The following is a 226,418-nucleotide window of genomic DNA, read 5'->3' on the forward strand; positions in this document are numbered from 1 at the left end:
GTCGGGCCACTCGGTCAATGCCGTCAACAGCGCTTCTGCCATGCCCGCGGGATCCGCACTGCCGCGTTCGTCGAGCGCCTCCGTTAGGTAGGCAAGGTAACGGGCCCGTGCACCAGTGCGGGCCTGCTCTCTGAGCTCGCGGTCCGCGGCCGCAGTCAGCGGCCCCTCGTCATCGGTCACGAGAAGTCAGGATGACACTCCTGCCGTCTGCATGTCGCAAATTTCTTGCCGGACGGCTGGCGGCCCCGTTGCGAAGGGATGCCGCTCAACGCGTGGCAGGACGGCGGCGAAAAAAGTCCTTGCCAGTTCGCCGGTGGAGTGAGATTCTGTACGGCTTTGCTCCTTTCCATTGACCCCTTTGAAGCGATGACAATCATCACCGAGAATGCAGCCCCTTCTACGCCGGCCCGCGATTCCGGCGCGACGGAACGCAGTGCCCGTCGCGGCGACGACACTGGGCTTCTGGCAACCACGGCCCCGCCGGCGGAGGTGGGTGGCCGGTACCGCACCACCTCCACAGAAGGAACAGACCTGTGACGGTCTCCGGGGAAGATGCCGACATCCCAGAACTGACCGTTGGGGAGAAGATCCGTTTGCGCGCTGCGGAATCCGACATCAACGCCATGAGTGAGGCACTCAACAACGGCACAGCCACCCGCGACGATGTTAACGCCGCCTTCGCGCACCTCAGGGCACTAGACATCGACCCCCACAAGCACCGCAACGCCCTGCACGTCCCAGCAGACGCTGGAGTGCACGCGTCCGCGATCGAGGCCATTCTGTGGCGCATCCCAAACGGATGGGGTCGCCAGTTGAGCGTCGACGTCGGCTGGTACCCCCTGGTGGTCGCCACCGACGCAAAGCTAGCCCGACTCGACACCCGCTATCGGGTACACCAGATCAAGGAGAAGTTCGGCACCCTGCGCTACTACTGTCAGGCCAGCATCGAGGATCCCGATCCTGAGCTTCTCGACGCCATGGACGTCATCACCGACGACGCCGAACGCGCTTCCGCGATCACCTGCGAAAGATGCGGGGAACCCGGCATTCTGCATCGAAGCCGCCTCGCCCGGGTCAAAACTCTCTGCGTCTCTTGCGCCGAGCAACTCGGATTCCACGCGGTATTGAACGATGGCCAGTAAGCACGGCGTGATCCCTGACAAAGCGTGTCGCAGATACGCCCCTGGCGAAGTTCACTGGATTGTTCGACCGGAACAGCTTGCCGTGGCAAAGATCCGGCTGTGTTCTGCCTCCACGCGTCGGTATCGCGCATGTACGAGTAACTGCACGTGCATCGCAGTAGAAGCGGGTCGCGCATTAGTTGATATCGGGAAGCGCGGACTTGTCGGTGGCCGTGAGTAGCGTGTTTCAGCAAGTGATCGCGTGTGCGCTGCCATCACGGCAGTAAAGGAAGGCGAGGACATATGACTGACGAGTTCGGACTGCCTGCTCGGGGAGCAGTGTTCTGGCCGATCGGTACCGGAGACAGCACGACCGTCGTCATCGACGATCAGGTGGTCCTCCAGGTCGACCTGCACGACATGGCCAAGGCCGACGACGACGCCAACCCCGAGGTGGCGGTAGTTGACCGCCTGGTCGAAGCGTTGCCGCGCGTGGACGGTGACCCCTACCTGGCCGTCTTCGCGCTGACCCATGCCGATAAAGACCATTGCTTGGGCTTCGCCGACCTTCTGGCTGAAGTTCAGATCGGAGAGCTTTGGTCGACACCGAGGTTGTGGCGTGAGTTCAACGATCCCGACGCACCCGAGCCGTGCGAAGACGCTGTTGCCTTCCGCGAAGAATCCGAACGACGCATCGAGGCCACTCGTGCCGCTCTGGCCGCTGGAGGCGAGCCAGCCAGCGGCGACCGCATCGTTGTCATCGGCTACGACGACGAGCACAGCGACCACCCGTACGACGATCTGCCCGACAGATACAAGTCGTGGCCAGGACAATCCGTCACCGCTCTCGACGGGCACGACCGCGCCGGGCAGTTTGAAGCGTTCTTCCACGCGCCATTCAGCGACGACTGCGCAGCCCCGCGAAACGAGACGTCCCTGGCCATGCAGATAACGCTCACAGACGAGGCCGGCGTCAACGGCAAGGTCCTGTTGTTCGGTGACCTCGCCCACGACACCATCATGAAGATCTTCAACTACAGCGAGCACAAACACCGCGAGCAGTACCTGGAGTGGGACCTGCTGTTGGCTCCGCACCACTGCTCCAAGAAGGTCATGTACCAGCCCGACGAAAACGGTGTCGACCAACTGCAAATGGACATACTGAACGCTTTCGAGCGAAACGCCCGCCCTGGCGCGGTAGTTGTCAGTAGCAGCGCTGTGTTCCCATCCAGTGACGTGGCCGGCGCCAACCCACCGCACCGTATGGCCGCCGACCGATACGAGGAAATCGCCGACGACCTAATCTGCACCATGGCATGGGGAGACGAGGCCACACCCTCACCGGTGGTCTTCGGCGTCGACGCTGTAGGCGCTGGCGTGCTGCCCGTCGAAACAGTGACTGACAGCGCTTCATTGCGCACCGCGGCAATAGCTGGTGTGGGCGGGCGCTCGCGGCTCGCTGCTGTCACTGAGGCGGCAGCTGCTGTGGCCAAGGCACTACCCGCAAGGTCGGCGGTACAGACGTCAGGCCCCGACGAAGTACGCGCGGCGATCGAGGCGGACCGGGGTGGCGACAAGGCGCCCGATACGCCAGTAGGTTTCGGACGTTGAGCGAACTCGCCATTCGTCAGATTCAGGAGCTGTCGGCAGTCAGCGGAGGCGCGATCCAACTCGTCAGCGTCCGAGACGACGACGACAGGCTCATCCTGGATGTCTCTATCGCGACTAAGGGGATCAGCACTGGTGGCGGCATCAATGTCCGTCGGCGGGAGCGATTCGAGCTCCTTGTCAGCGAGGACTTTCCGTTCACGCCCCCGTCAGTGTGGGTAACCCACCGGCGGTGGGCAGGAACTCCACACGTCCAATGGGGTCGTTACCTGTGCATCTACGCCGCCAGCGCTGTGGAGTGGAACCCAGGTGACGGTATGCGCGGGCTCATCGAACGGCTCCTGACATGGTTGGAGCGCGCTGCGAACGGCACCCTCGATCCCGACGGGCAGCCGTTGCATCCTCCGGTCGTTTACTCCAAAGCCCGCGCGGGCAGCCTCGTCGTACATCCAGATCTCGGCGAGCGTGTGCCATGGAATGACACCGTGACGCCTGGTCACACGAAGCTCGTGTACGGCCTGTGCGACCGGACTGAAACCCGCATCGATGTGCGTGCCTGGATGACGCTGCCGGAGACCATCGACCTCGTCCTCGCGGATGATTTCACGGCGACGGCACCCACCGGCACCCCCTATTTCGTCTCACCCTTGGTGCTCATCAGCGATGAACTCTCGATCGAGTATCCACGCAAAGGCGCGGCACTGGTTACCAGTCTCGATGAGTTCGGTTGTGCACGGGAGGATTTGCTCCGTGCCATCACCATGGCCTGCACCATCAACAACGTGATCGCCGCCTCTGCCGACGTCGACAACACTGCTCCAGTAGTGCTGATGGTGGGGACACCAACGCGGCGCACACAAGGTTCTCGACGCCTAGCTCACTTGGCTGGGTGGAGGTTTGACGACTTCGGCACGGACATCATGCAATTGCTGCGAAGCGTCGACAACCTGCGCTCGGACGATTTGAGTGCGGAATTGCAATCGCGGGCCGACGAGTTGTCCAAGGATGTCCGCACTTTGGCTGATAGCTGGGTCGATGGTGCTGACGTTGCGTGGATGGCGGTACACGAGAATCGCGCAGAAGTCACTAATCGACGTGATGCGGGATCGCCGTCGACTTGGCTGCAAGGCAAGAGGGTGTTGGTACTCGGGTGCGGTGCGCTTGGAGCGCCAATTGCTGAACAATGTGTGCGTGCCGGGGCGAGCACACTGACAGTGGTCGACGACGGTTCGGTCAAGCCTGGGATTCTGGTGCGTCAGCCATACCTGGACAGCGACATCGGGCACAGTAAGGCCGAGCAGCTGGCTGCGCGGCTGTGCGGGATTGATCCCAAGGTGACTGTCGAGGCGTTAAAGTGCGACGCCATCAATCTATTCGTCGGGCAGCAGGTAGAGGTTCCGCAGTACGATCTCGTGGTTGATGCGACTGCCCACGTTGGCGTTCGTGCAGCGATTGAAACCGCGCGTGCCGCCCAACGTGATAACTGGCCGCCAGTCATCACGGGCCTGTTCGGCTACAACGCAATGCGTGCGTTGGGGATCGTTTCGCCCACCGGCACCACCGGCTGCGCCCACGACCTTCTGAGGCGCATCGCGATCGACGTGCACCGAGATGTTAACGGGACGCTTGCCGACATTGCCAACGATTTTTTTCCCGAGCCGCCTCGCACGGACATGTTTTTCCCCGAACCGGGTTGTTCTGCACCGACATTCACCGGTTCAGCAACGCAGACCACAGCCTTGGCCTCGATACTCTTCTGGTCGTCTCTAACCGTGCTCGCGAACCCTGCTGAGGATGGAGCGGCGGCAGTAGCCATTCGGTTGCCCGGCGTTGATGTGGCCAGCACTGGGGCGCATTGGTGGCACTGGCCCAACGACCATTTCACTACCGATGTCTCCAAACGTTACGAGGTGCGGCTATCGGAGCGCGCCATCGCCGAGATGCGGGCAGAAACGCGTCGGGGAAACAGAACTCGCGGGCGCGACGTCGAGACCGGGGGGATGCTCTTGGGCGCGTTCGATGACGCTGTGGGCTGCGTCTACATCGATGGCGCCGCCGGGCCATCGCCAGACAGTGTGCTGTCCGACCGCTACTTTGCGCACGGCACTGCAGGCACTCAAGAGATTGTCGGGCGACTCCGGGATCAGACGATCAACCGCATCGGTTTCGTGGGGATGTGGCACACCCACCCGTACGGCCCTGCCGGCCCTAGCGCTATCGATGAACGCGGGATGGGCTGGATAGTGTCTCCGTCAGGGACCGGACGGAGAGCCTTGATGCTCATCCTGGGCGGTCCAGCAGACACGTGGGATCGGTGGCGAGAGCAGGGACAGCTTCCTGATGTGTATGTGCGTGTCGTAGAGCGAGATGACCCCATCCAACTTCTCGCCGCCGGCGGAAGGCCAATGGACCTGGCTATGGTCGGAACGAGCTTCCCCGGCGGATTCTTTCAGCCCTTGCCGCAGTCTGAGGCCCCATGGTGGCGACGAGCGTTGGGGATTGAGTCGTGAATGGCTCTCCGCGAGTTGGGGTTGCACTGTCGGGCGGCGGATTTCGAGCCACGGCTTTCGGTCTAGGCTGCCTGCGGGCATTGGCCGACCGCGACCTCCTACGGCATGTGCAAGTCATTTCGGGTATCAGCGGAGGCAGCCTACTCGCTGCGATGTGGGCTTACGGCCCCACAGATTTCGCCGAGTTCGAGGCGTCAGTGGTGCGACTATTGCAGTCTGGTCTGCAGGCTGAACTGGTCCGTCGCACGCTCAGTCCGCGCATCGCTGTTCGCAACCTCGCAAGTACAGGCAGCTCCCTTGTCACGTCGAAGTCACGGTCGCACAACCGCACAGATAGCTTGGTCGCAGCGCTCAGCAATCGGCAGTTTGGTCAGCGCCTCATAGGTGAAGTCACTCATCCGGGGCTAGCCACCGTGCTTTCGGCTACCGACATGGCATCTGGCAACGCCATTCGCTTTGGAAGTCATGTCAGTTCATGCTCGCCGTACGGCAAGATCACGACACCGGTGACCGTCGCCGAGGCTGTCGCAGCGTCGGCTGCGTTCCCGGCCTTGCTGCCAGGGCTAACCCGACGGTATGAGTTCCGTGACCGGGGTGGTGAGACCACAACACGCACGGTGGTAATGACCGACGGGGGCGTGTACGACAACCTGGGGCTTTCGCCATTACTTCCTGGCCGCTCCGCAGAGCACACCGGTCACGTCTACGACCTGGATTACCTCTTAGTCGCCGATGCCGGCCGGGGACGGTCCGCGGTGAAGGCAGCTAGGTTCTGGCCCACCAGGATGAAGCAGAGCTTTGAGATCACTCACACGAAGTCGCAGGATGCGGGGCGGGCTCGGCTTCATCTCGCCGGTTCGAGTCAGCAAGTGAAGGGGTTTGTGCACGCTTATCTTGGTATGAGCGACGATCGACTTCCGGTCCCACTCCAGGACCTTGTTCCGCGACAGGCGGTCGAGACATGCCCGACCAACTTTGCCAGGATGGTGACGCGGGATGTGAGGGCGGTCAGCGTCCGTGGTGAACAGCTCACTCGCGTACTTCTCAGTCACTACTGCCCGGGCCTGCGGTAGGGAACGACCGCCGGGTGACTACGTAGGCATGGCTCGGGGTGGGTGCAACTACTGCTGAACTTGATCTCGCCCTCGCCACTCTGGCAGGGGTAGCCCGGAAACGAGCTGACCGGCGTCAATGGCTAGTCCGTCCGCGATGCGAACGATCGTCTCGAGCCTCAGGCTGCGCTGACCACGCTCCACCTTGCCGAACTGTGTCCAATGGATCCCGCAGCGCTGCGCAGCGGCCTCCTGGCTGAGTCCGAGTTCTTGCCTTCGGCTTCGGACCCGTTCACCGAAGGCGGCAGTCGTGGAATTAACAACCGATCGATCCGGAGTGGGCGTTGGCACGCCAGCAACCCCATCGACCTCATGCGGAAAGTACCAGAGTGTTTTGTACGCATGCGTATCGCTCCCATGCGTATCGTACCTATGTTGATTGCCTCCCGTTAAGAGGACGGTGGCCGACGAACGCAGTGATAGATGAGCGAATACTCAGGAGATCGCAACAATGGATGTCGACGACACGTCGGCCGGCTGTCAGGCTTCGGGATCGAACGACACACATCTCTCCCCAGTGCTCAACGTCCCGAGCGATGCAGGCAAGTACCGAGACGCCCTAGTTACAGTGCTCCTCAGGATGCCGACTGGGCCCGACAACGAAATCGCCTGTGGGCCAGGCTGGTACAAACTACTGGCCGAGCTGCACAAGGAACTTTGCAGCATTGACGTCCACTACGTAGTCCACACCGTTCGCCGGTGTGGGACTCGGCTGCATTACGAAGCTGAGAGTCAGTCCGAAGATCCAGCAGTGCAACGGATATTTCATGATGCGGTGGCCCGTGCCCGAGAACGTTCGGCAAACGTTTGTCCGTGGTCGGGTCGTCAATTGATCGGCTAGATAGCTTGGCGCCTGAACCCGAGGTTCGTATGGTGCGGGCTCCCCGCCCTGCCCCGGGCAGCTTGTCGTTGGTGCATGTTAGCTTTTCGAGCAAAGCTCGCAAGGTAATTAACGTCCGCATCCACTGAACGGGGGCAAGGTGAGGTTCGTAGCGTGGAATATAAACCGCGGTGGCGGGCAGCGAATCACTGAAATAGTGGAAGAGATCAAGCTGCTGGATCCGGACTTTGTTGCTTTGAGTGAGGTCACCTACGGAAATCTCGATGGCCTACGAAACTCGCTCACAGCGAGCGGACTCGTGTACACCGAAACAACCTGCGAACAGGGTAATGCCCACAGCGTCCTGGTTGCGTCCAATCGTCCGATTGAAATTGTGCCCAGAACTCTGCCGAATGATCAGGAACGGTGGTTGTCAGTCAGAATCGAGAGCCTCGACTTGAATGTACTTGCTGTCCATATTCCTGATGCAACCACCGGTAAGTTCAAAGATGGATACGGTATTTCTGGAGAACGGCGAAAGCAGAACTTCTGGGACGAAGTGATCCGTTACGCCCAAGCGAATAAGAATGAGAAAACTGTACTACTGGGCGACTTAAATACCGGGCTCAAGGAGGATGCGCAGGGCACCCCGTTCAAGCTCTCGGACAATATTAGGATCTTGCGTCTAGAGAAATATGTAGATACATGGCGTCACCTAAATGCCGGCAGGAAAGAATATACCTATTACTCGCAGCAGAACTCACGAGACTACAACGGATTCCGTCTAGACTATGTTTTTGTTTCGGCACTTTTGCGTGATCAAATCCTAAAAGCTGAGCATGTTCATCATGTCCGTGGTGCGGGTAAACTATCCGATCATTCTATAGTGTTGACTGACTTGGCGATATAGGGTTTGTTTCGTGGGATTCTGGGATTGGCTGCCTTGGTCGTCGCGACCGCAGCAAGACCGTAAGTCGCGGTCGAAGTCGGCGTCCGATAGCGGATCAACGCCGAAAACTTCGAGTGTCCGGCTAGGGCCCTATCCGACTCCTGCGGAAGTGGACGTACCGGGTAGTTGGCCGCGCGAGGTCACTGGCAGTCATCGCCGAGCAAAAGTCGTCCGTCAACAATTGGGCCCTCTGACGGCGATCCTTCAGTTCACAAGGACGCCGCTTTCGCCGTGGGCAATAGGTGTTTACGTCGACGGCGTGCAGGTGGGCTGGCTTCCGGGCGGCGGTGATGAACTTGATCCAGAAGTGGAGTGGCTGAAGCAGCTGGAGGAGGAGTACGTGATTCCCCGGGTCGCAGGGGAATGCGAGAAGAGGGGATCAAGCAAGGTGATCGTCGTCTTCATGCCATCAGACCACGGTTTGCCGGAAGCCGCGCGGGCCATGATCGCAGACCGCCGGCGGCGGCATCCGCTCAATGTCGATGACTAGTCCGCTACGCCGGTGGTTTGGGTGCGGTCCTTCATCTTTGGAGTCAACGCTTTGCTTCCTAGCGGCGACAGTACTGACAGGCGTTCCGTTTCGTTTACGCAACTGCCCAGACGGTCGTGAGCTTCGCTAATTCGGTGCTGACTATCAACAGCAAACCCAGTAGTAGCTAGCAGGGTCGCATGGGCCCTAATCTGGCACCGCGTTGGGTACACCGGGACCGCACACCCCTGAACTACCCAGAGAACCGAGCTATCCGAAGATGCCGGGCGAACCGCCTCGGGTGCAGCCGAGCAAGAAAGTCGCCGCGCATTGGGATGAGCACGGCAATCGCATCGCCGACTGAGGCGGCCAGCTACCCTGCTGTGCATGCCGGTCAACACCATTCGGAAGTTGCTCGCCGCTGTGGCCATCATCGGAATGCTCGCCAGCGGCATCGGCATCGCGTCCTTCATGATCTTCGGAAGCCGTGACCAGCAGCAGGAAGCGTCCTCGCCCCGATACACCCCGCCGACACCGCCACCGCCGTCGGTGCCGACCGCCGAGGAGTTCCAGATCACCGTCAACGTCACCGCTTCGGCATGTGATCCGACCAATACAGTCTGCCTGTACACGTACACGATCAACCCGGAATATGTTGGTCTGCATCCCTTTCCGGAGACGCCGTTCACCGTGGAGTACGAGGTGGTCGGCGGCCTCGCCCCACAGCCCGGCAAGTTCACCGTCACCGGCCAGCAAGCCGAGATTCTGAAAGACGTGACCGTCGAGGTCGCGCCCGGCGCGCGGCTGTCGGCCAACGTCCTCCGGGTTGTCGAGGGTGCCCCGCCACCGCCACCTCCGCCACCCGGCGAGGCGCCGCCCGTCGACGCTCCCCCTGCGCCGTGACCACCCCGCCGCGCAGCCGCTGGCTCCGCAACTTCCATCCCGCCCCGAACGCCCGCGTGCGCCTCGTCTGCCTACCGCATGCCGGAGGTTCGGCGAGTTACTACTTCCCGATGTCGACGGCCCTGGCCCCGGAGTTCGAGGTGTACGGCGTGCAGTACCCGGGCCGCCAGGATCGTTACGCGGAGCCGTTCGTCGACTCCATCGACGCGCTGGCCGACCAGGTGTTCACCGAGCTGGGAACCCTGCCCGACGCACCGACGGCGTTCTTCGGGCACAGCATGGGCGCGGTGCTGGCCTTCGAAGTGGCCCGCCGCTACGAGATACAGGGCGGACGCCAGGTCCTGACGGTGTTCGCGTCCGGTTCACGCGCGCCGAGCCGCTACGGCGACGAACGCGAATTCAAGGACGACGCCGCTCTCGTCGACGTGATGCGCGAACTCGGCGGTACGGACCCGCGAGTGCTCGGCGATCCGGAACTGCTCTCCACGTTCCTACCCGCGTTCCGCAACGACTACCGCGCGCTGCAGGCCTATCACCGCGGCACCGAGGTCGGCATCAGCGCTCCGATCGTCGTGTTGACGGCCCTCGACGACCCGAAGACCAGTGACGCCGCCGCGCGCGCGTGGCACGAGCACACCACCGGCGGCGGTGACGTCCACGTCTTCGCCGGCGGACACTTCTTCCTGGAGAAGCAGCCGCAGAAGATCATCGAGGTCGTCACACGGACGCTGCGCGCGGCGGGTTAGATCCCCAGGAACTCCCGCACCGCCTTCAGTCCGCGGATGTCGATGTCGTTGCAGCGCACGGTCTCCCATCGCTCGCGCGTCATCGAGAAAGACAGCATCGTGTCGTCGGTGTCACGGCGCTTCTCCGTGGTGATGCCATCTTCGGTGTAGGGCAACGACCGGGTGACGCCCAGCGACGCGACGTTGTCGTGCCAGGCGCGGGTGCGCGCGCACCGGCCGTCGAGTCCGGCGAAAACCAGGTGGAGAGCCATCTGGCGCATTTCGCGTCCCAGGCCTCGGCCCTGGAAGCGGCGGCCGAGCCATGACCCGGTGGTCGCCGTGCGGGTGGCGCCGAACTGCTGCGCGTCGACGGCACACACCCCGACGACATCGCCGTGCTCCAGCACCGCCATGTTCAGATGCCAGCTCTCCGTGGTGGTCTCGGCGCGACAGCGCCAGAAGTAGCGCAACGAATTGCGTTGCAGCTCGGGCGGTTCGACGTCCGTCCACGGCTCTGAGAACGGCATGGTGCTGGGATCGTGGATGCCGTGTGCGGCCAACTCGGCAAGCTGGGCGCCGAGGTCGTCGTCGAGGTAGCGCAGCGACAGCCGCGGACCCGAGACCCCGAGCCCGAACAGCGGCCAGATCGCAGTGGACATGTCCTCCATGGCACCGCACCCAGGCCGTCAACTCAACGCATTTTCCTGACGCCGCGTCGCCGGCACTCGGTCAGGTTAGCCAGCGGGTACGACCCCTCGGGGTTGGGGCAGCGGCAGGTCGTTGTAGGTCGCGATGCCCGGCGCCGCCGCCACAACCGCCGCGATGGCGTGGATCGGCGGCATCGCGGTCATGATGTGGCCGAGCACGAAGAAGTCCTCGAGCGTCTTGGCGTTCTCGATCATGTCCTGCGGTGGCAGGAAGCCGACCTGCATGTTGACCGTGGGGCGGCCGTCGATGGTGATCTTCCAGCCGTCGCCGTCGAGCTTCCAGTCCGGCTCCAGGGTCTGGCCCTTCTTCCACCGGACGTTGATGTCGATGACGGTCTTGCCGTTCACGCGGCCTTGCCAGCTGGCGAACACCCCGGCGACATGTCCTGCCTTGATCGTCCACGATGCCATCGGGAGATCCTCAGTGGTCTGGGCGTATTCGGACACACAGGTGATCTCGTCGAGTTCGATGCCGAGGGAATCCGCGACCAGCTGGACAGCTTCGGCGAACACCGCCGTGCCCTTCGCGGCCATCGGTGGCAGCGCGGGGTCGTCGATGGCCATGTCGAAGCCGACGGGCCTCTCGGTCTCGGGGGAGTCGTAGAGGGTGGTGTCGGCGGATTCGGCAATCGTGATCTTGTCGATCCGGTCGCAAGCGGTGCCCGCGACGATGGCGAGCAGTTCGGCGAACCCCGGGCTCACGCCCGAGCCGAACAGTGTCGACCCGCCGCGCCGGCACGCGTCGGCGAGCTTCTCCCGACCGTCGCCGAGATTTCCTCCGGTGATGAACGAGGCGGATGCCACGACGTTCACGCCGGCCTCGAGGATGCGCACCAGTTCGGCGACGTCGATCCACATCGGGTTGTAGACCACGACGTCGGGCTTGAGCGAGAGCAGCGCATCGACGTCGTTGGTAGCGGTGACGCCCAGCGGTTCGATCCCGACGAGCTCGCCGACGTCCTTTCCGACCTTGTCGTCGGACCAGGCGTAGCAGCCCACCAATTCGAGCGTGGGATTGGCCGCTATGGCCGCAACCGAAGACTTGCCGACGTTTCCGGTCGTCCACTGGACGACGCGATAGGACGCATTGTTGGGCACTCGCTCAGCATAGGGTCGCACGCTGTCTAGCTGGGCTACATTGCGTCAATTGCCGCCGGGGGTCAGCAACGCCGTTCCGGTCCTGGTCTGACCCGATCGATCGATCCACACCAGGTCGAGCAGATCGCCGGGGTAATGCCGGTCGAGAACGGACGTCAGCGTGTTGGTCGAATCGAGCGAGGTGCCGTCGAGGGTGACGATGATGTCGCCCGCCATCAGCCCTGCCCGGTCGGCGGGACCGCCGACCATGACCTCCTGGATCAACACACCGGCGGCGTCCCGTGGCGCGGTGCGCACACCCACGCCCAGCAGGGTGGGCGGACCGATGTGGACATTGTCGGATCGGATTCCGGCCTGAATCTGGCCGGCCACCTGCATCGCATCGTTGATCGGTATCGCGAAGCCCTTGCCGCCGGGACCCATCCGGAAGTTCACCGACGCAGCGGTGGTGACGCCGACAACCTGCCCGGTCGAACTGACCACCGGACCGCCGGAGTCGCCTGCGCGAACCGGTGCGGCGAACTCGAACAGGCCCGTCAGCTGGTCGGTCGATCCGGTCAGCGCGTCCTCGGCTTCGACGGTGCGCCCGAACGCGGTGAGGGTGCCGACCTCGCGGGTCAGCGGAGCATCCGAGCCCATGGCATTGCCCAGGGCGACGACAGGTTCGCCCGGCGCCAGAAGATTGGCGTCGCCGATCGGCGCGGTCGGCAAACCGGCGGCGCCGAGTAGCTGGATGACCGCGACGTCACGTCCGCGGTCGTAGCCGACGAGCTGCGCCGGATATTGGCGGCCACCGACCGTCGCGGTGATGCGATCGGCACCCTGAACGACGTGGAAATTCGTCAGGACCTGACCGCCGGGACTGATGACGAAGCCTGTGCCGAGGCCGATGACGCCCTGGTAGTCGACGGTGGTGTCGATGCGAGCGACAGAGGGATCCACTTGTGTCGACGCGTCGGCAGGATCACCCGGGGCGGCCGCTGCCGGGGCCACGGGAGCTAGGAGCGCGAGGATCGCAGCGAGTGCCAGCAGCAGCGTCCGTTGTCGGCGAATGAGGCCCATACCCATCAATAGTGTCTGCGACGTCGGCTGCTGTCGATGTGACGAGGTCGCGTCAGTCCTCGACGGCAACGCCGCCGCGGGTCCGCTTACGCCGTCCGAGAACCGATCCCTTACCGGTCGGGCGCCGGTTCTGCAGTTTGCCGTCGGCGGCAGGCTCGGCGTCTTCGATCGGAGGCGCTTCGACGGCCTCGGTGTCGTTCTCGTCACCCTGGGCCTTTACCCCGTCGTCGGCGCCGGAATCTGCGTCGACGTCATCGGCGTCCACGGTCTCGTCGCCAGCGACCTCGTCAGTCTCTTCCGCCTCCTCAGCCCCACCGGCACCGTCTTTGCGGCCCCGCCGGCCGGCCCGCTCCTTGACCTTGAGCGGTTTCGGAGGTGGCGGCTGCATCTCGGCGACGAACGCGAGGTAGAAGGCGAACACGCCGAGCAGTCCGGCGGCGGCAGAGGCTCCGTAGACGCCGAACAACCACTGTCCGGCCGAATCCAGCGACAGCCAGATCTCGCTGATGGCCGCGCCGATGATGAGCACGCCGGCCAGGACGTGCAGCGAGATGGAGGCGGTGCGCAGGTTCAGTGCCAGCTGCGGAGTGCCGAACTCGGGCCTGCGGGTGCGCAGCAGCGTGAACACCACAGGAAGCGCGGCGAGCCCGATCAGCGCGCCGGCCACGATGCGCAACGCGGTGCCGAGCGTGTGGGAGGTGTCGCCGAGCAACTCCAGCGTGCGGGGGAGGACGAAGAGGAAGTACAGGACCCCGGCGGCGATGGAGAACGACGCGTGCCAGATCACCGCAGCGGTGCGGCCCATAATCCTCCTCGATCGTGTAGCCCGCCCTGTGTCGAATCCCGGGGCGCGACCGTGCGGGTCGTCAGCCGGTCGCACCCCGGGCGAGCGCGGAGGATAGGGGATTTGAACCCCTGAGGGCTGTTAACCCAACCCGCGTTCCAGGCGAGCGCCATAGGCCACTAGGCGAATCCTCCGCCGGTCATGGTAGCCGACCGCCCTGGTGGTCCCCCAAATCTGCCGTTGAGCTCCTCGCTGGCGGGAGATGAGCGTCGGCGTATTACACTCGCCGTGGACCCCGCGCGGCGTCTATCCTGTGAACTCCCCCAGGGCCGGAAGGCAGCAAGGGTCAACGGGCTCTGGCGGGTGCGCGGGGTCCCCTTATGCCCCCCTTCGTTCCTTCGACGGTGAAAGGCGAGCGGTGTCGTTTCATTCGCTGGGCCGCGACGACCTGCGCGCACAGCATGACCTGCAGCAGCGCAACTACGCCGAACTGCAGGCCAAGAACCTCCGCCTCGACCTGACCCGCGGTAAGCCGTGCGCCGAACAGCTCGACCTGTCCAATGGACTGCTCGCACTACCCGGTGACGGCCCCGGCGCTTTCAAAGACGCCGACGGCACCGATACACGCAACTACGGCGGGCTGCACGGCCTGCCCGAACTGAGGGCGATCTTCAGCGAGCTCCTCGGCATCCCGGTGCCCAATCTCATCGCGGGCAACAACGCCAGCCTCGAGTTCATGCACGACGCGATCGTCTACTCGCTGCTGCACGGCGGGGTGGATTCGCCGCGGCCGTGGATCGAGGATCTTCGCGACGGGACCGGGGTGAAGTTCCTCTGCCCGTCTCCCGGATACGACCGCCACTTCGCGATCACCGAGAGCCTCGGCATCGAGATGATCCCGGTGCCGCTGCTCGATGACGGCCCCGACATGGACCTCATCGAGGAACTGGTGGCCGCGGACCCGGCGATCAAGGGCATCTGGTGCGTGCCGGTGTACGCCAACCCGACGGGCACCACATATTCCTGGGAGACGGTCCGGCGTCTGGTTCAGATGGAAACCGCCGCAACCGATTTCCGGATCATGTGGGACAACGCGTACGCCGTCCACACGCTCACCCACGACTTCGTCAGGCAGGTCGACATCCTCGGCCTCGCCTCGGCGGCCAACCATGCCAACCGGCCGTTGATCTTCGCGTCGACGTCGAAGATCACGTTCGCCGGTGCCGGCGTCAGCTTCCTCGGCGGTTCGCTGGGCAACATCGCGTGGTACCTGCAGCACGCGGGGAAGCGGTCGATCGGCCCCGACAAGGTCAATCAGCTCCGTCACGTGCGGTTCTTCGGCGACGCCGACGGTGTGCGACTGCACATGCAGCGCCACCAGGAACTGCTGGCCCCGAAGTTCGCACTCGTGCTGGAGATCCTCGAAGACCGGCTCGGCGAGTCGAAGATCGCGTCGTGGACCGAACCGAAGGGCGGCTATTTCATCAGCCTCGACGTGCTGCCCGGCACGGCCAAGCGCACGGTGTCGCTGGCCAAGGAGGCAGGCATCGCGGTGACCGAGGCGGGTGCGTCGTTCCCGTACCGAAAAGACCCGGAGGACAAGAACATCCGCATCGCGCCGACGTTCCCCGCGACGTCGGATCTGCGTGCGGCCATCGACGGTCTCTCGACGTGTGCGCTGCTGTCGGCCGCCGAGCACCTGCTGGGCCTACCTCCCGAGAAGTAGTCGGACACTCTGGGTAGCCTGCTTCCGTGGCTCTCTACCGCAAGTACCGACCGGCGAGCTTCGCAGAGGTCGTCGGCCAGGAACACGTCACCGAGCCGCTGTCGACAGCGCTGAACTCCGGCCGCATCAACCACGCCTATCTGTTCTCGGGCCCGCGCGGTTGCGGCAAGACGTCGTCGGCGCGCATTCTCGCGCGCTCGCTGAACTGTGCCGAGGGGCCCACCGCCACGCCCTGCGGGGTGTGCGACTCGTGTGTCGCGCTCGCCCCCAACGGCCCGGGCAACGTCGATGTCGTCGAACTCGACGCCGCGAGCCACGGCGGTGTGGACGACACCCGCGAACTCCGTGACCGCGCGTTCTACGCGCCCGCACAGTCGCGCTACCGCATCTTCATCGTCGACGAAGCGCACATGGTCACCACCGCCGGCTTCAATGCGCTCCTCAAGATCGTCGAGGAACCGCCGGACCATCTGATATTCGTGTTCGCCACCACCGAACCGGAGAAGGTGCTGCCGACCATCCGGTCGCGTACGCACCATTATCCGTTCCGGCTGCTGGCGCCGCGGACCATGCGGACGCTGATCGAGAAGATCGTCGCGTCCGAGAGCGTCGACGTGGACGACGCCGTGTATCCCCTCGTCATCCGTGCCGGCGGCGGTTCGCCGCGTGACACGCTCAGCGTTCTGGACCAGCTGCTCGCCGGCGCCGACGGCAACCACGTCGCCTACCAGCGTGCGCTGTCACTACTGGGTGCCACCGACGTCGCACTGATCGACGACGCCATCGACGCGCTGGCCGCGGGCGACTCGGCGGCACTGTTCGGTGCGGTCGAAGGCGTCATCGACGCCGGGCACGACCCGCGCCGGTTCGCCACCGATCTGCTGGAGCGTTTTCGGGACCTCATCGTGCTGCAGGCCGTACCCGACGCCGCCGCCCGTGGTGTGGTGGACGGCCCCGAGGACATCCTGGAGCGCATGCGCGAACAGGCCGAACGGCTGGGCACCGCGACGCTGACGCGCTACGCCGAGGTGGTGCACGCCGGCCTCGGCGAGATGCGCGGAGCGACGGCGCCGCGGCTTCTCCTCGAAGTGGTCTGCGCCAGGCTGCTGCTGCCCTCGGCAAGTGACACCGAGGCCGCGCTGCTGCAGCGCGTCGAGCGCATCGAAACCCGGCTCGACCTGTCGATCCCTGCCAGCGACGAGATCGCCCCCAGTGTCTCCGTCGCGCCGCGAAAGCAGTTCGTGCGCAAGAGCGAGGCCCCGCCGGCCCCGCCTGAGCCGGCTCCGCCGGCGCCTGCCCCGGCACCCCCGGCCCCCAGAGCCGCGGAGCCGCCGCCCCAACCGGTCGAGCCGGCACCCAAAGCAGTTGAGCCGCAATCGGTTCCGAACCCACCGCCTCCGCTGCGGCAACCTTCTGCCCCCGCCGTGGAAGCTCCTCCCGCAACCCCTGCCGCCGCCGTCGCTGCGGGCCAGCCGAATGCGGCCGCGGTGCGCACCATGTGGACGACGGTGCGCGAAAAGGTTCGGGAACGAAGCCGCACCACCGAAGTGATGCTCGCGGGCGCCATCGTGCGCGCCGTCGAGGGGGACACTCTCGTGCTGAGCCACGAATCGGCACCGCTGGCCAAGCGGCTCGTCGAGCAGCGCAACGCCGACGTCATCCGCGAAGCGCTCAAAGATGCGCTCGGGGTGGACTGGAAGATCCGGTGCGACGCCGGCGGTGAGTCACCGGCGGCACCCGTCGCGGCCGCGCCGCCGGCGCCACCACCCCAGCGGGCCGCACCGCAACGTCCCCGCGTCGAGCGTGTCCCCCCGCCGGAGACCCCGCCGCCGCCGCCCGAGGACGACGAAGAAGACATGCTGGCCGAAGCGAGCATTGCCGACCCCGCCGCCCCGCGCCGGGACCCGGAAGAGGTGGCGCTGGAGTTGCTGCAGAACGAGCTGGGCGCGCGCCGCATCGACGGCTGACCAAAACAGGTATCCGACTACGCAGGCACACGCCGCGTCGGGCAGCCATGATCAAGTCATGGTGCTCCCTGATATCGCCCGCAAGGTGCTGGCGGCGATCCGGATCCTCAACGGGGCCGCGGGCCTGCTGATCCCGGAGAAACTCCTCGGCCGGCTCGGCGTCGACACCGCGACGGATCGCTCGGGAACCTACCCGTTCCGCATGTTCGGCGTCCGCACCGTGCTCATCGGCCTGGACCTGCTCCTGCTGACCGGCGACGAGCTGCGCCGGGCGGAGAAGCTCGCGGTGCTCATCCATGCCGCCGACACCGCCTCGGCGGCCGTCACCACCGTCCGGAACGACCTGCCGCGCAAGCAGGGACTCACCGCTGTCGGCATCTCGGCCGTCAACACGGGCCTGGCCGTCATCGCCTGGAGAGGGGGCCGACGTGTCGAAGCGGGGCGCACAGCTGTTCATTGAGCTGGCCGAGTTCCTCGATCGCCGGTGGGGGTGGGACCGCCTGCCACCGACGCTGGGCCTGCTGTCGCTCGTCGGCATCCGCAACCGTCTGCGCCAGGACAACCTGTACGACACCTACGACGGCGCGCCTCCCGCCGCGCCTCCGCGCGAGCCCGACGAGTATCTGACGGTGCGGACCGTCGACGGCTCGTACAACGACCTGTCGGTGCCGTCGATGGGCATGGCGGGCACCCGCTTCGGGCGTAACCTGCGGCCCGGATCGGCCCCGGCCGAGCAACCGCCCGAGCTGTTGGAGCCCAACCCGCTGACGATCAGCACCGAACTGCTCCGACGCGAGACCTTCACAGGCGCCGGGCAGGTGAACGTGCTCGCTGCGGCGTGGCTGCAGTTCGAGGTGCACGACTGGTTCAGCCACGGCACCACCACCGATCGGATGATCGAGGTTCCCCGGCCCGCCGGATACGAGTGGCCCACCGATCCGGTTGCAGTCCCGGCGACACCCGACGACCCGACCGCGCCGGACGACTCCGCATCCAGGACCTACCTCAACGTCGACAGCCACTGGTGGGACGGCTCGCAGATCTACGGCAGCACCGTGGCCGCGCAGCAGGCGGTGCGCAGCGGCCGGAGCGGCAAGGTGACCGTCGACGACGAGCCCTTCCTCACCAACGACGGGTGGTGGCTGGGTCTGGAACTGCTCACCACGCTGTTCATGAACGAGCACAACGCAATCTGTGACCGGCTGGCCTCGGCGTACCCGCGGTGGTCGGACGATCTGCTCTTCGAGAAGGCCCGCCTTGTCACCACCGCGCTGATCACCAAGATCCACACCCTGGAATGGACACCGGCGCTGCTCGGACATCCCGCGTTGGAGCAGGGCATGCGGGGGAACTGGTTCGGTGCCGCCGGTGAGCGGGTGAAAAGACTTGCGGGACGGCTGAGTTCGAGTGACTTCGTCAGCGGGATCCCGGGGTCTGCGACCGATCACCATGCCGCGCCCTATTCGGTCACCGAGGAATTCGTGACCGTGTACCGCATGCACCCGTTGCTACCCGACGATTTCGGGTTCGTCACGCTCGACGGCGCACCGTCACTGTCGTGTTCGTTCGACGACATCCGCAGCACCCGGTCGCGCAGCGCCCTGGAGAAGGTCGGTCACGGCAACGCAATGTACACCTTCGGTGTCGGCGAGGCGGGAGCACTTGCCCTGCACAACAGCCCGCGGTTCATGGAGCGCTTCGACCGCACGGACTCACTCGTCATCGACCTCAACGCGGTCGACGTGCTGCGGTCCCGGGAGCGGGGAGTGCCCCGGTACAACGACTTTCGGGAGAGCTTGCGGCTGCCGCGGGTCCGCAGCTTCGACGAGATCAGCCGCGGAAGCTTCGAGACGGCGGAGAAGCTGCGCCACATCTACGACGGTGACATCGACAGGGTCGACACCGTCGTCGGCATGTACGGGGAGCGACTTCCCCGCGGATTCGCGTTCGGAGAGACGGCATTTCGCATCTTCGTGCTGATGGCGACCCGGAGGCTCAAGAGCGACCGGTTCTACAGCGTCGACTTCACCCCGCGGATCTACACCCCCGAAGGCATGGCCTGGATCGACGACAACGACATGACATCGGTGCTGACCCGCCACCTTCCCGAGCTGGCGCCCGCACTACGCGGACAAGGCAACGTCTTCCTGCGCTGGAAACCGCTGCGCTAGAACGTCACGCGTTCCACCACGGTCGCAGCGGAAGCCCGCCGTCACCGCCTCGCTCGTCCAGCTTCACGGCAAGCACCTGATGCAGCTGGATGGCGTTCTGCTCGAAGCCGACTCGCGACCCGGCCATGTAGAGACCCCAGACCTTCGCGGTGGCCAGGCCCACTTCGGCGACGGCCTCGTCCCAGTGCTCGACAAGGTTGCGGCACCAGTCGCGCAGCGTCATCGCGTAGTGGTGGCGCAAATTCTCCTCGTGCACGACCTCCAAGCCGATGTCCTGGATCTCGGTGATGATCCGCCCCGACCCGGTGAGCTCCCCGTCAGGGAACACGTAGCGATCGATGAACCCGCCCGCCGCGGGCCCCGTCTTGTTGTCGTGACGGGTGATGCTGTGGTTGAGGACCAGTCCGCCGGTGCGCAGCTTCGACTTGATGAACCGGAAGTACGACGGATAGTTGGCCACGCCGATGTGTTCGGTGAGACCGATGGAAGAGACTGCGTCGAACTGCGATTCGCGCACGTCGCGATAGTCGCTGTGGCGCACTTCGGCCAGATCGGCGAGACCTTCCCGCACGATGGCGGCCTGTGCCCACTCGGCCTGCTCTTTCGACAGCGTCACCCCGATGGCCTTGACACCGTGCCGGGCGGCGTAGCGCACCATTCCGCCCCAGCCGCAACCGATGTCGAGCAGTCGGTCGCCGGGCGCAAGGCGCAGCTTCTCGAACACCAAGCGGTACTTGTTGTCCTGCGCCTCCTCCAGGGTGGCGTCCGGGTGCGGATAACACGCGCACGTATAGGTCATCGACGGTCCGAGCACCCACTCGTAGAACGCATTCGACACGTCGTAGTGGTGGTGGATGGCGTCGGCGTCGCGGGTCTTGCTGTGCCGCAGGCCTTCCGCGATGCGCCGCCACCGTGGTAGGGCCTCCTGGGGAGGAGGCGCGATCGGCACCAGGTGCTCGATGCCGATCGAGCGCACGATGTTGGCCAGCACGCGCGCCGGTGGCCGTTTGAAGTTCAGCTTCTCGACGAGCGCGGTGAGCAGCGGGTACGGGTCGCCCGGGTGCACACCGAACATCTCCAGATCGCCCGACACGTAGGCCCGGGCGAGGCCCAGATCACCGGGAGCCGTGGCCAGATACGTCGTCCCGCGGGGCGTCAGCAGGTCCAGCCCGAGCGTCGCATCGTCGGGACCCGTGCTGCTCCCGTCGTACGCCGTGAACCTCAGCGGCATTCGGCCTCTGGCAAAGATCTCCAGCACCTCGGCCAGAGTCAGCCTGCGGTCGGGATCCTGTGACGGACCGCCCGTACGCTCCCGAAAAGTGGTCACTGCCGTCGCACCGCCTTCGCGTAGAGGTCGAGGAAACGCGAGTCTGGGTCATACGTCTTCTTCACGGTCTTGTAGATCTCCCCTCCGTAAAGAGCATCAAACTCCTCAGGGGAGTAAAACGCATCGGAGTACAGAGATTTGTGCCCGTCGAGTTCGCTGATCCTGCGTTCGATCAACTTGTTGGTGTGCCCCTCCTCGGGTCCGACGGGCACCGAGGACCAGAAGCCGATGTTGACGTAGGTGTGGTGTGGCCGGATGGGGTAGAGCGACCAGCTGCGCTCGTCGCGGAGACGCAACGGGCACAGCCAGATCGGTTCGATCGGCACGGTGTCGAGGAACCAGTGCAGGAAGTCGGCCGTCCGTTCGACAGGCACTTCGACGTCCTGGACGACACGTTCGCGGATCGGGCGGCCGTGTCGTTTCTCGATGCGATCGGCGATGGCGAACCGCTGGTCGTACCCGATGAGCTTCCAGTAGAAGCTGCTTCGCCGGTACCGCCTGGGCCACCAGCGCCGGATGCGGGGGTTCTGCGCCCCGAATGCCCTTGAGCACCAGAACCAGTCGGTGTCCCACCGCCACAGATAGTCGTGGATGGTGAGCCGGTCGTGCTTTTCCCCGTCATCGTGCTGAATGGAGCGATAGTAGATCTCGCTGCCTGTGTAGTCGCTGACAGGTCCGGGTGTGCCGGTTTGGATTCCGACGCAGAGGTAACTCTCGTCGGCGCTGAACACCACCCCGTCGAGGTAGTCGACGCGGTCGCCGTACAGCCCGCCCGTCTCGACGATCCGGTCCATGGCATCGATCAGCTCAGACAGCGAGTGGAAGCGGAGGTGGCGTAGCGACACGAACGGCTTGACCGGTTCCAGCTCGATCTTCAGGCGTACCGAATAGCCGAGCGTGCCATAGGAATTCGGGAACGCCCGGTAGAGGTCGGCGTTCTCGCCCGGCGTTGCCCGCACGATATCGCCGGTACCGGTCAGGATGTCCATCTCCAGCACTGACTCGTGCGGAAGTCCGTTTCGGAACGAGGCCGACTCGATACCGAGACCGGTCACCGCGCCACCGAGGGTGATGGTCTTGAGCTGTGGGACCACCAGCGGTGAAAGTCCGTAGGGCAGCGTCGCTGCGACCAGATCCTCGTATGTGCACATGCCCGCGACCTCGGCGGTGCGCGCCACCGGGTCGACGGCGATGACGCCCGTCAGCCCCGAGGTGTCGAGGCCCCTGGCCGTCGGTGCGGCGCGGGCGCGGAACAGATTGGACGTGGGTTTGGCGAGGCGGACGGTCGCGCCGGGGGGGATCGCGCGATAACTTGCCAACAACCGCTGCACACCGTCGGCGTGAGCGGCCCGTGCGTCGGTCGGGACAACAGACACACATATACGCTAGTCCGCGGTAGCAGTGGATGCGACCGCAGCACCTCTGCTCTGAGCTTCTGCGCCCCCACTTGAACAAGGAGTTTGCACTGATGGGACAGGTCAGCGCGTCCAGCACGGTTCTGATCGACGCCGATCCGGCGACGGTGCTGGCAGCCGTCGCCGACTACGAGGCCATGCGTCCGAAGATCCTCTCCGAGCACTACAGCGGCTACCGCGTGCTCGAGGGCGGTCAGGGCGCAGGCACGGTCGCGGAGTGGAAGCTGCAGGCCACCAAATCGCGGTCCCGCAATGTCAAGGCCGACGTCGACGTCGCAGGTCGCACCGTCATCGAGAAGGACGCGAATTCGACGATGGTGACTAACTGGACCGTCGCCCCGGCAGGGCCGGGTTCGTCGGTGACGGTGAAGACGTCATGGCAGGGTGCGGGCGGCATCGGCGGATTCTTCGAGAAGACGTTCGCGCCGATCGGGCTGCGCAAGATCCAGGCCGAGGTGCTCGGCAACCTCAAGCGCGAGGTCGAAGGCACCCTCGGCGTCGAGAACACCTAGCCCTGCTGCAGGAACGCGACGATGCCGCGCACGACGGCGTCGGCGTATTTCTGGCGGCCCTCGGGGCTCTTCATCAGCGCCGAGTCGACGGGGCTTTTCATGTTGCCCAACTCGACGAGGATCGACGGGTACTGCGCGAGGTTCAGCCCGGCGATGTCCTGCCGCGGATTGAGCCCGGAGGTGCCGATGTAGGTCGCAGGCGGAATGCCGGACCCGGCCAACTGGTCCCGCATGATCTTGGCGAACTGCACGGACGGTCCGGCCTGCGCGTTGTTGAGCGGGGGCGACGAATACAGCACGTGGAAACCGCGGCCGGTGGGTGGGCCGCCGTCGGCGTGGATCGAGACGACGGCATTCGGCCTGATCGAGTTGGCCATCGCGGCGCGCTCGTCGACACACGGACCGGGTCCGGTGTCGTCGCCGCGTGACAGCGCGGTGCGCACCCCGAGCGCCGTCAGCGCCTGCCGGATGCGCAGCGTGGTGTCCCAGGTGAAGGTGTGCTCGGTGAGGCCGTCCTCGGTGGAGGTGCCGCTGGCCTGGCAGTCCTTGGTGCCCCCGCGGCCGGTCGGCACTTGGCGGCTCAGCCCTTCCATCGAGCCCTGGTGGCCCGGGTCGAGGAACACGATCTTGCCTGCGATGGCGGCCGGGGCGGCCTGCGCGGGGAAGGCAGGGGTCGCGGCGACGAGCACTGCGGCCACCGCAGCGGCCCCGACACGCAGGCAGGCTGGCATGGGCACGGCGCCACGGTAGCCCGGGCGCCGACTACGCTGAAAGTCCCAAGTGCCCTTGAAGGGCGAGCGCAACCAAGTCGATACCGCACCGCAATCAATATGTAGAGGATCCGTCATGCAACCGGATGGCCAGCCCGACATGTCAGCCCTGCTCGCGCAGGCACAGCAGGTGCAGCAGCAGCTGATGGAGGCCCAGGAAGCGCTCGCCAACGCCGAACTGCACGGCCAGGCCGGCGGAGGACTCGTCCAGGTGACGATGAAGGGCAGCGGCGAGGTGGTCGGCGTCTCGATCGACCCGAAAGTGATTGATCCAGGGGACCCGGAAACGTTGCAGGACCTCATCGTCGGCGCGATCGCCGACGCCGCCAAGCAGGTGACGATCCTCGCCCACGAGAAGCTGGGACCGCTGGCGGGCGGTATGGGCGGCCTGGGCCTGCCGGGGATGTGACTTTTTGTTCGAGGGACCCGTCCAGGATCTGATCGACGAGCTCGGCAAGCTGCCGGGTATCGGGCCCAAGAGCGCCCAGCGGATCGCGTTCCATCTGCTTTCGGTCGAGCCGCCGGACATCGACCGGCTCACCGCTGTGCTGAACCGGGTGCGTGACGGCGTCACGTTCTGCGCCGTGTGCGGCAATGTCAGCGACGCCGAGCGCTGCCGGATCTGCAGCGACCCGCGCCGTGACGCATCCCTGATCTGCGTCGTCGAGGAACCCAAGGATGTGCAGGCCGTCGAGCGGACCCGCGAGTTCCGTGGGCGCTACCACGTGCTCGGCGGGGCGCTGGATCCGCTGTCCGGCGTCGGACCCGATCAGCTGCGAATTCGTGAGCTGCTCAACAGGATCGGGGAACGCGTCGACGGTGTCGACGTCGCCGAGATCATCATCGCGACCGACCCGAACACCGAGGGCGAGGCGACCGCGACCTACCTGGTGCGGATGCTCCGCGACATCCCGGGGCTGACCGTGACGCGCATTGCGTCTGGGCTTCCGATGGGCGGGGATCTGGAGTTCGCCGACGAGCTGACGCTGGGGCGCGCGCTGGCCGGCCGTCGCGCAATGGCCTGAGTTTCACGCCCGAATTCACTTTTTGCAGCGATCTACTCGTAAAACGTCTGCAAAAGGTGGATTTCAACGCTTGTCGGTGGGCGTTGGCACGATGACGCCATGGCCAAGGTGATTCTCGGCGGGGAGGCCGTCAGGGCAGGTGTCGCGACACGACACGAGTTGGCACGCGATTGCACGAAGCTCTACCGTGGCGTCTTCATCCGCAGGGGCGTCGAGATCACGTTGCGCGACCGCGCGATCGGGGCGTGGCTGGCCACCGGGCGCAAGGGTGTGGTCGCCGGGTCGGCGGCCGCGGCCCTTCACGGAGCGCCGTGGGTGGATCCGACTACTCCGATAGAGATCACCGGAGTGAAAGGTCGGCCTCAGGAGGGCCTCGTTCTGCGAACGGAACGTGTGGCGTCCGACGAGGCCACCCGCCGGTCGGGACTTCCGGTGACGACTCGTGAACGGACCGCTTTCGACCTGGGGCGCCACCTCGACAGGTTCGGTGCGCTGGCGCGCCTGGACGCGTTGATGTGAAATCAGCACTACGACATCGCCGAAGTGCTCCATCTCGCCGATCGGCACCGGCACGCCCGTGGTGTCATACAACTGCGCGAGTTGCTTCCGCTCGTCGACGGGGGAGCGGCGTCACCGCGCGAGAGCATGCTGCGACTGTGGTTGCTGGACTGCGGCTTTCCCCGCCCGCAGACGCAGATTCCCGTGTTCGACGGAACCCGCCCCATCGCATTCCTCGACATGGGCTGGCCCGGATACAAGGTCGCCGTCGAGTACGACGGCGACCATCACCGCAAGGACCGGCAGCAGTACGTCAAGGACATCGCACGGCTGCGGATGCTGGAACAGCGAGGCTGGATCGTCATCCGCGTCATCGCCGAAGACCGCCCGGGGGACTGGTTGGCACGAACGGAAAAAGCACTGGCCCGCCGCGGATGCTTCCTTGAGCTCAGCGAGGTCCAGCGGTTCGCGCGGACACGCGCGGCGTGAGTACTGCGGGCAACCGCCGGTAACCGTTCAGGTTCACCAGGCCGCGCGGCTCTGCCGGTGCCCGCAGGTGCAGATCGGGGTATCGGGTGAACAACTCGCGCAACGCCGTCGTGCCCTCGATGCGAGCCAGTGCCGCGCCCAGGCAGACGTGGATACCGGTGGCGAACGCGAGGTGGTCACGTGCGTTCGGCCGGGTGACGTCGAAGACGTCGGGACGTTCGAACACCTGCGGGTCGCGGTTGGCGCCACCCAACAGCAACACGACCACCGCCCCCTTCGGGATCGTCGACCCGGCGATCTCTTTGTCGCAGTGCGCAGTTCGCGCCGTCATCTGCACCGGGCTGTCGTATCGCAGGATCTCTTCCACCGCTGACGGCCACAGCCCGGGGTCGTCGCGGAGCAACGCCAGCTGGTCGGGATGGCCGAGCAGCGCGGCGATGCCGTTGCCGATCAGGTTCACCGTCGTCTCGATTCCGGCGCCGATCAGCAGCGCCGCGTTGGACGTCAGTTCCCGCCCTGACAGGCTGCCGTCGAGCGCCAGCTTGCTGAACGGTGTCCCGTCGCCGCCGTCTGCGCGCAGCCTGCCGAAGTGCTCGCCGAGATAGCTGTCGACGTCGCGGAGGTCATCGATCGCGGCACGGAACGGTCGCCACGCGATACCGATGTCCAGCAGGGCTGCGACGGTGTTGCCCCACCCCAGTATTCGCGTGCGCTCCGATGCCGGCACGCCGAGCACCTCAGAGATCACCGCCGCGGGCAGCAGCGCCGCATAGTCGGAGATCAGGTCGACCTCGGGTCGGCGGTCCAGGTCGTCGAGCAACTCCGCGGTCAGGTCGCCGATCCGGGTGTCCAGCGCCGCAATCGACTTGGGCGCGAAGCTGCGCGCCACCAACCGCCGGAACTCGGTGTGTTGCGGAGGATCGGTCATCAGCATCGCCGGCGGCTCCACCGGGTTGGGCAGCGCCGGGTCCACCCGGCGGACCAGCCCGAGCAGCGCGTCGGGCAGCCCCGTCTCGTTGGGGTCGGCCACGCCGAAGTCGTTGTCGCGCAGCACTGTCCGGCAGACCTCGTAATCCGCGCTCACCCAGACCACGGGGGTACGTAGCAGCGGTCCGGCGGCGCGGATCTCCTCGATGAGGGCCTCGCGGTCACCTCTGCCGAGGATCAGACGGGCCAGTGGCTCGCCGCGTCGGGCTCGTATCGACAGGAACGTCCGCGGTATGCCGTGTACCGACGCCCAACGCAGCCAGACGCCTGCTCGAGAGGTGGTAGCCATGCCTCGACGCTATGAGGGCCGGCCCCCCAGGTCGTCGTGCCGCGGTTCGATCTCGGTCTCCTACCGTGGTAGGAGACCGATCCCCTACCCGAGACTGATGCCAAAGCAGCCGTTGCACCCATAAGCTGGCGTGATGCTGGCTGCGGTCAAGCGCCATTTCCGGCGATACCTGCGCCGTAAAGGCGAGATGATGCCGGGCGGGTTCTCCTGGCCGATTGTCGTGAGCATCGACATCACGTTGCTTGTCGTGTCGGCGGTGGCCCTGCTGCAGCGGCCCGAGTCGCAGTGGTGGATCGCCGTCATCGGCCTCGTCGTCGCCTACTCGCCCTACATCGTCTTCTTCGGCATCGAGATGACCGTGGCCCCCGCGCTCGAGGCGCTGGCCCTGGGCCTTGCCTGGATGCTGGCCATCTCGATCTGGATATTCGGTATGTCGGCGCCGATCGAGGGCGACTTCGCCCCGGTGCTGCTCGGGCTCGTCACCGGGGTCATCGGCTCCATGACCTCGATCCGCGGCGGCATGCTGGCCGCCGGGACGGCCGCGGCGATCCTCGGAGCCGCGGTCTCCATGGGCCGCGTCGACACGCCCTGGCTGTATCTGAGTTTCATCGGGATCGGTTGGCTGGTCGGCTATCTGATGCGCATTCAGCAGCAACTCCTGATGGAGCAGCGGGACGCGCAGCAGAAGCTCGCCGAGCATGCCGCAGCCGACGAGCGCCGCCGCATCGCCCGCGAGGTCCACGATGTCATCGCGCACTCGCTCTCGGTCACCCTGCTGCACGTCACCGGTGCCCGCCGCGGACTGCAGCAGGATCGCGATGTCGACGAGGCGGTCGAAGCCCTCGAGCAGGCCGAACGGCTGGGTCGCCAGGCCATGGCCGACATCCGGCGGACCGTCGGACTGCTCGACGAGGCGGTCGGCAAGGTGGCCCCCGAACCGGGTGTCGGTGACATCCCCACGCTTGTGGACGATTTCGTCCGGGCAGGTCTGACGGTGAGGTTCCACGCCAGTGGCCCGCAGGACCGGCTGTCGGCGGCGGCCGGCCTCGCGCTCTATCGGATCGCGCAGGAGTCGCTCGCCAACATCGCCAAGCACGCGCCGGATGCGGAGTCGACGATGACGCTCACGGTGTCGCAGGGCTCGGCGGTGCTGACGGTCACGAACAGACTTCCGGTGCCTGTCGCCGCGCGTCGCGTGGACGGCCGGGGCATGCGAGGCATGCGCCAGCGTGTCGAGCTGCTGGACGGCACCATCACAGCGGGTCCCCATGACGACGGTTGGGTGGTGCGGGCGACCATCCCGCTCGACGACGATCCCTGCCGGCTCCGGAGCTGGGGCGCATGGCCGACGGCCTGATCACCACCCTTCTGGTCGACGACCAGGAACTGGTCCGCTCGGGACTGCGCAGGATCCTGCGTCGCAAGGACGGCATCGCCGTGGTCGGGGAGTGCGCCGACGGCGACGAGGTGGCCGCGGCGGTCGCCGAGCATTCTCCCGACGTCGTGGTGATGGACCTCCGGATGAAGCGCGTCAACGGGATCGAGGCCACGCGTCAGCTCGCCGAAGCAGGCGGGCCGCCGGTGCTCGCGCTGACCACGTTCAGTGACGAGGAGCTGCTGTCCGGTGTACTACGCGCCGGCGCAGCGGGTTTCGTCCTCAAAGACTCGCCGGCCGAGGAGCTGATCCGCGCGGTGCGCGCGGTGGCCCGTGGTGACGGCTTCCTCGACCCGTCGGTGACGGCGCGGGTACTGGACACCTACCGGACGACGGCGCAGGAGCCGACGCCCGAGGCCGTCGACGAGCTGACGCCGCGGGAGCTCGATGTGCTGCGGTTGATGGCGAAGGGACGCTCCAACGCCGAGATCGCCGACGAGCTGGTGATTTCCGGTGTCACCGTCAAGAGCCACATCGGCAGGATCTTTCTCAAGCTGCGGTTGCGCGACCGCGCCGCGGCCATCGTGTACGCGTATCAGAACGGAATCGTCGCGACCCGATGAGCGCTCGCGCGAAGAGGAGACAGGCGAAGCTAGACCCGCCGCGGCGCCGCAAGCCGTTCTTTGCGCAGCTGCGCGACCTCGGGAAGATCCAGCGGCGCAAGGGGTCCCACCACCTTGGACAGCAGATGGTCGGCGAGCTGCGGGTTGCGGGCCAGGCAGCAGCCGTGCAGATAGGTCGCTACGACGCTGCCCTGCACCGCGCCGTCGATACCGTCGCCGGCGCGGTTTCCCGCACCCTTCGTCACCGCGGCCAGCGGTTGCGCCTCGGGGCCGAGAACCGTTCCACCACGGTGATTCTCGAACCCTGTCAACGGCTCGGTGAGCCCGTCGACAAGCGGTGCGGAGGCGACCTCGCCGATGGTGCGCTCCGGCTGCGGGGATGTCGTCACGTCGAGGACGCCGACGCCGTCGACGCGTTCGCCGGCTGAAGTCTCGTACCAGTGTCCCAGCACCTGGATCGCCGCACAGATCGCCAGCACCGGCGCACCGCGTGAAACCGCTTGCTGCAGACCGGGATACCGGATCAGATGCTTGGTGGCCAACCGCTGGGCGTAGTCCTCCGCGCCGCCCAGGGTGTACATGTCCAGCTCCGCGGGCACCGGGTCGTCGAGGGTGATCTCGACGATCTCAGCGTCGATCCCCCTCAGCCGCAACCGTTGTCGCAGGACCACGGAGTTGCCGCCGTCTCCGTAGGTGCCCATCACGTCGGGCAGCACCAGCCCGATCCGCACCGTCGACTCCGTCATCGCAGCCGCCTGTTCAGCTGCAGGAACGCGGTGTAGTTGGCGAGCACCTCGACGTGCCCCGGCGGGCAGGACGCGATGGCGGCGAGAGTGTCGTGCACCAGCGTGTGCTCGACGCCCGCATAACCGAGGCGGACCGCGAGGTCGGTGCCGCGTTCACCGGCGGCGACCACCTTCACCGTCTCGAAGTGTTCGAAGCGCACGTCCCACAACCACGACAGGTCTTCCCCGTCGGGCACCTGCCCGTTGACGGCGATGACCACGCCCGCCGCGTCGCGGTCGACCATCGACAACGCCTCCTGCCATCCGGCGGGATTCTTCGCAAGGAGCACCCGCACGGTGTGGGCGCCGACCTGGACCGTCCGGTAGCGGCCCGCCACCTCGTCGACAGCGGACACCGCGGACACCGCTGCGGCGGGGTCGGCGCCCAACGTCACGGCGGCGGCCACCGCCTGCGTCGCGTTGCCGCGGTTCACAGTGCCCGGCAGGGTCAGCGTCATCGGCAAAGAGAGCCCGTCCGGGCCGTGGATGTGGGTGTCGTCGAACCACCAGTCGGGATCAGGTCGTTTGAAATCCATGCCCGTCGAGTACCAGTGCTCACCGTCGCGGACGATGACCTCGCCGGAGCGCGGGCAGCTCACCGAGTCGCTGGCCCATCCGCCGCCGGCGGACACCCACACCACGTTCGGGCTGTCGTAGGCCGCCGACGTCATCAGCACGTCGTCGCAGTTCGCGACGACCACCGTCGACGGGTGCCGGGCCAGACCGGCGCGCAGCGTGCGTTCGATGTGGTTGATCTCGCCGACGCGGTCGAGCTGGTCGCGAGAGAGGTTCAGCAAGACGGTGACGGCGGCCTCTACCGCATCCATGACGTGCGGGACGTGCATCTCGTCCACCTCCAGCGCGGCCAGCGACGCGTCCGGCTTGGCGGCCAGCGCGGCCACCAGCCCGGCGTCCATGTTCGCGCCCTCGGCGTTGGTCGCGACCGGACCGAGCGTGGACAGCGCGGCCGCTGTCATCCGCGTGGTCGTCGACTTGCCGTTCGTACCGGTGACGACGACGGCGCGACGGTCCCGGCCCAGCTGGCCGAGGATCGACTTGTCCAGCGTCATCGCGACGAGGCCGCCGATCATCGCGCCCGCTCCGCGGCCGGTGACGCGCGACGCCCAGCGTGCGCCCGCGCCGGCGGCGAGCGCGACTCGTCCGCGCAGAGACATTCCCCGGTCGCTGCGCTCCTGCCCTCCGGCGGTGACCACCATTCCCGGCAGTTTAGAAGAGCGCCCGACACGCGGTGAGATGGAGCGAGGGTTGTCACACGTGCGTGCCATCCTCGGTCCATGAGCTCAACCGCCGAAAGTCGTTGGGGTAGGCCCGCCGACTCCGACGGCGCAGGGTGGGCCGTCGTCGACGTCGAGACCTCCGGATTCAGGCCCGGTCAGGCCCGCGTCGTCAGCATCGCTGCGCTCGCGCTCAGCGACGACGGCAACGTCGAGAAGAGCCTCTACAGCCTGCTCGACCCGGGTGTCGATCCCGGTCCGACGCACGTCCACGGGCTGACGGCGGAGATGCTGGCGGGCCAGCCGACGTTCGGCGACGTCGTCGGCGATCTGTGTGAAGTGCTGCGGGGCCGCACGCTGGTCGCCCACAACGTCGGCTTCGACTACTCGTTCCTGGCCGCTGAGGCCGAGATGGTGGGCGCCGAGCTGCCCGTCGACACCGCCATGTGCACCGTCGAGCTGGCCCGTCGCCTCGAACTGGGCCTGGAGAATCTCCGTCTGGAGACGCTGGCGGCCCACCACGGCGTCACGCAGATGAAGCCGCACGACGCGCTCGACGACGCCATGGTGCTGGCGCAGATCCTCAAGCCGGTCCTTGCGCGGGCCTACGAGCGCCGCACCTGGTTGCCGGTTCGGCCCGTGACGCGCCGCACGTGGCCCAACGGCCGCGTGACCCACGACGAACTGCTGCCGCTAAAGGCCACGGCCGCCCGGCTGCCGTGCCCGTACGCCAACCCCGGCCGCTTCGTCCGAGGCCGTCCGTTGGTGCAGGGCATGCGCGTCGCGCTGTCCGCCGAGGTCAGCCACACCCATGAGGAACTCGTCGAGCGCATCCTGCACGCCGGGCTGGCGTTCACCGACGCGGTCGATCTGAACACGTCGCTGGTGGTGTGCGACGCCGAAGCACCCGAGCAGGGCAAGGGCTATCAGGCCGGGGAGCTCGGCGTCCCGATGGTCAGCAGCGCCGAGTTCATGCAGCGCATCGACTCGGTCATCGGCGGATCGGCCATCGAGGCGTTCACCGAGCAATCCCCGGCCGGGGATCAGTTCACTCTGTTCTAGACCGCGCCCTGACGTGCGGCCCGGTTCACCGCGGACACCACCGCCCGCAGCGACGCCGTCGTAATCGACGTCGCGATGCCGACGCCCCACACGGTTCTGCCGCCGATCTCGGCCTCCACGTAGGCCGCGGCCTGGGCTTCCTCGCCCGCCGACATCGCGTGCTCGGAGTAGTCCAGGACGTTGACGTTGAAGCCGACGGCGCCGACCGCGTCGACGAACGCCGCGAGCGGGCCGTTGCCCGCACCGACGATCTCGCGCTCCTCGCCATTGATCTTCACGACCGCGGTAATGGTGTCGGTGCCGCCGTCGACCTCGGCCGCGTCGACCTTCTGCCGGATCCGCTCCAGCGGGGAGATGGGCGCCAGATACTCCTCGTAGAACGCGTCCCACATCTCCTTGGGCGACACCTCGCCGCCCTCACCGTCGGTGATCTGCTGGATCGCCTGCGAGAATTCGATCTGCAGCCGTCGCGGCAGCGCCAGCCCATGGTCGGCTTTCATGATGTAGGCCACGCCGCCCTTGCCGGACTGAGAGTTGACGCGGATGACGGCTTCGTAGGTGCGCCCGACGTCCTTCGGGTCGATCGGCAGGTACGGAACCTGCCAGAGGATGTCGTCGACATCCGAATCTTGTTCGTCGGCACACACTTTCATCGCGTCCAGGCCCTTGTTGATGGCGTCCTGGTGGCTGCCGGAGAACGCGGTGTAGACGAGATCGCCTCCGTAGGGGTGCCTTTCGTGGACGCCCAGCTGGTTGCAGTACTCGACGGTGCGACGGATCTCGTCGATGTTCGAGAAGTCGATCTGCGGGTCGACGCCGCGGGAGAACAGGTTCATGCCCAGCGTCACCAGGCAGACGTTGCCCGTGCGTTCACCGTTGCCGAACAGGCAGCCCTCGATGCGGTCCGCGCCCGCGGCGTAACCCAATTCGGCTGCGGCGACGGCAGTTCCGCGATCGTTGTGCGGGTGCAGGCTCAGGATGATCGAGTCGCGCGGCGCCAGATTGCGGTTCATCCACTCGATCGAGTCGGCGTACACGTTGGGGGTCGCCATCTCGACGGTGGCGGGCAGGTTGACGATCAGCGGCCACTCCGGGGTGGGCTTCACGATGTCCGCCACGGCGTTGCACACCTCGACGGCGTACTCCAGCTCGGTGCCCGTGTAGGACTCGGGGGAGTACTCGTAGCGCCACTGGGTGCCCGGGTACTTCTTGGCCTCCTCGACGCACATGCGCGCCCCGTCGGTGGCGATCTTCTTGACCGCGTCACGGTCGGCGCGGAACACCACACGGCGCTGCAGGATCGACGTGGAGTTGTAGAAGTGCACGATGGCGCGCGGTGCGCCTTCGCACGCCAGGAACGTGCGCTCGATCAGCTCGGGCCGGCACTGGGTCAGCACCTGGATCGTGACGTCGTCGGGAATGGCGCCCTGCTCGATGATCTCGCGGACGAAGTCGAAGTCCGTCTGCGACGCCGACGGGAAGCCGACCTCGATCTCCTTATAGCCCATGCGGACCAGCAGGTCGAACATCCGGCGCTTGCGCTGCGGGCTCATCGGGTCGATCAGGGCCTGGTTGCCGTCACGCAGGTCCACCGCGCACCAGGCGGGGGCGGTCGTGATGACCTTCTCGGGCCAGGTGCGGTCCGGCAGCCGGATCGCCTCGACCTCTTCGTCGAAGCTGCGATAGCGGGATACAGGCATCTGCGAGCCGCGCTGGGTGTTCCAGGCGGGCTGGTGCGGATGGGGATCGCCGGCGGGCGTGGAGATGGTGCGGACCGAGCTGAAGGCATCGGCGGAAGGGTTGTAATTCTCAGTCATGGGGGTGCTCCGGGTTCTTGGTGGGATTCAGACCGGCGCATCGCGAAACACCCGCGACGGGAAGCCAGTCTGGATCAGACCCCGTCGCGGCGTCCGAGAAGGAGCACCCGCTGCACGGGCCTCACCATACTCCTGAGCCTGCGTGGGGCAAAACCCTGTCAGACCTGGGAGTCGGGGAACGCGATCACCGACAGGAAGCGAATGGGCACCTCGACGAGGTCGACCGGACCGTGCGCGCCCTCCCCGTCCATCTGCAGGGAGTCGCCCGGGTGCAGCCGGTACACGGAGCGGCTGTGGCTGTAGTCCATGACGCCTTCGAGCATGTAGATGAACTCGGTGCCCGGATGCTGGAACAGCGGGTAGGTCTGGCTTTTCTCCGACAGCGTGACATGCAGGCACTCCAGCCGCTTGTGCTCCCCGCGCAGCGACCCGAGTACCTGGTACTCGTGGCCCTCGCGGGTGCCCTCCCGCACGATGGCGGCACCGGCACCGGCTTTGACGAACGCGGCGGGACGTTCCACATCCGCCCCGCGGAACAGGCTGGTCACCGGGACGTCGAAGCCCTTGGCCAGCAGTGCCAGCGTCGAGAGGCTGCACGAGGTCTGCGCGTTCTCGATCTTGCTCATCATCGCCTTCGAGATGCCGATCCGGGCCGCCGTCTCGGCGACGGTCAGTCCCTGCTGCAGCCGCAGCAGCCGCACGTTGCGGCCGATCGCCGACTCGATCTCGAGCTCCTCCACCGGCTCCGCCGGGTCGCGGTCACGCGCGGTTCCGGAGGTGTTGCGCAGCAGATCGTCAGGAGAGGCCACAGTGCACCTGTCTAGCGCATCTGTCCCGCCCCGACGTACGGGTAGGGCGTCTTGAGTGGGTCGTTCTCGGCGAAGCGGGAGAACCGGAAGTCCGACGCGGGGATGCGGGGATCGCTGCTGTGGCCGTCGATCACGAGGTCGGCCACGAGCGTGCCGACTGCGGGCGCGATCTTGAAACCGTGTCCGCTGAAGCCGGCGGCGATGACGAGCCCGTCCAGGGGCGCTTTGGAGATGACGGGGTTCCAGTCGGGAGTGACGTCGTAGCAGCCGGCGTAGCTGCTGGAGATCGACGCGTCGGGGAGGCCGGGGAAGCGGGTGCCGACCTTGTCGACGGTGAGGTCGACGAAATCGTCGGTGGCGCGGTTGAGGTAGCTGTCGGGGTCGGACGGGTCGATCGCGTCATAGCCGGGCAGGTCGCTGTTGCCGAACAGGATGTCGCCGCCGACCTCGGGGCGCACATACTGCAGCGACACCAGATCGGAGAAGACGGGCACCTTTCCGATGTCGAACCCGGGGTCGATCATCACGATCTGCTCCCGGATGACGCGAATGGGCATGTCGATGCCGTAGGGAGCCAGGAACGGTTTCGTCCACACCCCGGTCGCGACGACGACCGTGCCCGCCGAGATCTCGGTGCCGTCCGCCAAGCGCACACCGGTGACCCGGTCGCCGTCGAGAAGAAGTTCGGTGACGGCGCAGCCCTGCCGGACGCGCACCCCGGCAGCGCGTGCCGACAACGAGAACGCCTGCGCGGTCTGGTAGGCGTCACCGTAGCCTCCGCCGGCTTCCCAGCCGAATGCGGCGAACGGGGTCAGGTCGGCGAACGGCCACAGTTCGGCGACGTCGGCCTTGTCGATCTCCTCGGTCTGGACTCCGACGGACTGTTGTGCGGCAAGGCTTTTCCGCAGCGCCTCGACGTTCTGCTCGCCGACACCGACGACGTAGCCGGTCTGGCGGAACCCGATGTCCGTGCCGAAGATCTCCTCAGCTTGCTCGAACACCGCGAGGCCGTCTGTGGCCATCGCCGCCAGCGAGCTGACGCCGTAGTGGCAACGCACGATCCCACTGGACTTTCCCGTCATGCCGGATCCAACCGTGTTGCGTTCCAGTACAACCACATCGGTGACACCACGTCGGCTCAGTGCCCACGCTGCAGCGCAGCCTTCGATGCCGCCGCCGACGATCACGACATCCGCGGTCTCGCTCACCACTTCTGCCCGGGGATCCAGTCTGTGCCGGCAAGGGGAACCTTGGCCATCGCAGCCGCCTCGATGCTCACGGCGACGAGGTCGTCGGGTTCGAGGTGGCAGACGTGCGATTTGCCGCAGGCCCGGGCGATGGTCTGGGCTTCCATGGTCAGCACGCGCAGGAAGTTGGCGAGCCGCCGCCCGCCGGCGATCGGGTCGAACCGCGCAGCGAGCTCGGGATCCTGCGTGCTGATCCCGGCGGGATCTCTGCCGTCCTGGTAATCGTCGTAGAAACCCGCTGCGCTGCCCAGCTTTTCGTAGTCCTCGGCGTACCGCGGGTGGTTGTCGCCGAGCGCGATCAGCGCCGCGGTGCCGATCGCGACGGCGTCGGCACCCAGCGCGAGCGCCTTCGCGACGTCGGCGCCGTTGCGGATGCCGCCCGACACGATCAACTGGACTCGTCTGTGCACTCCCAGTTCCTGCAGCGCCTGCACGGCCTGGGGGATCGCCGCCAGCGTGGGGATGCCCACATGTTCGATGAAGACGTCCTGGGTTGCCGCCGTGCCGCCCTGCATGCCGTCGACGACGACGACGTCTGCTCCGGCGTGCACCGCGAGCTTGACGTCGTAGTACGTGCGGGTGGCGCCGACCTTGACGTAGATCGGCTTCTCCCAGTCGGTGATCTCGCGGAGCTCGTTGATCTTGATGGTCAGGTCGTCGGGGCCGGTCCAGTCGGGGTGGCGGCACGCCGAGCGTTGGTCGATGCCCTGGGGCAGCGTGCGCATGCCCGCCACGCGCTCGGAGATCTTCTGGCCCAGCAACATTCCCCCGCCACCGGGTTTGGCGCCCTGGCCGAGGACCACCTCGATGGCATCTGCCTTGCGCAGGTCGGCGGGATTCATGCCGTAGCGCGACGGCAGGTACTGATAGACCAGCGACTTGCTCTGACCGCGCTCCTCGGGCGTCATACCGCCGTCGCCGGTCGTGGTCGACGTACCGACCTCGCTGGCGCCGCGACCGAGGGCCTCCTTGGCGGGTCCGGACAGCGCGCCGAAGCTCATGCCGGCGATCGTGACCGGGATGTCCAGGTGCAGTGGATGTTTGGCGAAGCGGTCGCCGAGTACGACATCGGTGGCGCAGCGCTCGCGGTAGCCCTCGAGGGGATAGCGGGACATCGACGCCCCGAGGAAGAGGAGGTCGTCGAAGTGCGGCAGCGGGCGTTTGGCGCCCCAGCCGCGGATGTCGTAGATGCCGGTGTCGGCCGCACGCTGGATCGCGGCGATGGTGGCCCGGTCGAAGGTCGCGGATTCGCGCAGGCCGCGGCGTGCGCGTTCGTCGCTCGTACTGCTCATCAGTAGCTGCTCGCATTGTCGACGTGGAAGTTGTACAGATTCCGAGCGGATCCGTAACGCGTGTAGGCGGCGGTGTCGTCGTCCTCGAATCCGGCTGCCTTCAGGAGCTGTTCGAGTTCCTGACGGTGCTCCCCGCGCATCGGTTTGGCGATGCAGTCGGCGCCCAGCGATGCCACGTCTCCCCGAACGTAGATGCGGGCCTCGTAGATGGAGTCGCCGAGTGCTTCGCCCGCGTCGCCGCGGATGACCAGGCGGCCGGCCTGCGCCATGAAGGCGCTCATATGCCCGACATTGCCGCCGACGACGATGTCCGCCCCTTTCATCGCGATGCCGCAGCGCGCAGCGGCATTGCCCTCGATGACGAGCAGGCCGCCGTGGGCGGTCGCCCCCGCGGACTGCGACGCGTCGCCTTTCACCCACACCGAGCCGCTCATCATGTTCTCGGCCACCCCGGTTCCGGCGCTGCCGTTGATGACGACATCGGCCTGCTGGTTCATGCCGGCGGCGTAGTAACCGACGTGACCGTCGACGGTGACCGTCACCGGTGCATCCAGACCGACGGCGACGTTGTGCGCCCCCGCGGGGTTCTCGATGACGAAGTCACCCTCAAGGTCAGGTGCGTGAAGGGCGGTGTTGACGTCGCGCAGAGCGGTCGTGTTCAGGTTGAAAACTATCGGCTCCATGCGTACACCACCTCGGGCTCGGGCTCCCAGATCCTGGCCTTCTCGACGCCGGGAAGTCCTGCCAGGGCGCGGTATTCGCTGCCCATGGCGACCCATTCGTCGGTCTCGGCGATCACGGCCGGTTTGCACGCGATCGCGTCCCGCACCACGGCGAAGGAATCACGGTCGGACACCAGCAGGGTGTAGAAGCCGTCGAACGTGGCACACAGCTCTTTGAGAGCGCTCTCGACGCCACGGCCCTCGGAGAGTTGCTTGGCGATGAACCGCGCGCCGACCTCGGTGTCGTTCTCGCTGTCGAACGCCACGCCGCCGGCGCGCAGCTCGCGCCGGATCGTGGCGTGGTTGGCGAACGATCCGTTGTGCACCATGCACTGTCCCGGCCCGACGGCGTACGGGTGGCAGCCTGCGGGGGTGACCGCCGATTCGGTGGCCATCCGGGTGTGTCCGACGCCCTGCCACCCCTGTGCGCCGGCCAGTCCCCAGCCTCCGGTGAGGACGCGCGGATGGCCGACGCCCTTGAGAACGGCTATGTCGGAGCCGAATCCGGCGATGAGCGCCTCGGGATAGGCGGCACGGACCGCGGCCAGCAACACCTCGGAGTCCACCGCCGCCGACAGCACGTGGCTCACGCCGACGGCAGAGCCCGCGACGTCGCCGCCCAGCGCTGCTCCCACCGAGGCGGCCACCACGGTGGTGTCCTCGGTCAATCCTGGGCCGAGGTCGGCCACCGAGACGCAGCCGTGGCCGGGAGGCGTCCAGTCCGGGTCGCCGTATACGGCGACGCCGGCCGAATCGCTGCCGCGGTCACCCATCTCGCACAGCATGCCGGTCAGCAGCTGACCGAGTCGGGGGTAGAGCTCGGGTGTCCGCAGATGCAACCCGACGATCCCGCACATGGCTTGACCTCTTTCGTGTGAAGCGAATTCGTTCTGGAAGGCGGTTAGAAGGCAGTGAGGTAGCTGTCGAGCTCCCATGGGCTGACAGAGCTGTGATAGGCGAAGAACTCTTCGCGCTTGATGGTGGAGAAGTAGGCGGCGACACCGTCACCCACGGAATCGAGAACGCCCGTGACCACCGGGTCGGTCTCGAACTCGTCGACCGCGTGCAGCAGGGTGGGCGGCAGTGCCCGCGTGCTGACCCCGGAGCCGACCGCTCCCGGATCGGTGCTGCGTTTGATGCCGTCGATGCCCGCACCGAGCGCCGCAGCGATCGCGAGGTACGGGTTGGCCGAGCCGTCGCCGCCGCGCATCTCGATCCGGTCGGAATCCGGGACGCGGATGTAGTGCGTCCGGTCGTTGCCGCCGTAAGTGGCCAGCCGGGGCGCCCACGACGCCCCCGAGCTGGTGCTGACCGCTCCGGTTCGCTTGTACGAGTTGACAGTTGGCCCGACCACGGCCTGCAGCGCGCAGGCGTGTTCCAGGATTCCCCCGATGAACCCGTAGGCGGTGTCCGAGAGCCCCAGGCCCCGGGCGTCCTCGTCGGCGGGGAAGACAGGGGTACCACCGCTGGTGAGCGACAGGTGCAGATGCAGGCCGCTTCCTGTCTTGTCGCCGAACGGTTTCGGCATGAAGGTCGCGATCATGCCGCGCTCGGCGGCGATCATCGAGAGCAGGTAGCGCAGGGTGATCACTCGGTCGGCGGTCGTCAGCGCCTCGGCGAATGTGAAGTTCTGCTCGAACTGGCCGTTGCCGTCTTCGTGGTCGTTGGCGTAGTTGGACCAGCCCAGCTGATTCATCGCGGTCGAGACGGCGGTCAGGTGGTCGTACATGCGGGTGACGCCGCGGGCGTCGTAGCACGGCTGGGACGCAGTATCGGCCGCATCGGCGACCGCGATGGAACCATCAGCGTTGCGGCACAACAGGAAATACTCGACCTCGGCGCCCACCCATGGCTCGAACCCGGCGTCGGCGCAGCGCTGGATCAACGACTTGAGGATCACGCGCGGGGCGTAGGGCCACGGTTCGCCGTTGACATGCGGATCGCAGTGCACGATCGCCAGCCCGTCCTTGATGAACGGGACCGGTGTGAAGGACGCGGGATCGGGGATGGCCATCAGGTCGGGATCCTTGGGTTCCTGGCCCATGGCGCCCACCGCATAGCCGGCGAAGCCGACTCCTTCGGTCGCCAGCATGTCGACCGCTTCGACCGGCACGAGCTTGGCGCAGGGTTTACCCCGAAGGTCGACGAACAGCGCGAGGATGAACGTGGTTCCGGCGTCCTTCGCCAGGTCCTGGAGAGTGGTGGCCATCTCGATCCTTGTCTCTTGTTAGGAATCAAAGTATCACTAGGGGAAACGCGCTGCACGACGAAAACGGCCGGTGCGAGCCCTGGGGTCCGCACCGGCCGTCGTGCGTCTCAAGCCGACGCGTGCTGGAACTCGTACGACGCCTCGCGGTGGAACGCTGCGTCGATGCCCTTCTCTTCGTCGTCGGGCGAAATACGGATGCCGACAGTCTTTTTCAAGACGAAAGCGATCAGGAAGGCGACGGCGAACGAATACGCCATGACCGCGCCCGCAGCCACCGCCTGCTTCCAGAGCTGCTCGACACCGCCGCCGTAGAACAGGCCGTTGGTGGCGTTGGGCATCGACTCGCTGGCCAGGAACCCGATCAACAGCGTGCCGACGACACCGCCCACCAGGTGCACGCCGACGACGTCGAGCGAGTCGTCGTAACCGAATCGCTCCTTGAGTCCGACGGCGTAGACGCAGATCGCACCGGCGACGGCGCCGAGGATGATCGCGCCGACCGGCGTGACCGCACCGCAGGCCGGGGTGATCGCGACGAGGCCGGTGATGGCACCGGATGCCGCTCCGACACCGGTGACATGGCCGTCCTTGAACTTCTCGACGGCGATCCAGGCCAGGGTCGAAGCGCATGTCGCCACGAACGTCGTCACCATCACGATCGCGGCCGAATTGCCAGCGGCCAGAGCGGAACCGCCGTTGAAGGCATACCAGCCCGACCACAGCAGGCCTGCGCCCAGCAGCGTCAGGGGGACGTTGTGGGGCTTGCGCAGCTGACCCCAGTTCTTCGACTTACCGAGTACGATCGCGACCGCGAGCGCGGCCGCACCCGCGTTGATGTGGACCGCGGTGCCGCCGGCGAAGTCGATCGCTCCCAGCTTGTTGGCGATCCAGCCACCGACCGAGTCCTCGGTGACGACCCCGTCGAACGCGAAAACCCAGTGGGCGACCGGGAAGTAGACCAGCACCGCCCACAGGGTCGCGAAGCCCATCCACGCCCCGAACTTCATCCGGTCGGCGACCGCACCCGAGATCAGCGCGACCGTGATCGCGGCGAAGAGTGCCTGGAACACCGAGAACAGACTGATCGGTAGACCCGAGATCGTGGTCTGGGACTCCAGGAGGTCCGTCATGCCTGCGAATTCGGTGAGGTTCCCGAGGTAGCCGCCGTACGAGGTGCCGAAGACCATCGAGAAACCGAAAAGGACCCAGAGGACGCCGACGACGGCGACGGCGCCGAAGGTCATCATCATCATGTTGGTCGAGCTCTTGACCGAGACCATGCCGCCGTAGAACAGCGCGAGTCCGGGAATCATCAGGGTCAGCCCGATGATGCAACACAGCATGAAAGCCGTGGTGCCGGTGTCCACTGGATCCATTCGTTATCCAATCTCTCTGCAGACGTGCGGCTCTTCAGACGAGCCGTTCACCGGACAGTTACCGACGCTTCTGTTACGACGATGGTCGCGGTGCGTTTCCGTGGCGTAACGACCTGTTGTGAGTCGGCGGCGCTACGTTGATCGCGTGTGCACACGCGTGGTCTATCTGGGTACCGGTGAGCGGATCGTCACGGGGCGGTCGATGGATTGGGAAGCCGAGATCGGCACCAATCTGTGGGTGCTGCCGCGGGGCGCGGCGCGCACCGGCTGCGCGGGGCCGGGTTCTCTGGAGTGGACGTCGAAGTACGGCAGCGTCGTCGCCAGCGGCTACGACATCTCGACGACCGACGGTCTCAACGAAGCGGGCCTGGCCGCCAACCTGCTGTGGCTGGCGGAGTCGCAGTACCCCGCCGGTGACGGCAAGGAATCGGCGCTGTCACTGTCCCTGTGGGCCCAGTACATCCTCGACAACTTCGCGACGGTCGCCGAGGCGGTCGCCGCGCTCACGGCCACACCACTGCACATCAAGACCATCGAGGTGCCCGGCCAGCAGCGGCTCGCCACACTACATCTGGCGCTGTCGGATGCCGGTGGGGACAGCGCCATCGTCGAATACATCGACGGCGAGCAGGTCATCCATCACGGTCGCCACTACCAGGTGATGACGAACTCCCCGATCTTCGACAAGCAGCTGGCGATCTCGGAGTACTGGAACGAGATCGGCGGGACGGTGATGCTGCCGGGCACCAACCGCGCGGCTGACCGGTTCGTGCGCGCCTCGTTCTACATCGACGCCGTCCCCAAGACCGCCGATCCGCTGGAGGCCGTCGCGGTCACGCTCGGCGTCGTGCGCAATGCATCGGTTCCCTACGGGATCACCACACCCGAGGCGCCGAACATCTCGTCGACGCGGTGGCGTACCGCCATCGACCACAACGCGTTGCGGTACTTCTTCGAATCGGCGTTGTCGCCGAGCACTTTCTGGGTCGATCTCAACAACGTCGACATCAGCGAGGGGGCGCCGACGCTGCGTCTCGAGCTGGGGGAGGGGCAGAAGACCGTGTACACGGGTGAGACGAGCGCACAGTTCGAGCAGGCGGAACCGTTCACTTTCCTGGGTGTCGCGTAGAGCGGCGCGAATGCACGGTTCATGACTGGTTTCGGCGATTTTCTGTCAGGAAGCGTGCACTCGACGGCCGCGGCTCAGGACCAGTTGAGCACCACTTCCGTCAACGGCAGCCGCTCCCGGGGTCGGGCGTCGCGCTCGGCGATCTCCGGCGCCACGTCGGCGTAGTCGCCGAGCCGGCCGACGGCGATCATGACCACCGGGTGCAGGGTGTGCGGGAGACGGAACATCTCGGCTGCGGCGGGAACGTCGAAGCCGGCCATCGGGTGGGCGATCAATCCGCGCGAGACGGCCTCGATGAGCAGGTTGGCCATCGCCGAGCCGGCGTCGACCGTCGAGTACAGCTTCGTCCGCTCGTCCTCGCCCTCATCGGCGCACAGCAGGATCAGGACGCTGGCAGACTTGGCGTAGCTGTTACCCCTCCTGAGCAGGCCGGTCATGGTTTCGAAGGTCTCGTCGCCACGGACGCCGACGAGGAATCGGATCGGCTGGCGATTCCCCCAGGTCGGCGCCCAGCGAGCGGCCTCCAGCAGCGCGGTCACGTCCTCGCGGGGAACGTCTGCCGCCGGATCGAAGGCCCGCGGACTCCAGCGGGCGGCGATCGCCGAATGGATGGGGACCGAGGTATCGGCGAGCCGATCGGGCATGTGGTGCAGGTTACCGAGGCGACCGGCGGGAAAAATCACGTGCGCGCAGCCCTTATCCTTGATCGGGATTCCCCCGATTCGAAAGGTCCAGCAAGTGGCGCTCGTCGTACAGAAGTACGGCGGATCCTCGGTGTCCGATGCCGAGCGGATCCGTCGTGTGGCCGAGCGCATCGTCGAGACGAAGAAGGCGGGCAACGACGTCGTCGTGGTCGTCTCGGCGATGGGCGACACCACCGACGAGCTGCTCGACCTGGCCAAGCAGGTGTCCCCGGCCCCGCCGGTCCGGGAACTCGACATGCTGCTGACCGCCGGTGAGCGCATCTCGAATGCGCTGGTCGCGATGGCGATCGAGTCCCTCGGCGCGCAGGCGAGGTCGTTCACGGGCTCGCAGGCAGGCGTCGTCACCACCGGCACCCACGGCAACGCCAAGATCATCGACGTCACCCCGACCCGGTTGCGCTCGGCGCTCGACGAGGGGCAGATCGTCCTCGTCGCGGGATTCCAGGGTGTCAGCCAGGACACCAAGGACGTCACCACGCTCGGCCGCGGGGGCTCAGATACCACGGCCGTCGCGGTGGCCGCCGCACTCGACGCCGACGTGTGCGAGATCTACACCGACGTCGACGGCATCTTCACCGCCGACCCGCGCATCGTGCCGAACGCGCAGAAGCTCGACACCGTCTCCTTCGAGGAGATGCTGGAGATGGCCGCCGCGGGAGCCAAGGTGCTCATGCTGCGGTGCGTCGAGTACGCGCGGCGTTTCGACCTGCCCATCCACGTCCGGTCGTCGTACTCCGACAAGCCCGGCACCATCGTCAAAGGATCGATCGAGGACATCCCTATGGAAGACGCCATCCTCACCGGAGTTGCCCATGACCGCGGCGAGGCGAAGGTGACGGTCGTCGGCCTGCCCGACGTCCCCGGTTACGCCGCGCAGGTGTTCCGCGCGTGCGCCGACGCCGATGTCAACATCGACATGGTGCTGCAGAACATCTCGAAGGTCGAGGACGGCAAGACCGACATCACGTTCACCTGCTCGCGCGAAAGCGGCCCCGGTGCGGTCGAGAAGCTCACCTCGCTGCAGGACGAGATCGGTTTCACCCGTGTGCTCTACGACGATCACATCGGCAAGGTCTCGCTGATCGGCGCGGGCATGCGCTCGCACCCCGGTGTGACTGCGACCTTCTGCGAGGCGCTGGCCAACGCGGGCATCAACATCGATCTGATCTCGACGTCGGAGATCCGGATCTCGGTACTCATTAAGGACACTGAGCTCGACCGCGCCGTGGCGGCGCTGCACGAGGCCTTCGGGCTCGGCGGCGACGAGGAAGCTGTCGTCTACGCCGGAACGGGGCGCTGATCGTCATGGTGAACATCGGTGTGGTGGGGGCGACCGGCCAGGTCGGTCAGGTCATGCGAAAACTGTTGGCGGAGAGGAATTTCCCTGCCGACGATGTGCGCTTCTTCGCGTCGGCCCGCTCGGCGGGCAAGAAGCTCGAGTACCGCGGGCAGGAGATCGAGGTCGAGGACTCCGAGACCGCCGATCCGACCGGCCTCGACATCGCGCTGTTCTCCGCGGGCGCGACAATGTCGCGGGTGCAGGCGCCGCGCTTCGCCGCCGCGGGAGCGGTGGTCGTCGACAACTCGTCCGCCTGGCGCAAAGACCCCGACGTGCCGCTTGTCGTCTCTGAGGTCAACTTCGAACGCGACGCCGGAAATCGTCCCAAAGGGATCATTGCGAACCCGAACTGCACCACGATGGCCGCGATGCCGGTGCTCAAGCCGCTGCACGACGAGGCCGGACTGACGCGGCTGATCGTGTCGAGCTACCAAGCTGTTTCAGGTAGTGGGCTGGCCGGGGTCGAGGAGCTCGCCACGCAGGCGCGCGCCGTCATCGACGGAGTGGAACAGCTCGTGCACGACGGATCCGCGCTGGACTACCCCGCCCCGAACAAGTACGTCGCGCCGATCGCGTTCAACATCGTGCCGTTGGCCGGGTCCCTGGTCGACGACGGCTCCGGGGAAACCGACGAGGACCAGAAGCTGCGCAACGAGAGCCGCAAGATCCTCGGTATCCCCGAGCTGCTGGTGTCCGGCACCTGTGTGCGCGTTCCGGTGTTCACCGGGCACTCGCTGTCGATCAACGCCGAGTTCTCCCAGCCGCTTTCGGTGGCGCGCGCGACGGAGATCCTCGCCGCTGCGCCGGGGGTGCAGCTGACCGATGTCCCCACGCCGCTGGCTGCCGCGGGGGCGGACGATTCGCTCGTGGGTCGTATCCGCCAGGATCCCGGTGTGCCGGACGGTCGTGGTCTCGCACTGTTCGTCTCGGGTGACAACCTGCGTAAGGGTGCGGCGCTCAACACCATTCAGATCGCCGAACTGCTGGCCGCTGCGCTCTAAGGCCTTGCGCTGGAACTGCATTCCCGCAGGCTTGTTGTCGGCTGTTCTCTGCGCGAATGCAATTCCGGCAGCGTCGGCCACACCGGTGGTCCTGCCTCCACTGATGCCAGGCCAAGTGTTCCGTCTTGCGGCTGCCGCCGGGACCGGCACTCCGACGGCTGATTACGGCATCGGGGCCACCGACCTGTGCGAGTTCATGGAGTTCCCGAGCGGCACCCTGCAGGTGTGCGGCGACAGCTTCGCCGGGCAGGCTGTCGGATTCGGCGGGTGGTACTCGCCGATCGCACTGCATGTGGTGGGCGACTCGCTCGACGATGCCGGCGGCATCCGCTACGACGGGGTGACCGGCGTCGACACGCCGCTGCTGGCCGACCCGACGCTGCCGGGCGAATCGCAGCTACCCGCGGGCATCATCGAGATCAACCGCGAGAACTGGATGATGGTGACGACCACCAGGGATCTGCGGCCACAGACCTCCCGATTGGTGAAAGCCGAAGCAGGCAAGGCCAATTGGGAGACCGTACCGGGATCCGAGCGGGAAGCCGGCTATGCGGGCGGCGGGCAGACGCAGATCAGCGGCTACTACGACCCGATCCCGACCGCCGACTCGGAGCGCGGCTGGGTGTACATCGTGGCCAACAACTTCGACCGCACCGGACCGGTGGTGCTCTACCGAGCGACGCCACAGACCTTCACCGACCGGGCCGCGTGGCAAGCCTGGACAGGCACCGGGTGGGGCGGCGAGCCCGCGCCGCTGTGGGCCGACAAGGTCGGCGAGATGAGCGTGCGGCAGATCGACGGCATGACGATGCTGTCGTACTTCAACGCGACCACCGGAAACATGGAGATCCGGGTCGCCAAGGACCCGACGCAGCTCGGGACGGCGCCCATGACCACCGTCGTCGTCGCAGCCCCATGGCCCGAGCCGGCCGAGGATCTACCACCGCCGCACGACAATCGGCTCGCCCAGCCGTACGGCGGCTACATCTCACCGGGGTCCACACCGGATGCGGTGCGGGTCTTCGTCAGCCAGTGGAACACCATGCCGCGCGGGGGGACGCCGTACCGGGTCATCCAGTACGCGGTGAACCCGATCAAGCCGTGGTGAGCGCCAAGCCGGTGCGGTGTATGAAGGCTCAGGCGCGAATGTCTGCGGCGTGCAGGGTCAACCACTGGCGAAACGACTGCAGCTGCGGGTTGAGCTTCCGTACCGACGTCAGGTCACGAGCGCCGACGAAACTGGCGGAGTTCTCGGCGTAGTACTGGAACATGTTGCCCATCTCCACGGCGCCGGGAAAGTCTTGGGCCCGGAAGTCGTCCCACGACATCGGACGGTAGGCAACCGCTTCACCCTTGGCCTCGCTGAGGGCGGACGCGTACTGCTCACCCGTCAAGTGGTCACCTGCGATGCTCACGGTCTGCCCGATGAATTCGTGCCCTCTTACGAAGATGGCCACCGCAGTCTTTCCGATGTCGGCAACGGCGATCGTCGACAAGAGTTCGTCGGCTATCGGTAGCGCCAACACAAGGTTGCCTCGTTCGTCGCGCATCGGTCCCATCGCGCCGGCGAACCCTTCGAAGAACATGGTGGTGCGCAGGAACGTTGTCGGAACGTCGTTTTCGACGAAACGGCTGTCCGCTTCTGCCTTCGCATCGAAATGCGGGACTTTATAGCGTCCCTCGACGGTGGGAACGCGCTCGTCGTCGCCGAAATGATCCCGGGTGTCTTCGAGGGTGGACCAGATGACGTGGCCGACCCCGGCCGACTTCGCGGCCAAGGCGGCGTTTTCGGCCTGTGCGAGTTCCATTTCCGCGCGCGTCCGCGACGCCTCGTCCTCCGGTGTGCGCCTCGCCCAGTAGTCCGTGACGACAAAGGCCGCGTCGGCGCCGTCGAATGCTCTGCGCATGCTGTCCAGATCGTCCAGATCGGCCTCGACCACGTCGGTGCCGCCTGCTGCGAGGGCCTGGGCTTGCGGGGATTGCCGATTACGCGTGAGTGCTCGCACCTGGAACGGGCTGTCGGCGTTGGATCGGACTGCCTCGACCAGTCCACCGCCCTGCGATCCCGTGGCGCCGACGACGGCAAGTGTCCTCGTCTTCATGGTTCCTCCGTTCTATGCAATAGGTTGATATATCAACCTGTACTAAATGTACGCCTTTGGGTTGATATGTCAACCGCGCTGGTAGGGTGGATCCGTGCCGGACGACGAGGGACTTTCGGACGACGAATTGCACGCGTGGCGCGCCTTCGTCGACATGCGCCACATGCTCGAGCGGCATCTGGTCAGCCATTTGCAGCGCGAATTCGGTTTGTCAGCCTCGGATTACGAGATCCTGGTCAACCTCTCCGAAGCCGGAGATGGCCGATTGCGTGCTGTCGAGCTGGGTGAGGTGACGCAATGGGAGAAAAGTCGGTTGTCTCATCACGTGACTCGGATGGAGAAACGCGGGCTCGTTCGTCGTGAGCTGGCGGACGGACGGTATCCCGACGTGGTGATCACCGACGAGGGGCGAGCCGCCATCGCTTCGGCGGCCCCGGCCAATGCACGTCGAGTGCGGGAGCTCTTCATCGACGTGCTCGGCCCGCAGCGACTGCGTGCGATGCGCGCAATGTCTGAGGACATCAGTGCAGCGATCGAAGCGCACCGCCGCGCCGATTGCCCGCTGAGCTCATAGCGCATTCACAGCCGGCACCTAATCAGCGCTGGGAATCGGCGCGGAGGATCGCCGCATGAGCGACGTGAGGCCCGAGCAGCCCGAGCACAACGAACAGGTCGAACCACCGACGGGGCCTGTGCTGACCACGCCACCGGCGGCGGCACCCCCTCCGCCGCCGGTGGCGCCCCACCCGATCTACGTCCCGCAACCACCGAGCCGGCTGAACAAGGTCGCCGCCTGGGTCGGCATCGTCGCCGGCTCGGTCTTCACTGTGGCCGTCATCTTCGGTACCGGATTCGTTGTCGGCAAGCACGCGGGTGACAGCCCCCGGCACGACATGCGTGGTCACGAGATGGTGATGCGCCCGGGGCCCGCGATGTTCCCGATGGGTCCCCCAGAAGGCTTCGAGCGCGGCCCCGGCTTTGCGAGCCCGTTCGGTCCCGGCGGACCGATGATCGACACTCCGCGCCCGCCCGCCCAGTCGCCGACGGCCCAACCTCGCCCCTGAACCGTTTCGCATTCGGGATGATCCGGGTACTCGGGCTTTCGTGATCGACGGCCCAGCCCGGAAGCCGCCCATCCTCGAGGAGAAACATGTCTGAGAAGTACGCCACGACCGATGCGGGTGCGCCGATACCCAGTGTCGAGCACTCGCTGACCGTCGGGTCCGACGGCCCGATCCTGCTCCAGGACCACTACCTGATCGAGCAGATGGCCAACTTCAACCGCGAGCGCATCCCGGAACGTCAGCCCCACGCAAAGGGTGGTGGCGCCTTCGGGCAGTTCGAGGTGACCCACGACGTCAGCGCGTACACGAAGGCAGCCTTCCTTCAGCCGGGTGCCAAGACCGAGATGGTGGCCCGCTTCTCGACGGTGGCAGGCGAGCGCGGCAGCCCAGACACCTGGCGCGACCCCCGCGGGTTCGCGCTGAAGTTCTACACGTCCGAAGGCAACTTCGACATGGTCGGCAACAACACGCCGGTGTTCTTCATCCGCGATCCGATGAAGTTCCAGAACTTCATCCGGAGCCAGAAACGGATGGCGGCCAACAACCTTCGCGACCACCACATGCAGTGGGATTTCTGGACGCTGTCACCGGAGTCGGCGCATCAGGTCACCTGGCTGATGGGAGATCGCGGAATCCCGAAGACCTGGCGGCACATGAACGGCTACTCCAGCCACACCTACAGCTGGCTCAACGACAAGGACGAACTGTTCTGGGTGAAGTACCACTTCAAGACCGACCAGGGCATCGACTTCCTCACCCAGGAGGACGGCGACAAGATGGCCGGGGAGGACGGTGACTACCACCAGCGCGACCTTTTCACCGCGATCGAGGACGGCAACTTCCCGAGCTGGACGCTGCACGTGCAGATCATGCCGTTCGAGGACGCGAAGACCTACCGCTACAACCCGTTCGACCTGACCAAGGTCTGGCCGCACTCCGACTACCCGCTGCACGAGGTCGGCAAGATGACGCTCAATCGCAATGTCGTCGACTACCACGCCCAGATGGAGCAGGCCGCGTTCGAGCCGAACAACATCGTGCCGGGCACGGGTCTCAGCCCCGACAAGATGCTGCTGGCCCGCGGCTTCTCCTACGCCGACGCGCACCGGCACCGACTCGGCGTGAACTACAAGCAGATCCCCGTCAACGAGCCCCACGTCGAGGTCAATGCGTACTCGAAAGACGGTGCGATGCGGATCCGCAACGCACCGGATCCGGTCTACGCGCCGAACTCGATGGGCGGGCCGGAGGCCGATCCGCGACGTGCCTCCGAGGTTCACTGGGCCTCCGACGGCGACATGGTCCGATCCGCATACGCGCTACGCCAGGACGATGACGACTGGGGTCAGGCGGGGACGCTGGTCCGCGAAGTCCTCGACGACGCGGCACGGGATCGCCTGGCGAACAACATCATCGGCCACGTGCTCGACGGCGTGAAGGAGCCGGTGCTCTCGCGGGTGTTCGAGTACTGGAAGAACGTCGACCCCGACCTCGGGAAGAAGGTCGAGGAGGGCGTCCGCGCGGGCGGCTGAGGGCCTCGGCTGCGCCGAATGCACGAAAGATGAGGGATATCAGCGAATTTTCGTCATCAACCGTGCACTCGACGTGTGGTTCAGCTTTGTCCGGGGTAGGGCAGCAGCGCCATGTCACGCGCGTTCTTGATCGCGATGGTGACCTGGCGCTGCTGCTGCACGGTCAGTCCCGTCACCGTCCGTGATCGGATCTTGCCGCGTTCGGAGATGAACTGCCGCAGCGTCGGGATGTCTTTGTAGTCGACCCGGTCGATTCCCAGCTGCTTCAACAGGTTTCGGCGCTTCTTGGGCGACGCCGCCTTCTCGGACAGCCTGCGCCTCACCAGCTCGACTTCCTGACTCCGGGAAGCTGACCCGCGTGGGCGAGCTCGCGCACTCGTACGCGCGACAGCCCGAACTTCCGCAGATGCCCGCGGGGTCGGCCGTCAACCGAGTCGCGGTTGCGCACGCGCACCGGGCTGGCGTCGCGCGGTTGACGATTCAGCTCCGACTGTGCGGCAACCCGCGCCTCGGGCGACGTCGACGGGGACTTGATGATCCGCTTCAGCTCGGCCCTGCGCTCGGCGTAGCGCGCCACGATCTCGCGACGGCGTTCGTTCTGCGCGATCTTCGACGTCTTGGCCATCAGCGGTCCTCGCGGAAGTCGACATGCCTGCGCACGACGGGGTCGTACTTGCGCAGCACGATCCGGTCCGGATCGTTACGACGGTTCTTTCGGGTGATGTAGGTGTAACCGGTACCGGCGGTGGACTTCAGTTTCACCAGTGGACGAATTTCGTTGCGAGCCATTAGATTTTCTGTACCTTTCCGCTCTTCGCGCGAGCGCTCATCGCCCCTTCCCGACGGAGGCGTGCCACCACGGACTCGATGCCGTCGCGGTCGATGATCTTGATGCCCTTGGTGCTGACGCGCAGCGTGATGCGTCGCCCCTCGGACGGTAGGTAGTAGGTCTTGCGCTGGATGTTGGGGTCCCAGCGGCGGCGGGTGCGGCGGTGCGAATGCGACACGGTGTTGCCGAAGCTGGGCGCGCGCCCCGTGACCTGGCAGTGCGCGGACACGAAACCCTCCTTTGGTCTTATTGAAAATCATTTTCGACAAGCGGACTCCAAGACTGTAGCGTCAACGCGCAGTTATTGAAAATCATTCCCATTAGAGGAGGTTTGATGCGCACCCCAGTTGTCGTCGTGACCGGTCGGGGCGATGTCGATGACATCGCCGGTGTGCTTCTCGGCGCTCCGCGGACGGCACTCGTCGAGCACCGCTTCGACGGACACGTCGTGCACCGCAGGACGACGACCTTGCAGCAGGGGATCGAGGTCAGCGCCGACGCGGTCTTGGAGCTCACCAACTGCTGTATGTCGTGCACGGTGCGCAACGATCTGCTGGATCATCTCCGGCGGCTGCACCGCAGGCCGGACGTCGACCGCATCGTGGTGCGGCTGAGCCCGTGGATGGAGCCCGAGCCTGTCTGCTTCGCGATCGGCCATTCACCCGCCTCGCGTGACGTGATCATTGCGGCGGTCGTCACCGCCGTCGACACATCGTCATGGTTGCGAGAAGCGTTAGGGGAGGACGAGCTCGACGACGGACGTACGGTGGCGCAGGTGGCCGTCGCGCAGGTCGAGTTCGCCGACGTCCTCGTGCTCACACGTCCGCATCCGGACACCCTCTCGGTCGCGCGCAGGCTCGCGCCCCGGGCGCGAGTCACGGTCGGGACCGAACGTCTCGAGCTGGCCCTGGCCAACCTCGAATCCGATGCCCGGCGAGGCCGCAGCGACGACCTCCACGGATCGCTGCTGGCGGGCCAGCCGCCGCTGGAACCCGCCGGTCCCGTGCGCCTCTTCGAGTTCCAGGCTCACCGGCCCTTTCACCCTGCGCGGCTCCATGACGCGGTGGACTCTTTGCTCGACGGAGTGGTGCGCAGCAGGGGCCGGCTGTGGGTGGCCAGTCAGCCGGATCAGGCGATGTGGCTGGAGTCGGCCGGTGGGGGTCTGCGGGTGACTCGCGCGGGTAAGTGGTTGGCCGCCATGACTTCTCGCGAGGTCGCCTACGTCGGGCCTGAGCGTCGCGCGATGGCCGATCTGATCTGGGACTACCGGCACGGGGACCGCCACACGTCGATGACGGTGCTGACGTGCGGTGCGGATCCGGCCGACATCCTGGCGGCTCTGCAGGGTGCGCTGCTCACCGATGTCGAGATGCGGCGTCCCGAGGACTGGTGCCGCTATGACGACCCGTTCGGCGACTGGCATGCCGACGAGGCCCGGCTGGCATGATCGGGTGAATGAGCATCGAAGTCGCCTACACCGCAGAGTCCACAGCGACGGGAGGTGGCCGCGACGGTCACGTGAAGTCCACCGACGGCAAGATCGATCTCGACACCCGTCCGCCGAAGGAGATGGGCGGCAGCGGTGAGGGCGTCAACCCCGAGCTTCTGTTCTCGGCCGGCTACGCCGCCTGTTTCCTCGGCGCGTTGCGGCTCGTCGCGAAGAACGAGAAGGTCAGCCTCGACGATGCCAGTGGCATCACCGCCCAGATCGGATTCGGAAAAGATTCGGACGGCGGCTTCGGCCTGACCGCTCAGCTGATCGGCTATCTGCCGGGCCTCAAGCAGGACGTCGCCGACGGCCTCATGGAGAAGGCCCACGGCGTGTGCCCGTACTCGAAGGCGACCCGAGGCAACATCGACGTCACGCTCAAGGCCAAGGTCTTGTGATCCGGTTCGTCGCGACAGGAATGTCGACGTGCGCGGCACTCGCACTCGCCGCGCCCGCGACAGCGCGTCCGTCCGATCCCGGCGTCGTCAACTACGCCGTGCTGAACAAGGGGTCGGTGGGCAACATCGTCGGGGCGCGGATGGGATTCGAGTCGACCTTCACGAATCCGTTCCAGGCGTTCTATGTGGACAATCCGGCGTGCAACAACTGGGCGGACATCGGACTGCCCGAGGTCTACAACGACCCGGATCTGGCGTCGTTCAGCGGTGCTGTCGCCCAGGAGTCGCCGACCGACATGACACATCTGGTCAAGCAGTCGGTGGGGGTCTTCGCCAATGCCGATGCCGCCAGCCGGGCCTTCTTCCGCGTCGTCGATCGGACGGTCGCCTGCAACGGCCAGACCACGGCCATGCACCTGGACAACTTCTCGACCCAGGTGTGGACCTACACGGCGGGACCGACCTCGGCGACCGATGCGAACTGGGTCAAGCAGGAAGCCGGCACCGACCGGCGGTGCTTCGTCACCACGCGGCTGCGCGAAAACGTTCTGCTGCAGGCGAAAGTTTGTCAGTCGGGCAACGGCGGGCCGGCGGTGAACGTGCTGGCCGGCGCCATGCAGAACACGTTGGGGCAATAGTCCGAACCTGCCCGGGGCCAAATGTCACAGGCAAGTCACCGAGCAAAACGCGGGACTTTGTCGGTGCGCTCTGGAAGATGGGTAAAGACGCAGCGATCGATGCACACCCGGAGGGGGTGGCTCATGGCCCGAACCATGGCGTCCGACGGTGCCGTAGAACACTGTAGCGATGCTCTGACCAGTGCAGAAGCAGCCGCACAGCACATCGTCGAGGCGTGCCTGAAGGACGGTCCGGTAGGACCGGTGGGTCTTGAGATCGAGGCGCACTGCTACGACATGGCCGATCCGTCGCGCCGACCCGGTTGGGACGAACTGACCGCGAGGATCGCCGACCTTCCAACCCTGCCGGGCGGAAGCCTGGTCACGGTGGAGCCCGGCGGTGCCGTCGAGCTGTCCGGACCGCCGATGGCCGACACGGCGAGCGCAGTGTCGGCGATGACGTCGGACCGGGCCGTGCTGCGGGCCGCCTTCGCCCAGGCCGGTCTCGGGCTGGTGCTGCTCGGCGCCGACCCGCTGCGCCCACCCGCCCGCGTGAACCCCGGCGCCCGGTACGCGTCGATGGAGCGGTTCTTCCGTGAGAGCGGCACAGGTGATGCAGGCGCGGCGATGATGACGTCGACGGCCTCGGTCCAGGTGAACGTCGAGGCGGGACCTCGTTCAGGGTGGTCGGACCGGGTGCGGCTCGCCCACGCGCTTGGCCCGACCATGGTCGCGATCGCTGCCAACTCGCCGCTCCTCGGCGGCGGCTTCACAGGATGGCGCTCCACGCGCCAGCTGATCTGGAGCCGGCTGGACTCGGCGCGTTCCGGGCCGATCCTCGGCGACGACGGGGACGATCCCGCGAACGACTGGGCGCGCTACGCGCTGAGGGCGCCGGTAATGCTGGTGCACTGCCCTGATCCGACACCCGTCACGCAGTGGGTGCCGTTCGCGGACTGGGCCGACGGACGGGTGTTGCTCGGCGACCGCCGGCCCACCATTGCCGACCTCGAATACCACCTCACCACGCTCTTTCCGCCCGTGCGGCCTCGCGGCTTCCTCGAGGTCCGGTATCTCGACAGCGTGCCCGATGGCCTCTGGCCGGCGGTCGTGTTCACGCTCGCCACCCTCCTCGACGACCCCGAGGCAGCCGACATCGCCGCAGAGGCGACCGAATCGGTGGCCACCGCGTGGGACCGTGCGGCACAACTCGGGCTGCAGGACCGGCGGTTGTTCACGGCCGCGAATCGCTGCGTCGAGGCCGCAGCCGAACGCGCCCCCGTCGACCTCGAGGAATCGATGTCGCTGCTGGCGCGTTCGGTGGAACAGGGACGCAGCCCGGCCGACGATTTCTCCGACCGGGCGGTCAGGTACGGGGTCGCCGATGCGGTCACCCAATTGGCACAAGGAGAGTTGTGACGACGCGCGAGACGCTCGCCGGGGAACTGACCAAAGCCAGGGACCGCACGCTACGGCTCGTCGACTTCGACGACGCGGAGCTGCGCCGCCAGTACGACCCGCTGATGAGCCCGCTGGTGTGGGACCTCGCCCACATCGGGCAGCAGGAGGAACTCTGGCTGCTCAGGGGCGGCAACCCGAACCGGCCCGGCCTGCTCGCGCCGGAGGTCGACCAGCTCTACGACGCCTTCGTCCATTCCCGTGCCGCCCGGGTGGACCTGCCCCTGCTGCCGCCGACCGACGCGCGAAACTACTGCGCGACGGTTCGGGGCCGGGCACTGGACACCCTCGAGGCACTGCCCGACGGGCACCCCGACGCGTTCACCTACGCACTCGTGATCAGTCACGAAAACCAACACGACGAGACGATGCTGCAGGCGCTGAGCCTGCGCACCGGAGCGCCCCTCCTCGACTACGGCACAGCGCTGCCGCACGGACGGCCGGGCCTCGCGGGCTCATCGGTCCTCGTTCCAGGGGGCGAGTTCACCCTGGGTGTGGACGCGGTGACCGAGCCGTTCTCGCTCGACAACGAACGCCCCGCGCATACCGTCGACGTCCCCGCATTCCGTATCGGGCGGGTACCGGTGACCAACGCCGAGTGGAAACAGTTCATCGCCGACGGTGGATACCGGGAGTCGCGATGGTGGTCGGCCGCCGGGTGGGCGCACCGACAGCAGGCCGGTCTGATCGCCCCGCTGTACTGGAACGCCGACGGCACCCGGACCCGGTTCGGGCACGCCGAGCAGATCCCCGCCGACGAACCGGTGCAGCACGTCACCTATTACGAGGCCGAGGCGTATGCGGCGTGGGCAGGGGCGCGCCTGCCCTCCGAGATCGAGTGGGAGAAGGCGTGCGCGTGGGATCCCCAGTCCCGCACCCGGCGTCGATACCCCTGGGGCGCAGCCGAACCCAGTGCGGCGCTGGCCAATTTGGGCGGAGAGGCGCTGCGCCCCGCGCCGGTGGGGGCCTACCCGGGTGGGGCGTCTGCGTACGGTGCGGAGCAGATGCTCGGCGATGTGTGGGAGTGGACGAGTTCGCCGCTGCGGCCGTGGCCCGGCTTCACCCCGATGGTGTACAGGCAATACTCCGAACCGTTCTTCGAGGGCACCGCATCGGGCGAATACCGGGTGCTGCGCGGAGGCTCCTGGGCGGTCGCCGCCGGCATTCTGCGGCCGAGCTTCCGCAACTGGGACCATCCGATCCGCCGGCAGATCTTCTCCGGCGTGCGGTTGGCGTGGGATGCGTAGGCATGTGTAGGCATCTGGCGTGGCTCGGCGAACCGGTGTCAGTGGCATCGCTGGTACTCGATCCGCCGTCGGGCCTACTGGTCCAGTCGTATGCCCCGCGGTTCCAAAAGCACGGCCTGATGAACGCCGACGGGTGGGGCGTCGGGTTCTTCGACAGCGGGGTCGCCCGGCGGTGGCGCAGTGCCACCCCACTGTGGGGTGACGCGTCGTTCGCGTCGGTGGCGCCGGCGTTGTCCAGTGGATGCGTGATCGCCGCGGTGCGGTCGGCGACGGTCGGCATGCCCATCGAACCGTCGGCATCGGCCCCGTTCAGCGACGGCACCTGGCTGTTGTCGCACAACGGGATCGTCGACCGCGCGGTGCTGCCCGCCGCGCACCACGCCGAATCGACCAACGACAGCGCGCTGCTGGCGGCGCTGATCTTCGATCGCGACCTGGACGCCCTCGCGGACACGATCACCGGCGTCGCCGCCGACGACCCGAACGCACGGCTGAACATCCTGGCCGGCAACGGTTCCCGGCTCCTGGCCACCACGTGGGGCGACACGCTGTCGGTCCTTCGCCGCGACGACGGCGTGGTGCTGGCCAGCGAACCCTACGACGACGACCCCGGCTGGCAGGAGGTGCCGGACAGGCACCTCGTCGAGGTCGTGGATGCGCGCGTGCACCTGACACCGCTGAGAGGATCGTGACGATGTTCGCACTGGAGAACTATCTGGCCGCCGACGCAGCAGACGAAGCGCTGCGCCGCGATGTCCGGCACGGACTGTCGCAGAATCCGAAGACGTTGCCACCCAAGTGGTTCTACGATTCCGTCGGCAGCGACCTGTTCGATCAGATCACCCGGCTGCCCGAGTACTATCCGACGCGCACGGAGGCTCAGATCCTCAAGGCAAGGGCCACGGAGATCGCCGAGGCGTCGGACGCCGACACTCTGGTCGAGCTGGGCAGCGGTACCTCGGAGAAGACGCGGATGCTGCTCGACGCGCTGCGCGACGGCGGGTCGCTGCGCCGGTTCATTCCCTTCGATGTCGACTCCAGCGTGCTGCGCGCGGCAGGCGCTGCGATCGAGAGCGAATACCCCGGTGTCGATATCGACGCGGTCTGCGGCGATTTCGAGGAGCACCTCGGCAAGATCCCCCGGGTCGGCCGCCGCCTTGTCGCGTTCCTGGGTTCGACGATCGGCAATCTCACACCCGGGCCTCGCGCCGAGTTCCTGGCGTCGGTGTCGGAGATGATGCAGCCCGGCGATGCGCTGCTTCTCGGCACGGACCTGGTCAAAGATCCGGGCCGGCTGGTGCGCGCCTACGACGACGGCGCGGGTGTGACAGCGCGCTTCAACCGCAACGTCCTCACGGTGGTCAACCGCGAACTCGGCGCGGACTTCGACGTCGACGAGTTCGAGCACGTCGCGGTCTGGAATGCTGCCGAGGAACGCATCGAGATGTGGCTGCGCTCCACGCGCGCGCAGCGTGTGCGCATCGCGGCGCTGGATCTCGACGTCGACTTCGCCGAAGGCGAGCAGATGATGACCGAGGTGTCGTCCAAGTTCCGGCCTGAGGGAGTGGAGGCCGAACTGGCCGCCGCGGGTCTGTGCCGAACCCATTGGTGGACCGACGACGCCGGCGATTTCGGGCTTTCGTTGGCGGTGAAGTGATGGGATCGGCCCCATGACGCTCGCCGAAAGCTGGCGCGCCGCACGCCCGCCCGTCGCCGGTGTGCACGTCGACAGTGCGGCCTGCTCACGTCAGAGCTTCGCCGTGATCGAGGCCGCCGCCCAGCACGCGCGCCACGAGGCCGAGGTGGGCGGTTATGTCGCCGCGCAGGCCGCGGCACCGGTGCTCGACGCCGGTCGTGCCGCCGTCCGCGCCATGACCGGGATGCCCGATGCCGGTGTCTCCTTCACGACCGGGTCCAATCACGCGCTGGACATCCTGCTCGGCGACTGGACGGGCGAGCGCACCCTGGCATGCCTGCCGGGCGAATTCGGCCCCAACCTGGCCATCATGGCCCGGCACGGTTTCGACATCCAACTGCTCCCGGTCGACGAGTTCGGCCGCCTCGACATCAACGCGGTCGGCGCGGCACTGGGCCACCACCCGCCCGCGCTCGTCCATTTCACCGTCCTGGGCAGCCACAGCGGGATCGTGCAGCCGGTCCACGCCATGGCCGGCGCGTGCCACGGTCACGGAATCCCGATGATCGTCGACGCGGCACAGGGTTTCGCGCATCTCGACATGACCGCCACCGGTGCGGATGCCATCTACTCGTCGTCACGCAAGTGGGCCGCGGGCCCGCGGGGGGTCGGTTTCCTGGCCGCCCGTCCCGGTGTGCTCTCGGATACGACACGGGAGCGGCTCGGCCATGCGGAGGCGAATGTCGGACTGCACGTGGCCTTTTCGATCGCCGTGGGCGAGCACGTCGCTGCAGGACCCTCCGCGATGCAGGCTCGGCTCCGTGAGGTAGGAGCCGCCGCCCGCACGGTGCTGGCCGATGTGCCGGGCTGGCGGGTGATCGAACACACCGATGAGCCGAGCGCTATCACCACCCTGCAGCCACCCGACGGCATCGACGCCGCGGAGGTGCGCGCGCACCTGATCGCCGAACGCGGGATCGTGACGACCTACCTCGGAATCGAACGTGCTCCGCGTCAGATGCATCATCCGGCGCTGCGTATCTCCCCGCACGTCGATGTCTCCGAGGACGACCTTCTCGCCGTCGCCAAAGCCCTCGCGGCCGTCAAGCGCTGAGTGCGCCGTCGCTCAATGGCATTGCCGGACAACGATGGAGCAGGTTGCGCGCGAGCTCGGCGACTCGGGAGCGATCGAATGTGATGACGGCCTCGAAGCGACGATCGTTTTCCAGGGGCGTGCTCCCGGGTGGCTCGAGTTCGCGAGCGATCAAGGCGGCCGCGGTGTCGGGACCGATCACGACGATGTTCCACTCCAGAGCCATCGGGTCATCCTCGGCGATGTCGACCCATCGCAGTCGCGGGTCCAGCTCCCCGGCGGCATTCACGACGTAGGCGACCACAAGGGGCGACTTCTTCGCGAGCACGGTGAAATTCTTCTGTGTCTGCCCGCGATAGTTCTCGTGCTGTTGCAGTGTGAACAGCACGATCGGCGGACTTTCCGCGGCCGCCGCAAGGCGCTCGATGTGCCGCGACAGTTCGATCAGGGTTCTCTTGCGCACCGTGCGAGCACCGCCGAGGGCGGTGGCCAATTCGAAAGGGGTCATGGAGGTTTCGGGTTGCCCGGTCGACGGTGGCAGCTGCGGTAGCTGCGAGCCGTGCTGCGGGGCGCCCAGCGCGCCCGGGTGGCCGAAGCGATAACCCTGGCCCAACGTGGCGCCGTAGGCGAGCGCCTGCTCCAGGTGCTCGTCGGTCTCGATGCCCTCGGCCAGGATGATCGCCCCGGTGCGTTCGTGATGGGCGATGACAGCCGCGATGGTGCGCGCCTGCAGGCGATTGGGTTGCCGCTGAACGAGTCTGAGATCGATCTTCATCACCTCGGGGGAGATGATGTCCAGCAACGCCAGAGAATCGGGATGCGCGCCGATGTCGTCGAGTGCGATCATCACGCCGAGCGAGCGCAGAGCCGCCACCTTTCGGAGCAGCGCCGGGGGGTCGCGCAACAGTCCGCGCTCTGTCAGTTCGAACATCATGCTGAAGCTGCTGACCGCCTCCGACAGCGCAGTACCTTCCGGCATCTCGATGCCTGCGGTGGTCGGCTCGCAGTTGACCAGCAGCAGCATGCCCGCAGCGGACGGGCCGTCGAGCGCCGCGCGGGCCGCCGAGCGGATGCAGGCGTGGTCGAGCTGATCGAGCCTGTCGGTCGCGGCGGCATGGGCGAACACGTCCGAAGGCGGCGGATAGTCGAGGGACGGCCACCGCGCCAACGCCTCGTAGCCGACGACCACTTCGTCCGGCAGCGTGACCACGGGCTGAAAGGCAGGCACCAGCCCGCTACCGGACACCGCAGCGTCCAGCTGCGTTGTCGACGGGGCGCTTCTGGATTGGATGGCGGACTCGTCTCGTGTGGGCAAATGGCTGTTACTGCCATTGTGTACCCACCGCGTGACGAAGTGTCGAGTTTGCCTAACGTGTCGATGAACGCGGTTAGACAGCGAGCCGGGCTTGCTGCAGGGTGACGGGCATCTGCCGGACCCCGGGCACCATCGTGGCCTGCATCCGAAGGACCTCACCGTCGAGCTCGATGTGCTCGAAGCGCGCCAACAACTCCTCGAAGAGAACACCGGCCTCCAAGCGGGCCAGCTGAGCACCCAGGCAGGAATGCTCACCGCATCCGAATGCGAGATGCGCGTTGGGATGCCGGGTGATGTCGAGCTGCTCGGCGGTTGGTCCGAAGACGTCTTCGTCCCGGTTGGCCGACCCGTAGAGCATGGTGACGTACTGCCCCTCGCGGATCAGCCGTCCCCTGATCTCGACGTCGCGGGTGGCGCAACGGGTCATGTTCGCGACCGGTGAGGTGAATCTGAGCAGTTCCTCGACTGCCGACGGGATCAACTCCGGGTGCTCTCGGAGCAGCCGCAGCTGATCCGGATGCTCGATCAGCGCCAGAGTGCCGAGCGCGATCAGGTTGCGCGTGGTCTCGTTACCCGCCACCAGAAGTAGCAGGCAGAACTGCAGGAGGTCCTGGTCGCTGAGGCGCACACCGTCCACCTCGGCCGCCACCAGGACGGAGAGCAGATCGTCGACGTCGCTGAGCGCTCCGCTGCGCCTCAGCGAGATCAGCGCCTCGAAGTACTGGTAGAGCTCGCCCATCGCGGTGAACGTGTCGAGTTCGACGTCGGGATCGTCCATTCCCACCGCCGCGTCCGACCATCGGCGGAACTGTTCCCAGTCCTCGTCGGGCGCTCCGATCAACTCGGCGATCATCCGGGTGGGCAGCGGCGCCGCGATCTGCTCGGCGAACTCGATGCTCCCGGCCGGGTCGATCGCATCGAGGGCCGTCCGCGCGAAGGCCCGCAGTTTCGGCTCCAGGATGGCGACCTGGCGGCGGGTGAAGCCGGAATTGATCAGCTTGCGCAGCTGCCGGTGCCGCGGCGGGTCGGTGAAAATCAGGCTGCCTTCCATGACGGGATTGTCGATGGCCGGATCGGGCACGGTGATTCCCCGTGCCGACGAGAACAGAGCGGGGTTGGTCGAGACGTATCGGATGTCTTCGTACTTGAGCAGACCCCAGAAGCCGTGCTCCTCGTTCCAGTGCACCGGGTCGGCTTCGCGCAGTTCCCGATACGCCGGGAACGGATCACCCGCGTAGAACGCCGGCGAGTGCAGCGGATGGGACATCGCGATCTCCTCTGCGAGCACGGGTCATGCTTCCGACGGGCGGCAGGTGCGCAACCCTGCGATGATGACGCGAAGACCCTGGTTGAATCTCGCGTAGGCGTCGTCGGAGCCGGAGCTCCGTAGATGGTGCTCGAGCTGTACCGAGCCCAGAAGGTGGATGTAGAGGACGACGTGACCGGCGTCGATATCCTCAGTGGGCCAATCCGATTCGGCCATGATGGACTTCGCGGCGCTGTCCATGACGTTGGCCACGCCGGTCAGTGGGCGCTGCTGGAGCAGGGCGGCGATGCCGGGGACCTCGACCATGGCACGCCACGCGTTGGTGTGGAGTTCGGCGATGCGCTGTTCCCAATCGCCTTCGGTGGGAATCGCGATACTGCCGAGCACCGACTCGGCGAGCAGGTCGAGCAGCGCTGCCTTGTCCTTGACGTGGTAGTACACCGACGACGCCGAGGTGCCCGCTTCCGCGGCCAACGCCCGCATCGTCACGTTCTCGACTCCGACTCGGCGTGCCAGCTCGAGCAGATGCTTGACCAGGTGTTCACGGTCCAGGGCGCCGTAGGGGAGAACCGATACCGCCCTGCGGGTCCTGGCCGCCACGTCGCCCCTTTCGAACAATGTTCAGTTTCGAACAATGTTCAGATTGAAGCACCGCGATTGACCATGGTCAAGCAGTGGTGGTCGAAACCGTCTGGCCGGCTCCGATCAGCGCCCTCGGCGCGACCGAGGGCGGCTAGGACTTGTGGGCGCTGAGCAGGAATGCCTGCAAACGGATCCGGCCGGTCTCGTCGAGCAGGTCCAGCGAGGGTGGCGGCATTCCGGGGATCTTCGGCACATTCGTGTGGATCAGTGCGGGACGGATGTCGTCGATGGTGAAGTACTGCGAAACCGCTTCGTGCAGTTCGATTTCGGACACCTCGTTGGGGCCCTGCTCCATCTCGGGCGGGAATGCGCCCTTGGCGAAGACCAACACGAAGAAGCCCGCGCCCGGTGCGGCGGCCCTGTGCACGGAGTGCAGATACCCCTCGCGTGACTCGACGGGTATCGAGTGGAACAGCGTGCTGTCGACGATGGTCGAGAACCGCCCGTCGAATCCGGTGAACGCGGTGATGTCGGCCGCGACGAAGGACGCCCGCTCCGACAGACCGCGCTGGGCGGCGGCCTCGGTGGCTGCGGCGACTGCCGTCGGGCTGATGTCGATGCCTGTCACGGTGTAGCCGTCGGCGGCGAGCGCGAGCGACAGCTCGGCATGCCCGCATCCGGCGTCGAGCACCTCGCTGCGGAAGCGGCCGTCGCGCCACAGCGCGGCCAGCTCGGGTTGTGGCTCACCGATGTTCCACGGCGGAGGTCCCTCGAACTCGCTTTCGCCGCGATACACGTTGTCCCAGTCCATCACCTCGGCCATGGGCGCCAACGTACCCGCGGTCCTCAGGTCAGCAGGTCCCAGGTGTGCACGGGCTCATTGGCATGCATGCGCTCGCAGTAGAGCCGCAACATCTCCGCCAGTGCCTCGGGACGGCTCATGCCGCGGCCCTGCAGCGCAGTGACCGTTGCCGATTGCCAGGTCGCGCCGTTGCGTCCCGTCTTGGCCCTTCCCTCGATCACCCCGAGGTAGCGGTCCCGGACTTCGGCGGAGACCTCCCAGCGACGCAGGCCCTCCTCGGCCAGCGGGAGCAGCTGACGCAGGATCAGCTCGTCGGGCGTCACCTCACCGAGACCCGGCCAGTACAGGCGAGCGTCCATGCCGTGACTGGCGGCCGCGACGAAATTCGCTTCTGCCGCAGCAAAACTCATCTTGGTCCACAGCGGGCGGTCCTCTTCGGACAGTGCCCGCAGCACCCCGTAGTAGAAGGCGGAGTTCGCCATCATGTCCACGACCGTCGGTCCCGCGGGAAGCACCCGGTTCTCCACGCGCAGGTGGGGCCTGCCGTTCACGATGTCGTACACCGGACGGTTCCAGCGATAGATGGTGCCGTTGTGCAGCCGCAGTTCCGACAGTTGCGGCGTGCGGCCCGCCGCGAGTTCGGCCACCGGGTCCTCGTCGGAGAGTTCGGGCAACAGCGACGGGAAGTACCGCACGTTCTCCTCGAACAGGTCGAAGATCGAGGTGATCCAGCGTTCCCCGAACCACACGCGGGGTCGGACGCCCTGCGTCTTGAGTTCGTCCGGCCGGGTGTCGGTGGCCTGCGCGAACAGCTCGATGCGTGTCTCGGCCCACAGGTGGTGGCCGAAGAAGTACGGGGAGTTGGCGCCGAGGGCCAGCTGCGGCCCGGCGATCACCTGGGCGGCGTTCCAGTTGCTGGCGAAGTCGGCCGGGGACACCTGCAGATGCAATTGCATGCTGGTGCAGGCGGATTCGGGCGCGATCGACGCGGTCTGCAGGCTCAGCCGTTCCGGTCCGGCGATGTCGATCATGATGTCTTCGCCGCGGGCGGTGAATATCGAGTCGTTGAGCGCCTGATAGCGGACCGACTCGCTCATCCACCTGCCCGTGAGGTGCTCGGGCATCAGGGTCGGCAGGATGCCGATCATCACGATGTGCGACCCGTCGCTGTTGGCCTTCGTCTCGGCCGCATTGAGGCTCTTGCGAACCTCGTCCTCGAGATCGAGCGCGGCGCGGCCCGGGAGCCGGCGCGGCGGCACGTTGAACTCGATGTTGTAGGCGCCGAGTTCGGTCTGATAGGCCGGGTCGGCGATCGCTTCCAGCACCTCGGAGTTGTTCATCGCCGGCTGGTAGGCGGAGTCGACGAGATTGCACTCGATCTCCATGCCGGTCAGCGGCTTCTCGAAGTCGAAGCTCGACTGGGCCAGCATCGTCTCGAACACGTCGAGACAGAGCTGCACCTTGCGTCGGTACTCGCGGCGGTGCGCGCGGCTGAACTCGGCCTGCTTCAAATCCGCGCCGATTTCTTGGCCCACGGTGCCGAGCCTATCGGCGCCGCGCGAGTGCGACCTGCGGACTGAACAACCCGCCCCGCAGCTCGATGTCGATCGATGGTCCGGCGTGCGCGGCGAGGGCCCGGAGTGCCGACGGGCTGTAGGCGCGCAGTGAGCTGATCACACCGTCGTGCACGAACGGAATCACCGGCGCCAGCGGCAGCATCGTGGCCAACCGCACAAGGTGCAGCGGCGCGGGCGGACGCGGCAGATCGATGATGAGCAGCGTGTCCGCGGCGCGGGTGCCTTCGGCCATCACCTGCGCCGCGGCGTCGGGCGGCAGGTGATGAAACGACAGTGCGAACACCGCCAGCGCGAACTCGCCGTCGGCGGCGTCCAGAGCTGTCGCGTCCATCTCCCGGACCACGGCCCGTGGGTGAGATCCGAGATCTGAGGCAGCGATCGCGGCCACCGAGGCAGGTTCGACATCGGTCACGGTCACCTGCGCGCTCGGATGCCAGTCCAGCAGCTTGCGGGACAGCGCGCCGTGCCCGGCGCCGAGTTCCAGGATCTTGGGGTCGGCGACATCTGCCACTTCGTCGAGCGCGACCTTCGCGAACTTCTCGTGGTGGCCGAACACCTGGCCGGTCCAGTCCAGCGCGCGGACCACGCTGCGCTTCCGCGCTTCGAGGTCCTCGTCGCCGGCGGACTCGCGGTCCAGGTACTCCAGCCGGTCGGTCTCCAGTAGCCGATCCAGACAGGACGCATCCGGCCCACCGCGCGGCATGCGCGAGAGGGCCGCTGCGGGCGCTGCGGTCTTCAGGGTGTCATCCCGGGCGGCATGAAAAGTGGTTCGCCACTGGGCATGGTGAACGTCTCCGGAATCTGCGGCCGTTCGGTCGGCACCTTCGCCCCGTCGCGGTACACGAGCGTGCCGGTGTACCGGCCGTTGTCGTACGTGTCGTAGTAGAAGCTGCCCGTGACGATGTATTGGCATTCGGACTGCGTCGCGGTGACGGGGACGAAGACGCCGCCGAACTCGGGAGACTCGCACCCGATCCGGGGGTCCGCGGGTGGTGGACCGGGTTGGGCGTGGGCGGTTCCGCCGAGCAGCAGAGGCGCGACCGCGAATGCGGCGGCGACGCCGGCGAAGCCGATACGGCGGGATCGAGTGTTGATGAGCGGCACCTTTCCGTCGCGCCTCTGCGCACTGTAGCGCGACCCCGAAGGACGGCGAGGCGTTCAGCCGATCAGACCAGTCTTGTGGTCCATCATGGACGGATGGCCGACTTCGTCGCTGCAATCGACCAGGGCACCACCAGCACCCGCTGCATGATCTTCGACCACGACGGCGCTGAGGTCGGTCGCCACCAGCTCGAACACGAACAGATCCTGCCGAAGGCGGGCTGGGTCGAGCACAACCCCGTCGAGATCTGGGAACGCACCGGATCGGTACTGGCGACCGCGCTGAACAAGACCAACCTCGCGACCGGCGACCTCGCCGCTCTGGGCATCACCAATCAGCGCGAGACGTCGCTGGTCTGGAACCGGCGCACCGGAAGGCCGTACTACAACGCGATCGTGTGGCAGGACACCCGCACGGACCGGATCGCGTCCGCTCTGGACCGCGACGGCCGCGGGGATGTCATCCGCCAGAAGGCCGGCCTCCCGCCTGCCACCTATTTCTCCGGCGGCAAGCTGCAGTGGCTGCTGGAGAACGTCGAAGGCCTGCGCGCCGACGCGGAAAAGGGCGACGCCCTCTTCGGTACGACGGACACGTGGGTGTTGTGGAATCTGACCGGCGCCCAGCACGGCGGCGTGCATGCGACCGATGTGACGAACGCCAGCCGCACCATGCTGATGAATCTGGAAACCCTGGACTGGGACGACGAACTGTTGGGGTTCTTCGGGATTCCGCGCCAGATGCTCCCGGAGATCCGGCCGTCGTCGACCACCGAACCTTTCGGGGTGACGTCGGTGTCGGACGGTGAGCTGCCGATCACCGGCATCCTCGGCGACCAGCAGGCCGCCATGGTGGGCCAGGTGTGTCTGGACGCCGGCGAGGCCAAGAACACCTACGGCACAGGCAATTTCCTGCTGCTGAACACCGGCGAGGACATCGTGCGGTCACAGAACGGGCTATTGACCACCGTCTGCTACCAGTTCGACACCCACGATGGGCCGGCGAAACCCGTTTATGCGCTTGAGGGTTCGATTGCCGTCACCGGATCGGCGGTGCAGTGGCTGCGCGATCAGCTCGGCATCATCAGCGGGGCATCCCAGAGCGAGGCGCTCGCCCGTCAGGTCGAGGACAACGGCGGGGTGTACTTCGTGCCCGCGTTCTCCGGACTGTTCGCCCCCTACTGGCGCTCGGATGCCCGCGGCGCGATTGTCGGGTTGTCCCGCTTCAACACCAACGCGCATGTGGCCCGCGCGACGCTGGAGGCGATCTGCTACCAGAGCCGCGACGTGGTCGACGCGATGGCCGCCGATTCCGGTGTGCACCTTGAGGTTCTGAAGGTCGACGGCGGTATCACGGCCAACGACCTCTGCATGCAGATCCAGGCCGACGTGCTGGGCGTCGAGGTGGTCAAGCCCGTGGTGGCCGAGACGACAGCGCTCGGCGCCGCCTATGCCGCCGGGTTGGCGGTCGGGTTCTGGGGCAGCACAGACGATCTGCGTGAGAACTGGCAGGAAGACAAGCGGTGGACGCCGCAGTGGTCCGACCAACAGCGCGCCGACGGATACGCGGGATGGCGCAAAGCCGTTGAGCGCACGTTGAACTGGGTCGACGTCGACTAGTTGCTGCCGGCGGCCACCAGCGATCGCAGGTGTATGTCGGGGTTCTCGCGAATGACGTTCTCCAGCCGCCACTTCGTCGAGAACACCGCAAGCATGACCCCGTCGGTGCGGGTGAAGACCTCTACCGACGCCAGCTTCGCCAGTACCTCGGCGTCCTCGGGGTCACAGATGCGGGCCACCGTGTAGGGGAGTGGTTCCAACGAGATCGGCGCGCTGAACTCGGCCGTCATCCGGTGGCTGGCCACCTCGAACTGCATCGGGCCGACGGCGGCGAGAACTGGGGCCTGGTCGCCGCGGCGGTCCGATTTGAGAACCTGGACCACGCCCTCCTGGTCGAGCTGCTCGATGCCCTTGCGGAACTGCTTGTGCTTGCTCGGGTCGGTACCCCGTGCGACGGAGAAGTGTTCTGGCGAAAAGCTCGGAATCGGAGGGTATTTCACCGCGACATCTTGATAGAGGGTGTCGCCGGGTCGTAGCGCTGCGGCGTTGGCCAGTCCGATGACGTCGCCCGGCCACGCGGTGTCGAGCGTGGAACGTTCCCGTCCGAAGACCGACTGTGCGTACTTGGTGACGAACGGCTTGCCGGTCGAGGCGTGCGTCAGGACATCTCCGCGCTCGAAGGTGCCGGAACACACGCGCGCGTACGCGATGCGATCGCGGTGGGCGGAGTCCATGCCTGCCTGCACCTTGAACACGAACGCACTGAACGGCGCGTCTGCCTCGCGGAGGTTGCCGTCGACGTCCCGCTGCCCGGCCGGCGGCGGCGCGAGCTGCGCGAGGACGTCGAGAAGCTGGTTCACGCCGAAATTCAATGCGGCGGAGGTGAACAGCACCGGCGTCGACGTGCAGTTGAGGAACGTCTCCGGGTCGAAGTCGGCGCCGTCGGCCTCCAGCAGTTCGGACTCCTCGACCGCGGTGTCCCAGTCCACGCCCGCGACGTCGTGGGCGCGGGACGGGTCGATGTGTTCCTCGGGGGCGGCGGTGGCCCCGCCCGCCGTGCGGGTGAAGCGGATGAAGTTGCCGGTGCGGCGATCGAGCACGCCTTTGAAGTCGCCCGCGATGCCCACCGGCCATGTCAGCGGTGTCGGTCGCAGACCGATCTCCGCCTGGATCTCGTCCATCAGTTCCAGCGCGTGACGGCCGGGCCGGTCCCACTTGTTGATGACCGTGATGATCGGGATCCGGCGGTGCCTGCACACTTGGAACAGCTTCAGTGTCTGCGGCTCGAGGCCCTTCGCCGCGTCGATGAGCATCACCGCCGAGTCGACCGCGGTCAGCACGCGGTAGGTGTCCTCGGAGAAGTCCGCGTGACCAGGGGTGTCGAGCAGGTTGATGATGCAGATGTCGCCGGCGTTCGTCGTGTAGGGGAACTGCAGCGCCGTCGACGTGATGGAGATTCCGCGGGCCTTCTCCATCTCCATCCAGTCCGACACCGTCGAGCGGCGACCCGACTTGCCGTGGATGGCGCCGGCTTCCGTGATCGCCTTGGCATGCAGGACCAGCGCCTCGGTCAGCGTGGACTTGCCGGCGTCGGGGTGGCTGATGACGGCGAACGTCCTGCGGCGGCGGGCCTCGTTCGAAACGTCGGTGGGATTGCTCATGTTGACGTCGATTTTATTGGCCGCAGCTGCGAAAACGTAAATCGCGGGTAGCCCGCCCGGATGCGCCGACCCAGGTGCTCAGGCGGCGGCGTCGAGCTCGCGCTTCGTCTCGTCGTCGAGCTCGATGTCGCGGACGGCGGTGTTCTCCTCCAGGTGGCCCACCGACGACGTCCCCGGGATCAACAGCACGTTCGGGGCGACCGAAAGCGTCCAGGCCAGCGCGATCTGGGCTGGGGTGCGGCCGAGTTTGTCCGCCTCGCGCCGCACCGCGGGGTGGTTGAGGACGGGATTGTCGGGCAGGAACCCGGAACCCAGCGGGAAGAACGGGACGAACGCGATAGTGCGTTCCGTGCACAGGTCCAGGACCGGCTGTGACGTGCGGTCGACGAGGTTGTAGGCGTTCTGTACGCACACGATCTCGGTGCGCTCCAACGCAATTCGCAGATGATCGATGCTGATACTGCTCAGTCCGATGCCGTCGATGAGACCTTCGTCGCGGGCATCGATCATCGCCGTCAGCTGCGCGTCGAACAACTCGTGGTCCACCTCCGCCGGCGCGCTGGGGTCCTCGCCCGCGAATACGCGCAGGTTGACGGCGGCCAGCTTGTCGGTGCCGAGCGTCGTGAGGTTCTCCTCGATGCCGCGCCGGAGATCGTCGGGTTGCTGGGCGGCGAGCCAGTTGCCTTGGTCGTCGCGCTTGCCGCCGACCTTGCTGACGAGTGCGAGGTCGGCGGGGTAGGGGTGTAGCGCCTCGCGGATCAGCTCGTTGGCGACGTTCGGGCCGTAGAACTGTGCGGTGTCGATGTGGTTGATGCCGAGCTCGATGACGCGCTGGAGCACGGCGATCGCCTGGTCGTGATCCCGGGGCGGTCCGAAGACGCCGGGGCCGGGGAGTTGCATGGCGCCGAAGCCGACGCGTCCGACATCGTGTGAGCCGAGGGAGAAGTGTGAGCCGAGGGGGTCCATGCTTCCTACTTACACGCGTCCGGGGCGTTTTCTTCCGGTGTGGCCGAAAGGAAACGCCCCGGAAGGGGAGAGCGTCAGTCCCTCCCAACGTGTTTGGTCAGTCTTCGCCCAGAATGGAGTAGATCTCTCGGCGGGCGTTGTTCACGATGTCGACGATGCGCTGCTGCTGCTCGGGGGAGGCCGCGTGCGACGCCTGAATGACGGCGCCGGCGAGCTGGCCGACGGCGTTGCGCAGGCCCAGTGCGCCGGGGTCGGCGTCTCCGGCGATCTCGTCCCACGGGGCTGTCTCGATCTTCTCGGCGGCGGCGCGGCCTTCCTCGGTGAGCTCGAAGAGCTTCTTGCTGCCTTCGGCGTCGGTGGAGACGAGTAGGCCTTCGTCGACGAGAAGCTGCAGCGTGGGGTACACCGAGCCGGGGCTCGGCTTCCAGAGCTGCTGGCTGCGTTCGTTGATCTCCTGGATCATCTCGTAGCCGTGCATCGGGCGTTCCGTGAGCAGCTTCAGGATTGCGACGCGGACGTCGCCGCGTCTGCTGCGTCCGCCGCCACGGGGTCCGCCGCGACGGCCGCCGGGGCCGAACCCGAAGCCGCGGCCCGGGCCGCCCGGGCCGAAGCCGAACCCGGGGCCGAAACCCGGCCCGAAGCCGGCGTCACCGCGGTGTTCGCGAACGTGGTCGCGGAAGTCGCGGCGCGCTTGCCTGCGCTGTTCGTGAAACGCCCGCCGGTCTTCCGGGCTGAACCCGAAGCCGAAGCCACGGTTCTCGAAGGGGCCCTGCGGAGGTGTGAATGGGGTGTTCATGTCTGTACGTCCTTTGTTCGACAGGAAGCACGGACTGCGCTTCCGATATAAAGACGATATATCGGAAACTATCGTGATGCAACGTTAGTGTCGCGTCAGGCCTCGAGCTGGTCGGCGACCGAGCGGGCCCACTGTGCCTGCATCGCATTGAGGCGCAACCCGTACTCCAACGCCGCGAGGCCGAAGAAGTCCTCGTCAGACGAGTCGAAGACGCGGCCACATGTCAGCGAATCGCGCAATTCGGACAGGCGGCGAATCTCCGCCTCGGAGTGCTCGGCCATGTGGTGCAGATGCGAGCGAGCCTCCCCGGTCGGAATAAGCCCGAGGAGGAACACCCGGAGAAGCGCGGCACTGCGGAACGGCGGATCGTCCTGCGGACTGGTCACCCAGCGCACCAATTCGGCGCGGCCGTCCGCCGTGATCTGGTACTCCTTGCGGCCCCTCGGTCCGACTGCGATGACCTCGATGAGACCGCCGGCAGCCAGTTTGTTGAGCTCCGAATACAGCTGACTCTGGGTCGCGGGCCAGACGTTGGCCATCGACTTCTCGAAATGCTTCAGCAGGTCATACCCGCTGGCGGGACCCTCGGCCAGAAGGCCGAGCGCTGCGATCCGAAGGCTCATGGCGGCATCGTACGGCTTCGACATTCCAGAACTGGACTATTGCCGGCTCGGTGACATTCCACTATTGACATGTCATTAGTGGGATGTCAGTCTGGAGCCACCACTTCAGGAGGCCACCCCATGACCGAGACCACCGACTCGACCCTGTTCGGCACCGGCAACTTCTTCCAGATGGGCAACTATGCCCCCGTGCACGACGAGCTCAGTTCTTCCGATCTGGCTGTCGAGGGCGCGATTCCGGCCGAGCTCGACGGCTGGTACCTGCGCAACGGTCCCAACCCGCGTCAAGCCACCGGGCACTGGTTTGCCGGCGACGGCATGATTCACGGCGTACGCATCGAGAACGGTCGCGCGTCGTGGTACCGCAACCGGTGGGTGCGCACGGACAGCTTCGTCAACCCGTTCCCGCTCTACAACGAGGACGGAACCCGTAACCTCCGCGCCAGCGTCGCCAACACCCACATCGTGAATCATGCGGGCAGGACGCTTGCACTGGTCGAATCGTCGCTGCCCTACGAGATCGCCGACGATCTGGAAACGTTGGGAGCCTACGACTTCGGCGGCAAGCTCGTCGACTCGATGACGGCCCACCCGAAGATCTGTCCGACCACCGGCGAGCTGCACTTCTTCGGATACGGCAACCTCTTCACCCCACATGTCACGTATCACCGCGCAGATGCCAACGGCGAGTTGGTGATCGAACGTCCGCTCGAGGTTCCCGCGCTGACGATGATGCACGACTTCGCGCTCACGGCGAACTACGTGGTGTTCATGGATCTGCCCATCGTGTTCAACGCGGACATCGCGATGAGCGGTGAGGGGGACATGCCATACCGGTGGGATGACGACTACGGGGCCAGGTTCGGCGTGCTGCGTCGCGACGACCCCCACGGTGAGGTGCGGTGGTTCGACATCGACCCGTGTTACGTCTTCCACGTTGCCAACGCGTTCGATACGACGACAACGGGCGGCGCCTCCATCACGTTGCAGGCGGTGCGCTATCCCGAACTATGGCGCCACAGCAGTGGATTCGACGCCGACGGGGTGATGTGGACGTGGACGCTCGATCTGAAGAACGGCACCGTGAGCGAGCGCCAACTCGACGACAGGGTTGTCGAGTTCCCGCGGATCGACGACCGTCTCGCGACACTTCCCGCGCGCTATGCGGTGTCCGTCGGGGGCGCCAGCCTGATCCGGCACGACCTGACGACGGGCACCGCCGAGGAGCACCGCTTCGGCAGCGACGGCGGACCCGGAGAGGCCGTGTTCGTGCCCTCGGCGACGGGCCCGGCAGATGAGAGCAACGGCTGGTATCTGGGGTACGTCTACGATCCCGAGCGCAACGGCAGCGACCTCGTCATCATCGATGCTTCCGACTTCGCCGGCCGGCCGGTCGCCAGAATCAAGCTCCCGCAACGGGTTCCGTACGGCTTTCACGGAAACTGGATCGCCGGTGGCGACTGGGGCTGACGCCGTAGGCCCTTGTGACGGTTACGACGGCGGGGCAAACCCGTCGCTGCGCGGAGGCGCCGGGGCAGGTGGCGGCGGGGGTGGGGACCACTGCGGCGGCGGGGGACCCGCGGGTGCGGCTGCCTGCTGCAACCGGTTCAGCTCGCGGCGGTGGCGCTCGGCGAGGACGGCGGCGAGGACCATTGCGGGCGGTGTCCCCGGCGGTGGCGGCGGCGAGATCTGCGCGACCACGTCCGTGGTGATCCGGTAGGCCATCTCGTCGCGGATCCGGGGAGCCAGTTGCGACGCGCGAGAGAGGAATTGGCGGGAGATCTCGGCCTGGGACGGGCTCAGGCCGGACAGCTGCAGCGTCGATGCCCACCACGCGAGCTGCGGTGGCATGACCGGGGGCGGCGCCTGTTTGGGGGCGCGCTCGCTGATGACGACGGTGCCCGCGAAGATGTCCCCGATCCGCTTGCCCTTCGGTGAGAGAAGGCTGCACAGCACCGCGGGACCGCCCGTCAACATCCACAGCTCGATCACACCCGCCAAGGCGCGGAACAGGGCCTGACGGAACCGCTCCGGGCTGCCGTCCTCCGACACCACTCGCAGCCCCAGCGCCATCTTGCCCAGCGTCTTGCCGCGGGTGGCCGTTTCGAACACCGTCGGATAGCCGACGAGCGCGAGCACCGTGAAGATGATCAGGACGGCTGCCGAGAACGCCGGGTCCATGTCGGTCAGCGTCACCGCCCACAGGAGCGTGCCGATCACGTAGACGAGCGCCACGACGGCGACGTCGATCAACGCCGATGCCGCTCGGACCGGCAATTGTGCGATCTGGATCTCCAGGACGACCGCGTCGCCGGTCACCACGGGTTGTTGCTGGCCGACCATAATCAGCCACGCTACTAAAATCTCGGATGTGGATGTCGATGCGTTTGTCCTGGCGAACCGCCCGACGTGGGACCGCCTCGAACATCTGGTGAAGCACAAGCGCAATCTCACCGGGGCGGAGGTCGACGAACTGGTCGATCTGTACCAGCGGGTCTCGACGCATCTGTCCATCGTGCGGTCCTCGTCCTCGGATGCGGTTCTGGTGGGCAAGCTGTCCGGGTTGGTGGCACGGGCGCGCGCGGTGGTGACCGGTGCCCGCGCGCCACTGTGGCGAGAGTTCGTCCGGTTCTGGACAGTGTCGTTTCCCGTCGTCGTCTACCGGTCCCGGCGGTGGGTCGTCGCGTCGGGCCTGGCGTTCTATGTCGTCGCCGCAGTGATCGCGGTGTGGATCGCCCACAGCCCGGAGGTGCAGGCGACCATCGGCACACCCAGCGAGATCGAGCAGATCGTCAACCACGAATTCGCCAATTACTACAGCGAGCACCCCGCAGCTTCGTTCGCGTTGCAGGTGTGGGTGAACAACGCGTGGGTGACCGCACAGTGCATCGCAATGGCCGTACTACTCGGAATTCCCATCCCCTACATCCTCTTTCAGAACGCCGCCAACCTCGGCGTGAACGCGGGCCTGATGTTCGAGGCGGGCCGCGGCGACATCTTCCTCGGGCTCATCACCCCGCACGGGCTGCTCGAGCTGACGGCGGTGTTCGTCGCCGCCGGGGTCGGCATGCGGCTCGGATGGTCGGTGATCGCACCGGGGGATCGTCCGCGGGGGCAGGTGCTGGCCGAGCAGGGGCGAGCCGTGATCGCGGTGGCGATCGGGCTCGTGGTGGTGCTGTTGATCTGCGGTGCGATCGAGGGTTTCGTGACGCCGTCGTCACTGCCCACCGCCGTGCGCGTGCTGATCGGTGCGGCGGCCTTCTCGGCGTTCGTCGCCTACGTCGCCTACTTCGGCCACAGGGCGGTGCGGGCGGGGGAGACCGGGGACATGGAGAACGCCCCGGACGTGGTCCCGACGGCCTGACTTTCGGTTACAGCCGGCCGGCTGCTTTCATCGCCAGGTAGTGATCCGCGAGATCCGGTGCCAGCTCTTCGGGCGGAGCATCGACGACGTCGACGCCCATCCCCCGCAGCACTGATGCCACGGCCCGGCGGTCGTTGCGGGAGCGCTCCGCCGCCGCGGCGTCGTACACCTCGACCGCGTCGGCGCGGCCGGCCGCAAGCTTCTCGACGCGCGGATCCGCGACGCTCGCGACGATCACCCGGTGCTTGGAGGTCAGTCGCGGCAGCACGCTGAGCAGACCTTCGTCGATTGCCGAGGCGTTGAGGTCGGTCAGGATCACCACGAGCGCCTGCCGTCGCACGCGACGCTGGACCGCAGCCACCATCGCCCGGGCGTCCGACTCGACCAGCGCGGGTTCCAGCGGTGCCATCGCTGCCACCAGGTGGGCCAGCAGCTCGGAACGCGACGCGTTGACGACCGCCGCGCGGGTGTCGCGGTCGTGAGCCAGGAAGTCGACGTGGTCGCCGGCGCGGGCGGCCAATGCCGCCAACAGCAGAGCGGCATCCATCGACCAGTCGAGCCGGGGCCAGCCGCCCGGATCCTGGGCCGTGGGGTCCACACCGACCCGGCCGGCCGAGGTCCGCCCGGTGTCCAGCACGATGAGCACCCGCCGGTCACGTTCGGGACGCCAGGTACGCACCACCACATCGGCGCGACGGGCGGTGGCACGCCAGTCGATGGAACGGACGTCGTCGCCCACGACATACTCGCGTAACGAGTCGAATTCGGTGCCCTGCCCGCGGATCAGCACGGGCGTCATGCCCTCCAGTTCACGGAGCCGCGCCAGCCGCGACGGAAGGTGCTTGCGCGACAGGAACGGTGGCAGGATGCGGACCTGCCACGGGACGCGATGCGAACCCTGCCGCCCGGCGAGCCCCAGCGGGCCGACCGACCGTGCGGTCACCAGAGCGGACTTCTGGTCGCCGCGGCGGACGGGCTGCAACGCGGTGGCGAGCTCAATCTGTTGGCCTGCAGTGAGATTCACCGGATGCGTTCGCGGCAGGGCGCAGGCGCTGGGCGCCCAGGCATCGCGGACGACGCCGCGAAATCGGGAACGCCCGCCGTTCTCGACGGTGAGCTCGGCGGTCACCGGCTGCCCCAGCCGGGCCGACGTCGACCCGCTGCGGGTCAACCGCAGAGACCGCGGGCTGCCCGCCAGCGCCACATCCACCGCCACAGCAATGGCGAGCAGGGCCGCAAGAACCGCGAAAGTCACTGCGGGAGCGGGCGAGAGCGCGATCGGCAGTGCGCACAGGAGTGCGATCAGCCCGGTGCGACCAGTGAGAACCACTATCGCGGGACGGGTACCGACGAGAGGATGCCCTCGATGACGCCGTCGGCGCTGGCCCCTTCCAGCTCGGCTTCCGGCCGCAAGGCCACGCGGTGCCGCAGCGTCGGGCGGGCCATCGCCTTGACGTCGTCGGGTGTCACGTAGCCACGTCCCGACAGCCATGCCCAGGACCTCGCCGTGGCCAGCAGAGCCGTCGCGCCGCGGGGGGACACCCCCAGCTGCAGCGACGGTGAGTTTCTTGTCGCCCCGACGATGTCGACGATGTAACCGAGAACCTCATCCGCGACGAGTACCTGACGAACGGCCTCGCGGCCTGCGGCGAACTCCGCCGGACCGGCGACCGGCTTCACGAACGACAGGTCCCGCGGATCGAAACCACGCGCATGCCGGGTCAGGATCGCGATCTCCTGATCCCGCGGCGGCAGAGGAACGTTGAGTTTCAACAGGAACCTGTCGAGTTGCGCCTCGGGAAGCTGATAGGTGCCTTCGTACTCGATCGGGTTCTGCGTCGCGGCCACGATGAACGGGTCTGGCAGTGCGCGCGGCTCACCGTCGACGCTGACCTGACGCTCCTCCATCGCCTCCAGCAGCGCGGCCTGCGTCTTCGGCGGGGTGCGGTTGATCTCGTCGGCCAGCATCAGATTGGTGAACACGGGCCCGGCCCTGAACTCGAATTCCGCGGTGCGCGCGTCGTAGACCAGCGACCCGGTGACATCGCCGGGCATCAGGTCGGGAGTGAACTGCACTCTCTTGAACTCCAACTGCAGCGCCGAGGCCAGGGTGCGCACCAGCAGCGTCTTCGCCACTCCTGGAACGCCTTCCAGTAGTACGTGCCCGCGGCACAGCAGGGCGATCACCAGACCACTCACCACGGCGTCCTGGCCGACGACCACTTTGGCGATCTCGGCGCGCAGGGCCATCAGCGCGTTGCGGGCAGCCTCGTGATGGGTGGGCTCTGTCACGACTGTGCGACCTGCCTTTCGATGTCGTCGAGTGCACGGGCGAGATTCACCAGATCGGTGTCGGTCGCGGGCGGTTGTCCGTACAGGGTATGGCCGACGTCCTGATGGTCGAGACCGCTGCGGTCTGCGACGGCTGCGACGACCTCGGATTGCGATGCCGCCTGATGGAGACCGAGACGGGGGAGCATGCGCTGGCGCGCCGACGTGCGTAGCGATTCGGCGGCGACATCCCTGGCGCGGCGGGATCGGTACAGGCGGCCGCGGCCCTCGACCGTCTCGGACGCGCGCACCACCACGGGCAGTTGCTCGGCGACCAGCGGGCCGACGCGCCTGCCGCGCCACCACGCGAGCAGGGCGACGCCCAGCACGAGCTGCACCACCATCCAGTACACCTGCGGGGGAATGAGATCGGTGAACTGTGCCGTACCGGAGGAGTCACCGCCCTCGCTGCGCTGTGGGGCGTACCAGATCATCCGGGGCCGGGTGCCCGCCAGGTTCATCGCCAGTGCCGCGTTGCCCTCGTCGAGCAGGCCAGCGTTCAGGACGAATTCGTCGCTGCCCACCACGGTGATGGTGCGTCCGTCGTCGGTGTAGCGGGTCAGCGCACCGTCATAGCAGCGGGTGACCGGGACGGAGCCCCTCGCGTCGAAGGTGTCGGTAACCCCGAATAGCACTGTGCCGGCCTGGTTTGCCTCGCGCAGGTCGCAGTCGGGGGAGAGCCCGGTGTACTCCGTGGTGTCCACGCGATCCAGTTCGGGGGCGAGCGTCTCGCGGGTCCGACCGATGGGTGCGATCAGAAGACGGTCGCCGGGGAGATCGGAAAGGCGCTGCAGCAGCTCATCATCGAACAGGTGGAAGGTCTGCGCTGCGACCAGCAGGGTGTCGTCGCGGGCTTCGCGCTCGACGTCGGTGATCGAGTCGGCTTCGACGACAGTGACGCCGTGGTCGCGAAGCAATGCCATCAGCGCGTGGACGCCCTCGGGTGAAGTGGAGGCCGGGTCGAGCCGCCCGCCCGGCCGCGGGGCGGTGAGCCAGGTCGTCAGGGTGGCGACGGCCACGATCGCGGCCAACGCCAGCAGGACCCATCGCGCGCCGCGCCATCGCCGGCTGATCGGCGTCCCGACCGCCGTCGACGTGTCGACGCTCACCGCACCTCCGCCCACGGCTGGGAGGAGGTCGCGGACCCTGCATCCTCGGGGGCCGGCGCAGTCTGCCGACCCAGCCTGCCGTCCAGGTCGGCGATCATGCGGTAGTGCGGTTCCGTCGCCGGCCGCTCCCCATAGGTGACGTCGTTGAAAATCTCTGCAGCGGAGCCCATCTCGGTGGCCAAGCCGGGTAGCGCGCGACCGGCCGTGCGCGCGAGTTCGGTCGCCGTGCGCCCGGGCACGGGGTCGAGGATGCCGTTCTCCTCAAGCTGACGCGCGACGGCGCGCAGGCGGTGGCGGATGGCCGGCGCCCAATCCCCTGCTGCGGCACAGCGTTCGGCTGTAGCACGGTGCTCAGCGGCGCTGAGCAGGTGATCGCCGAACAGTGCGGGCGCATCGTTTCGACTGCTGCGCATGGCTCGCCGTGCGATGCGGATCGCGATGAAGACCGCCACAGCGGAAAGGATCACCAGGACCGACACGGTGAGCCAGCCGCCGGGAAACTTCGACGCGCCTGCGGTGAGCCGGTACAGCAGTTCCTCGAGCCAGTCGCTGACCATCTCCAGCGCCGACGGTTTCGGGTAGATGGACTTCCCGAGTTCGGCCTGCGCGGCGTCATGCGCCGCGTCGCGGTCGATGTCTATCGTCGACACGTCAGCGGGGGCCGGTCAGCCAGAGGTCGTCGGTCGAGTTGGCCGGAGCGTACGGACCGGCGGAAGCGCCTGTCTGCAGGACGAGATCGAAGGCTTCCGCGCGGATGCGGCGGTCGGTGTACTGCAGCACGGCGATTCCCGCCGTGAACGGCCCCGTGATGATCTGGCCGACGGCCCCGCCGACGGAGGCCAATACCAGCGACAGCATGAACGACGCCGTCGTCGCCGACACGGTCAATGCGACCTGGCTGCCGATCGTGAACGGAATCGACACCGCGCCCGCGACGAACTGCGCGACGATGTAGGCGAGCAGCCAGATTCCGAACACGCGCCAGAAGTCGCCCTTGATGAGCGCGAACGATCGGGTGATCGACGTCATGATGTCGCGCCGCTCGAGCACGATGATCACCGGGGAGAACGTCAACACCACCGACGCCCAGACCGCTGCGGCGATCGCGAGGAGCACCAGTGGTGCACCGATGACGAAGGCTCCGACCCCGCCCACGGTGGACGCGGTGAGCACCACCAAGCCGCCCACGATGACGAACCACAGCACCAAGGCCACGGTCTTGAGCAGCGAGAACCCGATCAGTGCCCAGACTCGCGGTTTGAGCCTCTGCCACGCCTCGCCGATCGTGATGCCGGACCCGAACACCGAACGTCCGATGACGACGGTGAGGAGTCCGCTCAAGATGGTCATCGACAGCGCGGTGGTGAGACCGCCGGCGAGCGCTGACGCCACCCAGCCGACGACCACCTCCGCGGACGCGTCGCCTTCGAGGGCGCCCGCGAGGTCGCTGGTGAAGGCGAGCGGAAAGAACGACAGCACCAGCGTGATGAGCTGTGCGACCACCACGACGATCGTCGTCAGACCCAGGGTGGCTTTGGGATTGGCGCGGATGTAGGCCACGGCGCCGTTGAACATGTCGGACAACGTCATTGGGCGCAGGGGGACGACGCCGGGTTTGATCACCGGCGGCTGGCCGTAGGGCGGGGGATAACCGGGCGTTCCGTACCCGGGTGCGTAACCCGGCGCCTGCCAACCGGGCGGAGGACCGTAACCGGGCGGGGGTCCGTAACCGGGTGGGGGTCCGTAGCCGGGCGGAGGATATCCCTGCGGTGCCGCGCCGTGGGGTGGTGGCCCCGCCGGCCCGTAACCGCCGGCGTCGTAGGTCATGGGCACCATCCTGTCGATCACCGGCGAAATTGACAACGTCAGCCGGCAGGGACGCGCTCCCACAGATCGTTGAAGGCGATCGAATCGAAGAAGGCAGAAGCTCTGACGATGTTGTCCTGATTGAACGTCAGGAACCACGAGTACGTGTTTCGGTACGGAATCCCGTCGAGAGCAGTCCCTTCGGCGTCGAAGAAGACGATCACGGTGTCACCATCGGCGTAGATGTCGCGAATGGTCGGAACGAGCCGCTGCAACATACGGGAATTGAACGGCCGAATGACTGCGGCGAGGAAGTCCTCCTTGCTGGTGTAGACGCGGGACACCGCCGAGTTCCCGACGATTTCCCACGTGGCGTCGTCGGCGAGGGCGTCGTAGGGACTACCTGTGCCGGCCCTCCAGGCATCGAATCCGTGTTGCACCGTCGCGAGGTTGCGGGATTCGACCTCATCGTGACGTTGGGCCGTTGCCGTTCCTGTCGCCTGGCTTGCGAGAATTACCGTCAGCAGTGCAATCAGAGACAAGCGAAGAACGGCTGCGGGCTTAGTCATAGACGATCACCGCCCGCCCGAGAACGTCGCCGGCTGCAATGGCGTCCAACGTTTCGTTGACATCATCGAAGCGCACCCTGGTGACGGAATGCTTGATCTGCCCTGCCTGAGCGAGCGCCAGCACCTCGATCAGGTCGTTGTAGTTGCCCCAGAACGATCCGAAGAATGTGTATTCGCGTGCCACCAAGGGAAACAGCGGAATGTCGACCCGGTTGCCGATCAGCCCGACCGAAGCCACAGCACCTTCGGTTGCCAGCAACGAGAAGGCGAGTCGTATCGAATCCTCGGAACCGGCACATTCGATGACTGCATCCAAATCAGCTCTCCCGGTGAGTGATTCAAGTTCCGAGCGGACGGCATCGGTGTCCTTCCCGCGGACGTTGACGACGTGATCGGCGCCGTTGTCTTTGGCGATCTTCAGCTTGTCGTCACTGCGCGCAAAGGCAATTACTTGTGCACCGCCGCCGAGCAGCTTGGCGTACTGCGTCGCGTAACTGCCGAGTCCACCCACCCCGGACACCGCCAACGTGCGGCCAGGGCCGAGATGGCCTGCAGCAAGGAGCTTCTTGAGCCCGCGGTAGGGTGTCAGGCCTGCGTCAGTGAGCGGGGCCAAGTTCTCCGGCGACAGTTCGCTCGGTCCGGGAATCTTGATCAGGTAGCGATAGTCGACGGGCATGTATTCCTGGTATCCGCCGTGACGGCCGAAACCGGCCCACACACCGTGGGCACACAATTGCTCGTTGCCTTCGTGGCATTGCCGGCACGCTCCGTCGCCCCAACTGCCGAACACCACGACCTGGTCGCCCTCGCTCAACCCGGCCGACTTCGGGACGGCGGAGCCGATCCCGTCGATCCAACCGGCGACCTCGTGCCCCGGTGTGATCGGAAAGTCCATCGCCAAACCGGTGTCGAAATATCCGTCTATCAGCTGAAAGTCGGTGCGGCACATGCCCGCGCCACCGACCCGGATGAGTACCTCCTCGGGCCCCGGGATGGGGACGTCGATCTCCTCAAGCTGCAGCGGTTGCTTGTAACCGTACATCCGCGCTGCCCGCATCTTCATAAGACTCCTCGGTTGTCGAAGTGTGCCCCGAAGCCTGTCAAGGCAGGCCGCTTCTTCGCATCCGCCAGTGGCCAGTCACGCAGCTCAGCGGTGGTCGACATCGGGCAACGCGCGGTCGAGCTGACTCCGCGAGTGGATTCCGAGCTTGGCGAAAACCTTGCTCAGGTGATACTGGACGGTGCGAGCGCTGATGAACAGACGAGCGCCGATCTCAGGGTTGGACAAACCTTCCCGGGCGAGGCGGGCAATCTGAGTCTCCTGCGGGGTGAGAGTGACAACCGTCGGCGTCGCGGTCCGGCGGCGTGCCGTTTCACCGGTCGCCTGCAGTTCGCGCGCGGCGCGCTCGGCGAACGCTTCCATGCCGATGCTGGTAAACAGGTCGTGCGCGGCCCGCAGGTGGGTGCGCGCATCGATCCGGCGGCGTTGCCTACGGAGCCACTCCCCATACAGCAGATGCGCACGCCCCTGGTCAGGGCGCAATCCCGCGCGTGCGAGACGCTCGACGGCTTCGAGGTAGTGGTGCTCTGCTGAGTCGTCCTCGCTGACCACGGCGCGTGAGCGTGCCTCGATGCCCAGACTCCAGTCGGTGGCGCTGAGCGTTGTCGTCTCCGCGAGGAGCTCCAATGCGGCAGTGGCGGTGGGCAGGTCGTCGAGCCGCGCGGCGGATTCGATCAGCTCGCACAGGCTCCACCACGACGCTCCACCGTCTCCCCGGCACGCAGAAGCGTAGGAGGCGCGGTCGCGTGCGGTCCGGTAATCGCCGCTGCCGTTGGCCATGACTGCCTCAGCCCAGGCGATCACCGTCAGCCCGTGTCCCTCGCCGCGATGTTCGGCGTCGACGCGAGCCGCCGTGGCGAGAGTTTCCACTTCCGCGCGCCGGCCTCGCCAGGCTGCCAGGACGATAGCGCAGTAGGGACTCAGACTGTTGCCCATAGCGTCGATGGCAGCGCCCATTTCGAGCGCCACCTCCGCCGCCGCGTCGAAGTCGCCCATCATCATGAGGGGGAGGAATCGGCTACTCAAAGCCAACGGAAGATGGGCGAGCGCGCCGGATGTCCGGGCGATTTCCAGATACCGAAGCGACAGCGAAATATGCCGCTCGATATCCCAGACCCGCGACGCGGCCAGACACGCCAACAACATCCAGCGCAGCTCCTCTTCGATCTGCATGCCGTGGCCGTACCGGGTCAGCGCTTCACACACGGTGGTGAATCCCTTGTCGAACCCGGCGTTGTACTGGGTCGCCAAACCGTCGAGGAGGAGGTCCGCCGGCCCCGGGGTGCTGAGCACCCGGATGGCCGCACTTGCCGCCTCGGCCACATCGAGCATGCTTCCGCCCTCGGCAGCGAGTCGGCCGGCGAAGAGTGCAGCAGCCATCGCATCGAGGTAGGTTTCGCGGGCCAACCGCGCGTCGATCGGTTCGAGACGACGAGCAGCGTTCAGCATCAGCGGAGCAGCGTCGTTGCCGTGGCTGGTGATCATGGCCAGCTGTGCGCGAACCAGGTCTGCGCGCGCCCGTTGAAGGTCCGTCAGATATCCGCCCTCGACGGTTTTGAGCAAATCGTTGGCTGCATCGAGAAGGCCTGCGTCGGCTTTCGCCGATGCGGCCGCGATGGCGCGATCGAACCGGCGCGCCGGGTCGGACGTCAGCTCGCTTGCGCGTTCGAGAAACGCTGCTGCGGCGGTGATTCCGCCTCGCGCCTGCACGCGACCGGCACTGCGCTCGAGCTCGTCGGCCACCTCATCGTCCGGTGCAAGAGTTGCGAGCCCCAGATGCCACGCCCGCCGATCGGGATCGAGGCGCGCGTCGGTGACCGCGGCCAGCGCCACGTGGATCTGCTGCCTGTCCGACATGGGCACGCTTCGGTACGCGGTCGACCGGATCAGCGGATGACGGAAGACCACTCGGCTCGTGATCGCTAACAGATCGGCGTCGAGAGCAGGGGCAGCGGCGCCGGCGTCGATCCCGAGGACGTAGCTTGCGTGCCACAGCACAGCCGGATCTCCGATGGGATCAGCGGCCGCCAGCGCCAACAGCCGACGGCTCGCCACCGGGAGATCCTGGATCTGGCGTCGCAGGGCTCCTTCGAGGCTGTGGGTCAACGGCGCACCCGGCGCGCCGAACCCGCCTGCGAGTTCGGCTCGGCTCACCGCACGAGGCAACTCCAGCAGCGCGAGCGGGTTTCCGTGGGCGTCCGCGATGACTTGATCACGTACCCGACTGTCGAGTGGGCCGTCGATGTGACGCGCCAGCAGCGTCTGCGCCTCGGTATCGCGGAGGCCACGCACCACCGTTTCCGGGAGCCCACGGAGCTCGTCGCCGACGGTGCGGGCGGCGAACACGACGGCGACAGATTCGGCGGCGAGCCGACGCGCGACGAACGCGAGCACGTGTCGAGAAGCCCGGTCCAGCCACTGGTGGTCGTCGACGAGCACTACGAGAGGTCGATGCCGAGCGGCTTCGGACACGACGCCCAGCGCCGCGAGTCCCACGAGAAACGGATCGGGAGCAGGGCCCTGATCGACTCCGAAAGCTCGCAGCAGCGCAGTCCGCTGCGGTACGGGGATGGCGTCGATCCCATCCCACATGGCCGAGCACATGAGTTGCAGAGCCGCGAACGCGAATTCCATCTCCGACTCGATGCCGGTGATGCGCACCACACGGCAGTCGGCGGCCCTTGCGGCTGCCTCTTCGAGTAGGGCTGTCTTCCCGATGCCGGGCGGGCCGCTGAGTATCAGCGTTCGGCTTTGCCCGGCGCGCACAGCGGACAGCAACTCATCGAGTGATCGCACCTCTTCGCCGCGGCCGATGAGTTCCACCGCGCCTCCTGGCTCGGGCAATGGGGTGGTAGCTGCGCGTAAACCGTATCCGTCAAGATCCGCAGCGGTCCAGTGCAGAACGTCGTTTTGCCTGGGCCACCCCGGGTACACGACGCGCATGACTCGATTCGGCTACACCCTGATGACTGAGCAGAGCGGACCGAAAGACCTTGTCAGCTATGCGGTATCGGCGGAACAGGTGGGCTTCGACTTCGAGGTCTCCAGTGACCACTACTTCCCGTGGCTGTCGTCGCAGGGCCACGCACCGTACGCATGGTCGGTGCTGGGCGCTGTCGCGCACGCGACCGAACGCGTCGAGTTGATGACGTACGTCACCTGTCCGACGGTGCGCTATCACCCGGCGATCGTCGCGCAGAAGGCGGCGACCCTGCAGATCCTGGCCGACGGCCGTTTCACGCTGGGCCTGGGCAGCGGGGAGAACCTCAACGAGCACGTCGTCGGCAAGGGATGGCCCACCGTCGCGCGGCGCCAGGGCATGCTCAAGGAGGCGATCCAGATCATCCGGGAGCTGCAGACCGGCGAGATGGTCGACTGGAAGGGCGAGTACTTCGAGGTCGACTCCGCGCGGCTGTGGGATGTTCCCGACGTGCCGCTGCCGATCGCCGCGGCGGTATCTGGTGACCGCTCCGTCGAGATGTTCGCGCCGCTGGCCGACCATCTGATCGCGGTGCAGCCCGACAAGGATCTCGTCGACTCGTGGCATGAGACTCGCAGGGGCACCGGCCTGCCCGGCGACGTTCGCGTCATCGGCCAGATCCCGATCAGCTGGGACCCCGACCGCGACGCGGCGATCGAGCGCGCCCACGACCAATTCCGCTGGTTCGCCGGCGGATGGGCCGTCAACGCAGACCTGCCGACGACCGCCGGCTTCGATGGCGCGACGCAGTTCGTCCGCAAGGAGGATGTCGCCGAATCGATCCCGTGCGGTCCCGACCTCGACGCGATCGTCGAGTCGGTCCGTGCATACTGGGAAGCCGGGTTCACCGATATCGCCCTCGTGCAGGTCGGCGGGGACACCCAAGACGCTTTCCTGAAAGAGGCAGCAGCGCCGCTGCTCGACAAGCTCCGCTCCGCGTCTCACTGAGAGGCTTCATCAATGACCCGTGGTAAAGGCATCTACGACGACGAAGAGGGCTCGACCGCTTCGAAGTCCGCCGACACCGACAAGGATTCCGACAAGCGTTCTGAGGATGACACCCCGGACGTCGACAAGGGGTCCAGCGAGCCGACCGCCTGATCAGCGGTCGGCGACGGGGTCTCCGCGACGCTTGGTCTCCAGGCGGTGCCACGTCCACCAGAACAGCAGCGCGGCAAAGATCGACCCCGCGGCTGCCAGCCACTGCGCGCTGAGGAACAGCCGCCATTCCACGGTGGAGTCGATGTCGCCGTAGAGCGCGGCGAGCAGCGCCACCGCGCCGAGTGCCAGGCTCACTGTCCCCACGACGGTGACCAATGCGACGAAGACCGTCCGCAACGTGTACCGGGCAGCCCCGGGTGACACGACCGCCCGGATGCGATCCGTGCGTGCGAGGAACTGCGCTGCGCCGCAAGCAACCACAAGGGTGACCGCGTCGGCGGCGAGGACGTCGGAGAGCCGGTGCCAGCGCGCGATGACGGTGTAGGCGCCGATACCGACCGCCCAGGTGAGGGCGGCGAACATCGCGACCCCGCGGAAGCGGTACGGCATCACGATGAGCGTCGCGAAAAGCACGGACATGGCGGCTGTGGTGTGCCCGCTGGGCAGCGTGTTCTCCAGATACTCGTTGGTGGTCAGGAGTTCAGGGCGTTGCAGCACAACGTATTTGAGGATCTGTGTGGCCGCCTGACTGCCGAGGATGACAGCCATCGCCGCGACGGCGAGATGGACCTGCCGCCGGAGCAGCCCGACGGCACCGACCAGCACGGTCGCCAACGCCAGCGACGAATAGGTGATGGTGCTCAGTGCTCTGCTGGCCGCGAGGAACGCGCGCTCCCCGACCTGTTCGGCGCCGTTGAGTGCGGCATTCTCGACGGCCTGACCGGTGGTGGTGCGCACGGCCAGGACATACACCGCGACGAAGAACAGCGACGCGCAGATCGCGATGACCGTCCACCGGCGTTGTGCCCGGCGAAGCCGCCTGCGGGTTTCGTCGATGTCGTTGTGCACGAGTGGCAAACCCTAGCCGACGGCCTGACTGCGCCGCAGCCGCGCCTCTTCGTGCTGGGTGATGTTCGAGTTGTCCAGCACGATGGTCAGCATCCGCGTGAAGAACCGGGCCGGGCTGAGCTCGTCGGGCACCAGATCGGTGCGCAGGGTCACGTCCGGAAGGACGGCCAGCTGCGCCGTCACGTCGACCGCCGGCGGATCGTCGACGGAACCCTCGTCGATCTCGAAGAGATACGGCTCGATGACGGCGTCGTCGGCGGCAGGCGGTTCGTCGATAGGTGCGTCGCCCTCCCATTCCGGGACCACGAGGGCGCACGCGTCGTAGGCGTCGTCTTCTCGGCCCAGTTTGATGAGAAGGTCGACGATCCAATCGAATTGCCTGCGCTCCTCCGTATAGGCCGTGGACCGCAGCGAGTACATGAAGCCCAGCGCAGCGAGCGGATGGCGCAGGGCGAGGTTCTTCGCGTCCCCGTAGGACTCCTCGACACGGTTGGCGGCGTTCTTGCCGAACGAGGAGTCCATGCGCTTGGTCGAGATCAGCAGCTCGGGACCCGTCTGCCAGGACGACATGATGACGTCGACCTGCTTGAAGTAGTTCTTGCCCGCGATGTTGGCCGAGGCGGCGCCGATGCCGCCGCCGGCGCGCAGTCGCTCCATGAGCTCCTTGCGCGCCGCTTTCGGGATCGATTTCACGAAGTTCAGCACGTCGCGGTCGACCACGCGCGGTGCCTCCGCGCGGGGCCACACCGCATCGGGATCCAGCCCGGCGCGCCGCAGCTCGTAGGCGACCCACACGTCCAGCGCGAGTGCCGGTACACCCGAACGGCTTTCGGCACCGAGCAGGATCGGCACCGCGAGGAGCTTGCGCAACGCGTCATAGTCCGGCGAGAACGAACCCTCGGTGGTCCAGGGGTTGACGTCCTTGAACGCCGACCGGGCGACGATTGCGTCGAAGAGCGGCCAGGCGAGGGACTTCGAGCTCGGTTTACCTGCCACCGTTGACTTTTCCCCGGGCGACACGGCGTGCGGTGAGGCCGGCGTGATCTCGGCGGACGGCCCTCAACTGCTGCCGGGTCAGGCTCGACGAATCGATCAGCAGTGCCTCGTCGACGACCGCGACCGCATCGAGAAGCCGGCCCTCGCGCAGCAGCCCGGCGATCTCGGCCCGGATACCGCGTAGCTGCGCGGCGTTGCGGCGCACGAGATCTGGGGACGGCACCGGGAGCAGGTCGGCTTCCCGCGGCTCGATCTTCAACATGCCACCACCGTAGGCGCGCCCCACCGTCTCGGCGCCGAGCAGGGTGACCGAATTCAGGGACGCCAGCGGCAGCAGGTTCATGCCGTCTCGGCGCAACTCGTCGCGCAGGTACACGCCGTGCACCGAGTTCAGGTGGTGCGCCCGGGCGCGGTTGCTGGTCAGCCGCGGGGTGTCGGCGTTCATGTACGTGAGGAACAGGTCGGCGGGACGCAGATACGGCACCCGCCACCAAGGGTTTCGGACGCGGCACTTGTAGGCCTCGTGCACGTCGAGATCCTCGCCCGAGCGGATGTAGTGCCACCCCGCCTGCGAGGGCTGCGCGGCCGGGCGGAACAGCAACGTCGAGCGGCCCGCCTCCCCGAGGCTGCGCAAGGCCTGACCGGTCAGCCCGAGGCCGCGCAGGTGACGCGACCCCGGCGGCGACAACGGGATCACGTCGGAGTCGGCCAGCCCGAGCGCCTCCGCCTTGGCGGGGGACAGCGTGAAAAATCGGTTGCTGCCCGTCACCATTCCCAGCGTCGTGTCCCCCCACGTCTCCAGGACGGTGAACGCCTCACCGCCGACGGCGGCGTCGAACGCGGACAGACCCGCGGCCGACATCAGCCCGGCCGACCACTTGGCGCCGTTGGCCGGTGGCGTCCAGCGGCGTGCGGAGGTTTCGCGGTCCAGCGCCTCGGCATCCCGCACCTCGGACAGATGCATGTGCGTGGCGCCGCTGCCCCCGCCGGGGTGGTAGCCGTCCGCGAGCAGGAGCACGACCTCTTCGAGGACCCCGGGGAACACGCGCTCGTCGAACAGCACGAGGCCCACCGAGCTGAAGTGGTCCATCAGGAACTGCCGGACACCGGATGCGTAGTTGACGCTGAGCAGTTCGGCGGGCAGCACGAGCCCCAGCCGGCCGCCCGGCTTGAGGTGCAGCGCCGAATGCACGGTGAACGCCGCCCACGAGGAGGCGAGGTTGGACAGACTGACCCCCGCGCGCAACGCCGCCTGACGGGCGCGGGCGCGTGACTCGCCCGTGAAATCCTGGTAGCGGACGTAGGGCGGGTTGCCGACCACCGCGTCATAGGCACCGAACTCGTTGTGCACGAAGAAATCCCGCGCGTGGATCGTGGCGTCGATACCGCCCTCGCGAAGGCTGTGCTCGGCGGCGGCGGCGGAACCGGCGTGGATCTCGACGCCGACGAGGGGGCCTTCGTGGCCGCCGCGCCCGATCTCGTGCAGGAAGACTGCCTCACCGCAGGACGGTTCGAGGACGGCGGACCCGGGGTGCCGGACCGCCCATCCGGCGAGGAAACGAGCGACCTGGACCGGGGTGAAGAACGCGCCGCGCGCCTTGCGCAGCGACGCGGTATCACCTCGGTCACCGGGAAGCATGCGCATATCGTGCCGCAGCGCACCGACACACCACCGCTGACCCGCCGACCGTGGGGGGCCGTCCGCGGCTAGGTGCGCATCAGCTCGTCGAGCACGACGGTGACGCGGAATCCGCACAGCACCAGGATGTGCAGCACGAACAGCCACAGCGCCAGCGCCGACACCGCACCGACGATGGGCAGGCCCCCGAACGGCGCGGACCACGGGATCGGGATGGCCAGAAAGAGCAGGAAGCCCTGGAGGAACCCGGCGACGATGGCGCCCGTGCTGAACGCGCCGATCACGACTGGACGCAGCCGTAACCGTCCCGGCCCGATGAGGCCGAACACGCCCAGCAACGCCGTCGACACCGCGATCCACACGATGTGGAACGCGACCACCACACCCCACACCAGCGACCACCCGCCCGCCGCGTACAAGGGCCCGACGTACGACGACGATGCCAGCACGGCGAGCACCAGGAACGGCGCGACCGCCGCGACGCCGAGCAGCCCCGCCCGGCCCCGCCAGCCGGTCAACTTGTCCTTCGTGGCCGTCATCTGGACGAACGCCCGACGCAGGCCCTCGCCGTACAGGCTGGCCGGGAACAACACGACCAGCGCCTGCGGCCAGGACATCGCCAGGGCCACCGACGTCAAGGTCCGCAACGCCTCCGGTGTGCCGTGCCCGTCGGGTAGTCCGGCGATCCCGGCGTCCATGGCCGCGACGACGGCGTCCTCGCCGACGAGCCGTCCGACGGCCCACAGAGACACCAGGGCCAGCGGCACGAGCCCGATCACGCCGAAGTACGTCGCGCCGGCCGCCCACAGCGTCAGGTCGCTGACCGGGAACGTCCGGCCGATGTCAGAGGCGAGTTTGCGCACCCGGCTCATCGGCGTGCCTGGCAGGCTGGAGCGATGACAGACGGGCCGGCTGAGGACGCGCAGTGGTCCGCGTTGCACGGCGGGGTGCAGCCGTCCCCGATGGTGCGCGGCTGGCTGCGGATGATCTGGGCGCTTGCCAGGGGGCCGGTGCTGCGTGTGCCGCCCGACGTCCTGTCGGCCCTCGGTCTGCTGACCCTGGTCGGGGCGTGGGCGGCGGTCGAAGGGCCCGGGTGGCCGGCGCTGGCGGCCGTGCTCGTGATCGCCGCGGGCGTCCTCGACGGACTCGACGGTGCCGTCGCGATGCGCACCCGGCGCGCGCGCCCTCTCGGCGCGGTCGTCGATGCCGTGGCCGATCGCCTCGGCGATCTGGCGCTGGGCGCGACACTGGCGGCGCTCGGTGCGCCGCTGCCGTGGGTGCTGGCGTCGCTGGCGCTGCTGTTCGTGATGGAGTACCTCCGCGCTCGGGCACAGTCGGTCGGGATGCCCGGCGTCGGCGCGGTGACCGTCGCCGAGCGGCCCACCCGGTTGATTCTGGTGGCAGCGGCCGCACTCGGCACCGCCGCGTCCCCGACCGGCTTGCCGCTGATCGGGTGGGACTGGGCGAGTGCGACGGCCGTCGCGTGGACGGTCGTCGGGATCGTCGGCATGGTGCAGCTTGTCATCGGGGTGCGGCGGACGATCCCTGCGCGGTTCCCGCCCGACCGATGAGGCCGGCGACGATCTCGGCCGACATCAGCACCAGCGGGATGCCGCCCCCGGGATGGGCCGACCCGCCGACCAGGTACAGCCCGGGGATCGCGCCCCGGTTGGCCGGGCGGCGCAGCGCCGCGCGGGGGCCGTGTGACGCGGTGCCGTAGATCGCGCCCCCCGGGGCGCCCGTACGGCGCTGCAGATCGGCGGGCGTCAGTGTCTCGACGAAGCGGATGCGGTCGGCGACGTCGACGCCGCGCGCGGCGAGGACGTCGAGCACTCGTCGGGTGTAGCGCTCGCGCAGGCCGGGCGCGTCCCAGTCGACGCCGCGGTCGGGGGCGAGCGAGGGGGCATGTGAGGGGGCGTTGACCATCACGAACCAGCCTTCGTGGTCGTCGTCGGGGCGCAGCGCAGGATCGTCGGGCGAGTGCACGTACACGGTCGGATCGGCCACCGGGTGCGGCCGCCGCCCAAAGATCGCGTCGAACTCGGCGGCGTAGTCGGCAGGAAAGTACACGCGGTGCGCCGCGCCCTCGCTGCGGCCCGAAAGCCCCAGCAACAACACGAACCCGGCCATCGACCGCGGCGTCCGTCGCACCCGCCGGCGCGCACCCGCCGCGACGCCGGACGGGAGCAGACCGTCGTAGAGGTCTTTGGCGTCCGCATTGCACACCACCACGTCGGCGGACACCTCTCGGCCGCCCACCCGCACCCCGCGGACGCGGCGATCGCCCACCAGGATCCCGTCGACCCGGCTGCCGGTCTCGATGACCACGCCGAGCTCACGGCAGCGGGCGGCGATCGCGTCCACGATGCGGCGCAGCCCGCCGTCCACATACCAGGCGCCGAACTCCTGCTCGACGAACGACGTGACCGCGAGCACCGACGGCGTCCGGCGCGGATCCGAACCCGAATAGGTGGCATATCTGTTGAGCCACATGCGCATTCGCGGGTCGGGCAGCAGGCTCCTGCCCAGCGCGTCGATCGTCTGCCACGGCGCGACGGCACGCAGATCGGCGGGCCGGGCGCTCATCCGGGCCAGCGCCGCCAGCGACACCGGGCGGCGCAGCACGGGCTCGCCGACCAGTTCCCACAGCCGCCGCGACCGGGCGTGCAGCCGCTGCCATGCACTGCCTGCGCCGCGGCCCAGCGCCTCGTCGAACGCCGCCGGGATCCGCGCGAGCTCATGGGGGACGGTCAGCTCGGTGCCGTCGGCGAAGACGTAGGTGAACGCCGGCTCCACCGGCTGCAACACGAGGTCGGTCGGCCCGCCGGTGTCGGTGAACAGCTGCTCCAACACCGCCGGAACGGTCAGCAACGACGGACCGGTGTCGAACCGGAACCCGTCGCGTTCCCAGACCCCCAACTTGCCGCCGACCTCGACGGCGCCCTCGAACACGGTCACCTGATGGCCGGCCGCCGCGAGCCGCGCCGCGGCCGCCAGCCCGCCGAGGCCGGCGCCGATCACCACCACCGCGCTCACAGCGCGCGACCCTTCCAGTGCAGGGTGCCCCGCACCCGGCCGACCCAGGATGCCGCAAGTATCCCGACCAGCGCGGCGACGGAGACGGGATGGGCGACTGCGTCCCACGGACGGCCGGACCACCTCGACGCCAGCACCCGCCCGACGGTCGCAGCCGCGTAGCCGACCGCCCCGATCCGGTGCCCGCGCACCGCGCCGACGGCGGGGACGACGTAGACGACGATCAACGCCGCGCCGACGGCCACCGCACCTGCGGGGGAGCCGAACGCCGCCCACAGCGACTTGCGGTACCCGTCGAAGAGTTCGCGCCCGTCGAGATACATGTGGCACGACGCCAACTGCGATCCGTCGGCCAGCCCGGTGCGTCCGCCCGCCACCCGCACGGAACGAGCCAGCCCGATGTCGTCGAGCACCGCCCCCGACACAGAATCCCAGCCGCCGGCACGGGCGAGCGCGTCGGCCTCCACCACGAGAAACTGCCCGTTGGCCACCGCCATCGACGGACGCCGGGAGCGTTCGGCGATCCGCAGCGGAAGCGTGGTCAACCATGACCACGCCAGCAGCGGCTGGATCAACCGGCCGAGCGCCCCCACGGCGACCTGCCGGGGCCACGGGCTCACCAGATCGAAGGGCTCCGGACCCCGCAGGACGGCGACCGCGGCGGCCACCGCGTCGGGCGCCAGGGTCACGTCGGCGTCGACGAACACGAGGATCTCCCCGCGCGCGGACGCCGCCAACTGCGCGCACGCATGCGGCTTGCCCAGGAATCCGGCCGGCGGAGCGGTCCCGGCCAGGATGCGCAGTCTCGGATCGCCCGCCGCGGCCGACTCGACGACGGCAGCGGTACCGTCGGTGGAGTTGTCATCAAGAACCATCACCTCGACGTCGCCGAGCCCCCGCTGGGCGAGCACCGACCGGATCGTCGGCGCGATTCGGTGTGCCTCGTCGCGCGCCGGGATCAGCACCGACACGGCGGTGTCCACCGGCGGCGGATCGGTCGGTGGGCGTCGCAGCAGGCGCTGGTTGAGAATCTGGTGGGTGGTACCCAGGCAGGCCAGCACAGACCCGGCCACGGTAAGGATTCGCAGCGTTTCACGCGGACGAGCACCGGGCATCTGCAAACTCTACGGAGCCAAGCCGCTGTGCCTTCCGCAGGTACGACATCGTCGCCGTCCGTCAACGACACCGGAGGTCCACGCGTGGCTCTGGCCGCCCCTGTAGTGAGGTTCCGCGCTCCGCGCATCAGCTGGTCGTTGGTGGCCGCGGCGATCGCGGTGCAGATCCTCTACCCCCTGATGCCCGAGCCGTGGCGCACCTCGGTGACCGTGACGAGCGTGATCGTCTTCTTCATGGCTGCGGTCGCCGATGTGGCCCGGCTGCACGGCGTCGCGCGCGCGATCCTGTTGATCGTGATCGCCGGCGGCGGTGGACTGGTGGCCGAGGCGGTCGGCGTCGCGACCGGATTCCCGTTCGGGCCGTACGCCTACACCGGCACGCTGGGGCCGGAACTTCTCGGCGTTCCGCTGGTCGTCCCGCTGGCGTGGGTGATGATGGCGTGGCCTGCGCTGGTGGTGGCCCGCACTCTCGCGCGCCGCGGCGCCGCCGTCGTGCTGATCGCCGCGTTCGCGCTGACCGCTTGGGACGTGTTCCTGGATCCCCAGATGGTGGCCGCCGGGCACTGGTTCTGGTTCGATTTCGAGCCGGGGCTGCCTCTCATTCCCGGTGTGCCCTTGACCAATTACGCCGGGTGGCTGCTGGTGTCGGTGGTGATGCTCGGCGTGCTGCACGCCGCGCTGCCCCGCGAGGACGCACCGTCGGGCCCCGCCGCGACGCTGTACCTGTGGGTGTATTTCTCGTCGGTCATGGCGCACGCGGTGTTCTTCGGGCTGCCGGGCTCGGCAGTCACCGGAGGGATCATCATGGGTGCCGTCGCGATCCCGTTCGCGGTGACTCTGTGGAGGCGTCGTGGGTGACCCGTTGAAGCGGCGCGCGGCGCCGCTACGCATGCGCCGGATCCCGTTGGTGACGCCGGATCCGGCGCTTCCGCGAGATGTCGCGCCGGGAACCGAGGCCGTCGTCGTGGGCGGCGGCCTCGCGGGGGTGTCCGCGGCCGTGGTGCTCGCCGAACGCGGCGTGCGCGTCACCCTGATCGAGGCGGCCGGCCATCTCGGGGGACGACTGGGCGCGTGGCCCGAATCCCTGCCCGACGGCAGCACGCAGATCATCGAGCACGGCTTCCACGCGTTCTTCCGCCACTACTACACGTGGCGCGCCATTCTGCGGCGAGCCGACCCGGACCTGGCCTTCCTCGACCCGGTGCCGCACTACCCGGTCATCTCGGCGACGTGGCCCGCCGAAGACCTCTCCGGCCTGCCCGCCGCACCCCCGTTCAACCTGCTGGCGCTGGTGCTGCGCTCGAAGAGCCTGACCCGCAGCGAGATGCTGCGCGCCGACCCCGAAGCGGGGCGGGCCCTGCTCGCCTACGACCGCGCCACCACGATCGCCGAATTCGACGACGTCGACGCCGCGGCATTCCTGGACCGCCTCGGGATGACCGAGCGCACCCGCAGCATGCTGTTCGAGGCATTCGCGCGGTCGTTCTTCTGCAACCAGGACGCACTGTCGGCAGCCGAACTGGTGGCCATGTTCCACTACTACTTCCTGGGCAACCCGGAGGGTATCGGCTTCGACGTGCCCAACACCGACCACGCGACAGCGATATGGAATCCGCTGCGCGAGCACCTGATTCGACACGGCGCCGATATCCGCCTCGGAGCCGCGGCGACGAATGTCGCGCCCGAGGGCCACGGCTGGCGCGTCGAGCTGGCCAGTGGCGAGGGGCTCTGGACCAGGCATCTGATCCTGGCGCTCGATCCGGGTGCGTTGCGGTCGCTGGCGGCCGCCTCGGAGCTGGGTTCGGTCGCGCCCCAGCTTGCCGAGCACTGTGAAAAACTCACTGTGGCACCACCATTCGCGGTCAGCCGGCTGTGGCTGGACCGTGACGTCGCCGCGGACAGGGCGGTGTTCAGTGCGGTGACAGGCCAGCCCAACCTCGATTCCATCGCGATCTATTCCCGACTCGAGGAACCCAGCCGCCGGTGGGCCGACGCCACGGGCGGATCGATCATCGAATTGCATTCGTACTCCTGCGCATTGAGCGACGCCGACACCGCGGCTCAGGCGCTGCGCCGTGAACTGGCCGTCCTGTGGCCGGAAACCTCCGAGGCGCAGGTGCTGCACAGCCACGACCGGCTGGAGTCCACGGCCCCGTCCTTCCCGCCGGGCTCGGCAGGGTCACGGCCGCGGGTGCGCACCGACGCCCGCGGCCTGCGGATCGCCGGGGATTTCGTCGAACTGCCCTACCTGTCGGGCCTGATGGAGCGGTCGTCGATGTCGGGTGTGCTGGCGGCCAACGACGTGCTCGCCGAACTCGGGGTCGCCGCCGAGCCGATCGACGGCATCCCGCAGCGGGGCCTGCTGGCCGGCGTGCCGGAGATTCCGCGCCGCGCGCGCTGAGCCGGCCGTCTCGGGAGTTGGCGGCGCGTTGTCCGGTCGTCGCCGGACGCCTCGGGCAGAATCGACGCACATGGCCGCAGGTGCCGGGGACGGCGCGTCGCAGCGTTCCCCCACGGTGCTACACCGGGCCGGGGTCGCGAGCTGGTCCGTGCTGGGAATCGTCGCGCTGACCGTCGTCGCCGCTGCTGCGCTGGGCGCCGTCAGCGGCATCATCATCCCGCTGGTGATCGCCGTCATCCTCGGAATCGTGCTCGAGCCGGTCTCGGAAGGGTTGCGCCGGCTCGGAATTTCGGCCGCGCCGGCGGCTGCGCTGACGCTGCTGGCCGCCGTCGCGGTGACAGCGGGGATGGTAGCCGTTGTGGTGTGGGGTTTCCTGCAGCAGTGGCCCGAGATCTACCGGCAGCTGATCTCCGGATGGACGTCGCTGGTCGACTACGTCGCGGGCCTCGACTTCGACACCCAGTGGCTCACCCGCGCCCGATCCGCCTTCGAGGCGCACGCACCGCAACTCGGGCAGGGTGTCCTCGGCGCGGTCACCGACACCTTCTTCGGTGCGGTGTCGCTGTTCATGGGCGTGCTGCTGGCGGCATTCTTCCTGTTCTTCGCGCTGCGAGACGCGAACCGCTTCCCCGGCTGGCTGTCGCGCAGCACGGCACTGCACGCCGACGAGGTCGCCGAGGTCGTCGCCCTGACCCGCCAGTCGGTCCGCGGCTACTTCAAAGGCACCGCCGTCACGGCACTGGTCACCGCCCCGATCTTCATGGTGCCGCTGCTGCTGCTCGGTGTGCCGCTGGCCATCCCGATCTTCATCCTGTATTTCGTCCTGTCGTTCATCCCGTTCCTCGGTGCGTGGATCACGGGTGTGTTCGTGGTGCTCATCGCGTTCGGTGCGCAGGGCCCGACGGCGGCGCTCATCCTGGGGATCACGTTCGTCGTCTCCAACGGCACGATCCAGAGCGCGGTCAGCTCGTGGGCTCTTGGCTCATCGCTGAGCCTGCATCCGGTGGCCGTGCTGCTCGCCACGATGATCGGCGGCACCGCGGCGGGGTTGCTCGGCATGGTGATCGGTGCGCCGCTGGTGGCCGCCGTCGTCAAATCCGTGGCGGCGGTTCGGCGACTGCGCGCAGAAAGGGACCGCTAGGCGGCCCGGTTGCCTAGTCTCGAAGGTGCCCGGCGTCGCCACGACCGGCGACAGCGGGCCGGGGAGGGGGACCGCGATGGACGTCGATGTCGGCGACGTTGCGCAGCAGGCCTATACCGGCGGACTTCCTGAATGGACGGAAGTCGAGTCGCTCGTCGAAGCCGCGTACCGGCGCTGCCGGTCGGAATCCGGCGGTGTGGTCGCCGACTACATCCCGGTGCTCGCGCAAGCCGATCCGGACTGGTTTGCCGTCTGTGTCGCCGAAGTCGACGGGAGCGTGCACGCGGCCGGAGATGCCGGCATCGAGTTCAGCATCCAGTCCATCTCCAAGGCGTTCGTCTACGCCCTGGTGTGCGAGTCGCTCGGACACGACGCCGTCGCCGACCGCATCGGCGTGAACAACACCGGCCTGCCGTTCAATTCGGTGATCGCCATCGAACTGAACGACGGCCATCCGATGAACCCGATGGTCAACGCCGGGGCGATCGCGACGACGGCACTTGTGCCCGGCGCCACCTCCGTTGAACGGTGGAGTGCAATCGAGTCCGGGTTGTCAGAATTCGCGGGACGGCCACTGCAGGTCGACGAGACGGTGTATCAGTCTGAGGCACAGACGAATCAACGTAACCGCGCCATCGCACGCCTGTTGGAAAGCTACGGCCGCATCGACCTCGACCCGCTCGAGGTTGTCGACGTGTACACGCGGCAGTGCTCGTTGCGGGTCACCGCTACCGATCTCGCGGTGATGGGAGCGACGCTGGCCGACGGGGGAGTCAACCCCGTGACCGGGCGGCGCGTGGTGTCGGCCGGGGTGTGTAGGGACACGTTGGCAATCCTGGCCTCCACGGGCGCCTACGAACGTTCGGGCGAATGGCTCTTCGAGATCGGCCTGCCCGGTAAATCCGGTGTGGCCGGCGGACTCGTGACGATCGCGCCGGGTAAGGCGGGTATCGGCACCTTCTCTCCGCCGCTGGACCCTGCGGGTAACAGCGTGCGTGGCCAGCGCGCCACGGCCTACCTCTCACGGGTGCTGGGACTCAACATCTTCGCTTCACAGGCGCACACGCTCGCGGCCCGACGGAAGGACGGAAGGTGACCGACGAACCAGTGGTGGACAACGAGGTTCGTTCCTCGTGGATCCCGATGGTGGGCTTGTTCCTCGCGCAGATGCTGATGTCGTTCAACGTTGCGGCACTGCCGGTTTCGATCGGTGGGATGGTCGAGGACTTCGGCGTCCCTCCGACCGCGGTCAGCACCGCCATCGTGACCTATGGGCTGGTGGTGGCTGCCCTGGTCATGGTCGGCGCGAAGATCGGCCAGCGCGTCGGATGGATCGTGGTGTTCCGGGTCGTCGTCGCGGCGTTCGCCGGATCGGCGTTGATGATGGTGCTGTCGCCGTCGGTCGCCTGGGTGATCGCCGCGCAGGGTGTGGCCGGTGCGTCGGCAGCCATCATCGTGCCGTCGCTGGTCGCGCTGATCGCCGCGAACTACTCTGGGACGCAACAGGCTACAGCGGTGGGCTCGCTGGGCTCTGCGCGCGCGCTGTCGGGCGTCAGCGCATTCCTGATCGGTGGCACCCTGGGCACGTTCGTCGGCTGGCGCCCGGTGTTCGTCATCGTCCTGGTGCTCGCGATCGCAGTGTTCGTGTTCAGTTTCCGGTTGCGCTCGGCGCCCGGTGACAAATCCGTCGACATCGATGTGTTCGCGGCACTGCTGATCGGCGCTGCCATCGTGGCGCTGACGCTCGGTTTCAACAATCTGAACGGGTGGGGCGTTCTGCAGGCCAACGCGGACGCGCCGTTCGACATCGCCGGACTGTCGCCCGCGCCGGTATTGGTGGTCGTCGGAATCGTGCTGGGACAGGCCTTCTTCCTGTGGACCCGGACCCGCACCCGCACGGGCAAGGTGCCACTGGTCAGCTTGTCGGTGCTCGGATCCTCACGCGAGCGCGCAGCGGTCTATGCGATGTTCATCGTGGTCGCGCTCGAAGCCGCGCTGAACTTCACGGTGCCGCTGTACATCCAGATCGTGCAGGGCCGAACCCCGTTCGACACGTCGCTGGCCATGCTGCCATTCAACCTGACGGTGTTCATCACTGCGACCCTGGTGGTGCGGTTCTACAAGCGCTTCGCGCCACGCGTCATCGGTGTCTTCTCGTTCACATTGACAACCGTTGCGCTGCTGTGGCTTTCGTTCGTCGTGACGAACAACTGGGAAACTCTGCCGACCATCCTGGGGCTCTTCGTCTTCGGCGTCGGTCAGGGCGCGCTGGTCACTCTGGTCTTCAACGTCCTGGTGACGGCCGCACCGAAGGAACTCGCGGGCGATGTCGGCTCGGTGCGGGGCACCACACAGAACCTGGCCTCGGCTGTCGGAACGGCGATCGCCGGCGCCATGCTGGTCGGCATCCTGTCTCTGAACGTCGGTCAAGCAGTCGTCAACAACGTCGACATTCCTGATCGGCTCATCGCGCAGGTCGACCTCGACCAGGTCAACTTCGTGAGCAACGATCAACTGCGCGAAGTGCTCGCGGCGACGGACGCCTCCGAAGCGGAGGTGGAGGCGGCGGTGCAGGTGAACACCGATGCGCGGCTGCGCGCGCTCAAGCTCGGCCTGCTGATCCTGGCCGGCGTCAGCGCCGTCGCGATCCTGCCCGCCTCGCGGCTACCCGGATACCGGCCGGGCGAGATCCCGGAGAAGCTCGGGACTTAGGTGCGCTCGGCCAGCTCGGCAAGATGTTTCAGGGAGTTGTCCAGATGCTCGGGGCCGAACGGCGGGAAATCCATGTCGGGGTCCTGCACGCGTGACCAGTCGTAGGTGAGCGTGACGACGGTGCGATCTGCCCCGTCGGGTTCGAGGTCGTAGCGCCAGATCCAGCCGCCGTATTCGACGGTGTCGCCCTCGAAGGCGTCCCGGCCCGGGATATGACGGGGTTCGGCTCCAGGCATCCACGCGATGGCCAGGGGCCGGTCGAGGACCTCGACACGGTTGGACATCTCGTAGTGCTTGTTCGGGTGGCCCTCGTGGAACATCCCCATCCGGAAGACCTGCCCGACTCGTGTCAGCCGGCCGACGTCCACCGGCTGCTGAACCCAGCCGGTGCCGTCGATCGCGGCGTGGGTGGCCGGATCGGCCAGCAGGTCGAAAACGGTCTCGGCTGGTGCGTCGACGGTGATCTTCGCCGCCACAGTGTCGTCGGTCATGTCATGGCAGACCGAATTTGGTGTCAGAACTCATCACTGCTGCAACGGAGAATGGCTTGTGTGGCAGGCACGCGAAGTCTCCCGGAGTCGATCTGGTCCGAACTGGTGGGCACGGTCGCGGTGGTCGATCTGGAATCGGCGTGCGAACTGTACGGCGTTGATCTGCTGCCGTTTCCGCTGGGGCGCAGCCGGCCCGTTGGATCGGTCTGGCTCGCCACCAGGACGGTGCGGCCGATCGACGTGCGGTTGACTGACGGCGACCTTCAGGGTGTTCGAGCCTGGGTGAACGCCCTTGCGCAGCCAGACGTGTGCGTTGAATGCCGGGTGCACCAATTCGGCGAAGACACTTCGGATCTCGGTATGCACGGCCTGCGGTCAGGCGGGTCCGCGTTCGTCGCGGTGCAGGGCAGGGATCGAGACGGGGTCGACACCGTCGATGTGTACGCGGTGCCGCCGGAACTGTGGGGCGAAGTGGTGGCCGAAACGGTCGGGCTCGTCGGCCCGGGGGCGCACCCGCGCATTGCGGTAACGGCTGCCGGGCAATCGAGTCCTGACGAGTCCGACCTCGACTTCCTGATGCCGCCCGCCGACGTGACGGTCCCACACGTGGGCGCTAACGACGTCGTGGCGAGCGGAACGGTGCAGGTGCGCAGAGACGTGGCGCGATGCTGGGGCACAGACCCTGCCCTCCCGATCCTGCAATGGGTTCAGATCCGTAGCGACGGTGACTACGTCTTCGATTCCGGTGATGCCGAGAACGCCGAACCGGTCGACGTCGAAACGCTGACCGCGTACCTTGACGAGATGATCGCCGACGTCACCCGGTGGTGATGTCCGCTTCATCGAGACGCCGCAAGGCCCTTTCGTCAAGCAGTTCGTTGCGGTGTTCCGGGTGCTGCCAATAGAACCGCACCCATTCGCGAAGCGCGTCGCTGTCATCCGTCACAGCGTCGGACATGAACATCGCCGCCCGCCCTTTGGGCCGCCCGATGACAATGACCTCCCGCCCATTGCGCCGGCCCCGCAGCGGGCGATCCTCGATCTGCTCGACGTCATCCCATCGACCCCGCACGAACGAGCCCCAGAATCCGTTCCACACTTCGAAGCCGTCAGGGTTGAGCAGAAGGTGGCTTTCGCCTCCGTGCTTGAACGCCCGTAGCAGGGCTGGCGCTCCGAACCCGATAAGGAAGACGCAGATGACGATGTCTACCCGTCGGTAGCCCTGAGGGAGGTGAAAGTCGATCATTCCCGCGGCCAGGAAGCCCAGATAGAGGACCGCCCCGAGGACGGCCGAGAGGAAAGACATGTAGAACATCCGGTCGGCCCACTTGGGCGGTCGAATGAGGGTGCCTTCGGGGCCATAGTGCGTTCTTGGTCTTGCGGTGCCCCACACCACGTAGGCCATGTGGACAGCGAAGCCGACAAGATACGGCACCGCGGCGAAAATGACGATTGCTGTCGGATAGCTCCCCCGCAATAGCCAGATGAAACCCCATCCGGCCAGGAACCCGGACGCGCTAATCCCAAGCAGGACAAGGATTGACAGGCGGACTTTCGTAGTCGTCGTCATCGCGGGCAAAACGTATTCCCTATCCAATTGCCAAGGGCTTTGCCACCGAAGCCGGCGGCCAGCGCCGCAGACATGGACACGAGCGGCGTGCCCCCCGACGTAGCGACACCTGCCAGCGTTCCGGCAGCGACGGAAGTAACTCCCTCGGCCGTGGCGACGCATTTCTGGAATCCGGTTTCTGCGGTGGCAACATCCCACAACGAGGAAACGATGCCGATGGCCGGGCCTCCGTATTTGGCCCCGATCTGAACGCGCTCGGCAGCCTCTTGGGAGATCATCGGGAGGCCACCGCGGGCTTGCGCTTCCAGGCCGCTGACGGCTGTCTCCGCTCCGGTCAGCAGCGGGTTGTCGAACAGTTCCAGCGGGACATCCGCGACCGGGCGGCCTGGGGTGTGGACTGTGGCGCTTTTACGGCCGTCAGGATGCTGGAGAAGCGTCGTCGAGGTGCCGTCGGGCAACTTCACTGTGGTGACCTTCACATTCGCCATGTCGTCTCGGGCGAATTCGTTGAAGGTGACTGAGTTGGATTCGGAAACGATGTTTCCATCTTTGTCGTAGACTGTTTCAGTCGTGGCTGGGCTCCTGTCCGACCACTCCGTCCTGGCATATTCCGTGGTGACGTGTTTGGTTCCGTCCTGCTTGTAAATCGTTGTGGTGGTGGATACTTCTTCGCCGGTGATGGGGTCGTACTTCGTCTCGGTCTTCGTGTCGCGCACCGTCTGTGCCATGTCGGTATCCCGGATCACGGCCTGTTGCATCATGCCCACGGGATTGGAGGGATTGGGGACCTCGTCGCCGGGCCTCTGCGACCCAGGCGTCGGGGTGCTGAACGGATCGTCGGAAGCGCCCGGTACTTCGAATCCGTGCGGTTTCGCGGCGGCGGTCAGACTGTCGGCCGTCGCGTCGTCGGCAGCGCCCACTGCCAGCAGCAGCCGGTTGATCGTTGCCTGCTCGGCCTGGGCGCGCCTTTCGAGTTCCGCCGCGTCTTCGAGGGTCATCTTGGCGCCGGTGATCAGGACCACCCATTGCTCGCTGACGTACAACTGGCCCGTCACGTCGATATGGTCGGCCTTGTCCAACAACGCTGTTCGAGCTCCGCCGATCGTGCTGGCCCCTGCGGCGAGGGCCTCGCTGATCGCGGTGGTGTAGGCCGAGAAGGATTTCGTCTGGTTGCTCGCACGCTCGAACATCCCTGTCGCTGCGTCATGCGCGGCACCCGACCATGCCCTGGTGTCCGGCATCGTCGCGATGTTGGTGCTCAACGTCGCCACAGAATCGGCGACGGCTCTCCCGCGTTCCTCGATCGCCTTCCCGGTGAACGTCAGAGAGTCCGGATTCCAGCTCTCGAGCCGGGAGCGGGAAGGCAACACGTCTTAACGCTAAGTCACGGGAGTGGCAGGGCCCGACACCAATTTCGCCGTGAAACGAGAAGGCCCTGACCGAACGAGTCGGATCAGGGCCTCTCACTGCGTCACACGAGTCGGGGTGGCGGGATTCGAACCCACGACCTCTTCGTCCCGAACGAAGCACGCTACCAAGCTGCGCCACACCCCGAGTGAAGCCACGACAGCGTATCGCACGGGGCACCGTCGAAGCCAAACGCTTATCGGGGTTTGCGACACGCCCTGGGATGGAACAGAGGTGTCGGTGGCGTTATGCACACTAAGAGACGTAATCGACGGAAACGAGGCGTGACATGACTGGGTTGGGCGCATCGATCTACCTGGGCTTTTTCGCGCTGGCAGCACTGTGGCTGTTCCTGACGTCCGATGTGCCGCTGACGCGGCGCTCGAAGGATCAGGGCCAGCGGCCGGAGCGCTCGAATTCGGCCAGCGATCCGGCCGACTCCGACGGTTCGATGCCGTGGCTGCTCAGCCACTCCGGGCAGAAATAGGTGTCCGCATAGCGGTCACCGCTGTCGGCGAGCAGTGTCACCACTGATCCGCTGCACCCCCGCTCCACCATTTCTGCCAGCACACTGAACGCACCCCAGATATTGGTGCCGGTCGACGGGCCGACGCGGCGCCCCAGCACCCGGCTCACGTGATGCGCCGCGGCGACGGACGCGTTGTCGGGCACCGGCACCATCCGGTCCACGACGCCGGGCAGAAACGACGGCTCCACCCGCGGGCGGCCGATCCCTTCGATCCGGGACGACATGCCCGTCACGACATCGGGATCGTTGCGCTCGTAAGACGGGAAGAACGCCGAGTTCTCCGGATCGACCACGCACAGGCGCGTCGGGTAGCGCCGATACCGGATGTAGCGGCCGATCGTCGCGCTCGTACCGCCTGTGCCCGCCCCGACCACGATCCACTCCGGCACCGGGTGGGTCTCCTCGCCGAGTTGCTCGAAGATCGACTCGGCGATGTTGTTGTTGCCGCGCCAGTCGGTTGCCCGCTCGGCGTTGGTGAACTGATCCAGGTAATGTCCGCCGGTCTCCTCGGCCAGCCGCTGAGCCTCGGCGTAGACTTGAGCCGATTCCGAGACGAAATGGCAACGGCCACCTTGAGATTCGATCAGCGCGATCTTGGAGGCGCTCGTCGACACCGGCATCACCGCGATGAACGGCAATCCCAGCATCGCCGCGAAGTACGCCTCCGAGACCGCCGTCGACCCCGACGACGCCTCGATGACGGTGGTGTCCTGACCGATCCATCCGTTGCACAACGCGTAGAGGAACAGCGAGCGCGCCAACCGATGCTTCAGGCTGCCGGTGATGTGTGTGGTCTCGTCCTTGAGGTACAGCGCGACGTCGACGTCACCGGACCACTTCGACGGCAGGGGATAACGGAGGAGGTGCGTGTCCGCACTACGGCGCGCGTCTGCCTCGATCAGCCGGACCGCGTTGTCCACCCATGCCCGCGACTGGCGACAAGGGGACGCGCTCACCGCGCCGATACGGTCGGATGCTGCTGGCCGGCCCGCGACCCCGTGTCGGAGCCGCCGGTCGGTGCCGCGATGAGCGTCAGCATCGTCGCCTCGGGGCGGCAGCAGAACCGCAGCGGCGCATACGGCGACGTACCGATGCCCGCAGAGACATGTAGCTGGGTGCGGGCGCCCCAGCGCGACGGGCCCTTGGCGCGGGACCGGTCGAGATCGCAGTTGGTGACGATCGCGCCGTAGAACGGCAGGCACAACTGACCGCCGTGGGTGTGACCGGCCATCACCAGCTGGTAGCCGTCGGCGGCGAAGCGGTCGAGCACGCGGGGCTCGGGGGAGTGCGTCAGCCCCAGCGTCAGGTTCGCGGCCGGGCTCGCCGGGCCGGCGATGGTGTCGTAGCGGTCGCGGGTCAGGTGCGGATCGTCGACCCCGGCGGCCGCGATGTGCAGACCGGCCACCTCGAATTCCCGACGGGTGTGCGTCATGTCCAGCCAGCCGCGCTCGGTGAAGGCCGCCCGGAGGTCCTGCCAGGGCAGCGGCTCGCCGTGGATCCGGTGGGTCGGCTTCGTGAGGTAGTTCGCCGGGTTCTTCATCTTCGGAGCGAAGTAGTCGTTGCTGCCGAAGACGAAGACTCCCGGGACCGCCAGCAGGTCGCCTAGCGCCTGCACGACCGCGGGAACGGCCTTCGGGTGGGACAGGTTGTCGCCGGTGTTCACGACGAAGTCGGGTTCCCAGCGAGCCAGGTCGCGCAGCCACGCCTGCTTGCGTCGCTGCCCGGGCCGCATATGGATGTCGCTGATGTGCAGCACCTTCAGTGGCGTGGAGCCAGGCGAGAGCACCGGCATCGTCGCCTCACGCATGACGAAGGCGTTGCGTTCGATCAGCGAGGCGTACCCGATGCCCGCCACGAGGGTGCCGACAGAGGCGACGGCCGTGGTCTTGAGGATGTCACCGGCTGAAGCAGACATGAACGCCAGACTACTGCCAGAGCCTGTGAGCGACAGACTGTCGGGCTCAGCCCGGAGGCGGTGGCGGTGGCGGTGCGGCCGGGGGCGGCGGCGGCCCCAGCACTGGAACCGTGATCGGCGGCAGGCCCGGGATCTGGATGACCGTCTGCCCCACCGGTGGTGGCGGACCGCCCGGGGGACCGCCGGGCGGGGGCGGCGGCGGCGCGGGCGCGATGCCGTTGGAGATCTGGATCGTGACGATCGAGCCGGGGACGGTCTGGCCGCTGGGGGCCGTGCCGACCACTGTGCCGTAGGACGAACCGCTGTTCACCGGGGTCGCCTGGTCGGCGACCTGGAAACCGGCTTCGCGGAGCCGCTGGCGGGCGGTGTCCTGGTTCAGGCCCGCCACACTCGGTACGCGCGACCCCGGTGCGCCCTCGACGTAGCGCGGATCGGTCGGGGGCAGGACGACGTCGCCGAAAGCCGTGGCGATCGGGTTCATCGCGGTGAACCACGTCCGGGCGGGTTCGTTACCGCCGAACAAGTTTCCGGAACCGCACTGTCGCAACGGGAACGAGCACAGCTCGGTCGGCGCGGTCGAATCGTCGTAGATGTAGCTCGCCGCCGCGTACTGGTTGGTGAAGCCCAGGAACGCCGACGACCGGTTCGCTTCCGTCGTTCCGGTCTTGCCGGACATCGGCAGGCTCCAGCCGACCGAACCGGCCGCGCCGGCGGCGGTGCCCGCACCCGTGTCGTCCTTGCTCATCGCCACGGCCAGAGTGTTCGCCAGACCCTCGGGAACCACCTGCTCACAGGTCTCGGTGGTCACCGACACCTGCTCGCCGTAGCGGTCGTACACCTCGGCGATCGGGTTGGGCGGGCACCACATGCCGCCGGAGGCCAGCGTCGCGGCGACGTTGGACAGCTCGAGGGCGTTGACCTCGATCGGGCCCAGCGTGAACGAGCCGATGTTCTGCCGTTTCACGAAGTCGGCGAGGCTCTCGTTGCTCTCGGGGTCGTAATCGCGCGCGGTGCCGGGCAGCGCGTAGGACCGCAGACCCAGGCGCACCGCCATGTCGACCGTCCGCTGCACCCCTACCTGCGCGATCAGTTTCGCGAACGCGGTGTTCGGGGACGTCGCCAGAGCGTCGGTGACGCTCATCGTGCCGCGGTAGTTGCCGGCGTTCTGCACACACCAGGTCGCCGGCGGGCAGCCGCGGGCCCCACCGCTGCCGAGGCCCTTGGCCTCGAAACGCGACGGGGAGTCCAGCTGAGCGTTGATGCCCATGCCCATCTCCATCGCGGCTGCGGTCGTGAAGATCTTGAACACCGATCCGGCGCCGTTGCCGACGAGCGAGAACGGCTGCGGCTGCATCGTCTCCCCGGCGTCAAGGTTGAGGCCGTAAGTGCGGTTGCTCGCCATCGCGAGGACCGGATGCGTCTCCTTGCCGGGCTTGATCACGCTCATCACGCTTGCGACGCCGTCCAGGTCTGGGCTGGCGTACTGGGTGATCGCGTTCTTGACCGACGCCTGCACATCGGGATCCAGCGTCGTCTTGATCAGGTAGCCGCCCTTGGCCACCTGGTCCTTGCTGATGCCCGCCCTGGCCAGATAGTCCAGCGCGTAATCGCAGAAGAACGCGCGGTCACCTGCGGCGATGCAGCCGCGGGGCAGTTCCTTGGGCTGCGGAAGAATGCCGAGCGGCTGCTGACGGGCCGCGCGCAGCTCCTCCGCGTGCTCGGGCAGGTTCTCGATCATCGTGTCGAGCACCACGTTGCGGCGGGCCAGCGCGCCGTCGGGGTTGGTGTACGGGTTCAGCGTGCTCGTCGACTGAACCATGCCGGCCAGCAGCGCGGCCTGCTGCCAGTTCAACTCCGAGGCGTTGATCCCGAAGTAGGTCTGGGCGGCGTCCTGCACACCGAAGGCGTTGTTGCCGAACGACACGAGGTTCAGGTAGCGCGTCAGGATCTCTGGCTTGGTGAACGTCTTGTCCAGCGTCAGCGCCATCCGGATCTCGCGCAGCTTGCGTGCAGGCGTGGTCTCGATCGCGGCGCGCTTCTCGGCGTCGGTCTGCGCGATGACCAGCAGCTGATAGTTCTTGACGTACTGCTGCTCGATGGTGGAGCCGCCGCGGGTGTCGAGGTTCCCCGACAGGTATCCCGACAGGCCCGTCAGCGTGCCCTGCCAGTCGACACCGTTGTGATCGGCAAACCTTTTGTCCTCGATCGAGACGATCGCCAGCTTCATGGTGTTGGCGATCTGATCGCTCGGGACCTCGAAGCGTCGCTGCGAGTACAGCCACGCGATGATGTTGCCCTTTGCGTCGGTCATCGTGGAGACCTGGGGAACCTCGCCCTCGACCAACTGCGCCGAGCCGTTGGCAACCACATCCGAGGCGCGGTTGGACACCAGGCCGAACCCGCCGACGACAGGGAAGAGCAGGCCGGCGACGACCACGCTGGCGAGCACGACGCACCATGCGAGCTTGATGACCGTGACCGCGCGCGGCGGGCGTGTCGGGGGGTGCTCCGGCATGCGTACAGACTAGCGACGAGTTTGGGCGCTGCCTCTCTCGAGCAGCCGTAATGGCTCGTGACAGGGCATGTCAAACGCCGTGTCGCGGCACTGTACACATTTGACGGCACGGTCGTCCCAAAAAAGTGGTCACGAATGTATTGCGCAGAATGCCTGTGACCACCTAAATTGAGCGCACAGTGCGATGCAGGTCACACCCAGTACTCGCAATGTGGCGTAGATCGCACTAGCAATCGACGCGAGGGTTAACAGTCGTCTGCGTTGTCGGGGCGCGGCCAGAACGATAGGGGATCGCTGGTGTCAACAATCAAGCCCGCGGCTCGTAAAGCCACGTTGAGTCCACTTGCTCAGCCCATTGTGCAGGGCAAGGAGGCAGAAGCCCGTATTGCGTGGGTTTCGCAGGCCCGGTGTCGCCAGACCGATCCGGACGAGCTGTTCGTCCGGGGCGCCGCACAGCGCAAAGCCGCGGTCATCTGTCGCCACTGCCCGGTGATCGCGGAATGCGGCGCCGACGCCTTGGACAACCGCGTGGAGTTCGGTGTGTGGGGAGGCATGACCGAACGGCAGCGTCGCGCGCTTCTCAAGCAGCACCCGGAGGTTGTTTCCTGGGCTGACTTTTTTGCCGCCCAGCGCAAACACCGCACTGCTGGCTAATTAGCCTGGCGGAGTTTGGCAGCATTTAAGCCGCGATTGCCTGATTCGCGGGTTGGCTCAGCTGTCAGACACCAAAGCCTGTATCGGCGGACACCGCGCCTGCCTGGGGCGCGGTTACGCCGATTTCTCGACGCAGATCTGGTCCGCGATCGCCCGCAGCGCTTCGAGATCGGACACGTCGAACGGCAGTGACGGCACGCCGACGATGGCCACGGCCGGATTCGCGCCGGTGAACCGCGAGAGCAGTCGCACCTCCCGCTTGGCGGTCGACGCACGCGCGGCGTGGATGCGCAGCGCTGCGGCCGCCACCGAGTCGGGCTGGGACTTCTCCAGCTCGTCGGCGGCCTCCTCCGCCTTGTCGGCGTGGAGTTCGCACAGGGTCGGATGCGTCCGGTTGAGGATCAACCCGGCCAGCGGCATACGCTCGGTGGAGAGCCGGTCGACGAAGAACGACGCCTCGCGCAGCGCGTCGGGCTCGGCCGCCGACACCACCACGAACTGGGTGCCGCGCCGCTTCAGCAGCTCATAGGTGCGGTCGGCCTTCTCTCGGAAGCCGCCGAACGTCGCGTCCAGGGACTGAACGAAAGCTGCTGCGTCCGAAAGCATCTGGGATCCGAGGATGGTCGACATCGCCTTCATCGCCAGGCCCATCGCACCCGTCACCAACCGGCCGATCCCGCGTCCCGGCGCCAACAGCATGCGCCAGAGCCGGCTGTCCATGAAGCTGCCCAACCGTTTCGGCGCGTCCAGGAAGTCCAGCGCATTGCGGGACGGCGGGGTGTCGACGACGACCAGATCCCACTTGTCCTCTGCCAGAAGCTGTCCCAGTTTCTCCATGGCCATGTACTCCTGCGTGCCGGCAAGAGACGTGGCGACGGTTTGGTAGAACTGGTTGTCCAGAATGGCGTCAGCGGTGCCGGGGCCGGAGTACTGCACCACCATCTCGTCGAACGTGCGGCGCATGTCGAGCATCATCGCGTGCAGCTCACCGGTGACCTCGGGAGCCAGCGGCACCCGCTGAGGTGTGTTCCCGAGACTGCGGATGCCCAGCGCCTGCGCAAGGCGTTTGGCCGGATCGATGGTCAACACGACGACGGTGCGCCCGTATTCGGCGGCGCGCAACGCCATCGCGGCGGCGGTCGTGGTCTTGCCGACCCCACCCGCGCCGCAGCACACCACGACGCGGTTCGAGGTGTCCCGCAGGATCGAGGCCATGTCGAGGGCCGCCGGGGTCGTGCTCATCTGGTCCATCTCCTCTTCGCGCAAGCGCTCATCTGGTCCATCTCCTCTTCGCGCAAGCGCTCATCGCACGCCCTGCTGGGCGAGCTCGTCGGCGAGTTCGTACAGACTTCCGAGGTCGACGCCGTCGGCGATCGCAGGCAGATCGAGCCGTGCCACATCGAGATCGGCCAACTGCTGCGCACTTTCGGTGCGGGCCGCGATCCGGGTCGCGTGCTGGATGGTCTCGGTGAGCAGACCGGCGAAGTCGGCCTCCGACAGGGTGATACCCGCAGCTTGCAGCCCGGCCCGCACCGCATCCGCGTCGATGACACCCTCGGCGGCCTTGGCCAGATCGTCCGGCGCAAGATAACTCGGGATGTTGCGGTTGACGATGACGCTGCCGATCGGCAGGCCCATCTCCCGAAGCTCGGTGATCGCCTCCAGCGTCTCCTGGATCGGCAGCGCCTCCAGCAGCGTCACCAGGTGAATCGCCGTGAGATCGGAATGCAGCAGCTTGACGACACCCTCGGCCTGCGAGTGCACCGGACCGCCCTTGGCCAGATCGGACACCGCCTTCGTCACGTCGAGGAAGCGTGCGATGCGCCCGGTCGGGGGCGAATCGACGACCACCGCGTCGTACTTCGACCCCCTGCCCCTGGGCTGATCCTTGTCGTTGCGGGTGACGATCTCCTTGATCTTGCCCGTGAGCAGCACGTCCCGCAGGCCCGGCGCAATCGTCGTCGCGAACTCGACCGCGCCGATACGGCGCATGGCGCGCCCGGCCAGGCCGAGGTTGTAGAACATGTCGAGGTATTCGAGGAACGCCGCTTCGGTGTCGATCGCCAACGCGTTGACCTGGCCGCCGCGCTCGGCGGTCGCGATCTTGACCTCTTCATAGGGCAGCGGCGGAACGTCGAAAAGCTGCGCAATGCCTTGGCGCCCTTCGACTTCCACGAGCAGAACGCGGCGTCCGCCTGCGGCCAGCGCCAGCGCGAGCGCCGCGGCGATGGTCGATTTGCCTGTGCCGCCCTTGCCGGTGACGAAATGCAGTCGCGCTTTGGTCAGACGCGACGGCCAACCGGCCGGTGTGGAACCGTCCGGCGAGCCGGCTGCTCCAGATGATGTGGTAGCCACGCATGCATGCTAGCCATAGCGGCTCGGCTGCCGGATAAGCTCAGCCGCATGAGCGAACCGACCCGTTGGGAGTACGCCACCGTTCCGCTGCTGACGCATGCGACCAAGCAGATCCTCGATCAGTGGGGCGAGGACGGCTGGGAACTCGTCTCCGTCCTGCCCGGCCCGACCGGCGAGCAGCATGTCGCGTATCTGAAGCGAACCAAGTGAGTGGCTGGAAAGCCCGCCTGACCGAGCTGGGCATCGAACTGCCGCAGGTCGTGGCGCCGCTGGCGGCCTACGTGCCCGCGGTACGCACCGGCAACCTCGTCTATACCGCAGGTCAACTGCCGATTCACAACGGCACGCTGCTCGCGGCAGGCAAGGTCGGGGCGGAGGTGCCGCAGGAAGATGCCAAGGCGTTGGCGCGGCAGTGCGCCCTGAACGCGTTGGCCGCCATCGACGCCCTCGTCGGCATCGACTCGGTGGTCAAGGTCGTGAAGGTCGTCGGCTTCGTCGCCTCGGCTCCCGGATTCGACGGCCAGCCCGGTGTCATCAACGGCGCATCGGAACTGTTCGGGGAGATCTTCGGCGACGCAGGCGCGCACGCCCGGTCCGCGGTCGGAGTCTCGGAGCTGCCGCGCAATGCACCGGTGGAAGTGGAAGTCATCGCGGAGATCAGCTAGGACGCCTCAGTGGAACACCCCGCGTACGGACTGCTGCGGCCGGTGACCGACACCGCGTCGGTGCTGTTGTGCGAAAACCCGGGGATCATGACGCTCGAAGGCACCAACACCTGGGTCCTGCGCGGACCGGGCACCGACGAGATGGTCGTCGTCGATCCTGGACCCGACGACAAGGACGAACACATCGAGCGCCTCGCCGCGCTCGGTCGGATCCCGCTCGTCCTGATCAGTCACCGGCATGCCGACCACACGGGCGGAATCGATCGGATGGTGGATCTCACCGGCGCCGTGGTCCGCTTCGTGGGTAGTGGTTTCCAGCGAGGACTGGGCGGATCGCTGTCCGACGGGGAAGTCATCGAGGCAGCGGGCCTGAAGATCACCGTCATGGCGACGCCGGGTCACACCGCCGACTCGGTGTCGTTCCTCGTCGACGATGTTCGGGGCGAGCGAAGCGACGGGAAGGGTTCGGTCCTGACCGCCGACACCATCCTCGGGCGCGGCACCACCGTGATCGACGAGGAAGACGGCGACCTCGGCGACTATCTCGAATCGCTGCGCCGGCTGCGCGGCCTCGGTCACCGCACGGTGCTCCCCGGCCACGGACCCGAACTCGACGATGTGGTGGCCGTCAGCGACACCTATCTCGCCCATCGTGAGGACCGGCTGGATCAGGTTCGGGCAGCTCTACGAGACCTCGGGGAGGATGCCAGTGCCCGGCAGGTGGTCGAGCACGTCTACACCGATGTCGACGAGAAGCTGTGGGACGCAGCCGAATGGTCGGTGCAGGCCCAGCTCAACTATCTACGGCGCTGAGCTCACGCCGAAACCGCTAGCGCGCTCGGCGAGCCAACCGCTCGGAGTCGCTGATCAGAACGCTCTTACCCTCCAGGCGGATCCAGCCGCGGTGGGCGAAATCGGCGAGCGCCTTGTTGACGGTCTCCCGGGACGCCCCGACGAGCTGTGCGATCTCCTCCTGCGTCAGGTCGTGCGTCACGCGCAGCGCGCCGCCCTCCTGGGTGCCGAAGCGCTGTGCGAGCTGCAGCAGCTGCTTGGCGACGCGGCCGGGCACGTCGGTGAAGATCAGGTCAGCGAGGTTGTTGTTGGTGCGGCGCAGGCGGCGGGCCAGCACGCGCAGCAGCTGCTCGGCGATCTCGGGCCGGTCGGCGATCCATGCCCGCAGCGCGTCGCGGTCCATCGACACGGCGCGCACCTCGGTGATGGTGGTGGCGCTCGACGTCCGCGGCCCGGGATCGAAGATCGACAGTTCGCCGAACATGTCGGACGGGCCCATGATCGTCAGCAGGTTCTCGCGACCGTCCGGCGAACGCCGGCCGATCTTCACCTTGCCCGAGATGATGATGTACAGGCGGTCGCCGGGCTCGCCCTCGGCGAACACGGTGTGCCCACGGGGAAAGTCGACGGGTTGCAGCTGCTTGGTCAGCGCGGAGACTGCGCTGGGTTCCACACCCTGGAAGATTCCGGCCCTGGCCAGGATCTCGTCCACGTTGCCCCTCTTAAAAGCGTTCGGTTGTCAGACAAATGACGATCTCGAAAGATCGCCAGGTCAGTCTAGAGGTACGCCGTCGCCGACGTTGCCGACGATGAAACCCCTAGCGTGACCAGCCCACGCTACACACGATTGGCATGCCGGGTCTGCCGAAACTGAGTATTCGCGAGGTGCTGGAGATACTCGTGGGTTGGCAAACCCGCTGCCGAGAGCGGCTGGATGAAGTCGCGGGCCGATGTGCCATGACCGTCGACCCGGTGACGGATGCTGTGCTGCGCCCGGTCCAGCGCGGGCCGAGCGCGCGTGTCGACGTCTGCGGCCTCGGCGTGTCCGAGAAATCGGTCGACGTCGGCCGGCGGGAGCGTGTCACGCCGCAGACCCGATTCAACGCGCTCGAGCCCGAGGGTCGCCAACATCAACAACCCCGGAATCAGAGCCACGAGCAACCACGACACAAGGAGGAAGTAAACACGGCCAAGGTCTCGGTGGGATCACGAAAAGTCCACGTTAAGAACCGATCCTCGGCCGGGAGTGTCGGAGCTCGTCAGTACGCTGGCCTGGTGACCGTCAGTGAGTCGTCGGCAGCGGGCCGCGCCGGCGCCAAGCCCGCCCGCCGGGCGTCATCAGCCAAGTGGGACAAAGAGACCCCTCTGGGTCTGGTCCGGCGCGCCCGCCGAATGAACCGCACTCTCGCACAAGCGTTTCCGCATGTGTACTGCGAGCTCGACTTCACCACCCCGCTGGAACTCGCCGTCGCGACCATCCTTTCGGCCCAGTGCACCGATGTGCGGGTGAACATGACGACGCCCGCATTGTTCGCGAAGTACCGCACCGCACGCGACTACGCGACCGCCGACCGCACCGAACTCGAGGAACTGATCCGCCCCACCGGGTTCTACCGGAACAAGACGAATTCCCTCATCGGTCTCGGTCAGGCGCTCGAAGAACGTTTCGACGGCGAGGTGCCGCGCACGCTCGACGAGCTCGTCACCCTTCCGGGCATCGGCCGCAAGACGGCCAACGTGATCCTCGGCAATGCCTTCGACATTCCCGGCATCACCGTCGACACCCACTTCGGAAGGCTCGTCCGGCGCTGGCGGTGGACAGCCGAGGAAGATCCCGTCAAGGTCGAGCACATCGTCGGCGACCTCATCGAGCGCAGTGAGTGGACGCTGCTCAGCCACCGCGTCATCTTTCACGGGCGGCGGGTGTGCCACGCCCGCAAGCCTGCCTGCGGTGTCTGCGTACTCGCCAAGGACTGCCCGTCCTTCGGTGCGGGGCCCACTGACCCGTTGATCGCCGCGCCGCTGGTCAAAGGACCCGAGACCGAGCATCTGCTGGCGCTGGCCGGGCTTTAGACGCCGTGAGCGCGTCGGCCCGCTGGAGCATCGTGGCGTTGGTGATCCTCATCGCGCTCGGTGTCGCGCTGTACTCCGAACTCGGAGACGATGCGTCCACGCCGTCACGGCAGCAGGACACCGTCTCCGCGCGTGACCGCCGCGACGCCGACACCGCAGAGGCCCTCGCCGGCCCCCGCGCCGACGCGCAGCTGCAGCCGTGCCCGGGCCCCGGCGCCGGGCCGGGTCCGGAGCCGTTGCGCGGCATCGTGCTCGAATGCGTGGGTGACGGTTCGCGCGTCGACGTCGCCAGGGCGCTCGCCGGCCGCCCCGCCGTGCTCAACCTGTGGGCCTACTGGTGCGGACCGTGCGCCGACGAGCTTCCCGCGATGGCGGAGTACCAGCGACGCGTCGGGCCCGAGGTGCTGGTGCTGACGGTGCATCAGGATGAGAACGAGACGGCCGCGTTGCTCAGGATGGCCGAGCTGGGCGTGCACCTGCCGACCGTTCAGGACGGTCGCCGCACCATCGCCGCTGCGCTGCAGGTCCCCAACGTGATGCCTGCGACGGTGGTGTTGCGCGCCGACGGTAGCGTTGCCGAGATCCTGCCCCGGTCGTTCGCGACTGCCGACGAGATCGCCGCGGCGGTCGACGCGAAGATTGGAGTGGCGTGAGCTGGGATTGCCGAGAGGGTGAGCTGTCCGCGGCGGCGGCCCCGCCCTGGCTCGCACCGCTGGTCGATCAGCCCGGAGCCGTCAAAGCTGCCTACCGCCGCCGCGTCCCCGCCGAGGTGCTCGCGGCGCTGACCGCCGCCAACACCACCGCCGCGGTGACGGGCGCGCGGCGCGACGCCGCCGTACTCGTGTTGTTCTCCGGGCCTGGCGACGGCGAACGCGGGACGCTGCCCGACGACGCCGATCTGCTGGTCACCGTCCGCGCGTCGACGCTGCGGCACCACGCCGGGCAGGCCGCGTTCCCCGGCGGCGCAGCCGATCCCGGAGACAAGAGCCCTGTGCACACGGCGCTGCGGGAGGCCACCGAAGAGACGGGCATCGAGGCGAGCAGGCTGCGGCCGCTGGCCACGTTGGAGAAAATGTTCATCCCACCGTCGGGCTTCCACGTGGTGCCCGTCCTCGCATATTCGCCCGATCCGGGCCCGGTGTTCGTCGTCGACGAGCACGAGACGGCGCACGTCGCCCGCGTTCCGGTACGCGCGTTCGTCAACCCGGAAAACCGGATCATGGTGTACCGCAGCGAGAACACGCGGCGCACCGCCGGCCCGGCGTTCCTGCTCAACGAGATGCTGGTGTGGGGTTTCACCGGCCAGGTGATCGCGGCGATGCTCGACGTCGCGGGCTGGTCGGTGCCGTGGGATAACGACAAACTGTACGAACTGAGCGATGCAATGGCGTTACTCGACGCCGAGGGCAGCTACGGTGATGCGCAACGATGAACTCGTCACAGTGGCTCGACATAGCCATCCTCGCCATCGCGCTCCTCGCCGCCATTTCGGGCTGGCGGTCCGGGGCGCCAGGATCGCTGCTCGCCCTCGTCGGGGTGGTGCTCGGTGCGGCCGCCGGAATCCTGCTCGCCCCGCACGTCGTTAGCCACCTCGACGGACCACGCACGAAGCTGTTCGTGACGCTCTTCTTGATCCTCGTGCTCGTCGTCATCGGCGAGATCGCGGGGGTGGTCCTCGGCAGGGCCGTACGTGGTGCGATCCGCAACCCGGGACTGCGCGTGGCCGACTCGGTCGTCGGGGTGGCCTTGCAACTGGTCCTCGTGCTGACGGCCGCGTGGCTGCTGGGCACCGCACTGGTGTCCTCACCGCAGCCCAATCTCGCTGCCGCCGTCCAAGGTTCCCGGGTGATCGCCGAAGTCGACTCGGTCGCACCCAGCTGGCTGCGGTCGGTGCCCAACCGGATGTCGTCGCTGTGGGAGACCGCGGGGCTGCACGACGTGCTCAAACCGTTCGGTCCGACGCCCGTCGCCGCCGTCGACGCACCCGATGCGACGCTGGCCACCTCCGCTGTGGTCGGCACCACCGGACCGAGCGTGGTCAAGGTGCGAGGCGTGGCTCAGAGCTGCCAGAAGGTGCTGGAGGGCACCGGATTCGTCGTCGCCCCCAACCGCGTCATGTCGAACGCGCACGTGGTCGCCGGATCCGACAGCGTGACCGTGGAGGTCGACGGACAGACCTATGACGCGGGCGTCGTGTCTTACGACCCCGACGCCGACATCTCGATCCTCGACGTCCCCAACCTGCCGTCGGCGCCTCTGCAGTTCGTCGAAGAACTCGCTCCGACCGGCACCGACGGCATCGTCATGGGTTATCCCGGTGGCGGCGACTTCACCGCGACCCCGGCGCGGGTCCGCGAGGTCATCGAGCTCAACGGTCCCGACATCTACCGCAGCACGACCGTGACCCGCGAGGTATACACGATCAGAGGCACTGTGCGGCAAGGTAATTCGGGTGGTCCGATGATCAACCGGCAGGGCAAGGTGCTCGGCGTGGTGTTCGGCGCGGCCGTCGACGACGTCGACACCGGGTTCGTGCTGACCTCCCAGGAGGTGGCCGCGCAGATGGCCAAGGTCGGCAACGTCGCGCGGGTCGCCACCGGCACCTGCATCAGCGCCGGCTGATCAGGCGTACACCTGGGCAAGGAACCGCGACAGCTGCTCGTTGACCGCCTCCGGCGCTTCCTCGTGGCCGAAATGCCCGGCGCCCTCGATCGATACATAGCGGCCGTGCGGCGCATAGCGTTGTGTCCGGTACACGGGATCGGCCAGTACGTAGGGGTCGGCGTCGCCGCGCAGATGCAGGAGCGGAACCGTCACCGGGCTTCTCATCGATCGCATGAACCGCCTGCCCTCACCGCGTAGCTGGCTGCGGACCGCCCACCGCTGATACTCCAGCGCGCAGTGTGCCGCCGACGGGATCTGGACGGCCCTGCGCAGGTGCCCGATGGTCTCCGCGAAGTCCTCGCTCGCCTGCCACTTGGCGCTCGCGCGGCTGCGTACCAGGCGCTCCAGCTCCGCGCCGTCGTGGCGGGTCAGCGCACGTTCGGGCCACAGCGGCATCTGATAGCGCAACATCCACGGCAGCAGGGCCCTGCCCTGATCCCGGCGGCGCAACGTCGATGCCCGCAACGCGCTCGGATGCGGGGAGCTCACGACGGCGATGGCCCGTACCACCCTCGGATGCAGCACCGCCGTGGCCCAGCAGACCAGGCCGCCGTCGGCGTGGCCGACCAGCGTGGCGGTGTTGTGCCCCAGTGCCCGTATCAGGCCCGCGGTGTCACCGGCCAGGGTCCAGCCGTCGTAGCCGCGCGGCGGCTTGTCGCTGCCGCCGTAGCCCCGAAGGTCGACGGCCACCACACGGGCACCCGAGAGACCCTTGAGTTGGTGGCGCCACGACCACCAGAACGACCCGAACCCGTGCAGCAAAATCACCAGCGGCCGATCGGTCAGCGGCTTCGACGGGTCGACGGCCTCGTCGGCTTCGACACGGTCGGCTTCAACACGGTCGGCTTCAACCACGTGGAATCGAATCCCGTTGGCGTGCACATCCAGATGCCGCCACGGTCCGCCGATGCGCACTACCGACGGATCGGGTCGAACCATTACCAGCCTGACGGGTCTTTTTGCGGCGCCTGCTGACCGTCCGTCGTGGCCGGAAGTCTGTCGGCCTTCTTGTCAGAACCCGGCGTGAGTGCGTCGGGTAGTTCTTTCACCGACTCGATCGTCTTCTGCGGACCGCGGATCCGCCGCACCTTCAGGTATCCGAACAGCGCCAGCACCGCCGTCACCACGACCATGATCCCGAAGACGATCAGGAACGCCGCCCATCGCCACAGCCAGTTGTCGAGCAGCTCGGCGAGGAAGAAAAAGAAGAAGAACGTCGAGTAGAACAGCACGACCAGCGCGGCGATGAAGAAGATGCTGCCGGTGAGGCCCTTCTTCACATCGCGGGTGATCTCGGCCTTGGCCAGCTCCACCTCGGCGCGCACCAGCGTCGACACCTGCGCGGTGGCGTCCTTCACCAAATCGCCGATCGACGGATCGGGCTTCGGCGCGTGGGGGTCCACCAGCGGTATCGACGTCACGGTGTTGGGCACGCCGTTCCTGCGGTCGCTCACGACAAGCTTCCTTCCCGCCTGTGGTTCCTCGGTCGCGTTCATGTTGCCATGTGGCGTCGCCCTAAACGATTCCGGCCGACGATAGACTGCCGGGGTTCCTTGCTGGGCAGGTCGGGCACACATCCATTTCCGATAGGGGAGTGACTTCTTGAGAACCCACAGCCTCTGGCTGACGGTTCGTGCCGTGCTCGTGAGCGTCGCCGCCTGTCTGGGCGCCGCCACCACGTTCGCCGCCGGACCCGCGCACGCGCAAGCGCCCGTCCCGCTGGGCGGCGGTTCCGGCCTGGTCGTCAACGGCGAGACGCTGTGCACACTGACGGCGATCGGCAGCGACAACAAAGGCAACCTGATCGGGTTCACCTCCGCGCACTGCGGCGGGCCCGGTGCCGTCGTGGCCGCCGAGGGCGTCGAGAACGCCGGCCTTGTCGGAGAGATGGTGGCCGGCAACGACATCCTCGACTACGCGGTCATCAAGTTCGATCCCGCCAAGGTCACCCCCGTCAACGAGGTGAACGGATTCCGCATCGACGGCCTCGGCCCCGACCCCACGTTCGGCGACGTTGCCTGCAAACTCGGCCGGACTACCGGATATTCGTGCGGTGTCACATGGGGCCCCGGACAGGAACCCGGCACGATCGTCAACCAGGTCTGCGGCGGCCCCGGTGACTCTGGGGCGCCCGTCACCGTCAACAACCGGCTCGTCGGCATGATCCACGGGGCCTTCTCCGAGGAACTGCCGACGTGCGTCGTCAAATTCATCCCGCTGCACACGCCCGCGGTGACGATGTCGATCAACACGCAGTTGGCCGACATCACCGCCAAGGGGAGGCCGGGAAGCGGGTTCCGGCCAGTCGGTTCCTAGAGGATCCTGACCGTCACTTGCTCGCGCGGATGGCCTCGAAGACGCTCGGGTCCACCAGTGTCGAGGTGTCGCCGAGCTCGCGGCCCTCGGCCACGTCACGCAGCAGGCGTCGCATGATCTTGCCGCTGCGCGTCTTCGGAAGCTCGGGCACGACGTGGATCTCCCGCGGCTTGGCGATCGGGGAGATCTCGCGGGCGACCTCGGCGCGAAGCTCGTCGACCATCGACTCCTCTCCGCCGTGGGCACTGGACTTGAGGATCACGAACGCGCAGATGGCCTGACCGGTGTGCTCGTCGGTGGCGCCGACCACCGCCGCTTCGGCGACGCCTGAGTGGCCCACCAGCGCCGACTCCACCTCGGCCGTCGAGATGCGGTGCCCCGAGATGTTCATGACGTCGTCGATGCGCCCGAGCACCCAGATCTCGCCATCCTTGCCGTACCGGGCGCCGTCGCCGGCGAAGTACCAGCCCTGTTCGGCGAAGCGCGACCAGTACGTCTCCTTGTAGCGCTCCTCGTCGCCCCAGATGCCGCGCAGCATCGCCGGCCACGGCTTGTCGAGAACCAGGTAGCCGCTGGCCTGTTCCCCGTGATCGGTGCCGGGCTTGAGTTCGTTGCCGTCGTCGTCGACGATCTTGGCCGAGATTCCCGGCAGCGCCCGCATGGCCGAACCGGGCTTGCAGTCGGTCACGCCGGGCAGCGGCGAGATCATGATGGCACCGGTTTCGGTCTGCCACCACGTGTCCACGATCGGCGTCTTGTCCCCGCCGAACGCCATCCGGTACCAGCGCCACGCCTCGGGGTTGATCGGCTCACCCACGGAGCCCAGCAGTCGCAGGCTCGACAGGTCGTGCTCGGCAGGGATCTGCCGACCCCACTTCATGAATGTCCGAACCAGCGTCGGGGCCGTGTAATAGATTGTGACGCCGTACTTTTCGATCACCTGGTAGTGCCGGTGCTCGTCCGGCGACGCTGGGGTGCCCTCGTAGACGACCTGCGTGACTCCGTTGGACAGCGGCCCGTACACGATGTAGCTGTGTCCGGTGACCCAGCCGATATCGGCTGTGCACCAATACACGTCGGTCTCGGGCTTGACGTCGAAGACGTTGAAATGGGTGTAGGACGCCTGGGTCAGGTAACCGCCCGAGGTGTGCATGATGCCCTTGGGCTTGCCCGTGGTTCCCGACGTGTACAGCAGGAACAGCGGATGCTCCGAGTCGAAGGCCTCAGGTGTGTGGTCCGTGGAGGCCTTCGGGACCACCTCGTCCCACCACAGATCGCGACCCTCGGTCCACGGCGTGTCGATCCCGGTGCGGCGCACCACGAGAACGTGCTCGACGGGGCTCTGGTCGCCGAGCCCTTCGATGGCTTCGTCGACGCCCTCCTTGAGGGAGACCGCCTTTCCGCGGCGGTATTGACCGTCGGTGGTGACGACGAGCTTGGCCTGGGCATCGTCGATGCGGGCCTTCAGCGCGGAGGCGGAGAAGCCGGCGAACACGACACTGTGCATGGCCCCGAGACGCGCGCACGCCAGCATCGCGATGATCGCCTCGGGCACCATCGGCATGTAGATCGCGACGCGGTCACCCGACTTGAGGCCGAGTTCGGTCAGCGCGTTGGCAGCTTGAGAGACCTCGTCTTTGAGCTCGGCATAGGTGATGCTGCGCGAGTGGTCGACGGGCTCGCCCTCCCAGTGGATCGCGACCCGGTCACCGTTGCCGGCCTCCACGTGGCGATCGACGCAGTTGTAGGCGACGTTGAGCTTGCCGCCGACGAACCACTTGGCGACGGGGGCCTCCGACCAGTCGAGGACGTCGTCGAACGGCGTGTCCCAGCTGAGCCGGTCGGCCTGCTTGGCCCAGAACTCAAGCCGGTCGGCCTCGGCCTCGGCGTAGAGGTCGGCCGTGGCGTTGGCGTGCTCGGTGAATTCGGGGGCCGGAGGATAGGACGAGGGTGCGTCCACGTGCGTCTCGGTCATGAGTGTGAGGGTAGTCACCCAACGTTGCATTGACGTTGGCAACTCACATCCGAGGCTGCGGGCGGCATCTGCGGCGCGACGAACGTCGAGGCTCGTCGGTCCAACGGTATCTTCTGGGGCGTGACCGACCCGCTGGCCCCGCTGACCGAGCTGCCCGGCGTCGCCGACGCGGGCGAGGAAGCCCGCGAGGCGCTCGGCAGGGCCCACCGGCACCGCACCAATCTGCGCGGCTGGCCCAAGACCGCGGCCGAAGCCTCGTTGCGCGCTGCGCGGGCGTCGTCGGTTCTGGACGGAGGGCCGCTGCAGTTCTCACCCGACGGAGGGGAGCGCGACCCGGTGCTCGCGGGGGCGCTGCGCGTCGCCGAGGCGCTCGAAGGCGGCGAGGGAGCCCTGATCGGGGTGTGGCGTCGCGCGCCGTTGCAGGCGATCGCGCGGCTGCACTCGCTGGCCGCGGCGGACCTCGTCTCCGACGACGAACTCGGGCGGCCCAGGGACGGCGCCGGCCGCCGGCTGGAGCTGCTGGCCGACATCGCGACCGGCGGGACGAAGGTGCCCGCCACCGTTCTGGCCGCGGTGGCGCACGGCGAGCTGCTGACGCTGGAACCCTTCGGAAGTGCCGATGGTGTCGTCGCCCGCGCGGTGTCGCGGCTCATCACGATCGCCAGCGGACTGGACCCGCACGGACTCGGCGTGCCCGAGGTGCACTGGATGAAGCGCTCGAATGACTATCGGGCGGCGGCACGAGGTTTCGCCTCCGGCACCCCGGACGGCCTTACGGCGTGGCTTCTGCTGAGCAGTGAGGCGCTGCACGCAGGCGCTCGGGAAGCCCTGTCGATTGCCCAGGCCCCGCAGTCCTGAGCTATCGGCGGCCTTCTGTTTCACGCGCCCTGGCAACATGAAGCGGGCGGTGCTCCGAATGGTCTCGCGACCACATCGGCTCACCGCCCGCTAGCACGGGACTCCGGTTACCAAGCGTGCGTATCGGGTTGCGTGGGTGGCCTCGGCGTCCTTGCGCTCCGCTTCGACCGCAGCCCCACCCAAAGGGCCGTCGAGGTCGTCCGATCTTCGCAATTACGCAGGCCCGCAACGCTTTTACCTATTCCGCGGTATGTGCTCCGCGTGGGTTCGCTGGCCCCGTGCTCGGGAGCCGAGGTCGGGAGATCGAGCCTTCTCTTCCGGCTCGACCTTGGCCTCGCCCGGCTTCCGTGCTTCCTTTGTACTCCGTGACCCCGGTCACATCAAGGGTCAATTGGGTCGCGATTTCCGATCGTTACGTCCGCGATCCAGCTACCGGCACGTAGCTCGTGTCAGAACGCGAACCGGCGCAGCAGTGAGTACGTCAGCGCCCCGGCTGCCAGAGCGCTCAGACCCACGGCGGCGGTGGTCGCGACGGCAGCACCCGATGGCGTGGGCACCCGGTCGCGCAGCGACACCGGCTTGGAGAAGGCCCGAATCGGCCAGTTGCGGGCCACGGCTTCTTTCCGCAGCGTCCGGTCGGGGTTGACGACAGTCGGATGACCGACCAATTCGAGCATCGGAAGGTCGGTGATCGAATCCGAGTAGGCATAGCAATGCTCAAGGGCGTAACCCTCACGGTCGGCAAGTGCGCGGATCGCTTCGACCTTGCCCTCCCCGAAGCAGTAGAAGGCAATGTCTCCGGTGTACTTGCCATCTTCGACGACCATGCGCGTCGCCATCGCGTGCGTAGCGCCCAGGGCCCGGGCGATCGGCGCCACGATCTCCTCGCCGGAGGCCGACACCACAACCACATCGCGGCCGCACAGCTTGTGGTCGGCGATGAGCTCGGCGGCCTCAGCGAACACAAGGGGGTCGACGATGTCGTGCAATGTCTCGCCGACCACCGACTTGACCTGCTCGACGTCCCACCCTGCGCACATGTTCGTCAGGTAGGACCGCATCCGGTCCATCTGGTCGTGGTCGGCGCCCGACATGAGGAACAGGAATTGCGCATAGGTCGACTTCAGCACGGCGCGCCGGTTCATTAGCCCCTGGCTGAAGAACGGTTTGCTGAAAGCCAAAGTGCTGGATTTCGCGATGACCGTTTTGTCGAGATCGAAGAACGCCGCGGTGCGAATGGGGCGGTCCGAGGAGGGGAACGCGTCGCGCGCCTGGCTACTCTCCTTCGCCGGCTCGGGTGAGCTCACACGGTCAGCATAGAGGTGAGCCGCGTGACAGATTGCGCCGGATCGTACAAATTGGCAGTTCACGACACGTGTCTGCATCTGTAATCTTTCGTGCGCCACACCAAGTTGTTGCTATTTCGATACTTGCGCTGGCCCAGTCGGGCGTGTGTATAGTGGGCATTACTCGGCTTATGCCGGGTGTGCATCAGCCCGACCCCCCGGGGCTGATACACGACGACCTCCGCCTCCTCCCCCCCTGGCGGGGGTCGTCCCTTTTGTGGGGTGTTTTCGTCAAGCGGATAGATCATTCGGCCTTAGTCAGTTGCGGAACGGTGTTTTCACCGGCAGGTTCGACATCTGTCCACACATCCGAGTTGATCCACAGATCCTTGCTGTGACTCTTTCGGGGCGCCCTTTTCCGCCGCAGGCTCGGTCTCATGAACGCCATGGACGGGATCCTGGTCCTCGTCGCCGATGAGGCCCTCAACACCGACATCGACAGGGTGGTCGCTGCCGCCGGCCTGCGGACGGTGCGAGGTAGCGATCCGTCGAGCAGACGGGTCTGGACCAGCGCCGCGGTGGTGCTGGTGGATGGCGCGGCCGCGCGTCGATGCGCCGCCCGCGGCCTACCCCGACGCACTCGCGTCCTCCTGATCAGCGCAGAGTCGCCTTCGCCCGCGGATTGGGAGGCGGCTGTCGCCGTCGGCGCGCAACAGATCGTGACATTGCCCACGGACGATGGCGAGCTGTTGGCGGTGCTTGCCGATGCCGCGGAGGATCGCATCGGAGTGGGCGCCCGCGGACCTGTTGTGGCTGTCGTCGCGGGCCGCGGAGGTGGCGGGGCATCGGTTTTCGCGACGGCGATCGCGCAGGCGGCCACGGAATCTCTTCTCATTGACGGGGATCCGTGGGGAGGCGGGTTGGACCTCGTACTCGGCAGCGAGACCCAACCCGGGCTCCGGTGGCCCGACCTTTCGCTGGCAGGTGGGCGCCTGAGCTATCCGGCCCTTCGCGACGCACTGCCGAAGCGCCACGGAGTGACGGTTCTGTCGGGGAGTCGCGTGTTGTCTGGTGACAGATTCAGCAACGACATAGACGCCGCCCCACTGGGCGCGGTCATCGACGCGGGCAGTCGCGGCGGCGTCAGCGTGGTCTGCGATGTGGCCCGGCGGCCGACGGCCGCCAGCGAGGTCGCGCTGGCGTCCGCCGATCTCGTGGTGTTGGTCACTCCGGCGGATGTGCGGTCGTGCGCCGCCGCCGCGGCCACCGCGCAGTGGGTCACGGCGGCCAATCCGAACACCGGCGTGGTCGTCCGCGGCCCGGCGCCGGGCGGCCTGCGGCCCGTCGACGTCGCGCGGATCGTCGGTCTGCCGGTGCTTGCGGCCATGCGTCCACAGCCCGGTATCGAGACGGTCCTGGAACGCGGCGGTTTGCGGGTTCGGCCTCGTTCACCCCTCGGCAGGGCGGGACGTGAGGTGCTCTCGGTACTTAACCAGAACCCGCACCTGGAGAACGTCACGGAGTCGGCGGCGTGAGTGCGCCGTTGATCGAGCGTGTCCGCGAGCGCCTGGCCGCACAGGCTGTCCCGCTGCGCCCGAGCGTCGTCGCCGCGGCCATCAGAGCCGAGTCCGGTGGTGTGCTGGGCGACGCCGAAGTGCTGATCAGTATGCGTGAGCTGCAGACGGAGCTGGTCGGGGCGGGCGTTCTCGAGCCGCTGCTGTCGGCGCCAGGCACCACCGACGTGCTGGTGACCGCCCCGGACTCCGTCTGGGTCGACGACGGTATGGGTTTGCGACGGACGTCCGTGCGCTTCGCTGATGAGGCGGCAGTCCGCCGGCTGGCGCAACGCCTGGCGTTGAGCGCCGGCAGGCGCCTCGACGAGGCCCAGCCCTGGGTCGACGGCCATCTCTCCGGGGTGTGCGCCGGTGATCCGGCCGGGGCTTTGACCGTGCGTCTGCACGCGGTACTGCCTCCCATCGCCGCAGGCGGGACGTGCCTGTCGCTGCGGGTCTTGCGACCCGCGAACCAGAATCTCGACGCGTTGATCGCCGCAGGCGCCATCGGCGGCGATGCCGCGGCGCTGCTGTGCGATGTGATCGCGGCGCGGCTGGCGTTCGTCGTGTCCGGCGGGACGGGGGCAGGTAAGACCACCTTGCTCGCGGCGCTGCTGGGCGCGGTGCCGGACCAGGAGCGCATCGTGTGTGTCGAGGACGCCGCCGAACTCGCGCCCGGCCACCCACATCTGGTCAAGCTCGTCGCCCGTAATGCGAACGTCGAAGGTGCCGGCGAGGTGACCGTCCGCGATCTGGTCAAGCAGGCCCTGCGGATGCGGCCCGACCGCATCGTCGTCGGCGAGGTCCGCGGCGCCGAGGTCGTGGACCTGTTGACCGCGCTGAACACCGGCCACGACGGCGGTTCGGGCACCGTCCACGCGAACAGCCCCGCCGAGGTGCCCGCACGTTTCGAGGCGTTGGCCGCGCTCGGCGGACTGGACCGGGCCGCGTTGCACAGTCAGCTCGCCGCCGCGATCTTATCTGTAACGGGAATCGCTGTGTGTAAGACAGTGACCGCCCTTGGTTTGAGGGTGCGGAATCAACGAGGAACACAGTGTTATCTGTAACGGTGCAACCGGCGTGGGGGCGCTGTGGCGGGCCGCTGTGCGAGTGGATGGTGTGGCTCGATCAGCTGTTGTTGGCGTTGCCAGTGCCGCGTAGGCGGTGGATCTCGCCGTGGGCGGCCGCGAGCTGCTGGTTGAGTTCTTTGATTTCGGCTTTGAGAGCGGCGATGTCGTTGTCGTATTGGCGCTTCTGGGTCCTCAGTTGTTGACGCAGAGCTGCATCCACCGAGGATCCGCGGGTGGGCGCCTCGGATTCGCTGGCGGCGATCTTTGGTCGTGGTGTGGCGGAGGCGGCGCGGATTTGGTCGTAGAGGTCACGGTGGTTGTAGATCGTTTTGCGGGCGACCCCTGCGTGGCGGGCGACTGCATTGGGGTTGATGTCCATTCCGGCGACCTGCATTTCGCGCAGCGCCTTCTTGATCTTTCGTCGGGCGTCGTTGCGGCTTTTGGCGCTGGCTTTCCTGAGGCCGGCGGTGGAGCGGGCAGCAGTCATTGATCCGGGGTGCGGGGTCGCTGAGCTTTATCGAGGGCGGACTGGTGGGCGCCGCGGGTCTGGATTTGCAGCAGCGGCAGCCGTTTTCCTATCCCTGTGCCGGCGCCGGATACCGCCTCTTGGTCTGCGGTGGCCGACAGGCGTTCGATGATCGCTTCGAGCGAGCGCAGCTCGCGGCGGCGTTCGATCACCCAGATGTTGTCCTCGCCGAGTTCGCGTCCACTTCGTCGGCGATACTGGTCGCGGCGGGCGGCCAGCAGCGCTTCGGTGGCGGCGTGTTGCTGGCGTAGCTCATCGAGGTGGGTGGCGTCGGTGGCGAAGTGACCGCAGCCCAGACAGGCATTGCCCTTGTCGCACTGTTTGAGCGGCGGCAGCAGGCAGACCCCGTTGGGCAGGATCCGGTCGGTGCGGGCGCCGAGCTGCGTCATCTCATAAATGTCGCTGGGGCTGATGGAGATATCGGTGCCGTGGGCCCCGATTTTCTTGTGTTTGAGGAACTCTGACTCGGCGGTGGCCGCCAGGGTGGCCGCGTAGCGGGCGGTCATCTCGGGGCTCTTGTGTCCGAGGTAGCGCTGCACGACGTGGAACGGGACGCCATCGTTGAGCAGTTCGGTGGCCCGGGTGTGGCGCAACCGGTGGGTTTGGGTGAAGCGCAGTGGTCGGCCGGCGCTGTCGGTGAGATCGTGGCAGTCGTCGAGCTTGGCCAGCGATGTGCGGTAGGTGTTGTAGGAGCGGGGTTGCTGGCCGCGGTGCTGATTCTTCACGCCGAGGAACAGGTATCGGGGCGCCAGGTCGGGGTATGTCGCCTTCAGCCAGCTCTGCTGCTCGGTGATGATGTCAACGATGGCCTGCTCGACGAGGATGGTGGGAATGACGTCGTCGACTTTGGTCTGCTGGTAGCGCAGCCGGGCCACGAACGTGTCGGGATCGGCGTCGGTGGGGCGTTCCTGGCCCGGGATGGCCTGCAGCGGATCATGGTCGAGCATCAAGATCTCCGAGGCTCGGCGTCCGGTCAGGGCCTGCAGCAGCCAGATCCGGGCGGCCTGGGGGTCACCGAGGCCGGCGGCGACGGTGATCGTGCCGTCGGCTTTGGTCAGCACCACCTTGTGCCCGGCGGGGGCGGCCAGGACGTCGAGGTAGGTGAGCATGCGCTGTAGGTCTGCGGTGGCATACCAGGTGAGTTCGCGTTCGCGGCGGCGCTGTTTGGGCGCGTGTAGCGGTGACCACAGCACGGTGTGGGTCAGCGTGATGTCGCGCCAGCGCGGGTTGGCCGTCGCGGTCGCCGCGTCGGCGGCGTTGTCGTGCATGAACGTGTAGAACGCCTGGGTTTGGGCTTGCAGGGTGGCCACGGTGTCGGCGGTAAGGCGGTCGGACTGGGTGGCTGCGGCCGGGGAGCGCAGATACTCGAGATAGTCGAGGAACACGGTGCGCAGCTGGTCGGGATCGGTGCTGATCAGCGGATCACTGTGGTGGCCGTAGTCGTGGGCGAACCGGCCCAGCTGCGAGCCCAGGTTGCGGGCCCGGTCGGCGGCCGAGGACCAGACCAGCAGGTCGTAGGTCAACGCGCTGCGCAGCCAGAACCGCAGCCCTTCGCGCAGCCAGGCCGGTTCGATATCGCGCAGCCGCACGGCGGTGTCGTGGCGGGGTTCGTGGTCGCGGCGTGGGATCCGAGGGTCGGTGCGCAGATCCCAGATGTCGTGTTCCCACCACGGGGTGTCGGTGCAGCGCACCGATACCCACAGGTGCAGGTGTTCGATGAGGTGGCGGATGTTGCGCCGCGATCCCGCCGAGGGGAGTCGCATGTTGCGGCGCTGAAAGGTCAGGACCGCTTGGCGGAGCACGGCATTGGGGTCCAGGTCGGCGATGCTGGCGGGGGTCTTTCCGGTGCGGGTGCGGTGTTCGGCGATCGCGGCCGGCAGGGTGCGGGTCAGCCAGGCCAGCAGGGATGGTTCGATCTTGCGTAGCTGCTGGTCCCAGCAGGTCCAGACCCACCAGGCGATCTCGTCGCCGAATCGGGCGGGGGCGTCGGGGGTGAAATCGTGTGTGGCTCCGGCGCGGTGTGCTTGCAGGTAGAACTGGTTGCGCAGAAACACCTGATCACACGGGGCGCTGTAGATCGCATAGATCGGCCGGCGCCACGCTTCAGGGACTTGGGCCCACTGGGTCGCCCATGATCCCGCAGCGGGTGCGGGGGCCAGGGTGGGTGCGGGCGGGTCAGTCGGTGTGGTCATGGTGCAGCCCTTTCCAGCCAGCGACGTAGCTGCGCCATTGCGCCAGGGTGCGCATCTCGGCGTCCTCGGTGACCCATCCGTAGGTCGAGAGCGTGGTCTGGATATCGGCGTGGCCCAGGCGGCGCATCACCACATGCGGCGGGGCCCCGGAGAGCAGCAGCGCGGTGGCGTGGGTGTGGCGCAGCCAGTGCGGTGACCACCGATCGGGCAGCACCCCGCCGGCGCGGTTAGTCACCGAATCGATTTTGGCGTAGACCGTTTCGGCACGCATGGGACGGAAACGCTGCCCGTGGGTGAGATTGACGAACACGAAGTGAGTGTCCAGGTCGGGCACGTCCAGATCGGCGCCCTGGTCGACCAGATGCCACACGTAGGCCGAATACAGCGCCTCCAGATCATCACCGATGTAGATGCGCCGTGCCAGTAGCGTCTTGCCGCGGGCCCCGCGCGGATGGTCTTGTCGGGCGGCCACGTCGATGAACGGTGTCCCGCCGGCGCCGATATGAAAATCGTGGTGCCGCAACGACAACGCTTCACCCAGTCGCATCCCGGTCTCGGCGAGCACCGCGAACAACAGCCGGTCCCGCAGCCCTGAGGGCGGCCCCGACCAGTCCTGTCCGGCCTGGGTGGCGCAGCCGTCGAGAATCGCGGCCACTTGGGCGGGTAGTAGCACCGGAGTGGCGGACTTGTTGCCGCTGCGCACCGTGTAGATGGGCCGGTCCTTGGACCGTGGTGGGCGGCCCACGCCGGCCAGCATCGGGATATACCGTGACCGCGATCGCTTGCCGCGGCTGGTGAACAGCCGCTGATACGGGCCGGCCAGCCCATGGGCGTCCGCGTGGTAGCGGTAGAACGCCAGCACCGCCGCGGCCCGCAGCTGGGTGCTCGCAGTGCCCAGCCAAACCTCTGGTGCGCCGATCCGGGCGGTGCCCGGCAGGTCCCCGGTGCGCAGGTAGGCCAGAAACTGCCCGAACAGGCTCGTACTGATGTCCTGCCAGTCGGTGCCGGTGTGTTCTAGCACCGTCCACCACGCCGCCAGGCCGGCCGCATACGCCTTCACCGTGTTCGGTGAGGCCCCGTCATCGCGCAGGAACTGCAGGTATTGCTCGGCTGCCTCGATCGGCAGGTGATCGGGGCCCAGCACGGTGTAGGTGTCCGGGGCGCCGGTCAGCGCGATCCGTTGTGTCCGTGCCATCCCCGATCCGCCCCCGCAATTCCCTGTTAGGCCTGCCGGCGAGGCCGGCGCAGCGCCACCACCGTGTCCCCGCGGTCCAGGATCGCCTCCTCGTCGAGCACCGTCGAGACGGTGTCCGGGGCCGCGGCAACTTTCGCGGGGGCGCCGCGCTGGCCGGCGAGGATGTCGGCCAACAAGTCTGTGGGGTAGATCAGGTCGTGGGCGGCCAAGGCCTCCACGCTGACCGAGCCGTAGCATTCCTCCATCCACCGGCGCAGCAGCCGGGGCCGCTCCGGTGTGCGGGCATTCCAGCCCGGTTCGGTCTTGCCCCAGGTGTGCCCGGTCTCGGAGTTGATCCGCGTGTAGAGCTGGCGCTGCAACGTATCGGCGCGGACCTCATCGATCAGCTTCGACTCGCGAAGGTGAATGATCAACGCCCCCAACGAAATCCGCCACTTCACCTTCGCGTCGACCAGATCGCTGAGCGTGGGAACCGGCGGCACCTCTTTGGCGAGCACTTCGGTCGGGGCCAACAACTCCGAGGCGAACCGGGAGGCTTCGCGCTCCTGGTCATCGCTGACATCGCCATAGCGGTGCAACAACAAGTGCCCGATCTCGTGGGCGACTGTCCAGCGGGTGCGCTCCCAAGAATCCAACGCCCGCAACAACACCAACGGACGTTCTCGATACTCCCCGGTCCGCGCCGAGCACCCCAGATGCTTCTCGGTCAACAACCCGGCCGGCCCGTCCTCATCGGTGTCCCAGTCCACCACTCCGGTGGAACGTGAGTGCTTCATCCGCATCACCACCGGCACCCCGGCAGCTTCCAGCTCGTAGGTCAGCGACTTGATCGGCACCCCGGGCGCCACCCCCAGCCAGCGCCGGGCCTGGGCGGCCGCGGTCACCACATCGGTGCCCGCCGGCAACGGCTCCAGCAGCACCGGGGGCAGCTTGGCCACCGCATTGAGCTGCCCGAGCAGATCACCGACGACGTTGGCGAACACCGCCAGGTACTCCTTCTCGGTGACCGTGGTGGACTTGGGCGCCCGGAACAACAGATCCCGCGCCGTCACCCGCGATGCCGGTGCGGTCGTGAAAAATGCTGGCGGGAAACGCAACAACGCTGTCAGCCGATCGAAATCGGTGGACTCCAGTACCGCGGTCTCGGACTGCTCCAACCGCGTCTGGCGCGGAGAGCGCCACCCCAGATGCTCCATCACCGCGGTGCCTGACAGTCGTCGCAACACCCGGGCCTGGCGGACCCGTGTGCCGAACACCTCTACCGACGCCATCACCGACCACCTCGTCCCCACACGCGCCCGGCCGGTACCAGCTCATCGTCTACGCCTCGGCGTCCCCGGTCTCGGAAGCATTCCTGGGCAAGAACTGCTCGAAGTCCTCGCGCACGTCCTCGTCGTCCTCGGCCACGATCTGCCGCTCGGCAACGGTCTTCGGCCGAATCGCCAGCGGCAACGGCTCGAACCCCAAAATCCGCTCCTCGCTGGTATCCAGATCGGCGACCACCGCCAAGATGCCACCACCCACCGACAACCGGCCCGGGGTCTCCCACCAGTACACAACCAGCTCGTAATCGTCGCCGATCCCCGCCGGCCCGAACACCCGCTGATCCTCGGGCTCGCCGGCGTCGAGCGCCATCTGCTTGCCCGGCTTGGACTTCGGCATCGACTGCGGGGGTAGCGCACCGATATCGGCGGCCCGCTGCGGGCTGATGTGACGCACCCGCGCCCACGCCATCCCCGCATCCCCGATACGCACCGACGAACTCGGGCCCGTCGACATCCGCAACGTCGACCCCGGCCCGCACGAGGCGCCCTCTGGCGCCGCTGGCGGGGTCGGGGCCTTCGCGCTCTGCGCGTCGATGCCGTTCATCGCCAGCACATGACTGCGCACGTCCTGGCACAACGTCCCGCCCTGAATCTGCATCGGGTCGGGAAACACGCCGAACCACCGCGCCAGCGAGGCGTCGAATGCCACACCGATCTCGCCGAGCAGCCTCGCCAACGCGAGACGATGCAAGGCCACCAGCTGTCTCGCCAGTTCCACCGGAACCACCATGGCGGAAATACTGCACGGTTTTTCCTACACCCTTTCGGAGGCGCGCCGTGTGTCGGGTCAGCAATTCTGCGTTGCTTAGCATCCTGCAAGTATACATGTATAAATGGTTGTGAGCTGCACAAATCATGCGTGTCGCGCTGCTTTCTGGCCATGAAGAGCGTTGCGCGCATGCCGCTCCGCGTCCCGGCGGCTCGAATGGCCGCAGTCGGCCTGTGTGGGTCGAACGGTGCGTTCCTTCACTGTGGCCACAGTGAAGATAGTGACGCATGAGGTCTCGTCGCCCGGGGAGCTGGTGCACGTGTGTCGCGTTGGATGGCACGGCAGATGCGATCACCCGTGCGCCGAGGCCGATCTGCCCGTTCTCGATCCCGCTGGCGGCCCAGTGAATGGTACGGAAAGTGAATGGCAGGCAAACAGATCGGCGTTGCCGGATGTGGTGTGCCTGGTCGGCGCGGTAGCCGGGTCGAACACTGTGCGGCAGGCCTGCCCACCCGCTACCGTAGGCACCGGACAAGACCAGACCATCGGAAAAGGGGGGCCGGGTGTCCACGTCGCGCAAACCGCCGGTGCGTAAGGCGCCCGATGATGCCGCCCTGGCCTGGGAGCTGGCCGCCACCGCGCGCCCGTATCTCAGCAGAATCGACGCCGACCGCATCTACATCACCCTGGGCATCGGCGAGACGTTCGCCGCGATCGAGGCCCTGATCACCGCCATCGCATGTAACGACATTCCTCTCGACGACGAACTGATGGCCGCCACCGCCAGCTGGCTGGACTGCTACCACGGACAGAGCGCCGAACCACGCCTGCGACACCTTCTCACCAAGGTCATCGCGTCTGCGTCGCCACAAAACACGCCCGCCGCCCGCGAGCGAACCGGCCCTGGGCCGCACGCAGCGCAAGACCGGTACCGCCGATCCGGTTAGTCGTTAGCGCCTCATCAACGCGGCGTCCTGGACGCCGGGACTAGCCTCGGAAACGGGATATGCCATCTGGCCGGTGTCGCGCCGGGCGACCCCCCTCGCGCGGCGCGACGCCACCCAACATGAGCATGACGATTATTCGACCGGAGTCCTAAACCCCAGGGGACATCGCCTGGCTCACCGGTGTTGATGACGTCGGTCTGGCGCGACCTGTGAGCTTTCACATCAAGGCGCTACCGCCGTGTCTCGGGGAACCGTTCGTAGATGCGGTTGATGTGCCCGTGGGCTTCGGCGAGTTCACGGCGTAGTAGTTGCTCTTGCGGTCCTGCGGGCGACCCCAAGCGGCGTTGCCGCTCGAACTTCTCGATCGCCCTCGTCGTATGAGTGATGTTCTCGTGCAACGCTGACAACAGTCGGAAGGCCTGCGCCAGGTCGGACTCGTCGTTGCTCATCTAACAGATCTTCACACTTCCCGAACCTCACGGGTTCGATAGCCACGATGTGAGGTGAACGGACGTCAATTCCTCGGTTGACGGCACCTGGCCGCCCAGGCATGCTATCGACATGCCGGAGGTCGATGAGCACGTCATGGTTGAAGAAGTCGAGCGTCGGCTCGCCGACAGCTACGCAGACATTCCAGCCGAGCGCATCAACTCCATCGTCCAGAGCGCCTACGCCCAGTTTGAACACAGCCGGATCCGGGACTTCGTTCCGCTGTTCGTCGAGCGCCGAGCCCGCGCCGAACTCGCCCGGAGCTGATCGGCGAATCGGACACTTGACAGCCACGGGCGTCATTGTGGCTGTCGCAGGTTGTTGCTGATCTGAAATAGATTTCGCCGCGTGCCGCGCGGTGCCAGTCGGCGGGCTTCCGGGCACGCGCGATGGCGAAGTACGGCCGCAGTCATAGCGCCACAGAGTAGCGGCGCCCAAGGCGTCGAGTCCTCGGCAGTGACAAAGCCACCCCAGCGTAGGGTCTAGCACTTCTGGTTCTCCGCGACAGCAATCGCCAACCCGCGTCCTACACATGTGCAGGACAATCCGGCGCCCGATTAGACCAGGTACACATGTAACACTCGTCCTGAACAGTCGGATAGCTCAGCTAGGCCCCCTTTGTTACAGATAACAGCAACAGGTGGTACTGCACGTGGCCAGAGACGGTTCGGGGCGCCGCCGACTGAGCGAGGTGGCCGTACTGCGGCGGGCAGACGACGGCCGTGTCGAAGTCGTCCCCTGTTGGCACTACGAGCGGGGCTTCGGGCCCGGGGCGGAGCCGCTGCGCGACTTGGTCCGCACGCGGAGGCGGACGTGACCGGCGCGGCCTTGGCCTTGGCGCTGGCCGTGCTCATCACGCCGGCCGATTCGCGATGGCGCGCCCGGGCGCTGTTGACGGTCGCCACGCGGCGCGCGACGCTGCCCGCGTCCGCAGGTGCGGCAGTGGCGTGCGTGGTCGTGTGGCTGGTCTCGACACCCATGGCCGCGGTGGCGTCGGGCCTCCTGCTGGGCACGCTGCTCGTCCGGCGACGCCTCGCCGCGCAGCGGAGACGACGCGTCGGGGAGGGGGCGTCGCTGCAGGGCGTGCTCGACGTTCTGGTCGGCGAGTTGCGTGTCGGCGCTCACCCGGTGGCTGCGATCGGCGCCGCCGCCCAGGAAGCCGACGGCCGCATCGCCGCGTCGCTGGACGCGGTCGCGGCGCGGGCGATGCTGGGGGCCGACGTCGCGGCCGGGCTGCGCACCGAGGGCCGATCGTCGCCGTCGCCCGGTTACTGGGATCGGCTCGCCGTCTGCTGGCACCTTGCGCAGACACACGGCCTGGCAATCGCGACCCTCATGCAGGCCGCACAGCGGGACATCGCCGAACGAGAACGGTTCCGCGGCCGCGTCGAGGCGGGTATGGCCGGCGCGCGCGCCACCGCCGCGATACTGGCGGGCCTGCCGCTGCTCGGGGTGCTGCTCGGCCATGCCATCGGCGCCGAACCCCTCACCTTCCTGCTGTCCGGCGGGGCAGGCGGATGGCTCCTCGTTGTGGGCACGACATTCGTCTGCTCCGGACTGTTGTGGTCGGACCGCATCACCTCGCGGGTGCTGACGTGATGTGGGCGGCCGTGCTTCTCGCCGCAGCCGTGCTGGCCCTGCCTCCGGTGTCGCTCACCAGGGTGCGGCGCGGATTGGAACCGGTTCTCGACGAGCGCGCGCGTGAGGCCGACGAGGACCCGCTCGCCGTGGCCGCAAGTCTGGACGTGCTCGCGGCGTGCCTGCGATCCGGCATGGCGGTGTCGACCGCAGCAGCCGCGGTCGCAGCCTCGGCCCCGGCCCGGATGGCGGCACTGCTGAGACGAGCCGCCGACCTTCTCGCCCTCGGCGCCGAACCTGCGCGCGCCTGGGCGGATCCGGCCGGCGCGGCGGACGGTCACCTGCACGCCTTTCTGCGGATGGCGAGGCGGTCGGCGGCATCCGGTACCGCCCTCGCCCACGGCGTCGAGGACCTGGCCGCTCAACTACGTGGCGACGCGGCCGACGCGGCGAGTGCGAGAGCCGAGCGGGCCTCGGTGTTGATGGCCGGCCCGCTCGGGCTGTGTTACCTGCCGGCATTCCTGTGCCTGGGCATCGTGCCCGTGGTCGCAGGGCTGGCCGGTGAAGTCCTGCAAACAGGAGTGCTGTGACGGAATGCAAAGGAGAAAGCAATGGTCAGAAAACGCCTTCAGGACCTACGGACACGGTTGATCGTCCTCGCGGTCGCCGACGACGGCATGTCGACGGTCGAATACGCGATCGGCACGATCGCGGCGGCCGCGTTCGGGGCGATCCTGTACACGGTCGTGACGGGCGATTCGATCGTGACCGCCCTGACCAACATCATCAACCGGGCACTGAACACGAACGTCTAGGTGGGGACGCCGGCATCGCCACCGCCGAAGCGGCTTTCGCCGTGGTGGCATTGGTCGCCGTCCTCGCGATCTGCCTCGCCGGACTCACCGCGATCAGCATGCAGGTGCGCTGTATCGATGCCGCGCGCGAGGCGGCACGGTTGGCCGCGCGAGGGGATGCCACGTGGGCGACGCTGGCTGCGCAGAACATCGCACCGCCCGGCGCGGTCATCGACGTCCGCCGCGATGGGGATTTCGTCCTCGCGCGCGTCACGGCGCGATCGGCTCTGTTGCCGATGGTGGCAATCGGTGCCGAGAGTGTGTCGGCCGCCGAGGAGAGCGCAGGATGAGCGGGGTTCGGCGAGTCTGATCGCCGCCGCGATGTGTGCCGTCTTGCTCGCCGTCACGGTCGGCGGGGCGCAGATCGGGGCGTCGGTGGTGGCCCGGCACCGCGCCCAGGCGGCGGCCGACCTTGCGGCGCTCGCCGGCGCGGCAGCGGTGCCTGCCGGTGCGGGTGAGGCGTGCGCAAAGGCCTCGGCGGTGGCACAGAGGATGGCGGCGGCTTCGGTGGGCTGCTCCGTCGACGAGCTGGACCTGGTCGTCACGGTCGAGGCGCCGGTGCCCCTGCGGCTTCTCGGGTCAGCGAACGCCCGCGCGATCGCCCGGGCCGGGCCGGGATAACCTCCAGCGGCAGGGTTTACGCCCGCGCAAGGAGGGATACGCACCGAGGATGACGAGCCAGGACATGCTTGTCGGCCGCTACGAACTGCGCGGTCTGCTCGGCATCGGCGGGATGGCGGAGGTCCGCGACGGCTGGGACACGCGGCTGGATCGCCCCGTGGCAATCAAGCTGCTGCATCCCAGCTTCAGGGCCGATCCGGACGCCCGTCGGCGCTTCGATGACGAAGCGCGATCGGCGGCACCGCTGTCGCATCCGAACATCGTCGCCATTCACGACTTCGGCGATCACGAAGGCACCCCGTTCATCGTGATGGAGCGGCTACCCGGCCGCTCCCTCGCCGATGTCATCGCCGTCGGGCCCATGCCGCCGGCGCACGTTCGTTCCATGCTCGACGACGTACTGGCAGCGCTCAGCGTCGCGCACGGGGCAGGTGTGCTCCATCGCGACATCAAGCCGGGAAACATCCTGCTCACCGCCGACGGGCAGTCGATGAAGGTCGCCGATTTCGGCATCGCCAAGAGTGCCGGCGCCGCGCTGACCGCGACGGGGCAGGTCATCGGCACGATGTGCTACATGAGTCCGGAGCGGGTTTCCGGTGCGCCCGCGTCGGTCTCCGACGACCTCTATGCGGTGGGGCTGATGGGTTACGAGGCGCTCTGCGGGCATCGCGCGTTCCCCCAGGACAACCCCGTCGCACTCGCCCGCGCGATCATGGACTCACCCCCGCCGCCCCTGAGCACGCGTACCGACGTCGATCTCGTGCTTGCCGCCGTCATAGACCGCGCCATGAACCGGGATCCGCGCGGCCGCTTCGGCAGCGCCGCCCAGATGCGCGCCGCACTCGCCGGTGATGCGACGGCACTGGCCGCGGGTGCACTCACGCACAGGCCGGCGACCAGGGTGCTCGCCCAGCCGCTACCCGACCCGACGACCCATCTCGTGGCGGCGCCTGCGCCCCGCCCGACGACACGCCGACGCAAGTATCTGATCGCCGCTGCCGCCCTGGCCGCCTTCGCCGTCACCGCGCTGGCCCTGGCGCTGGAGCCGTTCACGTCGACCACACCTCAGGAGACGGTCAGCACCAGCACCGCCGTGCCGCCACCGCGCCCGACCAGTGCACCGCCGCCACCGCCCCCGGTGGTTCCGGTCACCCAGCCCGCTCCGCAGCCGGTGTTCGAAGAGCCGGTCAAGCCGGACAAGCCGAACAACGGCCGCGGCAACGGCAACGGCAATGGCAACGGGAACGGGAACGGCAAGAAGCCGAAGGATTGAGCGACCGAATCTACTTCGTGCGCGGGTAACCGCCGGCGGACTGTGCGTCCGAACCGGGGCGTTCGTCGATACCCGCGGCGGCAAGCTCGGCGGTGGTCGGCAGCCGCAGGGACGCCAGGCCGGCGTGGATGCCCTTACCGAGTTGGACCCGGTTGACCGTCACATGAACCGGTATCCACCCCCCGTGCTGGCCCACCATGCGCAGCACCCCGCTGGCGGCACCGCTGTCGAAGTCGGCGGCCATCCTCTTCATCGTCTGCCGGTCCTGCGGGTGGACGGCGTGCTCGCGCGCCATACCCGCGCGCCAGTCGAAGAAGGGCACCGGGTCGTCCAGCCACTTCAGCAGCGTCCAGCTCCTCGGATCCACCAGTGCCCGGTGCACACCCGGCTGAGCCAGGCCGTCGAGGATGCGCTGTGCCAGCAGGTCGTGCTGGATACCAGGGCCCTCGCGGACGCTGCGCCAGTTCATCGCGCGGCAGATGAGCCGCTCGGTTCCGTCCTCCTGCGTCTCGGGTACCGATCGTGCGACAAATCCGACGGTGATCGGTTCGCCGCGGTAGTCCGTTACATCCCAGGTGTCGCAGATGGTCAGTCCCGCTTCGGGATTGATCACCATGCTGATCACCTCGGCTTCGTTCGGATTGAGTTCGCGGCGGGGCAGGTCGTCGGCGAACGCGCGTCCGTGGGTCATCTGCTTGGCCGGATCCCACCCGCCCACCTGCAGGGATTCCGGGGTGTCGGTCGCTGTGCCCGCCGTCAGGTCCCACATCAGCGAACCCACCAGCGGGCGCTCGGGCGGTGCTTCATCCGGCGCACCAAGCCAGATCTGGACGCCGTGGATGCGGCCGTCCGACATCTGGACGACCTCGGTGCGGATCACCCGGTCGTTCTTCGGGGTGATGCTGCTCAGGCCGGTCGCCCCGCGCACTGTTTCGCCGATGGCCGTCTGGATGGCCATCAGGTGGGGATTGCGCCGCAGGAAGGTGCCGATCGGCACCAGGTCTTTGGTGTGGGCACCGTGTGCGACGACGACAGGCTCGGTGCCGAGTGTTTCCACGAGCATCCAGTCGTGGGTCATGGACAGGGATCCTACCGAGGACTGATCGGTCCGTTCGTTGCCAGGGCGCGCGTGACCAGGCGCAACACTCGAACCGCTCCGGCTTTGTCGAGGGGGTCGTTACCGTTGCCGCACTTCGGCGATTGAACACATGACGGGCAGCCCATGGGGCACTCGCACGCCTCGATGGCCGACGCGGTGGCCTCCCACCATTGGCTCAGCGTGCGGAAGCCGCGGGCGGAAAATCCCGCTCCACCCGGGTAGCCGTCGTAGACGAAGATCGTCGGCAGGCCGTCGACCGGGCCCACTGCCGTCGACACCCCGCCGATGTCTCCGCGGTCGCAGCTCGCCATCAGCGGCAGCAGTCCGATCGCGGCGTGCTCGGCCGCGTGCAACGACCCCGGTACGCGCAGCGGGTCTATCCCGTTGTCCTGCAGAGCTTCCGGCGTGATGGTGCACATCACCGCCATTGTCTCCAGATTGCGGGTCGGCATCTCGAGTTCGACGAAGTCGATCACCTCGCCGTCGAGTCGTCTGCGCAGGTACCCGGTCACGGTGTTGCTCACGCACACCGGCACCAGGCCGACGGTGACGGGTCCGTGCTCGGTGCGTTCGCCTTGTCCCGTGACCGTGATGTCGGTGATCTCCCGTGCGAACGTCGTGTAACCCGGGTCCTCGGCGTGGACGAAGGCGATCCCGTCCTCGAAGTCGAGGGAATCGACGACATAACTCTCGCCCTGATGCAGATAGACGGCACCGGGATGGACCGACGCCGGGGCCTGACCCGCACCGGCGCTGCCGAGCATCCGCCCCGTGCCCGCTTCCAGGATGGCGATCTGCCCGCCGGCCGAACCGCGGATGTCGACTGCGGGGTGCGGATCCAGGCCGGGTGCGGGGAAGTAACCGCTGGGGCGACGCCGCAGCAGTCCGTCGTCGACCAGGGTGGCGGCCACGGCCTCCGCGTCCCACATGCGCACCTCGGCGTCGGTCAGGGGCAATTCGGTTGCCGCGCAGAGCAGCTGAGGCCCCAGCACGAACGGGTTCGCGGGGTCGATCACCACCCGCTCGATGGGTTTGTCGAGCAGTGCCGCCGGGTGGTGCACCAGGTAGGTGTCGAGGGGATCGTCGCGCGCGATGAGCACGATGAGCGCGCCCTGGCCGCGCCGGCCCGCCCGCCCGGCCTGCTGCCAGAACGAGGCGACGGTCCCCGGAAACCCGGCCAGCACAACGGCATCGAGGCCCGCGATGTCGACGCCGAGTTCCAGTGCGTTCGTCGTCGCCATCCCGCGCAGCCTGCCGTCGGCGAGCGCGTGCTCTAGGTCGCGGCGGTCCTCGGCGAGATATCCCGCGCGGTACGACGCGACCTGGTCCGCCAATTCGGGTGCGGTGTCGGCCAACCGGGCTCTGGCGCCGAGTGCGGTGAGTTCGGCGCCCCGGCGGGAGCGCACGAACGTCAGCGTGCGCGCTCCTTCGGTCATCAGGTCGGCCATCACCCGGGACGCCTCGGCGCCGGCGGAACGTCGCACCGGAGCGCCGTTCTCGCCCAACAGATCGGGGATGAGCGCCGGTTCCCACAATGCGACCGTGCGGGCGCCCTGGGGTGAACCGTCCTCGGTCACCTCGACCACCGTCTGACCGATGAGCTCCGACGCCGTCGCCGCGGGCTGTGACGTCGTGGCGCTGGCGAAGATGACGGTGGGCATGCTCTCGGTCGCGGAGTATCGCGCGCACAACCGCAGCAGCCGGCGCAGCACCATCGCCACATTCGAGCCGAAAATGCCGCGGTAGTAGTGACATTCGTCAACGACGACGTACTGCAGGTGGCGTAGGAAGACCGCCCAGCGCGCATGGTTGCGCAGCAGCGACAGATGGATCATGTCCGGGTTGGAGAAGATCCAGCGGGACCGCTCCCGTGCGAAGCGGCGCACCTCCGAGGGGCTGTCGCCGTCATAGGCCGCCGGCGCCACGTCCTGCAGGCCGGGGATCGCGGCCGTCAGCGCTGCGGCCGCACGCAATTGGTCGTGGCCGAGAGCTTTGGTGGGCGAGAGGTAGAGCACTCGCGACCGCGGATTGGCCTTCAAGCTCGTCAATATGGGGAGCTGGTAAGCCAGCGACTTACCGGACGCGGTGCCCGTGCTGAGCACGACGTGACGTCCGTCGTGGGCGAGTTCGGCCGCGGCAAGCTGGTGAGACCACAGCGCCTCGACGCCGCGATCATGGAACGCCCGCACCACATCTGGGTCCACCCAGTGCGGCCACGCCTGCGTCTTCGCACGCCTGGGCGCCAGGTCTGCGACATGGCGCAGCGGGTGCTCGTCGGCGGCGGTGCCCTCGACCGCGCACGCGAGCAGGTCGCGGCCGAAATCCGGCACCGGATCTGTCATCGGACCCTCCGGTGAAGTACTCAGGCCGTCCAAAACCCGGCCCAGAACTTGTTGTACGTGAATTGTTCACTACGTGATGACCGCGAGACTGTCGCCACAGCCATGAACGTGGTTGACTGATCGCGGTCGCAGCTTCTGTGTTCGTGTATCAGCACCCGCAGGAACGACGTTGCGATCGCGGTTCCTGCGAGGGTTGTAGGTCGGGTCGAGTTCCGAGCACTCCACGAAGGTATGGCGGTCGGAACGGGCCCGGCCTGCCGAAAAACGGCGGACCGCACCCGGTGAATAAGAGAAGGAAAGTACGAAAGATGCCACAGGGAACTGTGAAGTGGTTCAACGCGGAGAAGGGCTTCGGCTTCATCGCCCCCGAGGACGGCTCCGCTGACGTTTTTGTCCACTACACGGAGATCCAGGGTTCCGGCTTCCGCACCCTGGAAGAGAACCAGAAGGTCGAGTTCGAGGTCGGCCAGAGCCCCAAGGGCCCGCAGGCCACCGGCGTTCGCGCCGTCTGAGCGGAACAACCAAAGACCTCACAGTCACCCCCGCGCTGTCCATCAGGACGACGCGGGGGTGATCTTTTGTGGGGACGGGGGACCTGCGGCCGGGTAACGCGTCTGCGGGGTGTCGCTGGCCTAATCTCGTCGGTGTGAGCCAGCTGTCCTTCTTTTCTGCGGAGTCGGTGCCCCCGGCGATCGCCGATCTGACGGGGCTGCTGGCTGCGCCGGGCCAGGTGGTGCTCGTCGGCGGTGCGGCTCGGCTGTCGGTGGTGGTGGAACAGCAGTGGCGCGCGGAGGCGCTCGCCGCGATGATCGCCGACGCGGGACTGGAACCCGAGATCGTCCGCACCGACGAGAACAACCCGCTGGTGCGCACCGCCGCGGACGCCCGGCTGACCGGAATCGCCGCTGAATGGACGCGAGGAGCGGTCAAGACGGTCCCGCCGCAGTGGTTGCCCGGGCCGCGTGAGTTGCGGGCCTGGACGCTCGCCTCAGGCACCCCGGAGGCCGATCGCTACTTGCTCGGACTGGACCCCCACGCGCCCGACACGCATTCGGCGCTGGCATCGGCGATGATGAGAGTCGGGATCGCACCGACTCTCATCGGTACCAGAGGGTCTCATCCGGCACTGCGAATCAGCGGACGACGACGTCTATCGCGCCTGGTAGAGAACGTGGGGGAACCCCCTGCGGTCGCCGAGGCGTTGTCGCAGTGGCCGCGGATCTAGTCCGCCCGCGGCACCTCGACGGGGGAGGGACGGTTTGCGTCGGCAAGCCCGGGGTGCGAAATTGTGAGTTGCCAGAGCGGGTCGCACGAGTAAAGGCAACCCGCGGGCAGCAGAAGAACGGTGGAGCTAGAACGGTGAATGGGTCAGGTGGCTGACGGGGACCGCGGCAGCGGCAGAAACGGGTCAGTGCGGCGACTCGTCATAGTCGAGTCGCCCACCAAGGCGCGCAAAATCGCTGGTTACCTGGGGTCCAACTATGTGGTGGAGTCCTCTCGCGGCCATATCCGCGACCTGCCTCGCGCCGCGGCCGACGTGCCGGCCAAGTACAAGTCGGAACCGTGGGCGCGTCTCGGCGTCAACGTCGATGCCGACTTCGAGCCGCTCTACATCGTCAGCCCCGACAAGAAAAACACTGTTGCTGAGCTGAAAGACCTGCTCAAGAGCGTCGACGAGCTCTATCTCGCGACGGACGGTGACCGCGAGGGCGAGGCGATCGCCTGGCACCTGCTGGAGACCCTCAAGCCCCGCATCCCGGTCAAGCGGATGGTGTTCCACGAGATCACCGAGCCCGCGATCCGCGCCGCCGCCGAAGACCCCCGCGACCTGGACAACGACCTGGTCGACGCGCAGGAGACACGCCGCATCCTCGATCGCCTCTACGGCTACGAGGTCAGCCCCGTGCTGTGGAAGAAGGTCGCGCCCAAGCTGTCCGCGGGCCGCGTGCAGTCCGTCGCGACCCGCATCATCGTGCAGCGCGAGCGCGAGCGGATGGCGTTCCGCAGTGCCGGGTACTGGGATGTCACCGCCGAGCTGGACGCCAGCGTGTCCGACGCGCAGGCCAGCCCCCCGACGTTCGTCGCCAAGCTCAACACCGTCGACGGACGTCGCGTCGCGACCGGCCGTGATTTCGACTCCCTCGGAGCCGTCAAGAAGCCCGACGAGGTCCTCGTCCTCGATGAGGCCGCCGCCAACGGCCTGGCCACCGGCCTGCGCGGGGCGCAGCTGGCGGTGTCGTCGGTCGAGCAGAAGCCGTACACGCGACGCCCCTACGCCCCGTTCATGACGTCGACACTGCAGCAGGAGGCCGGCCGCAAGCTGCGCTTCTCGTCGGAGCGCACGATGAGCATCGCGCAGCGGCTCTACGAGAACGGCTACATCACCTACATGCGCACCGACTCGACCACGCTGTCGCAGTCGGCCATCGACGCCGCGCGTAACCAGGCCCGCCAGCTCTACGGCGAGGAGTACGTGCATCCGACGGCGCGTCAGTACACCCGCAAGGTCAAGAACGCGCAGGAGGCCCACGAGGCCATCCGCCCCGCCGGCGACGTGTTCCAGACCCCCGGGCAGCTGCACAGCCAGCTCGACACCGACGAGTTCCGGCTCTACGAGCTGATCTGGCAGCGCACCGTGGCCTCCCAGATGGCCGACGCGCGCGGGACGACGCTGTCGCTGCGGATCGGAGGCCAAGCCTCCGGCGGTGAACAGGTCGTCTTCAACGCCAGCGGGCGCACCATCACGTTCCCGGGGTTCCTGAAGGCCTACGTCGAAAGCATCGACGATCTGGCCGGCGGTGAGTCCGATGACGCCGAGAGCCGCCTGCCGAACCTGACGCAGGGCCAGCGCGTGGACGCCAAGGACCTGACCGCCGACGGCCACACCACCTCACCGCCCGCGCGCTACACCGAGGCCTCGCTGATCAAGGCGCTGGAGGATCTCGGCATCGGCAGGCCGTCGACCTACAGCTCGATCATCAAGACCATCCAGGACCGCGGTTACGTCCACAAGAAGGGCAGCGCGCTGGTCCCGTCGTGGGTGGCGTTCGCGGTGATCGGCCTGCTGGAGCAGCACTTCGGTCGCCTGGTCGATTACGACTTCACCGCCGCGATGGAAGACGAGCTCGACGAGATCGCCTCGGGCAACGAGCGAAGAACCAACTGGCTCAACAACTTTTACTTCGGCGGCGAGCACGGCGTCGACGGTTCGATCGCCCGCGCGGGCGGGTTGAAGAAGCTCGTCGGCGGCAACCTCGAAGAGATCGATGCGCGAGAAGTCAACTCCATCAAGCTTTTCGACGATGCCGAGGGACGCGCGATCAACGTCCGCGTCGGCCGTAACGGGGCGTACCTGGAGCGGATGATCGCCGACCCCGAGAGCGAGACCGGCTTCAAACCGCAGCGGGCCAACCTCAAGGACGAGCTGACCCCCGACGAACTCACCCTCGAGCTGGCCGAAAAGCTTTTCGCCACACCGCAAGAGGGACGTTCGCTGGGTGTCGACCCGGAGACCGGTCACGAGATCGTCGCCAAGGACGGCCGGTACGGACCGTATGTCACCGAGGTGCTGCCCGAGCCTCCCGAAGACCCCGACGCGGGCAGTGGCGCCAAGAAGGGCAAGAAGCCGACTGGTCCCAAACCGCGCACCGGATCGTTGCTTCGCACGATGGATCTGGAGACCATCACGCTCGAGGACGCGCTGCGGCTGCTGTCGCTGCCACGCGTGGTCGGCGTCGACCCCGCCAACGGCGAGGAGATCACCGCGCAGAACGGCCGCTACGGCCCATACCTCAAGCGCGGCACCGATTCTCGATCGTTGGCCACCGAGGAGCAGATGTTCGACATCACCCTCGACGAGGCGCTGAAGATCTACGCCGAGCCGAAGCGCCGCGGCAGGCAGGGTGCGGCGACACCCCCGTTGCGCGAGCTCGGTGTCGATCCCGTGTCGGAGAAGCCGATGGTGATCAAGGACGGCCGTTTCGGGCCGTATGTCACCGACGGCGAGACCAACGCCAGCCTGCGCAAGGGTGACGACGTCCTGTCGATCACCGACGCGCGCGCGTCGGAGCTGCTGGCCGACCGCCGAGCCCGCGGTCCGGTCAAGAAGAAGGCGGCTGCCAAGAAGACCGTCAAGAAGGCGGCGAAGAAGGCGCCCGCGAAGAAAGCGGCCAAGAAGGCCTAACGGGTCCTGCTGGACACGTCGTCGGGGACCTGGCCGTCGACACTGCCCGGCGTGAAGAGATTGATCGGGCGCGCCAGCTGCGTCGGCGCCGTCCGTCCGCGCAACTCGACGATCTCGCCGACGTCCCAGCACAGCGCCTCGGCGTCCAGCGCGTCGGCGACGGCGATCGACGACGCGAGCACGTGGCCGGGTTCGAGTTTGGCCAGCTCGGTCAGGCGCGCGGCTTCGTTGACGGGATCGCCGATCACGGTGTATTCGAAACGGGCCTGAGCGCCGATGTGGCCGGCGATGGCCCGGCCCGCGGACACCCCGATACCGAAGTCCGTCTCACCGAGCACCCTGATGAGCTCGTCGTGCAGCTCGCGGGACGCCGCCAGTGCCGCCCCGGACGCATCGGGATGTTCGATGGGGGCGCCGAAGATGGCCAGCGCCGCATCACCCTGGAACTTGTTGACGAACCCGCCGTGCCGGTTGACGGTGTCGACGACGACACGGAAGAACTCGTTGAGCAGGTTGACGACCTCGGAGGCCGGGATCGTCGCGGCCAGATGCGTCGAGCCGACCAGGTCGACGAACAGCACCGCCACGTCGCGTTCCTGGCCGCCGAGCTCGGTGCCGCGTTCCAGCGCCCGGCGGGCCACGTCCTCGCCCACGTAGCGGCCGAACAGGTCCCGTAATCGTTGTCGCTCGGCCAGGTCACGCACCATGTCGTTGAACCCGGCCTGCAGCAGTCCGAGCTCGCTGGCGTCGTAGATCTGCATGTGCGCGTTGTAGTTGCCGCGCTGCACCTCGCCCAGCGCCCAGCGCAGCTGCCGCAGCGGATCGGCGATCGACATGGCGACAAGCACCGTGCTGGACAGCCCGATGACCAGCGCGACGATCGCCAACAGCAGGATCGTGGTGATCACCCGGTCCGCGGGCGCGGTGAGGACGTCGAACTTGCTGGCCACCAGCGCCAGCAGGATCGCCACCAGCGGAACGCCGGTCGAGAGCACCCAGGTCAGCACCTGGCGCAGGATCACGCCGGGGGCCCGGAAGTTCTCCGGCACACCGCCGCGCAGCGCCGCGACCGCCACCGGTCGCAGCACGCGTTCGGACTGCAGGTACCCGATGATGGCGGTCGCGGTGGCGCCGAGGCCGGTCGCGACCGCCACGACGGGCGCCGACTTGCTGGCCACCGGCCAGCTGGCGACGATGAACACCACCGATCCGAGCAGCCAGTTCGTCGCGCTGATCAGCGAGCGGTAGAACGGCATCTTCAGCGCCCGCATCCGCGCGACCTCGGTGTCGGCGGGGTCGCGATCGCCGAGCAGCATGTCGCGGCGCTGCCAGCGCATCACCGGGATGAGCATGCGCAGCGTGAAGTACGACGCCACGGTGAACGACACGAACAGGTAGCCCAGGAAGATCGCCAGGTTGAACGTGGGCAGATCCTGCAGCTGGATGCGGTCCTCGGGCGGCAGGCCGAAACGCAGGAAACCGAGCACCAGCAGGGCTCCGATGATGTCGGCCTGCAGCATGCCCAGCGTGAACACCGGCCATGGCGTGCGCGCGACCCAGCGGACGAATGCGCTGATTCGTCCCACCTCGATCGCTTCGGCGGCCATGGGATTACCGTATCGGGCCGCGCTGACCCGGAAGGGGCGTCTGGGACGGACGTGTCGGTTCGCAGCATTACTGTTATCGGCGATGGCCGGTGTTTTCTCGCGTCTTGTGGGTCAGGACGCAGTTGAGACGGAGTTGGTGGCCGCAGCACGTGCGGCCCGCGGTGATTCCGCTCACAACGAGCCCGACGCTGCGACCGGCACCATGACGCACGCCTGGCTGATCACCGGTCCGCCCGGGTCAGGGCGTTCCGTGGCAGCGCTGTGCTTCGCGGCTGCCCTGCAGTGCACCTCCGAGGGGAAACCCGGCTGCGGCGAATGTCGCGCCTGTACGACGGCGATGGCGGGCACCCATGCCGACGTCCGGCGCATCATCCCGGAAGGCCTGTCCATCGGCGTCGACGCGATGCGCACCATCGTGCAGATCGCGTCGCGCAGGCCAGGCACCGGTCGTTGGCAGATCGTCGTGGTCGAGGACGCCGACAGACTGACCGAGGGTGCGGCCAACGCGCTGCTCAAGGTGGTCGAGGAGCCGCCGCCGTCGACCGTGTTCCTGCTGTGTGCCCCGTCGGTCGACCCCGAGGACATTGCGATCACGCTGCGTTCGCGCTGCCGCCACGTCGCACTGGTCACCCCGCCGGTCGACGCGATCGCGCGGGTGCTGATCGAGTCCGACGGACTGCCCGAGAAGGACGCCAGGTGGGCCGCCTCGGTCAGCGGGGGACACGTCGGGCGGGCGCGCAGGCTGGCGACTGACGAGCAGGCCCGAGAGCGACGCCTGCGGGCGCTGGGTCTGGCTCGTGACGCCGCGACCCCGTCCCGGGCGTACGCCGCCGCCGAGGAGTTGGTGGCGACCGCGGAGGCGGAGGCGAAAGCCCTCACCGAGGACCGCAACGAGGCCGAGGCCGAGGAGCTGCGGACGGCGCTGGGTGCGGGAGGGACGGGCAAGGGCACCGCCGGGACGATGCGGGGTGCCGCGGGCGCGCTCAAGGACCTGGAGAAACGGCAGAAGTCACGGCAGACCAGGGCGTCGCGCGATGCCCTCGACCGCGCGCTGATCGACCTCGCGACCTACTTTCGGGACGCCCTGCTGGTGTCGTCGGGGGCAGGCGCCGTGTCGGCCAACCACCCCGACATGGCAGAGAAGGTGGCCGCGATGGCCGCCCACGCGTCGCCCGACAAGCTGTTGCGCTGCATCGAGGCGGTGCTGGAATGCCGCGAGGCGCTGGCCGTCAACGTCAAGCCGAAGTTCGCGGTCGACGCGATGGTCGGCACGGTCGGGCAGGCGTTGCGCAGTCAAGTTGGGTAGCACGGGGGCCCTACCGTAGACTCACCACGCTGGTCACCGGCGCTTCGCTCTTCGCGCAAGCGCTCTCCGCCCGGCACGCCGCCTTAGCTCAGTCGGTAGAGCGATTCACTCGTAATGAATAGGTCGGGGGTTCGATTCCCCCAGGCGGCTCCAAGCACTCAGCCCGCACCGCATCTCGCGGCGGGTCCCGCGCGAAATCTAGCGGGGCACGGCTTGCGGCACCTCGACGCCGTTCTCCCGCACGATGATCGGGTCACCCATGTTGACGGTGTTGAAGTACCACTCGGCGTCTTCGGTGCTGAGTCCCACGCATCCGTGGCTGCCGTTCTCGTTGCCCATCTGGTTGACGGCCCAGGGTGCCGAATGCACGAAGAGCCCGCGCTGCGTGAACCGGACCGCGTATTCGACATCCAGCAGGTAGCCGTCGGGAGCATCGACAGGGATGCCGACGCTGCTCGAATCCATCGTCACATCACGTTCTTTGGCCAGAACGGAATACACACCCACCGGGGTGGGGTACTCGGGACGACCCATGGAAGCCGGGAACACCCCGTTCTGTCCCCAGAAAGGGCGGTGGTGCGGCGCGGGGAGCTCGGAGGGTGGCTTCCCGTCGACTGTCACCGTGAACGTGTGGTCCGAGAGGTTGGCGACGCCGATCACCGCCGGGCCCACGTCGAATCTTCTGGTGGGCAGGTTGCCCAGCGTGAGTTTCACGGTGCTGTGCGCCGGCCAGAAGGTGTCCGGAACCCAGTGTGCGACATCGCCTTCGACCCATTCGAACGTTCCGGTCATGGGTGGCTCCGACCTGACGCGCACCGCCTGCTCGGCGGCGCGCCGATCGGCGACGAACCTGTCGAAGGTGATGACCAGGGGATGCGCCACACCCACCACCGCGCCGTCCGCCGGCAGCAGAGACTCGATCCCCAGCTGTGGTGTCGAGCTGGCGACTTCGTTGATCTCCACCGGCCGGATCGCCACGGTGGCAGCCACCATGCCCACAACGAAGGCACTCCGCACAGCCACGCGCATGGCACTCCGTATCGTTCGAGGTTGCAGCGTCATCAGATTTGATGGTCGTGATTTCACAGTAGTCGGCGAAAGTTCATGTTGCGCAATCGATTCGGTGAAGGCTTCGTCACGCTTCGGCAACGCCACCTCGCGCGCAACACCCCGAATCATGTTGTGCAACAGATATTTTCGATCCTGGGCGCGTCCGGCATCGCGAAGCGACGGCGGCCCGCCCCCTGCAAAGGGACGGGCCGCCGGCGATGGCTTCAGCTACCGGGCGGGGCCCGGTGCGATCGGCTGACCGGGCACCGGTGCTCCACTCGGGGCGGGGCCGGTCAGGTCGCCCTTGCCCGAGAGACCGCCCATCGTGCTCAACGGGAGGCCGCCCGCAGCGGCTCCGGCCACAGGGACCGGCGGAACAACCGGCGGCGGCGCCACGGGCGGAACCACGGGCGGCGGCGCCAGCGGCGGGACCACGGGTGGAACGACGGGCGGCGGCGCCAGCGGCGGGACCACGGGTGGAACCACGGGTGGCGGCGCCAGCGGCGGCGGGGGCAGCGGCCCGGGCAGGGCCATCGGGACACCGGCCATCTCGGAGACCGGTGCGCAGCCCGCGGCTGCTGCCGGATCCGTGCCGGCCGAGGTGTAGAGGCATTCGCCACCTCCGGCTTGCGCAACACCGGGACTGAACGCCAGGGCGATACTGCACAGCCCGGCACCGACGGCAGCCACTCTGACGCTGAGTCGATCAAAGACCGCCATCAACAACCAACTCCTTCATCCACACAGTCAGGATTGCGTCCAGAGGCAAACAGAACGTCTACGTACCGCTGCCCTCAGAACGACAACGTCAATTTAGGGGCATCTGCGGCGATGAGGGAATGCATCGTTTCCGAACAGATATGTTCAACGCGGTTTGATACCTGTCTGTATCGAAATCGGTTGAAAAAGACATGATTCCGAGATCGAAGCACTCGCGTTTCGCGACTTTTGCTTTGCGCGGGCGTGCACGCTATGCGGCTGCGAAGTCACCCACAGCGGTCATCATGGTGCCGTTCGACGCGGTGGCGAAGCCCGCCGCAGCGAACTCGCAGTTGAGGATGATCGCCCGGTGCCCCGGACTTCCCATCCAGAAGGCCAGCGCTGCATCCGCGGTCGCCGACGATCCGGTGGCCCAGAACACGATCTCGCCCGACGGAGCCGTTGCATAGCCTGCGTCTGCCATTCGCGCGCTCGGTGTCGAGCCGTCGGAGCCTCGGTGGCTGAAGTTGTTGTTCGCGAGCATATCGTTGGCGTGCCGTTGCGCCGCCGCGGTCAGACGCGGATCCTGACGGATCGCCCCGCAGGACTGGCGAAGCTGATTGACGCCGGCGTACAACCCGCTCGCCACATCGGCCTGCGCCGGGAACTCGGCGGTAGCGCCGACCGCCGTGATGACGACAGCGCCGACCGCGAGGGCACCCGCGATCTTCATCCTCATCACCCCTACGTCGTGCAGTGGGTGGAATTCGTTACAGAACCGAGATGATCTACGCCGGCGCGACGAACCCGACGGGGCCGGCGGCGACGCACACCGACAGCGCGGCGGTGGTCGCGTCGACGGTGATCGCATCGCCGGCCCCCGGCAGTCGGACGTACACGCGGTTGAGCCCAGGGTGTACCGGAACCTTGACCTGTTCGCCTTCCGACAGCGACAGCGTCATCGACCCGTCGCTGTTGCCCAGGTAATTCAGTTCGACGGTCCAGTCGGCAGGCAGCAGGGGACCGTCGAGCGGCATGCGCACGGGGAAGTCGGGCTGCACGAGATACCCACACTGGGCGTCGGGGCCGGGACGGATGCTGCGCACCCACGTCACCTGCGCATCCACCAGAGTGCCTGCGGCATCCAGCATGCGCAGATCTGTTGTTGCCGAGGAAAATTCGGGGCGGTCCGAAAGGAGCGCGAACATGTGGGAGGCGAGGTTCTCCGGCCATGCCACCCGCTGCAGCACCAGCGGATCGACCTCCTGGTCCAGCATCGGGGCGTCAGAAGTGGCGTGTGCCAGCGCCAGGCCCGTGCGCGCGTTCTGCAGGTACGGCTGCGCCGGGTTGTCGCGCCAGCTGGTCAGGAACGTCGCGGTGGAGTAGAGGCTGCTGGCCACGAAAGCGCTTGCCGCGCACACCGATACGAATGTCCTCCGCGTCGAGGCATCCAGCCACGCCGACGACTCCCGGTTGGGTGCGCACAGCCCGACGGCCGCCAAAAGCGCCAGCACGACGACGAGGTCAGGCAGATAGCGCAACGTCTGCGCCAATTCCAGCGCGGTGAACTGCGAGGACCGCATCAGGTAGATCGGCACCTGACACGCCACCGCATATGCCAGTGCCGCCAACCAGACGGGACCGAGGCGGTGCTTGCGCCGCAGCGACAATACGACCACAGCGGCGAGCCCCACCCAGCCGAGCACCATCACGGCCGCCGGCGGTGTCGCCCACGGTGAGGCCGGCGCCCAGCGCTGCCAGTCCCACGGACCTCCGACGAGGCCGGGCACGATGCCGTGAGTGAAGGAGCGGCGCAACAGTTCCCACGTCATCGCGAGGTCGAAGCTCCAGCGTTGCTGATCGACGACGAGCAGGTACACACCGATCCAGGCCGCCGTCAGCGCCAGCGACGACACCCACAGCCGAAAACCTCGCCGCCACACCTCGCGGAGGGAGGCGCCCCCGGTGACATACCCGTGCAGGGCGACGACCGTGAAGGCGATGAACGGGATGATCGCCGACTTCTCGAAGAACAGCAGCCCGCCCAGGTACACGAGCGCACCGGAGACGGCGTAGCGCTGGTTGCCGGTGCGCACCAACAGGATTGCATCGGCGCAGACCCACGCCATCGCCGCCAGCATCGGCAGCGAGTTCAGCCCGGCCGCCCACCACGCGTAGCCGGGCACCGCCAGCGGGGTGAACAACGCGAATGTCAGCGGGATCAGCAGCACCGGCCGCCAGCCCAGGATCACGTACAGCGCACGAAGCAGCGCCAGCGATGCCGCGAGCGCCAGCACGACAAGGCTGATGGCGGGCCCGATCCAGTTCAGCGGCGCCACCCTGGTGATGGCGCCTGCGACGAGGAACGCCCCGGGCATGACATGCCCGTCGTGGTCGTCGAACAGGTACTGCGCAGAGAGCAGGCTCTGTGTGCCCGCCCGGCCGACGAGAATGAGGTCGTCCCAGTAGAAATAGCCGCCGAACGCCAGCACGGCCCGGAGTACCAGATGCAGCACGATCAGCGCCACAGCGGCACGGGCGACGGCAGATCTCATGGAGCTAGCGGGGATACGTGTCTCCGGCCTTCTGCCGAGCCCGCCACGCCGAGGCCACCATCTCGTCGAGCGAATGCCGGTTCGCCCAGTCCAGGTCGCGCGCCGCGAGGTCGCCTGCGGCGACGATGCGGGCGAGATCGCCCGGCCGCCGCGGAATCACCTCCGGCTCGAAGTCGATGCCGGTGATACTTCGCATCGCGGTCATGATCTCGCGCACCGACGTGCCTGCGCCGCTGCCGAGGTTGTACACAGGTTCGAGGTCGAGCCCGTCGGCGAGCCTGTGGGCCGCGGCGACATGGGCCAGCGCGAGGTCGGTGACGTGGATGTAGTCCCGGACGCAGGTGCCGTCCGGCGTCGGATAGTCGTCTCCGTTGATGCGCGGTGTCTCCCCGCGGTAGAGCATGTCGAAAACCCGCGGGAAGAGGTTGTGCGGGCTGACGTCGTACAGGTCGTCCGATCCGGATCCGACGACGTTGAAGTACCGCAGACTGGTGTGCCGCAGCCCGGTTGCGCGGCCGGCGTCGCGCAGCAGCCATTCGCCGATCAGCTTCGTCTCGCCGTACGGCGACTCCGGCACCGTCGGGGTGGACTCGTCGACGAGGTCGACGTCGGGCGTTCCGAACGTTGCCGCGCTCGAGGAGAAGACGATCTTGTCGACGCCGCGGTTCTCCATCGCCTGCAGCAGGACGACGGTCGCCGATACGTTCTGCTCGTAGGTGTGCAGCGGCCGCTTGACCGACTCACCGGCGTACTTGTAGCCGGCGATGTGGATCACGCCGTCGACGTCGAAACGCTCGAGAGTGTCCTCGGTCAACGCTGCGTCCAACAGTGTGCCCTCGACGAAATCCGCGCCGTCGGGCACGAATGCTTTCAGGCCGGTGGACAGGTCGTCGATGATCACCACACCGAGCCCCGCGTCGAGCAGCGCGCGGACCACGTGTGACCCGATGTAGCCGGCTCCGCCGGTCACCAACCAGCTCATGTCGTCTCCTCAGTCATCGATGGCAGCATAGGTGGGCGCGGTGCTGCGGCGGTGTCCGGCAAGGGCCGTCAGGTGCACGGCGATGCCGACCACGGGTCCGCACATCAGGGCCACCACGGTGCGAGTCTGCAGGTCCAGCGGTAACAGCAACAGCAGCGTCGACGCCACGGTGGCGATCACCCATCCCGAGGCATAGGCGCGATGCAGGGCGGCCGCGACGGTGGCTGCACCGGTCAGCGTCAGCAGCGCGATACCCACCGCGGCGGCGGTCAGCCACCCCAGCAGCGCGCCGTCGGCGACATACTGCGCGCCGAAGGCCTCGCGCAGCAACCACGGCCCGAAGGTCGCCGCCAGCACCACACCGGCCGCGCCGACGGCCCCGACGAGCGCCGACGGCGCGATGAGCGCCTTGAGACGGTGGTCGCGGTGATCGACGAAGTGCGCGATCAGATTGCCCTGCATCGCGGTGAGCGGGACCAGCAACGGGGCCCGCGTCAGGGTCACCGCCAGGATCACCACGCCGCCCGCGGCCCCGAGATCGTCGGAGGTGGCTTTGAGCAGGACGGGAAAGCCCATCACCAGGATGGCGCTGGCGCCCGCAGCCGCGATCGAGTGTCCGGTGCCGCGCAGAAACGTCACGGTGCCGACGGACGTTCGCACCCGCGCCGCGGCTCGTGTCACCGGGGACGCGACCACCATCAGCAACCAGCCGAACGCGCCGGCGACGGTCGCCCACAGATAGCCGCCGAGTCCCCAGCCGAGAATGAAGCCGGCCACCGCGACGGCCACTCTCAGCACGGCGTCGGTGACCATCAGCGCGCCGTACTCGCCCCACCGGTTCATCCCGGCCAGGGCGCCCAGCAGCGTGGTGTGCAGGCAGAACCCGGCCAGCCCGGCGCACAGCAATACGACGCTGAGCAGGCGGGCATCGGTGAACACGTGACCCGACCACAGCGGGGACGTCACGGCGATGGCGGCGGCCGCCGCGAGCCCGACCGCCGCGGCGACGCGCAACGGGTGCGTATGGCGGCCCGCGGGATCAGCGGAGGGAGAACGTACTTCGCGTGTCGTCTCCTGCAGCAGCCCGAACGCGGCACCGCTGGCCAGGCCGAACGCCCCCCAGAAGACTCCGAACACCGAGAACCCGGCCGGCTCGAGATCGCGGGCCGCCAGGTACAGCACGGCGTAGCCGCACAGCGCCGAGATCGCCGTCGCCGCCCCGACCCGGACCACGCTGGCCCGGCTCACCGCGCCTGAGGGCCCCGCGGTCGCGTCGGTCACGAGCCGTTGTCCAGTGGTGGGACCCGCGTCGAATACAACCAGGCCGCCCACAGCGAGCGCAGCGAGTCGTCGGCGTACTGTCCGGCCAGGCCGATGAAATCGTCGGTGACCACGCTGCTGTGACGGTGCAGAGTCGTCCAGTCACGAAGCAGCGCAAAGAACTTGGCGTCGCCGATGCGTCTGCGCAAGGTGTGCAGGGTGAGCGCCCCGCGCTTGTAGACGCGGTCGTCGAACATGTCGCGCGCCCCCGGGTCGGCGAGGACGAGGTTCTGTGCCGAACTCTTGAGGCGGTGGTGGTAATGACGGGCCCATTCGTCGGTGCTGCGTTCGCCGCAGTGCTCCGACCACAACCACTCGGCATAGCAGGCGAACCCTTCGTGCAGCCAGATGTGGCGCCAACGTTGCACGGTGACGGAATTGCCGAACCACTGGTGCGCGAGTTCGTGCGCGATCAGGCGCTCCGACCCCCGCTTGCCGTCACAGTGGTTGGCGCCGAAGATCGAGATTCCCTGCGCTTCAAGCGGAATCTCGAGAGCATCATCGGTGACCACGACGGTGTAGCCGGTGGCGAGCGGATACGGCCCGAACAGCTGCGTGAACAGTTTCATCATCTGCGGCTGTCGCCCGAAGTCGTGGTCGAAGGCGCCGCGCAGCCGGCCGGGCAGCACCGCGAAGATCTCGACGCCGTTCTTGGCCATCCGGTGCCTGTCGTACACGCCGATCTGCAGGGTCATCAGGTAGGTCGAGGTGGGCTCCGCCTGTTCGTAGACCCACGTCGTCATGCCTGCACGGGCTCGCTTGGCCAGCAGTTTGCCGTTCGCCAGCGCGAAATAGGGGCTCTCGGTCGCGATCTGGATGCGGAAGCTCGCCTTCGCGCTCGGGTGGTCGTCGCACGGGAACCACGACGCCGCACCGTTCGGCTGGCCCGCGACGAGGGCGCCCTCGGTGAGTTCCTCGAAACCGACCGCGCCCCAGAGGGATCGGATCGGGCGGGGGGTTCCGCCGTAACGGACGGCGACCGTCATCGCCGTGCCCGCGGCCAACCGTTCCGACAGGGTGATGTGCACTTTTCCTGCGGCCGTCCGGAATTGAGCGGGACGCTTGCCGTTCACGGTCACCCTGGTCACCGACAGCGCGCTCGACAGGTCGAGGGTGAAGGTTCGGAGCTCGGCCAGGGTGACGGCCGTGATCGTCGCCGAGCCGGCGAGGCGGTTGATCGCCACCTTGTACTCGAGTTCGAGCTCGTAGCGCGACACCCGGTAGCCGAAGTTTCCTGCGCCGGGCAGATACGGATCGATGACGGGGGGCGCGCTCTTCTTCGCGGCCCGTTTGCGCACCGTCACGCGGCCGCGGACTTCTTGGGTTTCGGATCCGTTGCGTCGCCTCGCTTCTTGCGGGGCGGGTTCCACGGTGCGATCGGATTGCCCTGCCACCGCGTGGACGCGGGTACCTCGTCGCCGCGCATCACCAGCGAGGCCGGCCCGACGGTGGCGGCCGCGCCGATCCGCGCCGCGGGCAGCGCCACGCAGTGCGGACCCAGCGTGGCGCCCTCGTCCAGGATCACGGTGTCCATCCGCATGATCCGGTCGTGGAACAGGTGGGTCTGCACGACACATCCGCGATTGACGGTGGCACCTCTGTCCAAGGTCACCAGGTCGGCTTCGGGAAGCCAGTAGGTCTCACACCACACGCCGCGTCCGATCTTCGCGCCCAGGGCCCGCAGCCACAGGTTCATCACCGGCGTACCCGATGCGGCGCGGGCGAACCACGGTGCGGCGACGGTCTCGACGAAGGTGTCCGACACCTCGTTGCGCCACACGAACGACGACCACAGCGGATGCTCGATCGCCGTGATCCGGCCTACCAGAAGCCATTTCGCGATCACAGCGATACTGCCGGCCACCGCGCCCGCGGCGAGCAGGACCAGCCCGGCGGCCAGGGCCGCCCAGAGCCAGCCGAAGGACCCGGCGAGCGCCTGGATGGCGAACAACACTGCCACCCCGATCGCGAACGTGACGATCACAGGCACGAACCGGAACGTCTCGACGGTGGCGCGCAGCGCCTTGAGCCGCGGCGACGGGTGGAAGGTGCGCAGCGCGTCGGCAGCGGTGGGCTGGCGGCGCAGCCGCACCGGGGGGCTACCCAGCCAGGACGAGCCCGCCTTCGCCTTGTGCGGCGTGGCCGACAGCACCGCGACCAGGCCGTCGTCGGGAACCCGGCGCCCCGGCTGGGTGATGCCCGAGTTGCCCAGGAACGCGCGCTTGCCGACCGTGGCCCGTGCGACGTGGATCCAGCCGCCGCCCAATTCGTAGGACGCCACCATGGTGTCGTCGGCGAGGAACGCGCCGTCGTCGACGACGGTGAACTTCGGGATCAGCAGCGCAGTCGAGATCTCGGTTCCCTTACCGACTTTCGCGCCCAGCAGGCGCAGCCACCAGGGTGTGAGCAGGCCCGCGTAGATCGGGAACAGATAGTTGCGTGCGCCGTCCATCAGGCGTTCGGTGGCCCACAGTTGCCAGCCCGAGCGGCTGCGCACCGGGTGGTAGCCCTCCCGAAGGCCCAGCGACAGCCCCCGCACACCGAGGAATGTCAGCAGCGCGTAGGCGACGACGGCCGCCAGCGTGGCGGGTACGACCCACAGCAGCGCGGGCACGATCGCCGACGTCACCGTCGACGTGCCGCGCACGCCCCATCCGATGACCGCGAGACCGACGGCGAGCGCGGCCAGCGGCAGAGCACCGAGCAGCATCGACGTGACGCCGTACATCGCCACCCACAGCGGCGCACGGGGCGGGCGATGGTCGGGCCACGGGTGTTTGGCCTTGCCGGACTTCACCGCCGGTGAGCCCTTCCAGTACTGGCCGTTCTTCACCTTGCCGACCACTCCGGAGCCGGGCGCGACGTCGGCGTTCTTGCCGACGACCGCCCCGGGCAGCAGCGTCGTGCGTGCACCCACGGTCGCGTCGTTGCCCACCGTGATCGGTCCCACGTGGAACAGATCGCCGTCGATCCAGTGCCCGGTCAGGTCGACCTCGGGCTCTATGGAGCAGCGGTGCCCCAGGGTCAGCATCCCGGTCACCGGAGGGGCCGAGTGCAGGTCGACGCCGGTGCCGACCTTGTTGCCGAGCAGCCGGGCGTAGTAGACGAGCCATGGCGCCCCGGCCATGTTCTCGGCGCCGCTGGCCTCGGCGAGCCGTTCGGCCAGCCACACCCGCAGGTGCACCGAGCCGCCGCGCCGGTACGTCCCGGGCTGCAGACTGCCGACCAGAATCCGCGCGCCGAACACCGCGATGCCCATGCGTCCCGGTGGGGTGACGAACAGCAGGAATCCGACGAGCACCCACCACCAGTCGATGGGTCGCGCCCACTCGACCAGCGAGAGTTCGGCGGCGACATTGTTGGCGATCGCCAGCCACACCACCCACTGCATTCCGGTCAGCATGGCCAGCGGCACCGTCAGCGCGACCTGCACAGCCTGCGTCAGCCGCGACACCGGCTTGACGACCCGCGTCTCCACCGCCGGGGGTGGGTCGAGTTCGTCGAGATAGCCGGCGAGCGAGCCGAGACGCGGATGGTCGTAGAGGTCGGCGACGGTCACCTGCGGATAGCGTTGCCGCAGTGCGGCGATGAGCTGCGCCGCCGACAGCGATCCACCGCCGAGCGCGTGGAAGTCGGCCTCGGGTCCGTCGACCGGCGCCGCGAGCACCTCGCGCCACAGCCCGGCCAGCCAGCCCAGGGTGCCGCCTCCCAGATCGACGTCCTCGGCGCCACCTTCGGCGTCACCCACGGGCCACGGCAACGCGTCGCGGTCCACCTTCCCCGATGTGCGGGTCGGCAGTTCGTCGACGACGACCAGACGCGGCACGAGCGCCGCGGGCAGCGACTCCGACAGCCTGGCGCGCGCCTCCTGCACGTCGAAGGTCCCTTCGAGACCAGGTGCGACGGCGATGTATCCCACGAGAAGCGGTGTGCCGGTCGCCGTCTTGCGCACCGCGGCCGCTCCGCCGCTGACACCGGGCAGGTTCACCAGCGCGGTGTCGACCTCGCCGAGCTCGATTCTGCGGCCGCCGACCTTCACCTGGTCGTCGGCGCGACCGACGAAGTAGAGCCCGTCCAGCTCCAGCCGCACCAGGTCGCCGCTGCGGTAGGCCCGGCTCCACGCCAGTGTCGGGAACGCCGCGTACTTCTCGGCGTCCTTGTCCGCATCGAGGTAGCGCGCCAGCCCGACCCCGCCGATGACGAGTTCACCGACCTCGCCGACCGCGACCGGTTCGCCCTGTCTGTCTACGACGGCGAGATCCCAGCCCGGCAGAGGCAGGCCGATACTGACCGCGCTCTTACCGTCCAGGCGCGCCGCGCACGCGACGACCGTCGCCTCGGTGGGGCCGTAGGTGTTCCACACCTCGCGGCCCGCGGAGTCAGGGCCCGCCGCGAGCCGCTCGGCGAGCTCGGGAGGGCAGGCCTCACCGCCGAAGATCAGCAGCCGCACCGCCTCCAAAGCCTCGGCGGGCCACAGGGCCGCCAGCGTCGGCACCGTCGAGACCACGGTGATGTCACGTGAGACCAGCCACGGGCCGAGGTCCATGCCGCTGCGCACCAGCGATCGCGGCGCCGGGACCAGGCATGCGCCGTGGCGCCAGGCCAGCCACATCTCCTCGCAGGACGCGTCGAACGCCACCGACAGCCCGGCCAGCACCCGGTCGCCGGGGCCCAGCGGGTTGTTCTGCAGGAACATCTTCGCCTCGGCGTCGACGAACGCCGCCGCGTTGCGGTGGGTGACCGCCACGCCCTTCGGGGTTCCCGTCGACCCGGAAGTGAAGATGATCCATGCGTCGTCTCGGCTCAGCGGCGCCGCGGCGCGCCACCCACGCGACGAGCCCGGCCCGCGTACCAGCCCTTTCTCCGTGATGATCGCGACGACTGCTGCCTCGGTGAAGACCAGATCGGCCCGCTCCTGCGGGTCGTCGGCGTCGACAGGGACATAGGCCGCACCCGCGGCGAGGGTGGCGAGGATCGCGACGTAGAGCGCGTAGCTGCCCGACGGCATCCTGATCCCGATGCGGTCGCCGCGGCCGATTCCGCGGGCGCCCAGCCACGCCACGCTGTCCTCGACATCGGAGATGAGCTCGGCGTAGGTCAGCTGCACGGTGCCGTCGTCGATCGCGGGCGCGTCGGGGAAGCGGCGGGCCGTCTCGTTGAGGATGTCGATCAACGTGCGTGACGCGGACGCGTACGCCGACAGCAGGTATTGACTGGGGATCTCGGGGGTTCGATCCGGCGCTGTCACGGGTACAAACTACTAAGCGTCCGGGGTGACCTCTTGTCGTCGGGCTGCTCGTTTCGCGTGTCGGGCGGCCGACTGGCATGATGAGCAGCTTGGAGGGGAGTATTCCTTCGCCGCAGTGTCGTCATCACGTCTTCCGTGGTCGGAGGACCGGTGCTGCGGGCCTACCGCCGGTGGCGGTGGTGGAAGAGACCTCCGGCGTGTGAAACGACCGGAGGTTCGATGAACGTAAGTGGCCTTGAGTGGGGCATCACCCTCGCCGTGACGATAGGCATCCTGCTTTTCGATGTCCTCGTCATCGGGCGCAGGCCCCACGAGCCGTCCAGACGCGAGACCGGAACAGCGTTGACGATCTACGTCGGGCTGGCCATCGCGTTCGGCATCTGGACGTGGGTGTTCCACGGCCACCAGTACGGGGTCGAGTTCTTCGCGGGCTGGCTCACCGAGTACAGCCTGTCGGTGGACAACCTGTTCATCTTCTTGATCATCATGGCCAGCTTCAAGGTGCCGCGGATCTATCAGCAGCAGGCGCTTCTGGTCGGCATCATCTTGGCGCTGATCTTCCGCGGCATCTTCATCGCACTCGGCGCCGTCGCCATCAACCAGTTCTCGTGGGTTTTCTACCTTTTCGGCGCGTTCTTGATCTACACCGCCATCAAGCTGGTGAGGGACACCGACCACGACGACGACGGTGACAACGCGGTGGTGAAGTTCGCCCAGAAGCGGATGAAGTTCACCGACCAGTGGGACGGCCTGCGGCTGTGGGTGAAAGAGAACGGCCAGCGCCTGATGACGCCGATGTTCCTGGTGATCATCGCGCTGGGCACCACCGACCTGCTGTTCGCGCTCGACTCGATCCCCGCGATCTACGGCCTCACCCAGGAGCCGTACCTGGTGTTCACCGCGAATGTGTTCGCACTGATGGGCTTGCGCCAGCTGTACTTCCTGCTCGGCGATCTGCTCAAGCGGCTGGTGTACCTGTCGCAGGGGCTCGCGTTCATTCTCGGGTTCATCGGCGTGAAGCTGCTGCTGCACGCGCTGCACGAGAACGAGCTGCCGTTCATCAACGGCGGTGAGCACGTTCCGGTGCCGGAGATCCCGACGCTGGCCTCACTGGGCGTGATCATCGTCACGCTGCTGATCACGACCGCGGCGAGCCTGTACAAAACGCGCGTGCACGACGTCCGCAATAACGCCACGTCAACCAGCGATGAGGCACCGGCGGATCAGCAGAACGACCACACCCGCTGAGCGCTCGTTGCGCTCGCGCTGATCGCAAAGAGTGCGTCGCACCCGGCCGGCTGGCTAGCTTGGCCGGGTGCGGCTTTTCGTGGCAGATGACCGGCTCGCCGACGGCGTGAGCGAGCTCACCGACGGCGACCAGCAGATCGTCCGCGTCGCCGCGCCGGACCTACAGCAGGCCCGGCGGGTGCGCGCCCGGATCCGTGCGGCGGACGACGTGGCGGTGATCCTCGACATCACGGTCGCGGTCGCCGGTGATTTCCGTTCCGCCCAGCGGGTTCTGGGTCCCCTGGACGACGGCGACGCACGGACCGTGCACTACGCGGGCACCGTCGACGGCCTGGCGGGTCTGATCGCCGACATCGCGACCGCAGGGGTTGCCGACGGCGTGACGCTGATCCCGGCGGCATCTCAGCAGGACGTGGCCAGGGTGGGACGCGACGTCCTCGGCCGGCTGGGATCGCTGGAACAGCCGCGCGCGTCCTGACCAGCGGGCCGGCTTCACCAGTTGTCGTAGCCGCCCTCGGGGCCGAGCATGCGTTCCAGGCGGGTCCGGTTGATCCGCGCCAGTTCGTTGCGGACCACCTTGCGTTCGGTCTCGATGTCGTTGTGCAGTCGGTCGTGCATGGTCGCGAGCACGTCGTCGGCGCAGTAGCCGTTGACGAACATCACGAAGCCGAACCCGAAATGGTCGAGGTAGGCCTTCGACGCGGCCGCCAACTCCGACATGATCTCGGGCCGGTCGTCGACAATCGCGCACTGTTCGGCCTGCGACTTCTCACTGCCCGGCCGCCTGCCCACATCGGGATAGGCCTGCAATATGGAGTCGATCGAGTCCTCGGCGAGGCCGAACAGCAGCGTGTCGGCGAACCGGAACAGCCGGTCATGGCAGTCGAAGGGGCGCGCGCGCGCCAGGTCCGCGGCCAGCGGCACGCTGTAGCAGCATTCGTAGACGGCGTGCACAGCGCGGCGCATCGGCATCGCGTTGAACGCGTCCAATCCGATTCCCTGATGCAGCAGCACATCGCCATGATCGGATCGTCAAACGGCACGGGCGTTACGCCGTGTTACAGCCACGCTAATTCACGCGCGGCGGCGAAGGGACCTAGTGCCCTTCGGTCTTGAACCGCTCGATCGAGCGGTTGATCTCGGCCTCGGCCTCTTCGCGGCCCACCCAGTCGGCGGCCTTCACGAACTTGCCGGGCTCGAGGTCCTTGTAGTGCACGAAGAAGTGCTTGATCGCGTCGAGTTCGAAGCTCGACACATCGCCGATGTCCTGGATGTGGTCCCAGCGCGGATCGGCCAGGACGCACAGCACCTTGTCGTCGCCGCCCTTCTCGTCGGTCATCCGGAACATCCCGACGGGACGGGCCTCCAGGATGCAGCCGGGGAAGACAGGCTCGGGCAGCAGCACGAGCGCATCCAGCGGATCGCCGTCCTCGCCGAGGGTGTCTTCGATGTAGCCGTAGTCCGTGGGATAGCCGAACGCCGTGAACAGGTAGCGGTCCAGCTTGACCTTTCCGGTCTCGTGGTCCACTTCGTACTTGTTGCGCGAACCCTTCGGGATCTCGATGAGGACATCGAACTGCACGGCCGTGACTCCTAGGTGTGTGCTGGTCTGCTGACGACGCGGGTCAACCCTAAACGAGGGATACCCTGCACTACAGAGGCGGCTGGGGTGGTCCCGGCGAGCCGGGCAGGATCAGGAGAGAAATGCGGCCCACACGGTGGCGTCGATCCACGTACTGGGTCGTCGGGGTGTCGGTGCTGCTCCTGGTCGTAGTCGTGGTTGCCGCGGCGGCACTGGTGGCCGCGCGGCAGCCGGGCGAGCAGGTTGCCGTCGAACCGGTGCCCGCGCCTGCGACCGCCGATCCGGGGGTGGTACCGGTCTCCGATTCCGCCGACATGCCCACACCCGGCGGCCTCGCTGCGGCGCTGCGCGTGGTCGCCGCCGACCCGAATCTGGGCACGTTCACAGGACGCATCACCGACGCGCTCACGGGCGAGGAGCTGTGGGCGCAGGGCGCGACGGTGCCGATGCAGCCCGCGTCGACGAACAAGGTGCTGACCGCGGCGGCGGCGCTGCTGACGCTGGACCGCGATGCCCGCTTGACGACGCGGGTGGTGTCGACGTCGCGGGGCGTCGTCGCGCTCGTCGCAGGCGGGGATCAGACGCTGTCGGCGGCGCCGCGCGACGAGGACACCTGGTACCGGGACGCGGCGCGCATCTCCGAGCTGGCCGACCAGATCCGCCGCAGCGGGGTCGACGTGAAGTCGGTTCAGGTGGACGTGAGCGCCTACAGCGGGCCGACGATGGCGCCCGGCTGGGATCCGCTGGACATCGATGGCGGCGATATCGCGCCGATGGAGGCGGTCATGCTCGACGGCGGGCGCACGCAGCCGGTCAGCGTCGAGTCGCGACGCTCCCGCACACCCGCGCTGGACGCGGGCCGCGCGCTGGCCGCGGCATTGCGCGTCGATCCCGCCAAGGTCACCGTCGTGACCAGGAGCGTGGACGGCGACGAGATCGCGTCGGTGCAGTCGCCACCGCTGATGGAGCGGCTGCGTCAGATGATGCACAGCAGCGACAACGTGATGGCCGAGTCGATCGGGCGCGAGGTGGCCGAAGCCCGTGGTCTGCCGCAGAGCTTCGCCGGTGCAGCCGAAGCCGTGCTCGACAGCCTCGACGAGGCGGGCATCGACACGGCCGGAGCCCGGCTGCTGGACTCCAGCGGTCTGTCGATCGACGACCGCCTGACGGCCGCGACCCTCGACGGAATCATCCAGGCCGCGGCGGGGGATTCGACGCCGGCACTGCGTCCGATGGTCGACCTGCTGGCGATCGCCGGCGGCAGCGGCACCATGTCGAACCGGTATCACGACACCGAGGCCGGTCTGGCCGCGGTGGGCTACCTCCGCGCCAAGACGGGCTCACTGACCGGGACCAACACCCTCGCCGGCATCGTCACCGACGAGAGCGGGCGGGTGCTCACCTTTGCGCTGCTGTCCAATGACGCGGGCCCGACCGGGCGAACCTCGCTCGACGCGTTCGCCGCCACCCTTCGATCATGCGGATGCCGATGACCTCGAAAACCAGTAGCGGCTTCAACGTCGGCAATGCCGTCGACTGGAACCTGGCTGCCGTTCTGGGCGGCAAGCTGGCCCGCCCCGAGCCGCAGACCACCGACTACACCCGCAACCAAGCCGTCGAGCAGCTCGCGGAATCGGCGCGGGCCTCCGAGCTGCCGGTGCGCGAGGTCACCGGCCTCATCGAGGGCGGCGAGATCCCCGAGGCGCGAATCGTCGACCGGCCCCAGTGGATTCGCGCCGCGGCGCAGTCGATGCGGGCGATGACGGGCGGTGGTCACGCCGACGGTGCGAAGCCCCGGATGCTCACCGGTCGCATCGCAGGTGTCCAGACGGGTGCGGTGCTCGCGTTCGTGTCGTCGGGAATTCTGGGCCAGTACGACCCCTTTGCCGACGGCGGGGGTGAGCTGCTCCTGGTGTATCCCAACGTGATCGCGGTGGAACGTCAGCTGCGGGTGATCCCGAAGGACTTCCGGATGTGGGTGTGCCTGCACGAGGTCACCCACCGCGTGCAGTTCCGCGCCAATCCGTGGCTGGCCCAACACATGTCGAATGCCCTTTCGGTCTTGACCGACGACGCCGGCGACGACATCACCAAGATGGTGGGCCGGCTGGCCGATCACGTGCGCGACCGGCAGGTGGTGGTCAAAAACGGTGAGCCCGAACTGGGTTCGACCGGCGTGATCGGGCTGCTGCGCGCGGTGCAGTCCGAGCCGCAACGCAAAGCCCTCGATCAGCTGCTGGTGCTCGGCACCCTGCTGGAAGGGCATGCCGAGCACGTCATGGACGCCGTCGGCCCCGCAGTGGTGCCGTCGGTGGCGACCATCAGGCAGCGCTTCGATCAGCGCAGGCAACGCAAGCAGCCCCCGCTGCAGCGGCTGCTGCGCGCGTTGCTCGGTGTGGACGCGAAGATGAACCAGTACACCAAGGGCAAGGCCTTCGTCGACGACGTGGTGGCCAAGGTCGGCATGCAGCGGTTCAACACCATCTGGACCGACGCCCAGACCCTCCCTCTCCCAACGGAAATCGATGAGCCGCAGCGGTGGATCGACCGGGTGCTGTAGCCGAGCTGCGGGCGGCGCTCACCGCCTTCGCGGGGGTCTACACCGGCGGTGAGGGCCGGTGGTGTGTGGCGCTCTCGGGTGGTCCCGACTCGCTCGCACTCGCTGCCGCCGCTGCGCCGCTGCGGCCGACGACGGCGCTGATCGTCGACCACGGGCTGCAGCCGGGGTCGTCCGCGGTGGCGTCGACCGCCAGAGAGCAGGCCCTGTCCGCGGGATGCGTTGCCGCAGAAATTCTCTGCATCGATATCGGCACCGAGGGAGGGCCGGAGGCGGCGGCCCGCAGCGCCCGCTACCGCGCCCTGGATACCGCCAGGGAGGGCGCCCCGGTGCTGCTCGCCCACACGCTCGACGATCAGGCCGAGACGGTATTGCTCGGCCTGGGCCGCGGATCGGGTCCCCGGTCGATCGCGGGGATGCGGCCCTACGACCCGCCGTGGTGCAGGCCGCTGCTGGGCGTGCGGCGCGCCGTCACGCACCGCGCGTGCGCCGAACTGGGACTCACCCCGTGGCACGACCCCCACAATGCCGACGCGCGCTTCACCAGGGTCCGGTTGCGCAGCGAGGTGCTGCCGCTGCTGGAGGGCGCGCTGGGCGGCGGGGTGGCCGAGGCGCTGGCGCGCACGGCGACCGCACTGCGGGAGGACACCGACACCCTGGACGGCATCGCCGCCGACATCCTCGCCGGGATCGACGGCGATCCGCGCACCGAGGCGCTGGCGCCGCTACCAGACGCGATCAGGCGCCGGGTCATCAGGGGCTGGCTGTTGGCCGGGGGTGCCCGCGGGCTGACGGACAAGCAGATCCGCGCCGTCGACGAACTCGTCACCCGCTGGCGGGGGCAGGGCGGTGTCGCCGTGACCGGCGATCGGGCCCGCGAGCGGTTGTTCGCCCGCCGCACCGACGGCAGGTTGACACTGCACCGCGAACCCGTCTGACGTCGGCGTGAACCTCTCCCGTTACGCTGTGGACGTGCCTGCGCATGCTGCGGACCTGTATCCCGGCGACATCAAATCGGTGTTGCTGTCCGAAGAGCAGATCCACGCCAAGACGGCCGAACTCGCAGAGCTCATCGCCGCCGACTACCGCGCCGCCGGGGCCGGACAGGACCTGCTGCTGATCACGGTGCTCAAGGGCGCGGTCATGTTCGTCACCGATCTCGCCAGGGCGATCCCGCTGCCCACCCAGCTGGAGTTCATGGCCGTCAGCTCGTACGGCTCGTCGACGTCGTCGTCCGGTGTGGTGCGCATCCTCAAAGACCTCGACCGCGACATCAACGACCGCGACGTGCTGATCGTCGAGGACATCGTGGACTCGGGTCTGACCCTGTCCTGGCTGCTGCGCAACCTCGCCACCCGCCGGCCGCGCTCGCTGAAGGTGTGCACGCTGCTGCGCAAGCTCGAAGCCGTCCGCGCCGACGTCGACATCGAATACGTCGGTTTCGACATCCCGAACGAGTTCGTCGTCGGCTACGGACTCGACTACGCCGAGCGGTATCGCGACCTGCCCTACATCGGCACGCTGGATCCGAAGGTTTACGAACACTAGCCCGCGGCGCATGATGCAGGCGTGACCGAAACAGCCCTGCGCATCTGTCCTTTCTGCGAGGCCACCTGCGGCCTGACGCTGACCATCGACGACGGTCGCGTGACGGGCGCGCGCGGTGACCGTGACGACGTCTTCTCCGCCGGCTTCATCTGCCCCAAGGGGGCGAGCTTCGGTGAACTCGACAACGATCCCGACCGGCTCGCCGCGCCGCTGGTCCGCCGCGACGGGGTGCTGTCAGAAGCGACGTGGGAGGCGGCGTTCGCCGCCATGGCCGACGGCCTCGCCGCCGCTGTCCGCGATCACGGTGGCACCTCGGTCGGTGTCTACCTCGGAAATCCGAACGCCCACACCGTCGCCGGAGCGCTCTATCCGCCGCTCATCATCCGCGGGCTCGGCACGCATCAGGTGTTCTCGGCGAGCACCCTGGACCAGATGCCCAAGCACGTGTCGCTGGGGCTGATGTTCGGCAGCCCGGTGGCCTTCCTGGTACCCGATCTGGACCGCACCGACTACCTGGTTGTCATCGGGGCCAACCCGCTCGTGTCCAACGGCAGCCTGGCCACCGCGGCTGACTTTCCCGGCAAGCTGCGGAGGCTGCGCAAGCGCGGCGGGCGGCTCGTCGTCATCGACCCTGCCCGGACGCGGACCGCCGAGCTGGCGGACCGCCACCTCGCACCCCGGCCGGGCACCGACGCCGCACTGCTTCTCGCGGTGGTGCACGTGTTGTTCGAGGACAACCTCGTGAACCTCGGCTCGGTGGCCGAGTACATCGCCGGAGTCGACGAAGTACGCTTTCTTGCAAAGGATTTCGCGCCTGGGGCGGTAGCGGATTACTGCGGTGTCGACTCTGACGAGATCACGACGCTGGCGCGAGAACTGTCCGCCGCCCCGACCGCCGCGGTGTACGGACGGATGGGCACCTCCACCGTCGAGTTCGGTACGCTGGGCAGCTGGCTGGTCGACGTCGTGAACATCCTGACCGGCAATCTGGACCGGCCCGGCGGCGCGATGTTCCCGCTGTCGCCGATCGCGGCGGGTCCGCGCGGTCATCGGCCGGGCCGCGGATTCCGCACCGGACGCTGGCACAGCCGTGTCTCCGGTCATCCGGAAGTGTTGTCGGAGTTGCCCGTTGCCGCACTCGCCGAGGAGATCGAGACGCCGGGAGACGGACAGATCAAGGCGATGATCACCATCGCGGGCAATCCGGTCCTGTCCGCGCCCGACGGGGACCGGTTGGACCGCGCGCTGGACAGCGTCGGGTTCATGGTGAGTGTCGATCCCTATCTCAACGAGACGACACGGCACGCCGACGTCATCCTGCCGCCGCCACCACCGTCGCGCAGCCCGCACTTCGACTTCGCGCTCAACGGCCTCGCGGTCCGCAACAACGCGCGCTACTCGCCTCCCGCGCTGCCGCTGGACGGCAGGCCGGACGAAGCCGAGATACTGTCACGAATCGCGTTGGTGCTCTACGGAATCGGCTACGACGCCGATCCGTCGCTGGTCGACGAACAGGTCATCGCGACCACCCTGGCCAAGGAGACCGCCGACGAGGGTTCCCCGGTGGCCGGCCGTGCCGTCGACGAACTGACGGCGATGCTGCCCCCGGGCCCCGGCTACGAGCGTCGCCTGGACATGATGTTGCGCCTCGGGGCGTACGGCGACGCGTTCGGCGCCAGGCCCGACGGTCTGACGCTGGCACGACTGAAGGCGGCGCCGCACGGCATCGACCTCGGCCCGCTGCAACCCCGACTCCCGGATCTGTTGCGGACACCGTCGGGCAAGGTGGAACTCGCACCGCCGCAATGTGTTTCCGATACGGCTCGGCTGCGTGACGCGCTGTATCAGCGGGCCGCAGGCGGGTACGTGCTGATCGGCCGGCGGCATCTGCGGTCCAACAACAGCTGGATGCACAACCTGCCCGCACTCGCCGGCGGCAGCAACCAGTGCACGCTACGGATCCATCCCGACGACGCCGCCGAACTCGGGGTCACCGACACCGCGATCGTCAAGGGCCCCGGCGGTGAGCTGGTGGTGCCGGTCGAGCTGACCGAGGACATCCGGCGCGGCGTGATGTCTCTGCCGCACGGGTGGGGCCACAACCGGTCCGGCACCGGACAGACGCTGGCCGCGCGTCAACCGGGCGTGAACGCCAATCAGCTCAACGACGGGTCGGTGCTGGACCCGCTGTCGGGCACCGCGGTGCTCAACGGGATCCCGGTCGTGGTCGGGCCGGCGAGTTAGGTCAGTTCCCAGATCACCGTCACCGAGAAGCCGACGGTCTGCTCGCCCGGCTCCATCGGCACCGCAGCCTCCAATGCGCGCGGCGACTGCATCGGCATCGGCACGGGCGGTTGCGCGCCGCCCGATTCGGAGATGGAGATGACCTTGCCCAGGGTCAGGTCGGAGAGCTCGGCGTACTGTGCGGCGCGGTCCTTGGCGTCCTCGAAGGCGCGTGCTCGGGCGTCGCGCACGAGTTGCGAGTCGTCCTCGATCGAGTAGGCGATCGAGTTGATGCGCGTGGCATTGCCGCCGGTGCTGACGACCAGACCGATTGCCTCGGAGGCCTTGTCGAGGTCGCGGATCGTGACGTTGACGGAATTGGTCGCGCGGTAGGCCGCGATCGCGGTGCTGTCCGCGCCGTACTGCGGCTGCAGATCGGCAGCCGTGGTGGCGATGTCCTTGCGGTCGATGCCGAGCCCGACCAGCCCGTCGATCACCGCCTGCTGACGCTGGTTGGTCTGGTTCATCGCCGACGTCGCATCGGCCTCCAGGAATTCCATGGACGCGCTGACGGTCAACGTGTCCGGGGTGCCCTGCACCTCGCCGGAGCCGACGACCGTGACCTGGCGGGTATCCGGGCTCGGCTCCAGAGTCGGAGCGCTCTGCGCATCGCAGGCCGTCGACGCCGCTACCGTCGTCGCCGCCGCGGCCAACGCGATCGCAAAGTTCCTGACTTTCCTCGCACCCGCTGAAGTCGGCATGCCCGGCACCCTAGCCCGGTAGTAGATGCGGATGGGTTATTCGTCGGGTTGCGCGTCGTCGTCGCCTGTCGGTGCGGACTCCTCCGGCGCGGTGTCGTCAGCAGAAGGCTGCACGTCGGGCACGTCGTCGGAGTCCTCGTCGGCGGGCGCGGCGTCGGTCTCGTCCGGGGGCGCCTCCCGCTCGCCGCCGGGACCGTCACCCGGCGGCTCGCTGTCCGGGCGGGCTGCGGCGTCGGTGTCATCGTCAGCGGCGGACGCGGCGGACTCCGGGATGTCCTCGTCGGCCGCGAGGAGGGCGGCTTCATCCGCGTCCTCTGCGACGTCCTCGGCGGCGTCCTCGGCCGGTTCCGGCGGCTCAGCGAGGTACGGGCGGTCGTAGGCCTGCTCGACGATCTCCTTGAGCGGATCGTTCAAAACATCCGCCAGCCAACCGAATCCGAGCATCCGCAGCGGCGCGAGCAGCGGTAGGTTCTCGGTCGGCACGAACACGTAGGTGGTGTTGCCCTCGGTCCACACCGTGTTGGCGGGATCGTCGATGTCGACGCCGGTGTAGTCGAGGTGGATGCGTGAGAGGACGCCGCCCCCGATGTTGAGCAACGCCAGCAGATTGAACGGGTTGTCGGGGAAGTCGGCGATCGGGTCGTACTGGCGGACGATGTCGAGGACCTTGTACTGCGTCTGCGGCATCGCGGGCAGCCTGCCGCCGTACCCGTGCCGCGGATTTCCGATCAGCACGAACGACAACTGGTCGGGACTCGGAGCGTCGACGTCGCCGGCATGCTGACTCATCCACCGTCCGGCGACCACCGCGCCGTGGCTGAAGCCGAACACGACGGTGTTCGCGGCTGCGGCGGCGCGGGCCTGGTCGGCCGGTGCCAGCCGATCCATCAGCAGATGGACCCCGGCCGTGGTGGAGAACGGCAGGTAGGGCATCACGTCGCAGCCGCCTGACGAACACAGCGACCCCTGCAGCGCGTCCCGCAGCGACCACACGGGCCACAGCGGGGTGACCTCGATGACGCTGCTCGGCGCCGAGTCGATCGCCGTCGCCGCGGAGGCGGCGGGTGGGTGTGCGACAGGGAGCGCGGCGGCCAGGGCGACCAGTGGGGCGACGGCGTAGCGGGAACGGCTCGGTCCGGCCGCCGGCTCCGGCGCCTGTTGGTCGTCGGCGAGGGATCCGAGGAGGTCGTCGAGGACGGCGGAAATCAATCCGTCCCGATCGACGAAGTGCCGCAGCAGGATGGCCGCGCTGACGCCGATGTGGTCGGCGATGTCATCGAGGCCGGCCTGCGGGCCGAGTTCGGCGAACGCGTCGCGCGCGGCGGCGATGAGGGCGGGATCGTCGGGAGGCATCGCTCTCGGCTTACGCAGCGTCGGTCGTCGCATCACTGGGCCCCCCGTCGCCACCGATATTGACGTGGGCGGAATACCCGGTTGTGACTGCGATCACACCCGAGTATGTGGCGGCCGTTGGATGGCGCGGGACGTCAGCGCAGAGGTGTGAGGAAGTCCAGCAGGATGCGTGACACCTCGTGGGGCCGCTCCTCGGTCAGCCAGTGGCCCGCGCCGTCGATGATCACCTCGCGGTAGTCGCCGGTGACGACCTCGCCGGCGCGGTCGCGCGGCGTGTAGGCCAGCGTGACGTCCTCGCTGCCTCCGATGAACAGCGACGGCACCGTGATCGTCGGGGCGGGCGTGTCCGCGGTCAGCTCCCAGTTCTGATCGAAGCAGCGATACCAGTTCAGCGGCGCGGTGAAACCGCCGCGCGTGAACTCGTCGACATAGACATCGAAGTCCCCCTGGCTGATCCAGTCGGGAATGCCTCCCGGTTCGGGGATGCGGTCCAGGAAGCCTCGCGCCTTTCCGTCGCCGACCAGCGCCTCGCCGCTGCCGCCCATCGCGAACAGCCGCCGAAACGTCGTCGCGGGATCGCGGTCGAGCTCGGCGTCGGCAGGCCCCTGCTCCTGGAAATAGAGGATGTACATGAACCGGTCACCGAAGACCCGGCGGAAGGCCTGCGTGGTGGGCACTTTCGGCCTCGGCACCGGCGGCAGGCTCAGGCCGGCGATCGCCGAGAAGCGCTCGGGCCGCAACAGCGGGGCGCCCCAGGCCACCACGGCGCCGAAGTCGTGGCCGACCAGCGCCGCCCGTTCGGCGCCCACGTCGTCGAGCAGTCCGACCACGTCGTCGGTCAGCGTGGCGACGTCGTAGGCGTCGACAGCGGCGGGTTTGTCGGATCCGCCGTAGCCGCGTTGGTCGGGCGCCAGCACGTGAAAGCCCGCATCGGCCAGTGCCCGCACCTGATGCCGCCAGGTGAAGGCCAGCTCGGGAAAGCCGTGGCAGAGCACTACGACGGGCGCCCCCGGCTCGCCTGCCTCGGTCACCCGGAGGGTCACACCGTTGGTATCGACGTCGCGCTGGAAGAGGCCGGCTGCCATGCCCTCCAGTGTGCGCACCGATCGCGATTTCAGCCGAATTCGCGATCCGGATGCACACTGGGCGCGAGCAGCCCAACCGTCGGGAACTTCCAGACGTTGGTCTAGCGGTAGCCTTGACTATTCCAGCTGCGCGTATTGGAAGGATTGGGCCGGGGAGACGACCGCCGGCCAGATACTCATATGAATCGTAAGAATGTGATCCGCACGCTCACGGTGATCGCCGTGGTGCTGTTGCTGGGTTGGTCTTTCTTCTATTTCAGCGACGACACCCGCGGGTACAAGCCCGTCGACACCTCGGTCGCGCTGGCGCAGATCAACAGCGACAACGTCAACAGTGCGCAGATCGACGACCGCGAGCAGCAGCTGCGTCTCGAGCTGAAGAACGGCAATGGCGACACCGAGAACAGCAACAAGATCATCACCAAGTACCCGACGGGGTACGGGGTGACGCTGTTCGAGGCGCTGCAGGCCAAGAACGCCAAGACCAACACCGTGGTCAACCAGAGCAGCATCCTCGGCACGCTGCTGATCTACATGCTGCCGCTGCTTCTGCTCGTCGGCCTGTTCGTGATGTTCTCCCGGATGCAGTCCGGCGGCCGGATGGGATTCGGCTTCGGCAAGTCCAAAGCCAAGATGCTGTCCAAGGACATGCCGAAGACCACGTTCGCCGACGTCGCCGGTGTCGACGAGGCGGTCGAGGAGCTCTACGAGATCAAGGACTTCCTGCAGAACCCGAGCCGCTACCAGGCCCTCGGCGCGAAGATTCCCAAGGGCGTGCTGCTCTACGGCCCGCCCGGAACCGGCAAGACACTGCTCGCGCGCGCCGTCGCGGGTGAGGCCGGGGTTCCGTTCTTCACGATCTCCGGTTCGGACTTCGTCGAGATGTTCGTCGGTGTCGGCGCCTCCCGCGTGCGCGACCTCTTCGAGCAGGCCAAGCAGAACAGCCCCTGCATCATCTTCGTCGACGAGATCGACGCCGTCGGTCGTCAGCGCGGTGCCGGTCTGGGCGGCGGCCACGACGAACGCGAGCAGACGCTCAACCAGCTGCTCGTCGAGATGGACGGCTTCGGCGACCGTCAGGGCGTCATTCTGATCGCGGCGACCAACCGGCCCGACATCCTTGATCCCGCGTTGCTGCGACCCGGCCGCTTCGACCGGCAGATCCCGGTGTCGAGCCCCGACCTCGCCGGCCGGCGGGCCGTGCTGAAGGTGCACTCGGCGGGCAAGCCGATCGCCGAGGACGCGGATCTCGACGGTCTGGCCAAGCGCACCGTCGGCATGTCCGGCGCCGACCTGGCCAACGTCATCAACGAGGCGGCCCTGCTCACCGCACGCGAGAACGCGACGATCATCACCGGACCCGCGTTGGAAGAGGCAGTGGACCGCGTGGTCGGCGGGCCGCGCCGCAAAGGTCGCATCATCAGCGAGCAGGAGAAGAAGATCACCGCCTATCACGAGGGCGGACACACCCTCGCCGCGTGGGCGATGCCTGACATCGAACCGATCTACAAGGTGACGATCCTCGCGCGCGGACGCACCGGCGGCCACGCGGTCGCCGTGCCCGAGGACGACAAGGGTCTGATGACCCGCTCCGAGATGATCGCGCGCCTGGTGTTCGCGATGGGCGGACGCGCCGCCGAGGAGCTCGTCTTCCGCGAGCCGACGACGGGTGCGGTGTCCGACATCGAGCAGGCCACGAAGATCGCCCGCGCGATGGTGACCGAGTACGGCATGAGCTCCAAGCTCGGCGCCGTCCGCTACGGCAGCGAGCACGGCGACCCGTTCCTGGGCCGCACCATGGGTACCCAGGCCGACTACAGCCACGAGGTCGCCCAGATCATTGACGACGAGATCCGCAAGCTCATCGAGGCCGCCCACACCGAGGCGTGGGAGATCCTCACCGAGTACCGCGACGTCCTCGACACCCTCGCCGGTGAGCTGCTGGAGAAGGAGACGCTGCACCGCGTCGAGCTCGAGGCGATCTTCGGCGACGTGAAGAAGCGCCCCCGCCTGACCATGTTCGACGACTTCGGCGGCCGCGTGCCGTCGGACAAGCCCCCGATCAAGACGCCGGGCGAGCTGGCGATCGAGCGCGGCGAGCCGTGGCCCAAGCCGGTCCCGGAGCCTGCGTTCAAGGTGGCGATCGCGCAGGCGTCGAAGGCCGCGGCCGAGCGGGCCCACAAAAACGGCGGCAACGGTTCCCAGGGCTCCAACGGCGCGCCCGGCACCGGGCCGACCCAGCCCGACTACGGCGCCCCCGCGGGCTGGCACGCGCCGGGCTGGCCACCTCCGCCGGGCGGTCCGCAGCAGGGCGGCCCCACTCAGCAGGGTGGCCCCAATCAGCAACAGCCGCAGGGCTATTGGTACCCGCCGCCTCCGCAGGGCGGATGGCAGGGGCAGGGTCCGCACGGCGCCCCGTACCAGGGATATCCCCCGTATCAGCCGTACCCGCAGCCCGGGCAACACACTCCCTACGGCGGTGCACCCGCACCCAACCAGAAGGAGGAACCCGGCCACGAGGGCGGCAGGGAGAACGGGCGCAACGGCCCGTCCGGCCAGGACTGACACTGGCCGACACATCTGAATGGAGACTTCGATGACGCGGTCGCACAATCATTCGGCCACGATCACCACCGGCGATTTCGATCAGGCCCGCGCCGAAGCCGCGGTCCGCGAACTGTTGATCGCCGTCGGTGAGGATCCGGACCGGCAGGGTCTGCAGGACACCCCCGCCCGGGTGGCCCGAAGCTACCGCGAGATCTTCGCAGGTCTCTACACCGATCCCGACGATGTGCTGACCACGATGTTCGATGAGCAACACGACGAGATGGTGCTGGTCAAGGACATTCCGATGTACTCGACGTGTGAACACCATCTGGTGTCGTTCCACGGTGTGGCGCATGTGGGTTACATCCCCGGTGTCGACGGCAGGGTGACCGGCCTGTCGAAACTCGCCCGCGTCGTCGACCTCTACGCCAAGCGGCCGCAGGTGCAAGAACGGCTCACCGCGCAGATCGCCGACGCGCTGATGCGAAAGCTCGACCCGCGCGGAGCGATCGTGGTCATCGAGGCCGAGCACCTGTGCATGGCGATGCGCGGCATCCGCAAGCCGGGCGCGGTGACCACGACGTCCGCCGTTCGCGGACAGTTCAAAACCGACAAGGCATCTCGCGCCGAAGCCCTGGACCTGATCCTGCGGAAGTGAGCCGTGCCGTGCAGGTCATGGGTGTCATCAACGTCACCGATGACTCGTTCTCCGACGGGGGTCTCTTCCTGGACCGCGACCGGGCCATCGCGCACGGGCATGAACTGGCCGCCCAGGGTGCCGCGATCGTCGACGTCGGGGGCGAGTCGACGCGCCCCGGAGCGACCCGCATCGACCCACTGGTCGAGACGACCCGCGTCCTGCCGGTGGTCAAAGAGCTTGCGCAGTCCGGGATAACGGTCAGCATCGACACGATGCACGCGGCCGTGGCGAGCGCAGCCTTGGAGAACGGCGCGCACATCGTCAACGATGTTTCCGGGGGCAAGGCCGACCGCGACATGGTGCGAGTCGTCGCCCAGAGCGGCGCACCGTGGATCCTCATGCACTGGCGTTCGGTCGGCAGCACTCGTCCCCACGAGGCGCCGGCGTACGGCGACGTGGTGGGCGAGGTGCGGGACGAACTGATGGCCGGGGTGGACGCGGCGGTCGCCGCCGGCGTCGACCCGGCGAATCTGATCATCGACCCCGGTCTCGGATTCGCGAAGACGGCCCAACACAATTGGGCGTTGTTGAACGCTCTTCCCGAGTTCGTCGCTACGGGTATCCCGGTACTCGTCGGCGCGTCGCGTAAGCGTTTTCTGGGAGCGCTGCTCGCCGGGCCCGACGGTGCACCCCGCCCGCCGTCCGGCCGGGAGACGGCCACCGCGGTTGTGTCGGCGCTCGCCGCCTGGAATCACGTCTGGGGTGTCCGGGTGCACGATGTGCGCGCGTCGGTCGACGCGCTGGCAGTGGTGGCGGCATGGCAGGCAGGATCTGATGGCTGATCGAATCGAGTTGCGAGGGTTGACCGTTCGCGGCAATCACGGAGTGTTCGACCACGAGCGCCGGGACGGTCAGGACTTCGTCGTCGACATCACGGTGTGGATCGACCTGGCCGCGGCGGCCGCCAGTGACGACCTGGCCGACACGCTGGACTACGGCGTGCTCGCGCAGCGGGCCGCCGAGATCGTGGCCGGGCCGCCGCGGCAGCTGATCGAGGCGGTGGCCGGCGAGATCGCCGACGACGTGATGCGCGACGAGCGGGCGCACGCCGTCGAGGTCGTCGTACACAAACCGTCCGCACCGATCCCGTTGCAGTTCAACGATGTCGCCGTCACCGCGCGCCGGTCGCGCAGAGGCGGCCGGGGTGCCGGATGACGCGGGTCGTCCTGTCCATCGGCTCCAACATGGGCGACCGGCTGGCCCATCTGCAGTCGGTGCTCGACGGCCTCGGTCGCGCGGCGACCGCCGTGTCTCCCGTCTATGAGACGGATGCCTGGGGTGGCGTCGAGCAGGAGCCTTTCCTGAATGCCGTTGTGATCGCCGAGGATCCGCTGCTCGACGGCCATGGTTGGCTGCGCCGCGCCCACGAGTTCGAAGATGCGGCGGGACGGGTCAGGGAGCAGCGCTGGGGCCCGCGCACCTTGGACGTCGACCTCGTGTCGTGCGTCGGCGCCGACGGCGAGGTGCTCCTCGACGACCCTGACCTCACCCTGCCCCACCCGTACGCGCAGGTGCGCGCGTTCGTGCTGATCCCGTGGCTGGCCGTCGATCCCGCTGCGACACTGACGGTTGCGGGAACGGCACGAGCCGTCACGGACTGCCTGGACGCAATCGATGCGGGGGAGAGGGCCGGCGTGCGTCCGACCGACCTGCGGCTACGTCTCAGGAACGGCGACTGATGGGGCTCACCCGCAAACGCGATCTGGCCGCCGCCGTCGCTGCCGCCGCGGTCGCCGGCTACCTGCTGATGTACGTCGTCTACCGCGTCTTCCCCCCGATCACCGTGTGGACCGGGATCTCGCTGCTCGGCGTCGCGGTTGCCGTGGCGGGCTGGGGCTTCTTCGTGCGGGCCAAGATTCGCGACGGGCAGATCGGGGTGGGGGCCGGGCGGCTGCACCCGCTCGCGGTGGCGCGGTCGGTGGTGATCGCCAAGGCGTCGGCGTGGATGGGCAGCGTCGTGCTGGGCTGGTGGGTCGCGGTGCTCGTCTACCTGCTGCCCCGGCGCACCTCTTTGCGGGTGGCGGCCGAAGACACCTCGGGTGCGGTGGTCGCCGCACTGTGCGCTCTCGCGTTGGTCGTGGCGGCGATGTGGTTACAGCATTGCTGCACATCGCCAGATGATCCGTCGCAGAACGCCGACCCGGCCCCGGGCTGACCGAAATCGGCGCGATGCGGGCCGAATCGCCGCCGAGGTCGACACGCGAGATGACCTGTGGCGGGTACAGTCGCCCCATGATCGATCCGACCCGCGGCGGCCGCCTCAGGCGCGGCAACCGAAGGCCGGGTTGGATTCTCATGACGGTGTTGCTGGTGCTCGCCATCGTCGCCAGTTCGGCGCTGGTTTTCACGAATCGTGTCGAGTTGCTCAAGCTCGCCGTGATCGTCGCGTTGTGGGCCGCCGTCGTCGCCGCGTTCGTCTCGGTGATCTACCGCAGGCAGAGCGACAGCGACCAGGCGAAGGTCCGCGACCTCAAGCTGGTGTACGACCTGCAACTGGAACGCGAGATCTCGGCGCGACGCGAGTACGAACTGTCGGTCGAATCGCACCTGCGCCGTGAGCTGGCCTCGGAAATTCGCGCACAGTCAGCCGACGAGGTCGCTGCACTTCGCGCTGAACTGGCTGCGCTCCGCGCGAATCTGGAATACCTGTTCGATGCGGACCTGTCGCACCGGCCCGCGATCGAAACCGAGCGCACGGCGGGGCGGGTCAGCAGCAGCCGCATCGACACCGAGAACGACGACAAAGCCATCGCGGACATCGAGGACCACGCGCCCGAGACGGACGAGAGCCCCATCATTGACGTGCCGGCCGAGCCGCATCCGCCGGAAGGCGAGTGGGCCCCGCCGCCCAACGATGCCGGCGGAGCGCATCGCCGATCCGGCGAGCAGACCGGGGGACGGCGTCGCCGCGCGGACGACACCGTGCAACCGCAGTGGGCGCCGCCTCCTCCGCAGGGCCCGCCGCCGTCCGCTCCGCCGCCGCAACCACCGCAACCCCAGGCCCCGCCGTATCAGCGTCCGCAGGCCCAGCCGCAGTTCCCGTGGCTGCCGCCCGCGCCACCCACACCTGAGGCGCCGCAACCGGTTCCGCAGAACCCGGCACCGGCCGCGGCGAACTGGCAGCCGGCTCCCGCTGAGGGACAGTGGATTCCGGCCGGCGAACCGGGAAGCAACTGGGTCGCGCCGGCAGGCAACGGCACTCAGGGCGAGTACGTCGGCAGGCGCCGCGCCCCCGAAGAGGGGCCGCCGCCACCACCGGCCGCCGATCCCGAACCCCAGCCCGAACCGCCCCGCGGCAGGCACTCGTCCGGACCCGAGCAGCAAGCGGAGCCAGAACCCGCGGAGCCCGAAGCCGAGGGCGGCGCCCATGCGGGAGGCCAGTCCGTCGCCGACCTGATGGCGCGGCTGCAGGCCACCCCGTCGGGCGGCGGGCGGCGTAGGCGCCGGGACGATTGAGCTAGGCTCTTGGCGACCGTCCGGTACCCGTGCGGAGGGACCGGAACGAAGCCAGAGAAACAGCGAGGTCGACTGCGATGCTGCAGCCCTCCGCCGGCGGGAACATTCCCCACGACGGACTCCGTCCGGCGCGTCTCACGATCGGGGTGATCTCCGCGGGCCGCGTCGGCACCGCGCTCGGGGTGGCACTGGAGCGTGCCGAACATGTCGTCGCGGGTTGCAGCGCGGTGTCGAGCGCTTCGCGGGCGCGGGCCCAGCGTTGGCTCCCCGACACCCCGATCCTGCCGGTCGACGAGGTGGCGGGCAGGTCCGAACTGTTGTTGCTCGCCGTGCCCGACGCCGAGCTCGCTGCGCTCGTGGCGGGTCTGGCTGCGACGGGCGCGGTACGGGCCAACACGATCGTGGTGCACACCTCGGGAGCCAACGGCATCGACGTGCTGGCACCGCTGGCCGACAAGGGTTGCATCACCCTGGCCATCCATCCGGCGATGACGTTCGCGGGCACCGACGAGGACGTCGACAGGCTGCGCGGCACCTGCTTCGGCATCACCGCGGGCGATGAGATCGGCTACGCCATCGCCCAGTCACTGGTGCTGGAGATCGGCGGCGAACCGTTCCGGGTGCGCGAAGACGCTCGCACGCTCTACCACGCTGCACTGGCGCACTCCAGCAACCATGTCGTCACAGTGCTGCTCGACGCGGTGGACGCGTTGCGCGCGGCGCTGTGGGGGCAGGAGCTTCTCGGTCAGGAGACCGTCGGCGACGCCCCCGGTGGCATCGCCGAACGCATCATCGGTCCGCTGGCCCGCGCCGCCCTGGACAACGCGCTGCAGCGCGGTCAGTCCGCGCTGACCGGTCCGGTCGCGCGCGGTGACGCCGCAACGGTGGCAGGCCATCTGCAGGCGTTGAACGAAGTCAATCCCGATCTGGCACAGGCATACCGGGCGAACTCGTGGCGCACGGCGCAACGCGCGCACGCCCCCCAAGCCGTGTTCGAGGCACTGGCGGAAGCAGGACAGTGATGATCAATCGCGATGCACCGAAATTCGTTGCCGGACAGCTGAACACCTACCAACGTCCGCGCGATGTCTCCGGTGTCACCCGTGCCCTGCGTGCGACGGGCCGTCGAATTGTGCTCGTGCCGACCATGGGAGCCCTGCACGAGGGCCACCTGACGCTGATCAGGGCCGCGAGAAAGACTCCCGGCGCGGCGGTGGTTGCGTCGATCTTCGTCAACCCGTTGCAGTTCGGTGCGGGCGAGGACCTCGACGCGTACCCGCGCACCCTCGATGACGACCTCGAACTGCTCCGCGCAGAAGGCGTGGAGATCGCGTTCACCCCGGCCGTAGGCGACATGTACCCCGAAGGCATGCGCACCACAGTCCACCCCGGGCCCATCGGCTCGGAGCTCGAAGGTGCGGTGCGGCCAACGCATTTCGCCGGGATGTTGACGGTCGTCCTGAAACTCTTCAACATCGTCAACCCGGACCGGGCCTACTTCGGCGAGAAGGACTACCAGCAGCTGGCCCTGATCCGCCAGATGGTGTCCGACCTGAACCTCGACATCCAGATCCAAGGTGTGCCCACGGTCCGCGAAGCGGACGGGCTGGCGATGTCGTCTCGCAACCGCTACCTCGACCCGGTCCAGCGGGAACAGGCGGGCGCCCTGTCCGCTGCGCTGCTCGCCGGAATGTATGCGGCGTCGACGGGTGCCGCCGGCGCGCTCGACGCGGCCCGTGCCGTCCTCGACGAAGTCCCCGCGCTCGAGCTCGACTACCTCGAGGTCCGTGACCCCATGCTCGGCCCCGCGCCCGCGGAGGGTGCGGCCCGAATGCTGATCGCCGCCAGGCTCGGCCGCACCCGGCTGTTGGACAACATCGCCATCGACATCGGAGCCAGCGCGGGCATCGACGGACACCCGCGTGCCTCTGTCGGTGAGGGGCACGAACTGCCGTGGAGGAATTGACGTCGTGCTGCTCGCGATAGACGTCCGCAACACCCACACCGTCGTCGGCTTGATCTCGGGATCCGGTGATCACGCGAAGGTGGTGCACCACTGGCGGATTCGTACCGAGTCGGAGGTGACGGCCGACGAGCTGGCGCTCACCATCGACGGGCTCATCGGCGACGACGCGGAGCGGTTGACGGGTGCTGCGGGCCTGTCGACGGTGCCGTCGGTTCTGCACGAGGTTCGCGTGATGCTGGAGCAGTACTGGCCGTCGGTGCCGCATGTGCTGATCGAGCCCGGGGTGCGAACGGGAATCCCGCTGCTCGTCGACAACCCCAAAGAGGTCGGCGCCGATCGCATCGTGAACTGCCTTGCGGCATATCACAAATTCGGTACGGCGGCGATCGTCGTCGACTTCGGCTCGTCGATCTGCGTGGATGTCGTGTCGGCCAAGGGTGAGTTCCTCGGCGGCGCGATCGCCCCCGGCGTGCAGGTGTCCTCCGATGCGGCGGCCGCGCGGTCGGCCGCGTTGCGTCGCGTCGAGTTGACCCGGCCCCGGTCGGTCGTCGGCAAGAACACCGTCGAATGCATGCAGGCCGGTGCGGTGTTCGGCTTCGCCGGTCTGGTCGACGGTCTGGTGAACCGGATCCGCGACGACGTGGACGGTTTCGGCGGCAGCGACGTCAACGTCGTGGCTACCGGCCACGGTGCGCCGATGGTGCTGGCCGATCTGCGCACCGTCGAGCACTTCGACCGGCACCTGACCCTCGACGGACTGCGGCTTGTGTTCGAGCGTAATCGAGACAGCAAGAACGGCAAGGTGAAACAGGGCCGCGTCTAGAACGTCAGAAGAACGTCCGGATGACGTCGACGACGCGGTCGTCGGCGTCCAGCACGGGGATCGCCCGCCACTTGTCAAAAGTGGTGCAGGGGTGCGAGATTCCGAACCGCACCCGGTCGCCGACCTCCACCGTGCGGTCGAGTCGCAGGTATGCTTGCTGGTCGTTGAGCTTGGTGACCACACTGGCGCCCATGGCCAGCGGGGTCGGCAAACCCTGGTCGAAGGACACGTCGCGGCGGCCCATCGCGACGATCGCCAGATCGGTTTCGGGTCGCGACAGGACCTGCGCGTGCACCTCCAGTGCCGGGAGAAACCCGTCACCGCCTCCTCTGGTCAAGGGTGATGTCTGCGCGTACAGGCCGTGATCGTGGGTGAGGTAGCAGCCGCTGCGCAGCACGGTCCGCACCGAGAGGTCGGCAGGCCACCCGGTCAGTTCCGCGGCCACGTCGTCGAAGTACGTGCTGCCCCCCGCACTGACGAGAACGGTGTCGGTCTCGAACAGCGCGGACAGTCGTACGACGGCGGCCCGCACGTCGGCGAGGTGTGCGGCCACCGCGCCGACGAGGTCGTCGTCGAGTGACTGCCCCAGGGCCGCTTCGTATCCGGCGACGCCGACCAACCGCAGCCGCGGTGACGCGGCCGCCGCCCGCGCGACGTCATCCGCCTCGGCAGTCGTGCGGCATCCGGTCCGCCCACCGGGCAGCCCCACTTCGACGCACACGTCCATGAGGCGTTGCGCGCCCGCCAGCGCTGCCGTCATCAGCTCGACGCCGCGCACCGAATCGACCCAGCACACGAACCCCATTCCGGGATCGCGGTCCAGCTCGCCCGACAGCCAGCGCAGCCCGACGTCATCGACCAGCTCGTTGGCCAGCACCAGTTCGCGGAACCCGAACGCCCGGAACACGGCGGCCTGCGCGACGGACGCGACGGTGATCGCGGACGCCCCGGCCCTCAGCTGCCGCGCGGCCAGCTGCGGCGACATATGTGTCTTGCCGTGCGGCGCCAGCTCGACACCCCGCTCGCGGCACCAGTCGCCCATCGTCGCCAGGTTGTGTGCGAGGGCCTGCTCACGCAGGACGCAGACGGGCCCTGTGACGCCCGCCTCGAAGAGGTTCGGCGCCTCGTCGACGATGTCGGCGGCGCTGCGTCCCCACCAGGGCGGCGGAATCCCCTTGTGGCCCCAGTCCAGTGGTTCCTCGGAGAGGGCAGCCACGTTGCGAGCGTCGAAGCCGCCCCCGCTCGAAGCGATGCCGGACATGGTCACGTGTTCATTTAAGCTGGCACGTCGTGACGCCCCCAGATTCTCCTGACGATTCTCTCGGCGATATCCCCGAGCAGTTCCGCATCCGTCAGGCCAAACGCGAGAAGCTGCTCGCGGAGGGACGTGACCCCTACCCGGTGAAGGTCGACCGCACCCACACCCTCGCCGAGCTGCGCGTCGCGTACCCGGACCTGGCGGCCGACACCACGACCGGGCAGCTTGTCGGCGTCGCCGGCCGGGTGATCTTCGCGCGCAACTCGGGAAAGCTGTGCTTTGCGACGCTGCAGGAGGGCGAGGGCGCGCAGCTGCAGGTGATGATCAGCCTCGACCGGGTCGGCCGGGAATCGCTGGATTCGTGGAAGGCCGACGTCGATCTCGGTGACATCGTCTTCGTGCACGGAGAGGTGATCAGCTCGCGCCGCGGAGAACTGTCGGTGCTGGCCGACTCGTGGCAGATCGCGGCCAAGGCGCTGCGCCCGCTTCCGGTCGCGCACAAGGAGATGAGCGAGGAGTCACGGGTCCGCCAGCGCTATGTGGACCTCATCGTGCGGCCCGAAGCCCGGACGATCGCCCGCCAGCGTGTTGCCGTGGTTCGCGCGGTGCGTTCGGCCCTGGAACGTCGGGACTTCCTCGAAGTCGAGACTCCGATGTTGCAGACGCTGGCAGGCGGGGCCGCCGCGCGGCCGTTCGTGACGCACTCCAACGCCCTCGATGCGGATTTGTATCTGCGCATCGCCCCTGAGCTGTTCCTGAAGCGCTGTGTGGTGGGCGGATTCGACAGGGTCTTCGAACTGAATCGGAACTTCCGCAACGAAGGCGCCGATTCCACGCATTCGCCGGAATTCGCAATGCTGGAGACTTATCAGGCCTACGGCACGTATGACGATTCCGCCATCGTGACGCGTGAACTCATTCAAGAGGTCGCCGACGAGGCGATCGGAACTCGTCAAGTGCCATTGCCTGATGGCAGCGTGTATGACCTCGACGGTGAATGGCAGACCATTTCCATGTATCCGTCATTGTCCGAGGCGCTCGGTGAGGAGATCACGCCGCAGACACCCGCTGAACGACTTTGGCGTATCGCCGATGATCTCGGGGTCGAGATTCCCCGCGATCGTGGTTATGGGCACGGCAAATTGATCGAAGAACTGTGGGAATTCACAGTCGGCGACAAGTTGTATGCTCCGACGTTCGTGCGGGACTTCCCGGTGGAGACCACACCGTTGACGCGCCCGCATCGCAGCATCGACGGGGTGACCGAGAAATGGGACCTCTATGTCCGCAACTTCGAGCTTGCCACCGGCTACTCGGAGCTGATCGACCCGATCATCCAGCGGGAAAGGTTCGAGGCCCAGGCGCGCGCCGCAGCCGCGGGCGACGACGAGGCAATGGCGCTCGACGAGGATTTCCTGGCGGCCCTGGAATACGGTATGCCGCCGACCACAGGGACCGGAATGGGAATCGATCGGTTGTTGATGGCGTTGACGGGGTTGTCGATAAGGGAGACTGTTTTGTTCCCCATTGTTCGTCGACACGGCAACTGAACTGCCGCGAATCGGACCTTGTTGAATGGTTCGGCCATTTATGGCACATTGGTGCCGGAGATGCGGGGCATTCCGCGCATCTGGTATCTGAGAAGGGCAGTTAGGTAATGGCGAAAAAAGTTACCGTCACCTTGGTCGATGATTTCGACGGTGAAGGCAGCGCCGATGAGACCGTGGAATTCGGTCTCGATGGTGTCAGCTATGAGATCGACCTCTCTGCCAAGAACGCCGCAAAGCTTCGAAATGACTTGAAGCAATGGGTCGAGGCCGGTCGCCGCGTCGGCGGCCGCAGGCGTGGTCGTTCCGTGGGCACAGGTCGGGGCCGCGCGGCGATCGATCGCGAGCAGAGCGCCGCAATCCGCGAATGGGCCCGCAGAAACGGTCACAATGTGTCAACTCGCGGCCGAATTCCGGCCGACGTAATCGACGCTTTCCACGAGGCCACCTGAGTCGCGCCGAAACGCCCGCGACGGGCGTTTTCCGAAATACCATTCGCGTTCGCTAGCGGCGAACCTTTTCACCCGCGGTCCGGGAAACGATTTGCGCCTGCGCCTCGTTGCTCCTAGCAGCGTGGGGTGGTTTCCATCTGTCGCTCCAGTTGTCACCTCGATTAGGAGCGACAGGCGGGGCACCCGATGCTGTCGCCCATTAGAGTGGACGGCGTAGGTGCTGGAGCACTGGACGTAGCCGGTCGGAACGGCAGCAGTGCAGGCACCTCCACTATGCGATGGAGAGCAGGTAACCACGGATGTTCGAAAGATTCACCGACCGTGCACGTCGGGTTGTCGTCCTGGCTCAAGAAGAAGCCCGGATGCTCAACCACAATTACATCGGCACCGAGCACATCCTGCTGGGACTCATTCACGAGGGTGAGGGCGTAGCCGCCAAGTCACTCGAATCACTGGGCATTTCGCTCGAGGGCGTGCGCAGTCAGGTCGAGGAGATCATCGGGCAGGGCCAGCAGGCGCCGTCCGGGCACATCCCCTTCACCCCGCGGGCCAAGAAGGTGCTCGAACTGAGCCTCCGCGAGGCACTGCAGCTCGGCCACAACTACATCGGCACCGAGCACATCCTGCTCGGGCTCATCCGCGAGGGTGAGGGCGTCGCCGCCCAGGTGCTCGTGAAGCTCGGCGCCGAACTGACGCGGGTGCGCCAGCAGGTCATCCAGCTGCTGAGCGGCTACCAGGGCAAGGAGACCGCCGAGGCAGGCACCGGGGGCCGCGGCGGAGAGGCGGGCAACCCGTCGACCTCGCTGGTCCTCGACCAGTTCGGCCGCAACCTGACCGCCGCCGCGATGGAGGGCAAGCTCGACCCCGTCATCGGCCGCGAGAAGGAAATCGAGCGGGTCATGCAGGTGCTGAGCCGCCGCACCAAGAACAACCCGGTCCTGATCGGTGAGCCCGGCGTCGGCAAGACCGCCGTCGTCGAGGGTCTTGCGCAGGCGATCGTGCACGGCGACGTACCGGAGACGCTCAAGGACAAGCAGCTCTACACGCTCGACCTCGGCTCGCTGGTCGCGGGCAGCCGCTACCGCGGTGACTTCGAGGAGCGTCTGAAGAAGGTGCTCAAGGAGATCAACACCCGCGGCGACATCATCCTGTTCATCGACGAGCTGCACACGCTCGTCGGCGCAGGCGCCGCCGAGGGCGCGATCGACGCCGCCAGCATCCTGAAGCCGAAGCTGGCCCGCGGTGAGCTGCAGACCATCGGTGCGACCACCCTCGACGAGTACCGCAAGTACATCGAGAAGGACGCCGCGCTCGAACGCCGGTTCCAGCCGGTCCAGGTCGGCGAGCCGACGGTGGCGCACACCATCGAGATCCTCAAGGGTCTGCGCGACCGCTACGAGGCGCACCACCGCGTCTCGATCACCGACGGCGCGATCGCCGCGGCGGCCACGCTCGCCGATCGCTACATCAACGACCGGTTCCTGCCCGACAAGGCGATCGACCTCATTGATGAGGCGGGCGCGCGGATGCGCATCCGCCGGATGACCGCACCGCCGGACCTGCGCGAGTTCGACGAGAAGATCGCCGATGCGCGCCGGGAGAAGGAGTCCGCGATCGACGCGCAGGACTTCGAGAAGGCCGCGAGCCTGCGCGACAAGGAGAAGCAGCTGGTCGCGCAGCGCGCCGAGCGTGAGAAGCAGTGGCGCTCAGGTGATCTCGATGTCGTGGCCGAGGTCGATGACGAGCAGATCGCGGAGGTGCTCGGTAACTGGACCGGCATCCCCGTGTTCAAGCTCACCGAGGAGGAGACCACCCGTCTGCTCCGGATGGAAGAGGAGCTGCACAAGCGGATCATCGGCCAGGAGGACGCCGTCAAGGCCGTCTCGAAGGCGATCCGCCGTACTCGCGCCGGCCTGAAGGACCCCAAGCGCCCGTCCGGCTCGTTCATCTTCGCCGGCCCGTCCGGCGTCGGTAAGACCGAGCTGTCCAAGGCGCTGGCGAACTTCCTGTTCGGCGACGACGACGCGCTCATCCAGATCGACATGGGTGAGTTCCACGACCGCTTCACCGCGTCGCGGCTCTTCGGCGCCCCTCCGGGATACGTCGGATACGAAGAGGGCGGCCAGCTCACCGAGAAGGTGCGCCGCAAGCCGTTCTCGGTCGTGCTGTTCGACGAGATCGAGAAGGCCCACCAGGAGATCTACAACAGCCTCCTGCAGGTCCTCGAAGACGGCCGCCTGACCGACGGTCAGGGCCGCACGGTCGACTTCAAGAACACCGTTCTGATCTTCACCTCGAACCTCGGTACGAGCGACATCAGCAAGGCGGTCGGCCTCGGCTTCACCCAGGGCGGCGGTGAGAACAACTACGAGCGGATGAAGCAGAAGGTTCACGACGAGCTGAAGAAGCACTTCCGGCCGGAGTTCCTCAACCGCATCGACGACATCATCGTCTTCCACCAGCTGACTCAGGACGAGATCATCGAGATGGTCGACCTGATGATCGGCCGGGTCGGCAACCAGCTCAAGGCCAAGGACATGGCCATGGAGCTGACGCCGAAGGCGAAGGCGCTGCTGGCCAAGCGCGGATTCGATCCGGTGCTGGGTGCACGGCCGCTGCGCCGCACCATCCAGCGCGAGATCGAGGACCAGCTGTCGGAGAAGATCCTGTTCGAAGAGGTCGGACCGGGGCAGCTCGTCACCGTCGACGTCGAGAACTGGGACGGCGAGGGTCAAGGCGAGGACGCGGTGTTCACGTTCGCCGGCGCCCGCAAGCCCACCGCAGCTGACGCCGAGCCGGACCTCGCCCAGGCCGGTGCTGCGGGAGCGTCCGCAGCCGAATAACCGAACGACCGAACGGGCGGTCGCCACCCCAATTCCGAACCGGGGCGTGGCGGCCGCCCTTTTGGGCTTACGATGCTCGTGTAATAGACGGGCGTCGGAATCTGGTGAGATTCCAGAACGGTCGCGCCACTGAGACAGTCAGACCCGGTGTCCGTCGTCACTCTGGTCGGGACGCGAAATCCCGGAAAGGAACTATTGATGACTTCTCCTGAGTCGAGCAAGACACGTGCAGGTGCTATCGACTTCTCGGGAACCAAGGCCGCCCTGTGGCTTTCGTTGACCACGTTCTTCGCGCTCGCGGTGCTCTACTTCATCGGCATGGATCAGGGTGCGACGTCGGTCTTCGGCAGCAACACCTACATCCACGAGTTCGTGCACGACGCCCGCCACCTTCTCGGCTTCCCCTGCCACTGAGCTACCGGCAGACAGGGATAACAGAACATGGAGAAGCAGATCATCTGGCGCGGCCTGCTGGCCGGCGCCGCTGCAGGCGTCCTCGCATTCATCTTCGCGAGGATCTTCGTCGAACCCCAGATCGAACTCGCCATCGGCTATGAGGACGGCATCGGTGCGGCCCACGAGGCGCTCGAGGCGGCCGCAGGCGAAGGCGGACACAGCCACGGCGACGGGGGTGGTTTCACCCGCGCCGTGCAGATGAACATCGGCATGGGCCTCGGCGTGCTGCTGTTCAGCCTGGCCATCGGCGCGCTGTTCGCCGTCGCGTTCGCGGTCACCTACGGCCGGGTCGGCACCATCTCGGCTCGCCTGACATCGCTGTACGTCGCGGGCGGCATGCTGCTGAGCCTCTACATCGTGCCCGCGCTGAAGTATCCGGCGAGCCCGCCCGCGCTGAGCCTGGACGAGACGATCCGTCAGCGCACGCTGCTCTATCTCGCAGTGGTCGTGCTGTCGGTGGCGATCCTGGTCGGCGCGGTCGTCCTGGGGAGGCGGTGGGTGCCCAAGCTGGGAGCGTGGAATGCGACGCTGGCCGCGGGCGGGGTGTATCTCGTCGCGATCGCGGTCGTGATGCTGGTCCTGCCGACGATCAACGAGACCCCCGGGCCGCTGGTCGACGACGCAGGTGTCATCGTCTACGAGGGCTTCCCGGCGGACCTGCTCTACGACTTCCGCCTGTACTCGTTCGGCACGCAGGTGGTCATCTACGCCACCATCGGCCTGGTGTTCGCCGCACTGGTGTCGCGTCTGCTGGGCGAGAAGAAGGAAACCGTCTCAGCGTGAGTCTCGGTGAGTGAGGTCGTCCGGCTGACCCTCGTGTCGCATGCCATGACCGATGCGATGGCAGCCGGACGATTTCCCACCGACGAGCCGGTCAACGATCTTGGCCGCAGGCAGATCCAGGCCGTCGATGTCGAGGCCGCCGAACATGCCGCCTGCGGGCCCGAGTCGCGTACTCAGCAGACGGCGGAGCTGCTCGGCCTGACCCCGACCATCGAGGCGGGGCTGGCCGACCTCGACTGTGGCCGATGGCGCGGAGACTTCCTGGGCAGGGTGCCGCCCGCGGACATGACCATCTGGCTGACCGACCCGGCCCGGGCGCCCCACGGCGGCGAGTCCGTCGTCGATCTCATCGCGCGCGTCAGCAGGTGGATGGACTCACTGACCGCCGGGCGCACAGAACGCTCCCGCGTCGTCGCCGTCACGCACCCTGCGGTCATACGCGCGGCGGTCCTGGTCGCGTTGGATGCGCCGCCGAAGTCGTTCTGGCGCATCGACATAGCTCCGGTGAGCCGCACGATGATGCACTTTCGAGGGCACGCGTGGACCCTCCGGTCTAGCCCGTAGGGATCAGGTCGAACGTCTGCCTGGCGATCGACATCAGCCAGGCCGCCGCCGTCTGGCTGCGGAACTCCGGCCAGTTCGCCTGCAGGCTCACCACCCAGGGCTGACCGGATTTGTCGACGGCATACCAGCTGAACGTCATGTCGCCGGGCAGGTTGCCTGCCTTCGCGCCGATGTAGGGCCATTCGGTGCGGTCGAGGTCGATACCGGGCAGGAACGACAGGATGTCCCTGACCGGTGCGGCCTCACCCACGGCGCCCTTCTGCAGCGCAGCGTGCAGCCGGCAGATGTCGGCTGCGCTGCCGTACCACTCGGCGCCGTACTCCGACGCGGGCATGTGCGTGCGCTTCGGATCCGGTTCGTAGGGGCGCGATTTGGTCTGCTGCAGCAGCTGTGCCCGCACCGCCGGAGAGCCCGTCTTCCACTGCTGGCGCAGGTCGGGGGTGCCCCAGCCGACCGAGAACAGCTCGTGCATCGTCGGGAACGGCGTCATGCTCGCGGGGTCGTGGTGGCCGGCGGCGACCAGCGCGCGCTCGATGGCGCCCGGCCCGAGGCGGCCGATCAGCAGGTCGGTGGCCATGTTGTCGCTGGCCGAGATCATCTGCTGTGCGGCGTCGCGCACCGTCACGGTCGCGCCGGGTTCCAATCCGTCGAACCCCGACGAGCCGACCGCCTTGGCTTCCTCGGTGATCGTCAGGGTGTCGGACCACTTCAACGTGTCGGCCTTCACCGCGTCGGCGACTGCGAGCAGCACGTAGAGCTTGAAGATCGACGCCAGTGGCAGCGACAGATCGGTATTGGATCCGGCGACCTTCTCGCACCGGCCGTCGGTGACCTTGGCCACCTGGTAGGAGTACCGCGCACCCGACGACGTCAGCTGTTCGTCGATGTCGGACCAGGCGTCGATCTCCGGTTTCACGAGGTCGACGGTGAACCGGTCGATCATGCCTGCCTCGTCGGTGCGCAACCGGATGGTCTGCGCGACGCCGTAGGAGGTGACCACATCCATCGTGACGTGCCCCGCGCCGACCTCGACGTCGGTGACCGTGAACGGGCGGTCCCACCAGATCCTGTCCAGCGTCACCCCGACGTGCTCGACGAGGTCGGGAACGGCCATGGTCCTGACGTTGGCCTCGCCGATGGGCCAGTCGCTGTTGAGCATGTCCATGGTCTGTTTGGCCCGCAGACCCTGCGGGGTGTTGATCTGGATCGGCGCGCCGTACGCCGCGTCGGCAGGGGCCGGACGGGTGGCGGCACATCCGCAGGCCAGGGCCACGACAGACACGAGCGCGACCGCACAGGTGATCGCTCGGCGCCGGGCCCGGCCCGCCTCACGCCCCGGAGTCGGTCCCTGCGACGTCAAGAACGACCTCGAACTCGAGTAGCGACGCACCCGTGGAAACCGGGTTCTTGCGTTCCCCGGCGTGGGCCTCGATGGCGGGGCCGGATGCCCACGCCTGGAACGCCTCTTCGGACTCCCACTGGGTCACGACGAAGTACCGGGTCTCACCTTTGATGGGACGCAGAAGCTGGAACCCGAGGAAACCGGGCTGGTTGTCGACAGCGTGCGCGCGGTGTGCGAACCGCTTCTCCAGCTCCGGGCCGGCGTCGGGCGGTACCTCGATGGCGTTGATCTTCACCACAGGGCTCTTGTCGGACATGGGCATCAGGCTACCGCGCGGGGTCGGCATGATGACCCAATGGATCTGCTGACGTGCCGGGGCGGCAAGGGCCGGCCGCTGGTGCTGGTACACGGCTTGATGGGCCGCGGCAGCACGTGGCCGCGCCAGCTGCCGTGGCTGATGGAGCACGGCCGCGTCTACACCTACGACGCTCCGTGGCACCGCGGACGGGACGTGCCGGACCCGTACCCGATCTCCACCGAGCGGTTCGTCGCCGACCTCGGCACGGCTGTCGAAGAAGCCGTCGGGGTACAGGGCGAGCGCGCGGTGCTGGTCGGCCACTCGATGGGCGCGCTGCACTCCTGGTGTCTGGCCGCCGAACGCCCCGACCTCGTCGACGCCGTGGTGGTCGAGGACATGGCCCCGGATTTCCGCGGCAGGACGACGGGACCGTGGGAGCCGTGGGTGCACGCGCTGCCCGTCGAATTCGCGACCTCCGAGCAGGTTTTCGCCGAGTTCGGACCGGTGGCCGGACAGTACTTCCTGGAGGCGTTCGACCGTACGGAGACGGGCTGGCGGCTGCACGGGCATCCGGCGACGTGGATCGAGATCGCCGCGGAGTGGGGCCGCAGGGACTACTGGGAGCAGTGGCGGGCGGTCTCGGTGCCGACGCTGCTGCTGGAGGCCGGCGGGTCGGTCGCCCCGGCGGGGCAGATGTCGATGATGGCGGAGGTGGCGCGCCGGGCGACGTATGTGCACGTGCCCGGCGCGGGACATCTCATCCATGACGACGCGCCGGGGAAATACCGGGAGGCCGTCGAGACGTTCTTAACGACGTTCGCCTGACGCGCTTGAGGCGGGCCAACTGGGGTGCTCCTCGAATCGGGTGCGGATGGCATCCAGGTCGTGCTGCACCCGGTGGGAGTCGCGGTCCTCGAACAGGCGGCCCGCCATCGGTGCGGCCCAGCGGAACTGGTCGACGTGCAGCCGCAGCGAGCCGGAGCGGTGGGCGGCCCGGGCCAGCAGCGCGGCGAGGGCGAACGGTGCGATCAGGATCAGAAAGGCCAGTGCGGTACTCATGGCAGTAATGCTCCGCTTGACAAACATCCCGCCAACAGTGGCAGAAGCGACACGCGTCGATAAGATGCTGCCATGGCGATAAAGACGGTGTCGGTGCTCGTTCTCGACGGCCTCGCGGTCTTCGAGTTCGGCGTCATCTGCGAGGTCTTCGGCATCGACCGCTCCGCCGAGGGCGTCCCGAACTTCGACTTCAAGGTGTGTGGCCCCGAGCCGGGCCGGCCGCTGCGGACCTCGGTCGGCGCGACGATCGTGCCCGACCACGGTCTCGACGACCTGATCGGCGCCGATCTGGTCGCCATTCCGGCGATCTCGAGCCAGGACGGCGGCTACATGGCCGAGGCGCTGGATGCGGTGCGCCGGGCCGCGGAGGCCGGGTCGACGATCCTGACGGTGTGCTCGGGCGCGTTCGTCGCCGGAGCCGCGGGGCTGTTGGACGGCCGCCCCTGCACGACGCACTGGATGCATGCCGACGCGCTGGCCGAGATGTTCCCGACGGCGAAGGTCGACCGCAACGTGCTGTTCGTCGACGACGGCAACCTGATCACCAGCGCGGGCACCGCCGCGGGTATCGACGCGTGCCTGCATCTGGTGCGCCGCGAACTCGGCAGCGAGGTCACGAACAAGATCGCCCGCCGCATGGTGGTGCCGCCGCAACGTGACGGCGGTCAGAGGCAGTACATCGACCAGCCCATCCCGGTGAAGTGTTCGGAGCGGTTCGCGCCGCACCTCGACTGGATCCTGGCCAACCTCGACAAGCCGCACACCGTGACGACGCTGGCGCGCCGTGCCCACATGTCGGGTCGCACCTTCGCGCGACGCTTCGTGGAGGAGACCGGCCGCACGCCGATGCAGTGGGTCACCGATCAGCGTGTGCTCTATGCGCGCCGGATGCTCGAAGAATCCACGATGGACATCGACCAGATCGCCGAGCGGTCGGGGTTCGGAACCGCGACGCTGCTGCGCCACCACTTCCGCCGGATCATCGGTGTGACGCCGTCGGACTACCGCAGGCGCTTCAACGCCGCCGAACCCGAAGTCGCCGTCACCGCCTGAGGGCTCAGTCGCCTTCGCCGCACAGGGCGAACCGGCCGTCGGCGGTCTGCTCGACCAGACCGTCGACGAGAAGCGAGTCGAGCGCTCTGTCGCGCTGCGCGGTGTCGGTGGTCCACGCCACGTCCAGTTCGGCGCGGGTGACCGGAGAATCCCTACCCCGCAACACATCCAGCAGCCGGCCGCGAACCTGACGATCGGTGCCCGCGTACTTCTGCACTCGCTTGGCCGGCGCGGTTCCCGCCGGGAACCCTCTCGCCCGCCACTCGCAGTGTGCCAACGGGCACACTCCGCACCGTGGGCTGCGGGCCGTGCACACCGTCGCGCCCAGCTCCATCAACGCCACCGAGAACACGGGCGCCGTCTCGTCGTCCGGCAGCAACGCCTCGACGTCGGCGAGATCACGCGACGACGGCGACCCTGCGTCGGCCAGCCCGTGCACGGCCCGGGCGACCACCCGGCGCACATTCGTGTCGACCACCGGAACCCGCTGGCCGTAGGCGAAGCAGGCCACGGCACGCGCGGTGTAGACGCCGATGCCGGGAAGGGCCAGCAGCGTGTCGACGTCATCGGGCACCACGTCACCGTGTTCGGTGGCGATCACGGTGGCGCACTCGTGCAGCCTCTTGGCCCGGCGCGGGTAGCCGAGCTTGCCCCAGGCCCGCAGCACGTCGGCGGCGCCGGCGGCCGCGGTCGCGGACGGGGTGGGCCACCGCGCGATCCATGCGAGCCAGATCGGCTCGACGCGTGCGACGGGAGTCTGCTGCAACATGAATTCGCTGACCAGGACCTGCCACGCAGAGACGCCTGGGCGGCGCCACGGCAGATCGCGCTGGGCGCGTCCGTACCAGTCAATCAACGACTTGGCATCGATCATCGAGACCGCCTGGGGCAGAATGACGGCCATGCCGAACACGAGTCCGTTGACCGCCTGGAAAGCACTCAAAGAGGGTAACGACCGCTTTGTCTCCGGGAAGGTCGAGCACCCCGACCAAAGTGCGGAGCATCGCGCGAGCCTCGCCGCGGCGCAGAAGCCGACCGCGATCGTGTTCGGGTGCTCCGACAGCCGGGTCGCCGCGGAGATCATCTTCGATCAGGGCCTGGGGGACATGTTCGTGATCCGTACCGCGGGTCATGTGATCGACGGCGCCGTGCTCGGTTCCATCGAGTACGCGGTGAACGTGCTCAACGTGCCGTTGATCGTCGTGCTCGGCCACGACAGTTGCGGCGCCGTAGGCGCAACATTGGCGGCCATCGACACCGGTGATGTCCCGGGTGGCTACATCCGCGACGTGGTGGAGCGTGTGACGCCGTCGATCCTCGCGGGTCGCCGCGAAGGACTGTCGCGGGTCGACGAGTTCGAAGCCAGGCACGTGACGGAGACCGGCAAGCAGCTCCTCGAGCGGTCGACCGCGGTTGCCGACGCGGTGGCCGCGAACCGGCTCGCGATCGCCGGGCTGACCTATCACCTGTCGGATGGACAGGTGGTGCTGCGCGACCATATCGGTGACATCGGCGAAAGCTAGGCGACACGCCGAGCAACATCGAACAGGGCGGCGTGACGTGCCCTTACCGTGATGTTGTGCTGGATCTGGAACCGCATGGGCCGCTGCCCAGGCAAATCTACTGGCGACGCAGGGCGCTCGCGCTCGGTATCGCAGCGCTGGTCATCGGGATCGTGGCCGCCGTGGTCGCGGTGGTCGTGGTGAACACCAGGAGCAACGAGGCGCCGACCGCCAGCGAGTCGGCAGCGGAGAGCGGTCAGGCCGCTGCGCCGACGCCGCTGCCCGGCGAGAACCCCGAGATCAAGTCCCCGATCCAGCCGCCGGCACAGCAGGCACCACCGCCGACGCCGACCCCGACGGCCGCGGTGGTGCCGCCGCCGATCCTCAAAGAGGGCGACGACTGCCCCGACTCCACACTGGCGGTCAAGGGCATCACCAACCAGCCGCAGTTCATCGTCGGCGACCAGCCCAAGTTCACGATGGTGGTCACCAACATCGGCCTGGTCGCCTGCCAGCGCGACGTCGGTGCCGCGGTTCTGGCCGCCTACGTGTACTCGCTGGACAACCAGCGGCTGTGGTCGAACCTCGACTGCGCTCCGTCGAACGAGACGCTGATCAAGACGTTCCAGCCGGGCGAGCAGGTGACCACCGAAGTCACCTGGACGGGAATGGGTTCCGCCGCGAACTGCCCGTTGCCGCGGCAGCCGATCGGGCCGGGCACCTACAACCTGGTCGTCCAGCTCGGGAACCTCAGATCGGCGCCGGTGCCGTTCATCCTGGCCCAGCCCGCCCAGGCTCCGCCGCCCGGTCCGGTGCCTGCTCCGGTGCCCGCACCCGTCGGATAGTCAGGCGAGCCGGTCGGCGATCGTCGACTCGGCCAGCTGTGACAGGCCTTCCCTGATGTGGCGCGCCCACATCGAACCGATGCCTTCGACCGATTGAAGGTCGCTGGCACTGGCGGCGAGCAGGCCCTGCAGTGACCCGAAATTGCGGACTAGCAGATCGACGTGGGCGAACTGCAGCCGCGGGATGCCGGACATCGCGCGGTAGCCGCGCGAACTCATCGCCGAGTCCTGCGCCTCCGCCGTCGACGGGTAGCCGAAAACCCTTGCCAGCGTTGTGAAGTCGAGCAGTTCGTTGTCGGAGAGGCTGTCGAGTTCCTCAAGCGTCGCCGTCACCTGCGCCGCCAGCGGCGGGTCGGGATTGGCGTGGTAGTCCCGCACGATCAGCTCGCGATCCGTCTCGTTGTCGCCGACGAGCTCGTCGAGCTGAAGTTTCAGCTGTCGCCCGTCGGTGCCGAGTTCCACGACGTCGGAATCGATTTCGAGGCTGATGCGCCGCACCATCTCGAGGCGCTGGACGACGGTCATCACGTCGCGCAGCGTCACGAAGTCTTCGATCTCGGCCGTCGAGAGTTGCCTGCTGACTTCGTCGAGGCGCGTCTTGTAGCGCTCCAACGTGTCGATGGTCTGGTTGGCCCGCGACAGGATCGCCGCGGAGTCGGGGATGACGTGGCGCTCGCCGGCGACGTACACCGTCACGATGCTCATCGAGTGGCTGACCGAGATCACCGGATAGCCGGTCTGGATCGCCGTTCTCTCGGCCGAGCGGTGCCGGGTGCCGGACTCCTCGGTCGGTATCGACGGGTCGGGTACGAGCTGGACGTTGGCACGCAGGATCCGGCTGCCGTCGGTGGAGAGCACGACCGCGCCGTCCATCTTGGACAGCTCACGCAGCCGGGTGGGTGCGTAGCGGACGTCGAGCGAGAACCCGCCATCGCAGATGGTCTCGACGCTGTCGTCATAGCCGATGAGGATCAGCGCACCGGTACGGCCGCGCAGGATCCGCTCGAGGCCGTCGCGCAGCGGCGTCCCCGGAGCGAGCCGCGCGATGGTCTCCCGCAGGGTGGGGCGGGTCATCGGCACGACCGTGCGCCCGGCCCTGCCTGCTGACGACTTCACGGCCACCCCACAATCCTCACCGTGCCTGGCTCGCGTCATTCTGGCTGATCTGCCGCAGTACCTGCAATGCCGAGGTGATGTTGTCGGCAGGCAGCACCCGCAGCCCCCGTGGCGCAGCGGACACGCCGGAGGGCACGACGGCGTAGGTGAACCCGAGCCGCGCGGCCTCGGAGAGCCGCTTGTCCATCCCGGTGACCCGTCGCAGGTCACCGGCGAGCCCGACCTCGCCGATCGCGATCGCCGTCGTGGGCAGCGCCAGGTCGGTGAACGCCGACGCGATCGCCAGAGCGACGGCGAGATCCGACGACGAATCGGTCAGCCGCATACCGCCGACCGTCGACAGGTAGATGTCGTTCGCGCCGACCGGCAGCCTGGCCCGCTTCTCCAGCACGGCGGTGATCATCGCGGCCCGCGAGGAGTCGATCCCGCTGACCGCACGGCGCGGGCTGCCGCTGGCGGGTGAACCGATCAGGGCTTGCACCTCGCCGATCATCGGGCGCTTGCCGTCGAGCGTGACGGTCACCGCGGTGCCGGAGACGGGCTTGGGGCGCTGGTCGAGGAACAATCCCGACGGGTCGGACACGCATTCGATTCCGTTGTCGTGCAACAGGAAACAGCCGACCTCGTCTGCGGCGCCGAAGCGGTTCTTGATGCCGCGCACCATGCGCAGGGCCGATGCCCGGTCACCCTCGAAGTGCAGCACGACGTCGACGAGGTGCTCCAGCGAGCGCGGCCCCGCAATCGCGCCGTCCTTGGTCACGTGACCGACGAGCAGCATCGCGACACCGGTCGTCTTGGCCGTCATCGTCAGCGCGGTGGTGACCGCGCGCACCTGGGTGACGCCGCCGGTCACCCCGTCGGCTTCGGTGGTCGACATGGTCTGGACCGAGTCGACCACCACGAGGCTGGGCTGGACCGCGTCGATGTGGCCGAGGGCGGTCTGCAGGTCGGATTCGGCGGCCAGATACACCTCGTCGTGGGTGCATCCGGTGCGTTCGGCACGCAGCCGGATCTGACCCGCGGACTCCTCCCCGGACAGGTACAGCGCGCGGCGGCCGGTGGACGCCCACCGGTGCGCGACCTCGAGGAGCAGCGTCGACTTGCCGACACCCGGATCACCGGCGAGCAGCGTGACCGAGCCCGGAACCAGGCCGCCACCGAGGACGCGGTCCAGCTCGCTGATTCCGGTGTGGAAGTGGCGGGTGGTTCCCGGGTCTATCGAACTGATCGGCACGGCGGGGGACGCAGGCGCGACGGCCCGCCGGGTCGCAGACCCGCCGACGGCGGCCAGAGCGACTTCGTCGACAGTCCCCCAGGTGCCACAGTCAGGGCAGCGGCCAACCCACTTCGGCGTGACGTGATGGCATTCGGAGCAACGGTATTGCGAACGTACTTTCGAATTTGTCCGGGCCACGCGCTGACGGTAGCCGCACGCACCGACAGAATTACGGCGGTCGGCGGCCGTGTCGCCTAGTGCCCGCCGCCGTGCCCGGAAGAGCCGCCCGAACCCTCGGAACTGCCGCCGCCGACAGGGCCGTCACGGCGCGGGGTCTCTCCCGCAGAGATCGGCACCGCGACGGTGGTCTCACCGGCCTTCTCGAACGTGAAGGTGAAGTCGTAGGTGAGTCCGTTGGAGATCGGCTTGCTCAGCCTGATGGTGGCCTCGGCGGCGTCGGCCGGCTCGACGGACTCCAGTGCGGCGACCTGACCGTCGGGGGCGCCGACGACAAGGACTCCGTTGACCGGAACGTCGCCGCCGCCGGTCAGCGTCACGGACCCGATGTCGGAGGTGATCGACACCAGCTTGTCGGGATTGTCGGCGGAGCTGTTCGCCGCGACGAAGATCAGCTCGGCTTCGGAGCCCGGCTCGACGTAGTCGGTGGTCTGCGCGGCGCGGATGTGGACATTGCGCAAGGCGATGGGACCGGCTTTGCCGCTCGTGCCGTTGACGGCCGGCTCCTGGGTCGCGGTCTGCGAGACCTGGCCTGCGCCACACCCGCTCAGCACCAGCGAGACGGCCAGTCCGCACGCTGCCATGGCGCTATGGGCCCGAGCGGCCGAGGAGCGCCGTTTGAAGGGGTTCACTGGGGACCTCCTGCTCGGCCGACGGGGCGGCGTGGCATGCCGGGTCCAGTCGGTCCCGGCGGTTCGACTATGCAGAGTAGTAGGTGCGGAAAGCCCGCGGTAGCCGAGGGTGACACCGGGCGAAACGGCGGAGGAAGCAGCCGCGCGATCACCTCCCGCGAAGCACGGATTCGCTGGCGTGTCAACCCCTAGTGTTCGCCGACTGTGCCCCTGACCTGCATTGTTGTTCCGCCCCCAATTGCGGGCCGTGTTAACATCGAGGGGTGAAAGGGGCTCGAAACTGATGATTTTTAAGGTCGGAGACACCGTTGTTTATCCACACCACGGTGCTGCGTTGATCGAGGCGATCGAAACCCGGACCATCAAAGGCGAGCAGAAGGAATACCTCGTCCTGAAGGTTTCGCAGGGGGATCTCACCGTTCGTGTTCCCGCAGACAATGCCGAATATGTGGGCGTGCGCGATGTCGTCGGACAGGAAGGCTTGGACAAGGTTTTCCAGGTTCTCCGCGCCCCGCATACCGAGGAGCCGACCAACTGGTCGCGCCGGTACAAGGCGAATCTGGAGAAGCTGGCCTCCGGCGACGTGAACAAGGTCGCCGAGGTCGTCCGCGATCTGTGGCGTCGCGATCAGGAGCGCGGTCTGTCGGCAGGCGAGAAGCGCATGCTGGCCAAGGCCCGTCAGATCCTCGTCGGTGAGCTCGCCCTCGCGGAGAACACCGACGACGCCAAGGCCTCGACGATCCTCGACGAGGTTCTGGCCGCCGCCTCCTGACGGCGGTAATGAACATCCGCGTCGGTCTCGGTACCGACGTCCATCCCATCGAAGCCGGTCGCCCGTGCTGGCTGCTGTGCTTGTTGTTCGACGGCGCAGATGGCTGCGCGGGCCACTCGGACGGCGACGTCGCCGCCCATGCCCTCTGTGATGCGCTGCTGTCGGCAGCGGGCATGGGCGACATCGGCGAGGTCTTCGGCACCGGGCTGCCTCAGTGGCGCGGTGTCAGCGGGGCGGACATGCTCCGCCACGTCCACACCCTTCTCAGCGCCGAGGGGCTGCGTGTCGGTAATGCCGCGGTCCAGGTCATCGGCAATCGCCCCAAGGTCGGGCCGCGGCGTGCCGAAGCGCAGAAGCTGCTGTCCGAATTGCTGGACGCCCCGGTGTCGGTTGCGGCCACCACCACCGACGGACTCGGCCTGACCGGCCGGGGGGAGGGGCTGGCGGCGATTGCGACGGCCCTGGTGACAAGCGATGACGGTGAAGCCCGAAAAGGCCGGTAAGCTGGCCCGTCGTGACCGAACGCCCAGTCATGCGGCTGTATGACACATTGTCTGGCGGTGTGCGCGATTTCGCGCCACTGCGGCCCGGCCACGTCTCCATCTATCTGTGTGGCGCGACGGTGCAGGGTCTCCCGCACATCGGGCACGTCCGCAGCGGCGTCGCGTTCGACGTCCTGCGCCGCTGGCTGACGGCCAAGGGTTTCGACGTCGCGTTCATCCGCAATGTCACCGACATCGACGACAAGATCCTCAATAAGGCCGCCGACGCGGGCAGGCCCTGGTGGGAGTGGGCCGCCACCTACGAGCGAGCCTTCACCGCGGCCTACGACGCGTTGGGGGTGCTCCCGCCGTCTGCCGAACCGCGGGCCACCGGGCACATCACCCAGATGGTCGAGCTGATCGAGCGGCTGATCGACCGAGGACACGCCTATGCCGGTGACGGGGATGTGTACTTCAACGTCTCGACGCTGCCTGACTACGGGAAGCTGTCGGGGCATCGGATCGACGACGTCCACCAGGGCGAGGGCGTGGCGACGGGCAAGCGCGACCAGCGGGACTTCACGTTGTGGAAGGGCGCCAAGCCGGGTGAGCCGTCATGGCCGACGCCATGGGGCCGCGGCCGTCCGGGCTGGCACACCGAATGCGTGGCGATGTGCCAGGAGTACCTCGGCGCGGACTTCGACATCCACGCCGGCGGGATGGATCTGGTGTTCCCGCACCACGAGAACGAGATCGCGCAGGCCGAGGCGGCCGGTGACGGCTTCGCCCGGTTCTGGCTGCACAACGGCTGGGTCACCATGGGTGGCGAGAAGATGAGCAAGTCGCTGGGCAACGTGCTGGCCATTCCCGCTGTGCTGCAACGGGTTCGGGCTGCCGAGCTGCGTTACTACCTGGGCAGTGCACACTACCGGTCGATGCTGGAGTTCTCCGAGACAGCACTTCAGGATGCGGCGAAGGCGTACAGCGGCATCGAGGATTTCCTGCACCGGGTGCGTAACCGGGTCGGCGCGGTGGTGCCCGGCGAGTGGACGCCGAAGTTCGGAGCAGCCCTCGACGACGACCTGGCGGTTCCGATGGCGCTCGCCGAAGTGCACGCCGCACGCGCGGAAGGCAACAGGGCGCTCGACGCGGGCGACCACGATGCCGCCCTCTCCCACGCGATGTCGATCCGCGCCATGATGGGGATCCTGGGTGCCGATCCGCTCGACGAGCGATGGGAGTCGCGCGACGAGACATCGGCGGCGCTCAACGCGGTGGACGTCCTCGTGCGCGCCGAGGTGCAACGCCGCGGCGAGGCCCGGGCGCAGCGCGACTGGGCCGAGGCCGACGCCATTCGCGACCGCCTGAAAGAGGCGGGTATCGAAGTGACCGACACCGCCGACGGTCCCCAGTGGTCACTCGTGGAGGGGGCGGACAAGTAGATGGCGGGCAATTCTCAGCGCCGAGGCGCGGTGCGCAAGGCGGGAACGAAGAAGGGGCCCACGGTGGGTTCCGGCGGCGTGCGTCGTCGTGGCCTGGAGGGCAAGGGCGCGACGCCGGCGGCCAAGGATCGTCCTCATCATCCGGCGGGCAAGCGGGCCGCGAAGGCCGCTCGTTCCGCGCAGGGCAGGCACAAGAAGACCGACGACACCGAAATCGTGCTCGGACGTAACCCGGTGGTCGAATGCCTGCGTGCGGGTGTGCCCGCGACGGCGCTGTACGTCGCCCTCGGTGCCGACAACGACGAGCGGCTGACCGAGTCGGTGCAGATCGCGGCCGACAAGGGGATCTCCATCCTGGAGGTCCCGCGGCACGACCTGGACCGCATCGCCGCCAACGGTATGCATCAGGGTGTGGCCCTGCAGGTGCCGCCCTACGACTATGCGCACCCCGACGACCTGTTACGCGAGGCGAAAAAGGATGCGGCACAGCCACTTCTGGTCGCCCTCGACAACATCTCCGACCCCCGCAACCTCGGTGCGATCGTGCGCTCGGTCGCGGCGTTCGGCGGCCACGGCGTCGTCATTCCGCAGCGGCGTTCCGCGTCGGTGAGCGCGGTGGCCTGGCGCACGAGCGCGGGCGCCGCGGCGAGGCTGCGGGTCGCGCGGGCCACCAACCTCAACCGGACACTCAAGCAGTGGGCGGATGCCGGCCTGCAGATCGTCGGCCTCGATGCCGGCGGGGACACCACGATCGACCAGATCGAGGCCGACGGCCCGATCGTCATCGTGGTCGGCTCGGAGGGCAAGGGTCTGTCGCGACTCGTGCGTGAGAACTGCGACCGCATCGTGTCGATCCCGATGGCGGGTCCCACCGAATCGCTGAACGCTTCGGTGGCGGCGGGTGTGGTGCTGGCCGAGGTCGCGCGGCAGCGTCGGCCGTCGGGCTAGAGCCCGAACAGCTCGATCCACGCCCACAGCCCGAGGACGGACGCCACCAGGACCGCAGGAGTGGTCACCAGGCCGATCCGGCTGAACTCTCCGAACCCTGCCCGCATGTCCCGGCGAACGACGCTGCGCCACAGTAGGTTCGCCAACGATCCGACATAGGTTAGGTTGGGGCCGACGTTCACGCCGATGAGCACGGCGAGCACCGCCGCAGGGCCGGCGGGCGCCACCAGCGGGAGCAGCACGAGCACCGCGGGCAAATTGTTGACGACGTTGCACAGCACCGCGGCGACCGCGGCGATGCCCAGCAGTGCGGGCAGGCTCTGGCCGTCGGGGATGACGCGATGCATCGCGGCTTCGAGTCCGTTGTTCATGACGGCGACGACCACGACGCCCAGGCACAGCACGAACGCCAGAAACGGGATGTCGAGCGCGGCAACGATCTTCGTGACGGTGGTGCGGCGCGTGGCGAGTGCGCGGGCGCCGAGAACGAGCACACCTGCGAGCGCTGCCCATGCGGGTGAAAAGCCCAGCAGAGACGTCACGGCGAACCCGATCAGCGTGAGGCCGACGACGACGAGGGCGAAGAGCGGGACCTCCAGCGGTTCGGGGGTGACCGCCCGCGGTTCTACGGACAGGTCCTTCGCGAACAGCCAACGCAGCAGCGCGAACTCGACGAGCACCGCGGCCAGAAACGGCAGTGACATCGCCGCGGTGAAGTGCAGGAAGGACAGTCCCGCCGCGCTGAAGGCGAGCAGGTTGGTCAGGTTGGACACCGGAAGCAGCAGCGACGCGCTGTTGGCCAGGTGCGCCGTCGCATAGGCGTGGGGACGGGCGGGGACGGCCAGCGCACGAGCGGTGGCCAGCACCACCGGGGTCAGCAGGACGACGGTCGCGTCGAGGCTCAGGATCGCGGTGACAGCGGCCGCGATCGCGAAAACCGTGGCGAGCAAACGCGTCTGGCCGCCCGATGTGGCCCGCGCCATCAACGCGCCCGCAGCGTGAAAGAGGCCGACGTCGTCGCACAACCTCGCAAGGACGAGTACGGCGGCCAGGAATCCCACCACGGGCGCCAGGTCCGACACCTCGGCCGCGGCGTCCTCCCAGGAGACCGCACCCACCGCGATGACGAGACCCGCGGCGGGAACCGCGACCATCGCTTCTGGCCAGCGGTGGGGCCGGAACAGCGCGAAGCCGAGGACCGCGATCAGCGAGACGACCGAAAGGGTCAGCTCCATGGATCCGCCGGCTGCCACAGCGTGGGCATGTGCAGCGCGACCCCGTCGTCGGCGGCGAGTCGGGTAAGCACCCGCATCGACACGTCCAGGTCGTCTCCGGCGAAGGGCAACGCGCGCAACGGTTTTCCGAGAGGGCGGAAGAAGTCGTCCCAGTGGATGAGGACGACCCGGCGGGCGCCGACTGTGCGCACGGTGTGTGTCCAGTAGTCGACCAGATACCTCTCGGGTTGCAGTCCGAGTTGGCCGACGCCGAGGTAGACGACCTCGGAGTGCTGCCCGTTCAGCGCGCCGGGGATGAAGCCCGCGCTGCCGACGATGAGCATCTGCCTGCCCGTGGGGCGGTGGCGCACGAACGTCGACCAGGCCTCCCCGCACCGATATGCCGATGCCCGCGCCTGGGGAGTCACGGGCTGGGTGATCTCGCCGGGGAAGCGGTCGGGTGGGCAGTGGGTGCCCTCGATCAAGGTGAGGTCGAAGTTGCCCGCGGCGACGGGTTCGCCCGGGGCGACGACGTCGACCTGGTCCAGGCCGTGGCCACGGCCGATGTTGGCCGTCGATGCACCGCCGATGAGGCGGGCGCCGGTCAGCCGTGCCACCTCGGCGGAATCCATCGCGTGATCGAAATGGGTGTGCACGGGCGTCACGGCGTCGAGCTGGTGAACGCCCAGCCGGGCTAGCCCGGCGTCGATGCGTGGTCGCGACGGCCTCAACCGTCGCGCGGCGACGGTCAGCAGCCCTGGCCGAGAGAAGAATCCGTCGGTCATCACCGCCGAGCTCCCGTCGTCGAGGAGCAGGGTCGTCACGCCGGCCCACGACACCGTCACCGGCGACGCCGGCGTGGCGCGGGGCAGGTCGAAGTACTTCGCGTAGGCCCTGAGGTCAGGGCGCCCAGGCTTCAGGCGCATGACGCCACCCTAGGCAGCGGCCCTGGTGCTCCGTAGACCTGCGACGGCGGCGCCGAGGCACGCGACGGCGACGGTGCCCGCGAACCACGGAAAGACCGCGGCCAGGTCCCACTGCGTCGCGGCCCATCCCGCGATGAGCGTGGGCACGGCCATGGCCGAGTAGGCCAGCAGGTAGAACGCCGACATCGTTTCGCCGCGTCTGCCCGCGGGCACGACGTCGGACAGGTGGCGCAGGGAACCGCCGAAGCCGAGGCCGAATGTCGCACCGAGCAGCGCCGCGGCGACGAACACCAGCTGCCACTGGTGGGTCAAGAGCACGGGGATGGTCAACAGCAGCGAGACCGCCATTCCGGCGTCGCCGATGATGGCCGAGTATCTGGCGGGGATGCGGGTGGCGGCCAGCTGCGCCAGTGCGGCCGCGAACGCCGTGGTGCCCACGACCGCCCCACCGAAGACCAGGTTGTCGATGTGGGTCTGCCGTGCCGCCAGCGACGGATAGAGCGACAGCAGCACGCCGAGCACCGACCAGGACGCCATGGCGCCGAGCGCCGAGAACCAGAAGTCGCCGCGGATTTCCGACGGGACCGCGGGGCGGGCGATCCGGATCGGTCCGCGGGTCCGGGCGGTGTGCGGTTCCCGCAGGGCCAGAAGGCCGACACCGACGATCAGGCAGATGACGGCGACGACGGCATACGGGGTCCGCAACGGATGCGGCGCATACTGCGCGAGCAGCGCAGAGCCCAGGATTGCGACGGTCATGCCGATGTTGAAAGCCACGCCGCTGAGTTGCCCGGCGCGCACGCCGTGGTCGGGGCGCAGGTCCAACAACGCGGCCGCGCCGGCGACCACGATGGAGCCGACTGCGGCGCCGTGAATGGTCCGTGCCAGTAGCAGCATGCCGATGCTGTCGGCGACCAGGAAGACACCGAGCCCGATCAGCAATGCGATCAGCGCACCGACCAGCACCGGTTTGCGGCCGACGACGTCGGAGATCTTGCCCGACACGAGGACGGCGCCCAGCGCCGCGACGGCGTACACCGCGAAGACGATGGTGGTGGCCAGCGGCGACAGGTGCCAGTTCGATTCGTAGATGCCGTACAGCGGAGCCGGCAGGCCGGACACCCCGAGCGCAACGCCGCTCAGCACGAGCAGCAGCGGGTAGGCCCACCGCTGCGTCTCGCCGATCGAGCGCTCGAACGCGACCATCGCGGTGCCACCTCCAAAAGTGTGGTTTGACGGATATCGAACCCGTCTGAGCGTACGCTCGGTTCGACCTAGATCAAACCGAGTATTGCGAGGCTTATTCCCATGACCGACCACGTGCTGGTCACGGAGCAGGCGGCCTACCCGACTCATCCCGTCGCCCCGGTGCAGCAGGTGCTGGCGGCGATTCACGACCCCGTCCGGTTCGAGATCGTGCGGCGCCTGTACAACGCGGGCACGCCACTGCAGTGCGGCGCGCTCTACGACGGCATCAACAAGTCGACCGCGACGCACCACTTCAAGATCCTGCGGGAAGCCGGCATCACCGAGCGGCTCGTCCTCGACGGTCTCACGTACCAGAAGCTGCGCCGCGAAGAAGTCGACGCCGCGATTCCCGGCCTGCTCGACAGCGTGATCCGTACCGCCAACCGGCAGGTGGGCGCTAACTGAACGGCGTCAGCGCCACGCCTTCGGCGATCAGCCGTTCACGCACTGCGGTGGCGATCTGGACCGCGCCGGGTGAGTCACCGTGCACGCACACCGATTCGACCGTGATCGGGATGGTCGAGCCGTCCACTGCGTCGACCCGTCCCTTCATGACCATCGAGATGACGCGCTCGGCGATCTCGTCGGGATCGTGAAGGACGGCGTTGCGCTCGCGGCGGGACAGCAACTGACCGTCGGCCCGGTAGGAACGATCGGCGAACGCCTCGGGCACAGTGCGCAGTCCGAGCTCGTCGGCGGCGGCGAAGAACACAGAACCGGCGAGCCCGAGTACCGGCAGCGTGGGGTCCACAGCGTGCACGGCTTCGGCGACGGCGTGTGCCTGCTGACGATGGGTGACGATCGAGTTGTAAAGAGCCCCATGGGGTTTGACGTACGACACCGTCGAACCGGCGGCTTCGGCGAGCGCTGACAGAGCGCCGATCTGGTACATCACGTCGGCGGTGAGATCCTCTGGGCTGGCGTCGATGAACCTCCGCCCGAAGCCGGCCAGGTCGCGGTAGCTGACCTGAGCGCCGATGGTCACTCCACGCTGCGCCGCAGCCCGGCACACGCGGGTAAGTGTGGCGGGATCGCCGGCGTGGAACCCGCACGCGACGTTGGCGGACGTGACGATGTCGAGCATCGCGTCGTCGTCACCGAGGGTCCACACCCCGAAGCCCTCGCCGAGATCGGCATTGAGGTCGACCGTGGTCATGATCCTCAGAGTAGGCGCTACCCGGCCTCGTCGAGGTCGATGCGGTGATCAGCGGCCAGTACCACCGCGGCATCGTGCGTCGCGGCGACGACGGTGGTGCCCGCGTCGGCGAGGCGGCGCAGGTGTTCGACGACGACGGCGGCAGATCCCGAATCCAGACCTGTGGTCGGCTCGTCGAGCAGCAGCAGTGGTGCCTGCTGCACGAAAGCCTGTGCGAGCAGCACACGTTGACGCTGTCCGCCGGACAGCTCGCCGAGCGTGCGGTCCCGCACATCCACGAGGCCGAGCTCGGTCAGCCAGTGCTCGACGATCGCACGGTCGACGGGCTTCGGGCGGCGCATCAGCCCGAGCCGGCGCCAGCGGCCCATCATCACGGCCTCGAAGGCGGTGATCGGGAAGTTGTCGGTGACGGCGCTGCGCTGAACCGCGAACGCGACGTCGTCGACTCCGGTCGACAGACACCCGGCATCCGGTGAGAGCACGCCGGCGAGCAGACCCAGCAGTGTCGACTTTCCGCTCCCGTTGGACCCAACGAGTGCCGTGACGGCGTTCGGTGCGATCGACAGGGACAGCCCGTGGAACACCGGAACGCCGGGATGTTCGAAGTCAACTTTATTGAAAACGATTTTCATTTCTGCTAAGAGTGTACGGCATGACCCATTGGCTGATCGACCCTTTCCAGGCGGACATGGTCTGGCGGGCGCTGGTCGCCGGTGTGCTCGCCGCGTGCCTGTGCTCACTGGTCGGGTGCTGGGTGGTGTTGCGCGGCAACGTCTTTCTCGGCGAAGCCATGACGCATGGCATGCTGCCCGGCGTCGCGGCCGCCGCACTGCTCGGCATCAGCCTGATGGCAGGTGGCCTGATCGCTGCCCTGCTCATGGCGCTGGGTGTGGCAGCGATCGGGCGATCGGCGAAGCTGTCGTCCGACACGGGCATCGGACTCCTGCTGGTGGGGATGCTCGCCGTCGGAGTGATCGTGGTTTCGCGGTCGCAGAGCTTCGCCGTCGACCTGGCCGGCTTCCTGTTCGGCGACGTATTCGCAGTGCGCACAACGGATCTGATGGTCCTGGGCGCAGCACTGATCCTGACCGCGGGTGCGGTCGCGGTGGGGCACCGCGCCTTCGTCGCCGTGACCTTCGATCCCCGCAAAGCGGCAACACTGGGACTGCGTCCGCGGATGGCGATCCCGGTGCTGACCGTGCTGATGGCCGTGGCCATGGTGGCCTCGTTCCATGTGGTCGGAACCCTGCTGGTGCTCGGTCTGCTCATCGCGCCCCCTGCCGCGGCCTTGGTGTGGGCTCGGTCGATTCCGCGAATCATGCTGCTGTCTGCGGCGATCGGGGCGCTCGCCGTCTACTCCGGTCTGCTGATCTCCTGGTACGCGGGAACAGCAGGCGGGGCGACGATCGCCGGAGTCGCGGTGCTGCTGTTCTTCGCCTCGTCGCTGCTCTCGGCGATGCGCTCGAAGTGGGTGAAGGCTTCGGCGGTGGCAGCCTCGGCCTGTGTCGTGGCGGCCTGTGCCGGTGGCGCGGAACCGCCGCCGCAGCCCGAACATTCCACGACAGGCGACGGTGTGGCCGTCGCCGAGGGTGCGCGTGAGCTCGACGGTGCGTCGACGAAGCTCGTGCTGGTCGATCCCGGAACAGGCGAGACCTCGGTGTACGACGCCGTCGAGGAGGTCGAGACGAGGATCGGTTCGTACGGGCCCGTGGCAGGTGTGGCCGGCGACGGCCGGTTCGCGTATCTCCAGACCGGCGGGCGCACCACGGTCGTCGACGCCGGCGCATGGACTTTCGACCACGGCGACCACTACCACTATTTCGCGACCACGCCATCGGAAGTCGCGACACTCGAGGTCCCGGCCGCCAGCGTCAGCGCGAGCAGTTCGATGGCCGCCGTCCGGACGGCAACGGGCGCAACGGAACTGATCGACCGGGATGCCCTCGGAGAGAGGAGAATCGAGGCGCCCGCAGGCCTGATGGTGGGGTCGGACGTCGCAGCGGCGGTGCCCTACGGCAGTCGGGTGGTCGTGGTCACCTCGGCGGGGACGGTGCAGGTCATCGGTGACACCGGCACGCAGGATCTCACTGGTGAATGCTCGGATCCCACCTGGGCGATGACGACGCGGCGCGCCGTCGTGTTCGGATGCGCCGGAGGCGCGTTGAGAATCACCGGTGGTGACGGCGATCTCGCGGCGACAACGGCGCCGTTCCCTGCCGATGCTCCGGCGCTGCGTCCGGTGCGCATGGATCACCGCGATCGCGCCGACGTCTTCGCCGGTCTGTCGGCGGGCACCGTCTGGGTGCTCGACAGCAGGCAGAGCTCGTGGACCTTGATACCGGTTCCCGATGCCGTGGCGACGAACACCGCGGGCGACGGCACCGTTCTGGTCCTGCACCGCGACGGGACGCTCGGCTCCTTCGACGTGCAGTCGCGCGTCGAGACTGCCCGAGTCCCGTTGTTCGCGAACGCCATTCCCGCCGAGGGTCCGCAACCGGTGATCGACATCGACTCCGACCGCGCCTATGTGAACAACGCAGGCACTCGGGAGGTGTACGAGATCGACTACGCCGGCGGCCTACGGGTGGCGCGGACCCTGCGCACGGACGTCGTCCCCGGTCTGATGGTGCAGGCGGGCCGGTGATCCGAAGGACACTGGTGTGCGCCTGCGCGATCGTGGGTGTACTGGTCACCGCGTGTGGCGGCCCAGCCCCGGCACGCGACGGCGAGATCGTCGTCACCACGAACATCCTCGGCGATGTCGTCCGCAGTGTCGTCGGCGATACTGCGGCCGTCCGAGTCCTGATGCGGCCCAACGCCGATCCACACTCCTTCGGTATCTCCGCTCAGGACGCGGCGGCGATGGGCAGAGCCGGACTGATCGTCTACAACGGCCTCGGTCTGGAAGAGAATGTTCTGCGCAATGTCGAAAGCGTTGCAGCCGAGGGGACTCCGACACTCGCGGTCGGCGACCGCATCGATCCCATCCGGTACGCCACCGGCGAGGGCGCGGGAAACCCCGACCCGCACTTCTGGACCGATCCGCAGCGCATGGTCACCGCGGTCGACGCGATCGAGGAGGCTGTCCGCGGCGTCGCGGGCATCGACGGCGACGCCGTATCGCGCAACGCCGATTCCTACCGAGCCCAGCTCCGCGCCCTCGACGCTTCGATGCAGGACGGCTTCGGCAGTGTCCCCGCCGATCGGCGCAAGCTGGTGACCAACCACCACGTACTTGGTTATCTTGCAGACCGTTTCGGTTTCACGGTGATCGGCGCCGTCGTCCCCAGCGGCACCACGCTCGCAGCGCCGAGCGCCGCAGATCTGCAATCACTCGTGGATGCCATCGAATCGGAGCGCGTGCCTGCGATCTTCGTCGACTCGTCGCAGCCCGAGAAGCTGGCACGGGTGCTCGCCGACGAGGCAGGCATTCACGTCGCCATCGTCTCGCTCTACAGCGAATCGCTGAGCCCGCCGGGCTCTCCCGGGGACACCTATCTCGACATGATGCGCGCCAACACCGGCGCCATCATTGCCGGCCTCCGGTAGCCGAAGGTCGACCCACACCAGCTCGGAAGGGAGCGAACATGTCCAGTCAGCGGTGGCTCCACCGATTCGGAGCGCTGTCGTGCGCGGCGGTGGCCCTGACCGCCTGCTCGTCGGGCGGCGAAAACTCTCCGCAGACTCCGATTGCCGAGCCGTTGGCCGTCACCTACGACGGCGGGCTCTATGTCCTGGACGGCGAAACCCTTGAGGTCAAGCAGGACATCCCGCTGGACGGGTTCCTGCGGGTGAACCCCGCCGGCGACGAAGGCCACGTGCTCGTGACCACCGATGAGGGGTTCCGGATCCTGGATGCCGCGGGCGGGGAGTTGACGGAGGACACCTTCCCTGCCGAGGAAGCCGGTCACGTCGTGGTCCACGGGGAGCACACGGTGCTGTTCGCCGACGGCTCGGGGGAGATCACCGCGTTCGACCCACATGCTCTCGACGAGGGTGGCATGCCGAAGACGGAGAGCTTCAAGACCCCACAGCCGCACCACGGTGTCGCGGTGATCCTGTCCGACGGCACGCTGCTGCACAGCCTCGGCGATGCCGAGACTCGCGCCGGTGCAGTGGCATTGCAGGGCGACCGCGAGATCGCGCGCAGCGAGGACTGCCCCGGACTGCACGGTGAGACGGTCGTCGCCGACGAGACGGTCGTCTTCGGTTGCGAAAACGGGGCATTGGAGTACGCGAACGGGAAGTTCACCAAGATCGCGAGCCCCACCCCGTACGGTCGGATCGGGACGGCGAAGGGGCACGACGATTCACCGGTCGCACTCGGCGACATGAAAATCGACCCGGACGCCGAGTTGGAGCGGCCCGAGCAGGTCGCGCTGATCGACACGACGACCGACCAGATGCGCATCGTCGCGCTGCCGCCGTCGGTCAGCTACACCTTCCGGTCGCTGGCCCGCGGGCCGCAGGCCGAGGCGTTGGTCCTCGGAACAGACGGCAGGCTCTACGTCTTCGATCCGGTGACAGGCGCGCAGCTGAAGTCGATCGAGGTCACCGGCGCCTGGACGGAGCCCGACGACTGGCAGGAACCGCGCCCGGCGATCTTCACCCGTCAGGACGCGGTGTACGTGTCGGATCCCGCCACCAGGCAGATCCATGCTGTCGACCTTGAGGCGGGCGCGATCGCCGAGTCGGTGACCCTGGATCAGGCGCCCAACGAGCTCAGCGGCGCCGTGGGCCACGATCACTGATCTCGGTGGCACGATGAGGGCATGACTCGCTCGGACATCCTCATCACGGCAACGGAACTGGCGGATCTCATCGCGTCCGGTCAGCCTGTGAGCGTCCTCGACGTCCGTTGGGAATTAACCGAACCCGACGGACGCGCGGCGCACTCCCGGGGTCATGTGCCGGGTGCGGTGTATGTCTCGCTCGACGAGGAGCTCTCAGACCACAGCGTCACCGGCCGCGGCCGGCATCCGCTGCCCTCGGGCGCTGCCCTGCAGGAATCGGCGCGGCGATGGGGCCTCAGGGAAGGCGTTCCAGTCGTCGTCTACGACGACTGGAACCGCGCCGGCTCCGCTCGTGCCTGGTGGGTGCTGACGGCAGCCGGTCTGCGCGACATTCGCATCCTCGATGGTGGCTTGGCCGCCTGGAGGGAATCCGGCGGGGCCATCGAAACAGGTTCGGTCACACCGGAACCGGGAGATGTGACCGTCGATGTCGCTGACCTGTACCGCGGCGCGCTACCCACCCTGACGGCCGACGACGTCACGGGCTTCGGGGGTGTGCTGGACGCCCGCGCACCCGAGCGCTTCCGGGGTGAGACCGAACCCGTCGATCCCGTCGCGGGGCACATCCCGGGTGCGCGCAACGCTCCCAGCACCGCAACCCTGGCAGGTGACGGGACGTTCCTGTCCGAGGCCGAACTGACGCGGTTCTTCGCTGAGCACGACGCCGCTGGCGGCGAGGTCGGTGTCTACTGCGGTTCGGGTGTGACCGCCGCGGTCACCATCGCGGCGCTGCGCGCGGCCGGCGTCGATGCGGCATTGTTCCCCGGCTCGTGGTCGCAGTGGTCCTCGGAGCCGGGGCGGCCCGTGGCGACGGGGGAGTAGCGCTGTCAGTTCCGAAGTCGTGACGCGGCCCGGCGCACCAGAGCTCGGTTGCCGCCGTCGCGCTTTGCCTGATACATCGCCGCATCGGCCGTCGCGATGAGACTCTCGATCGCGGACGCGGCGTCGGGAACGGCATCCCACTCCGTCACCGCCGCGCCCACACTGGCCGTCACCGGATGGGGCAGTGCGGCAATCGCCGCGCAGAGCGTCGACGGAAGCAGGTCGGCGGCGGCCGGGGACAGTGTGGCGATGACGAGGAACTCCTCCCCGCCGGCCCGGCCGATGATCGCCGAACCCGGGCTGGACTGACGTAGCGCCCAGCCCACGGAGGCCAGCGCCTCGTCACCGGCGAGATGTCCGTAGGTGTCGTTGAGGTGCTTGAAGTTGTCGAGATCGATCATCACGACGAGCAGTTGCAGCTCGGAGGAGGGTGACGTCAGCAGCGCGGTCGCGCGTTCGTAGAAGGCGCGACGGTTCAGCACGCCGGTCAGCGCGTCGTGGTCAGAACGCACCACGTCGGCGCCCATCGTCCGCACGACTGTCTGAATCACCAGCGGCACAACGATGTTGAGTTCGACGATCAGTCCAAAGCCCGCGATGGCGGCGACGTCGCTGTCATGGGCGGCCAGCAGTCGGGCGGCGCAGATCGCACCGGCCGAGGTGGCTACCAGGAGGTTGAACAGGATGGCCCGCGTGTGGTGGAAGAACGCAAAGTAGGCTCCCGGCACCACCAGGCCCGTGCAGGTCATCAACGCGATCACCGGGTCGGGGTGCATCACGGCGCCCAGCAACACCAGCATGGACCCGAACACGCCCATCAGCAGCGATTGACGCTTCGAAGGCCAGCGCCGCAACCACAGCACGACGTAGGCGATACCCGCAGCGCATGCCGCGGCGCAGACGGTCAGGGTCAGCGCTGAGGCGGTGTCGCGGGTTCCCAGCATCCCCAGCGCCATCAGGATCAGCGCAGCGGACACCACGGCCATCAGGCGGCGGGTCGCGGTCGCGAGCCCACGGGCATGGAGATAGCCGCTGAGCCAGTCGAATTGATCCGCCTGCCGCCACCAGCGCCCGGCAACCTCGATGGTGCGTCGGCGCGAATTTGTCGAGCTCATATAGCGGCCCTCCCCTGATGTCACGGTAGTAGCGGGTGTCGCGGCGTGAGTCCGATTTGAGGCGATGTCGGTTCGCGGCGTGCGATCGCTAATGAAAACGGTTATCGTTGCGGAGTGATGTGTTCGTCTCGAAGGGTGCGTCCGCTGGCTGTGGCCCTGGCCGTTTGTCTGCCGCTCACCCTTGCCGCCTGTGGCGGCACCGACAACGTCGCCTCCGATGGCGCGCAGGGTGACTGCCCGAGTGAACCCGTCGACGTCGTGGTCAGCGTCGACCAGTGGGGCAGCATCGTCTCCCAGCTCGGTGGCGCCTGCGCCAACGTCACGACCGTGCTGGCCGGTTCGTCCGTCGATCCCCACGACTACGAGCCCGCGCCCTCGGACGCCGTCGCCTTCGAAGGCGCCCAGCTCGTGGTTCTCAACGGCGGACATTACGACGAGTGGGCGGCGAAGCTGGCCGAGACGTCGGCTCCCGATGCCGCCGTGATCAACGCGGTCGAGCTCAGCGGTCACGAGGACCACGAGGACCACGAAGGGCACGGAGACGCCGACCACGATCACGAGGCCGCCAACCCGCACGTCTGGTACAACCCCGCCGCGGTCAACGGCGTCAGCGACGCGGTGACCGCGGAGCTCAGCAAGCTCTCGGCCGACGGCGCAGGGTACTTCGCGCAGCGCCGCACCGACTTCGCAGCGTCGATGAAGCCTTACGCCGACACGATCGAGGCGATCAAGAACGGCGCGGCGGGAAAGACCTACGCCGCCAGCGAAAGCGTGTTCGACGACATGGCTGCCGCGCTCGGGCTGGCCAACCGCACCCCCGAGGGTTACCAGGTCGCGGCCGCCAATGAGAGCGAACCCTCACCGGCCGACCTCGACGCGTTTCTCGGGCTGCTGTCCGATCGCGGTGCCGACGTGCTGATCTACAACACCCAGACCGAAGGCTCGGTTCCCGAGCAGATCCGCTCGGCGGCCGAGCAGGCGGGCATTCCGGTTGTCGAGGTCACCGAAACCTTGCCGCCCGAGGCGAAGACGTTCCAGGATTGGCAGGTGGCACAACTCGACGCACTCGCCAAGGCCTTCGATGTCACCACCTGAGTTCGACGCCGCGCTTGAGTTCGACAACGTCAGCGTCGAACGTGCAGGACGGACCGTCTGGTCGGAGTCGAGCTTTCGCATCGACTCCGGCCAATTCGTTGCGATCATCGGTCCCAACGGATCCGGGAAGACCACCCTGCTGCAGGTGATCCTCGGTCTGCTCCCGATCTCGTCGGGTTCGGTCAAGGTCCACGGCGCCCGTCCGGGTACGGTCAACGACGAGATCGGTTATGTGCCACAGAATTACGATGCCAACGCCAACGAGGCCATCCGAGCACGCGATGCCGTGCTGCTCGGCCTGACCGGGCGGCGCTGGGGTTTCTCCCGAACGACGGCGGCCGATAGGAGCCGGGTCGACGAGGCGCTCGGCTGGGTCGACGCGAGGGACCTCGCCGATAGGCGGCTCTCGGACCTGTCCGGTGGCCAGCGACAGCGGATCGCGCTGGCCGGCGCCCTGGTCGCGCGCCCCCGCATGCTGATCCTCGATGAGCCGCTGGCGTCGCTGGACCTTCGGACCCAACACGAGATCGTCGGGGTGCTCGCCCGCCTCAAGCGCGAGCTGGGTGTGACCATCCTGGTGGTCCTGCACGACCTCAACCCGATGCTCACCGTGCTCGACAGCGCGATCTATCTCCTGGACGGGCACGCGCATCACGCCGCGCTCGACAAAGTCGTCGACTCCGCTCTGCTCACCCACATGTACGGCACCAAAATTCAGGTCGCCCACACCCTCCAGGGTGAGCTCTACATGCGGAGCGGGGGATGACCGAGACGGTCGTCGCGCTGGGTTACCAGGACAACTGGCTCCACATCCTCGGCTCCTCCTTCATGCGCAACGCCTGGATGGGCGGCACCATCGTCGCGCTGGTCGCGGGCCTGATGGGCTACTTCATCGTGGTGCGGCACTCCGCGTTCGCCGCCCACGCCCTGGCCCACATCGGGCTGCCCGGCGCGACGGGTGCGGTGCTGATCGGCCTTCCCGCCGTCGCGGGTCTCGGCGTCTTCTGCATCGGTGGGGCGTTGGTGATCGGCGCGCTGGGCAAGCGGACCTCGGATCGTGAGGTCGCCACGGGAACCGTGCTCGCGTTCGCGACCGGCCTCGGGCTGTTCTTCAACTCGCTGGCCACCCGCAATTCCTCGACGCTGACCAACGTGCTGTTCGGCAACCTGCTTGCCATCAGTTCTGGGCAGCTGCTGACGTTCTCCGCACTGCTCGTGCTGACCGCCGCAGGCGTCGCCTTCATCTTCCGACCGCTGTTGTTCACCTCCGTGAACAGCAGAGTGGCCGAAGCCAAGGGCGTTCCGGTGCGCGGGTTGTCGATCGCGTTCACGGTGCTGCTCGGATTGACCGTGACGATGGCGGTCCAGGCGGTGGGCACCCTGTTGCTGTTCGCGCTCGTCGTGACCCCGGCCGCGACGGCGCTGATGCTGACGGCGCGGCCGATTCTGGCCATGGCGGTGTCGGCGGTCATCGGTTTGGCGTCGGTGTGGGCGGGTCTGGTGTTCTCGGCGATGTTCAACATGCCGCCGAGCTTCGTGATCGTGACGATCGCGTGCGCGGTGTGGCTGCTGGTGTGGGCCGGCTCGCGTGCGCCGCGGACGGGCCTGCGGTCTGCGGCGCGCGCGGGTGCGTGACGCGTCGCGCGACACGCCATCCACTAACCTCGGGGAGCATGTCCAGGAGTCCGACGCCACGACGGCGTGCCACCCTGGCGTCCCTTGCCGCTGAGCTCAACGTCTCGCGCACCACTGTCTCCAACGCGTACAACCGTCCCGACCAACTGTCGGCGGAGCTTCGCGAGCGGGTGCTGTCCACCGCCAAGCGGCTCGGGTACCCGGGTCCCGATCCCGTCGCGCGCTCACTGCGCACCCGTCGGGCCGGGGCCGTGGGGTTGGTCATCACCGAGCCCCTGAACTATTCCTTCAGCGATCCGGCCGCCCTTGATTTCGTTGCGGGACTTGCCGAGTCGTGTGAGACGGTCGGCCAGGGCCTGCTGCTGGTCGCCGTCGGGCCCAACCGCAGCGTCGCCGACGGATCGGCGGCCGTGCTCGCGGCAGGGGTGGACGGTTTCGTCGTCTACTCCGCCTCCGACGACGACCCTTATCTCCCGGCGGTGCTGCAGCGACACCTGCCCGTGGTGGTCGTCGATCAGCCCAAGGACGTCCCCGGCGCATCCTGTGTCGGCATCGACGACAGGGCGGCGATGCGCCGCCTCGCCGAGCATGTCATAGAACTCGGGCACCGCGAGATCGGCCTGCTCACGATGCGGTTGGGCCGCGACTGGCCGCACGGCGGTCCACGCCCCGCGCTGGCTGACCCGGACCGGGTGCGTACGCCGCACTTTCACGTCCAGAGCGAGCGGATTCGCGGCGTGTACGACGCGATGACCGCGGCGGGTCTGGACCCGGAATCGCTGACCGTCGTCGAGAGCTACGAGCACCTGCCGACGTCGGGTGGTGCAGGCGCCGACGTCGCCCTCGACGCCAATCCGCGGATCACCGCGCTGATGTGTACGGCAGACGTGCTCGCCCTGTCGGCCATGGACCACCTGCGCGCGAAGGGCATCTACGTACCCGGACAGATCACGGTGACGGGATTCGACGGCGTGCCCGAGGCGCGTCAGCGAGGTGTGACGACGGTGGTGCAGCCCAGCGTCGAGAAGGGCCGTCGCGCAGGGGAAATCCTGCACAGTCCACCGCGGACGGGTCTGCCCGTCGTCGAGATCCTGGACACCGAGGTCGTCCGCGGGCGGACGTCGGGTCCGCCGGCCTAGGGTTTCCTGCGCGCCACGACCACATCGTCGTGCGTGTGTTGGCCGTCGAGGCCGGCGGGGACATCGCGGGGACGGTCACGCTCGACGGTGACGTCCCAGTCGTCGCCGAGAATGCCGACGATGTCGTCGTGGCTGACGTAGTCGGACGGGTCGAACCCGTGTGCCTTCGCCACCTCGAGTTCGACGTTCGCATGATGAACGACCAGCAGTGTGCCGCCGGGGGCGACGGCCCCGAGTAGTGCGCGCTGGGCGTCGTTGCCGGCTGAATGGCGCAGCGCGGGGTAGTGCGCGACGACGAAATCGCTCGGCGCCACCGCGAGATCCTCGATACGGCCGCGCGTCCATCGGACCTCGACGCCGGCGTGCCTGCCGCGGGCTGCGGCCCGGTCCAGGGCGACCTGGGAGACGTCCACCCCCGTCGTCGTCCAGCCGTGCGCGGCAAGCCAGATGGCGTTGGCGCCGATCCCGCAGCCGACGTCGAGCGCGGTTCCCGGTGTGAGGCCCTGCGCGACGCCGATCAGCACTGCGCTCGGGGCGTCGTCGGGCATGCGATCGGCGTAGGTCGTGTACCGCTCGTCCCACTCGGCGGATGCTAGTGAATCACTCATCCTTCCAATGTGATTCGGTTCCGGCGAGATCGCAAACAGTATTGCCGATCAGGCAAGGACCGTCCGGCTGCGGCGGTCGGCGAGGTATTTCAGCGCTGCCGCGACGTCGTCGGGGGAGTCGATGCGGTAGGCGGCCGCGGTGTCACCCGGCCCGACCTTCACGCCGATGTCGGACTCGCCGAGCCGGACGAAGGCCTTCTCGTCGGTGACGTCGTCGCCGAAGAACACGACGGCCGTCGCGTCCTTCTCGCCGCGCAGGATGTCGACGGCCTCACCCTTGTCGGTGGTGACGACCGCGAACTCCAGCACGGCCTTGCCGGTGGTCACGTGCGCGTCCCAGTGCGGCGCCGCGTCCCAGGCGGCGGCCAGCGCAGTCTCTGCGTCGGCGGGGGATGCGTTGCGCACATGCAGCGCGACGCTGGCCGGTTTGGTCTCGACCGTCACGCCGGGCCTGTCGGCCGCGATGGCGTCCAGCCCGTCGGTGATGGCCTGCAGCAGCGCGGTGTCGATCTGGTGGGCGAACCCCGCCTCGAACTCGGCGCCGTGGCTGCCCACGAGATGCACCGCCTCGGGCATCGACGACAGTTCGCGCAGCGTCCGCAGCGCACGGCCGGAGATCAAAGCGGCCGACGTCGCGGGTAGGCCGGCCAGCTCGATCAGCGCAGCAGCCGCCTCCGGGAGCGGACGTGCGTCGGCGGGGTCGTTGACGATCGGGGCCAGCGTGCCGTCGAAATCGGACGTGACGAGCAGGCGGGGCGTGGCGGCCGCCGAGTCCAGCGCGTCGAGCAACTCCGGCGGCAGGGTCACGGCCTAGATCTTAGGCTGGTCGCCGTCTCCGATGAGCAGCCGGACGGCCAGGTCCAGCCGCTTGGCGACGTCGGTCGCCGAGGCCCGCCGGGTCAGCCAGGCCAGCAGGTTCGACAGCCACACATCCGAGATGACGCGCGCGATGTGGTACTGGTCCTCGGTCGGTTCGCCGTCGCTCATGGCCCGCGCGAACATCGAGTCCATCAACTTGCCGACGTGGTCGACCTCACCGGCCGCGGACGCGTCGGCGAACACGAAGGCCCGCGTCATCGCCTCGGTCAGCAGCGGGTTGCGCTGCATCGCCCGGTTCAGCTTGCCGACCATGATGTTGAGGCGCTGATAGGCCGTCGCGCCCGCGGCGAGCGCGGCCCGGTCGGTCTTGGCGTCGATGCGTTCGAACTCCCGGCCCAAGGCGGAGACGAGCAGGTGGACCTTGGACGGGAAGTAGCGGTAGAGCGTGCCGACGGCGACATCGGCGCGTTCGGCCACCGCCCGCATCTGGACGGCTTCGTAGCCGCCCTTCGACGCGATGGCCAGGGTTGCGTCGAGGATGCGCTTGCGGCGCTCACGCTGGGCCTCGGACCCCAGTTCGGATTCGGCCAGCACCGCCACGTTCATGACCTGACGTGGGCGGGAGTCAGAGGGTGACTTTCCCGCGGATATCTCAGACAACTCGGACGTCCCAGACATGCGGCGAGTGGCTCCTTAGTGATGCGATCTCTGAGAAAACGATACGCATGCCGATCACGTTTCTCTCACCTCCGTGCCCACGCGACACCGACGTGTCCTGCTGTAATGGCGGTCGACTTGACGGTCGCACGCTGGCACTATTAGAACACGTTCTAGTGGGAAGCACCGTCTTCTCGCCCAAACGCTAGGAGTCCCGGTGCCCACTGGCCTTTCTCACACCTCGGCTATCGCCACCGATGAGCAGTCCGCCGCCCGAGAACTGGTCCGGACCTGGGCAGCTGCGTCCTCAGCCGTCGACGCGGCGCGCGATGTCGAACAGGGGGACGCCGACGCCTGGCGCGGCCCCTACGGCCGCCTCACCGAACTAGGGATCTTCGGTGTTGCGCTCCCCGAGGAGCACGGCGGGGCCGACGGCACGGTGGCCGACCTGGCCGCGATGGTCGACGAAGCGGCCGCCGCGCTGGTTCCCGGACCGGTGGCGACGACCGCGCTGGCCACCCTGGTGTTGCCGGATTCACACGCCGAACTTCTCGAAGCGCTCGCGACGGGCGAGCGCACGGCGGGCCTCACGCTCGCCGCCGACCTGACCTTCGGCGACGGTCGGGTGACCGGCACCGCGGACTACGTCCTGGGCGCCGACGCCGCCGGGGTGCTGCTGCTGCCGGCCGGTGACGCCTGGCTGCTGGTGGACAGCGCGGCGCAGGGCGTGACGATCGAACCGCTCCAGGCCACCGACTTCTCCCGCCCGCTGGCCCGTGTGGTCCTCGACGGCGCGCCCGCCGAGGAATTGGACGTCCCCGCGCAGCGCGTCGTCGATCTCGCGGCAACGCTGCTGGCCGCGGAGGCGGCCGGGCTCGCCCGCTGGCTGCTCGACACCGCGACCGAGTATGCGAAGGTCCGCGAGCAGTTCGGCAAGCCGATCGGCAGCTTCCAGGCGATCAAGCACATGTGCGCTGAGATGCTGCTGCGCTCCGAGCAGGCCTCGGTCGCCGCCGCCGATGCAGCGCGCGCCGCATCCGACACCGATGCAGCGCAGTTGTCGATTGCGGCGGCGCTGGCGGCGTCGGTGGGTATCGAGGCCGCCAAGGCCAATGCCAAGGATTGCATCCAGGTGCTCGGTGGCATCGGCATCACCTGGGAGCACGACGCGCATCTGTATCTGCGGCGGGCCTACGGCACCGGGCAATTCCTGGGCGGGCGTTCGCGTTGGCTGCGCCGGGTGGCGGACCTGACGCAGCGGGGTGTGCGCAGGGAGTTGCACATCGATCTCGACTCGGTCGCCGACCTGCGGCCCGAAATCGCTTCTGCGGTCGGCGAAATCGCCGCGGCACCCGAAGACGAGCGGCAGGTGGCGTTCGCCGAGACGGGACTGCTCGCTCCGCACTGGCCGAAGCCCTATGGGCGCGCCGCAGGCCCCGCCGAACAGTTGCTCATCGACCAGGAGCTGGCGTCGGCCGGGGTGGTACGACCGGATCTGGTCATCGGCTGGTGGGCCGTGCCGACGATCCTCGAGCACGGCAGCCCGGAACAGGTCGAGCAGTTCGTACCCGCCACGCTGCGGGGTGAGCTGCAGTGGTGCCAGCTGTTCAGCGAGCCGGGCGCGGGCTCGGACCTCGCGGCGCTGCGAATGAAAGCCGTTCGTGCGGACGATGATTCCGGCTGGAAGCTCACCGGGCAGAAGGTGTGGACCTCGGCGGCGCAGAAGGCGCACTGGGGGGTGTGCCTCGCCCGAACCGACCCCGAGGCGCCGAAACACAAGGGCATCACCTACTTCCTGATCGACATGAAGAGCCCGGGCATCGTGATCCGCCCGCTGCGCGAGATCACCGGCGACGAACTGTTCAACGAGGTGTTCTTCGACGACGTCTTCGTGCCCGACGAGATGGTGGTCGGCCAGGTCAACGACGGCTGGCGGCTGGCGCGCACCACACTGGCCAACGAGCGCGTCGCGATGGCCCAGGGCACGGCGCTGGGCAATCCGATGGAGGAGCTGCTGCGCGTGGTTGCGGAGTCGGAAATCGATGGCGCACAACAGGATCAGCTCGGGCACCTGATCGTCACCGCGCAGGTCGGTTCACTGCTCGACCAGCGGATCGCGCAGCTCGCCGTCGAGGGCCAGGATCCGGGCCCGCAGGCCAGCGCACGCAAGCTGATCGGAGTGCGCTACCGGCAGGCGCTGGCCGAGTTCCGGATGGAACTGTCCGAAGGCGGCGGCGTCGTGGTGGACAAGCTGGTCCACGACTTTCTCAACACGCGCTGCCTGACCATCGCGGGCGGCACCGAGCAGATTCTGCTGACGATGGCGGGGGAGCGGCTGCTCGGCCTGCCGCGCTAGCTGAACGTCGTCTGCGCGCAGGCGGTCGGCGTGGTCAGGTTGACCCCGCTGTAGACCACCTGGATCTGGGAGCATGCGATGAAGTCGGCGCTGGTCTGGTTCTGGCCGGTGGCCCAGTCCAGCGGGCGGGAGTCGCCGTCGGTCGTGAAGCGCTGGATGGGTCCGCCGCCGAACGTGGTCACCGAGATCTCGACGTCGCGCAGGCCCTTGTACAGCTTCGACAACACGTTGTCGTGGTTGGCGCCCTTGAGTTCTCGCGGCATGCCGGCCGGTGCGCTGTACCAGGCTTCCTGATAGACATCCCGGTTGGAGCTGCGCAGCGTCACCGTCTGGCGCGCCCACGTGTCGCCGGGGAAACCGGTGGGGCCGTTCGGGCCGAGCAGATTGGCCGAGGTGTTGAAGTAGCACTTGGCCTCGGCCGCGACGCAATTGGCGGTGATGTGCATCTGGATCTGGGTGGCAGGGTCCACGGGGATCGAGGAGACGCCCGTGTTGGACGCGGCGACGGCCGTCGGCGCGCTGGTGAGCGCCGCCATCAACATCGGAGCCAGTGCTGCCGCGCCTGCTGCTGCTAGCCGGTTCATCGTGATGAAGGTAATCCCCTCGCTACTCGTCGAAGGTGACTTCGACCGAATCGGTTTTCGGATGCGCCTGGCAGGCCAGGATCAGGCCCTCGTCGAGGTCCTGCTGCTCCAGCACGTCGTTGACCTCCATCTCGATGTCGCCGGACTTCTTCAGCACCGCGCACGCTCCGCAGTGCCCCTCGCGGCACGAGAACGGCGCGTCCAGACCCTTGTCCAGCAGCACGTCGAGGAGTTTCGCCTTGCGCGGCCACGTCACCTCGTGGGTGGTTCCGTCGAGCGTGACGACGGCCGTGGCCGGGCCTTCGTCGCTGTCGTCTTCTTCGATGGAGACCGCAGCGAACGGATCCGACTCCAGCGACTTGAAGACCTCGATGTGGACTCTCTCGGCGGGCGTGCCCGCGGTCTTGAGCGCTTCCTCGGCCGCGGCCATGAACGGTCCGGGGCCGCAGATGAACGCCTCGCGGGCACTGTACGGCGCGAACATCGCCGACAGCGCTTGCACGGTGGGCAGCCCCTGCACCGACTCCAGCCAGTGGATCGCGGTGAGTCGATCGGGATATTGCGTGCCCAGGTCCCGCAGCGTCTGGGCGAAGATGACGGACTGCTCGTCGCGGTTGGCGTAGACCAGCGTGATCTTGCCGCTGCCCTCCGACAACGCCGACTTCAGGATCGCGAGCATCGGCGTGATGCCGCTGCCCGCCGCGAGGAGCAGGAAGTCGCCGTCGAGGGTGTCGGGGACGAAGGTGCCCGACGGGGCCAGGACGTGCATCCGCATGCCGGCATGAGCGTTGTCGCACAGCCAGTTCGATGCGTAGCCGTCGGCCGTGCGCTTGATCGTGACGGTCAGCGGGTCGCCGGTGAACGGGGAGCTGCACAGCGAGTAGCACCGCGCCACCGAGCCCGTGCGATCGCTCGGGACGCGCAGTGTCAGGAATTGCCCGGGGGCATAGTGCAGTTTCTCGGGTGGAACGGGCGCGTCGGCGGGAGACTTGAACACCAGCGAACGCGAGTCCGCCGTCTCGTCGATGACATCGGCGATCTCGAGCTCGAGCACGTGGCTGCCCAGCGGCTCGTCGGCGGCAACGTCCGTCACAGGACTGAGTCCGTCACAGGAGGGGCCCTCTCTCCACGCTCAAGTCGGTCATAACTAGAACAGGTTACAGAAATGAATGTGTGCAGGTCCAGCGACCACAGGACACCGCTACTCGACACAAATCGTAACGTGTTCTAATCTTTGTTAGGTCAGCTCGCACGCCCCGGGAGGCACACCAGTGACGTCCATTGAACAGCGCGACGCGCAGTCGGTTCTATCCGGTATCGACGATCTGTTGCCGCGGATCGCGAAGCGCGCTGCCGCAGCCGAAGAGCTGCGGCGCCTGCCCGACGAGACGGTGGCCGAGCTCGACGAGGTCGGTTTCTTCAAGCTTCTCCAGCCCGAGCAGTGGGGTGGCCTGCAGTGCGACCCGACCCTGTTCTACGAAGCGGTCCGCCGCATCGCCAGCGCCTGCGGTTCCACGGGCTGGGTGTCGTCGATCATCGGTGTGCACAACTGGCATCTGGCCCTGTTCGACCAGCGGGCCCAGGAAGACGTGTGGGGCAGCGATCCGACGGTGCGGGTGTCGTCCTCCTACGCGCCGATGGGTGCGGGCACCGTCGTCGACGGCGGCTACCTCGTCAGCGGCGCCTGGCAGTGGTCGTCCGGATGCGACCACGCCACGTGGGCGTTCCTGGGCGGGCCGGTGATCAAGGACGGCAAGCCGGTCGACTTCGGCAGCTTCCTGATCCCGCGCTCGGACTACCGCATCGACGACGTCTGGAATGTCGTGGGACTCAAGGCCACCGGCAGCAACACCGTCGTGGTCAAGGATGTCTTCGTCCCGCGCCACCGCTTCCTGTCGTACAAGTCGATGAACGACGGCACCGCCGGCGGCTACGAGAACAACACCGCCCCTGTTTACAAGATGCCGTGGGGCACCATGCATCCCACGACGATCAGCGCGCCCATCATGGGTATGGCCTACGGCGCGTACGAAGCGCATGTCGAACATCAGGGCAAGCGCGTGCGCGCCGCGTTCGCGGGTGAGAAGTCCAAGGAAGATCCGTTCGCGAAGATCAGGATCGCCGAGGCCGCCAGCGACATCGACGCGGGCTGGCGCCAGCTCATCGGCAATGTCGGCGAGGAGTACCGGCTGCTGAAGGCCGGCCAGGAGATCCCGTTCTCGTTGCGCGCCGCCGCCCGCCGCGACCAGGTCCGGGCCACCGCGCGGGCGATCGCGTCGATCGACCTGCTGTTCGAGGCTTCGGGTGCGACGGCGCTGCAGCTCGAGCAGCCGGTCCAGCGATTCTGGCGCGACGCCCACGCGGGCCGCGTTCACGCGGCCAACGAGCCCGAGCGCGCCTACCTGATCTTCGGCAACGATGCGTTCGGTCTGCCGCCTCAGGACACGATGGTCTAGTGACGTCCTTCGCCGCAGAAGCTGCTCAGCAGCAGGAGATCACGTTCGAGTCCACTTCTCGGTACGCGCAGGTTCGTGATGACATGCGCCTGCACTATCACGAGGCCGGCGACCCGTCCGCGCGCACCGTGGTGCTGCTGCACGGCGGCGGGCCGGGCGCGTCGAGTTGGTCGAACTTCGGACGCAACATCCCGGTGCTGGCCGAGCATTTCCACGTGCTCGCCGTCGATCAGCCGGGCTACGGGCACTCGGACAAGCACACCGAGCACGAGCAATACAACCGCTACAGCGCGACCGCGCTGCTGAACCTCTTCGACCACCTCGGCATCGAAAGCGCCGATCTGGTGGGCAATTCGCTCGGCGGCGGTACCGCGGTGCGCTTCGCGCTGGACAACGGCAAGCGGGCGGGCAAGCTCGTGCTGATGGGGCCGGGCGGGTTGAGCGTCAACCTGTTCGCGCCGGATCCGACCGAGGGCGTCAAACTGCTCGGCCGGTTCGCCGCCGACCCGACGCGGGAGAACATCGAGAAGTTCCTGCGCATCATGGTCTTCGACCAGAACA

At 67.7% G+C, this 226,418-nt stretch carries 219 protein-coding genes, 3 tRNA genes, 1 other RNA gene and 2 pseudogenes (2 of these 225 running past the window's edge); 116 read left to right on the forward strand and 109 right to left on the reverse strand.

The annotated features are described in order from the left end of the window. Positions 1 to 180, reverse strand: the 5' portion of a protein-coding gene (locus ACAG24_RS02505; protein WP_370471114.1) for a hypothetical protein. It extends 645 nt beyond the left edge of the window; only the first 180 of its 825 coding nucleotides appear in the window; its start codon is at positions 178 to 180; its stop codon lies beyond the left edge, outside the window. Between the two features lie 353 nt (positions 181 to 533). Here ACAG24_RS02505 and ACAG24_RS02510 point away from each other — a divergent pair, with 353 nt between their 5' ends. From ACAG24_RS02510 to ACAG24_RS02525, 4 genes are all read left to right on the forward strand, one after another. After that, positions 534 to 1,142 (forward strand): hypothetical protein, encoded by a 609-nt coding sequence (locus ACAG24_RS02510; protein ID WP_370471115.1) that lies wholly within the window; start codon positions 534 to 536, stop codon positions 1,140 to 1,142. Positions 1,143 to 1,424: 282 nt separating this feature from the next. Then, positions 1,425 to 2,732: an anti-phage 6A-MBL system MBL-fold protein gene (gene mblB / locus ACAG24_RS02515; RefSeq protein ID WP_370471116.1), complete on the forward strand. Its 1,308-nt coding sequence runs from the start codon at positions 1,425 to 1,427 to the stop codon at positions 2,730 to 2,732. Continuing rightward, complete coding sequence (gene cap2-3, locus ACAG24_RS02520; protein ID WP_370471117.1) at positions 2,729 to 5,239, forward strand: anti-phage 6A-MBL system cap2_3 protein; 2,511 nt, start codon at positions 2,729 to 2,731, stop codon at positions 5,237 to 5,239. The genes mblB and cap2-3 overlap by 4 nt, the downstream gene beginning before the upstream one ends. After that, the gene (locus ACAG24_RS02525; RefSeq protein ID WP_370471118.1) at positions 5,236 to 6,312 is read left to right on the forward strand and encodes a patatin-like phospholipase family protein; all 1,077 of its coding nucleotides are present in this window, start codon (positions 5,236 to 5,238) and stop codon (positions 6,310 to 6,312) included. The genes cap2-3 and ACAG24_RS02525 overlap by 4 nt, the downstream gene beginning before the upstream one ends. Before the next feature lie 48 nt (positions 6,313 to 6,360). On the opposite strand, the gene ACAG24_RS02530 is transcribed toward ACAG24_RS02525, so the two are convergent. Continuing rightward, the gene (locus ACAG24_RS02530) at positions 6,361 to 6,642 is read right to left on the reverse strand and encodes a helix-turn-helix domain-containing protein (RefSeq protein ID WP_370471119.1); all 282 of its coding nucleotides are present in this window, start codon (positions 6,640 to 6,642) and stop codon (positions 6,361 to 6,363) included. Between the two features lie 689 nt (positions 6,643 to 7,331). Here ACAG24_RS02530 and ACAG24_RS02535 point away from each other — a divergent pair. The 5 genes and pseudogenes from ACAG24_RS02535 (at position 7,332) to ACAG24_RS02555 (ending at position 10,238) form a co-directional block, all read left to right on the forward strand. Next, complete coding sequence (locus ACAG24_RS02535) at positions 7,332 to 8,081, forward strand: endonuclease/exonuclease/phosphatase family protein (protein ID WP_370471120.1); 750 nt, start codon at positions 7,332 to 7,334, stop codon at positions 8,079 to 8,081. A 298-nt stretch (positions 8,082 to 8,379) separates the two neighbouring features. Continuing rightward, entirely contained in the window at positions 8,380 to 8,610 is a 231-nt protein-coding gene (locus ACAG24_RS02540) for a hypothetical protein (RefSeq protein WP_267324297.1), read from the forward strand. 229 nt (positions 8,611 to 8,839) lie between these two features. Beyond that, positions 8,840 to 8,953: pseudogene (locus tag ACAG24_RS02545) on the forward strand (ATP-dependent DNA ligase); the annotation flags it as partial. Between the two features lie 23 nt (positions 8,954 to 8,976). After that, positions 8,977 to 9,492, forward strand: a complete 516-nt coding sequence (locus ACAG24_RS02550; protein ID WP_370471121.1) for a hypothetical protein — start codon at positions 8,977 to 8,979, stop codon at positions 9,490 to 9,492. Next, positions 9,489 to 10,238 carry a thioesterase II family protein gene (locus ACAG24_RS02555; protein ID WP_370471122.1) on the forward strand — a complete coding sequence of 250 codons (750 nt, stop codon included), beginning with the start codon at positions 9,489 to 9,491 and terminating at the stop codon, positions 10,236 to 10,238. Before ACAG24_RS02550 ends, ACAG24_RS02555 begins: the two co-directional genes overlap by 4 nt. Here the strand turns inward: ACAG24_RS02555 and ACAG24_RS02560 are convergent. The 5 genes from ACAG24_RS02560 to ACAG24_RS02580 form a co-directional block, all read right to left on the reverse strand. Continuing rightward, complete coding sequence (locus tag ACAG24_RS02560; RefSeq protein ID WP_370471123.1) at positions 10,235 to 10,876, reverse strand: GNAT family N-acetyltransferase; 642 nt, start codon at positions 10,874 to 10,876, stop codon at positions 10,235 to 10,237. The two genes, ACAG24_RS02555 and ACAG24_RS02560, sit on opposite strands and share 4 nt — an antisense overlap. A 75-nt stretch (positions 10,877 to 10,951) precedes the next feature. Continuing rightward, complete coding sequence (locus tag ACAG24_RS02565; protein ID WP_370471124.1) at positions 10,952 to 12,022, reverse strand: NAD(P)H-dependent amine dehydrogenase family protein; 1,071 nt, start codon at positions 12,020 to 12,022, stop codon at positions 10,952 to 10,954. Between the two features lie 45 nt (positions 12,023 to 12,067). After that, positions 12,068 to 13,090, reverse strand: a complete 1,023-nt coding sequence (locus ACAG24_RS02570) for a S1C family serine protease (RefSeq protein WP_370471125.1) — start codon at positions 13,088 to 13,090, stop codon at positions 12,068 to 12,070. 46 nt (positions 13,091 to 13,136) lie between these two features. Then, complete coding sequence (gene lucA / locus ACAG24_RS02575) at positions 13,137 to 13,889, reverse strand: lipid uptake coordinator LucA (protein WP_370471126.1); 753 nt, start codon at positions 13,887 to 13,889, stop codon at positions 13,137 to 13,139. Between the two features lie 87 nt (positions 13,890 to 13,976). Then, positions 13,977 to 14,062, reverse strand: a tRNA-Ser gene (locus tag ACAG24_RS02580). Positions 14,063 to 14,155: 93 nt separating this feature from the next. Between ACAG24_RS02580 and ffs the strand changes: the two genes are divergently transcribed. The 5 genes from ffs to ACAG24_RS02605 all read left to right on the forward strand — a co-directional run bounded on the left by ffs (position 14,156) and on the right by ACAG24_RS02605 (position 19,732). Continuing rightward, positions 14,156 to 14,250: signal recognition particle sRNA small type (ffs, locus tag ACAG24_RS02585), an RNA gene on the forward strand. A 36-nt stretch (positions 14,251 to 14,286) separates the two neighbouring features. Beyond that, the gene (locus ACAG24_RS02590) at positions 14,287 to 15,594 is read left to right on the forward strand and encodes an aspartate aminotransferase type Ic (RefSeq protein ID WP_370471127.1); all 1,308 of its coding nucleotides are present in this window, start codon (positions 14,287 to 14,289) and stop codon (positions 15,592 to 15,594) included. Positions 15,595 to 15,620: 26 nt separating this feature from the next. Continuing rightward, positions 15,621 to 17,561, forward strand: coding sequence for a DNA polymerase III subunits gamma/tau (locus ACAG24_RS02595; protein WP_370471128.1), 1,941 nt, complete (start codon positions 15,621 to 15,623; stop codon positions 17,559 to 17,561). Between the two features lie 58 nt (positions 17,562 to 17,619). Further along, positions 17,620 to 18,021, forward strand: a complete 402-nt coding sequence (locus tag ACAG24_RS02600; RefSeq protein ID WP_370471129.1) for a hypothetical protein — start codon at positions 17,620 to 17,622, stop codon at positions 18,019 to 18,021. Further along, the gene (locus tag ACAG24_RS02605) at positions 17,990 to 19,732 is read left to right on the forward strand and encodes a peroxidase family protein (RefSeq protein WP_370471130.1); all 1,743 of its coding nucleotides are present in this window, start codon (positions 17,990 to 17,992) and stop codon (positions 19,730 to 19,732) included. The genes ACAG24_RS02600 and ACAG24_RS02605 overlap by 32 nt, the downstream gene beginning before the upstream one ends. 4 nt (positions 19,733 to 19,736) lie before the next feature. Here the strand turns inward: ACAG24_RS02605 and ACAG24_RS02610 are convergent, their stop codons facing one another. Together ACAG24_RS02610 and ACAG24_RS02615 are read right to left on the reverse strand one after the other, a co-directional pair. Continuing rightward, positions 19,737 to 21,059 (reverse strand): class I SAM-dependent methyltransferase, encoded by a 1,323-nt coding sequence (locus tag ACAG24_RS02610; RefSeq protein WP_370471131.1) that lies wholly within the window; start codon positions 21,057 to 21,059, stop codon positions 19,737 to 19,739. Beyond that, positions 21,056 to 22,435 carry an FAD-binding oxidoreductase gene (locus ACAG24_RS02615; RefSeq protein WP_370471132.1) on the reverse strand — a complete coding sequence of 460 codons (1,380 nt, stop codon included), beginning with the start codon at positions 22,433 to 22,435 and terminating at the stop codon, positions 21,056 to 21,058. The genes ACAG24_RS02610 and ACAG24_RS02615 overlap by 4 nt, the downstream gene beginning before the upstream one ends. 92 nt (positions 22,436 to 22,527) lie before the next feature. On the opposite strand from ACAG24_RS02615, the gene ACAG24_RS02620 reads away from it, so the two are divergent. Further along, positions 22,528 to 22,986 carry an SRPBCC family protein gene (locus tag ACAG24_RS02620; RefSeq protein WP_370471133.1) on the forward strand — a complete coding sequence of 153 codons (459 nt, stop codon included), beginning with the start codon at positions 22,528 to 22,530 and terminating at the stop codon, positions 22,984 to 22,986. Here the strand turns inward: ACAG24_RS02620 and ACAG24_RS02625 are convergent. Beyond that, positions 22,983 to 23,717 (reverse strand): Rv3717 family N-acetylmuramoyl-L-alanine amidase, encoded by a 735-nt coding sequence (locus ACAG24_RS02625; protein WP_370471759.1) that lies wholly within the window; start codon positions 23,715 to 23,717, stop codon positions 22,983 to 22,985. The two genes, ACAG24_RS02620 and ACAG24_RS02625, sit on opposite strands and share 4 nt — an antisense overlap. 115 nt (positions 23,718 to 23,832) lie before the next feature. Here ACAG24_RS02625 and ACAG24_RS02630 point away from each other — a divergent pair, with 115 nt between their 5' ends. The 3 genes and pseudogenes from ACAG24_RS02630 to ACAG24_RS02640 all read left to right on the forward strand — a co-directional run bounded on the left by ACAG24_RS02630 (position 23,833) and on the right by ACAG24_RS02640 (position 25,768). Beyond that, positions 23,833 to 24,165 (forward strand): YbaB/EbfC family nucleoid-associated protein, encoded by a 333-nt coding sequence (locus ACAG24_RS02630; RefSeq protein WP_370471134.1) that lies wholly within the window; start codon positions 23,833 to 23,835, stop codon positions 24,163 to 24,165. Between the two features lie 4 nt (positions 24,166 to 24,169). Further along, positions 24,170 to 24,781, forward strand: a complete 612-nt coding sequence (recR, locus tag ACAG24_RS02635) for a recombination mediator RecR (RefSeq protein WP_370471135.1) — start codon at positions 24,170 to 24,172, stop codon at positions 24,779 to 24,781. A gap of 99 nt (positions 24,782 to 24,880) precedes the next feature. Further along, positions 24,881 to 25,768, forward strand: a pseudogene (locus ACAG24_RS02640) (type IV toxin-antitoxin system AbiEi family antitoxin). Here the strand turns inward: ACAG24_RS02640 and ACAG24_RS02645 are convergent. Next, positions 25,728 to 27,044 (reverse strand): cytochrome P450, encoded by a 1,317-nt coding sequence (locus tag ACAG24_RS02645; protein WP_370471136.1) that lies wholly within the window; start codon positions 27,042 to 27,044, stop codon positions 25,728 to 25,730. The pseudogene ACAG24_RS02640 and the gene ACAG24_RS02645 sit on opposite strands and share 41 nt — an antisense overlap. A 133-nt stretch (positions 27,045 to 27,177) precedes the next feature. Here ACAG24_RS02645 and ACAG24_RS02650 point away from each other — a divergent pair, with 133 nt between their 5' ends. Both ACAG24_RS02650 and ACAG24_RS02655 read left to right on the forward strand, forming a co-directional pair. After that, positions 27,178 to 28,401 (forward strand): sensor histidine kinase, encoded by a 1,224-nt coding sequence (locus tag ACAG24_RS02650; RefSeq protein WP_370471137.1) that lies wholly within the window; start codon positions 27,178 to 27,180, stop codon positions 28,399 to 28,401. Then, a complete protein-coding gene (locus ACAG24_RS02655) occupies positions 28,386 to 29,042 on the forward strand; it encodes a response regulator transcription factor (RefSeq protein WP_370471138.1) in 657 nt (218 codons plus the stop codon). Before ACAG24_RS02650 ends, ACAG24_RS02655 begins: the two co-directional genes overlap by 16 nt. A gap of 29 nt (positions 29,043 to 29,071) precedes the next feature. Here ACAG24_RS02655 and ACAG24_RS02660 read toward each other — a convergent pair whose 3' ends face one another. Beyond that, positions 29,072 to 29,788 (reverse strand): type 1 glutamine amidotransferase, encoded by a 717-nt coding sequence (locus ACAG24_RS02660; RefSeq protein ID WP_370471139.1) that lies wholly within the window; start codon positions 29,786 to 29,788, stop codon positions 29,072 to 29,074. After that, the gene (locus ACAG24_RS02665) at positions 29,785 to 31,044 is read right to left on the reverse strand and encodes a Mur ligase family protein (protein ID WP_445206155.1); all 1,260 of its coding nucleotides are present in this window, start codon (positions 31,042 to 31,044) and stop codon (positions 29,785 to 29,787) included. Before ACAG24_RS02665 ends, ACAG24_RS02660 begins: the two co-directional genes overlap by 4 nt. A 78-nt stretch (positions 31,045 to 31,122) precedes the next feature. Here ACAG24_RS02665 and ACAG24_RS02670 point away from each other — a divergent pair, with 78 nt between their 5' ends. Then, positions 31,123 to 32,124: a DEDDh family exonuclease gene (locus ACAG24_RS02670; RefSeq protein ID WP_370471140.1), complete on the forward strand. Its 1,002-nt coding sequence runs from the start codon at positions 31,123 to 31,125 to the stop codon at positions 32,122 to 32,124. Here ACAG24_RS02670 and leuA read toward each other — a convergent pair. From leuA to ACAG24_RS02710, 8 genes are all read right to left on the reverse strand, one after another. Next, positions 32,121 to 33,941: a 2-isopropylmalate synthase gene (leuA, locus tag ACAG24_RS02675; RefSeq protein WP_370471141.1), complete on the reverse strand. Its 1,821-nt coding sequence runs from the start codon at positions 33,939 to 33,941 to the stop codon at positions 32,121 to 32,123. The two genes, ACAG24_RS02670 and leuA, sit on opposite strands and share 4 nt — an antisense overlap. Positions 33,942 to 34,099: 158 nt before the next feature. After that, entirely contained in the window at positions 34,100 to 34,750 is a 651-nt protein-coding gene (locus tag ACAG24_RS02680) for a helix-turn-helix domain-containing protein (protein WP_370471142.1), read from the reverse strand. A gap of 11 nt (positions 34,751 to 34,761) precedes the next feature. Beyond that, positions 34,762 to 35,958, reverse strand: coding sequence for an NAD(P)/FAD-dependent oxidoreductase (locus ACAG24_RS02685; protein ID WP_370471143.1), 1,197 nt, complete (start codon positions 35,956 to 35,958; stop codon positions 34,762 to 34,764). Further along, on the reverse strand, positions 35,955 to 37,289 hold the full coding sequence (locus ACAG24_RS02690; protein WP_370471144.1) for an FMN-binding glutamate synthase family protein: 1,335 nt from the start codon (positions 37,287 to 37,289) through the stop codon (positions 35,955 to 35,957). Before ACAG24_RS02690 ends, ACAG24_RS02685 begins: the two co-directional genes overlap by 4 nt. Then, complete coding sequence (locus ACAG24_RS02695; RefSeq protein ID WP_370471145.1) at positions 37,289 to 37,972, reverse strand: GltB/FmdC/FwdC-like GXGXG domain-containing protein; 684 nt, start codon at positions 37,970 to 37,972, stop codon at positions 37,289 to 37,291. Before ACAG24_RS02695 ends, ACAG24_RS02690 begins: the two co-directional genes overlap by 1 nt. Further along, positions 37,960 to 38,868: a class II glutamine amidotransferase domain-containing protein gene (locus tag ACAG24_RS02700; protein WP_370471146.1), complete on the reverse strand. Its 909-nt coding sequence runs from the start codon at positions 38,866 to 38,868 to the stop codon at positions 37,960 to 37,962. Before ACAG24_RS02700 ends, ACAG24_RS02695 begins: the two co-directional genes overlap by 13 nt. Before the next feature lie 44 nt (positions 38,869 to 38,912). Further along, positions 38,913 to 40,220 (reverse strand): type III glutamate--ammonia ligase, encoded by a 1,308-nt coding sequence (gene glnT, locus ACAG24_RS02705; RefSeq protein WP_370471147.1) that lies wholly within the window; start codon positions 40,218 to 40,220, stop codon positions 38,913 to 38,915. A 107-nt stretch (positions 40,221 to 40,327) separates the two neighbouring features. Continuing rightward, positions 40,328 to 41,587 (reverse strand): ammonium transporter, encoded by a 1,260-nt coding sequence (locus tag ACAG24_RS02710; RefSeq protein ID WP_370471761.1) that lies wholly within the window; start codon positions 41,585 to 41,587, stop codon positions 40,328 to 40,330. 154 nt (positions 41,588 to 41,741) lie between these two features. Between ACAG24_RS02710 and ACAG24_RS02715 the strand changes: the two genes are divergently transcribed. Continuing rightward, complete coding sequence (locus ACAG24_RS02715) at positions 41,742 to 42,725, forward strand: bile salt hydrolase (protein ID WP_370471148.1); 984 nt, start codon at positions 41,742 to 41,744, stop codon at positions 42,723 to 42,725. Positions 42,726 to 42,799: 74 nt separating this feature from the next. On the opposite strand, the gene ACAG24_RS02720 is transcribed toward ACAG24_RS02715, so the two are convergent. Continuing rightward, positions 42,800 to 43,369, reverse strand: coding sequence for a nitroreductase family protein (locus tag ACAG24_RS02720; protein WP_370471149.1), 570 nt, complete (start codon positions 43,367 to 43,369; stop codon positions 42,800 to 42,802). Positions 43,370 to 43,463: 94 nt separating this feature from the next. On the opposite strand from ACAG24_RS02720, the gene ACAG24_RS02725 reads away from it, so the two are divergent. Genes ACAG24_RS02725 through ACAG24_RS02735 form a run of 3 tightly spaced genes read left to right on the forward strand, consistent with a single transcriptional unit; the run spans position 43,464 to position 46,877 of the window. Next, on the forward strand, positions 43,464 to 44,729 hold the full coding sequence (locus ACAG24_RS02725; RefSeq protein ID WP_370471150.1) for an aspartate kinase: 1,266 nt from the start codon (positions 43,464 to 43,466) through the stop codon (positions 44,727 to 44,729). A gap of 5 nt (positions 44,730 to 44,734) precedes the next feature. Next, entirely contained in the window at positions 44,735 to 45,769 is a 1,035-nt protein-coding gene (locus tag ACAG24_RS02730; RefSeq protein WP_370471151.1) for an aspartate-semialdehyde dehydrogenase, read from the forward strand. A gap of 4 nt (positions 45,770 to 45,773) precedes the next feature. Then, complete coding sequence (locus ACAG24_RS02735; protein WP_370471152.1) at positions 45,774 to 46,877, forward strand: DUF4185 domain-containing protein; 1,104 nt, start codon at positions 45,774 to 45,776, stop codon at positions 46,875 to 46,877. A 28-nt stretch (positions 46,878 to 46,905) separates the two neighbouring features. Here the strand turns inward: ACAG24_RS02735 and ACAG24_RS02740 are convergent, their stop codons facing one another. Continuing rightward, the gene (locus ACAG24_RS02740; protein WP_370471153.1) at positions 46,906 to 47,871 is read right to left on the reverse strand and encodes an NmrA/HSCARG family protein; all 966 of its coding nucleotides are present in this window, start codon (positions 47,869 to 47,871) and stop codon (positions 46,906 to 46,908) included. 94 nt (positions 47,872 to 47,965) lie between these two features. On the opposite strand from ACAG24_RS02740, the gene ACAG24_RS02745 reads away from it, so the two are divergent. The 3 genes from ACAG24_RS02745 (at position 47,966) to ACAG24_RS02755 (ending at position 50,467) form a co-directional block, all read left to right on the forward strand. After that, entirely contained in the window at positions 47,966 to 48,445 is a 480-nt protein-coding gene (locus ACAG24_RS02745; RefSeq protein ID WP_370471154.1) for a MarR family winged helix-turn-helix transcriptional regulator, read from the forward strand. Between the two features lie 55 nt (positions 48,446 to 48,500). Further along, positions 48,501 to 48,935, forward strand: coding sequence for a hypothetical protein (locus ACAG24_RS02750; protein ID WP_370471155.1), 435 nt, complete (start codon positions 48,501 to 48,503; stop codon positions 48,933 to 48,935). Between the two features lie 86 nt (positions 48,936 to 49,021). Next, positions 49,022 to 50,467: a catalase gene (locus ACAG24_RS02755; RefSeq protein WP_370471156.1), complete on the forward strand. Its 1,446-nt coding sequence runs from the start codon at positions 49,022 to 49,024 to the stop codon at positions 50,465 to 50,467. Between the two features lie 80 nt (positions 50,468 to 50,547). Here the strand turns inward: ACAG24_RS02755 and rpsR are convergent, their stop codons facing one another. From rpsR to rpmB, 4 genes are read right to left on the reverse strand one after another with little or no spacing between them, the layout of a single operon-like run. Then, the gene (gene rpsR, locus ACAG24_RS02760) at positions 50,548 to 50,778 is read right to left on the reverse strand and encodes a 30S ribosomal protein S18 (RefSeq protein WP_370471762.1); all 231 of its coding nucleotides are present in this window, start codon (positions 50,776 to 50,778) and stop codon (positions 50,548 to 50,550) included. An 8-nt stretch (positions 50,779 to 50,786) separates the two neighbouring features. After that, positions 50,787 to 51,092, reverse strand: a complete 306-nt coding sequence (rpsN, locus tag ACAG24_RS02765; protein ID WP_370471157.1) for a 30S ribosomal protein S14 — start codon at positions 51,090 to 51,092, stop codon at positions 50,787 to 50,789. Then, positions 51,092 to 51,256, reverse strand: coding sequence for a 50S ribosomal protein L33 (gene rpmG, locus ACAG24_RS02770; protein WP_370471158.1), 165 nt, complete (start codon positions 51,254 to 51,256; stop codon positions 51,092 to 51,094). Before rpmG ends, rpsN begins: the two co-directional genes overlap by 1 nt. Then, on the reverse strand, positions 51,256 to 51,525 hold the full coding sequence (gene rpmB, locus ACAG24_RS02775) for a 50S ribosomal protein L28 (protein WP_370471159.1): 270 nt from the start codon (positions 51,523 to 51,525) through the stop codon (positions 51,256 to 51,258). The genes rpmG and rpmB overlap by 1 nt, the downstream gene beginning before the upstream one ends. A gap of 105 nt (positions 51,526 to 51,630) precedes the next feature. On the opposite strand from rpmB, the gene mrf reads away from it, so the two are divergent. From mrf to egtE, 8 genes are all read left to right on the forward strand, one after another. Further along, on the forward strand, positions 51,631 to 52,743 hold the full coding sequence (gene mrf / locus ACAG24_RS02780; RefSeq protein WP_370471160.1) for a ribosome hibernation factor-recruiting GTPase MRF: 1,113 nt from the start codon (positions 51,631 to 51,633) through the stop codon (positions 52,741 to 52,743). Between the two features lie 8 nt (positions 52,744 to 52,751). Then, the gene (locus tag ACAG24_RS02785) at positions 52,752 to 53,183 is read left to right on the forward strand and encodes an organic hydroperoxide resistance protein (RefSeq protein WP_370471161.1); all 432 of its coding nucleotides are present in this window, start codon (positions 52,752 to 52,754) and stop codon (positions 53,181 to 53,183) included. A gap of 20 nt (positions 53,184 to 53,203) precedes the next feature. After that, the gene (locus tag ACAG24_RS02790; RefSeq protein WP_370471763.1) at positions 53,204 to 53,821 is read left to right on the forward strand and encodes a sensor domain-containing protein; all 618 of its coding nucleotides are present in this window, start codon (positions 53,204 to 53,206) and stop codon (positions 53,819 to 53,821) included. 123 nt (positions 53,822 to 53,944) lie between these two features. Continuing rightward, a complete protein-coding gene (gene egtA / locus ACAG24_RS02795; RefSeq protein WP_370471162.1) occupies positions 53,945 to 55,219 on the forward strand; it encodes an ergothioneine biosynthesis glutamate--cysteine ligase EgtA in 1,275 nt (424 codons plus the stop codon). Then, complete coding sequence (gene egtB, locus ACAG24_RS02800) at positions 55,216 to 56,505, forward strand: ergothioneine biosynthesis protein EgtB (protein WP_370471163.1); 1,290 nt, start codon at positions 55,216 to 55,218, stop codon at positions 56,503 to 56,505. Before egtA ends, egtB begins: the two co-directional genes overlap by 4 nt. Before the next feature lie 2 nt (positions 56,506 to 56,507). Continuing rightward, positions 56,508 to 57,197 carry an ergothioneine biosynthesis protein EgtC gene (gene egtC, locus ACAG24_RS02805; protein ID WP_370471164.1) on the forward strand — a complete coding sequence of 230 codons (690 nt, stop codon included), beginning with the start codon at positions 56,508 to 56,510 and terminating at the stop codon, positions 57,195 to 57,197. A 2-nt stretch (positions 57,198 to 57,199) separates the two neighbouring features. Continuing rightward, complete coding sequence (gene egtD / locus ACAG24_RS02810; protein WP_370471764.1) at positions 57,200 to 58,162, forward strand: L-histidine N(alpha)-methyltransferase; 963 nt, start codon at positions 57,200 to 57,202, stop codon at positions 58,160 to 58,162. A gap of 13 nt (positions 58,163 to 58,175) precedes the next feature. Further along, a complete protein-coding gene (gene egtE, locus ACAG24_RS02815; protein WP_370471165.1) occupies positions 58,176 to 59,255 on the forward strand; it encodes an ergothioneine biosynthesis PLP-dependent enzyme EgtE in 1,080 nt (359 codons plus the stop codon). Here egtE and ACAG24_RS02820 read toward each other — a convergent pair. The 7 genes from ACAG24_RS02820 to ACAG24_RS02850 form a co-directional block, all read right to left on the reverse strand. Then, positions 59,245 to 60,549, reverse strand: coding sequence for a sensor domain-containing phosphodiesterase (locus tag ACAG24_RS02820; protein WP_370471166.1), 1,305 nt, complete (start codon positions 60,547 to 60,549; stop codon positions 59,245 to 59,247). The two genes, egtE and ACAG24_RS02820, sit on opposite strands and share 11 nt — an antisense overlap. A 73-nt stretch (positions 60,550 to 60,622) precedes the next feature. Next, a complete protein-coding gene (locus ACAG24_RS02825) occupies positions 60,623 to 61,816 on the reverse strand; it encodes a cytochrome P450 (protein WP_370471765.1) in 1,194 nt (397 codons plus the stop codon). A gap of 24 nt (positions 61,817 to 61,840) precedes the next feature. Further along, on the reverse strand, positions 61,841 to 62,416 hold the full coding sequence (locus ACAG24_RS02830) for a TetR/AcrR family transcriptional regulator (RefSeq protein ID WP_370471167.1): 576 nt from the start codon (positions 62,414 to 62,416) through the stop codon (positions 61,841 to 61,843). 133 nt (positions 62,417 to 62,549) lie between these two features. Next, positions 62,550 to 63,221: an SAM-dependent methyltransferase gene (locus tag ACAG24_RS02835; protein WP_370471168.1), complete on the reverse strand. Its 672-nt coding sequence runs from the start codon at positions 63,219 to 63,221 to the stop codon at positions 62,550 to 62,552. A 23-nt stretch (positions 63,222 to 63,244) separates the two neighbouring features. Further along, positions 63,245 to 64,735 (reverse strand): glutamate-cysteine ligase family protein, encoded by a 1,491-nt coding sequence (locus tag ACAG24_RS02840; protein WP_370471169.1) that lies wholly within the window; start codon positions 64,733 to 64,735, stop codon positions 63,245 to 63,247. Between the two features lie 10 nt (positions 64,736 to 64,745). Then, complete coding sequence (locus ACAG24_RS02845) at positions 64,746 to 65,480, reverse strand: class I SAM-dependent methyltransferase (RefSeq protein ID WP_370471170.1); 735 nt, start codon at positions 65,478 to 65,480, stop codon at positions 64,746 to 64,748. 32 nt (positions 65,481 to 65,512) lie between these two features. Continuing rightward, positions 65,513 to 65,881: a hypothetical protein gene (locus ACAG24_RS02850; protein WP_370471171.1), complete on the reverse strand. Its 369-nt coding sequence runs from the start codon at positions 65,879 to 65,881 to the stop codon at positions 65,513 to 65,515. 93 nt (positions 65,882 to 65,974) lie between these two features. Here ACAG24_RS02850 and glpK point away from each other — a divergent pair, with 93 nt between their 5' ends. Then, entirely contained in the window at positions 65,975 to 67,495 is a 1,521-nt protein-coding gene (gene glpK / locus ACAG24_RS02855; protein ID WP_370471172.1) for a glycerol kinase GlpK, read from the forward strand. Here glpK and ACAG24_RS02860 read toward each other — a convergent pair. From ACAG24_RS02860 to ACAG24_RS02875, 4 genes are all read right to left on the reverse strand, one after another. Continuing rightward, positions 67,492 to 69,096 carry a peptide chain release factor 3 gene (locus ACAG24_RS02860; protein WP_370471173.1) on the reverse strand — a complete coding sequence of 535 codons (1,605 nt, stop codon included), beginning with the start codon at positions 69,094 to 69,096 and terminating at the stop codon, positions 67,492 to 67,494. The two genes, glpK and ACAG24_RS02860, sit on opposite strands and share 4 nt — an antisense overlap. 78 nt (positions 69,097 to 69,174) lie before the next feature. Then, a complete protein-coding gene (locus ACAG24_RS02865) occupies positions 69,175 to 70,062 on the reverse strand; it encodes an oxidoreductase (RefSeq protein ID WP_370471174.1) in 888 nt (295 codons plus the stop codon). Positions 70,063 to 70,159: 97 nt separating this feature from the next. After that, on the reverse strand, positions 70,160 to 70,858 hold the full coding sequence (locus tag ACAG24_RS02870) for a PadR family transcriptional regulator (RefSeq protein ID WP_370471175.1): 699 nt from the start codon (positions 70,856 to 70,858) through the stop codon (positions 70,160 to 70,162). Positions 70,859 to 70,953: 95 nt separating this feature from the next. Next, positions 70,954 to 71,481 (reverse strand): PadR family transcriptional regulator, encoded by a 528-nt coding sequence (locus tag ACAG24_RS02875; protein WP_370471176.1) that lies wholly within the window; start codon positions 71,479 to 71,481, stop codon positions 70,954 to 70,956. 120 nt (positions 71,482 to 71,601) lie between these two features. On the opposite strand from ACAG24_RS02875, the gene ACAG24_RS02880 reads away from it, so the two are divergent. Then, entirely contained in the window at positions 71,602 to 72,951 is a 1,350-nt protein-coding gene (locus ACAG24_RS02880) for a carotenoid oxygenase family protein (RefSeq protein ID WP_370471177.1), read from the forward strand. Between the two features lie 21 nt (positions 72,952 to 72,972). Here ACAG24_RS02880 and ACAG24_RS02885 read toward each other — a convergent pair whose 3' ends face one another. Then, positions 72,973 to 73,824, reverse strand: coding sequence for an RDD family protein (locus ACAG24_RS02885; protein WP_370471178.1), 852 nt, complete (start codon positions 73,822 to 73,824; stop codon positions 72,973 to 72,975). Positions 73,825 to 73,852: 28 nt separating this feature from the next. Here ACAG24_RS02885 and ACAG24_RS02890 point away from each other — a divergent pair, with 28 nt between their 5' ends. After that, the gene (locus ACAG24_RS02890; RefSeq protein WP_370471179.1) at positions 73,853 to 74,845 is read left to right on the forward strand and encodes a stage II sporulation protein M; all 993 of its coding nucleotides are present in this window, start codon (positions 73,853 to 73,855) and stop codon (positions 74,843 to 74,845) included. 7 nt (positions 74,846 to 74,852) lie between these two features. Here the strand turns inward: ACAG24_RS02890 and ACAG24_RS02895 are convergent, their stop codons facing one another. From ACAG24_RS02895 to ACAG24_RS02930, 8 genes are all read right to left on the reverse strand, one after another. Continuing rightward, entirely contained in the window at positions 74,853 to 76,175 is a 1,323-nt protein-coding gene (locus ACAG24_RS02895; RefSeq protein ID WP_370471180.1) for a DUF58 domain-containing protein, read from the reverse strand. Further along, entirely contained in the window at positions 76,175 to 77,095 is a 921-nt protein-coding gene (locus ACAG24_RS02900) for an AAA family ATPase (RefSeq protein ID WP_370471766.1), read from the reverse strand. Before ACAG24_RS02900 ends, ACAG24_RS02895 begins: the two co-directional genes overlap by 1 nt. Before the next feature lie 38 nt (positions 77,096 to 77,133). Then, complete coding sequence (locus ACAG24_RS02905) at positions 77,134 to 78,285, reverse strand: DUF4350 domain-containing protein (protein WP_370471181.1); 1,152 nt, start codon at positions 78,283 to 78,285, stop codon at positions 77,134 to 77,136. Further along, entirely contained in the window at positions 78,282 to 78,935 is a 654-nt protein-coding gene (locus tag ACAG24_RS02910; protein WP_370471182.1) for a DUF4129 domain-containing protein, read from the reverse strand. The genes ACAG24_RS02905 and ACAG24_RS02910 overlap by 4 nt, the downstream gene beginning before the upstream one ends. Before the next feature lies 1 nt (position 78,936). After that, the gene (locus ACAG24_RS02915; RefSeq protein WP_370471183.1) at positions 78,937 to 80,112 is read right to left on the reverse strand and encodes a hypothetical protein; all 1,176 of its coding nucleotides are present in this window, start codon (positions 80,110 to 80,112) and stop codon (positions 78,937 to 78,939) included. 38 nt (positions 80,113 to 80,150) lie between these two features. Beyond that, positions 80,151 to 80,660 carry a nuclear transport factor 2 family protein gene (locus tag ACAG24_RS02920; protein WP_370471184.1) on the reverse strand — a complete coding sequence of 170 codons (510 nt, stop codon included), beginning with the start codon at positions 80,658 to 80,660 and terminating at the stop codon, positions 80,151 to 80,153. Further along, entirely contained in the window at positions 80,653 to 81,723 is a 1,071-nt protein-coding gene (locus ACAG24_RS02925; protein WP_370471185.1) for an NAD(P)-dependent alcohol dehydrogenase, read from the reverse strand. Before ACAG24_RS02925 ends, ACAG24_RS02920 begins: the two co-directional genes overlap by 8 nt. 84 nt (positions 81,724 to 81,807) lie before the next feature. Further along, positions 81,808 to 84,543, reverse strand: a complete 2,736-nt coding sequence (locus ACAG24_RS02930) for a helix-turn-helix transcriptional regulator (RefSeq protein WP_370471186.1) — start codon at positions 84,541 to 84,543, stop codon at positions 81,808 to 81,810. 118 nt (positions 84,544 to 84,661) lie between these two features. Here ACAG24_RS02930 and ACAG24_RS02935 point away from each other — a divergent pair, with 118 nt between their 5' ends. Then, on the forward strand, positions 84,662 to 85,648 hold the full coding sequence (locus ACAG24_RS02935) for an LLM class F420-dependent oxidoreductase (protein WP_370471187.1): 987 nt from the start codon (positions 84,662 to 84,664) through the stop codon (positions 85,646 to 85,648). A 12-nt stretch (positions 85,649 to 85,660) separates the two neighbouring features. Next, positions 85,661 to 85,801 carry a hypothetical protein gene (locus ACAG24_RS02940; RefSeq protein WP_370471188.1) on the forward strand — a complete coding sequence of 47 codons (141 nt, stop codon included), beginning with the start codon at positions 85,661 to 85,663 and terminating at the stop codon, positions 85,799 to 85,801. Here ACAG24_RS02940 and ACAG24_RS02945 read toward each other — a convergent pair whose 3' ends face one another. The 4 genes from ACAG24_RS02945 to ACAG24_RS02960 form a co-directional block, all read right to left on the reverse strand. After that, positions 85,802 to 86,710: a phosphatase PAP2 family protein gene (locus ACAG24_RS02945; RefSeq protein WP_370471189.1), complete on the reverse strand. Its 909-nt coding sequence runs from the start codon at positions 86,708 to 86,710 to the stop codon at positions 85,802 to 85,804. A gap of 12 nt (positions 86,711 to 86,722) precedes the next feature. Continuing rightward, complete coding sequence (locus ACAG24_RS02950; RefSeq protein ID WP_370471190.1) at positions 86,723 to 87,706, reverse strand: hypothetical protein; 984 nt, start codon at positions 87,704 to 87,706, stop codon at positions 86,723 to 86,725. Further along, positions 87,696 to 89,345, reverse strand: coding sequence for an Eco57I restriction-modification methylase domain-containing protein (locus tag ACAG24_RS02955; protein WP_370471191.1), 1,650 nt, complete (start codon positions 89,343 to 89,345; stop codon positions 87,696 to 87,698). Before ACAG24_RS02955 ends, ACAG24_RS02950 begins: the two co-directional genes overlap by 11 nt. A gap of 68 nt (positions 89,346 to 89,413) precedes the next feature. Further along, positions 89,414 to 90,217, reverse strand: coding sequence for a YhjD/YihY/BrkB family envelope integrity protein (locus ACAG24_RS02960; RefSeq protein WP_370471192.1), 804 nt, complete (start codon positions 90,215 to 90,217; stop codon positions 89,414 to 89,416). Positions 90,218 to 90,241: 24 nt separating this feature from the next. Between ACAG24_RS02960 and ACAG24_RS02965 the strand changes: the two genes are divergently transcribed. Continuing rightward, positions 90,242 to 90,916, forward strand: a complete 675-nt coding sequence (locus ACAG24_RS02965; RefSeq protein ID WP_370471193.1) for a CDP-alcohol phosphatidyltransferase family protein — start codon at positions 90,242 to 90,244, stop codon at positions 90,914 to 90,916. On the opposite strand, the gene ACAG24_RS02970 is transcribed toward ACAG24_RS02965, so the two are convergent. Both ACAG24_RS02970 and ACAG24_RS02975 read right to left on the reverse strand, forming a co-directional pair. After that, positions 90,867 to 92,381 carry a phytoene desaturase family protein gene (locus ACAG24_RS02970; protein ID WP_370471194.1) on the reverse strand — a complete coding sequence of 505 codons (1,515 nt, stop codon included), beginning with the start codon at positions 92,379 to 92,381 and terminating at the stop codon, positions 90,867 to 90,869. The two genes, ACAG24_RS02965 and ACAG24_RS02970, sit on opposite strands and share 50 nt — an antisense overlap. Next, positions 92,378 to 93,496 carry a glycosyltransferase family 2 protein gene (locus ACAG24_RS02975; RefSeq protein WP_370471195.1) on the reverse strand — a complete coding sequence of 373 codons (1,119 nt, stop codon included), beginning with the start codon at positions 93,494 to 93,496 and terminating at the stop codon, positions 92,378 to 92,380. The genes ACAG24_RS02970 and ACAG24_RS02975 overlap by 4 nt, the downstream gene beginning before the upstream one ends. An 84-nt stretch (positions 93,497 to 93,580) precedes the next feature. Here ACAG24_RS02975 and ACAG24_RS02980 point away from each other — a divergent pair, with 84 nt between their 5' ends. The 5 genes from ACAG24_RS02980 (at position 93,581) to ACAG24_RS03000 (ending at position 99,750) form a co-directional block, all read left to right on the forward strand. Beyond that, on the forward strand, positions 93,581 to 94,354 hold the full coding sequence (locus ACAG24_RS02980) for a carotenoid biosynthesis protein (RefSeq protein WP_370471196.1): 774 nt from the start codon (positions 93,581 to 93,583) through the stop codon (positions 94,352 to 94,354). Then, on the forward strand, positions 94,347 to 95,897 hold the full coding sequence (locus ACAG24_RS02985) for an FAD-dependent oxidoreductase (RefSeq protein ID WP_370471197.1): 1,551 nt from the start codon (positions 94,347 to 94,349) through the stop codon (positions 95,895 to 95,897). Before ACAG24_RS02980 ends, ACAG24_RS02985 begins: the two co-directional genes overlap by 8 nt. Before the next feature lie 70 nt (positions 95,898 to 95,967). Then, positions 95,968 to 97,038, forward strand: a complete 1,071-nt coding sequence (locus ACAG24_RS02990) for an AI-2E family transporter (protein ID WP_370471198.1) — start codon at positions 95,968 to 95,970, stop codon at positions 97,036 to 97,038. A 76-nt stretch (positions 97,039 to 97,114) separates the two neighbouring features. Then, on the forward strand, positions 97,115 to 98,134 hold the full coding sequence (gene glsA, locus ACAG24_RS02995; protein WP_370471199.1) for a glutaminase A: 1,020 nt from the start codon (positions 97,115 to 97,117) through the stop codon (positions 98,132 to 98,134). Next, on the forward strand, positions 98,131 to 99,750 hold the full coding sequence (locus ACAG24_RS03000) for an MFS transporter (RefSeq protein ID WP_370471200.1): 1,620 nt from the start codon (positions 98,131 to 98,133) through the stop codon (positions 99,748 to 99,750). Before glsA ends, ACAG24_RS03000 begins: the two co-directional genes overlap by 4 nt. Here ACAG24_RS03000 and ACAG24_RS03005 read toward each other — a convergent pair. Next, positions 99,747 to 100,241, reverse strand: coding sequence for an SRPBCC family protein (locus tag ACAG24_RS03005; protein WP_370471201.1), 495 nt, complete (start codon positions 100,239 to 100,241; stop codon positions 99,747 to 99,749). The genes ACAG24_RS03000 and ACAG24_RS03005 overlap by 4 nt on opposite strands. A gap of 60 nt (positions 100,242 to 100,301) precedes the next feature. Here ACAG24_RS03005 and ACAG24_RS03010 point away from each other — a divergent pair, with 60 nt between their 5' ends. Beyond that, positions 100,302 to 101,072 (forward strand): ESX secretion-associated protein EspG, encoded by a 771-nt coding sequence (locus ACAG24_RS03010; RefSeq protein WP_370471202.1) that lies wholly within the window; start codon positions 100,302 to 100,304, stop codon positions 101,070 to 101,072. On the opposite strand, the gene ACAG24_RS03015 is transcribed toward ACAG24_RS03010, so the two are convergent. The 6 genes from ACAG24_RS03015 to ponA2 form a co-directional block, all read right to left on the reverse strand. Beyond that, a complete protein-coding gene (locus ACAG24_RS03015) occupies positions 101,059 to 101,811 on the reverse strand; it encodes a hypothetical protein (protein ID WP_370471203.1) in 753 nt (250 codons plus the stop codon). The genes ACAG24_RS03010 and ACAG24_RS03015 overlap by 14 nt on opposite strands. After that, on the reverse strand, positions 101,808 to 103,082 hold the full coding sequence (locus ACAG24_RS03020) for a hypothetical protein (protein WP_370471204.1): 1,275 nt from the start codon (positions 103,080 to 103,082) through the stop codon (positions 101,808 to 101,810). The genes ACAG24_RS03015 and ACAG24_RS03020 overlap by 4 nt, the downstream gene beginning before the upstream one ends. A gap of 209 nt (positions 103,083 to 103,291) precedes the next feature. Beyond that, positions 103,292 to 103,365, reverse strand: a tRNA-Pro gene (locus ACAG24_RS03025). A 243-nt stretch (positions 103,366 to 103,608) separates the two neighbouring features. Next, a complete protein-coding gene (cds1, locus tag ACAG24_RS03030) occupies positions 103,609 to 104,703 on the reverse strand; it encodes an L-cysteine desulfhydrase Cds1 (RefSeq protein ID WP_370471205.1) in 1,095 nt (364 codons plus the stop codon). Next, positions 104,700 to 105,662, reverse strand: a complete 963-nt coding sequence (locus tag ACAG24_RS03035; protein ID WP_370471206.1) for a metallophosphoesterase — start codon at positions 105,660 to 105,662, stop codon at positions 104,700 to 104,702. Before ACAG24_RS03035 ends, cds1 begins: the two co-directional genes overlap by 4 nt. A gap of 46 nt (positions 105,663 to 105,708) precedes the next feature. Next, positions 105,709 to 108,177, reverse strand: coding sequence for a transglycosylase/D,D-transpeptidase PonA2 (gene ponA2, locus ACAG24_RS03040; protein WP_370471207.1), 2,469 nt, complete (start codon positions 108,175 to 108,177; stop codon positions 105,709 to 105,711). Positions 108,178 to 108,474: 297 nt separating this feature from the next. Here ponA2 and ACAG24_RS03045 point away from each other — a divergent pair, with 297 nt between their 5' ends. Then, a complete protein-coding gene (locus ACAG24_RS03045) occupies positions 108,475 to 108,831 on the forward strand; it encodes a WhiB family transcriptional regulator (RefSeq protein ID WP_370471208.1) in 357 nt (118 codons plus the stop codon). Positions 108,832 to 108,945: 114 nt separating this feature from the next. Here the strand turns inward: ACAG24_RS03045 and bagB are convergent, their stop codons facing one another. Together bagB and bagA are read right to left on the reverse strand one after the other, a co-directional pair. After that, on the reverse strand, positions 108,946 to 110,073 hold the full coding sequence (bagB, locus tag ACAG24_RS03050; RefSeq protein WP_370471209.1) for an ATPase BagB: 1,128 nt from the start codon (positions 110,071 to 110,073) through the stop codon (positions 108,946 to 108,948). Positions 110,074 to 110,133: 60 nt separating this feature from the next. Next, a complete protein-coding gene (gene bagA, locus ACAG24_RS03055) occupies positions 110,134 to 111,186 on the reverse strand; it encodes an ATPase BagA (RefSeq protein ID WP_370471210.1) in 1,053 nt (350 codons plus the stop codon). Positions 111,187 to 111,234: 48 nt separating this feature from the next. On the opposite strand from bagA, the gene sp36 reads away from it, so the two are divergent. From sp36 to ACAG24_RS03070, 3 genes are read left to right on the forward strand one after another with little or no spacing between them, the layout of a single operon-like run. Beyond that, entirely contained in the window at positions 111,235 to 111,396 is a 162-nt protein-coding gene (gene sp36 / locus ACAG24_RS03060; protein WP_370471211.1) for a Sp36 family protein, read from the forward strand. Then, on the forward strand, positions 111,393 to 111,851 hold the full coding sequence (locus ACAG24_RS03065; RefSeq protein WP_370471212.1) for a RidA family protein: 459 nt from the start codon (positions 111,393 to 111,395) through the stop codon (positions 111,849 to 111,851). The genes sp36 and ACAG24_RS03065 overlap by 4 nt, the downstream gene beginning before the upstream one ends. 9 nt (positions 111,852 to 111,860) lie before the next feature. After that, entirely contained in the window at positions 111,861 to 112,664 is an 804-nt protein-coding gene (locus ACAG24_RS03070; protein WP_370471213.1) for an MBL fold metallo-hydrolase, read from the forward strand. Positions 112,665 to 112,680: 16 nt separating this feature from the next. Here ACAG24_RS03070 and crp read toward each other — a convergent pair whose 3' ends face one another. After that, a complete protein-coding gene (crp, locus tag ACAG24_RS03075; RefSeq protein ID WP_005138643.1) occupies positions 112,681 to 113,355 on the reverse strand; it encodes a cAMP-activated global transcriptional regulator CRP in 675 nt (224 codons plus the stop codon). Between the two features lie 125 nt (positions 113,356 to 113,480). Beyond that, entirely contained in the window at positions 113,481 to 113,813 is a 333-nt protein-coding gene (locus ACAG24_RS03080) for a hypothetical protein (protein ID WP_370471214.1), read from the reverse strand. 105 nt (positions 113,814 to 113,918) lie between these two features. Here ACAG24_RS03080 and nth point away from each other — a divergent pair, with 105 nt between their 5' ends. The 4 genes from nth to marP are packed head-to-tail and all read left to right on the forward strand — an operon-like array spanning position 113,919 to position 117,338. Further along, on the forward strand, positions 113,919 to 114,716 hold the full coding sequence (gene nth / locus ACAG24_RS03085) for an endonuclease III (protein WP_445206156.1): 798 nt from the start codon (positions 113,919 to 113,921) through the stop codon (positions 114,714 to 114,716). A 5-nt stretch (positions 114,717 to 114,721) separates the two neighbouring features. Further along, positions 114,722 to 115,369 carry a TlpA disulfide reductase family protein gene (locus tag ACAG24_RS03090; RefSeq protein WP_370471215.1) on the forward strand — a complete coding sequence of 216 codons (648 nt, stop codon included), beginning with the start codon at positions 114,722 to 114,724 and terminating at the stop codon, positions 115,367 to 115,369. Then, positions 115,366 to 116,148: an NUDIX hydrolase gene (locus ACAG24_RS03095; protein ID WP_370471216.1), complete on the forward strand. Its 783-nt coding sequence runs from the start codon at positions 115,366 to 115,368 to the stop codon at positions 116,146 to 116,148. Before ACAG24_RS03090 ends, ACAG24_RS03095 begins: the two co-directional genes overlap by 4 nt. Continuing rightward, positions 116,145 to 117,338 carry an acid resistance serine protease MarP gene (gene marP, locus ACAG24_RS03100; protein WP_370471217.1) on the forward strand — a complete coding sequence of 398 codons (1,194 nt, stop codon included), beginning with the start codon at positions 116,145 to 116,147 and terminating at the stop codon, positions 117,336 to 117,338. Before ACAG24_RS03095 ends, marP begins: the two co-directional genes overlap by 4 nt. On the opposite strand, the gene ACAG24_RS03105 is transcribed toward marP, so the two are convergent. Both ACAG24_RS03105 and ACAG24_RS03110 read right to left on the reverse strand, forming a co-directional pair. Then, positions 117,339 to 118,319 carry an alpha/beta fold hydrolase gene (locus ACAG24_RS03105; RefSeq protein ID WP_370471218.1) on the reverse strand — a complete coding sequence of 327 codons (981 nt, stop codon included), beginning with the start codon at positions 118,317 to 118,319 and terminating at the stop codon, positions 117,339 to 117,341. Continuing rightward, entirely contained in the window at positions 118,319 to 118,876 is a 558-nt protein-coding gene (locus ACAG24_RS03110; RefSeq protein WP_370471219.1) for a phage holin family protein, read from the reverse strand. Before ACAG24_RS03110 ends, ACAG24_RS03105 begins: the two co-directional genes overlap by 1 nt. Positions 118,877 to 118,982: 106 nt before the next feature. Here ACAG24_RS03110 and ACAG24_RS03115 point away from each other — a divergent pair, with 106 nt between their 5' ends. Continuing rightward, entirely contained in the window at positions 118,983 to 119,696 is a 714-nt protein-coding gene (locus ACAG24_RS03115) for a chymotrypsin family serine protease (RefSeq protein WP_445206157.1), read from the forward strand. A 13-nt stretch (positions 119,697 to 119,709) separates the two neighbouring features. On the opposite strand, the gene acs is transcribed toward ACAG24_RS03115, so the two are convergent. Then, positions 119,710 to 121,671 carry an acetate--CoA ligase gene (gene acs / locus ACAG24_RS03120; protein ID WP_370471220.1) on the reverse strand — a complete coding sequence of 654 codons (1,962 nt, stop codon included), beginning with the start codon at positions 121,669 to 121,671 and terminating at the stop codon, positions 119,710 to 119,712. A gap of 120 nt (positions 121,672 to 121,791) precedes the next feature. On the opposite strand from acs, the gene ACAG24_RS03125 reads away from it, so the two are divergent. Continuing rightward, positions 121,792 to 122,529: a Fic family protein gene (locus ACAG24_RS03125; protein WP_370471221.1), complete on the forward strand. Its 738-nt coding sequence runs from the start codon at positions 121,792 to 121,794 to the stop codon at positions 122,527 to 122,529. A gap of 449 nt (positions 122,530 to 122,978) precedes the next feature. On the opposite strand, the gene ACAG24_RS03130 is transcribed toward ACAG24_RS03125, so the two are convergent. Then, a complete protein-coding gene (locus tag ACAG24_RS03130; RefSeq protein ID WP_445206158.1) occupies positions 122,979 to 123,836 on the reverse strand; it encodes an HAD-IB family hydrolase in 858 nt (285 codons plus the stop codon). Between the two features lie 416 nt (positions 123,837 to 124,252). Between ACAG24_RS03130 and ssd the strand changes: the two genes are divergently transcribed. Both ssd and ACAG24_RS03140 read left to right on the forward strand, forming a co-directional pair. Next, on the forward strand, positions 124,253 to 125,350 hold the full coding sequence (ssd, locus tag ACAG24_RS03135) for a septum site-determining protein Ssd (RefSeq protein ID WP_370471222.1): 1,098 nt from the start codon (positions 124,253 to 124,255) through the stop codon (positions 125,348 to 125,350). Then, entirely contained in the window at positions 125,347 to 126,435 is a 1,089-nt protein-coding gene (locus ACAG24_RS03140) for a TadA family conjugal transfer-associated ATPase (protein ID WP_370471223.1), read from the forward strand. The genes ssd and ACAG24_RS03140 overlap by 4 nt, the downstream gene beginning before the upstream one ends. A gap of 61 nt (positions 126,436 to 126,496) precedes the next feature. Here ACAG24_RS03140 and ACAG24_RS03145 read toward each other — a convergent pair whose 3' ends face one another. Genes ACAG24_RS03145 through ACAG24_RS03165 form a run of 5 tightly spaced genes read right to left on the reverse strand, consistent with a single transcriptional unit; the run spans position 126,497 to position 132,406 of the window. Further along, positions 126,497 to 126,925, reverse strand: coding sequence for a hypothetical protein (locus ACAG24_RS03145; protein ID WP_016343893.1), 429 nt, complete (start codon positions 126,923 to 126,925; stop codon positions 126,497 to 126,499). Next, positions 126,922 to 129,156, reverse strand: coding sequence for a tyrosine-type recombinase/integrase (locus ACAG24_RS03150; RefSeq protein ID WP_062656019.1), 2,235 nt, complete (start codon positions 129,154 to 129,156; stop codon positions 126,922 to 126,924). Before ACAG24_RS03150 ends, ACAG24_RS03145 begins: the two co-directional genes overlap by 4 nt. Next, entirely contained in the window at positions 129,140 to 130,351 is a 1,212-nt protein-coding gene (locus tag ACAG24_RS03155; protein ID WP_370471224.1) for a tyrosine-type recombinase/integrase, read from the reverse strand. Before ACAG24_RS03155 ends, ACAG24_RS03150 begins: the two co-directional genes overlap by 17 nt. Before the next feature lie 26 nt (positions 130,352 to 130,377). After that, the gene (locus tag ACAG24_RS03160) at positions 130,378 to 131,622 is read right to left on the reverse strand and encodes an ImmA/IrrE family metallo-endopeptidase (protein ID WP_062656018.1); all 1,245 of its coding nucleotides are present in this window, start codon (positions 131,620 to 131,622) and stop codon (positions 130,378 to 130,380) included. Positions 131,623 to 131,671: 49 nt separating this feature from the next. Beyond that, on the reverse strand, positions 131,672 to 132,406 hold the full coding sequence (locus ACAG24_RS03165) for a hypothetical protein (protein ID WP_016343889.1): 735 nt from the start codon (positions 132,404 to 132,406) through the stop codon (positions 131,672 to 131,674). Positions 132,407 to 132,948: 542 nt separating this feature from the next. Here ACAG24_RS03165 and ACAG24_RS03170 point away from each other — a divergent pair. Beyond that, positions 132,949 to 133,332: a hypothetical protein gene (locus ACAG24_RS03170; protein ID WP_079636241.1), complete on the forward strand. Its 384-nt coding sequence runs from the start codon at positions 132,949 to 132,951 to the stop codon at positions 133,330 to 133,332. A 230-nt stretch (positions 133,333 to 133,562) separates the two neighbouring features. Here the strand turns inward: ACAG24_RS03170 and ACAG24_RS03175 are convergent, their stop codons facing one another. Next, a complete protein-coding gene (locus ACAG24_RS03175; RefSeq protein WP_024452057.1) occupies positions 133,563 to 133,781 on the reverse strand; it encodes a hypothetical protein in 219 nt (72 codons plus the stop codon). 112 nt (positions 133,782 to 133,893) lie between these two features. Here ACAG24_RS03175 and ACAG24_RS03180 point away from each other — a divergent pair, with 112 nt between their 5' ends. The 7 genes from ACAG24_RS03180 to ACAG24_RS03210 all read left to right on the forward strand — a co-directional run bounded on the left by ACAG24_RS03180 (position 133,894) and on the right by ACAG24_RS03210 (position 138,147). Further along, entirely contained in the window at positions 133,894 to 134,088 is a 195-nt protein-coding gene (locus ACAG24_RS03180; protein ID WP_016343884.1) for a three-helix bundle dimerization domain-containing protein, read from the forward strand. A gap of 546 nt (positions 134,089 to 134,634) precedes the next feature. Next, positions 134,635 to 135,420 carry a type II secretion system F family protein gene (locus tag ACAG24_RS03185; RefSeq protein ID WP_370471225.1) on the forward strand — a complete coding sequence of 262 codons (786 nt, stop codon included), beginning with the start codon at positions 134,635 to 134,637 and terminating at the stop codon, positions 135,418 to 135,420. Then, entirely contained in the window at positions 135,417 to 135,989 is a 573-nt protein-coding gene (locus tag ACAG24_RS03190; RefSeq protein ID WP_370471226.1) for a type II secretion system F family protein, read from the forward strand. The genes ACAG24_RS03185 and ACAG24_RS03190 overlap by 4 nt, the downstream gene beginning before the upstream one ends. 21 nt (positions 135,990 to 136,010) lie before the next feature. Then, positions 136,011 to 136,214 carry a DUF4244 domain-containing protein gene (locus ACAG24_RS03195; protein ID WP_370471227.1) on the forward strand — a complete coding sequence of 68 codons (204 nt, stop codon included), beginning with the start codon at positions 136,011 to 136,013 and terminating at the stop codon, positions 136,212 to 136,214. A gap of 41 nt (positions 136,215 to 136,255) precedes the next feature. Beyond that, positions 136,256 to 136,543: a TadE family type IV pilus minor pilin gene (locus ACAG24_RS03200; RefSeq protein WP_370471228.1), complete on the forward strand. Its 288-nt coding sequence runs from the start codon at positions 136,256 to 136,258 to the stop codon at positions 136,541 to 136,543. Next, complete coding sequence (locus ACAG24_RS03205; protein ID WP_370471229.1) at positions 136,503 to 136,874, forward strand: Rv3654c family TadE-like protein; 372 nt, start codon at positions 136,503 to 136,505, stop codon at positions 136,872 to 136,874. Before ACAG24_RS03200 ends, ACAG24_RS03205 begins: the two co-directional genes overlap by 41 nt. A gap of 49 nt (positions 136,875 to 136,923) precedes the next feature. After that, complete coding sequence (locus tag ACAG24_RS03210; RefSeq protein WP_370471230.1) at positions 136,924 to 138,147, forward strand: serine/threonine-protein kinase; 1,224 nt, start codon at positions 136,924 to 136,926, stop codon at positions 138,145 to 138,147. A gap of 10 nt (positions 138,148 to 138,157) precedes the next feature. Here the strand turns inward: ACAG24_RS03210 and ACAG24_RS03215 are convergent, their stop codons facing one another. After that, complete coding sequence (locus tag ACAG24_RS03215; RefSeq protein ID WP_370471231.1) at positions 138,158 to 139,225, reverse strand: PAS domain-containing protein; 1,068 nt, start codon at positions 139,223 to 139,225, stop codon at positions 138,158 to 138,160. An 11-nt stretch (positions 139,226 to 139,236) separates the two neighbouring features. Then, positions 139,237 to 141,588, reverse strand: coding sequence for a DNA 3'-5' helicase SftH (gene sftH, locus ACAG24_RS03220; protein WP_370471232.1), 2,352 nt, complete (start codon positions 141,586 to 141,588; stop codon positions 139,237 to 139,239). A gap of 308 nt (positions 141,589 to 141,896) precedes the next feature. Here sftH and ACAG24_RS03225 point away from each other — a divergent pair, with 308 nt between their 5' ends. From ACAG24_RS03225 to topA, 3 genes are all read left to right on the forward strand, one after another. After that, positions 141,897 to 142,100 carry a cold-shock protein gene (locus tag ACAG24_RS03225; RefSeq protein WP_006243848.1) on the forward strand — a complete coding sequence of 68 codons (204 nt, stop codon included), beginning with the start codon at positions 141,897 to 141,899 and terminating at the stop codon, positions 142,098 to 142,100. Positions 142,101 to 142,234: 134 nt separating this feature from the next. Further along, positions 142,235 to 142,813, forward strand: a complete 579-nt coding sequence (locus ACAG24_RS03230) for a hypothetical protein (RefSeq protein ID WP_370471233.1) — start codon at positions 142,235 to 142,237, stop codon at positions 142,811 to 142,813. A 147-nt stretch (positions 142,814 to 142,960) separates the two neighbouring features. Beyond that, a complete protein-coding gene (gene topA / locus ACAG24_RS03235) occupies positions 142,961 to 145,771 on the forward strand; it encodes a type I DNA topoisomerase (RefSeq protein ID WP_445206159.1) in 2,811 nt (936 codons plus the stop codon). On the opposite strand, the gene ACAG24_RS03240 is transcribed toward topA, so the two are convergent. After that, positions 145,768 to 147,378, reverse strand: coding sequence for an adenylate/guanylate cyclase domain-containing protein (locus ACAG24_RS03240; protein ID WP_370471235.1), 1,611 nt, complete (start codon positions 147,376 to 147,378; stop codon positions 145,768 to 145,770). The genes topA and ACAG24_RS03240 overlap by 4 nt on opposite strands. Before the next feature lie 82 nt (positions 147,379 to 147,460). On the opposite strand from ACAG24_RS03240, the gene ACAG24_RS03245 reads away from it, so the two are divergent. Together ACAG24_RS03245 and ACAG24_RS03250 are read left to right on the forward strand one after the other, a co-directional pair. Further along, positions 147,461 to 148,684, forward strand: coding sequence for a DNA polymerase III subunit delta' (locus ACAG24_RS03245; protein ID WP_370471236.1), 1,224 nt, complete (start codon positions 147,461 to 147,463; stop codon positions 148,682 to 148,684). Positions 148,685 to 148,761: 77 nt separating this feature from the next. Then, positions 148,762 to 148,837 (forward strand) — tRNA-Thr (locus tag ACAG24_RS03250). Between the two features lie 45 nt (positions 148,838 to 148,882). On the opposite strand, the gene ACAG24_RS03255 is transcribed toward ACAG24_RS03250, so the two are convergent. From ACAG24_RS03255 to ACAG24_RS03290, 8 genes are all read right to left on the reverse strand, one after another. Continuing rightward, positions 148,883 to 149,713, reverse strand: a complete 831-nt coding sequence (locus ACAG24_RS03255; protein ID WP_370471237.1) for a L,D-transpeptidase — start codon at positions 149,711 to 149,713, stop codon at positions 148,883 to 148,885. Positions 149,714 to 149,962: 249 nt separating this feature from the next. After that, positions 149,963 to 150,454, reverse strand: coding sequence for a hypothetical protein (locus ACAG24_RS03260; protein WP_370471238.1), 492 nt, complete (start codon positions 150,452 to 150,454; stop codon positions 149,963 to 149,965). 250 nt (positions 150,455 to 150,704) lie between these two features. Next, the gene (locus ACAG24_RS03265; protein WP_370471239.1) at positions 150,705 to 151,172 is read right to left on the reverse strand and encodes a CAP domain-containing protein; all 468 of its coding nucleotides are present in this window, start codon (positions 151,170 to 151,172) and stop codon (positions 150,705 to 150,707) included. Positions 151,173 to 151,221: 49 nt separating this feature from the next. Continuing rightward, entirely contained in the window at positions 151,222 to 152,988 is a 1,767-nt protein-coding gene (locus tag ACAG24_RS03270) for a hypothetical protein (protein WP_370471240.1), read from the reverse strand. A 4-nt stretch (positions 152,989 to 152,992) separates the two neighbouring features. Then, positions 152,993 to 153,970 (reverse strand): UDP-glucose 4-epimerase GalE, encoded by a 978-nt coding sequence (gene galE / locus ACAG24_RS03275; RefSeq protein WP_370471241.1) that lies wholly within the window; start codon positions 153,968 to 153,970, stop codon positions 152,993 to 152,995. Positions 153,971 to 153,979: 9 nt separating this feature from the next. Continuing rightward, the gene (locus ACAG24_RS03280; protein WP_370471242.1) at positions 153,980 to 155,251 is read right to left on the reverse strand and encodes a hypothetical protein; all 1,272 of its coding nucleotides are present in this window, start codon (positions 155,249 to 155,251) and stop codon (positions 153,980 to 153,982) included. Beyond that, positions 155,248 to 156,594, reverse strand: coding sequence for a M1 family metallopeptidase (locus ACAG24_RS03285; RefSeq protein WP_370471243.1), 1,347 nt, complete (start codon positions 156,592 to 156,594; stop codon positions 155,248 to 155,250). The genes ACAG24_RS03280 and ACAG24_RS03285 overlap by 4 nt, the downstream gene beginning before the upstream one ends. Next, positions 156,591 to 160,538 carry a Pls/PosA family non-ribosomal peptide synthetase gene (locus tag ACAG24_RS03290; RefSeq protein WP_370471244.1) on the reverse strand — a complete coding sequence of 1,316 codons (3,948 nt, stop codon included), beginning with the start codon at positions 160,536 to 160,538 and terminating at the stop codon, positions 156,591 to 156,593. The genes ACAG24_RS03285 and ACAG24_RS03290 overlap by 4 nt, the downstream gene beginning before the upstream one ends. Before the next feature lie 219 nt (positions 160,539 to 160,757). Between ACAG24_RS03290 and ACAG24_RS03295 the strand changes: the two genes are divergently transcribed. After that, positions 160,758 to 161,786, forward strand: coding sequence for a TerC family protein (locus tag ACAG24_RS03295; RefSeq protein WP_370471245.1), 1,029 nt, complete (start codon positions 160,758 to 160,760; stop codon positions 161,784 to 161,786). Between the two features lie 67 nt (positions 161,787 to 161,853). After that, complete coding sequence (locus ACAG24_RS03300) at positions 161,854 to 162,264, forward strand: hypothetical protein (RefSeq protein ID WP_370471246.1); 411 nt, start codon at positions 161,854 to 161,856, stop codon at positions 162,262 to 162,264. Positions 162,265 to 162,278: 14 nt separating this feature from the next. On the opposite strand, the gene ACAG24_RS03305 is transcribed toward ACAG24_RS03300, so the two are convergent. Together ACAG24_RS03305 and ACAG24_RS03310 are read right to left on the reverse strand one after the other, a co-directional pair. Next, complete coding sequence (locus ACAG24_RS03305) at positions 162,279 to 162,800, reverse strand: 2-oxo-4-hydroxy-4-carboxy-5-ureidoimidazoline decarboxylase (protein ID WP_370471247.1); 522 nt, start codon at positions 162,798 to 162,800, stop codon at positions 162,279 to 162,281. A gap of 82 nt (positions 162,801 to 162,882) precedes the next feature. After that, complete coding sequence (locus ACAG24_RS03310; protein ID WP_270713681.1) at positions 162,883 to 163,368, reverse strand: inorganic diphosphatase; 486 nt, start codon at positions 163,366 to 163,368, stop codon at positions 162,883 to 162,885. Positions 163,369 to 163,490: 122 nt separating this feature from the next. Here ACAG24_RS03310 and dacB point away from each other — a divergent pair, with 122 nt between their 5' ends. Genes dacB through ACAG24_RS03335 form a run of 5 tightly spaced genes read left to right on the forward strand, consistent with a single transcriptional unit; the run spans position 163,491 to position 169,717 of the window. After that, on the forward strand, positions 163,491 to 164,861 hold the full coding sequence (dacB, locus tag ACAG24_RS03315) for a D-alanyl-D-alanine carboxypeptidase/D-alanyl-D-alanine endopeptidase (protein ID WP_370471248.1): 1,371 nt from the start codon (positions 163,491 to 163,493) through the stop codon (positions 164,859 to 164,861). Continuing rightward, positions 164,852 to 165,928: an Rv3626c family coenzyme F420 biosynthesis-associated protein gene (locus tag ACAG24_RS03320; protein WP_370471770.1), complete on the forward strand. Its 1,077-nt coding sequence runs from the start codon at positions 164,852 to 164,854 to the stop codon at positions 165,926 to 165,928. Before dacB ends, ACAG24_RS03320 begins: the two co-directional genes overlap by 10 nt. Next, entirely contained in the window at positions 165,907 to 166,863 is a 957-nt protein-coding gene (tilS, locus tag ACAG24_RS03325; RefSeq protein WP_370471249.1) for a tRNA lysidine(34) synthetase TilS, read from the forward strand. The genes ACAG24_RS03320 and tilS overlap by 22 nt, the downstream gene beginning before the upstream one ends. Positions 166,864 to 166,897: 34 nt before the next feature. Further along, complete coding sequence (gene hpt / locus ACAG24_RS03330; protein WP_445206160.1) at positions 166,898 to 167,473, forward strand: hypoxanthine phosphoribosyltransferase; 576 nt, start codon at positions 166,898 to 166,900, stop codon at positions 167,471 to 167,473. A 21-nt stretch (positions 167,474 to 167,494) separates the two neighbouring features. Then, positions 167,495 to 169,717 (forward strand): molybdopterin-dependent oxidoreductase, encoded by a 2,223-nt coding sequence (locus ACAG24_RS03335; protein WP_370471251.1) that lies wholly within the window; start codon positions 167,495 to 167,497, stop codon positions 169,715 to 169,717. On the opposite strand, the gene ACAG24_RS03340 is transcribed toward ACAG24_RS03335, so the two are convergent. The 3 genes from ACAG24_RS03340 to ACAG24_RS03350 all read right to left on the reverse strand — a co-directional run bounded on the left by ACAG24_RS03340 (position 169,714) and on the right by ACAG24_RS03350 (position 172,895). Beyond that, the gene (locus tag ACAG24_RS03340) at positions 169,714 to 170,457 is read right to left on the reverse strand and encodes an SIMPL domain-containing protein (RefSeq protein ID WP_370471252.1); all 744 of its coding nucleotides are present in this window, start codon (positions 170,455 to 170,457) and stop codon (positions 169,714 to 169,716) included. The genes ACAG24_RS03335 and ACAG24_RS03340 overlap by 4 nt on opposite strands. Before the next feature lie 36 nt (positions 170,458 to 170,493). Continuing rightward, positions 170,494 to 171,810: a PE-PPE domain-containing protein gene (locus ACAG24_RS03345; protein ID WP_370471253.1), complete on the reverse strand. Its 1,317-nt coding sequence runs from the start codon at positions 171,808 to 171,810 to the stop codon at positions 170,494 to 170,496. A gap of 134 nt (positions 171,811 to 171,944) precedes the next feature. Continuing rightward, the gene (locus ACAG24_RS03350; protein WP_370471254.1) at positions 171,945 to 172,895 is read right to left on the reverse strand and encodes an alpha/beta fold hydrolase; all 951 of its coding nucleotides are present in this window, start codon (positions 172,893 to 172,895) and stop codon (positions 171,945 to 171,947) included. Between the two features lie 180 nt (positions 172,896 to 173,075). Between ACAG24_RS03350 and ftsH the strand changes: the two genes are divergently transcribed. The 10 genes from ftsH to ACAG24_RS03400 all read left to right on the forward strand — a co-directional run bounded on the left by ftsH (position 173,076) and on the right by ACAG24_RS03400 (position 182,387). Continuing rightward, positions 173,076 to 175,460 (forward strand): ATP-dependent zinc metalloprotease FtsH, encoded by a 2,385-nt coding sequence (gene ftsH / locus ACAG24_RS03355; protein ID WP_370471255.1) that lies wholly within the window; start codon positions 173,076 to 173,078, stop codon positions 175,458 to 175,460. Positions 175,461 to 175,491: 31 nt separating this feature from the next. Continuing rightward, the gene (folE, locus tag ACAG24_RS03360) at positions 175,492 to 176,100 is read left to right on the forward strand and encodes a GTP cyclohydrolase I FolE (protein WP_370471256.1); all 609 of its coding nucleotides are present in this window, start codon (positions 175,492 to 175,494) and stop codon (positions 176,098 to 176,100) included. A 17-nt stretch (positions 176,101 to 176,117) separates the two neighbouring features. Next, positions 176,118 to 176,924, forward strand: a complete 807-nt coding sequence (gene folP / locus ACAG24_RS03365; protein ID WP_370471771.1) for a dihydropteroate synthase — start codon at positions 176,118 to 176,120, stop codon at positions 176,922 to 176,924. After that, positions 176,917 to 177,297, forward strand: coding sequence for a dihydroneopterin aldolase (folB, locus tag ACAG24_RS03370; RefSeq protein ID WP_370471257.1), 381 nt, complete (start codon positions 176,917 to 176,919; stop codon positions 177,295 to 177,297). The genes folP and folB overlap by 8 nt, the downstream gene beginning before the upstream one ends. After that, positions 177,294 to 177,821: a 2-amino-4-hydroxy-6-hydroxymethyldihydropteridine diphosphokinase gene (folK, locus tag ACAG24_RS03375; protein WP_370471258.1), complete on the forward strand. Its 528-nt coding sequence runs from the start codon at positions 177,294 to 177,296 to the stop codon at positions 177,819 to 177,821. The genes folB and folK overlap by 4 nt, the downstream gene beginning before the upstream one ends. Then, positions 177,821 to 178,297, forward strand: a complete 477-nt coding sequence (locus ACAG24_RS03380; RefSeq protein WP_370471259.1) for a DUF3180 domain-containing protein — start codon at positions 177,821 to 177,823, stop codon at positions 178,295 to 178,297. The genes folK and ACAG24_RS03380 overlap by 1 nt, the downstream gene beginning before the upstream one ends. A gap of 77 nt (positions 178,298 to 178,374) precedes the next feature. Continuing rightward, complete coding sequence (locus tag ACAG24_RS03385) at positions 178,375 to 179,598, forward strand: DUF6779 domain-containing protein (protein WP_370471260.1); 1,224 nt, start codon at positions 178,375 to 178,377, stop codon at positions 179,596 to 179,598. Positions 179,599 to 179,675: 77 nt separating this feature from the next. Beyond that, positions 179,676 to 180,620, forward strand: coding sequence for a Rossmann-like and DUF2520 domain-containing protein (locus ACAG24_RS03390; protein WP_370471261.1), 945 nt, complete (start codon positions 179,676 to 179,678; stop codon positions 180,618 to 180,620). Continuing rightward, positions 180,620 to 181,564: a pantoate--beta-alanine ligase gene (gene panC / locus ACAG24_RS03395; RefSeq protein ID WP_370471262.1), complete on the forward strand. Its 945-nt coding sequence runs from the start codon at positions 180,620 to 180,622 to the stop codon at positions 181,562 to 181,564. Before ACAG24_RS03390 ends, panC begins: the two co-directional genes overlap by 1 nt. A gap of 4 nt (positions 181,565 to 181,568) precedes the next feature. Further along, on the forward strand, positions 181,569 to 182,387 hold the full coding sequence (locus ACAG24_RS03400) for a type III pantothenate kinase (protein ID WP_370471263.1): 819 nt from the start codon (positions 181,569 to 181,571) through the stop codon (positions 182,385 to 182,387). A 4-nt stretch (positions 182,388 to 182,391) separates the two neighbouring features. Here ACAG24_RS03400 and ACAG24_RS03405 read toward each other — a convergent pair whose 3' ends face one another. After that, a complete protein-coding gene (locus ACAG24_RS03405) occupies positions 182,392 to 183,648 on the reverse strand; it encodes an alanine racemase (protein WP_370471772.1) in 1,257 nt (418 codons plus the stop codon). A 29-nt stretch (positions 183,649 to 183,677) separates the two neighbouring features. Between ACAG24_RS03405 and lysS the strand changes: the two genes are divergently transcribed. The 6 genes from lysS (at position 183,678) to ACAG24_RS03435 (ending at position 190,290) form a co-directional block, all read left to right on the forward strand. Next, entirely contained in the window at positions 183,678 to 185,195 is a 1,518-nt protein-coding gene (lysS, locus tag ACAG24_RS03410) for a lysine--tRNA ligase (protein WP_370471264.1), read from the forward strand. Positions 185,196 to 185,302: 107 nt separating this feature from the next. After that, a complete protein-coding gene (gene lsr2 / locus ACAG24_RS03415; RefSeq protein WP_370471265.1) occupies positions 185,303 to 185,644 on the forward strand; it encodes a histone-like nucleoid-structuring protein Lsr2 in 342 nt (113 codons plus the stop codon). Positions 185,645 to 185,943: 299 nt separating this feature from the next. Then, positions 185,944 to 188,487 (forward strand): ATP-dependent protease ATP-binding subunit ClpC, encoded by a 2,544-nt coding sequence (clpC1, locus tag ACAG24_RS03420; RefSeq protein WP_370471266.1) that lies wholly within the window; start codon positions 185,944 to 185,946, stop codon positions 188,485 to 188,487. Between the two features lie 198 nt (positions 188,488 to 188,685). Further along, positions 188,686 to 188,901: a CbtB domain-containing protein gene (locus ACAG24_RS03425; RefSeq protein WP_370471267.1), complete on the forward strand. Its 216-nt coding sequence runs from the start codon at positions 188,686 to 188,688 to the stop codon at positions 188,899 to 188,901. Between the two features lie 27 nt (positions 188,902 to 188,928). Continuing rightward, the gene (locus ACAG24_RS03430) at positions 188,929 to 189,726 is read left to right on the forward strand and encodes a CbtA family protein (protein ID WP_370471268.1); all 798 of its coding nucleotides are present in this window, start codon (positions 188,929 to 188,931) and stop codon (positions 189,724 to 189,726) included. A 6-nt stretch (positions 189,727 to 189,732) separates the two neighbouring features. Next, positions 189,733 to 190,290, forward strand: a complete 558-nt coding sequence (locus ACAG24_RS03435; protein ID WP_370471269.1) for a histidine phosphatase family protein — start codon at positions 189,733 to 189,735, stop codon at positions 190,288 to 190,290. Here ACAG24_RS03435 and ACAG24_RS03440 read toward each other — a convergent pair. Next, on the reverse strand, positions 190,280 to 191,650 hold the full coding sequence (locus ACAG24_RS03440) for a serine hydrolase (RefSeq protein ID WP_370471270.1): 1,371 nt from the start codon (positions 191,648 to 191,650) through the stop codon (positions 190,280 to 190,282). The genes ACAG24_RS03435 and ACAG24_RS03440 overlap by 11 nt on opposite strands. Then, positions 191,619 to 191,948 carry a mycobilin-forming heme oxygenase MhuD gene (gene mhuD / locus ACAG24_RS03445; RefSeq protein WP_370471271.1) on the reverse strand — a complete coding sequence of 110 codons (330 nt, stop codon included), beginning with the start codon at positions 191,946 to 191,948 and terminating at the stop codon, positions 191,619 to 191,621. The genes ACAG24_RS03440 and mhuD overlap by 32 nt, the downstream gene beginning before the upstream one ends. Before the next feature lie 39 nt (positions 191,949 to 191,987). On the opposite strand from mhuD, the gene ACAG24_RS03450 reads away from it, so the two are divergent. Then, positions 191,988 to 192,755: an alpha/beta fold hydrolase gene (locus tag ACAG24_RS03450; protein ID WP_370471272.1), complete on the forward strand. Its 768-nt coding sequence runs from the start codon at positions 191,988 to 191,990 to the stop codon at positions 192,753 to 192,755. Here the strand turns inward: ACAG24_RS03450 and ACAG24_RS03455 are convergent. Further along, entirely contained in the window at positions 192,738 to 192,989 is a 252-nt protein-coding gene (locus ACAG24_RS03455) for a hypothetical protein (protein WP_370471273.1), read from the reverse strand. The genes ACAG24_RS03450 and ACAG24_RS03455 overlap by 18 nt on opposite strands. A gap of 72 nt (positions 192,990 to 193,061) precedes the next feature. Between ACAG24_RS03455 and ACAG24_RS03460 the strand changes: the two genes are divergently transcribed. After that, a complete protein-coding gene (locus ACAG24_RS03460) occupies positions 193,062 to 194,042 on the forward strand; it encodes a GlxA family transcriptional regulator (RefSeq protein WP_370471274.1) in 981 nt (326 codons plus the stop codon). 4 nt (positions 194,043 to 194,046) lie between these two features. Here ACAG24_RS03460 and ACAG24_RS03465 read toward each other — a convergent pair whose 3' ends face one another. Beyond that, positions 194,047 to 194,916: an iron-sulfur binding domain-containing protein gene (locus ACAG24_RS03465; protein WP_445206170.1), complete on the reverse strand. Its 870-nt coding sequence runs from the start codon at positions 194,914 to 194,916 to the stop codon at positions 194,047 to 194,049. A gap of 28 nt (positions 194,917 to 194,944) precedes the next feature. On the opposite strand from ACAG24_RS03465, the gene ACAG24_RS03470 reads away from it, so the two are divergent. Together ACAG24_RS03470 and ACAG24_RS03475 are read left to right on the forward strand one after the other, a co-directional pair. After that, entirely contained in the window at positions 194,945 to 195,565 is a 621-nt protein-coding gene (locus ACAG24_RS03470) for a carbonic anhydrase (protein WP_370471276.1), read from the forward strand. Positions 195,566 to 195,621: 56 nt separating this feature from the next. Further along, positions 195,622 to 196,389 (forward strand): hypothetical protein, encoded by a 768-nt coding sequence (locus tag ACAG24_RS03475; protein WP_370471277.1) that lies wholly within the window; start codon positions 195,622 to 195,624, stop codon positions 196,387 to 196,389. On the opposite strand, the gene disA is transcribed toward ACAG24_RS03475, so the two are convergent. Genes disA through ACAG24_RS03490 form a run of 3 tightly spaced genes read right to left on the reverse strand, consistent with a single transcriptional unit; the run spans position 196,390 to position 199,542 of the window. Then, entirely contained in the window at positions 196,390 to 197,511 is a 1,122-nt protein-coding gene (gene disA / locus ACAG24_RS03480) for a DNA integrity scanning diadenylate cyclase DisA (protein WP_445206161.1), read from the reverse strand. A 10-nt stretch (positions 197,512 to 197,521) separates the two neighbouring features. Then, complete coding sequence (radA, locus tag ACAG24_RS03485) at positions 197,522 to 198,919, reverse strand: DNA repair protein RadA (protein ID WP_370471279.1); 1,398 nt, start codon at positions 198,917 to 198,919, stop codon at positions 197,522 to 197,524. Between the two features lie 56 nt (positions 198,920 to 198,975). Continuing rightward, entirely contained in the window at positions 198,976 to 199,542 is a 567-nt protein-coding gene (locus ACAG24_RS03490; RefSeq protein ID WP_370471280.1) for a copper chaperone PCu(A)C domain-containing protein, read from the reverse strand. 331 nt (positions 199,543 to 199,873) lie between these two features. Between ACAG24_RS03490 and carD the strand changes: the two genes are divergently transcribed. From carD to rlmB, 4 genes are read left to right on the forward strand one after another with little or no spacing between them, the layout of a single operon-like run. Next, the gene (carD, locus tag ACAG24_RS03495; protein ID WP_003930663.1) at positions 199,874 to 200,362 is read left to right on the forward strand and encodes an RNA polymerase-binding transcription factor CarD; all 489 of its coding nucleotides are present in this window, start codon (positions 199,874 to 199,876) and stop codon (positions 200,360 to 200,362) included. An 8-nt stretch (positions 200,363 to 200,370) separates the two neighbouring features. Continuing rightward, positions 200,371 to 200,865 carry a 2-C-methyl-D-erythritol 2,4-cyclodiphosphate synthase gene (ispF, locus tag ACAG24_RS03500; RefSeq protein WP_370471281.1) on the forward strand — a complete coding sequence of 165 codons (495 nt, stop codon included), beginning with the start codon at positions 200,371 to 200,373 and terminating at the stop codon, positions 200,863 to 200,865. Between the two features lie 29 nt (positions 200,866 to 200,894). Continuing rightward, the gene (gene cysS, locus ACAG24_RS03505; protein ID WP_370471773.1) at positions 200,895 to 202,286 is read left to right on the forward strand and encodes a cysteine--tRNA ligase; all 1,392 of its coding nucleotides are present in this window, start codon (positions 200,895 to 200,897) and stop codon (positions 202,284 to 202,286) included. Further along, positions 202,287 to 203,234, forward strand: a complete 948-nt coding sequence (gene rlmB, locus ACAG24_RS03510) for a 23S rRNA (guanosine(2251)-2'-O)-methyltransferase RlmB (RefSeq protein WP_370471282.1) — start codon at positions 202,287 to 202,289, stop codon at positions 203,232 to 203,234. Here rlmB and ACAG24_RS03515 read toward each other — a convergent pair. From ACAG24_RS03515 to ACAG24_RS03525, 3 genes are read right to left on the reverse strand one after another with little or no spacing between them, the layout of a single operon-like run. Continuing rightward, entirely contained in the window at positions 203,231 to 204,469 is a 1,239-nt protein-coding gene (locus tag ACAG24_RS03515; protein ID WP_370471283.1) for an SLC13 family permease, read from the reverse strand. The genes rlmB and ACAG24_RS03515 overlap by 4 nt on opposite strands. Continuing rightward, entirely contained in the window at positions 204,460 to 205,374 is a 915-nt protein-coding gene (locus tag ACAG24_RS03520; RefSeq protein WP_370471284.1) for an MBL fold metallo-hydrolase, read from the reverse strand. The genes ACAG24_RS03515 and ACAG24_RS03520 overlap by 10 nt, the downstream gene beginning before the upstream one ends. 9 nt (positions 205,375 to 205,383) lie before the next feature. Then, positions 205,384 to 206,580 carry an MFS transporter gene (locus ACAG24_RS03525; protein ID WP_370471285.1) on the reverse strand — a complete coding sequence of 399 codons (1,197 nt, stop codon included), beginning with the start codon at positions 206,578 to 206,580 and terminating at the stop codon, positions 205,384 to 205,386. Positions 206,581 to 206,682: 102 nt separating this feature from the next. Between ACAG24_RS03525 and ACAG24_RS03530 the strand changes: the two genes are divergently transcribed. Then, the gene (locus ACAG24_RS03530; protein WP_370471286.1) at positions 206,683 to 207,027 is read left to right on the forward strand and encodes an ArsR/SmtB family transcription factor; all 345 of its coding nucleotides are present in this window, start codon (positions 206,683 to 206,685) and stop codon (positions 207,025 to 207,027) included. Here ACAG24_RS03530 and ACAG24_RS03535 read toward each other — a convergent pair. Further along, positions 207,020 to 207,778 carry a LamB/YcsF family protein gene (locus tag ACAG24_RS03535; protein WP_370471287.1) on the reverse strand — a complete coding sequence of 253 codons (759 nt, stop codon included), beginning with the start codon at positions 207,776 to 207,778 and terminating at the stop codon, positions 207,020 to 207,022. The two genes, ACAG24_RS03530 and ACAG24_RS03535, sit on opposite strands and share 8 nt — an antisense overlap. Positions 207,779 to 207,795: 17 nt before the next feature. Beyond that, a complete protein-coding gene (gene aztA, locus ACAG24_RS03540) occupies positions 207,796 to 208,410 on the reverse strand; it encodes a zinc ABC transporter ATP-binding protein AztA (RefSeq protein WP_370471288.1) in 615 nt (204 codons plus the stop codon). 20 nt (positions 208,411 to 208,430) lie between these two features. Between aztA and aztB the strand changes: the two genes are divergently transcribed. Genes aztB through ACAG24_RS03560 form a run of 4 tightly spaced genes read left to right on the forward strand, consistent with a single transcriptional unit; the run spans position 208,431 to position 213,393 of the window. Further along, a complete protein-coding gene (gene aztB / locus ACAG24_RS03545; protein ID WP_370471289.1) occupies positions 208,431 to 210,422 on the forward strand; it encodes a zinc ABC transporter permease AztB in 1,992 nt (663 codons plus the stop codon). Then, entirely contained in the window at positions 210,419 to 211,327 is a 909-nt protein-coding gene (gene aztC / locus ACAG24_RS03550) for a zinc ABC transporter substrate-binding protein AztC (protein ID WP_370471290.1), read from the forward strand. Before aztB ends, aztC begins: the two co-directional genes overlap by 4 nt. Before the next feature lie 38 nt (positions 211,328 to 211,365). Continuing rightward, positions 211,366 to 212,529 carry a zinc metallochaperone AztD gene (gene aztD, locus ACAG24_RS03555; RefSeq protein WP_370471291.1) on the forward strand — a complete coding sequence of 388 codons (1,164 nt, stop codon included), beginning with the start codon at positions 211,366 to 211,368 and terminating at the stop codon, positions 212,527 to 212,529. Positions 212,530 to 212,550: 21 nt separating this feature from the next. Further along, positions 212,551 to 213,393, forward strand: a complete 843-nt coding sequence (locus ACAG24_RS03560) for a sulfurtransferase (protein ID WP_370471292.1) — start codon at positions 212,551 to 212,553, stop codon at positions 213,391 to 213,393. 5 nt (positions 213,394 to 213,398) lie between these two features. Here the strand turns inward: ACAG24_RS03560 and ACAG24_RS03565 are convergent, their stop codons facing one another. Beyond that, positions 213,399 to 214,508, reverse strand: a complete 1,110-nt coding sequence (locus ACAG24_RS03565; protein ID WP_370471293.1) for a GGDEF domain-containing protein — start codon at positions 214,506 to 214,508, stop codon at positions 213,399 to 213,401. A gap of 117 nt (positions 214,509 to 214,625) precedes the next feature. Between ACAG24_RS03565 and ACAG24_RS03570 the strand changes: the two genes are divergently transcribed. The 4 genes from ACAG24_RS03570 to ACAG24_RS03585 are packed head-to-tail and all read left to right on the forward strand — an operon-like array spanning position 214,626 to position 218,377. Beyond that, positions 214,626 to 215,603, forward strand: a complete 978-nt coding sequence (locus ACAG24_RS03570) for a metal ABC transporter solute-binding protein, Zn/Mn family (protein ID WP_370471774.1) — start codon at positions 214,626 to 214,628, stop codon at positions 215,601 to 215,603. Continuing rightward, positions 215,590 to 216,369 carry a metal ABC transporter ATP-binding protein gene (locus tag ACAG24_RS03575; protein WP_370471294.1) on the forward strand — a complete coding sequence of 260 codons (780 nt, stop codon included), beginning with the start codon at positions 215,590 to 215,592 and terminating at the stop codon, positions 216,367 to 216,369. The genes ACAG24_RS03570 and ACAG24_RS03575 overlap by 14 nt, the downstream gene beginning before the upstream one ends. Beyond that, the gene (locus ACAG24_RS03580; protein ID WP_370471295.1) at positions 216,366 to 217,238 is read left to right on the forward strand and encodes a metal ABC transporter permease; all 873 of its coding nucleotides are present in this window, start codon (positions 216,366 to 216,368) and stop codon (positions 217,236 to 217,238) included. The genes ACAG24_RS03575 and ACAG24_RS03580 overlap by 4 nt, the downstream gene beginning before the upstream one ends. A gap of 38 nt (positions 217,239 to 217,276) precedes the next feature. Continuing rightward, complete coding sequence (locus tag ACAG24_RS03585; RefSeq protein ID WP_370471296.1) at positions 217,277 to 218,377, forward strand: Rv3575c family transcriptional regulator; 1,101 nt, start codon at positions 217,277 to 217,279, stop codon at positions 218,375 to 218,377. Here the strand turns inward: ACAG24_RS03585 and ACAG24_RS03590 are convergent. The 3 genes from ACAG24_RS03590 to kstR are packed head-to-tail and all read right to left on the reverse strand — an operon-like array spanning position 218,374 to position 220,482. Continuing rightward, positions 218,374 to 218,985, reverse strand: coding sequence for a class I SAM-dependent methyltransferase (locus ACAG24_RS03590; protein WP_370471297.1), 612 nt, complete (start codon positions 218,983 to 218,985; stop codon positions 218,374 to 218,376). The two genes, ACAG24_RS03585 and ACAG24_RS03590, sit on opposite strands and share 4 nt — an antisense overlap. Before the next feature lie 48 nt (positions 218,986 to 219,033). Next, a complete protein-coding gene (gene otsB, locus ACAG24_RS03595; protein WP_370471298.1) occupies positions 219,034 to 219,792 on the reverse strand; it encodes a trehalose-phosphatase in 759 nt (252 codons plus the stop codon). 3 nt (positions 219,793 to 219,795) lie between these two features. Then, positions 219,796 to 220,482 (reverse strand): cholesterol catabolism transcriptional regulator KstR, encoded by a 687-nt coding sequence (gene kstR, locus ACAG24_RS03600; RefSeq protein ID WP_024446849.1) that lies wholly within the window; start codon positions 220,480 to 220,482, stop codon positions 219,796 to 219,798. Positions 220,483 to 220,678: 196 nt separating this feature from the next. Here kstR and ACAG24_RS03605 point away from each other — a divergent pair, with 196 nt between their 5' ends. After that, the gene (locus tag ACAG24_RS03605; protein WP_370471299.1) at positions 220,679 to 222,817 is read left to right on the forward strand and encodes an acyl-CoA dehydrogenase family protein; all 2,139 of its coding nucleotides are present in this window, start codon (positions 220,679 to 220,681) and stop codon (positions 222,815 to 222,817) included. On the opposite strand, the gene ACAG24_RS03610 is transcribed toward ACAG24_RS03605, so the two are convergent. Continuing rightward, positions 222,814 to 223,401: a hypothetical protein gene (locus ACAG24_RS03610; RefSeq protein WP_370471300.1), complete on the reverse strand. Its 588-nt coding sequence runs from the start codon at positions 223,399 to 223,401 to the stop codon at positions 222,814 to 222,816. The genes ACAG24_RS03605 and ACAG24_RS03610 overlap by 4 nt on opposite strands. 22 nt (positions 223,402 to 223,423) lie before the next feature. Then, positions 223,424 to 224,494 (reverse strand): 2Fe-2S iron-sulfur cluster-binding protein, encoded by a 1,071-nt coding sequence (locus ACAG24_RS03615; RefSeq protein ID WP_370471301.1) that lies wholly within the window; start codon positions 224,492 to 224,494, stop codon positions 223,424 to 223,426. A gap of 178 nt (positions 224,495 to 224,672) precedes the next feature. Here ACAG24_RS03615 and hsaA point away from each other — a divergent pair, with 178 nt between their 5' ends. Together hsaA and hsaD are read left to right on the forward strand one after the other, a co-directional pair. Continuing rightward, positions 224,673 to 225,857, forward strand: a complete 1,185-nt coding sequence (gene hsaA / locus ACAG24_RS03620; RefSeq protein WP_370471302.1) for a 3-hydroxy-9,10-secoandrosta-1,3,5(10)-triene-9,17-dione monooxygenase oxygenase subunit — start codon at positions 224,673 to 224,675, stop codon at positions 225,855 to 225,857. Further along, positions 225,857 to 226,418 carry the 5' portion of a 4,5:9,10-diseco-3-hydroxy-5,9,17-trioxoandrosta-1(10),2-diene-4-oate hydrolase gene (hsaD, locus tag ACAG24_RS03625; protein WP_370471303.1) on the forward strand. It continues 323 nt past the right edge of the window, so 562 of the gene's 885 nt are visible here — the first part of the coding sequence; its start codon is at positions 225,857 to 225,859; the stop codon falls past the right edge of the window. The genes hsaA and hsaD overlap by 1 nt, the downstream gene beginning before the upstream one ends.

The organism is Mycobacterium bulgaricum, assembly GCF_041287165.2.
Lineage (GTDB): Bacteria > Actinomycetota > Actinomycetes > Mycobacteriales > Mycobacteriaceae > Mycobacterium > Mycobacterium bulgaricum.

Bases quoted from the DNA above. Each gene is read 5' to 3' on its own strand.
- ACAG24_RS03175 (WP_024452057.1), bottom strand. From the start codon at position 133,781: ATGAGCAACGACGAGTCCGACCTGGCGCAGGCCTTCCGACTGTTGTCA.
- ACAG24_RS03150 (WP_062656019.1), bottom strand. From the start codon at position 129,156: ATGACCACACCGACTGACCCGCCCGCACCCACCCTGGCCCCCGCACCC.
- ACAG24_RS03145 (WP_016343893.1), bottom strand. From the start codon at position 126,925: ATGACTGCTGCCCGCTCCACCGCCGGCCTCAGGAAAGCCAGCGCCAAA.
- ACAG24_RS03215 (WP_370471231.1), bottom strand. From the start codon at position 139,225: ATGACCCACGACTGGATGCTCGTGGAAACACTCGGCACCGAGCCTGTC.
- aztD (WP_370471291.1), top strand. From the start codon at position 211,366: ATGTCCAGTCAGCGGTGGCTCCACCGATTCGGAGCGCTGTCGTGCGCG.
- ACAG24_RS02785 (WP_370471161.1), top strand. From the start codon at position 52,752: ATGAGCATCGAAGTCGCCTACACCGCAGAGTCCACAGCGACGGGAGGT.
- aztA (WP_370471288.1), bottom strand. From the start codon at position 208,410: ATGAAAATCGTTTTCAATAAAGTTGACTTCGAACATCCCGGCGTTCCG.
- ACAG24_RS03265 (WP_370471239.1), bottom strand. From the start codon at position 151,172: ATGAGGATGAAGATCGCGGGTGCCCTCGCGGTCGGCGCTGTCGTCATC.
- ACAG24_RS02860 (WP_370471173.1), bottom strand. From the start codon at position 69,096: ATGAGCAATCCCACCGACGTTTCGAACGAGGCCCGCCGCCGCAGGACG.
- mblB (WP_370471116.1), top strand. From the start codon at position 1,425: ATGACTGACGAGTTCGGACTGCCTGCTCGGGGAGCAGTGTTCTGGCCG.
- ACAG24_RS02655 (WP_370471138.1), top strand. From the start codon at position 28,386: ATGGCCGACGGCCTGATCACCACCCTTCTGGTCGACGACCAGGAACTG.
- ACAG24_RS03405 (WP_370471772.1), bottom strand. From the start codon at position 183,648: ATGTCCGGCATCGCTTCGAGCGGGGGCGGCTTCGACGCTCGCAACGTG.
- ACAG24_RS03560 (WP_370471292.1), top strand. From the start codon at position 212,551: ATGACTCGCTCGGACATCCTCATCACGGCAACGGAACTGGCGGATCTC.
- ACAG24_RS02965 (WP_370471193.1), top strand. From the start codon at position 90,242: ATGACAGACGGGCCGGCTGAGGACGCGCAGTGGTCCGCGTTGCACGGC.
- aztB (WP_370471289.1), top strand. From the start codon at position 208,431: ATGACCCATTGGCTGATCGACCCTTTCCAGGCGGACATGGTCTGGCGG.
- ACAG24_RS02825 (WP_370471765.1), bottom strand. From the start codon at position 61,816: ATGTCCCATCCGCTGCACTCGCCGGCGTTCTACGCGGGTGATCCGTTC.
- ACAG24_RS03380 (WP_370471259.1), top strand. From the start codon at position 177,821: ATGGGGCTCACCCGCAAACGCGATCTGGCCGCCGCCGTCGCTGCCGCC.
- folE (WP_370471256.1), top strand. From the start codon at position 175,492: ATGACGCGGTCGCACAATCATTCGGCCACGATCACCACCGGCGATTTC.
- galE (WP_370471241.1), bottom strand. From the start codon at position 153,970: ATGAGCTGGTTGGTGACCGGCGGAGCCGGCTACATCGGGTCACACGTG.
- ACAG24_RS02865 (WP_370471174.1), bottom strand. From the start codon at position 70,062: ATGGACCCCCTCGGCTCACACTTCTCCCTCGGCTCACACGATGTCGGA.
- ACAG24_RS03570 (WP_370471774.1), top strand. From the start codon at position 214,626: ATGTGTTCGTCTCGAAGGGTGCGTCCGCTGGCTGTGGCCCTGGCCGTT.
- ACAG24_RS03110 (WP_370471219.1), bottom strand. From the start codon at position 118,876: ATGAACGCGACCGAGGAACCACAGGCGGGAAGGAAGCTTGTCGTGAGC.
- ACAG24_RS02845 (WP_370471170.1), bottom strand. From the start codon at position 65,480: ATGCCGCGCGGTGGGCCGGATGCGTCCTGTCTGGATCGGCTACTGGAG.
- ACAG24_RS03160 (WP_062656018.1), bottom strand. From the start codon at position 131,622: ATGGCGTCGGTAGAGGTGTTCGGCACACGGGTCCGCCAGGCCCGGGTG.
- ACAG24_RS02790 (WP_370471763.1), top strand. From the start codon at position 53,204: ATGTCGACGTGCGCGGCACTCGCACTCGCCGCGCCCGCGACAGCGCGT.
- rpsN (WP_370471157.1), bottom strand. From the start codon at position 51,092: ATGGCCAAGACGTCGAAGATCGCGCAGAACGAACGCCGTCGCGAGATC.
- ispF (WP_370471281.1), top strand. From the start codon at position 200,371: ATGAACATCCGCGTCGGTCTCGGTACCGACGTCCATCCCATCGAAGCC.
- ACAG24_RS02990 (WP_370471198.1), top strand. From the start codon at position 95,968: ATGGCCGCAGGTGCCGGGGACGGCGCGTCGCAGCGTTCCCCCACGGTG.
- ACAG24_RS03195 (WP_370471227.1), top strand. From the start codon at position 136,011: ATGGTCAGAAAACGCCTTCAGGACCTACGGACACGGTTGATCGTCCTC.
- ACAG24_RS02620 (WP_370471133.1), top strand. From the start codon at position 22,528: ATGGGACAGGTCAGCGCGTCCAGCACGGTTCTGATCGACGCCGATCCG.
- ACAG24_RS03225 (WP_006243848.1), top strand. From the start codon at position 141,897: ATGCCACAGGGAACTGTGAAGTGGTTCAACGCGGAGAAGGGCTTCGGC.
- ACAG24_RS03245 (WP_370471236.1), top strand. From the start codon at position 147,461: ATGGCCGGTGTTTTCTCGCGTCTTGTGGGTCAGGACGCAGTTGAGACG.
- ACAG24_RS02600 (WP_370471129.1), top strand. From the start codon at position 17,620: ATGGTGCTCCCTGATATCGCCCGCAAGGTGCTGGCGGCGATCCGGATC.
- ssd (WP_370471222.1), top strand. From the start codon at position 124,253: ATGAACGCCATGGACGGGATCCTGGTCCTCGTCGCCGATGAGGCCCTC.
- ACAG24_RS02900 (WP_370471766.1), bottom strand. From the start codon at position 77,095: ATGGCCCTGCGCGCCGAGATCGCCAAAGTGGTCGTCGGCCAGGACGCC.
- ACAG24_RS02870 (WP_370471175.1), bottom strand. From the start codon at position 70,858: ATGAACACCCCATTCACACCTCCGCAGGGCCCCTTCGAGAACCGTGGC.
- sp36 (WP_370471211.1), top strand. From the start codon at position 111,235: ATGAGCGAACCGACCCGTTGGGAGTACGCCACCGTTCCGCTGCTGACG.
- ACAG24_RS03515 (WP_370471283.1), bottom strand. From the start codon at position 204,469: ATGGAGCTGACCCTTTCGGTCGTCTCGCTGATCGCGGTCCTCGGCTTC.
- egtE (WP_370471165.1), top strand. From the start codon at position 58,176: ATGACGCTCGCCGAAAGCTGGCGCGCCGCACGCCCGCCCGTCGCCGGT.
- ACAG24_RS02720 (WP_370471149.1), bottom strand. From the start codon at position 43,369: ATGCCCGATCGGCTCGCCGATACCTCGGTCCCCATCCATTCGGCGATC.
- ACAG24_RS03530 (WP_370471286.1), top strand. From the start codon at position 206,683: ATGACCGACCACGTGCTGGTCACGGAGCAGGCGGCCTACCCGACTCAT.
- ACAG24_RS02560 (WP_370471123.1), bottom strand. From the start codon at position 10,876: ATGTCCACTGCGATCTGGCCGCTGTTCGGGCTCGGGGTCTCGGGTCCG.
- ACAG24_RS02960 (WP_370471192.1), bottom strand. From the start codon at position 90,217: ATGAGCCGGGTGCGCAAACTCGCCTCTGACATCGGCCGGACGTTCCCG.
- ACAG24_RS03450 (WP_370471272.1), top strand. From the start codon at position 191,988: ATGGATCTGCTGACGTGCCGGGGCGGCAAGGGCCGGCCGCTGGTGCTG.
- dacB (WP_370471248.1), top strand. From the start codon at position 163,491: ATGCGGCCCACACGGTGGCGTCGATCCACGTACTGGGTCGTCGGGGTG.
- ACAG24_RS03255 (WP_370471237.1), bottom strand. From the start codon at position 149,713: ATGCGCGTGGCTGTGCGGAGTGCCTTCGTTGTGGGCATGGTGGCTGCC.
- egtD (WP_370471764.1), top strand. From the start codon at position 57,200: ATGTTCGCACTGGAGAACTATCTGGCCGCCGACGCAGCAGACGAAGCG.
- ACAG24_RS03340 (WP_370471252.1), bottom strand. From the start codon at position 170,457: ATGCCGACTTCAGCGGGTGCGAGGAAAGTCAGGAACTTTGCGATCGCG.
- ACAG24_RS02625 (WP_370471759.1), bottom strand. From the start codon at position 23,717: ATGCCAGCCTGCCTGCGTGTCGGGGCCGCTGCGGTGGCCGCAGTGCTC.
- egtC (WP_370471164.1), top strand. From the start codon at position 56,508: ATGTGTAGGCATCTGGCGTGGCTCGGCGAACCGGTGTCAGTGGCATCG.
- ACAG24_RS02570 (WP_370471125.1), bottom strand. From the start codon at position 13,090: ATGGGTATGGGCCTCATTCGCCGACAACGGACGCTGCTGCTGGCACTC.
- ACAG24_RS03015 (WP_370471203.1), bottom strand. From the start codon at position 101,811: ATGACGACGACTACGAAAGTCCGCCTGTCAATCCTTGTCCTGCTTGGG.
- ACAG24_RS03580 (WP_370471295.1), top strand. From the start codon at position 216,366: ATGACCGAGACGGTCGTCGCGCTGGGTTACCAGGACAACTGGCTCCAC.
- ACAG24_RS03525 (WP_370471285.1), bottom strand. From the start codon at position 206,580: ATGGTCGCGTTCGAGCGCTCGATCGGCGAGACGCAGCGGTGGGCCTAC.
- marP (WP_370471217.1), top strand. From the start codon at position 116,145: ATGAACTCGTCACAGTGGCTCGACATAGCCATCCTCGCCATCGCGCTC.
- ACAG24_RS03575 (WP_370471294.1), top strand. From the start codon at position 215,590: ATGTCACCACCTGAGTTCGACGCCGCGCTTGAGTTCGACAACGTCAGC.
- ACAG24_RS03180 (WP_016343884.1), top strand. From the start codon at position 133,894: ATGCCGGAGGTCGATGAGCACGTCATGGTTGAAGAAGTCGAGCGTCGG.
- ACAG24_RS02700 (WP_370471146.1), bottom strand. From the start codon at position 38,868: ATGTGCGGGATCGTCGGGTTGCATCTGCGGACACCCGAGCTCTACCCC.
- ACAG24_RS03155 (WP_370471224.1), bottom strand. From the start codon at position 130,351: ATGGCACGGACACAACGGATCGCGCTGACCGGCGCCCCGGACACCTAC.
- folB (WP_370471257.1), top strand. From the start codon at position 176,917: ATGGCTGATCGAATCGAGTTGCGAGGGTTGACCGTTCGCGGCAATCAC.
- ACAG24_RS02695 (WP_370471145.1), bottom strand. From the start codon at position 37,972: ATGGAGCCGATAGTTTTCAACCTGAACACGACCGCTCTGCGCGACGTC.
- ACAG24_RS02835 (WP_370471168.1), bottom strand. From the start codon at position 63,221: ATGGCCGAGGTGATGGACTGGGACAACGTGTATCGCGGCGAAAGCGAG.
- panC (WP_370471262.1), top strand. From the start codon at position 180,620: ATGATCAATCGCGATGCACCGAAATTCGTTGCCGGACAGCTGAACACC.
- ACAG24_RS03105 (WP_370471218.1), bottom strand. From the start codon at position 118,319: ATGGTTCGACCCGATCCGTCGGTAGTGCGCATCGGCGGACCGTGGCGG.
- ACAG24_RS02670 (WP_370471140.1), top strand. From the start codon at position 31,123: ATGAGCTCAACCGCCGAAAGTCGTTGGGGTAGGCCCGCCGACTCCGAC.
- ACAG24_RS02940 (WP_370471188.1), top strand. From the start codon at position 85,661: ATGACCCGTGGTAAAGGCATCTACGACGACGAAGAGGGCTCGACCGCT.
- ponA2 (WP_370471207.1), bottom strand. From the start codon at position 108,177: ATGCCGGAGCACCCCCCGACACGCCCGCCGCGCGCGGTCACGGTCATC.
- ACAG24_RS03465 (WP_445206170.1), bottom strand. From the start codon at position 194,916: ATGATCGATGCCAAGTCGTTGATTGACTGGTACGGACGCGCCCAGCGC.
- rlmB (WP_370471282.1), top strand. From the start codon at position 202,287: ATGGCGGGCAATTCTCAGCGCCGAGGCGCGGTGCGCAAGGCGGGAACG.
- sftH (WP_370471232.1), bottom strand. From the start codon at position 141,588: ATGACAGATCCGGTGCCGGATTTCGGCCGCGACCTGCTCGCGTGCGCG.
- carD (WP_003930663.1), top strand. From the start codon at position 199,874: ATGATTTTTAAGGTCGGAGACACCGTTGTTTATCCACACCACGGTGCT.
- ACAG24_RS02925 (WP_370471185.1), bottom strand. From the start codon at position 81,723: ATGAAGATGCGGGCAGCGCGGATGTACGGTTACAAGCAACCGCTGCAG.
- bagB (WP_370471209.1), bottom strand. From the start codon at position 110,073: ATGAGCACGACCCCGGCGGCCCTCGACATGGCCTCGATCCTGCGGGAC.
- ACAG24_RS02885 (WP_370471178.1), bottom strand. From the start codon at position 73,824: ATGGTCGGCCAGCAACAACCCGTGGTGACCGGCGACGCGGTCGTCCTG.
- ACAG24_RS03430 (WP_370471268.1), top strand. From the start codon at position 188,929: ATGGAGAAGCAGATCATCTGGCGCGGCCTGCTGGCCGGCGCCGCTGCA.
- ACAG24_RS03295 (WP_370471245.1), top strand. From the start codon at position 160,758: ATGAACGTAAGTGGCCTTGAGTGGGGCATCACCCTCGCCGTGACGATA.
- ACAG24_RS02915 (WP_370471183.1), bottom strand. From the start codon at position 80,112: ATGACCTACGACGCCGGCGGTTACGGGCCGGCGGGGCCACCACCCCAC.
- folK (WP_370471258.1), top strand. From the start codon at position 177,294: ATGACGCGGGTCGTCCTGTCCATCGGCTCCAACATGGGCGACCGGCTG.
- ACAG24_RS03390 (WP_370471261.1), top strand. From the start codon at position 179,676: ATGCTGCAGCCCTCCGCCGGCGGGAACATTCCCCACGACGGACTCCGT.
- folP (WP_370471771.1), top strand. From the start codon at position 176,118: ATGGGTGTCATCAACGTCACCGATGACTCGTTCTCCGACGGGGGTCTC.
- ACAG24_RS02740 (WP_370471153.1), bottom strand. From the start codon at position 47,871: ATGAAGACGAGGACACTTGCCGTCGTCGGCGCCACGGGATCGCAGGGC.
- ACAG24_RS03210 (WP_370471230.1), top strand. From the start codon at position 136,924: ATGACGAGCCAGGACATGCTTGTCGGCCGCTACGAACTGCGCGGTCTG.
- ACAG24_RS02645 (WP_370471136.1), bottom strand. From the start codon at position 27,044: ATGGCTACCACCTCTCGAGCAGGCGTCTGGCTGCGTTGGGCGTCGGTA.
- ACAG24_RS02935 (WP_370471187.1), top strand. From the start codon at position 84,662: ATGACTCGATTCGGCTACACCCTGATGACTGAGCAGAGCGGACCGAAA.
- ACAG24_RS02755 (WP_370471156.1), top strand. From the start codon at position 49,022: ATGTCTGAGAAGTACGCCACGACCGATGCGGGTGCGCCGATACCCAGT.
- leuA (WP_370471141.1), bottom strand. From the start codon at position 33,941: ATGACTGAGAATTACAACCCTTCCGCCGATGCCTTCAGCTCGGTCCGC.
- kstR (WP_024446849.1), bottom strand. From the start codon at position 220,482: ATGTCTGGGACGTCCGAGTTGTCTGAGATATCCGCGGGAAAGTCACCC.
- ACAG24_RS03490 (WP_370471280.1), bottom strand. From the start codon at position 199,542: ATGGCAGCGTGCGGACTGGCCGTCTCGCTGGTGCTGAGCGGGTGTGGC.
- ACAG24_RS03005 (WP_370471201.1), bottom strand. From the start codon at position 100,241: ATGACCGACGACACTGTGGCGGCGAAGATCACCGTCGACGCACCAGCC.
- acs (WP_370471220.1), bottom strand. From the start codon at position 121,671: ATGACCGAGACGCACGTGGACGCACCCTCGTCCTATCCTCCGGCCCCC.
- ftsH (WP_370471255.1), top strand. From the start codon at position 173,076: ATGAATCGTAAGAATGTGATCCGCACGCTCACGGTGATCGCCGTGGTG.
- ACAG24_RS02880 (WP_370471177.1), top strand. From the start codon at position 71,602: ATGACCGAGACCACCGACTCGACCCTGTTCGGCACCGGCAACTTCTTC.
- ACAG24_RS03320 (WP_370471770.1), top strand. From the start codon at position 164,852: ATGCCGATGACCTCGAAAACCAGTAGCGGCTTCAACGTCGGCAATGCC.
- ACAG24_RS03035 (WP_370471206.1), bottom strand. From the start codon at position 105,662: ATGTCTGCTTCAGCCGGTGACATCCTCAAGACCACGGCCGTCGCCTCT.
- lsr2 (WP_370471265.1), top strand. From the start codon at position 185,303: ATGGCGAAAAAAGTTACCGTCACCTTGGTCGATGATTTCGACGGTGAA.
- mrf (WP_370471160.1), top strand. From the start codon at position 51,631: ATGCGCACCCCAGTTGTCGTCGTGACCGGTCGGGGCGATGTCGATGAC.
- ACAG24_RS03610 (WP_370471300.1), bottom strand. From the start codon at position 223,401: ATGAACCGGCTAGCAGCAGCAGGCGCGGCAGCACTGGCTCCGATGTTG.
- ACAG24_RS02630 (WP_370471134.1), top strand. From the start codon at position 23,833: ATGCAACCGGATGGCCAGCCCGACATGTCAGCCCTGCTCGCGCAGGCA.
- ACAG24_RS03470 (WP_370471276.1), top strand. From the start codon at position 194,945: ATGCCGAACACGAGTCCGTTGACCGCCTGGAAAGCACTCAAAGAGGGT.
- ACAG24_RS02650 (WP_370471137.1), top strand. From the start codon at position 27,178: ATGCTGGCTGCGGTCAAGCGCCATTTCCGGCGATACCTGCGCCGTAAA.
- lucA (WP_370471126.1), bottom strand. From the start codon at position 13,889: ATGGGCCGCACCGCTGCGGTGATCTGGCACGCGTCGTTCTCCATCGCC.
- mhuD (WP_370471271.1), bottom strand. From the start codon at position 191,948: ATGTCCGACAAGAGCCCTGTGGTGAAGATCAACGCCATCGAGGTACCG.
- ACAG24_RS03455 (WP_370471273.1), bottom strand. From the start codon at position 192,989: ATGAGTACCGCACTGGCCTTTCTGATCCTGATCGCACCGTTCGCCCTC.
- ACAG24_RS02875 (WP_370471176.1), bottom strand. From the start codon at position 71,481: ATGAGCCTTCGGATCGCAGCGCTCGGCCTTCTGGCCGAGGGTCCCGCC.
- ACAG24_RS03565 (WP_370471293.1), bottom strand. From the start codon at position 214,508: ATGAGCTCGACAAATTCGCGCCGACGCACCATCGAGGTTGCCGGGCGC.
- glpK (WP_370471172.1), top strand. From the start codon at position 65,975: ATGGCCGACTTCGTCGCTGCAATCGACCAGGGCACCACCAGCACCCGC.
- ACAG24_RS03165 (WP_016343889.1), bottom strand. From the start codon at position 132,406: ATGGTGGTTCCGGTGGAACTGGCGAGACAGCTGGTGGCCTTGCATCGT.
- glsA (WP_370471199.1), top strand. From the start codon at position 97,115: ATGGACGTCGATGTCGGCGACGTTGCGCAGCAGGCCTATACCGGCGGA.
- egtA (WP_370471162.1), top strand. From the start codon at position 53,945: ATGGCCCGAACCATGGCGTCCGACGGTGCCGTAGAACACTGTAGCGAT.
- ACAG24_RS02955 (WP_370471191.1), bottom strand. From the start codon at position 89,345: ATGCTTCCCGGTGACCGAGGTGATACCGCGTCGCTGCGCAAGGCGCGC.
- ACAG24_RS03385 (WP_370471260.1), top strand. From the start codon at position 178,375: ATGATCGATCCGACCCGCGGCGGCCGCCTCAGGCGCGGCAACCGAAGG.
- ACAG24_RS03460 (WP_370471274.1), top strand. From the start codon at position 193,062: ATGGCGATAAAGACGGTGTCGGTGCTCGTTCTCGACGGCCTCGCGGTC.
- ACAG24_RS03585 (WP_370471296.1), top strand. From the start codon at position 217,277: ATGTCCAGGAGTCCGACGCCACGACGGCGTGCCACCCTGGCGTCCCTT.
- ACAG24_RS03240 (WP_370471235.1), bottom strand. From the start codon at position 147,378: ATGGCCGCCGAAGCGATCGAGGTGGGACGAATCAGCGCATTCGTCCGC.
- ACAG24_RS03260 (WP_370471238.1), bottom strand. From the start codon at position 150,454: ATGGCGGTCTTTGATCGACTCAGCGTCAGAGTGGCTGCCGTCGGTGCC.
- ACAG24_RS02750 (WP_370471155.1), top strand. From the start codon at position 48,501: ATGAGCGACGTGAGGCCCGAGCAGCCCGAGCACAACGAACAGGTCGAA.
- glnT (WP_370471147.1), bottom strand. From the start codon at position 40,220: ATGGCCACCACTCTCCAGGACCTGGCGAAGGACGCCGGAACCACGTTC.
- ACAG24_RS02550 (WP_370471121.1), top strand. From the start codon at position 8,977: ATGCCGGTCAACACCATTCGGAAGTTGCTCGCCGCTGTGGCCATCATC.
- ACAG24_RS02690 (WP_370471144.1), bottom strand. From the start codon at position 37,289: ATGAGCAGTACGAGCGACGAACGCGCACGCCGCGGCCTGCGCGAATCC.
- ACAG24_RS03590 (WP_370471297.1), bottom strand. From the start codon at position 218,985: ATGAGTGATTCACTAGCATCCGCCGAGTGGGACGAGCGGTACACGACC.
- ACAG24_RS02660 (WP_370471139.1), bottom strand. From the start codon at position 29,788: ATGACGGAGTCGACGGTGCGGATCGGGCTGGTGCTGCCCGACGTGATG.
- ACAG24_RS02730 (WP_370471151.1), top strand. From the start codon at position 44,735: ATGGTGAACATCGGTGTGGTGGGGGCGACCGGCCAGGTCGGTCAGGTC.
- ACAG24_RS03520 (WP_370471284.1), bottom strand. From the start codon at position 205,374: ATGCGCCTGAAGCCTGGGCGCCCTGACCTCAGGGCCTACGCGAAGTAC.
- ACAG24_RS03350 (WP_370471254.1), bottom strand. From the start codon at position 172,895: ATGGCAGCCGGCCTCTTCCAGCGCGACGTCGATACCAACGGTGTGACC.
- clpC1 (WP_370471266.1), top strand. From the start codon at position 185,944: ATGTTCGAAAGATTCACCGACCGTGCACGTCGGGTTGTCGTCCTGGCT.
- ACAG24_RS03345 (WP_370471253.1), bottom strand. From the start codon at position 171,810: ATGCCTCCCGACGATCCCGCCCTCATCGCCGCCGCGCGCGACGCGTTC.
- rpmG (WP_370471158.1), bottom strand. From the start codon at position 51,256: ATGGCTCGCAACGAAATTCGTCCACTGGTGAAACTGAAGTCCACCGCC.
- ACAG24_RS02920 (WP_370471184.1), bottom strand. From the start codon at position 80,660: ATGACTAAGCCCGCAGCCGTTCTTCGCTTGTCTCTGATTGCACTGCTG.
- ACAG24_RS03535 (WP_370471287.1), bottom strand. From the start codon at position 207,778: ATGACCACGGTCGACCTCAATGCCGATCTCGGCGAGGGCTTCGGGGTG.
- ACAG24_RS03270 (WP_370471240.1), bottom strand. From the start codon at position 152,988: ATGAGATCTGCCGTCGCCCGTGCCGCTGTGGCGCTGATCGTGCTGCAT.
- ACAG24_RS02975 (WP_370471195.1), bottom strand. From the start codon at position 93,496: ATGCCCGGTGCTCGTCCGCGTGAAACGCTGCGAATCCTTACCGTGGCC.
- ACAG24_RS03425 (WP_370471267.1), top strand. From the start codon at position 188,686: ATGACTTCTCCTGAGTCGAGCAAGACACGTGCAGGTGCTATCGACTTC.
- ACAG24_RS02665 (WP_445206155.1), bottom strand. From the start codon at position 31,044: ATGGTGGTCACCGCCGGAGGGCAGGAGCGCAGCGACCGGGGAATGTCT.
- cysS (WP_370471773.1), top strand. From the start codon at position 200,895: ATGCGGCTGTATGACACATTGTCTGGCGGTGTGCGCGATTTCGCGCCA.